Origin of the sequence: Maribacter sp., assembly GCF_039974175.1 — a bacterium.
GTDB lineage: Bacteria > Bacteroidota > Bacteroidia > Flavobacteriales > Flavobacteriaceae > Maribacter_C.
The window spans coordinates 173,015-403,700 of record NZ_JBDWJN010000003.1 but is presented as its reverse complement, the minus strand read 5'-3'; the positions used below and the strand labels follow the sequence as shown (position 1 = coordinate 403,700).

Sequence of the window (230,686 nt, the reverse complement as noted above, 5' to 3'; positions counted from 1 at the left end):
ACTATCTAAAATTTCGGGCCATACGCTTCTATGGTATTCTTCATATTTAGCAATTAAAACCGGGTCATCTTTTAAATCGAGAGCTAGGCATTGTCTATTCATCTTTAGGTGCTTTATGGGTTTTTGTTTAACTTAAAATATCTTTTACTACGTTTCCATGAACATCAGTTAGTCGATAGCGTCTTCCTTGATGCTTAAACACAAATTGTTCATGGTCGATTCCTAAAAGGTGCATTATTGTGGCCTGAAAATCATGTACATGAACATTTCCTTCAACAGGATTAAATCCAAAGTCATCTGATGCACCGTAGGTAAATCCGGGTTTTACTCCTGCACCAGCCATCCACAGTGTAAATACATACGGATGATGGTCACGGCCCCAGTTCTTAAAATCTTTGATGTTGCCTTGAAGGAAAGGGGTACGACCAAACTCACCACCCCAGATAACCAAAGTATCTTCAAGCATTCCCCTTTGTTTTAAATCTTTCACAAGGGCAGCACTTGGCTGATCGGTATCTTGACATTGTACCTTTAGTTGATAGTTGAGGTTGGTATGTTGATCCCATCCTGCATGCATACATTGTATGAATCGCACATCGCGTTCTGCCAACCTTCGTGCCATGAGGCAATTGTAGGCAAAGCTTCCCTTACGATGAACATCAGGGCCGTACATGTCTAAAATATGCTGAGGTTCATCGGAGAAGTCGGTGAGTTCAGGTACGCTTATTTGCATTTTATACGCCATCTCGTATTGTGCAATTCTGGTATTGATTTCAGGGTCGCCATATGCAGCATGGTTGATCTCGTTCAGGACCTGCATGTCATCTAACATTTTCCGACGCATTTCACGACTGACTCCATCGGGATTTTTTAAATACAATACGGGGTCTCCACCACCTCTAAATTTCACACCTTGAAATTTACTCGGCAGAAACCCGCTTCCCCAGTAATAATCATAAAAAATTTGTCCGCAACTGGCTTCTTTGTCTCGCGAGGTCATTGCAACAAAATCGGGTAGATCCTTCGCTGTTGTCCCCAATCCATAAGTCAACCAAGATCCCATGCTGGGCCTGCCCGGCTGTTCCGAGCCCGTTAAAAAGAAAGTAATGGCTGGGGCGTGATTTACCGATTCTGTATACATCGATTTTATAAAGCAAAGATCGTCGACTACCTTGGCCGTTTCAGGCATAAAATCAGATACCCAGGCTCCACTTTGACCGTGTTGAGCAAAATTGCTGATTTCAGCTATTAAAGGTCTAGCGGCTTGCTCACCGGTCATTGTGGAAAACCGTTTTCCTTCCGTAAACGAATCTGGAATCTGAGTGCCATGCCATTTGCGAAGCATCGGTTTATAATCAAAAAGGTCAACGTGAGAGGGTGCTCCATTTTGAAAAAGGTAAATGACCCGCTTTGCTTTCGGGGCAAAATGCGGCAAGCCAAGGTCATTGCCTAATGAAGCTCTTGAATTTTTCGAGCTAGAACCCGACAGCAGATACGGGCTCAGCATTGAGCCTAAAGCGGCAACTCCAATTCCCTGTGCCATTTTTCCAAAGAAACTTCGGCGCGTCATTGAAGCCTGGTATTCTTCAAAAGGATGTAGAATTTTTTTGTTCATCTACTGTCGGGTTATGGTTTCATCCAAATTTAAAAGTAGGGAACTCAGTACAGAATAAGCAGCATGGTCGGCTAAATCTAGATCACGATTGGTTCGGAATTCTCCAATGCTTGTAATTTCCTTGGCTGCTGTTATGTCTTCTGAGTAGGTTTTTCGGAGAGAAGCAAGTCTATTGTGTAAGATGTTTATTTCATCGGAACTGGGACTTCTAGACGAAACCAATTCAAACGCAAATTGTATGCGTTTTTTATCGTCTAGGGAGTGATTCAATATACGTTCTGCCATCACTCTGCTCGATTCTGTAAAGGTGATATCGTTCAAGGTTGTCAGTGCGTGCAATGGTGTGTTTGTTTTAAGCGAACGAACCGTACAAACCTGTCTGGAAGCATTGTCAAATAAGAACGTTGGTCCAACGATACGTCGCCAAAAAGTGTATAAGCTACGACGGTATAGTTTTTCACCTGTGTCTTGCTTGTATTTTATGAAACCAAAGGTAGCTTCATCCCAAATGCCTTCAGGTTGGTAAGGTTTTACTGGGATACCTCCAATGGAGTCTTTCAGTAAGTTGCTAACAAAAAGTGCTTGGTCACGAAGCATCCATGAGGGTAAGCGCATTCTTGTAGCTCTAGCCAAATAGGCATTTTCAGGATCAGTTTCCAAAAGTTCTTTTGATATTTTTGATGACTGCCTGTAGGTGGCACTCATCACAATTTGTTTGAAAAGGCGTTTTAAATTCCAACCGTTTTCTTGAAAATCGGTAGCAAGCCAATCCAATAATTTCGGATGGGTAGGAAGTGCGCCTTGCACCCCAAAATCTTCCGCAGTCTTTACGATGCCGTTTCCAAAGAAAGCCTGCCAGTATCTATTCACAGTTACTCTTGCGGTTAAGGGCTGTTCGTCAGCAAATAACCAATTGGCTAAGGTCAACCGATTATTCTCTGAAGTGTCAGTCAAGGGAGGTAATAATTTTGGTACATCAGGTCGAATGGTATCCGTTAGTATTGGTGTTTGATAACCACCTCTGTCTAAAACAAAGGTCGTTCTAGGTTCGTCTAATTCGTCCATAACCAGCACTTGAATATGTTTCGCTGTTACTTCATTGTACTTGTTTAAAGTTTCATAAAGTTTTTGAATGGTTTTTCCATAGGAATCGGTAGGCAAGAAATATTTAGATAATTGGTTATACTCACCTGACCCGCGAAGTTTTGGAGGTTTTAAAAGAATCCTTGGATCTAGGCCATTGGTACTTTTAGCTATCTTAGATTCCGAAGGGGGTAGCCCTTCGGCTCTTGGAAATTTTTCAAATTCCAGAGTTTCTACCGTTTCATAGAGGGAGGAGATATAGGAGTCTAGCTCTTTTATTTCTCTTTGATCTTCTTGCGGCGCAAGGGTGAGCAATGGTTTTATTTTTCCACCCCAACCACCACCTTCTTCTGAAGTTTGATTGAAATAATCGTATAGTTGATAGTACTCCTTTTGAGAAATATTATCAAACTTGTGATCGTGGCACCGAACACAGTTTAAGGTAAGACCTAGCCACACGGTACCTGTTGTTTCCGTACGGTCAAAAACATTTGTTACACGAGTTTCTTCAGGAATAGTACCACCTTCCGTATTATAAACATGGTTTCTATTGAAGGCCGTAGCCAAGATGTCATCGGTGGTAGCTTCAGGTAGAAGGTCACCAGCAAGTTGTTTGATACTAAATTGGTCATACGGCATATTGGCATTAAAGGCCTTGATTACCCAATCGCGCCAAGGCCATGCATCGCGGGTGAAATCTCCTTGATATCCATTGGTATCTGAATAGCGGGCCACGTCAAGCCACTCCCAAGCCCATCGTTCACCGTAACCCTTAGAAGAAAGTAGCCTATCTACAAGGGCTTCATAAGCTTTTTCCGAGGTATCATTCTTGAAGTCAGTCACTTGTTCTAGGGTTGGAGGTAAGCCAGTAAGGTCAAAAGACAATCGCCTGATTAAGGTCTCTTTTGTTGCTTCTTCTGATGGCTGTAGCCCGATATAATCTAGTTTGTCTAAGACAAAGTAATCAATCTCATTTTGTGCCCATTCTGTATTTGATATGGTTGGAAGATTTGGTTTTATCGGTGCCTCAAAAGCCCAGTGTTTTTTCCATTCGGCACCTTGTTCTACCCATTTGACTAAAGTAGCTTTTTCAAAATTCGTCAAACTCATTTTAGATTCTGGAGTAGGCATTACCATTTCAGAATTTTCATGAAGAATTCGTTTGATAAGCTCACTTTGGTCTGGTTTACCTGCAACCACAGGAAACATCTCTTTGCCCTCAAGTTTTGCGAAAATACTTGACTTAACATCTAATCGTAGGTCCGCTTTTCGAGCCTTTTCATCCGGACCGTGGCAGGCAAAACAGCGATCAGAAAGAATGGGGCGTACATGAAAATTAAAGTCAATGGTTTCAGGAAGATTATGATACGCAATTTTCACCTCTTCAGGCATACTTGGGTCACAGCTCAAGAGTATGCTGAAACCGAATAAAAGAAATAGTCTGAATACCATATTTTGCTCCTTCTAAGCCCGATTTAATTTACGAATAAAAGCCAAGTCAAAGAAAAGAATATGTAAATTAGTAGAGATGCGAGATGCTACTAAAGTAAAATAAATGCAAGCACTATGGTGGAAAAAAGTAGGTATATACTATTCTTCTTTTGCTTGGTATTTGTGAGTTGTAATGCCCAAAAAGAAACGTCAAAAGAATTGAAAGTAAAAGAAATTGTAACAGATAAAAATGTAACCCTTGATCAAGTTTCAAAACTGCTTGAAGCCCAGGTCGAACTCCATTCGATAGGTATTATCAATTGGGAATCTTTTTCATATCAACCAGAGGTAAGTTTCAGAATTGCACATGCCAACAATCAAATATGGTTAAAGTATTACGTTACGGAAGAAACCATATTAGCCAAAGTTGATACGATAAATGGGAGCGTTTCTGGAGATAGTTGTGTCGAGTTCTTTTTTGATCCTCAAGCTGATGGCAACTACTATAATTTTGAATTTAGCTGTATTGGCATGCCTCATTTGGCTTATGGGTCGGGAAGGGGAGCACGCCAATTTTTGGAAAAGGAAATAATCAAGGAACAAATTACCGTAGCATCAACATTAGGCGATGAACCATTTGCGGAAAGAATTGGAGGACATACTTGGGAAATGACCATAGTCATTCCCTCTTCAGTATTATTTAAAGATAAAGGCATTCGGTTAAAAGGGCTAAAAACCAAAGCTAATTTTTACAAATGTGGCGACAAAACTTCGCAACCTCATTACCTCAGTTGGAATGCCGTTGGCACCGAAACCCCCGACTTTCATCGTCCTGAATATTTTGGCACACTCATCTTCGAATAGCACAGATATTGCTTAGGGTATAGCTTCTTGAATGTCAGCTGTTTTAAAAAAATGTGTTCGTGCACATTTTAATATTATATCTTGGTTTTCTAGTAAAAGTAGTTTACCTTAATCCAATAATCTATCCCCCAAAAGTATACGAATACTGTCATTGGTTTTGATGCCCCTTCAGCAATGTCAATATTTGGCAAAAGACACCGTCTAAACTAAGATTAAGATAGTATGATAGCCAGAACCTATCAAAGTAGATTTTTGATGTTCTTTACCATCTTTTTGCTTGTTGGATGTTCATCAGAACTTCCCAATGGGGGTCTTTTGCTTCCCGACAATTTTAATGCGGTCATTATGATAGATAGCGTAAAAGAGCGGGTACGTCATATGGCTGTATCGGATGAAGGAGTTCTTTACGGGAAGTTGAGAAACTCGCATGACAAAGCAGGAATCATAGCCCTTAAAGACAATAATGGTGATGGCAGGGCTGATAAAATTAAGAAGTTTGGAGCTTATCGATCCAAGCAAAAATGGAGCTATGCCACTGCCATGCGCATTTACAATGGTTATATGTATTTCAGCTCAGAGCTTGTGGTCTACAGATATAAGCTTAAGCCTGGAAGTATGCTGCCGGAAGGTGAGATGGAAGTTGTCGTAACAGACGATCATGAACATGGTAAGCACGAACATATTGGTAAGCCCATTGCTTTCGATAATAAGGGAAACCTCTACGTACCTTTTGGCGCTCCATCAAACGCTTGTCAAGATCCGAAACGAACTCCAGGTGCTCTGGGTTTAGATCCTTGTCCACAATTAGAAGAGCATGGTGGGGTATGGCGTTTTGATGCTAACAAACTAGGACAGACTCAGAAAGATGGATACAAATATGCTACTGGAATTCGATCAGTAGTGGCTATGGATTGGAATCCGGTAGATGAAAATTTGTATATCGTAATGCATGGTCGCGATGATTTATTGCGGTTGTTTCCAGATAGATTTACACCCTGGGAAAGCGCTCTTTTACCTTCGGAGGAATTTATTCGGGTAACAGAAGGATCAAACTTCGGTTGGCCCTATTGTTATTATGATCAAATGAAGGGTAGAAAAGTATTAGCACCCGAATATGGCGGAGATGGGGTGATTGTTGGTCGATGTGCCGATTTTGACGACCCGATCATAGGTTTTCCAGGGCACTGGGCTCCCAACGATTTGGTGTTTTATGAAGGAGACCAGTTTCCTGAACGCTATAAACATGGAGCTTTTATCGCTTTCCATGGATCTACCAATCGCGCCCCATATCCACAGTCGGGCTATATCGTTGCATTTGTTCCATTTAAAAACGGAAAGGTCAATGGTGATTGGGAGATTTTTGCAGACGGTTTTGCCGGAGTTGATCCTATAGAAAGCGTGAATGATGCCAACTTAAGACCAATGGGAATCGCTTTTGACAAAGATGGCGCGATGTACCTGTCAGAATCTGTAAAAGGTAGAATTTGGAAAATTACTTACAAGGGAGATAGGACTAATTTTGGGGAAGCCCAACTCGCCCAAATGGAACTACGGAAGTTAGCAACCCATGTGCGCACTCCCGACAAGATCAAAGACGATCTTGCTCAAAATGCCAATTCTCCTGGTGAAATAGTTTACAATACCTATTGTGCCAACTGCCATCAAAAAGATGGTGAAGGTGCTATTGGAAGATTCCCCCCATTGACTAGTACTGACTGGGTAAGTGGTGATAAGAATCGGTTGATCAAGATTATTCTTGCAGGCATGGAGGGTGAAATGCAAATCAATGAAGAAATGTATAACGGGGTGATGCCACAGCATAGTTTTTTAAGCGATACTGAAATCGCTAATGTATTGACCTTTATACGTGGCAATTTTGGTAATAATGCTAGCGCCATCGAGCGTGATGAGGTAGCGGATCAAAGAAGCCAATTAGAAAAGAATACTACCGAAATGCCTATAATAAGTGAATAATAACGGTTTCAATGTGATAATACTATGGAATACAAAAATAGATATGCCAATTACTTAGTTCTGATTGCGCTACTTTTTTCCTGTGTTTTGAATGCGCAGGAGTTTGATATGCTAATCACCGGCGGAAGACTTATTGACGCAAAGAATGCCATTGACAAAGTAATGGATGTTGCGGTAAAAGACGGAAAAATTGTTCAAGTAGCAACAAGCATACCTGCCTCCAAGGCATCTATAATAATCAATGCAAAAGGGCTTTACGTTTCACCCGGACTTATAGATATTCATAGCCATAATTTTTTTGGTACCGAACCCGACGCCTACTTGAGTAATAGTTTCACCGCACTTCCTCCTGATGGATTTAGCTTTCGAACTGGGGTAACAACACTTGTAGACGCCGGGGGAGCTGGTTGGAGAAATTTCAGAATTTTCAAGAAAAATGTTATTGATCGATCCAAAACCAGAGTACTTTCTTTTTTGAATATTGTGGGTTCTGGTATGAAGGGTGGAGCGATAGAGCAGAATATTGATGATATGAACCCCAAACTCACGGCAATGGTAGCAAGGCAGTTTCCTGAACACATTGTTGGAGTGAAATTGGCGCATTATAGCGGCTTTGATTGGACACCAACCGACAGAGCGGTTGAGGCCGGTAAATTAGCAGACCTACCTATCATGGTCGACTTTGGAGGTAGTCAGCCTGAACTGTCTCTTCAAACATTATTTATGGAAAAACTTCGTCCTGGAGATATATTCACACATGCCTATGCACACGTTAACGGCCGAAAGCCAATTGTAAATGAGAACGGAAAAGTGGAAGATTTTGCATGGGCAGGCCAAAAAAGAGGAATTGTTTTCGATGTGGGCCATGGGGGTGGAAGTTTTCTTTTCGAACAGGTCGTTCCTGCTATGAAACAAGGTTTCAAACCAAACTCAATAAGTACAGACCTACATACAGGTAGTATGAACGGAGGTATGAAGGATATTGTTAATGTGATGTCAAAATTTTTGAATATGGATATGACCGTGAACGAGCTTATAGCTAAAACTACCTGGGATCCTGCAAAAATTATCAAGCGAGAAGACTTAGGTCATTTGTCTGTTGGTGCTGTTGCCGACATCACCATTTTGAGTTTACGGGAAGGTAATTTTGGGTTTATCGATACCAAAGGCCAAAAGATGAATGGAAATAAAAAGTTGGAGTGTGAACTAACCATTCGTGAAGGCAAGGTAGTATATGACCTAAACGGGATGGCAGCTGCGCCTTGGGATAAGTAAAAATTAAAATATAAACAGGAGAAAATATGAGATTAACAAAACTGATAGTTTTGATGCTGCTAACAAGCAATTTTGCAGTGGCACAAACCACATCGAAAGACCAAATCATTTTCTTGACCCCACAGTGGGAAGGAGAACGTTTCGAAGACGGACGACCAAAAGTTGCCGATGATATTTTAGTTCGAATGAAACAGGTTGCTATTGAGGAAGCATGGGGCGTCTTACGAAACGAAGGGTATCACAATCAGTTCGAAGGGGGCTGGGAACCTTTACATGATGACGTTCCCGTCGTTGGCAGAGCCTTGACCGTTCAATATATGCCAAACCGACCTGATGTTTCCGATCAAATCAAAAAGAAGGGTAAAGCCGATGGGCAAATAGGCAATACCAATTCATGGCCTATCGATATGCTTCAGTTGGGCGACGTTTATGTAGCCGATGGTTTTGGCAAAATTGTAGACGGTACTTTGATAGGTGATAATTTGGGAAATGCCATTTTTGCCAAATCAAAATCTGGAGTGGTCTTTAACGCTTCCAGCAGAGATCAGGAGGGTCTCTCAAAAATTGAAGGTTTTAATGCTTTTGTTCGAGAATGGCACCCCTCATTTTTGACTGAAGTGATGCTATTGAGTATTAATTCACCCATTCGGATCGGTGCCGCAATAGTGCTTCCTGGAGATATCATTTTGGGAAAAAAAGAAGGAGTGATGTTCATTCCTGCTCATTTGGCCGAAAAAGTAGTGGTGACTTCCGAAGTGGTACGTCTTCGAGATCTATTTGGTATTACCCGATTGAAGGAAGGGAAATATACTCCCGGTCAAATTGATAATAAATGGTCTGATGAAATTGAAAAAGATTTTTCGAAATGGTTAAATGATCATATCGATGAGCTTCCGGTTCCGAAAGCACAGATTCAGGAACTTCTAAAAAAACGAATGTGGTAAAAACAATAAACTAGAAATATGGAAAATAAAACAACAAGAAGGGCGTCCTTCAAAAAAATAGGAATGGTTCTGGCGGCATTATTCGGTATTGGTTCGGCGAATGCCATGACAAAAAATCAGTCAAAAACACATAAGAAAGTTGCAAGCGATATTGTAACGGATCAAGACATCCCTTTATTTTCAGGAGCGGTACGACATGGCAATACACTTTACATTGCTGGAAAAGGGGCACATGTAGCACCTTATGAAATCAAGGCACACACTGAAATCGTTTTACAAGAACTTCAAAAAGGATTGGAGGCAAATGGTTCTTCAATGGAACAGGTACTAAAAGTAAATGTTTATCTGGCAGATCTTGCCGATTACAAAGGAATGAATGAAGTCTTTCGTGGACGTTTTGGAAAAAATCCTCCTGTTAGAACTACGGTTGCAACCTATGGAGGCGTACCGGGTAAATCACTGGTTGAAATGGACTGCATTGCTGCTGTTGATTAAGCGTATGGTAAATAGAATCCTGTCTTTGCTCAAACCTCGAGACATTGGGGCAGCACAAGTACGGGAATGACACTAAAACAAAATAGTATGAGCACTAGTAGAAGAAAAGCATTAAAAATAGTATCGGCGCTTCCCCTAGTTGGGGGCATGTTAGGGCCAAGCCTTTTGAAGGCAAAAGTCGTTGAAGAAACGGTTCTGAAGCCAGCAACTCGTGATTTTTTCAAAGAACTGGGTCTGCGAACATTCATCAATGCAGCGGGAACTTATACCTCAATGACAGGTTCATTGATGCACAAAGAAGTCACCGATGCAATAAGCTACGGTGCTACGGAATATGTGAATTTAGATGAGCTTCACGACAAAGTAGGGGAGCGTATTGCAGCTTTGTTAGACTGTGAGTATGCCACGGTAACATCAGGTGCGTTTGGAGCGATGACTCTTGGTCTAGCAGGTATTATGTGTGGTATGGATGAAAAAAAAGTGGCCCAGCTTCCCGATACAACTGGGCTAAAGAATGAGGTTATTGTTCAAAAGAAACATGCTATCGGATATACCCATGCATTAATAAATACAGGAGCCAAAATTGTGGAGGTTGAAACCGCCCAGGAGTTGGAAAGGGCCATTAATAAGAAAACAGCCATGCTCTGGTTTTTAAATGCCAATACGGAGCAAGGAGAAGTTAAATGGGAGGAATTCATCGCTTTAGGCAAAAAACACAATGTTCCTACATTTATAGATTGTGCCGCTGATGTACCACCTGTTGAAAATCTTTTTAAGTTTACCAAAATGGGGTTTGACTTGGTCTGCTTTTCAGGAGGGAAAGGCATACGAGGCCCACAAAGTGCTGGCTTATTATTGGGAAAAAGGGAGTATATTGAGGCGGCAAGATTGCATACCCCGCCAAGGGGCACTACCATTGGTCGCGGTATGAAAGTAAATAAAGAGGAGGTCTTAGGTATGATGGTGGCCTTGGAACTCTATCTTGCTCGAGATCATAAAAAAGAATGGGAACTATGGGAAAGGCAAATCAAACTTATTAGTGATAGCGCACTTTCTGTAAAGGGGGTCAAAACAGAAATTCATGTACCTCTCCATGCGAACCACGTTCCTAGTTTGTATATTAGGTGGGACGAAAATGAAGTGGGTATAACTACCGACGAAATGCGGAAAAGATTGCGTGATGGACATCCATCAATTGAAACCGTCGGAAATAAAGAACAAGTAGGAATTACTACATGGATGATGGAACCCGGTCAAGAAAGAATTGTTGCTCAACGGGTGAAGGAAGTTCTTGAAAACACCTAAATTGTCAATAACAAACTCAACTACTATTATGAAGAATATCTATTTATGTATTGCCCTTTCGCTAGCCTTTTCTTGCAATCAGGCCAAAGAAGTGAAGGAGGTCAAGGCTGAAACGGAAACTGAGAAAATTCAAGAGGCTATTGACCCAAATTACAATCCTGAAGCCAATCTAAAGAAAATGGGCATCGAATTAAGCACCCCCTCGGCCCCTGTTGCGAACTACGTGAACGCTGTAAGAACGGGAAACTTGATATTTTTAGCAGGCAAGGGTCCGCGTAAAGCCGATGGCGAAAATATTACCGGAAAACTAGGCGCTGATCTTAGCATTGAGCAAGGTTATGAAGCTGCACGTATTACAGGAATTAATCAATTATCTGTTTTGAAAGCTGAGTTAGGCAATTTGAACAAGGTGAAGCGCATTGTCAAGGTGAAGGGAATGGTGAACTGCACTCCTGATTTTAAAGATCAGCCCAAAGTAGTTAATGGATATTCAGATCTCATGGTTGCTGTATTTGGAGATAAAGGTAAGCATGCTCGTGCAGCTGTGGGAATGGGCTCTTTACCCAGTAATATTGCTATCGAGGTTGAAATGATTGTAGAGGTTCAAGACTAATTCTATGGCTAATGGAGGGCAATTGGTAAGACACTTTGTAAAACCGATTTTACTTTTTTCAGCGTTTTTGCTTTTGATCAACTGCAAATCTAAAGAAACCAAACCCGAGTTTCTATTTCGCACGGCAATCATTGTCAAGGAAGACCATACTTGGTACAAGGCTTTCGACTATTTCAAAAAGATTTTAGAAGAACGTTCGAACGGGCGTATAGAGGTGCAATTGTATCCATCGGAACAATTGGCAAAGGAAATTGAGGCTATTCGTTTAATTCAAGCCGAGGTCATTGACATCACTACTACCGGTTCTACCTTGACCAATTGGTTTGAAGTGGCCACCTTCTGTGAGCTTCCGTATTTGATGAAAGACTCCGCCGATATGAATCTATATATTAATGGTCGTGTTGGCAAATTGATGGAGACCGAGATGATAGAGAAGGCCGGGGTACGAGCGCTATGTCATTTTGAACGTGGCCCAAGGCATTTGACTTCAAACAGGCCGATTAGACATCCAGATGATTTAAAAGGATTGATCTTGCGTGTTCCTAACGTGCCTTCCTTTGTGACCACTTGGAGTGCACTTGGGGCAAAACCTACGCCTATGGCATTTTCCGAGGTTTTTACCTCGCTACAACAAGGTACTATTCAAGGGCAGGAAAATCCCTTTGCCATGATTAACAATGGCGGGTTTGCAGAGGTACAACAATATGTAAATCTCACAGGGCATGTGATTAGTTGGGTGTACGCTGTTATTGGTGAAAAGCAGTTTCAGAAATTACCCCCAGATCTTCAAGAACTTGTAGTTCAGGCAGGTAAAGAAATGCAGAAGTACGAGCACGACCTCTTTTTGGAAAACGAAAAAAACATTCAGCAAGTCTTAAAGGATAAAGGTATGGAATTGATAGAAGTAGATACCGAAGCCTTTGCTAAGAAATGTGAGCAGGCCATATATGATAGCCTATCGCCGGAGATGCAAGCAATATATCACGAATTGAAACGCGAACAAGAAGCATATGCGAAAAGCAATAGGAAAAATTCTTAAAATAGGTACCCTTGTCAGTACTTGGGGTTTAATCGCCATGGTTCTGCTTCAGATTATCTGTCGCTTTTCTTGGTTCGAAACCCCTTCATGGACGGAGGAAGCATCACGTATACTTTTTATTTATGCTATTTCCTTTGCTTCTGGTCTCGCCTTAAAATCATCGAACTATTATGTGGCTCTTGATGCTTTCTACAATATGTTCAATCCGAAATTCAAGGCGGTATTAGACAAATCTATCCCGGTAGTCATATTCATATTATTCGCCGTTTTCGCTTTCTACGCTATTCGGTTTGTGAGCTTGGGTATGATTGAAAAATCTCCAAGCATGGGTTTCAATATGGGCATTTCATTTTGTAGTATGTTCATTATTGGGGCAACGCTTTGTTACTATGCTTGGCATAAAATTGTAAAGGCTTATAAAAAGAAAAGCGCATGATTTGGATTCTAGTCATTGTATTCGTTGTTGCCCTAGTACTTCGCTACCCCATAGCCTTTGCTTTAGGGTTGGCCTGTTTGGTCTATTTGATCGGTGCTGAAATTCCTCTTATTCTGATGCCAATGAAAATGTATTCGGGCATTGATGTTTTTGTACTTTTAAGTATTCCCGGGTTTATCATTGCAGGAAACCTAATGAACCAAGGCGGGTTGACCGAAAAGATCATCTCTTTTTGTAATCATCTGATGGGTCATATCAGGGGAGGCCTTTCCTTAGTGAATATAGGGGCATCGATGTTGTTTGCCGGAATTTCTGGAACGGCAATTTCCGATACGGCCAGTATGGGTTCGGTTATGATTCCGGCGATGAAAAAAGAAGGTTATGATGCTGATTTTTCGTGTGCCGTTACCGCAGCTTCATCTACCGTAGGACCTATTATTCCGCCTAGTGTACCCATGATTATTGCGGCAACCTTAAGCGGGCTTTCTGTTGGAAAGTTATTTTTGGCAGGCGCTATTCCCGGACTTTTATTGGGTGTCGGACTTATGTTGGTTGCTTATTTTATCGCTAGAAAGAAGAACTACCCAAAGCATCCCAAAAGTAGTTTTGGTCAGGTAGCAAGAGGGTTTGTTGATACCTTTTGGTCATTGCTAATGACCTTCATTATTTTATTCGGCATTATTGGCGGTATTTTTACTCCAACGGAAGCATCAATCGTTGCGGTACTTTACGCTCTGGTTGTTGGTAGGCTTGTGTATAAGAAGTTGAATTTTAAGAATGTGCAGGTGGTTATTCTCGATTCAATGAAAACTTCTGCATCGTTAATGATCTTGGTGGGCTTTGCCAACCTGTTCGGATACATACTGATTACCGAACATATTCCCCAAACCATTTCAAACGAAATCTTGGGCTTCAGTTCCAACAAATATGTCGTGCTCTTGCTCATCAATCTATTGCTAATTGCTGTAGGTACTTTTATGGAAACCATTGCCGCGTTATTGATCTTGTTTCCGATTCTTCTCAAGGTGGCTATAGCCGTTGATGTTGACCCCATTCATTTCGCGGTAATCGCCGTATTGAATTTGATCATTGGGTTGACTACGCCACCTGTTGGGGTCTGCCTATTTGTTGCATCAAGTATCGGTAAGGTATCGATTGGAAAGGTAAGCAAAGCCGGATTCCCCTTTTTGCTGGTCAGCTTGGGCGTCTTGATTTTGGTTACTTTAATTCCCGAGATTTCTTTATGGTTGCCCAATCTGTTTACAGATTAAGGTTGATTTTAAGTAAATCAGTTTAAAATCGTCAGCTCGTCTCCTTTCATAAGTGTTTTGTAGGTTTTAATTCCTTGCTGACCGAACTCATGCAAGCCATTGTCTAAGCATTGCTCAACCCCAAATAATACCAGGGTAGTTCGTTACCGCCTAAGAAATAGGATTCAAGATTTTTTGAGGATTTTTTGGAAAGATAAAAACCCAAAGCAAGAACCCCAACAACATAAACTAATACGATTCCGATATCCCAGTTAGAGAGGGTCATTTGATTTTCGGTTGATTTTATAACAACCTAAGATAAGGAATGTCTAGAAGTATTTTGTAGCCCCGGCAAGAATCGAACTTGCATCTAAAGTTTAGGAAACTTCTATTCTATCCATTGAACTACGGGGCCAATTTAAATGGAAGGCAAAAATAAAACTTTTTACTCTCTGCCGTAAACGACTAGAAGATTTTTCCTTTCAGACTGAATTCCCTCGATAACGGAATCATTGACTTTGGTTTGCCACAAATAGATTTTCTTAAGCCTTGTGAGATGGGGAATTAGTTTTAACAAGCCGTCTGAAACATCTGTATCATATAAATTGAGTGATTCTAAATGTTTCAATGTTTTAAGATGTACGATACCTTTATCTGAAATGGCAGTTCCGCTGAGATTTAGTTTTATGAGGTGCTCGAACTGTCCTATTTTTTGAAGGGATTCATCTTCTAACTCAGAATTGCTTAGGTCGAGCCAAATCAATTGTTCTTTTAAGTTTTGCAGCAATGCTAATTCCTTATCCGTAATTAGGCGTTCACTTAGTTTGAAATTGGCTTCGATAAAATAATTACTTTTCATTAATCGATTTATGATAATACCTTGATCGCGCAGTGAATCGATACTCGATTGATTAGCAGGAGGTACCTTTTTGCTCAAAACAGCATGCTTGTCAAGCCCTAAATAGTTGCTAGCCGTCTCCGTTATTATTTTTTGTGAATCTAGTTCGAGTACAAATCCATTTGCTGGTGCACCGGAGGCAATCCACCATTCAATAAGAGCAATTTCTTGAGTTGTTAAAGGGCGTTTTCCTTCAGACGGCATAAAATCATCATGGTTCTCTGGCAAGGTAATCCTTCTAAAAAGTTCGCTCGTTTCTATATCTCCAGGCACTATTACTTCGCCATTTTCACCACCTCTCATCATATTTGCATAGGTAGTCAGTTCTAAATCACCCTTCTTTTTCTCCTTATTGTGACAACTCACACATTTTCGATCCATTATAGGAGCAACTAAATCGAGGTATACATCCGCCGAATCTAACACAGTTATTTTGGGTATTGTTTCTTTCTTTGGCGAAAGCCCAGCTAAACTTCGAACAGAATTAGGGGCATATTCTAATAGATATGTTGACCCGTGAGTAAGATTACCGCCTAAATGACCTGTATAAATCATGGTCCCTATGGCCAAGGCAATAAGAAACCATTGCGTCGGTTTGGTGTTTTCACTTTGCTTTTTTGATATGAAATAACAAATCAATGCGAGTACTAAGACGACGACCCCACTCCATTTATGCCAAAACAAAGTGTTGTCGTTATAATCTCCAGATAGTGATAGTAAATAACCAAGCACAACGGCCAATGCTGTACTAATCGCCCCTAAACCCCAAAGGTATTTAAGAAAAGGTTTTATTGCATAGAATTTGGGCCATCGGGTAGTAAAATGAGCTATCGAAGCCAGTAGTAAAAATCCAATGGGAAGATGCACGATCAAAGGATGAAACCTACCTACAAAAATCATGAAGTCTGAAGGGTCATCGAGCAAATTCGGGTTGATTAAAAGGGTTAACTCCATTTAGGTTAAAATATCCTTTACAATATGTCCGTGAACGTCAGTCAAGCGTATATCGCGGCCTCCAAACCGGAACGTCAAGAGCTCATGATTAATACCCAATAGATGCATAATAGTAGCATGCAAGTCATGAATCGACACTTCATTTTCGATAACACGATATCCGTAATCATCGGTACGGCCGAAAATAGTTCCGCCCTTGATTCCTGCTCCAGCCAGCCACATACTGCAAGCCGAGGGATTATGATCTCGACCGTCAGTACCTTGTGCAAAAGGAGTTCTACCAAATTCACCTGTCCATACCACTAGAGTTTCTTCGAGCATGCCCCGAGATTTTAAATCTTTCAACAAACCCGCAATGGGTTGATCGACTGCATGGGCATTTTTTTCATGACCATCCTTTAAATTGTTATGTTGATCCCAACGATCTGCGTCAACTTTTGGGCAGGTCAATTCTATAAAACGAACCCCTCGTTCAACTAAACGTCTTGCCAACAGGCATTGTGCAGCATAACCTCTAGTATGGGGGTCATTAGAATCAAAGCCGTAGAGCTTTTTTGTCGCTTTGGTCTCCTCAGAGAATTCGGTCAGCTCAGGAATGGAGGATTGCATCTTGTACGCCAGTTCGTAATTTGTAATCGCAGATTCAACCGCATCAACCTCACCCATTTTACCCATCAGGCTATGGTCCATTTGTTTGATGAACTGTAGTTTCTCCTCTTGAAGGTTAGGCATATGCTCTTTAGGTGTAATATTGGCCACGGGTTCTGCACCTGCTTTTAAAATTGAGGCCTGATACGAAGCGGGTAGAAATCCGTTTTTGAAATTATCAAGCCCCCCTGGCGGAATGAGTCCCCCATCCAAAACCACATAACCTGGAATATTTTTGTTATCACTTCCTAAGCCGTAAGTCATCCATGATCCCATACTGGGCCTGCCTTGAATTCCGCTCCCGGTATGTAGAAAATAATTGGCATTGGTATGCTCCGGAAATTTTGAAGTTAAAGAACGTATTAGAGCAATGTCATCAACGCAGGTAGCGATATGTGGGAACAACTCACTCACTGGCATTCCGCATTCACCGTACTGTTTAAAATCCCACGGACTTTTCAAGATTTTCCCAACATTATCGAACTGAGTAGCGTCTACTTTGAATTTTTTTCGGGGATCTTCTCCATTTTCTTTGGCCAGCCTTGGTTTTGGATCAAAGGAATCAACTTGTGATACTCCACCATCCATATATAGGAAAATGACGTTTTTGGCTTTAGGCAGATAATGTGGGCCTAAATATAAGTCTGGCTCTGACAGCAACTTTTTTGATCGCGAACACGCTATTGGCAATACCCCGAATAAGCTTGTAAAGGCCAAAGCTCCAAAGCCTCCTTTGCATATACCCAACATTTCACGGCGTGAAAGGGGTCGTTGTGTAAAGTTGTGATACTTGCTCATCTTTTGGTTATACGAGGTAAATAAATTCCTTTAAGTTAAAAATACTATGGCAATATTGCTTCCAGAATTCGAGTTCTTGATCGTTTTTATTTGCTTTTTTTGGCTCCAGTTTATTGAGCTTGACCATAAATTCTTTTGCCTTATTCAGTTCTTCGGCGGTTGGTTCACGGGCAAAGGAACGTAGATATATCCATGATACTTTTTCTTCGAACGATAGTCCTATTTGGGTTATTAGCTTTTCCGCCATTAGTTGCGCTTGTCTTGCTACAAAAGGATCGTTCATAATAACCAATGACTGTGACGGTACGTTAGTTACATCACGTTTTCCAAAGGTGCTAAAAGGAATGGGACGATCAAAAGTTGTCATCATGGGTTCAAGAAAATTACGTCGAACTTCTAGATAAATACTTCTGCGCGCATTGCCATCAAGCGGGCCTGAGTTTTTTGGCCGACCCCGACCTTGCATAAAATCAGTCAGGTAGGTAGCTACTGGAGGGCCATATAAACTGTCGTTTAAACTTTCCGAGGCGACCAGAATTCCATCGCGAATTGCTTCGGCTTCTAAACGCCGCACCGGAAATGAGGCCAAATAAATATTTGTTGGGTCTTCTTCCATAAGTTCACTACCTCTAAGCGTACTTCTTTTAAAGGCATCGGTCAATACTATTTTGCGAATCATTTTTTTGATAGACCAACCTTCATTTTGAAATGTAACCGCCAGATGATCTAACAGTTGGGGGTGTGATGGAAGCTTCCCCTGTAATCCAAAATTGTCTACGGTCTCTACAATTCCTCTGCCAAACAGATGGTTCCAAATGCGGTTCACCATTACGCGCGATGTCAGCGGGTTGTCTTCGCTCAACATGCTGTTTGCCAATTCCATTCGGCCACTACCCATTGAGCTAAAGGGTCTTCCACCCTTAGGTAAGGTCGATAGGAAACTTCTGGGAACGCGTTCTTGGGAAGGCTCTTCATGATTGCCACGGATAAAAACAGGACTATTTATAGCAAATCCATCTGTGACGCCATAAAAAAAAGATGTACTGGTCAGACTTTTGCTAAGTTGCCGTTTTTTTTCAGTTATAGCTTGCAATTCAGGGAATTCAGCGGGTAATTTTCCGTTCTTTAGTTGGGCATTGAGTTGCTGTATTTTTTTGGAAGATTCACCTGAATCTGGCACTTCAGAAGGAAATTCTGAATCATAAGCAATTGCGTACTGTACTTCAATATAGGCCTTTGCTGGAAGTTGGTATTGATGTGTTTGATAGCCCCCAGGGAGTATTTCTACATACGCTTTGTGCCCTTTCCACGGGCTAACATCGATAATATAGTTTTGCCATTTTTCATTGTCGACTCTCATTTCCAATTCACCGTAAATTGGATTTTGAATGAGTTGAAAGTTATCAATTACGAGGCGGATGGTACTTTTTACCCCACGTGCTCGGATTGCGATGTAGTTCTTATCTAGAATGAAGTTTTGAGACTGCAGCGATCCAAAAATTCCTAGGCCCAAAAGTTTACTTGAGGCGCTGCCTTCCTCTAATTGCAGTAGCTTGCCCGTTGACGCATTGACTATGGGGTTTCCTAGAGTGGTTCGATTTCCAAAGGCCATTCCGTTGCTTTTCCATCCATCCAAATCTGTATTCCGAAAATCACCTATAACCGTAGGTGCATTGGGGTTTGATCTTTTCCGTTCTGGCGATCTCGGCTTTTGGGCTATGGTTTCTTTATTCCATGTTTGCGAAATCATTTCTCTCATATACCGTTGCACCTCTTCAATTTCTTTGGCGCTTTGTTCTTTATCACGCGACAGTTGGGCAACAAGGGGTGTAAAACGGGTACTTTCCATCACCCCGTATAACCCATAATAATCTGCGGTAAGAATAGGGTCGAACTTATGGTCGTGACATCTGGCACAGGAAACAGTCAAGCCCTGAAAAGTTTTGGAGGTTACATCGATCATGTTGTCGATTCGATCGGCCTCGTCTTTTTTGATATCTACGGGGCTGTGAGTGCCTTCTGTCATAGCAAAAAATGCAGTTCCCAATTGAGATTCCATTGTACCTGATTCTCGATTGTACCGCACAGAATCTAATAGATCACCGGCAAGATGCTCCTTAACTAATTGGGTATAAGGTACATCATCATTAAAGGCCCTAATCAGATAATCGCGATAGCGCCAGGCCCCTAAAATTGAATAATCAAACTCATGGCCCTTGGTTTCGGCATAACGAACCAGATCCATCCAATGGCGGGCCCATCGCTCTCCGAAGGCAGGGGAGTTTAAATAACGATCAACCATTTTCTCATAAGCGTCTAAAGAAGTGTCTGCAACAAAATTTCTTATGGCTTTAGGCGAGGGCGGTAGTCCGGTTAGTAGATAGGAAACCCTTCGAATTAGCGTATTTTTATCGGCTTTTGGTGTTTTGACCAACTGTTTTTGATCTAGCCGTTCATCGATAAGCGAATCTATTGTGTAGAAGCTTGGTTGTGTTATGGTAGTTTTGGGTTTGATAAAAGCCCAATGTTCTTTCCATTCAGCGCCTTGATCTATCCATTTTTCGAGCAGTGCTTTTTCGCGTTCGCTAAGTTTATAATTGGATTCTGGCGGAGGCATGACTTGATCTTCTTCCTCACTGTTAATACGATAAATTAATTGACTGCTAGAAGGTTTGCCAGGTACGATCGCATGGCCACCTTCTTTCAATAGAGCAGTAGCCCCCTCATAGGTATCCAATCTTAAATCAGCCTTGCGACCACTTGGGTCTGGGCCGTGGCATAAATAGCAATTTTGTACTAGAATAGGGCGGATATGAAAATTGAAGTCAACCGTGTTAGGCAAAGGCTCGGCAAATTCGCTGCTGTTATTGCATGAAGAAAAGAGTAAAAGGAAACACCCTAAAACAGTAAAAATATTTTTTAGTTGACCGTACATAATATTCGCCAATTATGGATGTCTCTCAAATATAAGGATTTATATCTTCCTTTTCTCCTTATTATGAAGCGCAAAATGCCCGATTTATGGCTGATATGGTTTTTTGGAAAGCTGAATTCTGATACCTACATTTAGCCTATGGATAGTATCAAAATAGGAATCATTGGCATGGGTAGAATCGGTAAGATTCATTTGCAAAACTTATGTACGAAAATCGAAGGGGTGGAAGTAACCACCGTAGCTAATCCGTCAAAAGTAGGGCAAGATTATGCGACTAGATTTGGGGTTCAAAATGTGTCGAATAATGCAGAGATAATATTTGACAATCCAGAGATTGATGCGATATTGATCTGCTCGCCAAGCGATACGCATGCGGATTATGCTATTCGTGCGGCCTTGGCAGGTAAGGCCATATTTTGTGAAAAACCCATCGATATGTCGTTAGAACGGGCAAAGGAAGTAGTGTTAAAAGTCAAAGCATGCGATGTGCCCATGATGGTTGCCTTTAACAGGAGATTTGACCCAGATTTTAATAAGGTTAAAATCGCGGTCTCAGAAGGAAAGATTGGAACCGTTCAAAGCCTGCATATCATCAGCCGAGATCCTGAACCACCTAGCATTGCTTATATTAAACAATCTGGCGGTCTTTTTAAAGATATGACTATTCACGATCTTGACATGGCCCGATTTATTATGGGATGCGAAGTTACCGAGGTTTATGCCACAGGAAGTTGTATGATCGACCCGGCAATTGCAGAAGCTGGAGACATCGATACAGCAACCTTGGTCTTGCATTTTGAAAATGGGGCTACAGCGGTAATAGAAAACAGCAGAAAGGCAGCCTATGGATATGATCAAAGGCTAGAGGTATTTGGCTCAAAGGGAATGTTGCAAATCAATAACCCATTGATGACTAACGTAACAAGTGCTAATGAATACGGCTCTCATTCTGATGTAAACCTGAATTTCTTTATAGATAGGTACGCCACTTCTTATTTGCTTGAGATGCAAGATTTTGTAGAGGCCTTAGGCCATAGAAAATCAATGCCGGTGCATGGGGAAGACGGTATTAAGGCTATTGTTTTAGCTGAGGCGGCCTATGCTTCTTTTCGAGAGAAGCGACCTATAAAAATCGGATAAGGGGCTATTTTCTTTTCCCCCAAATCTCATACATAGGTTCTCCTTTGCTATTCTTTCCGGTATGGTGCCAGTCATCGCCTCGGGTTTCATAGTTGAATTTTAAAGTTGCCCCAACACGAGAATCGTCTCTGGAGAAAAATTTAATATTTTCAGTGTAAACCCCATCTTGAGCGGAATAACTACCACCGCCTGTTCCTGAAAATTTAAAGGTTTCTGTATGATATGCAATCCATTGAAAGTGACCATCTATTAAGAATTTCAGCGTCTTTCTGGCATTGGCTTCTCCACGTCTTTTTTGACCCTCATCTGGGCCTCTGGTGGCAAAAAGCCATTGCCCGTCTAAATCTTGGGAGTTCGCCTGTTGAAGTTCGAAGACCCTTTCAGATGCACTACCTAAAACCAAATTATTGCCATCAAGTCGCATAGGAATATCCAAAGTCTTCAAAGAATCTTTTTGATAGTCTGAATTGAACTCCAACTTTATTTGAAGCATACTATCATGGGTGGTATAAAACCCTCCAACGGTTTTGATGAATTTTGCAGGTGATTTTTCATATGTTGAATGAATTAGATAGGCCTCGCCAACCTTTAATTCGTGGCGTAAATTGCCTTGATCAGAGACATAGACACCTTGTTTAATTTGCCCATAAAGCCCCCCCATCATTAAAAACGGGAGTACTATAAAAAACGATTTCAAAAATTGCACAGGTTTCATATCTTTATTTTTTGCACTAAAAAATGAGCATTAAGATAGCCAAAAAATCAGAGTTTATCAATGTAGATTTTTGCAATACATATTAAAAAATGATTTACATTTATTTTAAGATTTAGCATCATTTCGTTCAACCCAAATGCGCAGTTATGAACAATCTTAGAAGAGTTATAGTAGATTTTAAAAAACTGACTCCTGAAGTATTAAAGCTCATCGTTGAACGCTATCCAGACGGATATGGGGATAGGGATATCATATCATTTAGAAATGCACATGGTGAGCGCATCGAAGCCGTAGAGGTTCTGACTGAAGACACTAAATATTTAGTCAAAATTAGCGCTAAGTTAGAATACACCATGGAGCATTATGATGAAAGTGACTATGACAATTTCGACGATGATGACCCTACAGCTATAGCCGTGCCAAAGCCGGAGGATTTGGCGGAAGATAATACTGAAATCTGATCGCTATTTGAGATTCTTTAGCATCTCAATAGTTGTCTTTTCCAAATCGAATGCTGCTTTCCATCCCCAGTCTTTTTGGGCATGTGAGTCATCAATGCTCCCAGGCCATGAATTGGCGATAGCCTGACGAGCGTCAGGTTCATAATTTACCTTGAACTGTGGAATATGAGATGCAATGCTTGAGGCAACTTCAGCAGGAGTAAAACTCATGGCTGCCAGATTGTATGCTGACCTTATCTTGATTTTATCGAAATCGCTTTCCATCAATTCCATAGTAGCTCGAATAGCGTCATCCATAAACATCATGGGTAGCATAGTATCTGCATTTAAGAAGCAGGTATATGCTCCATCTGAAAGAGCCTTGTGATATATTTCAACAGCATAATCTGTAGTACCTCCTCCCGGCATAGTTTTCCAACTAATTAGCCCAGGGTATCTCACACTTCGTACATCGACGCCGAATTTATTGTGATAGTATTCACACCATCGTTCCCCAGATTGTTTGCTAATACCATATACCGTACTAGGTTCCATAATTGTATTTTGAGGCGTATGATCTGTGGGTGTATTGGGGCCAAAAACCGCAATGCTCGAAGGCCAAAACACTTTCGAAATCTTCTTTTCCTTCGCCAAGTTCAAAACATTGAAAAGGGAATTCATATTGAGGTTCCAAGCCCGCATAGGAAACTTTTCCGCTGTTGCACTCAACATAGCGGCCATAAGATACACTTCATCAATTTCATAATAGGCGACCACTTCTTCAAGTGCGTCATAATCTGTGGCATCTAAAAGTTCAAAAGGGCCAGAATCCATTAAGTTTTCGTTACCCTCGCGAATATCACTGGCAATGACGATATCACTGCCGTGTTTTTCTCGCAGGGTAAAGGTAAGCTCAGTACCAATTTGTCCACAAGCACCAATTATCAGAATATTTCTTTGCATTAAAATCGCGTTAATTGAATTCGCGCCTAAAGATACCGTTTAAAATTTTCCTTACCACTGAGTTTTTGCGTTTTTCAGCTTTTCTTTTTCCCGAAATTTACTTCAAGATTTTGGGCCTTAGGTACGACTATGCTTAAAAATTTTAACGCAGAAAAAAAAAGTTAATTCCTTAAAATTCCCAAAATCTCAAACCTAAAGAGTATGAAATTTGTACATTCGCTTAATGGTTAAAACATTCGTTTGGGTTGTGTTATTAGTTGTTCTTGTTTCTTGCAAAGGGAATAAAGAGCAGGCCGTTGTCGCGGATAATTCCGCTTTCGAAATTAGTACGGAAAGTTGGCCTAAGAAATCCGTTCCAAATTCAAAAACGAATGAAATCATAAAGGATTGGGAAGAATTCAATGCCTTACAAATTGGTTTTGATGCCATATACAATATCGGTAATACGGAAGATTTGAGCTTGGTTTTAGAAGATTTGATCGAAAAGCAAAAAGCGCTTGAAGAATCAGTATACCCTGAAACCTTTAATACCCCTCAAATTAAAAGCAGACAAAAGGTCTTTCATACCTTCATTCTAAAAACAAAAGGCGATTTGATATATCGCATTGATACACAGAAATCGGTTTTAGAAATGATTGCAGCACATAATTCAATGCTAAATCAAATGAATGCAATTACCAGCAATACCCTAGACCTAAAGACGCTTTTGGAAGAAGAATAGTTTTTTTTAGCCTTCGACTTTGACAGTTCTGCCATTAGCATCGACTAACTCTTATGTATGACGAAGTCATTTCTGTTTATTCCTGATATTTCTGGTTTTACCAAGTTTATACAAACCACCGAGGTAGAACACAGCCAACACGTAATAGCCGAGTTGTTGGAAGTTTTGATTGCAGCTAACACCCAAGATTTACAACTTGCCGAGATTGAAGGAGACGCCCTTTTCTTTTACAAGGAAGGAGAAATTCCATCTCAAGAGAAGTTGTTGGCTCAGATTGAAACCATGTTTACCGCCTTCTACAGCCATTTGAAACTTTTAGAATCGAACCGCATATGCCCTTGCAATGCCTGTGCCACAGCCCCCAATTTGCAACTGAAGATCGTGGCACATTGTGGTGATTTGCAATTTATAGCGGTTCAGGGCAATCGCAAGCCTTTTGGTCAGCATGTTATTGAAGCGCATAGATTATTAAAGAATTCAATTGCTAGTGAAAACTATGCCTTGATTAGTAAAGAACTGGCGAGTGCAATTGAATTACCCATTTATTATTGGAGCAAATTGTATCGATTTAAAGAAGGTAAAGACACATACGATGATAAAGAAGTACCGTATATTTTCTCGCTGATCGACCAAAGCAAATTAACACTCAACAACTTCTCGCTAGGAAAAAAGATACATTTTGATAAACCACCTCAATTGGTTCTTGAAAAAGGGTTTTCAATAGCGGCAGGAACCTTAATAGAATATATAACCAATTACAGCTATCGCCATCACTGGGCAAAAGGCGTAGATAAATTCGAATATAATGAGAATGAGGTAACCCGAGTAGGTTCTGAGCACTTATGCGTTATTAATGGGAAACATTTGAACTTTGTTGCAGTTACAAAAGACGTAGCTGCAGAGCAACTTGTGTATGGTGAAATGACTTCAAGTCCACCCCCAGTTGATACCCTATATCAGTTTTACATTGTAACTCCAACTTCGAAAGCCTCTTGCAACTTAAGAGTCGAAACCTATTGGGAGGCAAAGTCACCTATTAAAAAACTTGTTTTGGCGCTTTTAGTTAAAAGAATATTTAAGAAAAATACAGAGAGCGCGATACAGAATTTGGAACAATTTGCGACTTTAAAATCTGCTACTTGATCTTAGGTTTTATCGTCTAGATACGATTTCAGATCGCTAAAGGCATCATCCCAAAATTGCTCATAAAATTTAAGCCAATTATTAACTTCTTGTAATGGTTGTGCATCTGCATAGCAAAAACGCTCCCGCCCTTTGCTGCTAATTTGAACCAAACCAGCCTCTTCAAGAGTCTTAATGTGCTTGGTAACTCCTTGTCGACTTATATCAAACTGACCCGAAATTTGGGTAATTGGCATTGCCGTCGACGCCACTACCAGGGCATGAAAAATTTCACGTCTGGTAGGGTCGGCAATAGCTTTTAAGATTCTTGTGATTTTATCCTGCATGCACTTCTTTAGTTAGGTATTCAGTTAGCAAGTTAATACAGTTATCCCAACCGGCACTAAAGTGGCCAAACATGGTAACCGCCGTATCATTGGTATAATTAGATATACCTGAGTGTTCCAAGATCAGTTTGGTTTTTCCATCTACCGCCTCCAGTGTCCATTTAACGGTTGTTTCAACATCGGTGTTTTCGACCATCCAAGTATAAATTAAAGTATATGGGTCGGCTTCTTTTACAATTCCGGTAATCTGGGTGCATCCTTTTTCTTCACCTGCTGTAAAGGTGTATTTATAACCAGGCTGAGGTTTAAAGTCTGCATTGATAAACCAGGTTGAGATTTCTTCTCCTACAGAGATGGCATTCCAAACTTTATCGATATCGTGATTGAAAATCTGTTCTTTGATAATAGCATCTTTCATGATTGAATGTTTTTAAGATTAATACGCAACTATATGGTTGCAAATATAACTATTATAATTTAATACGCAACTTTTTGGTTGCTTTTTATTTTTTATCATTTTATGTACAACTTTAAACAAAAAAAGCAGGCTCATAAAGCCTGCTTTTTTACCAAGTTGTTATGAATTAATCTTTTGTTTCAGCAGCTGGCTGTTCCTTTCGAGAGGTGAGCGCTTGTTTGCTTAAGCTAGCCAAATTGAAATTCGGGTCAATCTTTAGAGCTTCATCTATTAGTGCTATTGCCCCGTCAATGTTATTTTTATCCTTATTGAACTGCATAAGTCCTTTTAAGTGATAAAAAGCGGCTTTTAACGAAGCCTCGTAGGGTTGTTGTCTTTCATAAAAAGCATGCTTCATCTCATCTTTTGAGTTGGCAAGGCCATATTCGATATTCGCTTCCGCGCCTGCGACATCACCCGTCTGAATTTTCAGATCTGCCAATTCATAAGCCAAATACGGATTTTGATTTCTAGCAAATAAAACCTCAAAATGCTCAAGAGATCTTTTGGGTTGGTTCAACGCTTTTAAAGAAATTGCCTTGACCTGTACGGAAAGATCAGAATCGTTTTCATTTTTTTCAATACCAATGGTATTTAGTGCCTGCATATGCTGATTGTTATTTGCATAGATATAGGCTAGTGTATCTCGCCGTTCCTGCGTCGGTGCTAGCACATTCAAATGTGTCATGGCATTGATGACTCCATTTACATCGCCCTGCAAACGCATTTCTTTGTAAAACGCTTCATAATGTTTTTGCAATTCTGTTTTCGTCTGTGCTGTGCCAACAAAACCCATGGTCATGACTAGCACAAAAACAACTCTCTTCATCGTATTCTGGTTTTATTGATTTTTGGTGCGCTAAACTATAAAATTTATTCGTAGTAAGCTGTTAATAAAAACTTTAAAAGCCAGATTGATTTGTTTAGGGAACAAAAAAAATGCCCTAAGCGGGCATCTTTTATATGTAGGTTTGGAATTTTTGTTACTTAGGCCGTTAGTAGCGGCTTGTTCTTATTAGTATAAGAACTTAATAAACTTGCATAAAAAGCAAGACTTTTGTTGTCATAATCTATACACGACTTTAAAAAATCGCGAAGATTTCTGAACCACAAATTTACGTGCAATGTTGGCATATAAAGATTGACCTTTTTTGGGTCATAATCCATATCATCCATCACTATATCCATCTCTACCCTTTTTCGGTGGTAGTCGATTGAAACATCTGCTGCGTTGTAGTGCTTTTTTAAAATAGCTACATGCAGCGTTTCATAATCAGGGGTAACTTCTTGCGCGGGACAACTTTGGGCAATCAAATCTTCCATTTCCAATAGAATTCGCCCTTTTAAATTTGAATTTTCCATGGCAAAATGTTTAAATTATACATCAAAGTTACGCGTTAGGCGACGAAAAGGATGTCGTATTAACAGGAAAATGGAGACTTTGTTGTGAAACCTTAAAATTTTGATGTGTACAGCAACTACAATGTTGTGGTGAAATCGAATTTTTTAACATTTAAAAGGACTTTTGAGTGCACTTTTTTGCCCTTATTTGAATTATCTACTTTATAATCAGGCATTTGCAAACCCCTCTTTTTTGCTTCCAAACTATAATATTTTTGTTTGTTTGGATGCTCAGGATATACGCCATTCATGACTTCACCCCACCAAGAGTTACGTATAACCGAGCTAATAATTCGTATGCAATCATTCAAGTGAATCAAATTTATGGGCGCTTTTCCGTTAGATAAATTTTGCCTACCTGAAAGCATGGTAACAGGATGCCGGTTTGGCCCAATTAATCCGCCAAAACGAATAATGGTAGTCTGTAAATCTCTATCGTTTACAAAGATGTTTTCAGAGGCTAAAAGTTGCTTTCCAGACTCGGTAATTGGTTGGGGTGCGGTATCTTCCGTAACTTCTCCTTCAACATTACCATAGACAGAGGTACTACTTACAAATATGACTTTGCGAACAGCTGTTTTCTTAACTTCCACATGCAACAATTGCATTTTTTGGACGTAATTTTCTTTGGTTTTGCCTCTTAGCCTAGGAGGAATGTTGATCACGAGAACATCTAAATGCCGAAGAAACTCTGAAATGGCCCCTTCAATTTTATCTTCAGACAACCCAATCTGAAAGGGTACTATATCTTGCTGTCGTAAATGTGCTAATTTCTCTCTTGATGTAGTACTACCATACACTTTATAGCCATTATGAACCAACGAATATGCCAATGGCAACCCGAGCCAACCGCAGCCCATAACACCTATTGTACTACTCAAAACGTACGGTTTTAGTAACTAAAATTGCATCATTAAGTACAAAAGGCATCGGAATATTATCTTCAGGGCGAGCCGGTATGGAAAACTGGGGATTGTGTAACAAATCGTTTGAAGCTTCATACAATGTGAGCTCTAAGACAGCATCTTTAGGAATGCTGAGCTGTAAATCGGTGTACTCATTATTGCTAATATAATGGGTTACCAACTTAGCTCGCCTTCGGTTTTTAAGGTAGTAATCTGATAATTTTACAGAATTTACTGTGGCTGATTCAAGCACTGTATTCGAAAAAATTTCGAGACGATTTACCTTACGTTGCGGCATAATGCAAATGTCTATTAGTCTACTATTTTCTATTAGGGTGTCGCGGGTTTTTTCTATCTGCATCTGAGCTATTTCTTTAGCAGGAGCTGGGGCAACATAGGTAAAGCCAGAGCTGTATTTGCTGCTAATGGTTTTCTTAGACAGTTGCTCAGGAGCTTTTTTATCTGCTCCAAGGTATTGGGCAGTCCAATCGGAAAGTGAATTTTCATAAGTTGCCCATTGCGTTTTGTTCGAATCCGCGTCTAGTACGTATAACAGGCTGGTCGGTTTTGCCTTGTCTTTGTCGAAATCGGACTTAAAATGAGCAGAAATCATACATACGAAGAACAAAAGCAGACCGAAATACGCCAATCTCTTTTTCTTGTGATAAAAGCCAAAAACGGGTAATGCCAATAGAAAAGTAAGGGTAGTAAATAAGGTTGCAAGTATCATCATTTTAAGTCCGAGACCAACGGGAAACATTTTTACAAAAGGGGCATAAATAAACAAAGCCGGTATTGCTAAAAATGTAAGTAAATACGGGTTTGGCATTTTCTGATTGATCAGTACCATAAACCCCGCTAGCAAGGCAAAAACTGGGATAATAAAAAAACTGGCGCCCGATAAGTAGTACGTTGCTAGTGCACAAATAAGCAACCAAAGAAAGATGGGGGCAACCAATAGATTTTGACTTTCCACCTTTTTGAAGCGATCGTATACCCAAAAACAAACCGCTAAAGAGAAAAGAACAAAGGCTAGAATATAGGTGTGACCGTTATATGTAAAGCCGTGCAATATGTCTTGGTAAGCGGGATACATCCATTTTAAAACAGACCAACTAAAATAGCCAACAACACCATTGATAGCCAATGCCAACAACATAGGTAGAAATCCTTTGCCAATTTCTGTCAGACCCAAAGTTTTTTTGCGCAACCCGTGAATCAAAAGGGATATAAAAAAAAGCAGGGCCAAACCGTACATTGGCCATATCCATTCAGAAGGGTAAGATACCAATTTGAAGAAAGGAACACTGAAATAAATGGAATCATTTAAGCTTTTCAAATTCGTCAGATCAGCTTGAGCGAAATGATGCAGTAGGGGCATCAAGTAGCTTCCTTGGTGCGCCATCGTTTTTTTGTCTAAGCGCTCGTAGGTGTCTTTTGCCGTGTGATAGTCAAAGTGGTCGTCTATGAAGGCAAAATTGAATCCTTCAATGTCACCATCTTCGCGAAACACCGTCAGATCGGTATCGTTAGGCAACATCTTGTAAATGCTATAGGCCAAAGAATTGGCGACTGGGTACTCTGTATTTGCCTTGGTAAATTCCTTGATAAGGTTGCTATTTCCGCGATTCGTCTCGATAAGCATGTAGCTTGGCCCACCACTACCACGTGCTTCGAAATTGAGAACCAACCCCACATCTTTTCTCCAAGGATGCTCCTTCACAAAAAGGTCAGCACCATTAAGACCTAATTCTTCTGCATCGGATATTAATATGATAATATCATTTTTCGGACTTGGGTTACTGGCTAAAAAGGCGCGTATACCTTCTAAAATGGTAGCGACACCACTTCCTGCGTCACTTGCTCCTAACGAGGAATGTGGGCTGCTATCATAATGCGATAAGAGCAGTAAGGCCTTGCCGGCTTCAGTACCCTTAATCCGCGCTAAAATGTTGATGGCTTTGCTAAGGTTTCCCCAGTCGCCAGCAGTATATCCTTCTTGAATGGATGTCTCCAATCCAATTTTTTCAAGTTCTGCAATGATATACTCCCGTACCTCTTGATGCCCTTTAAAGCCTACTCCGTGAGGTTTTTGCGCAATTTGTTTAACATGTTCAAGAGCTCTGTCGGCGGAAAAAGTAGTTTTTTCTGCGGAAATATCACTTTTATACGAAGGCATTAGCGAGCGAAAACTCCAATAGATTGCCAAGACAATTAATAAAAGCGTGAGTACCGAAGATGATTTTTTCATTGGGTTGGGTTTTGTCATAAAAGTAAGAAATTCTACAGGCTTATTCGGTTTTGGTGTGAATCACAGTTATAGAAGCATCTAAGGGAAAGAAGTGCCCGGTTGTGACTAGTTTTGCGAAATTCGCAAGTAATACGTCGAAAAATTGAAAAATACGTTGATTTTTTTTTGTATCTTTCATAATTAACCTCGCTTGTCTGCCCCGACAGCCTAAAATCTTAACGATATGGGAATTAAGAGTTTTCAAGGCCCAAGAGCCAAAACAGTTTCTAAGAAGGAGTCTAATGCACCCATATTGGTAACTGATTATATGACCAGAAAGTTGGTCACTTTTACCCCTGAACAATCTATACTGGAAGTTATGGAGCAGTTTACCAAATACAATATTTCGGGTGGCCCTGTCATGGATGAGAATGGGTTCTTAGTTGGTATCATCTCAGAAGCCGATTGTATGAAGACCATTTCAGAAAGTCGTTATTTCAATCAGCCAATTTTGGATAAAAGTGTAGAAAAATTCATGACCAAAGACGTAGAGACCATTCCACACGATATGAGCATTTTTGATGTTGCCGGAGTTTTTCACAAAAATAATCGTAGAAGGCTTCCTGTCATGGAAAACGGACTTTTAGTGGGTCAAATCAGTCGAAAGGATATTGTGGTAGCTGCACTTAAATTGAGTGGTGCGAATTGGAAGTGATCTGATTCCGAATAAAAACAAATTCAATTCCCCTTAGCAAGAATTGCAAGCTCATGTTTGATTTCCGTTAAGGGGAATTTTAGTATTTTTCGCTTCCTGCCAATACGAATGGTATTGTTTTCTATAGAAAAACGTTCTTTTGGAGTAAGATCTAGAATTTCGATACCTTTCTCTAACAAAAAGTCAAAGTTTATTTTTAGGCGACCCCCAATACCAGATTCTATATCTATAATGTAAATATGGTATTCGTTATCAGGCGCCAAACCTTGTTTGATAATAACGTAGCTGTCATGTAAAACGACATCTTCTATTGACGCCCACCTCAGTTTTTGCGGAGATGCGTTTATATCTTTGTCGGTAACAAACAGCCACTTATATGAATTTGCTTTTTTGGCAATCACTCCATGAGCGGTCTTTAGAATTTCATAAGCATCATTTTTTGCTACTGGGATAAAATCTTTTGTTTTTGAACCCTCAGCTGCGAAATGAGTGTCGCCATAATACACCAAATAATCCTTTTGATCTCTAGATCTAGGTGCGGCAGAGTTACGTTCCGCCGGTATCATTTTTGAAAGTATTTGTACTCCCATTTCGATATAATAGGTAGATGGAAGCTCTGGTTCTTCTTGACGCCATACTATTTTAGGATTGAAAGTCAGATCAAAATACCGATGTTCAGAAGGTTCTTGTGAATGTAGCGAACTATTGATAATCCAAATTAGTGATTGGTCAGGGGTGGGTCTGAATTTCGGTAAGATTTCTTTTTTCAACCTATAAAAAAAATACTCGTTCTCTTTTTTTCGTAGTTCAGCAGCTACTCCAACTCTTTTCTTTATAGCGCAAAAACAACCGAAATTCGAAAGTGAGAATTTGCTTTTGGTTTTCCCATCGGTAAGCTCACATTCACCACCGCCGAAATTACTTCCGATTTCATAGGAGCATTTTAACAAGTCTTTGATTCCGTCACTATTAAAATCCTCGGTAGTTATTGATGTATGTTGTGCAGAAAGAGAGAGTGCAAGAAGGAGGAGTAATAGAAAGTGTAGGTTTTTCATAAGAGCGCTATTCGCGTTTTACGATCATATAGTAATCATTATCCAAAGGTAAATAACCTAGGTCGTACACAAAATAATATGTAGTGCCTTTTTTGGTGGTGTACAGGTTGGTAATAAAATCAAAATCAAAGTTCTTATCGAGCAAACGTGTTTTTGTGGTTCTTGTTTTTCCATCTTTAAGCGCAAAACTATCCAATACCCGGTAGTTTTTTCGCAACCGATTGTTGATGTTACGAATGAGATTTTTGCTAGCTGGGTTTACCTTATTATGAAAGGCATTTCGACAACCGTCAGAACAAAACTTCTTGTCACTGCGGCCCATTAATTCGCTGCCGCACTCTTCACATAGCTTTTTCAAGACTTCACTTTTTTGTAGTTAAACTTCACTTCCTTTGAATTCTCCTTGTCTTCGATTACTACATAAATATTAATTTCATTATCGTCTATTTTTTCGAAGGTAAATCCATCAAAATAGAGGCGGTTATCCTCTACTTTTATCAATCGAGAAGACACTTTACCATCTTTTTCTTCCCAACCTTTTAGATCGCCCTCAAAGTGTTTTAGCTCGAACACCAAAGTTTTCTCTAGTTGGCGAATATGTCCGAATTCGTAAAAATTGATTTTTCCATCCGCTACATGTTTGAAAGAAAACATCATCGAACCACCAAATGGGGGGCTCCATATTTCTTCTGTGATACCTCCGAACGCCTCGCCCTTCCAATGGCCCTGCATCCAAGAGACTTCGTTTAAAGTGGCGTTGGGTGAGCTGTCTCCTTCTTGAAAAGACAAGGTGTTTTGTCCCTTACAGGATAAACATACAAATAGCAAAAAAAGTAAAAATAGTTTCATTTCAATGAGATTTACGAAGTTAACAATATACGAATTATCCGTTTGTAAACGGTTTAGTCAGCATCGGCTTTTCCCCGAACTTCGGGAAAGCAGCTTTGATTTTTGACGGTCTTCCATCTTGGTAATTCAGACCGTTCATTCGACACTTTCTACTATGATGACGTTGTCAAGGCTGTTACTAGGACACTATTCTATCTTAATTTCGTATTTGCGTAGCAAACCTAAAAGGCTTTCTTTAGAAAATTTGGCGTTCTTCAACCTATTCTTTTCTGGGTCGATATTGAAGTTTTGTGCTTTTGTGAAATTGGCTTTTTGCAAGTTAGTTTGGTAAAAAATGGCCCTTTCTAAATCGCTGGAGTCGAAATTGGCTAGGGTCAAATCAGCTTCTGTAAAATCAACTTCCTGTAGTTTACAGTCAATGAAAGCTATATTTTTTAAGGTCAATCCGTAAAATGAGGAATGCTGTAAGCTGCAATTATGAAAGCTAAAATCTAATAGAAAGTCGTTGCATTTTTCGAAATTCAGCCCCATCATTTTACAATGCGAAAAACGAACTTCCTTAAGAATGGTATGTGCAAGGTTCGCATTGCTGAGATTGCAATCGACAAATTGGCACTCCATAAAGTTTTGGTTGTCTACATACCCATTTTCAAAATTGCATCCTTCAAAGACACAGTTTTCGTAAGCTGCTTTGGGAAGCCGTTTTTCGGTGTAGATCTGGTTTTTGAAAGTTTGGTCGGCCAAAAAGGAATTGGTCATATTTCTGCTTAATTGAGTTTGTACATGACAAAGAGCTGTGAGTCAATCCAAATATTAAGCTCCTTTGCCCTCGGGTCTGCAATTGCAATTTTAAATTCTATTTTGTCGTCTAGTTGTTTGAAATTTATTTTCCCATATTCTTTCCTTCCCAAATCGTATTCCACATGATTTATTTTTTCCACAGTTTTAAAAACGAACTTTATTATTTTCTTTTTCTTACTTAAAATTCCATTCTTTGGAGATACTATTTTTAAGTCATCAATACGATTTTGGCATATTACAGGAGCATCTAGAAATGCCTTTTTGGACATCCTAGTTTTTAGCAAACTGTTTTTGTAATCATCAGGGTAATGATTGAGGATGAAAAGCTCTGGCGGTGTCAGAAAATAGAAATAGTCTACATCTCTTCGAAAGTAATTGGAATAACTTCCTGCTCCCCAGGTGACATCTACTAAATGGGGCTTATCTTCGAGCCAAACCATGTTCCACGCATGATCTGAATAGTATCGCTTTCCGATATCGCTGACCGTAGTTTTTGAACTGCCATTGACAATTTTAGTATTGATATTCATAAGGCTACAGAGGGTATGGAACAGAACCGCATAGCCTTCGCATACGGCCTTTCCTTGAGAAATTACCCTATTTGAAAGTTTCTTTTGATATATAGCCTCCTTTTTATTCCGGTCTTCCTCGTCATAGTACGAATAGTTAAATTTGTCAGATTCTTTTGGGTCATACTCAATCGCATTGGCAATCCAACTATATATCGCCCTGACCTTTTCGATGTTGGTATCAAAATCAGAATTTACCTTATTGGCCAAGCGTTTGGTATTGCCAAAACTTTTAGGATACGTATCTACAATAGAGTCAACTCTCTTAAAATCTTGGCTCCATACTTTTAGTGGTATTCCCCAAATAAGCATGAGAAAGAAAAAACCGAAAGCAGAAAGTTTGACTTTTTTCATAGACTACTAGTCCTTCAAAATAATTGCTTGAAGTCCTAGTTCCTTGTACATCAAATTGTATGCCGTCATTTCTTCCTCAACTATGGCTTTTCTTTCTTGTGCATATACGTTCCAATCTTTTTGTAAATCATTCCAACGTTCAAATGCACCTTTGGTAACTTTGGGTTCGGCGGCGTCAATATATCCCTTTAGATGTATGAGTTGTGCATTGAGTTTGTTGTTGTAGTTGATGACGTCTTGAAAGGTCTTTTGCTTAGACTGTATAAGGTTCTCCTCCCAAGAAACGATGCGCGCGATCAGAGAATCTCCTTTTTTCAAAAGTGGCTTGGCCACTTCGTTGTCTTTCAAGAGTTTGGCAAGGCGCTCCAATTGTGATTTTGCTGAACGCATATCATTCACAGATTCATGAATCGTTTTTAAGGTACTTTCAATGTTTTCCAATACTATTTGTTGCTCTTTATAATCATCAAGGTCGGCATCAACTTTCGGATTGGCCAAAACCTTCACCTCGATTTCTGAAGTCATTTCCGCCAAGCTGAGCCTTAGGGTATAGTTTCCAGGACCAACAACTGATCCGGCATCTCCGCCAAAGACAAAAACCTTGTCAATAGCCGGAAGGTTTTCTCTTCTGAAATTCCATGTGAAACGGTTATATCCTTGTTTGGAAGGAAGAACCTGTGGTTTTGAGGGTCCACCGGGCCAGCTCTTAAAATTTTTGGGCTTCTTATTGCGGAAGGTCCTTAAAAGTTTATCGCCTTCGAACACTTCTAGTTTTAGGTCTAAACTATCTGAATTTTTGGCCAAGTAATAGTCGAAAGTTACCCCGCTTTTAGGATTCGATCCCAGCCCTGGTCTTGGTTTATCACTGCTTCCTCCAAGGATTAAATAGGTGTCTTTAGGCTGGAAGATGTTTACGGTTTCTTTTGGAGTCTTTATATTTTGAATTGCGGCCACATCATCCAATATCCAGAAAGAGCGACCAGCTGTTGCGGCTACCAAGTCATTGTCTTGAAAAACCAAGTCATTGATTGGAACCACAGGAAGATTTAACTGAAACGCCTGCCAATTCAGGCCATCATCTAGCGAAATAAATAAGCCGGTTTCTGTTCCGGCATAGAGTAGGCCTTTTTGTTTTGGGTCTTCACGAACGACTCGGGTAAATGTATGTTCTCCTGTAATTCCATTTACGATTCTTGTCCAAGTTTGCCCATAATTGGAAGTTTTAAAAATGTGAGACCGTAGGTCCATCGATTTATAACGCATGACTACTACGTAGGCTGTGGCCGGGTCGTGGGGTGAAACTTCGATACTATTGATAATGCCATCGGGTACGTTCGGGGGAGTGACATTTGCCCAATGCTGACCTCCATCTCTGGTTACATGCAAAAGTCCGTCGTCATTACCTGTCCAGAGCACTCCTTCTTCATGTTGAGACTCTACCATATAGGTAATGGTGTTATAATTTTCACCTCCCGCGGCTTCATTGGTATATGGTGCACCACCGGGGCCGTGTTTTTCTTTTTCATTTTTGGTCAGATCCGGACTCACGGCCTCCCAGCTTTGGCCTTCATCGGTAGATTTGAAAACCACATTGCCAGCATGGTAGATCGTACTTCGGTCGTGTGGTGAGGTAATTACAGGGGCATTCCAATTGTAACGGTATTTGGCATCTTTTGGGGCGATACTCAAGCCTAGCTCAGGATATTCCTTGATGGGTTTTGATTCGCGTGATTTGGCGTCCCATTTGTCAAGATTACCCTGATATGTACCTCCGTAAATTATTTTCGGATCATCTGGGTCGAATGCCAAGAAGGCACTTTCGCCCCCGGCTACAGCATACCAATCTTTCCAATCGATACCACCGTCATTCGTACGGCTGGCAATAGCAACGGTAGAATTGTCTTGTTGCCCACCATAAACATTATACGGCACCAAATTATCGGTAATCACTCGGTAGAATTGTGCAGTGTTTTGATTTTGTTGTGTACTCCAGCTTTTACCGCCATTATTGGAAATATTCGAACCCCCGTCATTGGAGTTAATCATCCGCCGATTGTTGTACGGGTCAATCCACAAATGGTGATTGTCACCATGAGGAGTTGGTAATGGTTTAAAGCTTTTGCCTCCATCAATTGATTTGGTCACAGGCGCATTCAGAACATAGACCACATCCTCATTCTGTGTATCGGCAAAAATTTCCATGTAATACCACGAACGAGCAATGTTGATACGGTCTTTATTGACCTGTGTCCATTTTTTACCGGCATCGGTTGATTTGTAGACGCCGCCTTTGTTGTCTTTGGCCTCGATGACCGCAAAAACGATTTCGTTATTGGCCCGAGAAACTGAAATGCCTGCCTTTCCAAAGTCTTTGGGAAGGCCTTCCTTCATTTTTTTCCAAGTGCTTCCGCTATCTGTTGATTTGTATAGGCCAGAATCTTTACCACCAGACTCCATAAGCCATGGGTAACGGCGATGTTGCCACATGGCAGCATACAAAATGGAAGGGTTTTTCATATCCATAGATAAATCGGAGGCTCCCGTGGTATTATTTACAAAGAGGGTCTTTTCCCAAGTTGCCCCTCCATCCATAGATCGATATATTCCTCGCTCAGATGTTGCTCCATACTGAGCTCCTTGCACCGCTACATAAATGATATTTGGATTGGTCGGATGTATTACGACATCGGAAATATGCCGGCTTTTATCCAAACCGATATGTTTCCATGTTTTGCCTGCGTCAGTAGATTTATAAACCCCATCTCCCATTGATGTCATCACTCCACGAGCGGCATGCTCTCCCATTCCGGCAACGACAATATTGGGATTACTTTCAGAAACTGCGATTGAGCCCACAGTTCCTGTTTTTAGAAAACCATCCGAAATATTTTTCCAATGCAGCCCATCATCTGTGGTTTTCCATATTCCACCCCCTACGGTGCCCATATAGTAGGTCATAGGTTGGCCTACCACTCCTGAGGAGGCAACACTTCTACCACCTCGAAATGGGCCTATATTCCGCCATTTGAGCCCGTGAAACATGGAATCCTGAACCGTGATTACGGCTGTAGCGGATTTCTTTTTTTTTCTTTGAGATTGCAGGGTAATAGGAAGAATGAGCAATGCAATTACTACTAGTTTTATTGTTTTCATACGATTCAAAATTGGTTGGTTTTTTAGTTGTTCGTTGTATAGCGATCCGAGCCCGACATGCTGCTGCATCTTATTCGATTGAAATGGGCAGTTTGCCTTTCACCTTAACAGTCTAGCTGTATTCAATTTTTTGTTTTGCTCCTGGCAAAGGGTTGTTTAATGCTGCCCTCCATGGCGTTGAGGAGATCTTTGTTTTGGCCATGTTCGCGGTTCTCCGGTTCGGGGGTTTGTGCCGATTAAAGTAGCTTTTTCCCTTGAGGTTCTCTCGGGGTCCTCACTTGCCATATACGTTAAAATCGCGGTCAGAATGGCATTGTTTCGTACATCGTCAAAAACAATTTTGTCATAGGTGTCTAAATTGGTATGCCAGGTATAGTTCCAATAACTCCAACTTAAAGAACTTAATGAAAAGCCCGGAGCACCTGCCGCTACGAAAGATGCATAGTCTGAACCACCACCTCCGGGAGTGCCGGGAAAGGTCGTTTCAATATGTTTTGTAATATTTTCTGGAACAGCCTCGAGCCATCTGCCCATATAATCATACGCATGTAAATAGCCCTGGCCAGAGATACGAACTACGCGGCCGGTACCATTGTCTTGGTTGAAGAGCGCTTGCAATCCCTCCACAATTTTGGGGTTATCTTCTACGAATGCCCTAGAACCATTTAGCCCTTGTTCTTCACTTCCCCAATGTCCGATAAGAATCGTTCGTTTCGGGTTCGGATATACTTTTTTAAGAATTCGAGCGGCTTCCATCATGGTAATTGTTCCCGTGCCGTTATCTGTAGCTCCTGTGGCTCCGTCCCAAGAATCGAAATGCGCGGAAAGAATCACATATTCATTCGGAAGTTCTTTTCCGGGAATGGTTGCGATGGTGTTAAAGGTAGGTACTGTGCCAAGCTCTTTTGATTGAGAGACGACTTTTATTTGAGGATTCGCACCGTTTTTAACCATACGATATAACATTCCGTAATCTTCCAATGACAAATCGATGGCAGGAACTTTTTTGGTGCCGGCACTAAAGATTTTATTTGCTCCAAAAGCCTTTGACCACCTTGATTGCAAAATGCCTACAGCTCCAGCGTCCTCAAGCGCCTTATTAATATTGCGGCTTGTGTAACCCGTGTTCTGCATGTTTTCGCGCCATGCTTTTTGCTGTGCATCCCGCTCTGATTTCATCTTTTCTAAAGACTCTTCAGTTGCGAATTCTTCCCAGTTGTAGTCAGGACGCCCGGTTGGCTGGTGCATGGAAACCATAACGAACTTGTCTTTGACATTGGGAAGCCATCGCGTAAAGGCCAGTGAGTCACTGACTTCGGGAAGCGTTATCAGATTTGCTGTAATACCTTTTTTACTCGTTGACGGACTCCATGCCAACTGCATACCACTCAATGATACAACCCGTGGTGCAACCAAATCGACATGGGTTATACCACGCTCCCATCCGCGCCATTTGCCCCATTCTTGATTTTCAGCAGAAATGCCCCATGTAGCATATTTGGCAACCGCCCAGTCATGGGCTTTTTTCATTTGAGGGGTACCGACCAAACGGGGTCCGACGACATCCAGAAGTTCGTGCGCCAAATTTTCCAATTGTGAATGTTCATTGGCCTCTGTTTGAATGGCCTGAACGATTTCTTGAGTTTGTGTAAATGCGTGGGTCGCAAATAGCAGGCAGGCGCATGCGAGTAGTGTTTTTTTCATTTTGCTGTTCTTCAATTATTGAAGTAACTAATATACTGATTAAAAGGGCTAAGTCAGATGCTGTTTTCTTTGGATTTGAATCCTTATTTAAGCTTTTTATCTAAAGCCAAAATCGTGTGCAATAAAACATTGGCCCCATTGGCCATATCCATTGCCGAAGTGAATTCTTTTGGAGAGTGGCTGATACCATCTTTACTGGGTACAAATATCATTCCGGTGGGGGCAATTAAGGCCATGTCTTGGGCATCATGCCCTGCACCGCTTGGCATTTTTTTGGTGGATAGTCCCAAAGTTTTGGCAGCATTGCTAATTTCCTTTTGAATGGTGGTAGTCATAATAGCGGGCTCAGCAGTGGTATCTAAAGAACGGAATACAATCTGCACGTCGGAGGTTTTTGCAATTTGCTCAGCTTTGGTTTTGATTGCTTGATATACTTTTTCAATCACCTCTGACGACAAATCACGAATCTCTAAACTAGTAACCACTTTACCCGGAATTACATTAGGTGCCCCAGGCTCCGCTTTGATTTTACCAACGGTGCCCACCTGTGCGCCTTCAAAACCAGTGGTGATTTCATTGACAGCAATGATAAACTTGGCTGCAGCTAGAAGCGCATCTTGTCGAGCATTCATCGGCGTGGTACCCGCGTGATTGGCAAAGCCCTTAAATTCTACCTCCCACCATTTTAGACCCACAATACCCTCTACAATTCCAATTTGTATATTTTCCTTTTCAAGGATTCCGCCTTGCTCGATATGCAATTCTATAAAGGCTGCAATTTCGCCTTTTTTACGAGCCACTTCTGCAATGCGGGTGGTGTCACCTCCTAGTCGCATGATTCCTTCCCCCATAGAATAGCCGGTGGAGTTTACGACTCCTAGGGCACTTTTACCTAGATGACCTGCGATTGCACGACTCCCCATTACACCACCTTCCTCGTTGGAGAAAATGATGATTTCTAAAGGATGCTTGGTTTTGATATTGTTTTCATTCAGAACCTCCACAACTTCGAGCGATGCCATTGAACCGACACAACCGTCATAATTACCGCCATGGGGTACGCGGTCGATATGCGAACCGAAAGAAATGGGTTTTAAGGAGTCATCTTTTCCTTGGCGTCTACCAATAATGTTTCCGGCAAAATCAATGTACACCTCCAAACCTAGATTGGTCAAGGTATTCATAACCCATTTTTGGGCTGCAATATCGGCATCGCTAAATGCGACTCGTTCGGTTTCCCCATTTTCTTGAAGTCCGAATTTGGCCAAGTCGAAAATACGCTTTTCAAGTCGGTTCTGGTTGACTGTGGTTTGTTGCCCTAACAATGTGGCGTAGCTGAGGAAAAGGAAAACGGTGAGCAAACGAAATGGCATAGTCATTGATTTTATGCCTTTAAAGTATGAAAATATTCCGTTAAGCTACAGCTTTAATTTATTCTTTGATGGCAACAAAAATATCAACTTCGGCATCTGACGGGTTTTTGGCCTTTTTGCCATAGATTTCAAAGTCTGCTGTATACAATCTGTCCAAGTCCGTATTCCATATTTCTACCCAAGTATTGTAGATTGCTCCTTTGGTCACATCACCTTTGGAAACAAATTTGGCGTAGGTGCCTCCATCAAAGGATTGGCTTAACATGCCTTCGGGAATTACATCTAAAGAACTGACCTTACACCCTAGAATTGTGTCATAGGCCTGTGTATGGTCACTTTCATAATTGGTGTAAATGGAAAGTATTTCATCACTTAATTTATTGGGTATTTTTTGTAAAATATCTTCGGTCATAAACCTTCCCCAAAGAGAACCAATGTCCGAGGCTGCTTGATTGTTTTCGTTTGTTGTTCGCACTGAGATTCCGATGACTTGAAAGGGCTTGATTTTTTGTGTGTGCATTGTCCATGATTTTGTTATTTGATACAAATATAATTTAGACTTATGTCGGATTGTGTCAGGGGTTGTTTTTGATTTAATTTATATGATGAAAAGCAGGAAGTGCTGTGTTTTGTGAAACATATACTGCTTGAAACCTTGAGACTAATTCTGGTTTTGCGTATTGTTTTTTATATTTTCCACCAGTGATTACGTAGTGTTTTTTATCTCCGCAACTCGCGTTTTTGCATATGAATTCATAATAAATATGACTGTCTGAAACCCATGTCAATTGATTATTAGGGTTAAGAAAAGCGTAGTGCGGGTTTTTTAAGGTTATTTTTCCCAAAGAATTGAAGTGATATACGAAGCCTAAAATTAGGATTCGATTCTTTTCTTTTACAATGTAATTCCACCCAAACCCATCACCTGTGAAACATGATTGGAAACCCAAAATTGAAAATCCATCCGCAGCATAAACTTTAAAGTTTCGTACGGGAAGCCAAAGATGATTCACTTTCAATTTTTCCCAATTCCCATGCCATTCACCAGAGAACGTGTTCAAGGCATTGAGGGCAGCCTTGGCTGTAGTAAAAGTACTTTCTGGATTTTTCAATGGATGTCTCAATTTGATGCCTGTCAACAATTCCTTTTTAATTATCTGGTTTACAGATACTTGGTTAACGAATTTAGAAGACTGAAGAAAATTATGGGCTTTGATCAATCCTTCCCAGAATAACCCTCTAAAGTTTTCTTGGCTTATTCCGTATCCTTTCATCGTATCTGAGAAGCCACTCAAACTTTGATAGTCTGAAGACAATAAAGCGTGCAAAACCCTTGGTTTTTTAAGGTGTGGGTACTCCAGACCAATTTGATACGGTGCATATTTCCGGCTCTTTTCCAATTCGGGTAGTGATAAGAAACAGACAACAACAACGATAAAACTGAATAAGTGTATCTTCATAGTAACCATTAGTTGTATTTCTCAACCATAATTCTCAGGTTTTCCAGCTCTTTTGGTAACGCTCTTTTGGTCCTCAAATATGACATCCAGTTTAGAATACGTTTACTTGAATCAACCTGAGCGGTATAAGTTGCAGTACAACTTTGGTTATCAAAGGGTTCAAATGTCCAAGAGCTTTTTGAATGATACAGCTGCAATTTGTTCATAACTTCGGCATATGTAGCTGTTTTTTTGTCGAAGACTTGAATTACCTGTTCAGATCTAAAGGGCAATTTTCCTATGATTTTAAACTCCTTGATTTTAGAACCTCCTACTTTTCGAGAGTATAAATTCCAGGGATGATGATGGTTTTTACTGCGTTTTTCTTCTTGCCATTGATACGCTGTCCATTCCTTATAGTCTCTATGCTTTGCTCGTTCGATGTGATAGACCGAACAACTGCTGATTGAAACGACACCCAGAACGAAAAAGATGTTCCTTAAGAAAAAGCCAGTTTTTGATTTGTACTTTCCTTGTATTTTCATAATGATTATTGATTTAAAGCTTTGTCAGTTCATTATGGCGCAAAGCTAATCGCGCTATATATCTCATTCATTGACCTCGGTTAAGAACGTGTACTTATGGTTGCTCAACTTTTTTGGTGGAAAGAGGTAATTTCCAAGCGGTTATTGTGATCACCAACAACGCAGCACACTTCATAATCATAAAGAAAATATCATCTAAATCTGCAGAGGGTGCAGTGCTAAGAAGTCCGAAGAAAACAATTAGAGCTGCAACCAAGTTGGCCCATTTGTTGGTTTTGTCATTTAGTATTTTAGAAAGTACAACCATAAGTATGGGGATTTCGAGGACGAAACCGAAAACGAGCAAAAGTTCCTCAGCTATTTCTGAGGACAGAATTTTTTCGATATAACTTTTTTTGGCGAGCTCGTGTAGATCTCTAAAAATCATGTTTAAGAGAACGAATATCCATAAGGTTGATAGTAATGATTGCTTTGTAATTTTTAATTTTTCCATTTCTATATATTTTGAAATGCAAAACTGCAATCGTTGCTATTCATTTTCATTGACCTCGGTTAAGAAATCAAGCGAATGAGGATGAAATTGCCAAAATGGCTGGTGAGAAATAGGCTTAGTTCTTATTTGCTATCCCAGATTCTTTTTCGAATTCTGCTCAACGATTCGGGTTGAATTCCCAAATAACTGGCAATCATATATTGGGGTACTCTATTGATGAGGTCAGGCCTGTTTTCTTGGAGTTTCTGATAACGGATTTCTGGTGGAAGGTTTTTAAAACTATCTAGTGATACTTGCCTCTTGGCTGTTATACTATCGCCTATTTTGACAAAAATTGGAACAAATCTTGGGAATGTTTGTAAGAATTTCTGAGTTCTTTCTTCTGTACCCGTTGAAACTATGGAGGGCTCAACACAAGATATGTAATACTTTGAGGGCTCCTTGGTGGAATAGCTAACGGGTGTAATGGGGTCATTTTCGGTATAGAATTCCATAATTTTCTCCTCCCCATCTTCCAAATAATATCTTTTAACACAGCCTTTTAAAATCAGAAAACATTCTTTAGCTATCTGACCTTCTCGCAATAATATGTCACCCTTGTTGTATTCTCGTATAATATCCTCTTTACGTATTATCTCGACTTCTTCTTCACTAAGCGTGATGTATTGAGAGAAATAATTTACTAAGAGATTTTCGGTACTCATTCTAATTCTTGTGGATTAATTTATTAGTTCGTTAACGCCTCTTAAAATTAGTGAAGTTTTATCTTTTGAGAAAAGATACCGCTATGGTATTGAGAAATGGAAATTGGTTAACAAGTGTTTTGCATTTATAAATATGTTCTGACTTACTTCTTGTCTACCCTTTTACCAGCCCACATTGTATATAGATGCCTATTACGAAAGTCAGACGCGCCATTTTTTTGTAAATGATTAATTGCATAGTTACCTTATAATCAATATAAAAAACGAAAGTAAACATTTACATACGTATACAAACATATACAAACGTTTAACATACGAATAGAATTTTAGCAGCATTCTAAGTTTGCAGTGTCGATACATAGGAACTCGACAAAGTAAATTGTTAAACCTGTCTGTGTACTATGGCAGACACTAAATTTTTTTATTATGAACACACTTAGAAATTCAGTACAGTTAATTGGAAACTTAGGTCAAGACCCAGAAATTATTAAGCTCGAAAGTGGTAGCAAACTTGCTAAATTCTCCATTGCAACAACCGACAGTTACCGCAATGCAAATGGTGAAAAAGTAGAAGATACCCAATGGCATAACATAGTTGCTTGGGGCAAAACCGCGGATATCGTTGAGAACTTTTTGGTGAAAGGAAAACAAGTTGCCGTAGAAGGCAAATTAATTCATCGTTCTTACGAAAATAAGGAAGGAGAAAAACGTTACATCTCAGAAATAAAATGCAATGAACTTTTGATGTTAGGCAAGTAAATTTTATTGAAGTTCAAAATTTGGAGGTCACAATTTGTGACCTCCAATAGCTTTAATAATAGAAAAGTAAACTAACTTTACTCATGCCCGCTATGGACTTCAAAGAACGACTTTTACCACTTCTCAAAACCCATTTTGGCTATGATGATTTCCGACCGAATCAATTGGAAGTCATTACCGACCTGTTAGATAAAAAAGACGTTCTGGCTATCATGCCAACTGGTGGAGGCAAGTCTTTGTGTTTTCAATTATCGGCTTTGGCTATGGAAGGAACAGCAATTGTAGTTTCACCTTTAATTGCCTTAATGAAAGACCAAGTTGATGTTTTACAAGCCAACGGAATTGCCGCGGCCTATTATAACAGTTCTCAACCTCAAGAGGTTCAACACGACATCTTTCATCAGCTACAGAATGGCGAGCTAAAATTGATTTATGTAGCACCCGAAAGTATTGCGCAGTTCGATACGATTTTAAATGACATTAAAATCAGTCTGTTCGCTATAGATGAAGCCCATTGTATTTCTTCTTGGGGTCATGATTTTCGTCCGGCATATACCCAATTGGGAAGTTTGAAAAATCGATTTCCTAATATCCCAGTGATAGCTTTGACCGCTACTGCTGATAAGGCAACCCAAGATGATATTGTAGATCAACTGTCAATTCTAGATGCCGCAAGGCATTTGGCCTCCTTCAATCGCCCGAATCTCTATTTAGATGTCAGGCCAGGGCAAAACCGTATCAAACAAATATTAAATTTCTTAACATCACGTGCTGACGAAAGCGGTATTATCTATTGTTTGAGTCGAAAGAATACAAATAAACTGGCTGAGAAACTTCGAAATTCTGGTTATGACGCGAAGGCTTATCATGCTGGAATGAGTACCCATGAGCGCACTCAGGTTCAAGAAGATTTCATCAATGACCGCACTACTATTATTTGCGCAACAATCGCCTTTGGGATGGGTATTGACAAAAGTAATGTGCGTTGGGTAATTCATTACAATCTCCCTAAGAATCTAGAAGGCTATTATCAAGAAATTGGACGTGGCGGACGTGATAGTTTACCAGCGCATACTCTTCTTTTTTATAGTTATGCAGACGTCGTTCAATTGCGAAAGTTCATTGCCGAAAGTGAAAATGCGCGAGTGCAATATGCCAAACTGGAGCGAATGCAACAATATGCCGAAGCCTTAAGTTGTAGACGAATAGCCCTGCTTAATTATTTCGGGGAACATATGACCCAATCTTGCGGCAATTGCGATATCTGCAAAGCACCTCCGACTTATTTTGATGCAACTGTTTTGGTGCAAAAAATTTGTTCTGCAGTTGTACGAATGAAGGAGCAAGAACCCATGGGAATGCTTATTGATGTGTTGCGTGGTGCCCAAAATGCCCAGGTCTTTGAAAAAGGACATCAACACATAAAAACCTTCGGTGCGGTAAAAGATGTTTCCTGGCATGATTTACAGCAATATGTTATTCAATTGCTTAACCAGGGTATTTTAGAGATTCATTTCAGGGAAAATAACCGTATTGCCCTCACCCCCTTGGCTAAAGAGATTTTATACCATAAAAAACCAGTACAGTTGGCGATTCTCAATCAAATAGAAAAGCAAAGCGAACGAAAAACTCGAACAACAGGCGATAAAAAAGGACTCTTCGAAAAATTACGCCTACTTCGCTATCAAATTGCGAAGGAACAGGGCATACCTGCCTATGTGGTCTTCGGAGATGCCAGTCTAAAAGATATGGAGGCTAAACAACCAACAACAACTTCAGAATTTGCTGAAATATCGGGAGTAGGGGAGGCCAAACTTGAAAAGTACGCAGATATCTTTCTAAAGGAAATTGCAGCTCATGTAGCGTCAGCAAAACCGAAAATTCCAACCCACGAACAAACTTGGGCCTTATTTAAAAAAGGGCTTTCACCAGCCGATGTGGCAGTGAAGCGCGACTTGACCGAAAACACCATTTACAGTCACTTGATGAAAATGCATGCCCAAGGCGAGGAAATTGACCTTCATGAGCTGGTTACCAACGATGAACTTTCAAAAATTGAGCAGGCCAAAATAAATCTGCCTGAAGCTCAGGGACTAAAAGCTTATTTCGAATACTTCGAAGAGAAAGTTCCGTATTGGAAGATTAAGATTGGGTTGTATTTGTTGGACGACTAATGAGCCGTTTGACTTCGCTCTGACTGACATTATCTCCTGTCAATAACAACTACAGGTTTTCGTCCTAACTTAGACATGCGCAGGCTGTTGATTTCCTTAGCACTGCACAGTTCTATTTTCGGAGAAACTCTAAGTTTCGACCTAAAATGGTCCTTAATTTGCTGCATCAGTTCATGTGAAGCTGAAGAAGAGGCAATTTTAATCAAGATCTCGTCCGTTCCGATTGTATTGTGATAGATTTCGATGACGTAGTTTTCTACTTCTGCAAAGTCGTTTAAAAGATTGTTCAGCGCAGGTGGGTAAAGGGTAGTACCCTTGTATTTGACCATTTGCTTTTTACGCCCTACAACCGGACCTAAGCGCGTGGTATTTCTTCCGCAGGCACAGGCTGCGTTATGAGCCACCACAATGTCTCCCGTTTTAAAACGTAGCAAAGGCATCGCTTCAACCCCCAGGGTTGTAATGACCAATTCTCCGGCTTCGCCTTCCGAAACGGGTTGATGCTCTTCATCTAGAATTTCAACAATAATCAATTCTGGATGTTGGTGTCCACCTTGTTGTTCCGAACATTCTGTGAATGCCGTACTCATCTCTGTAGAAGCGTAGGTGGAATATAATTCGATATCCCATTTTGACCTTATCTTTTGCGCCAAAACGTTTAGTGAAAAATCTTGATCTCTAAGTGATTCGCCAATGCAGATGGCACCTTTTATTCCAGACCTACTTACATCAATAGCATGTGCCTCTGCATACTGAATCAATTTCAATAAGAAAGAAGGCACAACGATGAGGTAGGTAGGTTTGAATTTGAGAATACTATCCCATTGCAATTCTGGAATTCCGGCACCCACTCGAATGATTCCCGCACCCAACTTTCGAACACCCAAAAAGTAGGCGAGCCCTGCCATAAAACGACGGTCCATAGTAGTAGTGAGTTGAAGAATATCGGCCTCTTGAATTCCCGCGCAAGCGAAGGAAATCGCCTCGTTGTAAGCCAGACGGTCCAAATCTTTATCGGTTAGCCCAATGGTAACCGGATCGCCCAAGGTTCCTGAAGTGGTCACAAAATCAATGATTTTCGATTTCGGAACACAGAAGAAATCATCATTGTGCTGTTGCAGGTCTTCTTTGGTAGTAAGAGGTAGTTTGGCCAAGTCTTCTAGGGAAGTAATTTCCGAAGGATCGATTTTATACTTACGAAAAACACGTCGATAATACGAAGAATTATCACATACGTAATTGATAAGCTCCTTAAGTTTAACTTCTTGAAAAGCTTTAATTTCTTGGGGTGTGGCTTTCTCTATCTCTGGAATCATTTACCTAATCTTCTGCTCAATTTCTTAATATGCTTTTCGACTACTTCTCGGTCTGACAACGTAGTTATTTCTTTGGTTTCTGCTTCCCTAAACGCTCGCAAAGCCAACAAATCATAGCCCTTTTCTAGATTATATTGCCCAACGAGATAATGTGACTCCCAAAAATCAGGATTCAAGGCGGTTAGTTGTGAAAGTAGCTTTTGACCTACATACGTCTCTTTTGAAATCGCTTTTTGCACTTCATCACGAAGCATACGATAGCGCTCGTAGTTTTGATATGCCTCCGTTTGTAAAAAAGAGTCTTTGGCGATGTTCAGTTCGCTATTGGCAACCGACTCTGGTTTGCCATTCCGAGCTTTAAAAACCTCCTTTAGATCATAGGCTACAAATTCGCCCATTTGATACGGACTGCTGGAAACCCAAACCAGCAAATCTTCGGGTTGAAACACGATACCGTGATGTGCTAACATTTGGTTTAAGGCTTTTTCGTTGCCATACCCAATTTTGTTCTCGGCCAAACCTTCTCGATTTCGCAATATGTCGACCACTTTTTCGGGAGTGACCTTTTCGGTTTCTGCCAACAACTCCTCCATGCGTTCGTAGCGATATTGCGAGTGACTTTCCAAAATATGATTTTGATTCTTTTTGTCATCGGCATAAGCGGCACTTTGAAAGTGGTTGGAGCAGATGAGTTGATTACTAGCATTGGGTACCTCATATACTCCAAAATTCTTTGGTGATACTTCGATGACTGCCGCTTTTTTGTCCTTTGCGCTTCCCACAAAAATCGACTCTGAAACAAATACCTCTCGCTTTTTGGCAATGGTAATTGCTTCTGCAATTGTAGAAGCATATTGCAAGATTTCACGGGTCACTAAAGAAACGGGAGTTTTGGCGACTAATGGAAATTGCGATTTCCCGGCGTTAATCGTAACAGTCAATCCTTGATCGTTCATACCGGAGACCACGCCGATCATACCTCCCCATGTTACAGACATAAATTTATGACCATCTTCTGGGTCGATAAAGGCAATAATTTTATTCTTTGCGAAATCATCACCAGCGTAAAAATCAAAATTTCGACCGATTAACAGTTTACCGTCCTTACTGTTCTTGCCCCAAGATGCGAACGAGGAGCATCCTACTAAAGCCAAATCTTGCAATGCATGCCCGATATCATGTGCTCCGTGAAAATACAACACCCGCGGATATTCCTCCGCGATATAATCGTAATCGGGAGAAGCGTATTGAGCGATGCCGTAAATTTCCGTTTTGTATTGCTCGTCAATATGCAAATACACTTTGCGATTGAACCAGGCTAAGAATTTCCGAAGAATATTTTGATAAGCTTTGGAAGGCACCAATTCATCAATTTTTTTTAAAAAAACAGCTTCTTGTTGATTGAAGAGTTCTTGGCTCAAGGCACCTTGATACAACCCAAGTTGCATAGGATTACCCTTTACTTGCATTTCCCATAGCCCATGCTTGTTTTTAGTCAAAAAATTAGTTCCAATTGAATAGGTTGAATCGGAGACTTTGTTGCGTTCTGGTAGCGAAACATCATATTTCGTGATATCTGGCCTGTCTTCTAAACCCTTTGATATACCGCAAGAGCTCAGCATTAGGAGTAACCCTAAGAAGCTGATACTGGTACGTACAATTCTTTTTGATATCATATGCCGTATTGTCTACTTGAGGGCTGTCGAAGGAAAACTCACCATAGTATTCCTAGTGCCTCGACCGCGCTGAGCGTGACATTAAATCTTATAAGTTCTTCTCTGTTCGCCTGATGGCCAATTCATCTTTATAGTCTAACCATTTTTGTCCCCAGTACCTGCGGGTAAAATTATCGAAATTACGCATGATTACAACATTCGAAAGCATATTTAAAAATCGTTTGGGACTTCTTGGCAAAGCGCGCAAGGTCATTGAAAAGCCACCGTCTAAGTATTTGATATAGTGCCAATAGCCACTGGGCATATAAAGGGCATCGCCATGTTTCATATTTACTTGCATTCCTTCGGCATATTGAAGGGCGGGATATTTCTCGAAATCAGGGTTATCCATATCTATAGCCTCTAGATTATGAATGGAATACGGAACACGATACAAATATTTCGTCTGCTCGGGAGAAAACAAAGTCACACTTTTGTGACCGTCAAAATGAAAATGCATACTGTCTGGTAAATCAATATCATAATGCATAAATACTTTTGATGCGCCACCCCCAAAGAATAAGGCCGGGAGCTTTTTAAAAAACTTGAGTCCAATATCGGGGTACTCGAAATCATTTCGTAATTCTGGCATTTTTTTTAGTAATTCGTAAAAGAAAATGCGTAGATCTGTGGGTTGTGTCTTTAGTATTTCGATATAGTCGTATAGTTTCATTTCCTTTTTCGGAGCATATACACTCTCTTTGTCCTTTGCAGGTTCGTTATTATATAAGGGAACAATCTGATCTCCAGAACGCTCTTGAATATAATTCAAGTTCCATTTTTCGTAAGCGGGCCAAGACCTGGTTAGGTTCTCAATAAGCACCGGCTTTTGAGGTTTATAATGCTGTTCTATAAAATCTGCCTTTGAAATGTTTTTAACTCGGGCTACGGGAGTGGTTTTAAATCGACTCATGACACTAAATTAAAATTCAAGCGCAAGTATCAAGCGCAAACACAAAATGATATTAGTCTTATTGTTTATAGAGATTTTGCTATTTTTTCATTTGCTGTGATCTTATTCACAAGATATGCTCCTCCTAGTATTTCGGAGCAGGTTACAACGCCACTGATGGTTACGCCTAAAATTCCGTGCATATTCAAACTTTGGCCGGTGAAGAACAAATTTGGAATCTTTGTCCGCGGTGAAATGAACGATAGTAAAGGATTGTTTACGTCTTTCACGTAACCGTACATCGAACCTTGATTGCACCCAATATAATCACGATACGACAAGGGCGTCGATGTATATACGGATTGAATGCATTCACGGATATTTGGAAACTTCTTTTCTAGTTCTTTTAGGAAAACTTCGGTCTTTGCTTTTTTAAATTGCTCGTAGGTTTGACCTCTATCGTTTTTGTTTGCAACGGTATTGAAAGTATCTTCCCATTGAGCGACTTCTTCATAACGCATGTAGGTAATAGCCGTAAGTTGGTCTCCCCATTCATTTTGGTTTTTTCGCACCCCCATAGAAACCATGTAGGTTTCTGGCCAACTTTCTTCTGTGTATTCATGACCTTGCCAAACCCGTGTAGCATCTTTAAAATGATAGTAGTTTTTATTGATATAGGGAAAGCTTTTTGGTTTGAGAACAAGGTGAATGCTAAAGGCCGAAATCGTACTTTCCAAGTCTTGAATACGACTGTTATACGATTTTCTAAAGTGCTCCTCACCTACCATTTTTAGTGTGGTCTTAGGCTCTATATTTGAGATGAAGATATCACCCTTTATCGTTTCTCCTTTTTTGGTAGTAACCGAAGTTATTTTTTTTTCTTCGCATGTAAAATCAATCACTTCCTGATGTTTATAGGCCTCGCCGCCGTTTTCCTTCAGCCTGCGGATAAGTAATTTGGTGATTTGACTTCCTCCATCTGCACAGCGATAGGCACTTTCAATGTAGGAGTTGCACGATAGTGCGTGCACATAAACTGGCGTCTTGTCAGGTTCTCCCGCATACAACAGATTTGAACCGGCTAAAACCGATTGTAACTTTTTGTTTTTGGTAATTGATTCAAGATATGTTTTTGCGGTTTGTTGAAAAATCTCCGCGTTATTTTGATAGGGCTTCCCCACTTCTAGATTGTACAACGGGAACTCCCCACAGATCTCTCTCAGCTTTTTGCAGTAGGAACGAATTGCATCTTCTTCTTCAGGAAATTGAGCCGTCAAACTCTTGGCGAAATTCTCGTATCCCTGAGCATGAGGGTATTCTGTTTCATCATTGTCGAATGTGATAATATCGAAGCCATCTTCGTTAAGCTTTTTAAAATGAAGCCCATCGAGAATGTCGAGATAGTCAAAATAGCGATACAGGTTTTGACCTTTCGAAAGTCCGCCCAAATAATGCACGCCTGTATCAAAAATAGTACGCTCTCGTACGAAGGTCTGTAAGTTGCCGCCGTATTGGTTATTTTTTTCCAATACGCATACACTTTTTCCCTCACGAGCCATAATGTTGGCCGCCACTAGACCGGCCATTCCGCTGCCGATGATGACTATGTCGTAATGGTCTTTCATTTCAGGTGTCATGTCGCTTTAAGATGCTATAATCAACGTTTTGTGTGTCTATGACAAAGCCCTTTGGTATTGCGATTTCCCAAGCTTTGGTTATATTCGATTTGAGCAGTATTAAGATACTAATTTCATCTTTTAGGTAGTTTTCAAACTGATCTGAGTCAAAAAAATTAAGGTTTGCAATAAGTACGTTGGCCCGCTGTTCGAATGCTTTCATTACAGAATCTACAACAGTGATTTTGCTGTATTGGTGCGTCAGGTAATTATTTTTTAGGATAGCCCTTGCGTTCTCATCTTCTAAATAGCTGTAAATTTTTCGGTCAATAGAATCCAGTGCTAAGAGTAAATCGAGCTGACCTTGGTCTTTGGAAAGATGAATGATCTTATCTTTTTCTCCAACCAATTCTAAAATCGTCTTATAAGTGTTTGCCTTGTCTTTTAAATTGGTCTTTACCGTTTTGTATATGTCATCTCCCTTATGCCGGTAATTCTCTAAAAGCAATTTATGCCAGTAAGTCTCGCCTTCTAGTTCCATTCGGAATTTTCGAAACTCTGTTCTGAAATACCTGCCAATTTGTTTCGGACGCTCGCTATAGGAAGCCCCAAATGATGGGTCTCCGGCTTTGATTCTGGGCAACAATTCAAGGGTAAAATCACCATCGCGAATGATAAAACTGTTTTTGGGTGAAACTTCAGAACCTCCGTGAATCATAACAGGAAGTATATCCAATTCCAATTTTTCAGCCAAATAAAAAGCCCCCTTGTGAAAACGATTTATTTTATTACTAGTAGAACGGGCACCTTCTGGAAAAGCAATGATAGAGAACCCTTGATCTACTTTGTGTTTTAAGAATGTTTCTCCGTTTTCGATACCTCCCGAAACTGGATAAGCCCCGTGTAATTTGGCCGCACTTCCTATAGTTTTCGAATTATAGACGTGGTCTTTTACCAAATAGATGAGTTTTGGATGCAGCATGCCCATAGCCAAAATATCTAAGAAAGAAGTATGGTTTGCAATAAGCATTGCTGGCTTTTCAAAGGTCTCCTTATGTGGATTTCGTATTTTTTTTGTAACGAAAGGATTGGTATAGAGTACCGATTTCATGAATTTCGAAGTCACTTTGTGGAGTGTCAGCTGTTTTTTTAAATAGGCTTTCGGGTTCCATTTCAGAACGATCCAACTATAGAGCGAAAGCAATAAACCTCCTAAATCAAAATAGCCAAATGACAAGAGCGATAAGACAAGTACTCTTAGAGAAATAGGTCTTTTAGTAGTGCCTCCAACAAACAGACGAAACAATAATGGTTGCATGGTAAAGGCAACCAAAACGGCAGAAAGAATGCCTATGAGAGAAACAACGGAAATGGTATATAGCACTGGATGCTTAGCAAACACCAACGCCCCAATGCCCAGAATTGTTGTAATTACAGATAGAATAATTGATGTACGATGTGTTGAAAGTGCCTTTACGCCAGTTCGGTATTCAGCGAGCAGTCCATTGGTAATGAAAATGCAATAGTCAATACCTACACCGAAAATAAAACTACAGATAATAATATTAAAAATATTGAACTCTATATTGAGAAGACCCATTATGCCAATGGTCAACAGCCAGGTCAGGAAGATGGGAATGACTGTGATCAAAGTCAATGACAGACTTCTATAAAAAAGCAACAGAATTAAGATAACCACTAAAAGCGAATAGCTAATAAGCTTATTAAAGTCCTTTTTTAGGTTGCCCAGAAACGATTCATTGACCTGCTTGCGATTGATTAAAAGGGTCTGTGGTGTATTGGCAAAAACCGCTTTCACTTTTTCGAAGTTTTCATCTTTCACTTTTATTAAGGAAGTTATTGTAGTGGAAGTAGCATCGGCAACTATAAAATCATCCAAGGCGAATGAAGAAACTACATCAAATTCTGAAATTTTAAGCGGTTTGAAATCAGCTTCCAGAAGCGCATAGAATTCGTCAAAGGTATTTTCTTTAAAACCGAATGCGGTTCCGCTTTCGATTAGATTTTGTTTCGTTCTTTGAATCATATCAGTGCTCCAAAAGGAATTCCATTTGTTGATTTTTGCACGTTGTTCATTGTCTGAACGCACTAAGGCACCAATAGAGTTATAGCTCACGATTTCACCCTTGGCCTTTAACTTCTGCAGTTGTAAGAAAAGTGAATCGTTACGTTGTAAAACGGCTTCACGATTTTCACCATAGGTAGATAAATAAATTGATTTCGATCCGATATCCGTCAATTTTTCCAAGCGTTCTCTGGCAGCGATTAAGATTTCTGACTCATAGTTCAGTTGGGCAATATCTTGATTGAAGACAACGGTTCGGTAGGTAAAAAGACTGCCAACAAGTAGTACTGCCAAACCACCGATAGCCCATTTGTTTTTATGTAGGTCATAACTTGCAATGCGGTCTAAGATGGTGTTTTTTGAGCTCCTTTTTGCTGTGGTCTTATACACTTGCGGAATAAAAACAAGCGCGAATATGGAAGCTCCGAAAACACTTGTTGCCGCAAATATGCCTAAATCTTGTAAGGCTTGAGACTCGAGAAACAATAGGCATAAAAAAGCCGATGCCGTCGTCAAACTGCTCATTACTATAGAAGGTGCAATATCTTGGTAAAGACTTTTTAAAGAATTTCCGTTTCGAATATGCGTTAGAATGTGGAGAGAATAATCCAAGGTGATTCCCAATAAAACAGAACCAATACCCAGCGAGATTGCTGAAATCTTGGTTCGGAAGATATACAGAAAGGCAATCGCCAGTAAACCACCAAAAATAGTTGGTGAAAATAAGATCAGGGGGGTGGTCCACTTTCGGTAAAAGAAGATCAAAATAACGAGTAGTAATGTCAAGGCGATACTTACTGTAAGCTGAATATCACGCTTAATCTGCGCAGCATTCGCTGCTGCGACTAGGGCCGTACCAAAATACTCACTCTTGATTTTTCCTTCATATGAAGCATTTAATACATCTTGTAGTTCATATAGTTTTTCGGCTAAAGCGGTATTTTTGTCGGTTTCCCTTGAACCATGGGTTGGGGTAAGAAAGAGTAGAATATGCTGCTCCTTTTTATCCAAAAGAAATCCGTTTTTGAGTTTGAAGTCATCGCCAATACCTAGTTGTTGCAATTTTTTAAGTGCTATAAAAGAAATGCCTAAGGGGTCCTTTCGGATTGTATTTTTGGTGATGATGCTTGATGGTGAAATTAAATTGCGATAATTCTGAGCGGTAATTTTAGCGATACTATCTTCGGATAGTTTTCGCTGAATTTGAGCATAATCAAGAGGGTCTAAAAAAAGGGGCAAATTTTCGTAAACTAGATTTAGGGTATTGGGAAGGTCTTCATCGTTTAATTTTCCCTGTACGTTTTTGATGTAGGTTTTTTTGGTCTGCTCAAGACTGTCTAAGAATGCACTGGCGTAACTGGTTAAGTCGGTAACTGTGCCTTGACCTTGTCGTCGGATAGTAACGATGATTTTGTCGGTAAAGGCGATGGACTTTAGAACTTTCTGAATTTTTCTCGAATCTTCTGTTGCCGGAATAAGTTTGGTGATGTCGTCGTCAAATTGAATTTTAGAGGCTATACTACCGAGGGCCGCTACGACAAGTGAAAGTATAATGGCGCTTGCCCATCTTTTTTTTTGAATAAATAGGAATGTCTTATACAAGAAATCACCCATTGTTGAGAGCTATTTTTTTTCTATCGAAAACTGTGAGGATAAGGTACCCCAGAAATCCAAAGATAGTGGAAGCTACAATTGACAAGCTTATACTACCGATAATATAGGTTTTAAGATGGGTAATAAAGCCTAAATTATCTACCATTTCATCAACGGTATAAATCAATTCTTCGCCGGTAATAAAAGCTCCCGTTTTTAGGCTTAGATAGAGCACAAATGGGATAAAGGGTGCCAGACTCACATTCGAAAATGCAAATGCTATGACCTTGTTTAACTTTAATAAAACAGCTAGGAAAAGCACTATAATCGTATGAAAACCCCATAAAGGACTTAAACCAATACCTACGCCCAAGGCTATAGAAAGTGCTTTTTTTCTTGGGGAATCACTGCTCTGTAAGAGATCTTCTCGTACAAATCGTCGAAAGCCTTTTTTGCGAAATCTACGGTATAAATCTCTTGGCTTTATCCAAAACAGTGCTACCAGTACAAACCAGGTGTTTAATACGCTAATTCTAGCAAAATCTGGTATTTTTCTAAAGTGTGAAACGCGTTCGGCATCGTCATACGAAATATGTATGGGAAGATTTTTTACCAAGGTTCCACTCCATGCAGCTTTTACAATAACCTCAATTTCAAATTCGAATTTTGGTGTGTACAGCTTTAATTTTTCAATTTCCCGCAAGGGATATAATCGGTAACCACTCTGCGTATCTTTTAGTCGGATACCTGTTTCAAACCAAAACCAAAAATTAGAGAATTTATTACCAAAGCTACTGGAGCCCGGTACGTCATCTTGATTCATATTTCTCGACCCAATATAAATTACGTTTTTGTTTGTTTCGGTTTCTAGAGCATCGAGAAAAATAGGAATGTCCTTTGGAAAGTGTTGTCCGTCAGAATCAATGGTAATGGCAAAATCATAGCCAAGATCGACTGCCTTTTGAAACCCTAGTTTCAAGGCATTACCCTTTCCTTTGTTTTGTGGAAGGTGTATTTGTTCTAGTTCAGCATAGCTTTCTAAAATCAAGGCAGTAGCATCGGTAGCGCCGTCGTTTATAATAATTATATTTTTAGTGTATGCCAGAACGCCATCAATTACTTTGGCTAAGGTCTTGTGATTATTGTAGGTAGGAATTAGTACACAGCATTTCAACTGCTCCATTTGACTCTGGATTCTTGAGGTCTGGGTCGGCACTGGCAATTTGGTTCAAATCCTTAACGATTTAGGACTTTATTCAACTTCAAAGATACGGATTGTAAAACCTAAAACAACTGCTTTTCAGCTTCGCTAAAGACCTTAGAAAGCAGCACATAACCTTTCACAAATTTACGAACGCTCTTGTTTGTAGTGGTTTTATAGTGTTTTAATAGAAATTGTTTGTCTTCTTGAATACTATCTTTATAGCCCACTATTTTGGGGGAGTTTTCTTGAACACCTAAGCGCAAGCAGCGAATTTCTAGATTTTGGGGTTCTGAAGCAATGGCATGTTCCAACAGTTGGGCTCCTTCTTTAAAAAAGGTTTTTTTGTCTTTTATACGCTTGGCAAATTTGGCCTTGAGTGTTGTAACGGCTCCTTTATAGGCAACAAGTACCTTGTTGTCTGTTTTGCTTATAGACGACAGTCCTTGGAAAAGTGTATTGGCTACTACGGCGTCTGAATTTGCTTTCGGATATTCCATCCGCAATTCTTCCAATTCCTGCGAAAGGCAAAAGGGAGAAATGAAAAGAAAAAGGACGCATAACAATCGCATTTACGATACTATTTTGAACGTGATACTTGACTTTAAAGCAATAGTTTGGTCGTAAGAAGTAACATTCTTTACTTTTATAGTGCCACTTTCTCTCGAAATCTTCAAATTCAAATCAATCAGTTCGTTCTCCTCAGGATTGATTTTTGCCATAAACTTTACGTTGGACGCAATGTTTAAAAACAGTGTTTCCCCAGTCGCTTTTTCTGTAATTTCTTTAATCATTTGAATCATACAAACGCCTGGCATCACTGGATTTCCCGGAAAATGACCTTTAAAAACATCGTGTTCTTTGTGAAGCTGAACCTTGGCATTTACTTCCTGGTCATTGCGTTCCATTGATTGTAAAGTATATAAGCCTTCTATCAACATTTACTTAATTTTAAATTTATACCCTAGACCAACCTGAATTACCGAATTTAATTGACTGCCGTCTTCCTCGAATAAATCTCTGTTTCCAAAGAAATCGGTACTAATTGCCCCTTGCTTGTATCTCGCTTCTAAAATAAGGCCAAAACCAAATTCATAGCCGATGCCACCGGTGAACGTAAGATCGACCGGACTGATTTCGAATGCATCATTATTAGATCCGAACAAAATATTTAAGTCGCTACTTACATTAAAATCAAGACCTAGGCCTATGATAAAATGAAAGCCTTTATTTGGGCTAACATAGAATTTATTTACCGCGGTGACGGCAATATAGTTGATGTTTACATCACCGAATTCTGTCGAATTAGAGGTTCCTCCTTGGCGCGAATATAAAATTTCTGGTTGCAGCGCGTAATAGTCGGCCAACGGAATGTTTACGAAGGCACCAATATAAAGATCTTTCTTATCTTCTAGGGTTGTATTGCTCAGGTTTGAATTATTGACGCCAAGTTTAATTCCAGGCCTGGCTTGAGCATTGAGTAAAGAAATACTGCCGAAGAACAAAATTCCAATTAAAAGAATACAGTTTTTCATTTATAGGGCTTTTAGCGCAATGTTAAGCTTAAAGTTTTGATGTGAGATTCGGATTTGTTGTGCAATGTTATCATTTATTTCTGAAAACAAAAAGACAACTTTCTCTTTGCCATTGCCGACGCGAACCACCTTCTTTAGTTTTTCTTCGGTTAAAAAATAATAATATGTTTTATGGTGTAAACTAGCTTGCTGAATAAAGTCGTCGTCTTTTTGAAACGATTTTTCTATGAAAGGATTTTGTGCTACCAAAACCTGAAAGTCATTTTTTAAAACATTAATTAGTATCTTTTTATCCATATCCTTGAGGATATGATTGACTTTGAAATCCTCGCCTTGAAACGAAAAATCAAAAATTTTGTTTCCCAACTCAGTGGTAAAAGCGATTCGGTGATGCTCGTCTCCTAATTTTTTTATGATAAAGATTCCGCCGAAGGAATTCCCGAAAGCTTCAATATTGGCTTTGTAAACATAGTCTTTGGAGGTATCTGAGAAGTAAAGATTTTCAATATTTCGCACTTCACGAACTGTGAATCCGTTTTTCTTTGGATAGGAAGCACAAGAAATAAGAAGCAGCATTAGAATGCTACTGCATAAATACCGCATCAGAAAGAGGTTTGTTCGTAGCACGATTGCTAAAGATAATCTGTGTGTAATCGGCAGAGGGCTCTATCATTTTCACTTCTTGTACCTCGCCCTTATCATTGAATGTAATGTGAAAGGATTGAATGAACTCCGCAAACTGTTTATCTTTCGGATTAAAATGAACCTCGCTATTTTCATCATTCTTAAAGTAAAAAACTTCAAATTCCGATGCATCAAATAAGTCTCCTTTGATGCTTGCGGTTATGAGTTGATTTAACTGTTTGAATATTTTGTTCGAACCCATATCCATATTGCTCTTATTACCATTGTCGTTGATGAACAAGGTTTCATTCTTGAATAACACGGAGTAGGAAAAAGGTTTTACATATTCCCATTTTACCATCGATGGAGACTTGAAAGCCAGTTTCCCTTCAGATTTTATATCGTTTGATAGAAAATCGAGATGTTTATACTGAACAAAATCAGCAGTTATGGTTCTGGTTTCATCGGAAAGTGCCTTTACCGTTGCCTTTAAAGCATTGGCTTCGGAAGTGTTCATTTTGCTTTGGGCATGTACAGCCAAAACCATAAAGAACAAGATATAAACTAATTTACGCATAAGGCTTAATCTGTAAAAGTTGGTCTACCGTGACTGATTCAAGATTTTTCTCCTTCAAAAATAACAATAACTGTTCCAAAACATTTACCGTCTTTTGGCTGGTGTCGTGCAGTAGGATAATATCACCTTTGGAAAGCTTCCTAAGAATACGCTTTAAAATCATCTTTTCGGAACGCGCAGTAGTATCTAAAGAGCGTACATTCCATCCTATGCTGGTTACTTTTAGATGTTTTACGGCCCTTTCAATCATAGGGTTGGTTACGGCAAAAGCCGGACGGTAGAGCAGCATTTCTTTTCCAGTTAAATCTTTTATCAATTGAATGGTGCTACCCATCTCAGAAATCACTTTTTCAGTGCTGAAAAATCCGAATGATTTGGAATGCGAATAGGTATGGTTGCCAAGGAGGTGACCCTCAGCAAGAATGCGTTTCAAAATTTCAGGACGTCTTTCAACCTGTTGCCCTATACAGAAAAATGTAGCCTTGGCATTGTGTTTTTTAAGAAGGTCTAGCACTTTGGGTGTAAATTCTTGATGTGGCCCGTCATCAAAGGTTATGGCCACATGAGGTTGTCGGGTCTTTTTGTTAGCGTGAAGCGATGTTAAATGATAATTCCATCGAATAAAAAAAGAGCCGAATAGAGTCATCAAAAACCAAATGAAGCCAACAAGAACAAATGACCACCAGGAGATGTTAGTAAAGAAACTCGAAATGGCTAAAGCTACCAATACAATTACAGCAGTAGCATTTATGACGTTTCGCCTTAGCATTTGCGAAGCAGCACGAGGCTATGGTTTTCTCCTCGATACTGGTTGTAAATCAAAATGGTCTGCAGCTTTGATGCTTTCAGTTGATTCAATTTTATTACATCTGGAATTGTTTGGGTTTTAAGCACTTTGGCGCTCAGCCAAAAGGCAAAACCCGATGCGGTATCAAATTCGGCCGATAAATGTTTATAATATGCCTGAGGTGTGTCTATAAAAATTCCTGAGCATAAATCATCGTAATATCCGTCAAAGTCAACATCGCCATTATTACCAAGAATAATCAAATCGACAGCTGTTATCGAAGTTTGATTTTCGTTTAGAAAGGATACTATTTTCTTCGTCAGATCTTCTCTCGCTATCGTGTTGTAGCACTCAACCCCAACTAGTTCTCCGTAAGTAGACGCTTGTTTTTCATTGGAAAGTACAAAGAAATGAGAACCTTCTCCCATCACAGAACCTTTGGTATTTGATTTCAGCAAGTTTGAAGAATCTGCTGGTTCAGATTTAATATGACTTATCAGACGGTGTGAATCAACGTGATGTTTGACCATTTCATCAACACCACCTACTAAAATGTTTTTCGCCTCATCATTCTCCAACTGCATTTTGGCATCAATTAGTGTAGATTCAAACGATACTGCCGAATGTACATAGGTAAAATTATAACCTTTGCAACCGATTCCTAAGGCTATCTGCCCTGCAACCGTATTGTGCGAGGATTGAATAAATCGGGTAGGGGTTAAAAACTGTTCGTTGTTGTCGATAATATCACCTACAAATTTTTCTGAGTCACCAATACAGCCTAATCCTGTTCCGACTATGATGGCATCTACATTTGCTATACCTGCTTCTTGCAATGCCGTTTGCGAGCTGACGGTACTCATCTTAATACTTTTTGCCATTCGACGTGCTTGCGCCGGAGGAATATAGGCCTTGTAATCAGGGTCAATTACACTGGCCACTGTGTCGTTATACGGAGTTATTTGATCCAAAAATTCTGAATTGTCAAAAGTCTTTTGAACCGAAACAGAACCTATACTATTGATGTAAACGGCTTTGCTCATGCCTCTTTTGAAATTATTAGGGTTGAACAATTACCACCAAAACCAAATGAATTAGACAGTACATGTTTTATCTCTTTTTCTATGACTTTTGTTTGCGGACGTAAATCGAACTCTTTCATGTGTTTTTTGAGGTTCAGATTTGGATAGATGCGATTGTTTTGCAATGCTAAAACTGAATATACAGCTTCAACGCCTCCGGCAGCAGCAAGAGTATGACCTGTGTATGCTTTTGTCGAACTAAAGTCAGGTACTTTCCCTTCACCAAATATGCGCAACATCGCCCTACCTTCAGAAAGGTCATTGTTGGGTGTGGCTGTACCATGAGCGTTCACATAGTCGATATCTTCAGGTTTCAGGCCGGCTACTTTTAACGCTTTTTCCATAGCCAAAACGGCACCATCTCCATTCTCAGAAGATGCGGTTTGATGAAATGCGTCGTTCGAATTGCCGTAACCTTTTACGTAGGCGAGCACTTCCCTATTTTCGCTTGCGACAATGTTTTCTGATTCTAATACTAAAAACGCAGCGGCTTCTCCTAAATTCAACCCTTTTCTGTTTTCGTCGAAAGGCGTATTGTAGGTGTCGGAAAGAATCATTAAGGTTTTAAATCCGTTGATAGTAAATTTTGAAAGGGCATCGGTGCCACCAACAACCACTCTGTCTAATCGACCCGATTTTATCATTCGCGCCCCTAACATAATTGCGTTAGCCGCTGAAGAACATGCCGTACTTATGGTAGTTACAAAGCTTTCTTGCAATCCAATAGCCTCGGCTATCTTTTTGGTAGAATCACCGGCGTGAAGACCATTGATATGTTGCCAATGGTTTTTGCTATTAAAAAATTCGTAGAAATATTGTTCCGACTTATCCATGCCCCCAACAGTGGTGCTCGAAATCAATCCGGTTTTATAGTCGTTGATATTCGTAATTCCGGCTTTGGCGATAGCTTCGTTTGCGGCGATGATTCCTAAAAGCGGGGAACGGGAATAGCTGTTTTCTTCAAGTTGGAGTTGTGCTTCGAATTCGGAGTTGGTCGTTTTGATTTCACCAACCATAATTTCATTGGCGTGAATGGTATCAATATGCGATATTTTAGAAATACCTGCTTTACTGGAAACAAGAGAATGAAAATTTTCCGGTACATTGTTTCCAATGGCAGAAATAATTCCCATACCCGTAATTGCAACGCCTTTGCTCATTCGTTTGTCGACTGAATTGAATTAAAAAACCCGGTTAAGCGAGTTCTAGTTCAAAAATACGAATATCGAATAGGATTTGGAGGGAAAATTTACAAGAGACATACTGCGGTTTGTAGAATGTTTTGCAAATTTCTGGAAAGCTAATCTATCTACTGCGATGCGCATCGATATAGGCCGACATCGTATCAATAGATTCAAAAATCTTTCTACCTTCTTTAGGATCTGCCAGTTTGATACCGTAGTCTTTATCTAACATTACAATAAGCTCTAAAGCATCTATGGAATCAAGTCCAAGTCCTTCGCCAAAAAGTGGATCTGTATCGGCTATTTCTTCGATAGCAATATCTTCTAAGTTCAATTGCTCAATAATTTTTTCCTTTAGTTCTAATTTCAATTCGCTCATTGGGTCTAGTATAATCGGTTTATTTCGGCTATAGAATGTACAAAAGTACCCTTCTTAGCAACAACGTACAAAAAAGCATCATATTTTTCATTGTCAAAATTTACCCAGCCACAGAGTACTTTTTCCGACTTATTTTCAGCTAACAAACTATTGGCGTAGGTATGTAAAGATTCTGCATTAAACTTATCAAAAACAAAAAAACTATTTTCTGAGTGCAATTGGTGTTTGATGCTGATTTCTCCCAAACAAATATTAGGCAAGGTATAGACAAATACTGCGGGACTTGGATAATTTTTAATTGATTCCTGATGCTTCCTATCGGTATCGAGACTTGCGGCTTTATTAGAAAGTACCAAGCCGATATTTTTTTCGGTCTCATCTTTAAGGAGAACTTCCGCGGTCAAAAAGGCAAGTTTACTTAGATTATCCATCTTAAAAAACTTGGAATAGTCAATTTCAAGATGTTTATAAGCTGCCTTAATAAACTCTGAAAAAGGGGCATCATCACTTTTGTACACGAAGTCTCCATTTAAGGAAATATGATTATTCCTAATATGGCAATACCCTTGTATGTAGTGCTCGTAGTTCAATAGGTATTACTTCTTTTTACAAAGGAACATCGTATGAAATTCTCCTACTTTGTGATCCGCTTCGACGGTCAAGCCCGAAGTTTCAACCAAAGCCTTGAATTCTTCAGAATTGTACATTTTACTATTTCCGTTGGCCAGAGCCGCAAAGTATAAGGAAGTGGCCTCAAGCGTCAATTTTGCACTACCGAATTTCTGACGATCGGTAAAGGTTTCGATAATTATCAACTCGGTTTCGTCATCCATAGCACTGACGGCAACGCCCAATATTTTTTGAATCTCTTCTTTAGAAAAACAATCTAGAAATTGACTCATCCAAATGGTGTCGGCACCAGCCGGTATTTGCGGATTATCAGACAACCAATCAATTTCAGTGCCCGAAATGCGATCTTCAAAACCTTTGTTTTTGGCATTTTCAAGTGCTTTGGAAAGCTGACCAGGCAAATCGAAAATACGAACGACAACATCATCATCATAGCTACAACATAGATTGGCAAACTTCCCTGTGTTACCACCAATATCGAACAGAAGTTTCGGCTTCTTCTTAAAAACGGTTTCCAATGCTTCCTCGAATATTTCATCGGAATAGTAGTGGTCAAAGGCAAACCATGACTTTTGTTCTTTAGGCGTCAATTGCGATAGCCCTTCATAAATAGTGGGCCAATTACCTAATTCCTTTAATCCAGCAGGTTTTCCGGTAGCAATAGATTCTTGCAGATGTGCCAAGCCTTTATAACAAATGTCTTGAGTGAAATTGAGGTTAGCTGAGGTCATTTGATTGTAATTCAAGAAATAACCGATTTTGGTCAACTCATATTTTTGTGCTTCATCCTTGCTAACAATATCAGCACTTTCGGCGATTTCTAATAGTACCCCTAATCCATATTCGCTTACTGAAGTACCTTTCGAAATTTCTTGAATAGTAACCCCGCCCTTGGCATTGTTATCAAAGATAAAATCAAAGATTCCTAAATTTCTTAGTGATACTGTGGTTTGGAAAACAAACGGGGCAAAGGCAATTTTTTGAGCTTGTTGTAATGCATCAAATGCCTTCATTGGTTTTTTTGACATCGTACTTCTCTTGATGAACTCGTTTACGTTTTTTTTGCTGGGCGAATTTAAGAAGTTATTCGCTAACTTTTTTAAAAATGGCTGCGGTATTACAACCTCCAAAGCCAGAAGCGGTTTTTAAAAAGGTTTTGATTTCTTTTGAGGTAGTTTTTTCGATAATATTCAAGGGCTTCGAAACACCTAGTTCTTGAAAACCAAGGGAAGCGTATAGTGTGTTCTCCTTTAGGGAATGCATACCGATAATGGCCTCTAGTAGTCCGGAAGCTCCAAGGGTATGGCCGAAGTATCCTTTTAAACTATTTAGCGGGGTATCTTGCAATCTTGAGCGGTTAAAAGCAATCGCCTCCATCTCGTCATTAAACAAGGTTGCCGTACCGTGAGCCGAAATATAATCGATGTCTTCAGCCCTAAGGGCCGCTTGTTTTAATGCTGAGTTTACACTTCGATGCAAACCTTCTCCTGTTCTTGATGGGCCAGAAATATGGTTCGCATCGTTGCAAGAAGCTTCCCCTGCAAATAGTACTGATTCATCGACTAAATTGCTAGCGTCTTTGGTGACCAAAACACTTGCAGCAACTTCGCCGATATTAATACCGGAACGGGTTTTACAATAAGGGCGACAGGGCATATCGCTAAGGGCTTGAAAGGCATTAAACCCAGATAAAATAAATTCAGTTACCAAATCACCGCCAACAACAAAAACATGGTCAAACGCGCCCTGATTGATAAAACGTTTGGCCACCGCTACGGCTAAAATACCAGAAACACAGGCATTTGACAATACGATGGCATCGGATTGAAAACCGAAAAAGGATTTTATTTTTTCTCCTAAAGCCCCCAGATATGCCCGCTTTTGAGGAAAATCGCTTTCACCTTCTAGGAGGTCGATATTTCCCTTTGTGGTGGAAATGATGAGCCCAACGCGGTCGGTTAATGTCAAATCAGACTTTTGAATGGTATTGGCGAGTGAAACCAAAAGCATTTTTTCAAGTCGTGTATGCCTTTCTTTTGGATGAAGCTCTTGGTATTTTGCTTGAAGCTTCTGCTGTGGAACTAGAGAAGAATAAAAGGGATTTGGCAGAATGTTCTTGTCATGAACTAGTTGTAAGGCAGCAATCTCCTCCCTGATATTTTTGATCGCGGAAGCACTATCAAACCCATAGGAAGAGGTAATATTGTTATGTGAGAGGTAAACCTTACTCATCTAAAAGACCTACTTTTTGCTTCCATTCTCGAAAAAAATCGGGAATCTCAAGAGACATTTCCCCAAAGAGTTCTACAAAAACTTGAACTGTTTCCCCAGTACAAACCACTTCTCCGTCAGGATTCAAAATCTCGTATCTGAAAACCATTTTAGCTGCAGGAGAGTCAACATATGTAGTTTTAATAGTAGCCACATCACCGTATTTTAGCGGTAATTTATGCTCGCAACTTGACCTTACTATGGGCGTGCTAAAGTTGTGTTTCTTTTGGTCTAAATATGAAATACCATGATGCCGGCCAAAAGCTTCGCGGCCATCTTCAAAATACTGAATATAGTTGCCATGCCATACAATGCCCAATGGGTCGGTCTCTGTGAATCGTACCCGAACGTCGCTGGTAAAACTGATTTTCTTTTTCATAGCTAGACTGCATTTTTTCTTTCGTTGTAAACAATAGCGATGAACGCGGTTGCCACAAAGAACAAAAATAGCAAGGATATTTCAGGAAGGAGATCGCCAAGGCCTACATTTCTTAAAAAAACATCATAAAATGCCTCGAGCCCCCAATTCATAGGAGATAATTTTGAAAGGGTCTGCATAAAAACGGGCATAGCAAACACTGGTACCCAAACGCCTCCTAGGGCGGCTAAAATCACCACAAAAGTTGCTCCAAAGGGAGCTGATTGTTCTTGCGATTTAGCAATGGTTCCCAATAAAAGTCCCAGACCGATAGCGGCCAATCCTGCAAAAAAAGCAACGATGAATAATAAGGGAATCTTTCCGGAAACATCCAATTTAGGTAACCCGATATTTGGAAATAAGTATACCCCTAGTACCAACATCAAGCCAAATTGAAGCATTGATACACACAGATATACGAGTGTCTTTCCTCCTAAAACAGTTGCATATGATATCGGATTTGTACGCAAACGAACGAAAGTACCTTGGTTTTTTTCCTGCACCATGTTTATCGATAAAGGCAGAATAATAAAGAAAATGGCGAAAAGCGTCCATGCCGGAATATTGTGCTGCGTAGAATTTGGTAGTACCGCTTTTTCATTATTATCAGGACCGATTTCCTTGAACGTTACAAATGGCTCTGTATCAAAAATAACTTCGTTCGGGTCATCAGTTACTTGCTCTTGAAATGCCTTATAGATACGTTGAGTTTCAACTTTGGCTATCATTTTATCGATACCATTTTTGATTGAACTTTTAAAAGTATACTGGGTAGCGGGATCAAAATACAGTCGTACTTCCTTCTGCGAATTAGATGTTTTTGCTAGGCTGATGCTATCTTCATTTAAGCCAAACTTGGCAAGCATACCCCTAACATTTTCATCTACTTTACGGTCAAGGTCTCTGGAAAGATTTTCAGGGATGACAATCGCTAATTGGTAGTCCCCTTTAAAGACTAATTCTTTGGCTTCGTTTTCGGAGGTTTTCTGAATGAGTTCTAAAGTATTGACTTTCGCTAAATTTTGATAAATATTTTCTGCGGTCTCTCCACGATCATTATCTACCCAAAGCACGGGAATTTTAGTTTCGTTAAGTGTTTTGAAAGTGCCGTCTTGAATAATGGTTATGGTAATAACCAGTAGTATGGGCATCAAAAATAGAATGGCCAAACCCCCTAGATCTCGAGTTAGGAGCAAAAACTCCTTGTATGTTGAGGCCAAGAGTTTATGCATAATCGCGAAGGGCTTTTCCGGTTATGGCAAGAAACACATCTTCGAGATTTCTAGCATCTGGCTGTTCAGAAACTAAAATTGCAGGCTTTCCTTTGCAGATTATTTTTCCATTATCGATAATGGCTACTCGTGAACAAAAATCCTCCGCTTCGTTTAAATGGTGGGAGGTGTAAATCATGGTGGTGCCTGCGTTGTTTAGTTTTTTAAGGTGATTAATGATCACGTTTTTTGATTGTACATCGACGCCAACCGTGGGTTCATCTAGAAAAAGCACTTTGGGTTCGTGTAGAATGCTGGCGATAAGATTAATGCGCCGTTTCATTCCACCAGAGAAGGTGCTGATTTTTTTGTTCGCAAAGTTTTGTAAACCCAAGATTTCTAAATGATCGAGTATCTTTTGCTTTAGGTATTTTCCCTTTAAGTTATAGGTGCTTCCAAAATAAGCGAGGTTTTCAAAAGCGGTTAACGAAGGATATAATGCATATTCTTGGGGAACAATCCCTATGAATTGTTTGAGTTCTTTTTTGTTTTCTCGATAGGTGAGTCCGTTTATGGTAAAAGAACCGGAAGTAGGTTTTATCAACGAACTGAGCATCGAAATCAAGGTGGTTTTACCAGCCCCATTAGGGCCAAGCAATCCGAAAATTTCTTGCTCGTCAATGTTCAAATCCAACCCGGATACCGAAAATTTTTCTGTGCCCTTGTATTTTTTGGAAAGTTGTTTGATTTGAATCATTTGTCCTCTACATCCTTTAGTAAGGACTTTTTTAAACCGCTTTTTTCAACTTTTTGAAGAACGCTTCTTCCAAATTTGCAATGGCTTCGAGCTGATCGGCAATGGCGTTATATCCATCATTCTGCGAGCTTCTGTTCTTATATATCCGAGAGGCATCTACGGCAAAGTCGCGCCATAGATCACCGATTTCTGTCATTTCCTTGGAGAGTTGCGATAGCTGATTGTTTTGCAACACTTTACTGGCTTCTTGCAAAAAGGCCGCATAAATATACCTAAAACCACCCCCACCTGTGCCTATCTCTTCTTGCATACGAACAATTTGACCCAGGTAATGGTTGGTTCTTTTTGTTCCGATTTTTTCTGGCCATTTTCGAATGTTCTTCACTACCCATCGGATGGCCTTTACCCCTACAATGGGAACAGGCGCTAACATGTCGCGCGATGTTTGTTTTATACCTTTGACAATCGCCTTTTCTAAATCTAGTTTTTCGGGAAAAGCGACAGGATAGTACATATGACCTTTTGGAGCAAAAGCCCCTTTGGCAAAGCGAACCTTTTCTAACTCTTTTTCAGAAAGGGAGGTGACATGCTCGATTACCGGATCACTAATCAAGTAACGGTCGTTCTCCTTACCGTAAACCACCATATTATGAGCGTTGAAATGAAAACGATATTCATCAGGAAAATAGACCAAATTATAAACGCCTACCTGAAGCCCCACCGGGTTGTTTTTCACCAAATTTTCATCAAGTCGGGCTTTGGCCGCTTTGGGGTCTTTGAATTTTTCACGTTTTATTTTTACCCCGACACGTTTGGCAAATCGTTTGAAAATGAGTCCTGGAATAACGCGATAGGTGAAAACAGGGGCATGGTCAACTTTGAGAAAAGGGAGATAGCTAAAGAGTAATCCTGAGCCTATTCCAAATACCATCGGTTCGCTTATCTCGAATCCGTTATGGCGCATGAGGTTTGATACCACTCCATTTTCACAATGTGCAGATTGGTTGTGTGTAAAGTCTATTTGCATGAATTAGGCCTTGATGTTTTTTAATTCTTCGATACTGATCTCAAAAACATCAGCATACTTTTGGAGTTTTTTTGAATTTAATTTTCGAAATACTGAGGGTTTGAAGTGTCTTTTTACCTGCCATTTCCAAAAACCTACATAGCTGGCTAAAATAGGGATATCCATCTTATGCAATTCCATATAATATTCTAAGGGACTGGTTTCGTTGTTGAGCACCCTTTTCTTAGCCTCTTCAACACGTTCCTTGATCTGTTCCAAGGCATTGTTCAACGCAATGGTTTTCGGATCCCAACCAGTACTCAGTTCAGTGGTATATTCCCCATTTTCATCTAAGGCATAACACACCTCTCGAATATTGGCCGTTTCAAGTTTACTTTGATGCTGTGGTACGTCCTCTTTTTTCAAATAGTTCTGATTTTGATTTTCGGCAATACACCTGCAGGATGTATTTAAACTTCGTGTATTAAGAAGTTCATTGTACAATTTACGACTAAATCATCATTTCTAAAAGAGGAGGCCGCAATGGTACAGATACTCATGTCATTTGTATCAAATCTTGAAACAAGGGTGGCTTTTGTAATTAGTGTATCTCCCACCTTTGGCAATAGGAATATTTCTGCTTTTTTAACCGCGCTAATATACCCTACAACTTTGTTTCCCTTGCCTTCGTGGTCGTCATCTTCGAAAAAATCTTGTCCGGTAATTGCCGAACAGGCTTGAGCGGAATTTTCGATAAGGCCAGCTTCAGAAAAGAAACCGTTTTTATCTGTAAAAATAGATGTATCAGTTACTGTGAAATGGGTTTCTACCAATTTACCATCGAGATAAGGTACTTTGCATTCCATCAACATCGGTGACCGATGAGGAAGAAAATTCTCAATTTTTACATTATAGCGTGGTTTCCTCATCTTGTTTTGCTAGAGCGGTTTTCATTTCACTTTGAGCGATGAGTTGCCCCTCACATTCAACTTTGGCTTCTATCAAGGTAACACCCATGATATCATGAATGATTTCAACAGTAGTAGTAAGTTCTTTTGAAACACGCGGCAATTCAAAAACTTCGGCTTTTTTGATGGCTCCAATGTAACCTGTTGGAGCTGGTTTTTTAGCTAAAAAGTACTTGTAACCGGTATGCAGCGCAATGGTTTGTGCCATGTTTTCAATGAGTCCGGGTTCGGAAAAACTACCATTCTTGGCCAAGATATTTTCCGCTGAGATGGTAAAACCCGAAATGATCTTTTTATCGGTATAGAATCGCAAGGTGTCAACCATTACAAATGGTTTCTTCTGCGGAATTAGGCTTAGTAAAAAATCGAAATCCGTTATTTCGGTCTCAAGAAAATTCATTTAACAAACCGTTAAATAAGCATAGGTGTAGGCGAATCGGGCACTTTCAGGAACGTGCAATAAAATCTTATCTCCTTTTTTAAGCTTACCTGAGCCTTTCAATTCTTCAAGCATAAGGTAAATCGAGGCTGCACCAACATTACCGACGTTTTCCAAGTTCAAAAACCATTTGTTCCAAGGCATTTCAACACCTTGCAATTTCAATTCTTCGAACAGTCTTTCCTTGAAGTAATAGGAAGAAATATGTGGAAGATAGTAATCAACATCTGCAGGATCAATGGCATGTTTTTCAAAAGCCTGTTTTAAACTATCAACGCCTTTGACCAATATATTATCTCCTAGAAGTCGTGTATCTTGCTTCATGGCAAAAAGTGCTTTCTCTCCCCATACCTCCGCGGGATATTCACTCCAAGCTTTTAAGTTACCATCCTCTAACTTCTCTGCCCCGGCATACATGCAGGTTTCCATTTCAAAGGCATACGAATAGCCTTCCATCCATTCGATCTTAAGTGCATTTTCTCCTTTTGGCTCGCTTTCAAGTAGCATAGCTCCAGCACCGTCAGAAAGCATCCAACGTAAAAATTCCTTATTAAAACCAAGGATAGGATTTTCTTCCAACTTCTTTAAATGTGCCACCTCGTTTTCAAATACCTCCGATCGCATCCAAGAGGATGTTCTTTCAGAACCGGCACATACCGCGTTGTTAACTTGGCCGGTTTTAACTGACATATAACCGTATTTCATGGCATTCATACCTGAGCAACATGCACCTGACGGGGAGTTGATTTCTAGATTTCCATTCTTTAAAAACCCATGTACCATGGCGGTATGGGAGGGTAAAATCTGATCAGGGCTTGAAGTTCCACAGGATAACAATTCAATATGCTCTTTTGAAAAATCGCTATCACACAATTTCTCAACAGCTGCTGCTGTAAGTTGGGCGTTATTATGCGTTACATTGCCATCTGCGTCAATGGCATAATACCGTTGTTTGATACGGTTATTACGTAGAACAATTCGTCTTGCCTTAGACGCTTTACCATCTATAATACCCAACTTTGCTTCCATTTGGTCATTGTCAATGGGCTTATTGGGTAAAAATTTGGCTATTTTGGTAATGTAAACGTCTTTCATCAACTCTACTTTAAATAAACAGAGGAATAATATTTCCGCTCTCTATTTCTTTTTTGGTATGTGGGCAAATAAGTCAGCAAAAATACAATAAAAACTATAGGTGCTATGATCCAGATTGCAAATTTCAGGTAAAATTTAAACAATCCAATCCATTTTAAACGTTTTGGATTACTTGGCCCACCTTTTTTAATAAGAAAATTAGCCCATTTTGAAAATAGCACATTACCCCTAGCGTCGGTCATCACCAAATAAGGATTTACTTTCACGGCGTCTAATTCCAATAAACGATCTTGTAGCGGCATAAAATTATTTGTAAGTAAGGCTTCTCGAATTGGGGTTCCAAATTTGGAGGCATTGCTAATCTCTTCATCTGAAACTCCTGGTTTGGGGAAAATGCCCCACATACGGTCTTTTTTTCCAGAGAACATCCAATGCTCAATGGTAAGTACACTAATATGATTGATATGTCGGTCTACCAATGCTATGTGGCCTACATGTTTGGCTTGGTTTTCTGCCAACAGGCGTTTCACTTTTTCTTGAGCCTGAATCCACATGTTTCTACATGCAACAATAGTTACCACTGGGGTATCTTTGAGCAACTTCTTCCCAATTTCCGATTTTAGGAAAGCGTTGGTTGGGGGAGAGGGTGTTAAGAACCAAACTTGATATCCAAGTAGAATCAGGTCGTATTTTTTGTTCTGAATTTCTTCTATGGGGGGGTGTATTTTTGAAGGAATCTGCAGGAAGGATTCAGGAAAGGCATCGTAGAATCGATCTTTTGTCCAAGGAAAGGGAAAAGGTTCTTCTAGTGTTATGCTGTGATAGGAAATATTGACATTCTCTGCTTGTATGCTTGAGGTTATGTTTTCGAGAATATCGAATAACTGTCCTGATTGCGTATAGTAAACTACTAAGATTTCCTTCATGAGTTCTTTTTATCTTTCCAAAAATCGTAGTAATTGAACCATTGTAGCGGATATTTTTTTAAAATCCATTCCATACTCTGGGTATATTCCTTTAAAAGCCCTTGGGCATCTCTAGCTTTGAACTGTGCTGTTCTAGCATACAGGTCATAATGTCGTTTTTCTCCCTTCATAAAATAAACAAACAAAACAGGCATATTCAAGCGTGAAGCTAACAAATAAGGTCCCATTGGAAAACTAGCTTCTTTGCCTAAAAAGGTTTCGTTTAAAACCTTGCCTCCAGGCATATACCTGTCTCCTGTGAACACTACTAATCCGCCTTCATCTATCGCCTTGTGAATTTCAAAAATGTGCGACATATCTTCTTTGACCACGATAAACTTCAAGTGAGATTTCACCGAAATTTGCTCCATATATTCTTGAATATTCTCATGCTCGGCCATAGTGGTGACCATACTAATCTTTGAAATAGAATAGCGGTCTTCTAAAAAGTAATGTGAAATCTCGAAGTTACCTACATGACCGCTAATTAATATGCCACCCTGATTTTTCTTGAGTAACTTATCAATATGCTCTATGCCATCATGGGTATACGTAAACCTGTTTCGAAGTCCTGTAGAAATAGCAACTTTATCGGTCAAGGTTTGGCCAAAAGTGTAATAACTTTTATATACACTTAATAAGCTTTTCGTTTTTGAATAACCGTGTCTTTTTCTAAAATAAGTATACGTATCGGTATTACTTCTTGGAGAGAAAAGTACAAAATAGAAAATCACAAGGTGAAGTATGGCGTAGGCAGAACCAATACCGAAATTTCGAAGGAAAAATATATAAATCTTGTACCCTAAAAGCGTACCTCTTGATTTACCTTCCCATTCCGTTGCCATCTCTTGGGTTTTGTTGGAAACCAGTTACCCTAGTTTTTTTTCGATAAGATCGTAAAAATTTTGAAGTGTAACGACGTTTACAAAATCTTCACCCACTAGTTTTACACCAAAATTACTTTCGACAGCGACCACCAAATCAACAAAATCCAAGCTATCAAGACCAAGGGTGTCTTTTAGATTTGCATCGTGGGCGATGTCATCTTCCTCCACTTCGAATTCGTCAATGAGGAAAGCATCAATTTTTTCTATAATAACTTCTTTGTTCATCGCTAAAGAACACTTTTAATAATTAGGGCAGAATTGGTGCCGCCAAACCCGAAGGAATTCGACAAAAATACGTCAATTTTTTTATTTAAGGTTTTCTTAACAAGGTTTAATTTTTGGGAATCCTCGTCAGGATTTTCAAGATTTATGTTAGGAGCAACAAAGGAATTTTGCATCATTAACATAGAGTAAATGACTTCACTGGCACCGGCCATCCAACACTCGTGACCCGTCATTGATTTGGTAGAACTTACTGGCGGATTTGATTCGCCAAAAACTTCAAAAATTGCTTTTGCCTCGTTGGCATCTCCAACAGGAGTTGATGTCGCATGCGCATTTACATAGTCTATGACCTTGGCTTCGATTTCTGCTTGTTCCAAAGCTCTTCGCATGGCTCGTGTGGGGCCTTCAACGTTGGGAGTAGAAATGTGATCGCCGTTCGACGAGAAACCGTATCCAATGATTTCACCTAAAATGGGAGCACCTCTTTGTACTGCAGAATCATAACTTTCTAAAACAAGTGTTGCTCCACCACCACTAGGTACCAAACCGTTTCGTGCAGCATCAAAAGGGCGCGATACTTTTGTAGGCTCGTCACCACCGGTTGCAAATACGCCCAGACCATCGAAACTACTCATAGCTATGGTATTGATTTCTTGTGCCCCACCGGCTATAATACAATCTTGTAGGCCTGCTTTTATCAGTTGATAGGCCATGCCAATGGAATGTGAACCACTGGCACAGGCTGCGCTTATAGTAAAATTCACTCCTTTCAACTTAAAAATTGTTGAAAGGTTCATAGTAACCGTTGAGTTCATTGCCTTGAAAATAGCACCTGACCCCACCAAGGTAGTGTCGTTTTTTTCTCGGATTTTATCAACTGATTCAACCGTAGATTTTGCCGTACTATCATTTCCATAAATGATACCTATTTCATGGTTCTCAAGATAGTCTTGATCGATTTTGGCATGTTCAAGTGCTTCTTTGGTAGCAACATATGCATAGGTTGCTTCTTCACCAAGGCTTATGCGTTGTCTTCGAGATAAGTACGGTTTTAGGTCTGGCATCGCTACCCTACCGGTAAATGCAGAACGATATCCGAAATCAAGACGGTTTTGGTCAAAAACGATACCCGATTTGCCCTCGTATAAAGATGTTTTTGCTTCACCTAGGTTTTTACCTATGCAAGAATATATACCCATTCCTGTTATAACGACTCTTCTCATTGCCCCTTCTTATCGTTTTTCTTTACGAATAAATACCCCCGTTGATGTTTATGGTTTCGCCTGTAATATAAGATGACTTTTTTGAAATTAAAAAGGAAACCACATGTGCAACTTCCTCAGCTTCTCCGAATCGATTTGCAGGAATCATCGCTTTAAGTTCCTTCTCATCGAGCTCGCTGGTCATATCTGTTTTTATAAAACCTGGTGCAACGGCATTTACAGTAACGTTTCTTTTTGCAACTTCTTGTGCTAACGCTTTTGTTGCCGCAATAACTGCGCCTTTAGCAGCGGAATAGTTCGTTTGGCCTGGTGTTCCTTTCAATCCAGAAACGGAAACCATATTTACGATTCGCCCGTATTTGTTCACCAATAACTTTTGTATGAGATGATTGGTGACATGGAAGAAGCCATTGAGGCTTGTATTAATAACGGACGACCAGTCTTCCTTTGGCATCCACATGAAAAGGCCATCTTTGGTGATGCCCGCATTATTCACTAGAGCCTCAATAATAGCTTTTGGGTTGGTCTCTTCCCATTGCGTCAAGGCAGACTTTACGGCCTCGGCGTCTACAACATTGAACTGAATAATTTCTGCCGATGCCCCTGCTTCCTCAACCCGTTTCAAAGTTTCAAGAGCCGCCTCTTTATTGCTGTTATAATTTATTAAAATGTGATAATCCGAGTCCTTTGCCAACTGAATGCATACCGCTCTTCCTATACCTCTGGAACCACCGGTTATTAAAGCACACTTCTTTTTTTCTTCCTTCTCTGCCATTAACTATTTTACGCTAAGTTCTATTTCACTGATTCAAACGGTTCCGCATTTTCAAACCATTTATCAGCTAATAATTTTCCTGTTTTATCTAGAAAACCCCAACCTTTCTTTGATTTAACACGTGCCAGTCCGTTCATAAAGCCTTTTGAATCTTTTCCAGCTATAAAGGCCAAGCCAGCGGTGATATCATATTCCATAGGAATAACCAATTTACCAGTCTTATCTATAAAACCCCATCTTTTGTCTTTTACAGGAGCCATTCCTTCGGCAAAAATCTCCGCATCTCTATAGGAGGGTTCAATAACCATTTCACCACTTTCGTTTATATAGCCCCAAGTTTTTCCGTTTGCTACCGGCGCAAGGCCATCGACAAAGGCTCTTGCTTTTTCATAGGTAGGTTGTATTACCCATTCTCCTTTGCTATTTACAAAACCAATTTTTTTGCCTTTTCTGGCGTAGGCGAGTTTGGAATCTCCTTTAAAGCCCCAAACCTTATCTGCACCTTCAATAACATTAAAAGTACCGTTGGATACAATACCAAATGATTCCCCTTTTCGAGCATCAACACCAGCAGCCGTCCATTCATTGCCGATGGCAGTATATTCTGCAGGAATAACTAATTTTCCTGTTTTATCGATCATACCCCAAAGGTCATTCTTCTTCACCTTGGCATGGCCGTTTCTGAATTTTTTGATCGCATCAAAAGTGGGTTCCAAAATTACTTTGCCATCGGTACCTATCAACCCAATTTGGTCGTTTGAGCGATAGAAGGCTACCCCGTCATTGAAGTCGAAGTATTTGTCCGCGGCAGGAGCATCTATTTTGCTTCCCGATTTACTGATGTAATGCCAGTTATCATCTTTCAAAACCATGGCAACGCCAGAATTGAAGTATTTTACTTTGTCATATTCGGGTTGTATAACCCATTCTCCAGAGGCATTGATAAATCCCCACTTTTTATCCTTTTCAGCAGCTGCTAATCCGTTTGAAAAGCTTTTGGCATTGTCGAATTGAACGGGAATAGTAAACTCCCCTAATTTGTTGATATACCCTGCTTTCTTGCCTTCTTTTACCAAGGCTAGTTCTTGTCCGAAAGACAGAAAAGACATCAGAACCAAGCCAACTATTAATGTGAATTTCGTTTTCATACTGTTATTTATTTTCGTGGTTAATAATATAGTTCTTTACTTCATTTACAAAGGGGTACATTACCAAATCCTCTTTGAACGGGGGAACTATATTGCGAACGGCATCATACATCATTTTGGTTTTCGAGGAAACCTGGTCTTGAACCTTTAAATACTCAATGGCTTGTACAATGGTAATCATCTCAATCGCCATAACTTCATAAGCATTCTCAATTACTCTTTTAGTAATCAGGGCTGCATTGGTTCCCATACTCACAATATCTTGGTTGTCATTGTTATTCGGAATGCTATGAACATACATAGGGTTTGATAGCATTTGATTTTCCGCGGTGGTCGACGTCGCCGTAAACTGAACGCCTTGCATGCCAAAATTCAAACCTAGCTCTCCTAAATTTACAAAAGGTGGGAGAATATCATTCAATTTTGAGTTCATTAAATAATTCAATTGTCGCTCAGCGAGCATGCTCATTTTAGTGACAACCATTTTCAACTTATCCATTTCTAAAGAGACATAATCACCATGAAAATTTCCTCCGTGATATACGTGCTTTTTCTTAAGGTCTATGATAGGATTGTCATTGGCAGAGTTTACCTCTTCGATCATTACTCTTTCCACGTCATTCAAAGTATCTAAAACGGGGCCTAAAATTTGAGGAACACATCTTAAAGAGTAATATTCCTGCACCTTTTCTTCAAAGACTTTGACATCTTTGTTATTGGTATATAGATGATGTTCTCGTTTTCTTGTAAGCGTGCTATCTCGAAGATGACTTCGCATCGAACGCGCGATTTCTCGTTGTCCCTGATGTTTTTTAGTGAGGTTTAGCTCAAACGATAAATGGTCGTCATAGGCCTCTACAATTTCATTGATGGCCGATGAGCAAGCAATCATCCATTCCAACAATCGCCGAGTGTAAATGGTGTTTACAACCCCTATACCCGTCATAACTGAGGTGCCATTAATCAAAGCAAGACCTTCTCGTATTTCTACCGAAATAGGAGTGATTCCTTCTTTTTTGAAAACCGTTTTTGTACTGGTTCTTTTACCTTTATAAAAAACTTCTCCCTCGCCAATTAGTACAAGAGCTAAGTGTGCCAATTGTACCAAATCACCACTGGCACCAACACCTCCATGCTCGTAAATTAGAGGTATGATATCCTTGTTTATTAAAGTGGTCATCACTTCAATGACCGATTTGTGAACGCCCGAATGCCCCAAACTAAGCGTGTTCAGTCGCGCTAGCATCGCTGCTTTTACATATTTTGGAGAAATGGGGTTTCCCGTTCCTGAAGCGTGGCTTCGTATCAGGTTATATTGAAGTTGAATTCGTTCAGAATCTCTTATCTTGTATTGTGCCATTGGGCCAAAACCCGTATTCACCCCATAGATAACTTTGTTCTTTGAAAATTCCTTTAGAAAATCGAAGCTCTGTTGTAGTGTGTCAAAGACAGTTTGGTCTATTGAAAGAGGCTCGTTTTTGAAAATAACACTATAGAATTCATCAATTCCTAACTTTCCTTTAATCTCTGGCATTTACAGTTGGTTATATAGGGGAATTTGTACTAATACTGGATAAAAATAGTTAATTTGGTCTGCAAATTTAGAATAATTAATGAAGAAGTCCACTTGGCTGATTTCTTATTGGCAGTAAAAGGTTGAATTTCCAGTTCATTCGAGAAAAATAGGACTACTACAGTTAATTAAATTCAAGCTATGCAAAACGAAAATGTTGATGTTTTAATTATTGGTGCTGGCCCTTCCGGTAGTGTAGCCGCTGGTTACTTGCACAAACAGGGTCTGAAGGTTAAAGTGGTGGAAAAGAATAAATTTCCTCGTTTTGTAATCGGTGAAAGTTTACTGCCACGGTGTATGCATCATTTTGAAGAAGTTGGTTTACTAGATAGCTTGAAGGCAAAAGAATTTGAAATCAAGGCAGGTGCTCGATTTATGCGTGATGGCCAGATTTGTAACTTTGATTTTAGTAAAAAACACACTTCAGGTTGGAATTGGACCTGGCAAGTTCCACGTGCTGATTTTGATAAAACTATGACTGATGCTTTAGAAGCTCGAGGTGTTGACATAGCTTTTGAACAAGAAGTCGTTGACGTAAATTTTGAGGGAAGCATCTCTACTACAACCATAAAAGCCTTGGATGGAAAACAGTCTACGGTTACAGCAAAGTATATTATTGATTCTAGTGGGTTTGGAAGAGTGCTTCCTCGTTTGTTAGATCTCGATAAACCATCGGAAATTCCAAAGCATTCTTCAATTTTTACCCATGTCAAAGAAACCAAACGCCCAGAGGGGCACGAAGGCACCATCATTACCTTCGATATAGTGAGCCTAGAAACCTGGCTGTGGGTGATTCCATTTTCAAACGGATACACCAGTATTGGCTATGTAGGTCCTACAGCATATTTAGAATCTTTCGAAGGCAATACGACTCAGAAATTACAGGAAATGATGAAACTCTCCAACTATTACTTTGATCGTTTTGACGGACTCGACTACGCGTTTGAACCTAAAGTGATAAAGAACATTGCGAAATCGGTAAAACAAATGTACGGGGCAGGTTATGCCCTTACCGGAAATAGTGCAGAGTTTTTAGACCCAGTGTTTTCTTCGGGAGTTACCTTTGCCACAGAGTCTGCAATTACCGCTGCGAAATTAGTTGCTCGAGAATTGAATGGCGAATCGGTAGATTGGGAAGTTGAGTATTCCGACTATATTAAAAGTGGGGTAGATGTTTTTTCAACCTATGTAAAAGAATGGTATACCGGAAATCTACAAACCATTTTCTTCCATGAAAAGGGAAACCCAGAAATCAAAAGACAAATTTGTGCGGTATTGGCGGGTTATGTGTGGGACGAGACTAACCCTTTTGTGAAGAACCACCATCGCCTGGTAAAAACTGTGGCACATATCGCGAGTATGGAGCAGGAATCTGCTGGCTAGTGATTCGTAAAAGCGTTTCTTAGGTTTTCCTAGAAAGATGTTTCGAAAGACCGCGACCTAGCTCTGCAAATGCTGACATAATGCGGTCGTAGTCATTTTTATTTGCACCTCTGCTATGCACATCTACTATTTCCGTAGCGTATAATATCTGATTGGGTGAATCGGATTTATAAATGTAAATAGTGACTTCTAATCTCGCATCTTTTTTAAAGAAAAAATTACTGTTTCCTGGGTCAATAAGCGAGGTTTTAACTACCATAGTGTATGCCGCATCTGATACGTTTCTGGCAACCGTAACTTGCTTTTCCTTAAGGTTGAAAAAATTAAATTCTTGAATAAATTTAGGTTCAAATAGCTTTTCTCTATTGGCAAACCATAGCTTTTTAAACGTATCACCTGTACCCAATTTCTTTTTGTCCTTTTTTCTAGCATGCATTTCGAGAAACGCTTCTTCAGATTTGTATTTGGGAATTTTAAGATTTTCGGCGTACTCGAAAACAATGTTATAGCGTTTCACACCAGAAATAGATTCGAGGCTACCTTGGTCAGTTTTGAAAATCTGCCCATAACCGAATGCTGTAGATACTATAAATAGTAGCAGCATATAAAATGGTTTTGTAGTAGTTGGCATGGCTATAAACATAAAATGCAGGTATTAAATATATTACCTGCATTCTACAATACCAAAGGTATTACTAAAAAGCTTTTTTCAGAATTAGCTTTGCCAGAGTTTTCGCTGTTTTGGCATAACCTTCACCTACTCTGCTTTCATTACTGTAATTGTTACCCCATTGGTCACCTGGAGCATTTTTGCTGCTAACTTCCAATAAGATATTGTCCTTATTAGCGGTTTCAACAAATTTTAGGTTGGTGGTTACCTTGGCGTGTTGTTTCATAATGCCCGCATCCCATCCCGGATAAAGCCAAACCGTTTCTACAATGAGTGTATATTTGGCGTCAGTCAAGTCTTCGGCAAAATACATGCCTTCTTTTTCTCCCAAGTACTTGTTTATCAACTCAAGGAATTTAGGATTCCAGATAAGTTCGCGACTTGAATTCCATGCTTTTTCCCATGTTTTTCCTTTGCCTCTTGCTTTCTCCTCAAGATCTGCAGAACGCTTGGAGATGTATTCCTCATTGGTAAAATTTTCTTTCATCAATTTCATGCTGTCATAATCAAATACCACATTAACTTCTTTTTGACCAGCAATAAAATCGAAGCTGCCCTGCTCAACTTTAATTTTCTGAGCATATACTGTGGTGCAAACTATGGCTAGGACTAGTGTAAGATACCGTTTCATTTTTCTAATTGTTATGGTTATACTTGGTGTTTAATGTTTTTGTGCAATTGGGGTTAACAGCCTTTTACAGAAATTAATCATCTATAGCGGCAAAAACCATTTGGCGAAATTTCCATCCAGTTTGGTCTCCGGTATTTCCCTGGGTTTGTTTCATGAGAACTCCAATGATTTGTTCCTTTGGATCTGCAAAATATTGTGTGTTAAAATAGCCTCCCCAGTCAAAAGTGCCTTCGCTTCCTTCTCCACCCAAGTCCTGTCCATGCTTATTGACCACGGCAAAAGCAAGTCCGTGATGTTTCGGTCCTCCAGCCCAAATGTTACCAATTTGATTCCCCATAATACTTTGAACGGTAGTTCTACTTAAAATTCGAACTCCATTCAATTCTCCCATATTCAGGTACATTTGAAGAAAAGTACCATAGTCTTTTGCTGTACTCGATAAGCCTGCTCCTCCTGAGAAAAAACGTTTGGCGCCCTTTATCGGATAGTCGGTATCGTAGAACGTAACCGGAAATCTTGTCCATTGTTCTGCTTTTTTTTCTTGAACTATTACCAGTCGTTTATGTCTGTCATCAGGAAGGTAAAACCAAGTATCGTTCATTTGTAGTGGGTCAAAAATGCGCTTTCTTAAAAAAGTGTCGAAGGGCATTCCTGAAACCACTTCTATGAAATACCCTAAAACATCAAGTCCCTCGCTATAGGTAAATTTCTCTCCGGGATTATGGTGCAAAGGCAGTTTGGCCAATTTCTTAACACTTTGTTCGATACTGATGTCTTCTGTGGTGAATAGATCTGTGATTCCAGCTTTAGCATATATTTTTTTGAATCGTTCATCACCATCGATTACTCCATAGCCCAGCCCAGAAGTATGGGTTATCAAATGACGAATTGTAATTTGATTTTCTGCTGGTTTCGAAGTATATGTTGAATCTGTCTCATTAAAACTGTCCAAAATTTGAGCTTCTTTGAAAGCAGGAATATATTTTGAAACAGGGTCGTCTAATTGAAATTTGCCTTCTTCCCAAAGTATCATAACAGCAGTTGATGTGATGGCTTTGGTTTGCGAAGCGATTCTGAAAATGGCATCTTTCTGCATTTCAGAACCGGTAGCATTATCGGCCATGCCATAGGCGTTGTGAAAAATTATTTTTCCGTTTCGAACGATTAAGGCAACTGCGCCAGGAATTTGGCCTAAATCAATTGCACTTTTTAGCATATGGTCAATTCGGTCAAGTCGCTCAGCAGACATTCCTTCTTCTACAGCTTGACCAGGCAATAGGGGGTTGGAATTATTGATTGATTTTGTTTGTGCTGATACAATGGAAATTAGGAGCAGTAGTACTAGGGTGAGCGATTGGTTCATAGGTCGTTGCCTTGTTTATGGTTTCTTTAAAAGTAAGAAAACTTTGTATCTAAATGGGTAATATTCGCGTTGTGAATATTGTTTTTTGGTTTATTTCGTACTTTCACAACATGTATAGAATTGGCAAAGCCGGTTTGATTGCAATAATATTTTCAAGATGTCTTTAATAGATAAAATAAAAAGTTTGGGAAGTATAAATACACTTTCTAAACACGAACAATTGGTGCACGGCATAATTGAGGCAATTGACATGGGTATACTGGTGGTAGGTGATCAGCTACCATCCATTAATCAAATGGTTAGTGAGTTGGGTTTTGCTCGAAAAACCATAGTCAAGGCCTACGAAGAATTGAAGCATCGAGGTCTAGTTGAATCTAAAAAGCTCAAAGGCTATTTCATCATCAGTCAAGAGACCAAGGTGACTTTAAAGGTAGCTTTGTTGATGTTTTCCTTTCAACGTTTTCAGGAGGAATTCTATAATACATTTCGCAAGGAACTCGGTAAACGTTTTCAAATCGATGTTTTCTTTCACCACAATAACCTTAGTATTTTTGAGACTATCTTTAATAATATTAAAGGGAAGTATGGTATGTATGTTGTTGCACCAATACCAGATGCGGCTGTACGTCCTTTATTGACGAGTATAGAACCTCAAAAATTATTGATAGTCGACCGTTTTTTAGAAATGCCAGATGACTATTCATATATTTCGCAGGAGTTTGAAGAAGCTACGTATTACAAACTGATCGAACTGCTACCGAGAATTCGAAAATACAAGAAATTTATTTTATTCTTTTCAGATGATAAGGATTATCCTCCAGGGATTTTGACTGCCTTTCAGCGTTTTGTTTCTGAGCATGAAATTGCTTCAAAGGTTGAGAAGGTGTATAAGGAAGGCGCAGTAAAAAAGGGAAATTTGTATTTTCTTATTAGTGATACGTATTTGTGGGAATTGCTGAGAGATTGCCGAAATAATGAATATGTAGTAGGCCAGGAGGTAGGTATCCTCTCGCATAATGATCATGTGGTAAAGGAAATAGTTTTTGGAGGAATCACAACCATCTCTTCTGACTTTAAGGAAATGGCTACAAGGGCTGCAGCACACCTCAAGAATCAAGGTACTACTCAAGAAATTGTCCCTCTCCATTTAATGAAACGCAATTCCTTATAAATTTTCAAGATGGGTACCTGCTCAGACTTTAGGCTAAATGCCACTGATTCTCCCAGTAACCTACTGCTAAAATACGAGCCGAGTGGGCATTTAAGCAGGCAATGGTAAAATGAACATTCTACAACAAAATTACAATTATCTAAGAATAGTTGATTATTTCTAGGTTAGATAATGAAATATCAATTTTTTTGTTATTTTTGATTAGTAGCATAGAATATCATAGCATTTATTGTATTGTTGAGTTAGTTTGGCAATTTTGAGTATGGAAAGGCCAAGTTATAAAGTTTATTTCTTGGCTTTTTATTTTTTGCTTGCTGGGGCATTCAAAGTACACGCTAACTTTAGTTTGGATTTTTGTTAAATTAAATGCGAATAAGCAAAAAAATTAAGGGATTTTTTGAATGAATTCCTATTAATTCATTATGTTTACTTAACAACTGGCAAGGATATCATATAATTAATGCGAAAAATGAAAATGGATATCAATAAAATTTGCAGAGAACCTAAACTTCTTGTAAAACACTAAAAATTCTTAACAACCCTAAATATCGAGATTATATGCTTCAACCTGGTTTATAATCATTATTAAAAATCAACTAATAAATAAACTAAATTTTTATGAACAACCGAGAACAACCTAGTAGAAGCCGAGTCTTGCGCAATTGTGCCTTCTTGGCTATTTTCATGTTTTTATTTACCGCCGTACAGGCCCAGGAAAAGACAGTCTCTGGGGTGGTTTCCGATGCTACCGGACCATTGCCGGGTGTTAGTATCGTCATTGACGGAACAACCCGCGGAGTGCAAACTGATTTTGATGGCAATTACACCATCGAAGTTCCCGATGAAAATGCGGTTTTGGTATTTTCTTTTATCGGATATTTAACACAAGAATTAAGCGTTGGTGCCAACACGTCTTTAGATGTTACCATGGAAGAAGATGTGGCAAAATTAGATGAGGTAGTTGTGGTAGGCTACGGTACGCAAAAGAAAGCAACTTTAACAGGTTCGGTATCTTCTGTGGGGGGCGATGAGTTGGAGCAAGCAAATTCCACCAATTTAGGTGCCGCCTTAGGGGGTAGGGTTCCCGGCCTTTACGTCGATACAGGCCAAGCCATACCTGGTGCCGATACACCGGCTATACGTGTTCGGGGTACAAATACCTTTAACAATTCTGGAGCATTGGTTGTAATTGATGGAATTCCAGATCGTGAAGGTGGTATTGCTAGAATCAACCCAGCCGATATTGAAAGTATCTCCGTATTAAAGGATGCCTCTGCGGCCATTTATGGTGCACGGGCAGCGAACGGCGTTATTCTAGTCACAACAAAAAGGGGTAAGGTCGGTGCCCCTACCGTGAAGATAAGTTCAACGGTCGGTACACAAAGCTTTACCAGAACCCCTGAAATGTTGAGGGGAGCCGAGTACATGGACTTGGTCAATGTACTTAATGTTTATAAACTACCTGTAAGTGAATGGGAATCCGCGCATGCCGGAAGAGGCGCTCCGTATACACGACAAGATAATGGTGAAGTCGTGAATCCAACATTTACAAACGATCGTATTGCAAATACCGAAGCTGGAAATGACCCATGGTTATACCCCGATACGGATTGGTTTGATGCGATTACCACCAAGGGTGCGATTGTATCTCGTCAGAATGCCCAGATTTCTGGTGGAACAGAGGATGTGCGATATCTGGCTTCTTTGGGCTACTTGACTCAAGAGGTTAACTTTAAGAATGCACCAAGACCCTATCGCCAATTTGACTTAAGATTAAACATCGATGCCAAGATTAGTGAATCGTTGAGCCTTGATGTTGGGCTTTATTCCAGACAGGAAAATCGGTATTCTAACACCAGAGGAGAGGCTAATATATTTGCGGATGCCATTCGGCAATATCCTTGGTTTCCTGCTTTCTGGCCATCGGGTGAGTTGGGTCCTGATATTGAAAACGGAAACAACCCTGCTGTTCGTGTTACTGAGAGTCCGGGCTACGATGATAGAAGCAACAACTTTGTACAAAGCAATATAGGTCTGACTTATAATGTTCCTTTTATAGAAGGACTCCAATTAAAAGGCTTAGTCTCTTACGATAAAGTGAATAGAGAAAGACGCTTATGGCAAAGACCATGGACCTTATTTACTTGGGATGGAGTAAATCGTGATTCTTCAGGATTGACGGAGGCACAAAGAGGACCGGGTGATCCAAGTCTGGAACAAGAGCATACCACCAAGACAGATTTTACGGCCACATTTACAGGGCAATATCAAAAAGAATTTGGTGATCATAGCTTTAGTTTGCTTGGGGGGGTGACCCGTGAGGAATCAGAACAACAGTTTTTCGAAGCCTTTAGACGCTTCTTTCTCTCAAGCGATCTAGCGCAGTTAGATTTGGGTGGTAATGAAGGTCAACGAAGTGCTGGTAATGGTTTTGAGATTGCACGTTTAAATTATTTTGGGCGTTTGAACTATGATTATAAGGATAAATATTTATTGGAATTCTTGTTTCGATATGATGGCTCATATCTTTTTCCAGAAGAAAATCGCTTTGGTTTCTTTCCAGGAGTATCAGCTGGTTGGGTAGCTTCTGAGGAATCTTTTTTCAAAAAGGCTTTGCCTTTCCTTGATTATTTTAAGCTGAGAGCTTCGTATGGTGAGTTAGGTAATGATCAAATCAATCCCTTTCAATATTTGAATGCCTACGAATTATCACAAACGGCATTAGACGGTATTGTAACAACAGCTTTTGAACTTAATGTCGCTAATCCAAATGTTACCTGGGAAACCGCAATTTCTCAGAACATCGGTTTTGATTTGCGAACGTTGAATAACAAGTTGTCTTTAAGTTTCGATTATTTTATAAATTCTCGGGAGGATATTTTAACTATTCCACTATTGACCTTACCTGATTATAGTGGTATCAACGCCCCACCAGTAAACATTGGAGAATTTGAAAATAAGGGTTACGAAGTAACAGTAGGACTTAACGGCGGCAGTGGAGATTTTACCTATAACCTGACTTTTAATTTCAGTAATACGAATAATAAAATTGTATTCTTCGATGAGCCAACTTTGGATGATCGTCCTTGGCAACGTCAGACGGGTGGGGAAATTGGTAGACCCTTGCTATACAAGTATGACGGTGTGTTCCGCAATCAAGCTGAAATCGATGCTGAAAGCCTTGACTATAGTGCAGTTACACCCGCTTTAAAGCCTGGAGACGCCCGAGTGGTTGATATCAGCGGTGATGGCGCGATAGGGCCTGAAGATAAAATTCGAACAGGTGGTAGTGCCTTCGCAGATACCCAATTTGGGTGGAATACCTCTATAAATTACAAAGATTTTGATTTTAGCATGTATTGGATGGGTGCAGGAGGAGGATACAGCAACTATGAGTGGTCGTTTATGTCGGGTACCTTGGCTAATGTACAACGTGATGTCAGAGATAGGGCTTGGTCTTTAGATAATCCAAATGCTTATGGCCCCAGATTGGCCGATAGAGGCGATCAGTGGTATTCAGGTCAGACCGATGCCTATTTGATTACACGCGATTTTTTCAGGTTGAAAAATATGGAAATAGGTTATACTTTTGACGAAGGTATGATTGAAAAGATTGGGGCTCAGAGTTTGCGTCTTTCGCTTTCAGGCACTAACTTGGCTACTTTTACCGACTATCCATTTGACCCAGAGGTTCTTCAAATCAATAACGATGATTTGCAGAACAACGACCCAGATGATACGGACGGAACAGTTGGTATCAGTGGTGGAAGAACCGCTAATGGTGGTATCTATCCCTTACTCACGACCATCAATTTGGGCTTTCAAATAACATTTTAAAAATAAAAATTGCTATTAACTTTTTAAACCTTTCAAATTATGAAGAAGAATATTTTAAAATTTGCATCCTGGGTGGTCTTTGCGCTGCTGATTGTAGGGTGCAATGACGACTTTTTAGAAACCCAGCCTTTGAGTCAGGCTTCTGAAACTAGTGTGTGGACGGATCAAAAATTGGCCGAGGCAGCAGTTTTAGATTTGTATCAAGGCACATGGGCAGGATCCCTTACGGAAGAGGAAACTACAGAGGCTTATACTGACCAGGCCGTGTTTACGCACCCAGGTAGGGGTGTTGATGGCTATACTGAAGGTAAGATGACGCCAGATCCTTCTACATTTTTAGATAGAGACTGGATGAGCTGGCCTGATTTATATCCCTTTGTGAGAGGAGCCAATGTCGCAATATCCAGATTGCAAGATAATGAGGCAGGTTTCGATAATGTTACCCTTGATCGCCTTCTTGGAGAGGCCTATTATATGAGGGGCTATTTTTATTCGCAATTGATGCGACAATACGGAGGAGTTCCCTTATTGCTTGAACCTCTTGATTTGGATAGTGAAGCCAATAACCCTAGAGCTACTTTCGCGGAAACGGTAAATCAAATTGTAGCGGATTTAGATCAGGCAATCGTTCTTTTGGAAGATGCCCCAGCAAGCAAGGCGAGAGCACATAAATTGACTGCCATGGCGCTCAAATCAAGGGTATTAACCCATGCTGCGAGTGATTTGCACGATCCCACAAAAAATTCAACTATTTCTACCATTGCAAGCTATAGCAATCCTGAATTGATTGGGTGGACTGGAGGTTCTCAAATAGAAAGATGGCAAGCGGCCAAAGCGGCTTCAAAGGCCTTGTTAGATGCTACCGATGGGTATAAGTTAGATTATTCAGCACCCGCATCTTTTGAGGAAGCCGTTCAAAATTATGAAGACATTTGGTTGCAAGGTGCTCAAAACCAAGATTTTATTTGGGGACGGATAGTGGATGAATTCGGTTTTAGCTCTAGAACCTACGACGGCGGTGATGGATGGGGTCAAGGTCCAGGTATGTTTGCCTTAAACCAAGGACCAAATGGCTATCATGAATGGGCTGGAACCACTCCTACCGAAGCTCTGGTCGAGAAATATGCGATGGCTGACGGTACGCCCTTTGACTGGAATAATCCTGCGCATGCGGCGGACCCTTATTCTGGTCGAGAGCCGCGATTATATTCTACAATTCTTTTCGATGGTGCTCCTTGGAAACCGAGAACGGATGATGTGGTTAAATTTGATCAATTTGATGAAATTCAAAGTGGTTTTTATACTTTTTCAGACGGTACTACAGTTAATGGGGTTGATACAAGGCAGGGTCCGATTGAAGATTGGAATGGTTCTCGAACGGGTTACTACTACAAGAAATTCTCTGACCCGAACCTCCCTGCTCAATGGCCAAATAACTTACAAAAGATAGATGCTCCCTTTATTCGTTATACTGAAATACTATTAAACTATGTGGAGGCTAGTATCGGTAGCAATGATGAGGGTGAGGCAATTGCATGGTTGAACAAATTGAGGTTTAGAAATGGCCTTCCGGAAGTAACTGCATCTGGAGACGAACTCTATAAGTTATATCAGCTTGAACGTGGTAAAGAAATGACCAATGAAGACATACACTTTTTTGACATGAAACGCTGGTTGATAGGTTCGGAATCACTTGATAAGCAAGTACAACAGGTGGTGGTTCAAGGTACTCAAAAAGCAGGCTCTACTATGACCCCTGAAAACTACAGGAGAGATACGGCCGAATTTGACTATACCTACACGCCTACCAATATTGTTTTCGAAAACCGCAGATGGGATGATAAAGTCTATTTTATGCCGATTGAACAATCGGAAATTAACAAAGACCAGTCTTTGATACAGAATCCCGGGTACTAATTTTTTGAATTAGTTTTTAACAAATATTTTCAATAACCCTTGACAGATATGTCAAGGGTTATTCTTATTTTACTGTTATTAGATTATTTCACTCGCTATGAAAAGATTTATTTATTTGATTGTTTTAACGGTTCTATTCCTATCCTGTAAAGAAAAAAAAGAACCTTCTCAACAACTATTCTCAAAATTAAGTGCTTCTGAAACCGGTGTCGATTTTAAAAATAAATTAAACGAAACCCATAAGTATAATTACTTCAGTTATCCATACATGTATTTGGGAGGAGGTGTTTCCGTTGGTGATATCAACAATGATGGCCTAGAAGATATCTTTTTCACCGGCAACATGGTTCCTAACAAATTGTACTTGAACAAAGGCGATTTACGTTTTGAAGATATTTCAAAAAGTTCAGGTATAGAAGGAGATGAAAGATGGTATGCAGGCACCACCTTGGTCGATATCAATCAAGATGGCTATCTGGATATTTATTGTTCTGTCAGCGGTAAAAACCCACCGCATAACAATGTGCTCTACATCAATAATCAAGATAATACATTTACTGAAAAAGCCGCTGAATATGGCATCGACCATGACGGACAAAGTATGCAATCCACTTTCTTAGATTATGACAAAGACGGTGATCTTGACCTGTATATCATCAACTACCCACCTACTAGCTTCATTGCTCCAGTAGAGTATTATGCCTATATGCAGAAAAATCATGAAATAAAAGATTCTGATAGGCTCTTTCGAAACGATAAGGGACATTTTACCGATGTAACTGTCGAAGCAGGTTTGAGTTCTTTTGGTTTAAGTTTGGGTGTTGTTGCCTCAGACGTCAATAATGATGGCTACCCAGATATTTTTGTTTCAAACGATTTTAACGCTCCTGATTTTTTATTCATCAACAATCAAGATGGTACTTTTACCAATCAAATTAATACCAGTCTGCAGCAGACATCCTTCTTTGGTATGGGTGCTGATATAGCCGATTTTAACAACGATGGTTATATGGATATCTTTCAGTTGGATATGTCGGCTGAGGATAATTTTCGTTCCAAAGCAAATATGTCTGCGATGGACCCTACCGCTTTCTATAATTCTGTGGACTATGGGTTGCATCATCAATATATGCAGAATTCGTTGCAAATGAACAACGGAAATGAATCTGGAGAAGTTCCACTATTTAGCAATATATCCCGTTTGGCTGGGGTCTCCTCAACGGACTGGAGTTGGGGAGGTCTCTTGGCAGATTTTGATAATGACGGATGGAAAGATCTCTTTGTTACCAATGGTATTCGAAGAGATGTGAACAATAAGGATTTTTATGCCAAATACCGTCAATTTTTTGATGATTTGGAAAACTCTCCCGATTATGAGAAAAAAGAGGAGGAAGCTGGGCTCCTAACAATACTCCAAGAACTACCCTCGGAAAAACTGAGTAACTATATGTTTCAAAATAATAAAGACCTTACTTTTTCAAAAAAAACAGAGGAGTGGGGTTTTGATGAAAAAACATTTTCGAACGGGGTGGCCTATTCTGACCTGGATAACGACGGAGATCTGGATTTGATCATTAATAATTTAGAAGATGTTGCCAGTGTATATGAAAATAAGAGTATTGCTAAAAATCAAGTTACTATTGACTTAAAGGGAGGTGATAAAGTTTTACCACATGGGAGTAGGGTGACTATTTACACAGCCCAAGGTATACAGACGCAGGAATTCAATACGGTACGGGGTTATTTGTCATCGGTCTCTCCACTTCTACATTTTGGCCTTGATGATGTGGAAGAGGTAGACAGTTTATTGGTGAAATGGCCAAATAATGAGATTACCAAACTTGTAAGACTAAAAGCGAACCAAAGACTCACGGTGAATTACAAAGAAGCGACTGGCGAAAAGCTTACAGGTCAGAATATTTTGGCCAAAACCAAACTTTTTAAAAATCAAGACACAACCAATCTTTTTAAACATAAAGAGAATCCTTTTAATGATTTTGCTAAGGAAGTGCTCTTGCCCCATAAAAATTCGACATTGGGGCCTTTGTTAGCGACCGGCGATCTTAATAATGATGGTCTAGGTGATCATATAGTAGGAGGGGCTGTAGGGCAATCTCCAGAGGTGTATTTACAAAACGAGACAGGTGATTTCAAAATTTTAAGTATACCAGATTTATCCGAAGACAAGTACTACGAAGATCTTGGTATTGTAATCTTTGATGCAGATAATGATGGCGATGAAGATGTTTATATCGCCAGTGGCGGCAATGAATTTGAAGTCAATTCATTGGGATATCAAGATCGTTTCTATGAAAATTTGGGCAACAGCCAATTTAGGAGAAACAAGGGGGCTATTCCCGATATACGAATTAGTGGTTTGGACGTTACTACATCTGACTATGACCAAGATGGGGATTTGGACTTGTTTGTTGGTGGAAGATTGATACCAAAGAAATATCCCTACCCAGCAGATTCATATATTTTAGAGAACGTTAGCACATCTTCTGAAATCAAATTTGTAGATGCAACAGACAATGTGCTACCCAAACTAAAATCCTTAGGCCTAGTAACGGCTTCAAGTTGGGTAGATTTCGACAATGATGGATGGGAAGATCTAGTCGTCGTTGGCGAATGGATGTCTATCAAGTTTTTTAAGAATGAAAAAGGAACCTTTAAAGACGTATCTGAAGAACTTTTACAGGGCAAGTCGTCTGGTTGGTGGTTTGATATCCAAAAGGGAGATTTTGATAATGACGGGGACCAAGATCTAGTGGTAGGAAATTTGGGTAAAAATTATAAATATCAAGCTAGCGAAACCGAGCCTTTTAAAATCTATCTCAATGATTTTGACGGTAACACAAGTCCTGATATTGTATTGAGTTACAAGAAAGGTGAAACCGAATTTCCAGTACGAGGCAGACAATGCTCATCTCAACAAATGCCTGCCATTAAAGCGAAATTTAAGGATTATAATTCTTTCGCCAGTTCTTCTCTAAAACAGATTTACACTACAAAGATGTTGGAGGAGTCATTGAGCTATGAAATCACCTCATTCGCAAGCGTTTATCTTGAGAACAAAGATGGCAAGTTTGAAATGAAACCCTTACCGCAGCTGGCACAGATTTCAAGTATTAACAAGTTTTTGATCGATGATTTCAATTCAGATGGTAATCTAGATGTCGTATTGGCAGGCAATCTGTATAATTCTGAAGTGGAAACCCCTAGAAATGATTCAAGCTTTGGACTGTATTTGCAGGGCGATGGAACGGGTGCTTTTATCCCAAAAACTATGATGGAATCAGGATTGAAAATCGTGGGCGATGTACGTGATATGGAGGTTCTTTCTATACAAGGCAAGAAGCATCTCTTGGCGGTGAAAAACGATGCAAAGGCACAGTTGATTAGGGTAAATTGACATTCTCTGAGAAGCTGCCATCTAATACGGTTTGGAATCAACAAGGTATTTTGAAAAAATGAAAAAAAAAAGTTCCTTTTAAATAGTATACTACTTTTAGTAGTACTTCTATTAGCTGTCTTGGTTTATCATTGCAAGAATCCAAAAATAGAATCAGAGTATGTAAGTCCTGATATTTTGGCCACCCATTCAAATGGCGACCAATTTGTCGGATCTGAAACTTGTTTGGAATGCCATGCTGACATTTATGCTGCTCATATTAAAACCGCTCATTTCAATACTTCCGCCCCTGGAAATGCTGAGAGCATAAAAGGTAATTTTGAAGCTGGTTCAAATATCTTGGATCTCGAAAGTGTTACTTTCAAATTACGTTCAAAAGGTGATTCTTTTTATCAGCATACGGAGATTAAGAATAGGCTGGTAAAGAAACCAGCTGCTAGATTTGATATAGTCATTGGTTCTGGTATTAGGGGACAATCGTACCTGACTTGGGATGAGAATCAATTATTTCAACTACAAACATCGTATTACACACCAACAAATAGTTGGGTCAATAGCCCTGGATTTCCCTCCTATAGCATTGAAAGACCAGTTCGTGAAGCTTGTATAAAATGCCACGTCACTTTTGCTAAAACCAAGGACTATACAGGGCAGGGCAATACCTATGACAAAAGTCAAATGATATTCGGTATAGACTGTGAAAGATGTCATCGGCCAGCGGCAAAGCATGTTGCTTATCATAAGAATAATCCCTATGCTGAAAAGGCAAAATTTATGATGAAGTATGATACCCTGTCAAGACAACAAAGTCTTGATGCATGTGCACAATGTCATTCGGGCTTGCGTGGTCTCACACTAAAGGGTAATTCCTTTTCTTTCCTTGCTGGGTACAACTTGAATGAATACGCACGAAATTTCGATACAGGTAATCAGAATACCAAATTGGATGTACATGGCAACCAATACGGACTACTAATAGAAAGCCAATGTTTTAAGCAAGCTAAATCGATGGACTGCGCTACGTGTCATAACCCCCATATAAAGCAAAGGGGAAATACAGCCTACTTCAATCAAAAATGCATAGGGTGTCATTCTGAATCTGTCGTATGTACCGCAGCATCAAGCAGTGTGCAACTTGTAGGAAACAATTGTGTTGCCTGCCATATGCCTACAACCCCATCTACATCCATGACCGTGCAATTGGGTAATGATAGTCTCGAAACCGCTTTTAACATACGAACGCATTTGATAGGGATTTATTCCGATGCAAATTGAACAGATCGTAGCATTTAAAAGAACTTAACGATATTTCCGTCTAAATACAGATAAATTTGAAATAATAGCATAGAATATCATACCTTGCACCTGCCTATTATAGCCCGTCATTGAACCTCAAAGTTTGGTGGGGTTTCACAGGGTTATTTGAGGCGATGTGCTCAAGACCAGAATTTGAAAAGTATTTTACCAATGATGGGTTCCTTAAACAAAACCAAATTAGATATCAGTATTCATGGAGCTGAATCAAATGTGGACGTTTCTTTAAAGGAAATGGCTTCCAAAGATGGTATTTTCATTTGCGATTTCGAGCTTAATTCCAACACACCTTTATACCCGAACCCGATTACTCTCAAATGGAAGATTCCCAGCATAAACGTAAAAGGCGTATGGAAACCCACAACTGATTTTTCAAAACGTATTCAAGCGGATTGGGAGCTCGATCATATGGAATCTAGAATTTCTATCGATGCACCTGTGATTGCTCTTTTTGGTCATGATGATTCGAATGTGTTAACCTTCTCATGTTCTAACCCGATCAATACACTGGAGATGAATGCCCGATTGTGTGAGGAGGACAATCACTTCTACTGTCATATCACTTTTTTTTCCGAACAAGAACAAGAACTACGGCAATTCAAAGCGCAATTGCGTATAGATTTTAGAACGCTACATTTTTCCCATTGCCTTAAGGAGGTATCAAAATGGTGGGAAACTTTTGATGAATTACAACCTACCCCGGTACCTGAAATCACAAAGAAACCCATTTACTCTACTTGGTATCAGTTTCATCAGAATTTGGAAGAGGCGGCACTAATTGCTGAGTGTAGGCTTGCCAAAACTATGGGTTATGAAGCAATCATCATAGATGACGGTTGGCAGACCAATGATTCAAATCGGGGATATGACTATACTGGTGATTGGCAACCCGATCGCTTTCCTGATATGGAAGGCTTAATCGATAAGGTTCATAAAACCGGAATGAAAGCGGCGATTTGGTATTCAGTACCTTTTTGTGGCAAAAAATCAACTGCTTATCAAAAGTTCAAAGGTAAATTTTTGACCGAAGAACATCGATGGGCACCGGTTTTTGACCCTCGTTATCCCGAAGTTCGTAAACATCTCATTGACCTATACACCAATGCACTAAAAGATTGGAATTTAGATGGGTTCAAACTTGACTTCATTGACGATTTCCATTTGTATGAATCCACTCCTTTGGGTAAAGAGAATGGCCGTGATTTTGCCTCAATCAACGAAGCAGTTGATCGACTTTTAACGGATGTCATCTCACAATTAAGGGCCATAAAACCGGAAGTTTTTATTGAATTCCGTCAAAAATATACCGGGCCAGCGATGCGAAAATACGGCAATATGTTTCGCGCATTTGATTGCCCAGGCGATGCGGTAATGAATCGTATTCGAATTGCGGATATTAGAATGCTATCTGGAGATACTGCCGTACATGCCGATATGATTACTTGGCACAATGACGAAACTGTAGAAGTTGCTGCTCTTCAATTGATAAACACCCTTTTTGGAGTGCCACAGTTGTCAATTAGGCTTCAAGATGCTCCTAGTTCACATATCGAAATGGTCAAGTTCTATACGAGCTATTGGAATGCGCATTCAGATACTTTATTGAACGGTAGTTTTGTTCCTTCCAAACCTTTGGCCAACTACCCAACGCAACGGGTTTCAAAAGATAGATCTACGATAATTGGCGTGTATCAAGATATGGTTGTATCGTTGGAAAATGCCGACCATTTTATTCATATCCACAATGCACAAATTGCGCATGGTATTGTCATTCGAAACAACAAAGACCTCGGAATTTATCAATGTAAAATTTTTGATTGCATGGGTAATCTGATTTCTGATGCAAATTTGGACCTCAAAAAAGGACTTATGGAAATACCTATCCCGCCATGTGGTATTTTAACCGCTGAAAAAATAGGGCATGTTCTCCTATAGTTTCGACCATGTGGCCATTCAAGTTGTAAATATGGGAAAGGCCTTAGATTGGTATAGGAACATTTTGGGCGGAACCGATGAAGAAGAAAAATATGCTTCCCTAAAACATGGAGCATCTCGATTGGAATTCATAGGAGATTGTGTCACCCCACATATAAAACTCATCGTTAAAAGGCCTTTTTTTAGCTAGATGATTGCCAGGAAGTGGAAAATGTGTAAATCGCCTTGTCAAAGGAAGTAACAAAAGCATTCCGATTCTTCGGCCTCCTTTGGAAATAAAATCAAGGAGACTCTGACCCAGGCAACAATATTCTTGAGTTTATTCAATGGTTCAATAAAAAGTAATCGCTATATTTCATTATGACCGAACGAGATAGAATGGTGAAAGGCTTACCATATAACCCTTACGACAAAGCGTTGATTCGGGCAAGAGGTAGAGCACGGCAAATACTCCGAAGAATAGCCGAAATTCCTGAAGATAAAGAACGCCAACGCAAACACTTCTTTAAAGAACTTTTCGCCGAAACCGGACAAAGGTTTCTTATTGAAAATCCCTTTATCTGTGATTATGGTAGTAATATTTATTGGGGCGAAAACGCCTATGCCAATTTTGGATGCATTATATTAGACGCTGCCCCTGTTTATATCGGCAAAAATGTTATGTTGGCACCAGCTGTCAAAATTTTTACCGCAACACACCCTGTTGAGCATGAAGCCCGCAATTCGGGTATTGAATTTGCGAAAGAGATACGAATTGGAGATAATGTTTGGGTTGGTGGCGGTGCAATTATTAACCCAGGGGTAACCATTGGAAATAATAGCGTTATTGGCTCAGGAAGTGTCGTTACCAAAGACATTCCCGAAAACGTGGTTGCCGCTGGTAACCCCTGTCGCATTATTCGCGAGATTAAAACGCATTAAGTAGCAACTAAATCAACATTTTTTATGGGAACATTATCGATTTTATCATTTATTGGCTTTACCCTTTTGGTAGCTATTATTGCCTGGTGGTCTACCCGATCAACAAACGAGCGGTCTGCAGATGGTTTTTATCTTGGAGGACGTAGTTTAGGCGCTATTACCATTGCAGGATCCTTGCTTTTGACCAATCTTTCTGCTGAGCAAATAGTTGGCCTAAATGGACAAGCGTTTACCGAGGGTATTTTAGTAATGGCATGGGAAACTCTGGCAGCTATCGCCATGATATTGACCGCCATAGTACTGCTGCCCAAATATATGAAAGGCGGTATTACCACCATTCCACAGTTTATTGAAAGCAGGTTTGATACGCAAACCAAGGCCATTTTATCGGTGTTGTTTCTATTCGCTTATAGTCTGGTGCTGTTGCCAACCATTTTGTACTCAGGTTCGTTGGCATTTAGTTCTATGTTCGATTTGCCGAATTTATTGGGTTTAAGTCAAAATGCTACCATTTGGGTTTGTGTATGGAGTATTGGTATTATAGGTTCTATTTATGCCATCTTTGGGGGGTTAAAAGCCGTAGCTGTCTCTGATTTGATCAACGCTATTGGGTTGCTTATAGGAGGAATATTGATTCCTTATTTTGGATTAAAGCTAATTGGAGATGGCAGCATTGGAGATGGGCTAAGTACGTTGTGGAATGATCATCCAGAGAAGTTCAAGCTGCAAGGTGAGGTAGACTCATCTATTCCTTTTGGAACGATTTTCACAGGTATGATCCTTGCGCAAATGTACTACTGGGGTACCAATCAATCTATTTTACAAAGGGTATTCGGTGCAAAAAGTTTAAAGGAAGGCCAAAAAGGGGTTATTCTTGCGGCATTGGTGAAGTTTTTAATTCCAGTAATTGTTGTTTTGCCCGGGGTTATAGCATGGCATGTTTTCGACGGTAGTTTGGATAAGCCTGATTTAGCATACCCTGAGTTGGTGCGTATAGTATTGCCTCCTGCATTGCTTGGGTTTTTTGCAGCGGTATTATTTGGTGCAGTATTAAGCTCTTTTAATAGCTTGCTGAACAGCAGTGCCACCTTATTTGGGTTTGACCTTTATAAATACTGGTTTAAACAAGATGCCACGGAGACGCAGACGGTAAAAGCAGGAAAACGTTTTGGGCTTGGTTTGGCGGCGGTGTCAATGAGTATCGCTCCATTTATTGCGTTAGCTCCAGACGGTCTTTTCGCTTACATACAAGAATCATTGGGAAGTTTGAGTGTGCCCATTTTTGCCGTGGTAGTTGTGGGTATTTATACCAGAAAAGTGCCTGCTTTAGGAGCTAAAATTGTGCTTACTGCTGGGGTATTGATGTATTTGCTAAGTCAGTTTGTACTAAGCCCGATCTTTGTAGATGGTGCGCTGGCTCAGGCTGCGGCTGAAGGTGTAACAGATGCAAAAGCCTTAAGCGTGATAAAAGCAGAAGCTTATCCGCATTTCTTGCACATTATGGGTATTCTGTTTTTAGTTAATGTCGGCATAATGCTGTTGGTAGGTAAACTAAAACCAAAAGAAACCCCTTATGTAGAAATGGTAACCGATGAGATTGATACCACCCCTTGGAAGTATGCCTTACTTGCAGGAGGAATTATTACGGTACTGGTACTGAGTACCTATCTGATTTTCTAAAAATACCGAGAATAAAGAATAGCTTCAAAACCGAAGTACAAGGCCCATTCGACCTGGCCCGAAGTTGAGGTTCCAGCTTAGTTGTTTACTATCGGAATTGTATTTTTCATCATACTTTTTATCTAGGTATCGATCTATCGATTCTACGGTAAAAATGCTGATAGCTACGCTTAGTACAACATCTGATAACCAATGTTTACCTTCCCATAATCTTGAAATTGCAGGTATAGCTCCCAATGTGTATATGCCAGTTTTAACCCAGGCGTTTTTGAACTGCTTTGCAATAGCATGTGCATTCGTCATAGCCATAATAGCGTGCCCAGATGGAAATGAATGAAAATTCTTGTCTCCGGCCCAAAGCGGATTAAAGGTATCTTTCGAAAGTTCGCTTAAGGGTCTGGCCCGACCCACAGCAGATTTTACAATTTGCTGTAAAAGGCCCGCCGTTGAGGCCGATGAAATAAGAAGCACTCCTGTTCTACGTAGTTTTTTGTTTTTGGTAATTAACCCAGCGGTGTAAACCAAGCCTGTAATCATATAATTGTTGGATGGTTTTCCATATTCAAAACCGTAGTCTCGAATGATCTTTGGAACATCCTCTCGTATTTTTCGGGCAGATTTTGAAGTTGAATCGTCAAACAAGTAGGCTGTACCGGTTCCTATAACCGTGATTCCAAAATCACCCCATTGATCACCTTTCCAATGTAAAGGTCTTGAATAGGCATGGCCCATTCCTAAGAAAACATTACCCATGTCATAGGTGAACATGTTCCAACGTGTTTCTAAGGTATCAACGGCTGCGTTTTGCGCGCATAATTGCACGCAGTAAACAAAAAGGATAATGGTAAAAAGCTGTTTCATAGCAGATGGAATAAGTATGAAGTTAGGGGTAAACAGAAATTAATTAGAGCCATTTGCCAAAACAGGAAATTCAATTGTCTTGTAGAAATCGTTCAATATGGCTTCTTTTTCGAAATTCTCCCAAATTAGCATTTGTCTATTGTTTTTTGGTCGTTCAACCCATGTATTATTAATAAAAATTGGTGCCGGAATACTTTTTGTTTCCGCCCATGAGCTATTTTTTAAGATTGCCAGCGCCACCATGTCAAATAGAGGACGCGATGAATTTTCATTTTGGGCAATATGTGCCTCATCAAAAATATGGGTAAAAAGATTTACCGAATAATCACCAAAAGTCTCGAAGGTGCCTCCATGTCGTCCCGTTATGGGTGCGGCGGCTTTAGGCCCTAGACCCGGCATTTTTTTATTGATTTCATCTTGGGTAACGGCCACGGCGTCTGTTCCAGAAGGTTCACCATAGCGTACGGTGACCATCTCAAACGGAACCTTACTGTTTAATACATAGTTCATTGCAATGGTATCGTTGTCTTGATTGTATTCGCCAGGAGCGGGGTAATTACTTCCTAACCAGACTATTTTTGTACGGTTAGCAAAAGAAGGATCTTTCTTTAAGGCTAAGGCGATATTCGTTAGTTTTCCAACCGCAACAATAATGACGGTATCTTTTTTCGTTTGCTCAAGAATAAAATCAACCCCTTCTTGTCCATCATAAGAATTGGCATCAAAGTTTTGGGCAATGGTTGCAAAATTTCCTTCCGCACCTTTTAATAAGGGAATAGAATCTTTCAAGTTACACAATTGCATCACCCTTTCCGCCTCATCATAATGCCCTTGTATGCCTTTTCCATTTATGGTGGCATTGACCGTAATACCCCTTACATCAAAGGTGTTGCCGTTTAGCAATAGATAAGCAAGAGCATGTTGGTCATCGAGCTCGTTATTGGCATCGGTATCAAAAATCAATTTTATTTTAGGAGACGATTGTACTCTGGTTTTTGTCTCTTCAGATACATTTTTTGTTGTATTGTCCTTGCAGGAAGAAATAAGAAGCACTAATGTACATAGAGCAAGTATCGTAAGGCCTTTCATAGGAAGGTGATTTTCAGGAAAATTACAAAATAAATGCTTGCGAAAGCCCCTAGAAATAAATCTGTTGAGCGAGGCGGAAGGTATTCGCATGTGCCTCCACGATGGTTTTGATTTCTGGGGAGTAGCCACCACCCATACTACATTGCACGGGAATTTGATGTTTATGACAGGTTTCTAAAACAAACTTATCACGTTGTCTACAACCTTCGAGAGTCATGCTCAAGGTTCCAAGTTTGTCTGTTGCGATGACATCTACGCCACAGAGGTAGAAGATAAAATCGGGCTGTTCATCATAAATTAATTTCGGTAAGGTTGTTTTTAAGATGGATAAATATTCAGTGTCACCAGTGCCTTTTTCTAAGGAAACATCCAAATCGGAAACTTCTTTTTTAAAGGGGTAATTGCTTGATCCATGCATAGAAAAGGTAAAAACCGAAGCATCATGCTGAAAGATTTCTGCTGTACCATTTCCTTGATGTACATCCAGGTCCACAATCAGTATTTTTTCAGCGAATCCTTTGGTTTGCAGGTAACGCGCGCCTATGGCTTGGTCGTTCAACATACAAAAAGCTTCTCCACGATTGGTGTAAGCATGGTGGGTACCCCCAGCAATATTCATCGCTATACCATGCTGCAAGGCATATGTACAAGCTTTTAGAGTGCCATCTGCTATAATACACTCACGTTCGACCAAGTCTTCGGTAAGTGGGAAACCGATTTTCCTAGCCTCCTTTGGCGGAATTTTAATGTTCAGAAGGTCATAAAAATATTCAGGATCATGAACCGCGACGATGTATTTGTCATTCGGAATTTCGGGCTCGAAAAAGTTTTCAGTTGTACAGGTACCTTCATGCACGAGTTGCCTGGGTAGCAAATCGTATTTCAACATGGGAAAACGATGCCCATCGGGTAAGTGATGTTTGTAAATGGAGTGATAGGCTATTTTGAGCATATGGACCTCCTATTTCTTATGCAACTTGAGTTGAATTCGTTTTCGCGGGATATCCACAGACAAAACTTCTACAATAATCTGCTGATGCAGATGTACATGTTCGTTAACATCTTTCACAAATGTATCGGATAAATTGGAGACGTGAATCAGTCCGCTTTCCTTGATTCCGATGTCTACAAAACAACCAAAATTTGTAATATTATTTACGATTCCAGGAAGCAATTGTTGATCTCGTAAATCGGTAATGCTGCGTACATTTTGGTCGAAGGTGAAAACTTTTGCCTTTTCGCGGCGGTCTAGTCCTGGTTTTTCGAGCTCCTCGACAATATCTTCTAGTGTCGGTAGACCTACTGTTGCAGTGCAATATTTTTGCAAATCGATTTGATTTAGTTCGCTTTTGTTTCCGATCAAGTTAGGAATAGCGATCGCTCTGTTCTTGGCCATCTGTTTTACAATGCCATAGCTCTCGGGGTGCACTGCAGAATCATCTAAGGGATTCTTTCCGTCTTTTATACGAAGAAATGCGGCTCCTTGTTCAAAGGCTTTTCCGCCCAAACGCGGCACCTTTTTTATAGTAGCCCTATCTGTGAAAGCCCCATTATCATTTCTATACGCCACAATATTTTCGGCCAATTTTGGGCCGATACCCGATACATAACTTAGGAGAGAAACACTAGCGGTATTGATGTTAACCCCAACGGAATTTACGCAACTTTCAACAACAGTATCTAGGGAAGTTTGTAGTTTATTTTGATCGACGTCATGTTGGTATTGCCCAACACCAATTGATTTGGCATCTATTTTCACCAATTCTGCCAAAGGGTCGGCAAGCCGACGCCCAATAGAGACCGCCCCACGAACGGTAACATCGTAATCAGGAAATTCTTCGCGTGCAATTTTCGAAGCAGAATAGATTGAAGCGCCCGCTTCACTCACCACATAGACCGCTACAGTATTTTTAAAATGGATACGCTTTACCAACTGCTCAGTTTCTCTTGAGGCCGTACCATTTCCTATGGCAATAGCTTCAATCTTGTACGCATCACATAGGGAGCTTATTTTTTTGATTGCCTCCGAACTCTTGTTTTGAGGTGCATGCGGATAAATGGTTTCATTATGCTCCAAGGCGCCCTGGGCGCTTAAACAAACAATTTTGCAACCCGTACGAAAACCCGGATCGATGGCGAGAATTCGTTTTTCCCCCAAAGGCGCCCCCAATAGTAATTGCTTTAGGTTTTTGGAAAATACCTTGATGGCTTCGGCGTCTGCTTTTTCTTTGGCCAATTTTAATACCTCATTAGATAATGAGGGATATAATAGCCTTTTGTAGGCATCTTCTAGCGCCATACGAATATGCGGTGTGCAAGAATTGTTCGATTTGATAATGCGTTCAGCTATTTTAGATATCATGTAGGCATCATCGATTTCAATCTTGACCCGTATAAAGCCTTCATTTTCCGCGCGTAGTATGGCTAACAATCGGTGAGATGGGCTGCGTTTTAATGCTTCACTCCAATCAAAATAGTCTCTGAATTTTTGCGCTTTTTCATCCTCTTTTTTAGTCGAAATCACTTTTGTTGTAAGCATTGCCGACCGTTCCAATTGATTTCTTACTTGGTTGCGTATGGATATGCGTTCGTTCAGCCATTCCCCAATAATATGACGTGCACCAGCTAGTGCTTCTTCCTCGGTTAGCACTTGGTCGTTCAAATATTGAGCGGCTATATGGTTAATACCCCCTTCGTTTTGGGCCATAATGATTTTGGCTAAGGGTTCCAACCCCTTCTTTCGTGCGGTCTCTGCTTTGGTCTTTCTTTTTTTCTTAAAAGGGAGGTACAGATCTTCAAGCGTTGTTAAATTCTCAGAACTTTCAATTTTTCGCTGGAGCTCGGAGGTCAAAGCATCTTGCTCTTCAATAGCCTTTGTAATAGCTATTTTTCTTTTTTCCAAGGTTTCGTACTCGGTTTTGAACTGTACAATCGCACCTATTTGTACTTCATCAAGATTGCCCGTTTTCTCTTTGCGGTAACGTGATATAAAAGGTACAGTGCAGTCTTGGTTGAGGAGTTCGACCGTATTTTTTATACCCTTTTCGGGGAGTTGGGTATGTTTGGTTATATAGGATATGAGATTCATAGGATAATGGAGATTTTCCTGTCAAGTGCATTAGAGGCCCGTTCCTATTCTTACGTTTGCGACAGCCTTTGAAATTACATTTTTAAAGCACGATCTTTAACTTATCCCCTCACCATTACCAACCCCATCTTCATCAGGGTTGACGAAGACCAATTTGCCTTCGGCATTTTCAGTCATGAGAATCATGCCTTCACTTTCTACACCCCTTAAGGCACGAGCTGCGAGGTTGATTAAAACGGTAACTTTCTTACCCACAATTTCTTCTGGAGCAAAGCTTTCAGCAATACCAGAAACAATGGTTCGAATATCTAGACCTGTATCTACTTTAAGAACCAATAGTTTTTTTGTCTTGGCCATTTTTTCGGCCTCAACTATGGTTCCAACACGCATATCCAATTTGGTAAAATCATCGAAGGTAATGGTGTCTTTTTGTGGCATAAGTTCCTTATTTGCGTTCTCGTTCAATTTCTTGGTGGCTTCAAGTTTGTCTAACTGTGCCTGTATTTCAGTGTCTTCAATTTTTCGGAAGAGGAGTTCAGCTTTGTTGATTTGGTGGGCCGGAGGGAGGAGCGTTTCTTTTACAGAAACGTCTGCCCAACTGTTGTCGATACGCGTCGCTAACAGCGAATCACTCAAATTGAGATTGAGGATTCCTTTTAACTTTTCAGAAGTAAAGGGCAGAAAAGGTTCGCTTAATACTGCAAGCCCAGTAGCGATTTGAAGGGCTACGAACAGGATTGTTTTTACCCGTTCTTCATCTTCTTTGATAACCTTCCAGGGCTCCTCATCTGCCAGGTATTTGTTTCCAAGGCGTGCCAAATTCATGAGCTCTTGGCCTGCCTCACGAAAACGGTAGCGTTCTAAGGAACTTGCTATAACTTCTGGAAATTTTCGGAGCTGCGCCAAGGCTTCCGTGTCAGCTTTTAATAAATCTCCTGCTGCTGGTACCTGCCCGCCATAGTATTTATTGGTCAAGACCACCACACGATTGACAAAGTTTCCGAAAATGGCTACCAACTCATTGTTGTTTCTGGCTTGAAAATCTTTCCAGGTGAAATCGTTGTCTTTGGTTTCAGGTGCGTTCGCTGTTAAGGTATACCGCAACACATCTTGCATGTTTGGAAATTCCTGTAAATACTCATGCAGCCAGACAGCCCAGTTTTTTGAGGTGGAGAGCTTGTTTCCCTCTAAATTCAAAAATTCGTTCGCAGGCACATTTTCAGGCAAAATGTAACCACCATGTGCTTTTAAGATCGCAGGAAAGATGATACAATGAAAAACGATATTGTCTTTCCCAATAAAGTGAACCAATTTAGTGTCATCAGATTTCCAATAGGGTTCCCAATCTTTTCCTTCACGTTCGGCCCATTCTTTGGTGGAAGAAATATACCCTATAGGAGCATCGAACCAAACGTATAGCACTTTGCCTTCACCACCCTTTACGGGTACAGGAATACCCCAATCGAGATCGCGGGTAACGGCCCTTGGTTTTAGTCCATCGTCGATCCAGCTTTTACATTGACCGTATACATTGGGTTTCCAGTCAGATTTGTGCCCGACTAAAATCCATTCCTTTAGAAAATCTTCATATCTATCCAAGGGTAAGAACCAATGTTTAGTTTCTTTCAGACTTGGTACAGCACCAGAAATGGTTGATTTCGGGTTAATCAGATCTGTAGCGTTTAGGGTAGTTCCGCAGTTTTCACATTGATCTCCGTATGCCTCTTCATGTCCACAATTAGGGCAGGTACCCACTACATACCGATCGGCCAAAAATTGTTGGGCCTCTTCATCATATAACTGAGCGGTAGTTTCTTCTATAAAATCTCCTTGTTCATGTAGCTTCTTGAAAAAGTCTCCAGCGGTTTTATGATGAATTTCACGGGAGGTACGCGAATAATTGTCAAAGGTTATTCCGAAATCTTGAAACGATTGGCGAATGATTGCATCGTAGGTGTCAATGACTTCTTTGGGTGTTATGCCCTCTTTTTTAGCCTTCATTGAGATGGCAACCCCATGCTCATCGCTTCCGCAAACAAAGGCTACATCATTGCCTGTCATACGCAAGTAACGCGCATAGATATCGGCAGGAACATATACGCCAGCCAAATGCCCAATATGAATGGGTCCGTTAGTGTAAGGTAAAGCCGCGGTTATCGTATACCGTGCTGGAGATTTTTGGTTTTGCGCCATGGAAGGAATAGAATGAGCCGCAAAAATAAAGATTTTTAATTCGAATCGGAGATAGTTTTGAAATAGGTCGGTAGATAAATCTCCGAGAAATTATAAAATGTTCGTTTGAGTGCAAAAAAAAGCCTCCGATGTATTGTGGGTACAATCGAAGGCTTCGCATAAAGTGGGGGTAGATTTAGGGGACGAAATTCGTACTCATCACTACGTATATTCTAGGCCACCATTACCGATTTGGCCATTTTTTGATTCTGAACATCGATGCGATAGATATATTTACCGGCAGCTAAGTGTTGTGGTACCCGCTCACGGATATTGATTTCTACTTGACCTTCTAACATCATCTCGTTGTAGACGGTACCCACGAGTTGCCCCAAAATATTGAACAGTTGAATATCAACGTGGGCGCTAAAAGGCATTTCTAAATAGATATGCGGATTCTCATCTGTTGGATAAAAAGGTTTGTGCACAATAGCATCCAACAAACTCGGATCAAAAGGTGTGGGGTCGGTAGGTTCTCCCCCGGGTGGGGTGACATCGCCATCACTATACACTATATCTGGAAATTCGATGCCGCTGCAGTTGAATCCCAAATTTACTGGTGCATAGGGGTGATCTAATAAATGTTGTTCCACTATAGGAATATCAACGCACAGCCATTCAGCGAGAACAGTTGCATATAAATCTCTAAAGTCCATAGTGTATTCCAAGTTTCCACGGCCATCAGGGTTGTCAAGTGTTGGATGTTCACCAACGAAAGCACTGCCGTTCAATCCTGATCCAAAGAAGAGGGTTGGAGCTGCTTTACCATGATCGGTTCCGTTTGAACCATTTTCAAAAATTCGCCTTCCGAATTCCGAAAAGGTCATACTCAACACTTTATCGTCTTGTTGTGTAAAGCCTAAATCATCATAAAAGTTATCAACGGCTACCGATAGGTTGGTCATTAAACGCTCATGAGCCAACGGCTGATTGCCATGGGTGTCAAAACCTCCCATTGAAATCATATACACTTTGGTACCTAGGTTTCCTTTAATAAGTCGTGCTAAAAGTGCTAACTGTCTTGCAAAATTGTTGTCTTGGTACTCCACTTGATTCTGACCGCGTAACCAGGCTTCGTGAATCGTTCCTGCATACTCATTGGTAACATTAGAAACACCTCTTAGATATCGTAGTTGATCGCCATACATACAATCATCAAATAGCGCCTCATCAACGGAGTATTGCAATCCTGTCTCGGCGATTTCTTCTAGTTGATCTATATTATTGGTGACAAATGCATAGTTGGTCTCTTCTCCTTCAAAAACTAGGCTTCCGAACTGACCAATCTGTATTGCAGCAGGTCCTTCTGGTCTACTTCCTGGAAAATCTGATAAATAATCGGGGAAGCAATGTTCGAAATGTCTTCCCATCCATCCTGTATTCAATCCGCTAAAACCTGTAGTGGTCAAATCTGTGTTGGCAAAGATATCTGAACCTGTGAAGTGAGATAAACTTTGACCTTCATAACCGACTCCATGAACAGCCTTGAATTGACCATCGCCCCACATGGGTTGTAAAGCGCTCATATAAGAAGGCACTCCAAACTCATCAGTAAGTTTTAAAACCTTACTTTCGGGAATATAGATATTTGGTCTGGCAGTAGCATAAGAATCGTATTGTTCGATAGGAATAACGGTACTCAAACCATCATTTCCGCCTGACAGGCGAATCAATATTAAGATATTGTCTGTTTCTGCATCTGCGATTGCAGAGGTTAATGGTGAAGGGGCAGAAGCGGTAAGCATGTTGCTACCCAACATCATTGAACCTGAACCGGCAATTCCTAAAGCTTGTAAAAACGAGCGCCGGCTCCATTGCTTGTGTTCGGTATCGTGGCCTTCATGTTCGAGACCTTTATATGGGGTTAAATCTTTATCGTGAGTATCGCACATAGTAGTAGGTTTATTTTAGTTGATATTCAGGTTGTCTAGAAAGGTAAGTTAATAACAAGAACACTTGAAATGGTGCTTGAGGCCATGTTGCCAAGGTCCAGGTTTCATCATTCCCTCCTTCATAGTACGTGGGGTCAATATCACTTCGGAATGCTGCGAAAGCTAGTTGATATTGCGACTCATTCAGCAATCCCTTAGGAAGTATGAAATCAATTATAGGTCTTGCTATGACATCAGGATTGTTACTGGTTAATCCGTCATTTCCGGTAATGTCTAGCCCGAATGTTCTGAATTGTTCGTTATCACCCTGATAGAAACTATCAAGCACATCTTCCATAGTTAGCCATCGGCCGATCATAAAATTGGTATTAATCCAACTTCTATCTCTTTGCCAACCCGCTACGTCAACTGGGTCGAACAACCTTTGACTAAGAAGACCACTATAGTTAATCATAGTAGCTACGGTGGTATCTGAATAGGCAAAATCGGTTTCCTTCATTATATTAAAGTAAACGTCATATGGACTCTTAATGATCACACCTAGGGCGTCATCGTCATAAAAATGCTCACTTTTAAATAATTGAGACAAGACAGGAGCGAGTTCAAAATTGGCGCCTACAAAGGTGGCTGCCATACCTGATATTATTGTTTGCGCATTTCCGGCATCGTCTCTAGAATCAGGATGCACAAAAAATTCGTACAATTTTCTACAGATAAATTCCGCAATTTCATTCGGTCGTTCTGTAAAAAGGATGTTGATGACGTCGTCATATCCCCAATTGCCAGTTTGACCAAAAATGGTTTTTGGTCCAGCATCATGTCGTTCAGGGTTGAACATTACAGTCTCACAGCCTAGTTCACCGCGCTCAACATAGCCAGTAAGTGCTTTTGCTGTTTCGATGATGTCTTCTTCGGTATAACCGTTTCCATCACCCAAACTAAAGAGCTCATATAATTCTCGGGCATAATTTTCATTCGGATTGTTGCCATTATTGTACACTCCATCTAAGTAATACAACATGGCGTTAGTCAGTCCAATTTCACTTACGAAGGTTCTAAAATTTCCAAGGGCATTTCGCTGGAGGCAATTCGTATATTCATATAGATACGCATTACAATCGTAGATATCCAGTTCGGTTACAAAATGGTTGCTCCAAAAGAAACTCAAGCGATCACGAAGATTGTTGTTCAACAGGGAGTTGGCATATGCAAGTTCCCATTCGTCTTGTTGTGCTCTTCGAAGTTGTCTTGCGGCATCTTCGTCGGCAGGATAATTGCTGTTGTTCCAATTGGCCCATACTGGGGCTGGGAGTGGGGCTAAATTAATAGCTTGATTAATTAGTGTGTCAACCAAAGCACCTGCGGTTTGACCCGTTCCGGCATTTATGGTTTGAACTGATGCACTAAATCCTAATCTTCTGTACAAATGTTGAACTTGTTGCTGATTTAAGGCACCAGCATACTCAGACAACGGAGAAGTATTACAATTAATGAAATATTCCATAGTCAATTTGGGCGTTAGTATGTTTGTTCATAGCGCTTGGGGCTGCTACTTGCTTGGGGAACTAAAATAACGTAGCTTGAAACAGGATAGTATTGCAATCCTTATGTTTTCGTTGAACTACAAGATAAACTACGTGCTTTTTACTGGATTAGGACGTTTAATGGCACTTTTTTTCGATGAAATGCACGTTTTTGAATTAATTTTTTGAGAATCATGGGAAAACACAACGAGTTCGGAAAGGAAGGAGAGGAGATTGCAGTGGAATATTTGATGAAGCAAGGATATCAAATTAAATACAAGAATTATAGGTATTTGAAAGCTGAGATTGATATTATAGCTCAGCAAGAAAATACCCTGGCGATTATTGAGGTGAGGGCCCGTAGTAATGACAGAATCATACCTATTGCCGATACCATCACCAAGAAAAAAATCCAACTTTTGGTACTGGCTGCAGATCACTATATAGTTGAAAATGATCTCGATGTCGAGGTTCGATTCGATGTGATTACCATCCTTAAAAATAAGTCTGTTTTTAAGATTGAACACTTAAAAAGTGCATTTTATCATTTCTGACAATTTGTTTTATTTATAACAGTTTGTTATTTTTGTTTTCAAATTCAACCATATGAAAACAATTTCATCAGTCGTAGAACAGTATATCAAAAAAAAGCCTTTCCTGCAGAGTGCTTTGGCTCAGGGAATCATCAACCTGACTTCGCTTTCAAGAATTGTCAAACCTGAAATCGAGGAAGAACTCGGAAAAGACATTCGCAATGGAGCGATTGTGATGGCCCTCAAACGTTTATCGGACGATTTGGAGTTTCGTGCCACCCATAAAATTATCAAAGTTTTAAAAAATATTGGCGAGATTACGGTTCGCTCCTCGCTAACGGATTATACGTTTTTGGCATCGGATACCATCTTGGTACAACAGGCCAAACTGTTGGAAGCCATAAATGAGAATCAGGATGTCTTCTACACTTCATCAAGGGGTGTGAATGAAATTAATATTGTCATCAGCAATGTGATGGACAATACCGTTGAAGAATTGTTCAAAGCTGAAAAGTGCACTCAAAAGGCCGAGGAACTATCTTCGATAACCGTAAAATTGCCTGCAGAAAATGTTTCTGTACCAGGAATTTACTATTTTATTTTTCAGCGTCTGGCTTGGGAAGGTATTGTGCTCTATGAGGTAATTTCAACAACAAATGAATTTACCATATTGGTTGATGATGATCAGGTAGATATCGCTTTCAAAACGATAAAAGATCTGAAAACCTTGTAGTGTTTTATCGGTTTCTTAAAAACGAAATAACATCTTTGTCGCTTTCGGGCTTGGCAATAATCTGTTTGTTCTCATTTAGAATGAAGTAGGTAGGCGTTGCATGTATGTCATATAATTCGGCATAGTCGCTATCCCATTTGCCCAAGGCAATGGCATGTTCGAAATTGCCCAATTTGTTAGATTCGATGTTCCACGATTGCATATCATCTTCTAGCCCTACGGCTATTACTTTTACATCTTTGTTGTCGCTTAGTTCTTTATGTAAAGCTGGTAGCTCTTTTAAACAGTGTCCGCAGGTACTACTCCAAAAAACCAGTAAATAGGTGCTAGCACCTTGCAAAGTGCTTAGTTTTTTTATAGTATCGCCGTCTTTCCAACTTATTTCGGGAGCGATGGCTCCTATCCGAAGACGATTGTAAATCTCAATTTTATGAATAATGTCTTGATTGGCTGAAACGGCCTTAGCGGTCTTCAAATATTTGGTGTAAACAAAATCTGCAGTATCGTTAAAATCGCTCGCTGAACTTTGTGTCCAAAGTGTATATAGTATATGAAACGCATAGGTGTCTGCAACTCCCTCTAAGTTTTCGAAAACCGTTGTAATATTGGTTTGTATTTCTTTTTCGGTCTGCGTTTTCTCAAGTTGTTCTAGTGGTAGTGCTGTAAAAACATAGTTCGTTAATTTATCGGTGAGAAAGCCCGAAGCTTGTAAGACGGGGTTTGCCAAATTAAGGTGTTCAAAATACAGTCGCTTTCGATTTTTTACATAATCTTGAACAGACTCATAGTCGGATGGAATGTAAGGTTTATTGGCCTTAATAAATTGATTTGCAATAAGGCCCTCTGATTTTTTTTCATAAGATGCTTGGGTAGCTCGATACTTCTTAAGTATTTCTTGAAACGCGTTTACATCTGTTGTACCCTTGGAATAATACGAAATAAGCTCACCTTCGATTGCAGCTATTTCATCGAAATATGTACCAAATAGTATATTTTCTTCAGACCCTATGAAGGCAACGCCTTGTGTATTATCAAAGCTTAATTTTATATCCTCTGACCCGTTGTAAATTACATCGAAGTAGAACTCTTCTTGGGGTATGGCATAAACCAATCGGTATGTTCCTTGAGGAGATTTTTCTGGAAGTTTTAAATGGAACTCTCCGTTCTTGATGGCGGTATCTGCCGTGTAGACCTGTGTGCCAGGCTTTAATCGATAAGCAATAAGCCAACTATAGTCTTTTGCTGGGGAAAATGTACCCGAAATTGTGTTTTGAGCGGAGGCAGAGAAGCAAATTAGAAAGGCCAGCGCTATGGTTATATTTCTCATATGTCGGTAAAATCAAAAATCAAACCAAAGATACATTAAGAATTGATTCCACGGTTGTGGCGGTATGCGAAGCACATACCTCTCTTACCTTCACCAAGTCTTGCAGTGATAAAATTACCTACCTAATCTTGCTCTTGGAATATACCTATTGAAGCGAAGATACCTACTATCAGTGCCTTCTCTTTTTCATGAACAAATCCGTCAGCTATCGCCATTTCTTCTAGGATAAGGGCCAACGCTTTCTTTTTCTCCAGCGTCATTTTCTTCATAATCAATAAGCCCTGATCTGGAGGTAAGTTTCTGGCAGGTACGATAAAATTGCTATCGAAATCAATACGATTCATAAGATCACTTAAGGCATTAATTTCGCCGTTATGTACGGTGCCATCTGCATGAATTACGGAATCTAAAGCTTGTACAATCGCAAGTTTTTCGGCTAAGGAAAAGCCGGGTGTAGATGGGGTCATAATTATTTCTATGTGGGGTTAGAAAAAGCGAAAGTTACACAATTCTATCTAAAAAACAATTTGTTGAGCTAGTGATTGGATACAGAAACCAATGGTTTTAACTGTAGAGGGGCTAACATTTTTAGGGCTTTTTCAATAGACGAAATACCTTCAAACACCAGTAATAATCGAAGTCCGTTTCTAGTTTGCTTTTCTTTCATTTTACAAATATCAGCGTGTGCTTGCACAAACTGAAGGACCTTGGTAAAATCTTGACTTTGGTAAAAATCAGATTGCTGGTCAGCTATAAAATAGCCAATAAGTTTCCCTTTTTTAAGTACTACCTTTTCTAGGCCAATACGTGTAGCAATCCACTTAATTCGAACAGAATTTAGAAGGTCATCGGCTTCAGCCGGTAGTTCTCCAAAACGGTCAACCAGCCCTGTAGCAAACTTTGCCAATTCCTCCTCCTCTTTTACTTGATTAAGTTCTGTGTACAGGGTTAAGCGTTCGGTAACATTGTTGATATAGTCGTCTGGAAACAGTAATTCAAAGTCAGTATCCAATTGGGTGTCTTTTAAATATACCTTCTCTTGATGTCCTTCAACTTCTTCGTAAAGCTCTTTAAACTCATTTTCCTTTAATTCTGCAATGGCTTCGGTCAGTATCTTCTGATAGGCATCAAACCCAATTTCATTGATAAATCCACTTTGTTCCCCTCCCAATAGGTCTCCGGCACCACGAATTTCGAGATCTTTCATAGCAATATTAAAGCCGCTTCCAAGTTCGGTAAATTGTTCTAATGCTTGAATTCGTTTTCTAGCGTCGACAGTCATAACTTCATAAGGAGGGGTAATAAAAAAGCAAAAGGCCTTCTTATTGCTTCTACCCACACGGCCTCGCATTTGATGCAAATCACTTAGCCCAAAATTATTGGCATTGTTAATAAAAATGGTATTTGCATTGGTTACATCGAGCCCACTTTCAACAATGGTGGTGGATACCAGCACGTCAAATTCCCCATTCATAAAAGCAAGCATGAGCGTCTCAAGTTTTTTACCCTCCATTTGGCCATGCCCGATTCCAATTTTCGCATCAGGAACCAAACGCTGAATCATTCCGGCTACCTCCTTGATGTTTTCAATACGATTGTGAATAAAGAATACTTGTCCCCCACGCTGAATCTCGTAAGTTACCGCATCGCGAATAATTTCTTCTCCAAAACGAATTACCTGACTTTCAATAGGATAGCGATTTGGAGGAGGCGTATTGATAACTGACAAATCTCGGGCCGCCATAAGACTGAATTGTAATGTTCTGGGAATGGGTGTGGCTGTCAAAGTCAACACATCTACATTTTCTTTGATAGACTTTAGCTTGTCTTTTACAGAAACACCAAACTTCTGTTCTTCATCTACAATGAGCAAACCCAAGTCTTTGAACTTTACATTTTTGTTGACGAGTTGATGGGTGCCGATGATAATATCAACTTTGCCAGCTTCCAATTTTTCTAGCGTTTCCCGACGTTCTTTTGTGGTTCGAAAACGATTCAAGTAATCGATGTTTACCGGCATTTCTTTCAACCGCTCTTTGAAGGTTCTGTTATGTTGAAAGGCCAAAATGGTAGTTGGAACGAGAACAGCTACCTGCTTTCCATTCGCAACAGCTTTAAAAGCCGCCCTGATAGCAACTTCGGTTTTTCCAAAACCTACGTCACCGCAAATTAGCCGATCCATAGGACGTTCACTTTCCATATCTCGTTTGATATCTTCGGTGGCCTTGCTTTGATCGGGAGTGTCTTCGTAAATAAAGGAAGCTTCTAATTCATGCTGTAAATACCCATCAGGATCGTACTGGAATCCTTTTTGCATTCGGCGCTTCGCATATACCTTTATGAGGTCAAAAGCAATCTTCTTGACTCGCGATTTGGTTTTCTGTTTGATTTTCTTCCAAGCTGCTGAACCAAGCTTGTAGATTTTAGGCACTGCCCCGTCCTTGCCATTGAATTTGGAAATTTTGTGGAGCGAATGAATGCTCACATACAAGATATCGCGCTCTCCGTACATCAACTTAATAGCTTCCTGCTTCTTACCCTCAACATCGATTTTTTGGAGCCCTCCAAACTTGCCGATGCCATGGTCGATATGAGTTACATAATCTCCAATTTCAAGTTTATTCAGTTCTTTGAGCGTTATGGCCTGTTTCTTCGCGTAGCCATTTTTTATACTGAATTTATGGTATCGCTCAAAAATTTGGTGATCGGTATAACAGACGATTCTCAAGTCATCATCGATAAATCCTTGGTGTAATGAAAATACGACCGTTTTATAATGCACCTGTGTTTCAACTTCTTCGAAAATGTCATGAAATCGTTTGGCCTGTTGATCTGTGGCGCAAAAGATAAAGTTGGTATAACCTTTTTGATGATTGCTGTTCAAATTGTCAATCAGCAAATCGAACTTTTTATTAAAGGAAGGTTGGGGTTTTGTGCGGAAGGCAATCTCTTTGATTGGGGCTTGTGTTTCATCTGGCATGACAGTTGCCCCAAAACGAATAACTCCAAATGCTTGCAATTGCGTTTTAAATTGACGAGAGTTCAAGAACAGCTCCTCGGGTTTTGCGTGCTTGATATCTTCCGATAATTTTGAAAATGCCTCTTCTGCTTTCTTGAAGTTCACATCCAAACGGTCAAAAAGCAGGGCTGTATTTTTGGCGAAAACAACGGTTTTAGTGGAGATATATTTCAGAAAACTTTCCCGTTTTTCTTCCAAAAACTTGTTGGCTACATTCGGTATTATCGTAATCTTTTTTACCTTTTCAGTGGAAAGCTGGGTCGCTACATCAAAGGTTCGGATGCTGTCTACTTCGTCTCCGAAAAACTCAATTCGATAGGGTTCGTCGTTAGAGAACGAAAAGACATCTACAATACCCCCGCGGACGGAAAACTCTCCAGGTTCGGTAACAAAATCAACACGTTTGAATTGGTATTCGAAGAGCACTTCGTTGAGAAATTCAAGTGAAAGTAGATCCTCCAATTTTATTTTCAGGGTATTCTTTTCAAGTTCACGTCGGGTGACCACTTTTTCGAATAAAGCATCGGGATAGGTAACAATGAGTGCTGGTTTCTTTCTTGAATTAATACGGTTTAAAACTTCGGCACGTAGTAGTACGTTCGCATTATCGGTTTCCTCTATTTGGTATGGTCTACGGTAACTCCCTGGATAGAATAATACATCCTTTTCTCCTAGCAATTGCTCTAGGTCATTCAGGTGATAAGCCGCCTCTTCTTTATCATTGAATACCACTAGAAAAGGTACGTCGGTTTGCTTGAAAGTTTCTGAAATTACAAAGGAGATAGAAGAGCCTGTAAGTGCTTTTAAAACCTGACGAATAGGTGCGGAAGGTTCACTTTCGGCAATAGCATTTCGCAGTTTCAGCAAAAGCGGAGACTGTGAAAAGAACTCAGAAATCGGGCTTTTAACCAACCGTAAAATTTTTACAAAGATAAGCCTGATCGTGCAATTGCGCTAATAGGGTTCGATGTTTTTACGAACTCGTTTTCGAATTTAAAAACGGATTAAACTTTCTATTCTGAATGGCCTGAACAATAATTACCAGAGCGAGAATACTACTACAGGTCAAAGCCATATTAGCCAAAGGAACTATACCATCACTATGGCGTACATAAATTGCCAATAAGGCCCAAATACCTACTAATGCAAATTCGCGCATATTTCGTTTCCACACCATAAAAATGTTGACCAGGGTTGCCAATGCCATCATAACTATCGTCCATTGCTGTTCTGAGAAAAAGGCGCCATCCCAGTTTAATTTACTTAAATAGGCGGCTATATTGGCAATAGTAGCAACGGCAATCCAACCGCTATAAATTCCGATAGGTAACCAGGCGAATACAATCGTTGAACGAGAAACCGAAGCATGCGCCATATGGGTGTTTTGAATGATTTTTAATAGGCAAATGAGAATTCCAATCATTACCACAACCGAAAGTCCTGTGTATTCGTAGGCGAAGACAAAAACCCAGATGCAATTTAAGAGATTGGTAAAAATGAACCAATAAGCAGTTTTTTCGATAAAATGGGAAGGCTTGTCGCTAAAAAATGCCATTCGTACCTGGTAGCATCCGTAGGCAATAAGTGCTAAGAAAATAAGGCCCCATATGGCAAAAGCATAGCTTGCCGGTGTAAATAGGTTGAAGTATTTATTGCTTACTTCACCAATCGTGGTCTCGTTAATGCGAATGGCTTGCGATATATAGTTTACAGCAATAACAAATAGTACTGATGCCAGGTTGAGAATGGATAATTTTTTTTTCATGGGAAGTGTTTATTTAAAAGTACTACTATTTAACACAAGGGGAAATCGCAAGGTAGATGGTCGTATTGAAAACCGCGATTAGCTTAAGTCAACCTGAAAAACATTTTCCTTGGTAACCGCATAAACTTCGTCTTTTTTGGAAGGTTTTAAGGTATGATTACCAGTAAATTCACCAAAAGCAGGGACTATCATTTGGTGCTTGCTTTTAAAAAAGCAAGGTAGCCGTAGCGTTTGTCGACCAAGGCCCCTTAGTCGAACCGCGGGGTGAATGTGTCCTGAGAAATTAAAAAAACCATCGCGTTCTTCAGGGTGGTGGGTAAGTAGAAATCCGTCGGATTGAATTTCTTGCACCACTTGAATTTTTAAACCTTCGTACTTAAGAGGTGAAATTATATCATGATTGCCAGCAACCAAAATAATTTCAGCAGCTGTTCTGCCAACCCATTGCTCAAATAATTCCCATTCTTTATTTAAAGATGAATGAAATAAATCTCCCAAAAAACAAACCGTTTTAGGCTTGAAAAAATCAATAGCTTCGGTCAGCATTTCAAAGTTCTTTCGAACTGCTTTTTGAGGAACCGCCGCGCCAAACTTTCGAAAGTGACTCACTTTTCCCAAATGCACATCGCTGATCAAAAGCATGGACTTCTCTTTCCAAAAAACCACACATAACCGATGTAAAATGAACGTTTGATTATTGATTTTGATAGACTGTGTACTCATAAGAAAGCCAAAGTTACAAAACCTCCTTTTGTTTTTATGCTTGGTTATCCCTATTTTCAAGAGCATTATTAATACCAACCCAACATGCCAAAAATAGTCGTTGTCGGTAGTTCCAATACTGATATGGTCGTAAAAACAGAACGATTTCCTGAACCTGGGGAAACCATTTTAGGAGGCGAGTTTTATATGTTTCCTGGTGGTAAAGGGGCAAATCAAGCTGTTGCCGCTGCCCGCGCAGGCGGAGAAGTGAGTTTTATATGTGCGGTGGGTGATGATCTTTTCGGCCAAAATGCCCTAAAGGGCTATGCCACAGAAAATATTCATGTCAGCTCGGCTTTGGTGATAGAAAATGAAGCATCAGGCGTTGCATTGATCACCGTGAATGGCGCCGGTGAAAACGAAATCGTAGTGGCCTCCGGTACAAATGCAAAACTTTCTATTGACCATTTGAAACTTGTTCTAGGCGACACCAATGGCGACACCATATTTCTTACCCAGTTGGAAACACCAATAGAAACGGTCGCTTTTTTAGCAAAGCGAGCGAAAGCTGGGAAACAGAAACTGATCATCAATCCGGCACCGGCCCAAACTCTTGAAGATGAGGTGTTACAAGGGCTCTTTTTGATAACGCCGAACGAAACAGAGGCAAAAATTTTAACAGGAATAACTGTGAACGACGCTTCTAGCATGGAAAGTGCAGCAAAGGCGTTACTTGATAAGGGTGTGGAAAATGTAATAATTACCCTAGGTAGTAGGGGTTCCTTTTTTATGAACTCCAGTACAAGTTTTATTGTGCCAGCGCCTAAGGTTAATGCCGTCGATACTACTGCTGCAGGTGATGTTTTCAATGGAGTTCTTTCAGTGTGTATCGCCAATGCCCGAAGCTGGCAAGATGGAATGGCATATGCCAGTAGAGCTGCTGCCTTATCTGTCACTAAAATGGGAGCTCAAGATACTGCCCCCACCATAGCGGAAATTAACCAATTCTAATCTTATGTTTATCATTGAATCGTATACCGTAGCTGTAATTTTTTGCATCATCACCATGATGGCCTGGGGCTCTTGGGCCAACACCCAAAAACTCGCCGCGAAAACATGGCGTTTTGAGCTTTTTTATTGGGATTATGTTTTTGGTATTCTTTTGTTTTCAGGAATGCTTGCCCTTACAGCAGGAAGTATGGGCGAAGGTGGGAGGCCATTTTTAGCCGATTTGTCTCAGGCCGATACCGAAAATATTGGTTCGGCTGTATTAGGGGGTATATTGTTTAACGCAGCCAATATTCTTTTAGTGGCTGCCATAACCCTTGCCGGAATGTCTGTTGCCTTTCCTGTTGGTATTGGTTTGGCATTAGTTATTGGCGTGATTGTCAATTACATCGACGCTCCGGTTGGAGATGCAAGCCTGCTCTTTGGCGGAGTCGGTTTGGTGGTGATAGCCATCCTTTTGAACGCCAATGCCTATAGAAAACTCTCCGCTCAACAAGAAAAAGTACCTACCAAGGGACTCGTTTTAGCCGTAGTTGCTGGTCTTTTAATGGGATTGTTTTATAAGTATGTAGCGAGCTCTATGTTCCCAGATTTCACTAACCCCATTGCTGGAAAGCTGAGTCCGTATACCGCTGTGTTTCTTTTTGCCTTAGGGATAATAGCCAGTAATTTTGTATTTAATACCGTATTGATGCGGAAGCCTTTTGAAGGAGCTCCGGTTAGCTTTAAAGATTATTTTTCGGGAAGTTCAAAAAGTCATTTAATGGGAATTCTAGGTGGTGTTATCTGGTGTATCGGAATGTCATTTAGTATTTTGGCATCTGACAAAGCCGGGCCTGCTATTTCTTATGGCTTAGGCCAAGGAGCAACTGTGGTGGCGGCCATTTGGGGAATTTTTATCTGGAAGGAATTCAAAGGGGCACCTAAAGGCGTTTCAGGAATGCTGAATGCAATGTTACTACTTTATGTCTTGGGATTAGGACTTATAATTGCCTCGAGATAGGTATACTCAAAAATCAGGCTTAGAACGCTCCGAAGCTAGCATGCCTTTTTGTAGCCATTTCGGTGATGAAAGCTTCGAACTTTAAATGCTTTTGGTAGACAAATAACTCACATGACTAGCACAGGCGAATTTATTTTTTTGTTAAAATTGCCGCCATCCGCTTGATTCGGTCCGCCAACTTTTCACTAGAAAGTCGCTCGCGACTCATACGGTCTGTAATCAAAGGAAAGGAAAAAGGTGTTGGAGTTTTACAAGCTTTCCAAACGATTTCTTGGGCGGCAATACGTTCTAGTGAAAATCGCAAACGCCCCTCTTCCAACTGATGTTCGAAAGTTTCTGTAAAGGCTTGCTGAAATAAGAGATTGTCATCTTCGTAGTCGCGAAATACCTCGAACAACAGTTGTGAGCTGCTTTGCAGGTGTTTCATTTTAACTCCCTTATCTGGGTAGCCTGTAAAGACCATTCCGCTGATAACTGCGATATCTCGGAATTTACGTCTTGCCATTTCGGTGGAGTTCAAACTCTTTTGCAAATCATCTAACATAAAATCTGTTGTGAACAAATCATTGTCGATGACCTGTTGCATATCGATTTCTTTGTCGGAGAGCAGTTCGAATCCGTAATCATTAAATGCCAGTGAAAAAGTGATTGGGGAGAGTAAGCTGATGCGATAACCGAATAAACTTCCCATGGCCTCATGTACAAATCTGCCTTCAAAAGGATAAAATAAATGATGATAACCATCTTCGGTTTTAAAAGTCTCTATTAAAAACTCATTGGGTTTAGGTACCACGCTATCTACGCGTTGCTGTTTGAAAATATGGGCAAGAGACTTCATTTCGCGCGACTGTTCTTTCTTATCTAGACTCACGGAATACAATTCTTCTCGAAGCAATTTTGACATTTGGGCAGAGAGGGTCATACGACTACCTCCCCAGGCAGGAACTTTACTGGTCTTTTTGTTTGAATTACGAACGTGTACCTGCATTTCTTTGATACGAATGAATTCAAGATTCCTTCCGGCAAACGTAAAGACGTCACCAGCTTTCAGTTTGGAAATGAAATATTCCTCAATAGTGCCAATATACCCACCTTTCTGATAGCGAACGGTGAGGTTGGCATCACCAACAATGGTGCCGATTTGAAATCGATGTCGCATGGCCACTCCACGATTGTTTACCGTGAATTTTCCATCTTCTTCAACGTCAACTTTTTTGTACTCATCATAAGACTGCAAACTTTGGCTTCCCATCACCAAGAAGTTGAGCAACCATTGCCATTGGTCTTCGGAGACAGCTTGATAGCAAAAGGTTTGTTTGATTTCCTTGTAGATTTCATCAGGGTAAAATCCATCAGAAATGGCCAAGGTGGTTAAAAACTGTAATAATACATCATAGCTGTTTAGGTAAGGCATACGGTCTTCGACAGCCTTTTGCTTTACCGCCTGTTGTAGTGCTGAGGCCTCAACAAGTTCGATGGCATGCGTTGGAAGGAAGTAAATGACACTTTCTTTTCCAGGTCTGTGACCACTCCTGCCGGCCCGTTGTAAAAAACGTGCAATGCCTTTAGGGCCACCAATTTGTACGACCGTTTCTACGGGAGCAAAATCAACACCCAAATCGAGACTAGAGGTGCAGACCACCGCTTTTAAACTTTCGTTGCGAATGGCATTTTCGACCCAAACGCGGGTATCTTTGTTGATGCTTCCATGATGCATTGCGATTTCCCCGGCAAATTCAGGATGTTTCTCAAGAATCTTTTGAAACCAGATTTCACATTGACTTCTGGTGTTGGTAAAGAGCAGGGTTGTTTTACTGGCGTTAATAATCGGAACTACATCTTCAAGCAATCGAATTCCGAGATGACCACGCCACGGAAAAGTTTCCATTTCTTTTGGAATGATACTCTTTACCGTAATCTTCTTTTTCAAATTGGCCCGAATCATCACCGAGTTTTGCAAAGCTTGCGAGTTAGGCCCCAATAGTACTTGGCGTGCTTGTTCCAAGTTGCCTATAGTGGCTGAAATACCCCAAATTCGCAGGTTTTTAGAAATGGAGCGAACTCGTGACAACCCAAGTTCCATTTGAACACCTCTTTTACTACCTAGAAGTTCGTGCCATTCATCTACAACAATTGCCGAGCAGTCTTTAAAGATGTTCTTGTAGCCTTTGGTCGCCAACAGCAACTGTAAGCTCTCTGGCGTAGTAATCAGCAAATCGGGCATTTGCTTTTTTTGCTGTGCACGTTCTTTAGTAGTGGTGTCTCCTGTTCGAATACCTACCGTCATTTGAGTTCCCAAATCTGTCGTAACGCGTTCTGCTGACTGTTTAATTTCTTTAGATAAGGCACGCAAGGGTGTAATCCATATCGCTTTTAATCCTTTTTTATGTACCGTTCTATAATTGGGATTGTTTTTGATATACAGCAACACAATGGGAAACCATAAGGCATATGTTTTTCCGCTTCCGGTGGGAGCATTTAAAAGGCCGTGTTTGCCTTGTAGAAAGGCACGCCAGGTTTGTTTTTGAAATGGAAAAGGTTTCCAGCCTTGTGATTGAAACCAAGATTCTGCAAGGTCATAAAGTTGGTCTCTTGTCATTTCGATGTAAGGGTATATAAGAGTGAAAAAAGTCAATTTTTCAAGCTAAGGTGAAGTTACAAATTTGGGTTAAAACAAAGTTGAACGGTTTGTAAATTATGAGCATGAAAAAAATTATATTTGCTCAAATAAAATTTAGTTTATGTCGATTTTAGATTTATTTGATAGTGGATTTCGTTCACGAAATAAAGACCATTTCGCTGCCATAGTACGCGTAGCGATGAGTGATGATATTATTACTGATGATGAGCGCACTTTTCTACACAGACTTGCGTCTAGATTGCACATATCGGAAGAAGAGTACAAGCAGATTTTAAAAGACTATAAAACGCATCACATCAATCCTCCCACTAGTTATGATGCCCGTTTAGAGCGTTTGTATGATTTGGCAAGAATGGTATATGCTGATAATGTGCTAGGAGAGAACCAAACGGGAATTTTAGAGCGTTTGGCTGTTGGCCTTGGTTTTTCAACTGGAAACGTTCAATATGTAGTTGACAAGGCTTTGAAACTGGTACATGCCGGAGTAGACTTGGACAATTTCATGGAAGAAATCAAAAACATGAATCGTTAAGATTCAAAACGAATAGATAAAAAAGAGGAGCAATCGCTCCTCTCTTTTTATTGATACTTTTCTAAAAACTCTTGAAGCTTTTCAACCATTTTTTTGCTTCCGCAGAAAAATGGTACTCTTTGGTGAAGTTCGGTTGGTTGAATATCTAGAATACGCGTTTTACCACCCATTGCCAAGCCGTTCGCTTGTTCCGCTATAAAGGCCATAGGATTACACTCATATAACAAGCGCAGCTTACCACTTTGGGTAATGCTACTTTTAGGGTACATGTAGATACCGCCTTTGATCATATTTCTGTGAAAATCGGAGACTAATGAACCGATGTATCTCGAGGTATAGGGGCGTTCACCTTCTTCTTGTTGGCAATACTTGATATAATCTTTCACCCCTTGATGGAAATGGATATAATTTCCTTCATTTACGGAGTAAATTTTTCCTGTTTCGGGAAACTGCATATTGGGGTGAGAAAGATAAAAAGTACCTAGAGCAGGATTTAATGTAAATCCGTTTACCCCATCACCGGTTGTATACACTAACATAGTCGACGTGCCATAGACAACATAACCGGCAGCGACTTGTTTATGGCCAGGTTGTAAAAAATCTTCTAGTGTTACTTGCGTTCCAATGGGGGTTACTCTTCGATAAACTGAAAATATTGTTCCGACTGATACATTAACGTCAATATTTGATGAGCCGTCTAAGGGGTCTATTAAAACCACATACTTATTCTGATGCTGTTCGTCATTGCTATTGATGCTAATAAAATCGTCTTCTTCTTCAGAGGCTATGCCACAAACAATTTCCCTATTGGTTAAGGTCTGAATAAATTTCTCATGTGCAAAGACATCTAGTTTCTGTTGTTCTTCTCCTTGAATATTCGTATCGCCTGCAGCTCCTAAGATATCAATGAGTCCCGCCTTATTTACTTCATGATTGACCACTTTGGCAGCTAGTCGAATCGCATTAATAAGTTTTGACAGTTCTCCTGAAGAATATTGAAATGAATCTTGGTTTTCGATGATAAACTCACCGAGAGTAGTGTTTCTTTTGGTCATTAGGCCGAAGTATGTAATTTGACCACAAATATCGGGTATTTTGTGAAACTATACCGATTTCGTAAAAGTTTCATTTTTTAAGTTTATAACTTTGTGTTTTATTTGTAACAACTATGTATAGCATCCGAGAAGCGAAGGCAGAAGATATGCCACAGGTATTAGGTCTTATTCAAGAATTAGCATCTTTTGAAAAGGAAGACAATGCAGTTGAAGTTTCAGTCGAAGACTTGATCAAAGATGGTTTTGGAGAAGAAAAGTTATTTCAATGTTTTGTTGCCGAAACAGCGGCTGTAATAGTTGGAATGGCTTTGGCCTATCCCAGATATTCCACCTGGAAAGGTCCGGTCATACATTTGGAAGATCTCATTGTTACCGAGCGAATACGGGGTAGTGGCTTGGGTAGTGCTCTTTTGACTGAAGTTGTTAAATATGGCAATAGTTTGGGTGTCAAACGCATCAGCTGGGAGGTTCTTGATTGGAATGAGCCAGCCATTTCCTTCTATGAGAAGAAGGGTGCCCGAGTAATGCGCGATTGGGATGTGGTGCAATTAGATGAGCGTGGAATAAAAGCTTTTTTAGAGAATAACTAACGATTTATGGGTGTATCATAGGAGAGCAAATACTTCTGAAAGATATAACTTGCCGCCTTCGCGGAACTGACAATAATTAGAGTGTATTTATGAAAGTATTCAAATTTGGAGGTGCGTCGGTCAAAGATGCTGAGGGAGTAAAAAATTTGGCCAAGGTATTGCGAGAAGTCGGGCACGATAATACATTGGTGGTGGTATCGGCTATGGGAAAGACTACAAACGCCATGGAAGCTGTGGTTAATGCATATTTTGATAAGGTCGAGATAGCCTATTCGATTCGGGAAGTTGTGAAATTCCACAATACTATTTTGTTGCAATTGTTCGCAAACGACAAGCATCCCATTTTTACGAAAGTAAAAACGCTTTTTGATGAAGTACAAGGTTTTTTGGTTTGGAATAAATCGCCAAACTACAATTTTGTATATGATCAAGTTGTCGGTTATGGCGAGCTGGTTTCTACCACAATTATTAGTGCATATTTGAACGAGTCTGGCTTAAAAAATAATTGGCTCGATGTTCGAGAGCTTATCAAGACAGATAATAGCTATCGCGATACCACCGTTGACTGGGTAAAAACACAAAATAACGTTTCCAAGATCGTTGACCGTACTATTCTAAATATCACTCAGGGCTTTTTGGGTAGTGACAACAATAATTTTACAACAACCCTTGGCAGAGAAGGTTCTGACTATACAGCTGCGATTTTGGCTTATTGCCTCAACGCCAGTTCAGTTACCATTTGGAAGGATGTTCCAGGGGTGTTGAATGCTGATCCAAGATATTTTAAGGAAACACAATTGTTGAATAACATCTCTTATCGCGAGGCCATCGAACTTGCTTTTTATGGAGCCTCGGTTATTCATCCGAAAACCTTACAACCACTTCAAGGAAAAGAAATACCACTGCACGTGAAGTCTTTTCTAAATCCAAAAAATGAAGGAACAACCGTTGGTAGAGGGGTAGGTATTGAACCCGAAGTGCCGTGTTTTATTGTAAAAAAGAATCAAGTATTGATGAAGCTATCGTCATTGGATTTTTCTTTTATTGTAGAGGATAGTATTAGTGAGCTTTTCAAGATGTTTCATGAATATAAGATGAAAGTAGATTTAATTCAAAGTTCCGCTATTAGCTTTTCGGTTTGTGTTGATAATAAATTTGGAAGGCTTGAAGAGCTTTTGAACAACCTAAAAAGTAGGTTTAAGGTGAACTACCAAGAAAATGTCTCCTTATATACCATACGCCATTTTAATACCGAAGCCATTGAATCTCTTTTGAATGGTCATGAAGTGCTTTTGGAGCAGCGAGGTAAGGAGACGGTGCAATTTGTAATCAAGTAGTTTTACGATTGCACTACCCAAGAAGCAACCCCTTTGAAGCTTGGCTGTCTTTGTAAATGTTAAAATGCATGCCTCAACTAGGTATTTTGCTATATTTACCGCTGAACTTGATTTGACTTTTTGATAGTAACCATGCTCCGAACGGTCGGTGTGGCTTTTGTATCTTACTTAGTACTTTTTTAGATGACATACTTGTTACAACAGCATCTAAAAAAAGTAAAATTATACTCAGAAGTTAAAATTTATTGGTAAGCTAAGAGGTTAAAACGAGTTCAATTTCTAAATTATGCATGAATGGGTTTAGTAACCGCGAAAGAATTAGCCAAAGCCATCAATCTTGATAAATATGGTTTTTTGGGCACCTTTATGGGTTGGTTTCTGATGAAGGTTACTAGAATAGCTAGTATCAACAGATTTTATGATAGTGTAAAACACCTAGAAGCGTCGGAGTATGCCGAAGCTATTCTCAAACACTATGAAATTGACTTTGAAATTCCTGAAGAAGACTTTAGGCGATTGCCGAAGGAAGGCGCTTACATAACCATATCAAATCATCCCTTAGGCGCCATAGACGGCATACTTCTCTTTAAATTATTGCTGGCCCAAAGGTCGGATTATAAGATTATGGCTAATTTTCTATTGCAGCGAATGGTGCCTATTGAACCCTACATCATTCCAGTAAACCCCTTTGAGGATAGAAAAGATGTTAAAAGTAGCATTGCCGGTTTCAAAAGTGCTTTGCAACATTTAAAGGCGGGTCATCCTTTAGGAATTTTCCCTGCAGGTGAAGTTTCGACCCATAAAGACGGGAAGCTTATCGTTGATAAACCCTGGGAGGAGGCTGCATTAAAACTAATTCGCAAAGCGGAAGTACCTGTGGTTCCTATTTACTTTCACGCCCGCAATAGCAAGCTTTTTTATCGTTTGGCTAAAATCAGTGATATCTTTCGTACGGCGAAGATTCCTTCTGAAGTATATACACAAAGAAATCGGCCGATTAAAGTTCGCATTGGCCAACCCATATCGGTAAAGGTACAGCAAGAACAAGATAGCTTTGAAGACTTTAGCGATTTACTCCGCAAGAAAACCTACATTCTAGCGAACGCTTATGAAAAGGAGCGATTGATAGACCAAATTCCGACCACTTTAAAGCTTCCTAAGCAACCTAGAAAGATAGTTACTGCTGTACGTACAGAGGTTATTCAAGGTGAGATTGAAAAGTTAATCGAGAAAGACAGGAGAATGTTGCAGAGCAAAAATTATGAGGTTTATTTGGCTCCTGCGAACGAAATGCCATTTATTTTACAGGAGATAGGACGACAGCGCGAAATCACTTTTCGAGAAATAGGCGAAGGCACAAACAACGCTATCGATATCGACAAGTTTGATGCCTACTATCATCATATGTTTCTTTGGGATAGTGAGGCAAAGGTGATTGCTGGGGCGTATCGTATGGGATTGGGTGCTGAGATTTTCGCCAAGTACGGTATTGATGGTTTTTACTTGCAAGATTTGTTCCGATTTGAACCTGAACTCTTTAGTATGATGCAACAATCAATAGAGATGGGGCGGGCCTATATCATCAAAGAATATCAGCAGAAACCGATGCCCTTATTCTTACTTTGGAAAGGCATTGTTCATACTACCCTCAGGCATCCGGAGCATAAGTACCTGATAGGTGGGGTGAGTATCAGCAATCAATTTTCGAACTTCTCAAAATCGCTTATGATTGAATTCATGAAATCGCATTATTGGGACCCCTATGTAGCGCAGTACATCCGTCCTAAAAAAGAATTCAAGGTGAAGCTGAAGGATGCGGATAAAGAGTTCGTATTTGACGAAACCCAATCTGATTTAAATAAGTTCGATAGGCTAATTGATGAAGTAGAACCTGGCAGCCTTCGCCTACCTGTTTTAATTAAGAAATACATTAAGCAGAACGCAAAAGTAATTGCCTTTAATGTAGATCCCCTTTTTAATAACTCTGTAGACGGATTGATGTACATCAAAATAGCAGACCTTCCTGAGAGCACTGTAAAACCCGTTATGGAGGAGTTTCAAGCCGAACTGGAGCGCAAGTTCGCAGAAGCCTACCAAAATGGCCATGCCTAGCAAATTTATTGGCTATTTGACATCTTGGTTATGGCAACTTTAGGGTGCGGCCTGAATCATCACATATAGCAATTCGGTGGCAATCTGCAGGCTTCTTTCGCGATATTTGTCTTTTTGAAATGGCGTATTATCAAAAGCTTTTGGATCTTCATATGTAATTGGAAATCTACCGTCCGAACCGCTTACAAATGGGCATCCTTCATCGGCTGATGAACAGGTCATGATGGCCGCGAAATTTGATTTCGGGTTAAATGGGTCATCAAAAGTTTTAGAAAAACCAATGATGGGTGGGGTGTTGTCGGCATATTTGATGCTGTAAACCGGATTTTTACCATTAGATAAGGCATCAATTTGAAACCCCAGGTCTTTTAGAGTTTCGGCTGCCATAGGAAATAAGGCGGTAGCCTCGGTTCCTCCAGAGTAGCAATTGACATTTTTTATGCCTGAATAAAAGGCCAAGGTTTGAGCCCAAACCTGTGAGAGGTGACTCCTTCTCGAGTTATGCGTGCAAATAAAATTAAGGGCTACAGGTTCGTTCTGTGCTATTTTCTCGCGTAGGTACGCTGCCAAAGGGTTTAAAATGGCTTTTCGTTCACTAGAGATCGCGTCTGTATTTAGAGACGAAATAGTCTGTTCTATGGCTTGAAACATAAGTTGTTTTGTCATTAATGTTGTTATAATCCTACTGTATCACTTCTTCGCTCAAAGAGCAGGTTATCCTTCCATACCCCATCTAATTTGCCAACACGCTCACGTTTGCCAATATATCGGAAACCTACCTTTCTATGGAGTTCTATACTTCCCTTGTTTTCAGGGAAAATTCCTGACTGAAGGGTCCAAAGTCCTGCTGCTTCGCTCTCTTTTATTAGGCTTTCCATCAGCAATTTGCCAACGCCTTTGCCTCGGCTGTCACTTCCGACATAAACGCTTACCTCTGCGACTCCTCCATATACGCATCGGCTAGATACCGGTGATAGCGAGGCCCAACCCAAGATCTTTTTGTTTTCGATGGCGACTATTCTACAGCTGGTCATATGAGCCGCATCCCAAGCTTGGTAGCTTGGTGTATTTGTTTCGAAAGTAGCGAAACCGGTGGCAATACCTTCGGTATAAATATTGGAAACGGCTTCCCAATCGGAAGGCATCATTTTTCTAGTTTTAAGGTCAGTAATCATACTAGCAACAGGTAATTTGAGTACGGTAGTTAAGCCAAATGTTCTTAGGTTTTTCCATCATAAGAATACAATGCAACAAGGCCAAAATTATTGCTCCAGGAATCACGTTAACTGCGATGAACTGAAGAAAACCATGTGCTTGAGATGTCGCTATGGTATCAACAAAAAGCAAGGTTCCTGTTGAGATATCCAAGCGTAAAGCCAAAACCAGGAGAATAGCTGAAAAATGGAAAGCATTGGCGAAAAGATGCACCATATATTCCCATTTGGGAAGTCCGCCCATAAAGCTTCTGCTTTCCTTTTCATGATAAGCATCTATAGCAAGCACTACACTATCAAAAACGGTAAGTGCAATTCCTGCTAAGAACAATGAAAAGTTAGTTTCATTGACGATCAATAACCAGACTATTAACGGAAATAAGATGGCCCGTATCGTATGGGTCTTATGCTCAAACATGCTTTCCGCTCTATCAAAGAGGCGGTATTTCCAGATGTGCAGGTAAAACCCATCATAGGTTGCCAATACCATGAATAGCAATAGACTAGCGGCGGCTAAATAATATAGAATATCCATATCGACCTGGTATTTGTGATTTAACAACAACCACTTCCGGGTGCACAACTGTTACTAGCTTCGTCACCAACGGCTACCGGAACCCCACATTCATCTTTTGCCTTACAATCGGTAAGTTCTACAGCTAATTTCATGATGATTTGGTCTGCACTTATGTCAAAGCCATGTACAGAAAGCTGCGCGGTATGAAAATTAGGGTTGCTGTACTCAAACTTTACCTCCACGTTCTTCTCCATGGGTTTTATGGCATCTACTTTGTTTAAAATACCCAAAGCTTTGTAAGAAGACATGTATTCACGTTTGTCTTTTTCTTTCGGACTTTCCCATAGTTGAATAATGGTTTCTTTCCAGAAGTCAGTTTTGGCACCACAATCTACAGCGTCAATAGTGATATTTTTAATTTCGGTAATGTGATAGTTAGCTCCTACGAAGTGTCCGTTACGATACTCAAAAAGTAGACTCTTATTCGGATGCTCTTTTAAAAGGGTTAAAAATTCGTTTGTTGTCATGGTTTCTAATTTTAGCAACAGTTAAATGTAGTTTTATCAAAAAAGGAGTTTAATAGATCTTGTATTTCCTTCCACTTTTCAAGGTTGATACAATAGCAAACACGCTTTCCATCGATTTCACCTGCTATCAAATCAATGCTTTTAAGCTCTTTCAAGTGTTGGGAGATGGTAGGTTGGGCCAAGCCGATTTCTTCTACAATATCATTGCAAATACACGCTTTTTGACCACTTATGTATTGCAATATGGCAATGCGTGCTGGGTTGGCTAATACTTTAAAGATGGTAGCCAATTCGTTTTGCTTGGTATTGAATATTTGTGTCTTGGTAATGCCCATTACATATTTGTATATTGCAATATTACGATAATAAAATGAAACAAAAAAGCCAAACCTCGAAAATTTGGCTTTTAAACTATTTTAGAACCAAGGTTTACTACCCGCTTGATAGGTATTGTAGAACTCTTCGTCAGTTTTAGTGAGGTACATTATACCCTCGACAACACCAACAATCCATGAAATCATGGAAGTAATTCCACAGGTGAAGAAACCCAATAGCCCTAACACTAACATAATGATCCCTTCTTTTTGATATCCTAGTATAAACTTATGTATTCCGAGTGAACCCAGAACGATAGCTAAGATACCTGCAAGCACTTTTTTATTCTCAGTCGATGAAGTATCAAATGCTTCTTTTGCACTTTCCGCAAATTCGTTCGCGGTCTTCTTGGCATCATCTGCAAAATCGCTGGCTGCTTCTTTGGCATCTTCAGCAAACTCCTTGGTGGCTTCTTTCGCGTCATCAAACTTCTCGCTAGCTTTTTCGCCTAATTCGCTCGCCTTATCTTTAGCGGCATCAAAAGCATCTTCTGCCTTATCGCCCAAATCTTTATTTTCTTCTGACATCGTATTGTTTTTTGGTTGTTAATACTACGGTTAAATGTAGCAAATATTTATATATCAGAGAAATGAGCGAAACCAAAAGCATTTTTAGCAAGCGAAGGGTACATTTGATATGTACTCCAACCTTTTCACATTAAATTCCTATTCGAGAAACGCCTTGTCAATAGGTTCCCACAGTTCTAGTTTGTTGCCTTCTGGATCTAAAATCCATCCGAATTTACCGTATTCGTATTCTTCTATTTCACCAACTACGGTAACGCCTTCTTCCTTCAAAGTTGCCAATAGTTCCACCAAGTTGTCTACCCTGAAATTCATCATGAATTGTTTCTGGCTTGGTTCGAAATATGTAGTGTTTGCATTCATTGGGCTCCATTGGGTTGAGCAATCATTTCCATCTTTGTCTTTCCACCAAAAGGTCCATCCATACTGATCAGTTGGAATTCCAAGTCGTTCTTTATACCATTTTTTCACTCCGTCTGGATCTTCACATTTAAAGAAAAATCCGCCTAAACCCGTTACTCTTTTCATAAACTCGTATTTTAGTTATATTCCCGCGAAGTCGGAAATCATTATGGTAGGTACCTTTTATTTCGTCTTCACATTCTTTTCATAAAGTGCTATCCAGTCATCAACGGTCATCTTTGTGCAAAGTTCTCCAATCAGTTCATAGGGAATGGTTTCCATCTTTTTAAATCGAACACAACTTTTTCCCATATCCAGTTTTGTTTTCACATACTTCGGATATTCACTTACAAACCAATCGTGTAGTTTCGAGTCGGCATAGATACCTGAATGATATAGAGCTACGAAATTCTTTTGTGAAGCAAGGTTCATAAAAGGCAAGGGAAGTTTTGGGTCGCAATGGTAACCATCAGGATATGTAGCGTGCGGTACTACCCAACCTAGCATACCATAGCTCATTTGTTCTTGAAAACCCTTCGGAAGGTTTTTTGAAATAACGTCCCTTAATTTAGCGATTACGGTTTGCCTTTCAGTGGGAAGTTGTTTAATGTATTCCTCTGGAGAATTCGCTTTGTATTGCATAAGCCTAGTTTTTACGTTGTAGAATCAGTGCAGAAAGCAATGAAATTATAAAACCTATCACAAAAACCATCATAGACATAATAAAAAAATGGATATACGGGTTTAAGAACATTTCTTTTTCAGATTGTAACTCAGCTTTTCGAATTTCAAATTCTTCAGAAGGTAGTGACTGTGCTTGCTCGAGCATACCCTCGTAGTACTCGGTCATGAAATCAGGATTTACAAACTTCACGTAAATGATATCTAATATACCAAAGGCTAAAGACACCATAAGACTAATTAGAATGCCTATTAACAGCGCCTTGGCAAAAGTTACCTTGCCGTTATTTTCCTTATCACGAAAGTGTTTAATACCAAAATACACAAAGAGAAGCGACACGACCATAGAGGAATAGCCAATGACCTCTCCGGTGGTGTTGTCAACAACATCAACCAATGACCAGGAAAGGAGCGATATTAAACAGATTGTGCCAATTCCATAAAGGCCGAAACGCAGTATTGTCTTTTTCATTATTTTAAATTTAAAGATTAGGTCCAAATATATTTTTGGTTATCAAAAACGGCTTCATACTAAAGTACCAAAATGACATTTCAGCTGTGGAAGTAACTGATAAATTTAAAGGATACGCATCTCCTTGGCTATTTGAACGGCTTGGGTACGCCTTTTGGCATCTAACTTGACAAGAATATTAGAAACGTGGGTTTTAATGGTGCTTTCAGATACAAAGAGTTTGTCACCAATTTCTTTGTTTGATAAGCCTAAGGAGATTTCTTTGAGCACTTCATATTCCCTTTTGCTCAAATCTAAAGCATCGATTTTTTCAAGGTCAATTTCGCTATCTGGTAACACATTTTTGTGAAGACTTCGTTTATTGAGATAGATTCCAATACTAAAAAAAATAATAGCGACTGCCGCCATTATAATTTCAATGTTCGAATCACCGCTGACCAGAGTGTATTTGCTTAGTTGAAAGAGTACTAGCAAGGCCAGAATTAGGAGCCCAAAAGTAAGAACGGTTTTTTTCACCTCATAAAGTTAGCAAAACTTTGCTTTGACCTTATCGACCACGGTTTGTGCCAGTTTTATTTTGCTTTCGACAGTCCAACCAGCTACATGAGGAGATAAAAGAACGTTTTTTGCGTCAATCAGGTATTGAAATGCTTCTGGCATTCGAGCTTCGGAGGACATATTTTCAAAAGACGATTTCTCATATTCGAGTACATCCAAGCCCGCACCCATAATTTTTCCTGATTTTAGCGCCGACACTAAGGCAGTAGTTTGAACACATTTGCCTCTGGCGGTATTAATAAGCCAAAAGGGCTTTTGAAAGGCATTTATAAAATCGGGGTTTATCATTCCTATGGTTAATTCAGTTTGAGGAACATGCAGGCTTAGCACATCAGCTCTTTGCTGAAGTTCTAAAATACCAACTTGTCTCGCATTTTCATCGCTTACCCCACCTTGTATATCATAGCAGATAGCTTCTGCAACATCAAAACCTTTCAGTTTTTTGGCGAAAGACTTACCCGTATTGCCATATCCAATAATTCCAACGACCTTACCTTCCAACTCGAGTCCGCGATTGTTTTCACGGTTCCATATTCCCGAACGCACCTCCTGATCGGCCGTATGTAATTTGTTGAAAAGGGCTAGTAACATCCCCAAGGCATGTTCCCCTACGGCATTTCGATTTCCTTCCGGGGCCGATGCCAAGAAAATACCTTTTGATTTGGCATAAGCGGTGTCTATATTTTCTAAGCCAGCACCCAACCTACCGATGAATTTGAGGTTGGTGGCTTTTTTGAGGAAGGCTTGGTCTAAGGAAAACCGACTGCGAATGATAATACCATCAAACTCCTGTATTTTATTGCGTATCTCTTCCTTAGATGATTTGTAATCCTCGACGTTCTGAAACCCAAGGGCTTCGAACTGTTCGATAAGTAAAGGATGATTTACATCGAGGTGTATTACTTTCATTATTGCAAATTAGATTTTAGGATAGTGGGTCTGTGTCATTTCATGCGCAACCTCACCGGTATGCGCGGTGTTTTGTTTTTCGAAAAGTAAAAGCTGTACTTCTTCTCCATCTTTGGTCGATGGGCAATGTTCTACTCCCTTGGGTACAACAATGATTTCACCTTCCTTAACTATTTCGGTACGGTCACGGAATTTCATGTAAAGTGTTCCTTTAAGAACTTGAAAAAGTTCATCTTCATTTTCGTGAGCATGCCAAACGAATTCTCCTTGAACTTTTGCAAGAATTACCTGCATATCATCAACAACAGCAATTTGATGAGGATGCCACTGTTTGGTGAAAAGGGAATGTTTCTCTTTTAAATTGATGGGTTTCATGTGGCCTTATGTATTACATTTTAGGAATTTATAAGTGCGTTTTTGGGTTAAATCTACTTAAAGATAACCAGTATTTGTCTTTGTAAATTTCAAAACGAATAGGAAGCTGAGATTTATAGTTGTCTTCAATGGCCGACAAAACCTTTGATGGTTTCCGAAAATCTTTGCAGGCAAAATAAATCTCTCGTTCATTATCAGCAGTTTGCCTTCCAATATTTAGATATCCGTCGGCATCTTTTAGTTCATTCATTATTTCTTCTTCGATTTGCTGACATAATTCATAGTCTATTTTGTTTGGCAAACCATTGTTGTTATTTCCTTTGTATGTTATGGTTAAACAGCTGAGCCAAGGGTGTGAAACTTTATCTTCCCATTCAAGTAGGGTAGTATTTATTATAGCGATCAAGGGACGGCCATTTGCTAAGGTGGCTTCCATACTTGAATAATTGTCATTCACAGTATCGTATCTAAAAGCTTCATATTTTTCAATGAACTCTTTTTGCCTCCAAATCAAGAAATCTTTCAATTTATTTATCGGAATAAGCTCTGAATTTATAGAGTCCTTGCCGAGTATTTCAATAGTATCAATGGTGGTAGCAAAATCAAGTTCACCTAGAAAATTATCGAGGAAAATGTAAATGCCATTTGTAAAGAAGTCACGATTTTCCTCATTAAAATCATCATAGTATATCGAAATATCAATATGGTCAGGATGTTCTTTTACATCTTTATGGGTAAAATTTAAGTTAGTACAGTTGAATTTAAACCCATTCATTTCAATACCAAAATCATCAATTTGAACAGCCGGTTTTAGGGCGGTAAACTCCCATCGGTCGATTTCAGGAGCGCTGGCAATTAATTCTTCGATAAAAACCATTGTTTTTATTTGCCCATCAGCAGTTACAATGAGCTCTGCAGTATGCTCATTTAGCATGCCTGTTAAAATCAAAAAACCTTTATTTATCTGCTGAAGTTTTGGCGAGACTTTATCGATAAAATTCTTCTCAATATTTTTATGCTGTTTTACCGTTTCGAAGAAGCTAGACTCACAGGTTTGAAACCAGTTCCAGAAATCCTCATAACTGGTTATTTTTTCTTCCTTTTTATTGAAAACCTTATCAAAAAAGCCCATTATTGTTAGTTGGTTTTAAGAAGTTATTGATTTAAATTGAGCCCTTGTTTTAATCTAGATTCCCAAAATAAGTTTTGCGATCCAGAAATAGATTAAAATGCCAAAAATATCATTGCTTGTGGTGATAAACGGCCCAGTGGCAATTGCCGGGTCAATGCCCCTTTTGTCAAGAAAAAGAGGAGTGAAAGTTCCTATAAAGCCAGCTACTATGATTACGGCAATTAATGATATTGAGATGGCAAGAGCCGTTAGAAAATCTCCTTTCCAAAACCAGGTAAAAAGTAGTAAAATAGCTGCTAATATGAGTCCGTTCAGTAGCGCTAAAAGCATTTCTTTGAGCAGTCGATTTCCAACGCTACCCTTCAGGTCATTATTGGCTAAACCTTGAACAATAATTGCGCTTGACTGTACCCCAACGTTACCTGCCATCGCGGCAATGAGGGGTGTAAAGAAAAATAGAATGGCGTGTTTTGAAATCATTTCTTCGAAACCTCCCATAATAGCAGCTGCTCCTAACCCACCAAAAAGCCCTAATATTAGCCAAGGCAGTCGTGCTCTGGTTAACTCCCAAACACCATCATCTGCTTCTACATCTTGTGAAATACCAGCCGCCAGTTGGTAATCTTTATCAGCTTCCTCTTTGATAACATCAACAATATCATCAATAGTGATCCTTCCGACCAAACGCCCTATCTCATCAACGACTGGAATAGCCTCTAGGTCATATTTAGACATGATTTTAGCCACCTCTTCGGGATCTTCATTTACATTGACTGCATCTACTTTGGGTATGTATACATCTTTGATGGGTGATGTAGTAGAAGTGGTCAATAGGTCCTTTAGCGATAAACGGCCAATCAACTTTTCTTCATCGTCAACCACATAAATAGAATGTACACGAGTAACATTTTCGGCCTGAGCCCGCATTTCTTTTACACAGGTAAGCACGTTCCAATTTTCCTTGACTTTTACTAGTTCTTTGGCCATCAACCCTCCTGCAGAGTTTTCATCATAACGGAGTAAGTCAACGATATCTTTCGCATGTTCCTTATCTTCAATTTCCGAGATAACTTCTTGAACGATTTCATCAGGTAGTTCGGCCACAATATCTGCAGCATCATCCGTATCAAGTTCCTCTAATTCCCCTGCAATTTCTTTTGTTGAAAGATTGCTGAGAATGGCTTCTCGCATATCTTCATCTAACTCGGTAAGTACATCTGAAGTCTTATCACTGTCAAGCAGTTTAATCAGATAGGTGGCTTCACCTTCTTTGAGTTCATTGATAATTTCAGCAACATCGGCATAGTGCACCTCTTCCAAAAGAGATTCTAGGGCAGCATCTTTTTGGTTCTCAATGAGCTGTTCGATATCAGCCAAAAGCTCGTCTGTGAGTTTAAAGGGTGTCATTTGCTATCTTCTGGGTCAAGGCTATAAAATCGGCTACCCCCAATTGTTCGGGGCGGCGGTCAAATATAGCATCTTCTTTGAGAATATCAGAAAGCCCAAAGGTTTTTAAACTGTTACGAATAGTCTTTCTACGTTGGTTAAAGGCAGCTTTCACCACTTTGAAAAAAAGCTTTTCATCACAGCCGAGCTCGAAATTGTCTTTTCGTTTTAGACGCAAAACCCCAGATTGTACTTTAGGTGGAGGGTCAAATACCTCGGGGTGTACCGTAAATAAATACTCCGCATCATAGAAAGCTTGTACTAGAACTGAGAGAATTCCATAGGTTTTATTCCCTTCTTTTTCACAGATACGGGCAGCAACTTCTTTTTGAAACATGCCGGTGAATTCTGGAATACGAGCTTTCCATTCCAGCATTTTGAAAACAATTTGCGTGGAAATATTGTACGGAAAGTTACCGGTAACTGCGAATTGTTCTTGGCCAAACAGTTTTGACAAATCGAATTTTAAAAAGTCTGCTTCGATAACTTTGAAGGAACCTACGTTCTGCAAAACTTCGGGGTTTTCTAAGGTAAAACTATGATTCAGATAAACGATGGATTCTGAATCTAAATCCATGGCCACCAATTCAATGTCATTCAGCAAAAGGTATTTCGTTAGAACCCCAGTTCCGGGGCCAATTTCTATAAGCTTGTCATACCCTTCAAAGGAAAGTGTTTCAGCAATTTGTTTCGCAATACTTTCATCTTTAAGAAAATGCTGCCCGAGATGCTTTTTGGCCTTTACAGGGGCATTATCTCGCTTCTTTTTGTCTTTCCAACTCTGAAAGGATTTCTTCTTTTTTTTGCCCATTTCAAAATACAGTCTAATATTCGCTAACAACTTCTAGTTCTGTTCGGAAAGCGACAAATTTACCTGCAAACAATTTGGTGATGTCTTGTCGTAATCGATCCGCATCTTCTATGTAGTAGCGCTCTAAAGTTGCCTTATCTGTGGTGGTGTATTGTACGGAATAGGTAATCCCACCCATTTCTTCATCCACCAATACTTTACACATCTTTGCATTTAGAAACTTACCGGTGGCCAGCACATCAGGAATGTGGGTTTCTTTCATCCAGGATAGCCATTGGTCATGAACAGCTTGCTCGATATTAATAGTAACGTTGTATATATACATGGGTTTTAAAGTTCAAGAGTTAAGCACAAGTATCGAGTTCAATCTGCCATTTGCGTTTGAACTTGATACTTGAACTTGGGTTTAGTTTATAGAATCTCCCCTAAGTCTTCTAAAGTATTGACGCGCTTGCGGAAAGTAATAACTGTCTTGATAATTGTAAATAATCTTTTCGTACTGCATTTTTGCCTTCTCGGGTTCGTTGAGGATATTTCGATAGAGTTCCCCCAATTGAAAATGAGCATCATCTGCAAGAATTCCAGAACCGTAGAATTCGATAATTTTACGATAGTTTAATGCCGCAGCTGTATAGTCTTTTATGCTTTCTAAGAGCTCACCCTGTTTTAAAAGTGCCTCATCTTCTATTTTTTCACCTTTATGATCAAGAAGAATACCATTTAATTCGGCAATGGCTTCTTGCGTTTTGTTTTGATACGCCAACAGATCGGCACGCGCATATTTTCGCAAAGCCGTCTGGGTAGAATCTTCCAATGAGTTATCAGAAATCAGTAAACTGAGTTGCATGGCATCGTTGGCAATCAATTGTGAGGTAGATCCTCGTAAAACTTTTAATTGTGTTAGGGCCCAATCGAAATCTCCCTTGTAAAAACTGGTTTGGGCAACTTTATATCTTGCATTTTGACCCAACACATCGTTCTTTAGCTTTTTTTGAATTTGTGAGAAGTAGATCAAAGCTTCGTTGAATTTTTTATCAAAAACCAAGATATCGCCCAAGGCTAATTTCACGTAAGCAGTACCGCGTTTATTTAGGGGAAGTTGCAAACTGTTTTTTAGAATTTCGATTGCTGCTTCTGGAAGATTTCTTTTAAATGTCAAGAAGTTAGCATAGGCAATCTGCAGTTGTAGCGTTTCACTCCTATACCCATGAATTTCAATAAGCCCGTCATACTGCTTTTGTATGCTATGCAATACGTTTTCATCAGCGTCTAGCAATTGAATATCAATGATATTTAATTGGGCATTGAGTTTGATTACTTCATCAGTGGTGTTCGCAATGATGTACTCGTAAATGTCTTTGGCTATTTCTGTTTCGGTATCTTCCATCGCCAGATCTCCCAAATTTTCGAGTCTTCGTATCGTAGCACCGTCCATACGTTTGTAAATGGCCTTTTCTTGACGGAAAGCACTACTATATTGCTTTTGCTGAACGAATAACCAACTTAGCAATTGATTCCACAATACATCTGGATCTTTTTGCGCATTTTGTAAAAGCACCGTCTTCAGTTTCAGGTTATTGTCGGCCTCAGGGTCTTCACTTATGAAATCATCAAAATTTCGCAATACATTCGACATCGATGATTTTCCTGCTCGGATAAGGGTCAGATAGGTTGAGAACATTTTGTCAATATTACCTTGCTCACCATATATTCGGGCTATCTGATAGTTGTAATCTAACTTTGGATTGAGCTCCATTGCTCTTGAATACGCCTTAATTGCATAGTCTAAAAGCGCATATTTTTGAAAACGAAATCCGATACCGTAGCCGTAATTCGGATTCTCATCTATTAGGGCAATTGCTTTGTCATAATATTCGCCAGCATTTTCTAAACTATTCTGTAACGTATAATTATACCCCAATTCAATATAGAATGTGGGGTAAGGTCTGCCCTTTTGCAACGCATTTAATAAGAATTTTTCTGCATCATCATAGCGCTCTAATTGCTGGTAACAGGCGACTAAACCTTCACTATAATCAGTTCTTCTTGGGTCTTTTTCTACTAATTTTTCATAAAAAACAACCGCTTTGTCATAATCACCATCCTCAAAATAGCGCTTTGCCAAAAAATCGTCTTGGGCAAATGCTATAAAAGATAGGAGAAAAAGAATGAAAAAGGGTAGTGCCTTCATACCAGAAATATAACAAATATACTTCAGCCCTAACAAAGAATCTGTTAAGGAGGATATAATTTGGAGGAAGTGTTTTTTGACTAATCGATTTTATCGAAACCACAATAAGGCACGAGAACTTGGGGAATTTGAATTTCATCGGCCGTTTGGTAGTTCTCTAAAATACCGGCCAAAACCCTAGGTAGTGCCAAGGCACTTCCGTTTAGCGTATGTGCTAGTTGACTTTTTCCGTTGTCATCTTTGTACCGTAATTTCAAGCGATTCGCTTGGTAGGTCTCAAAATTGGAAACCGAGCTGATTTCCAACCAACGATCTTGGGCCGTAGAAAAAACCTCAAAATCATAGGTTAAGGCAGAAGTGAAACCTAGGTCACCCCCACAAAGTCTTAAAATACGATAGGGTAATTTCAGTTCTCTAAGTATATTTTTTACATGCTCAACCATCGCATCTAAGGCTGCATACGAGTTATTAGGATGTTCAACACGAACAATTTCGACCTTATCGAATTGATGCAACCGGTTTAGGCCACGAACATGGGCACCATAACTTCCTGCTTCTCGTCGAAAACAAGGGGTGTAAGCGGTATAGCAAATCGGAAAATCTTTTTCATTTAGAATCTCATCGCGGAACAAATTCGTAATAGGAACTTCAGCTGTTGGAATCAAATACAAATCATCTCCGCCAACATGATACATTTGACCTTCTTTGTCTGGAAGTTGCCCGGTTCCATAACCAGATGTTTCATTTACCAAATGAGGTACCTGCATTTCGGTATACCCTGCGGCTGCATTTTTATCCAAGAAGTAAGAAATCAAAGCTCGTTGCAATCGAGCACCCTTGCCTTTATATACCGGAAAGCCTGCTCCAGTGATTTTAACGCCTAATTCAAAATCAATAATGTCATATTTTTTGGCCAGCTCCCAATGGGGAAGTGCATCAGATACCAGGTTGGGAATAGCCCCTTCTTTGAAAATTTCTTCGTTGTCATCGTCAGTATTTCCAGCAGGAACACTTTCATGGGGTACGTTCGGAAGCTGATATAATAATTCTTGAAGTGCTTCGGCAACCGTGTTTAATTCTTCTCCCAGCGTTTTTGCATCTTCTTTTAAAGCACCTGTTTTTTCCTTTAAAACGTTTGCCTCTTGAGTTTGGCCACTTTTAAAAAGCATTCCAATTTCTTTAGAAAGCTTGTTTGATTCTGCAAGAGTGTTGTCTAAGGCAGTTTGTGTTTTTCTTCGTTTTTCATCGAATTGAAGAATGTCATCTAAAAGAGAAGCTGCATTAATATTTCGCTTTAGCAAAGCGCTAACGATTTCATCTTTCTTTTCTCGGATGACCTGTAACTGTAACATGGTAATTTCTTTATAAGCTGCAAATTTAGGTTTAATCGGGCAATGTCACAATGGTAGCTCAATGCGATTTCGAAGGCAATATCCATTGATGGTGACCAAAATGGTTCCACGATTCATTGGCTAAGTCTACTTTGGGGTCTATAAAAGCACGGTAGGGTTTGCCATTAACACTTACTTTAGAGTTTAGGGCGTAAACAGATACCACCTCTCCTTTTTCGGCGTATTCCTTTTTCAAGCGCTGAGCAAATTGCCAGATGAAATCAGGATATGCTGCTATACGCCTTCCCTGTTTTCGGCTTAAGTAATCATCTAGATTTATGAAGGTAGATGCTTTGGTATCTGTATTGACAACCTTGAACTTTATCATTCCCGTTCTGCTGCGAAGCATCATACGCCAGCTCATACGATGCCCTTCTTCTGTCCACAGAACATCGTCTTTTATAAAATAATGACGTATCGGTAATACCAATTGAATTATAAAATAGATACCTACTAGAAACAAAGTCGTGTTTCTAGAGGAAGGTATTTCGATTTCACTTTCGGTGTACAATAACTTTTTTTTGAAAAAGATATTTTTAATGGTGTGGGTTTCAAAAAAGAAGACCGTAAAGGCAAGCGACAAATACGGAAAAATTCCAATCTGAAAAACTATTGAGTTGAAAAGATGAAAGAATATAGAAGCGGAAAAAGCAAGTTTCCTACTTCGTTTCCATAATAAGGCCGGTACAATCAGTAGGTCAAACAGAATACCAAAAACACCAACGATCTTATGAACCCACGGCTGTTGTAGCAAGTCTCCGATTACATAATACCCTGCCTTGTTAGACATTAAGATTTTGATGATACCAAAGTCAAGCCAGTCACCATACATTTTGGCTGCCGATGCGTAGGTATAGACTATGAACAATTGTAAAACTACGATCCATTTTACGTATGCAAACATATGTTCTTTTCGTAGTGATGGGTTCTTTTTTGCATCTAATGAATACCCTGCATTTGCCGGAAAGTAACACATCATTCCTGAAATTAATATCAGCAGGTAATAATGATTGTTATAGGATGTTTTTTGCATCAGATAAACGGCACTCCACAATAGGGTAAATGATATAATACTGAATCGATATTTATATCCTAAGGCGATGCTAACACCGAGCGTACCCATTATAAAAAAATAGAAATACATACCGTAATCGGGAAGTGGTTGCAGCCAATCGAATCCGATAAAATTAAAGGTAAATCTAGGTTCAATCAAAGTTTTCTTGACCCAGCCCGTAAGAATAGCTCCGTAACATTCCAATGCAATCAGAATGCCGAAGAAAATGCGAAAAATAAGTAAGGGCGAATTATCAATTTTCGTAAATAACAAACGACTTAGAGCGTTCATAACTTTGCAAGTATTGAAAGGGACATTTCTTTGTCTTTTGAAAGTTGTTCTTTGAGTGCATTGATAGACTCAAATTTATGCTCATCACGAATACGATCAATTATTTCAATCTGTAATTTTTGATCGTAGAGATCTTGGTCAAGATCAAAGAAATTTATCTCTATTGTTTTCTCTGTTCCAGAAACTGTGGGGTTAAATCCAATATTCATCATTCCAAAAGTAAGTTTGCCTTTTACATGGCTTTGCACTACATAAACTCCATTTTTTGGAATTAATTTATAGACTTCTTCAACCTGTAAATTTGCAGTTGGAAAATTCAGCTGCCTGCCTAAGCCTTTTCCTTTTTTAACCGTACCTGTTAGCATGTACCTATAGCCCAAATAGGTATTTGCTGTTTGTATATCTCCCTCTTCAAGGGCTTTTCTAATTTTTGTGCTACTGACCGACACGTCATCGATTTCCTGAGCCGTTATTTCTTCTACTTCGAAATCGAAAGTGCTGCTAAAAGTGATGAGGTCATTTATATTGGCAGTGCGATTTCTACCAAAACGATGGTCGTAACCAATGATTATCTTTTTAATTTGCAGTTCATTCACTAGTAAATCGCGAACAAACTCCGTAGCCGAAAGTCGAGAAAAATCAGCAGTAAACGGATGAATGATCAAAAAATCCAGTCCAAGTTCCTTGAGAATTTTTGTTTTCTCCTCGATGGTATTGATTAATTTGATGTCGGTATCCTTTTGAAGTACCATTCTAGGATGTGGGAAAAAAGTGAGTACTACCGATTTTAGGTTGGAATCTTTTGCATTTTTTATTAGTCGTTCGAGTATTTTTCGATGGCCTATGTGCACACCGTCAAAAGTGCCTATGGTAATGACAGTCGAGTGTTCTTTGTCGTATTCTTTGATGCTTTGGACAGTTACCACGAAAAATAGAAAATAAAAAGGCTTATATTTGAGTTTGGAAAATCCCCACCGATGGTCGCAAAATTACGTCTTGTTTTTTCAATTACCATAGCATTTCTTTCCTTTTACGGTTCGGCGCAAAGTGACTATTGGCAACAAGATGTATCTCAACGAGTTTTAGATCACAGTTTTTCAGAGCGTTTTGATGTTCAGAAAGGCAAGTTATTCGCGTTTGACGAAAGAAGGTTTGCGAATGAGTTAAAAAGTATATCTGTGGCCAAGGGCACTTCAAAAACAGTGCGTTTTCCAGATGAAAATGGAGAAATACACTCTTTTCGCATTCACGAACAACCAGTATTCTCACCTGAGCTTTCTAGAAAATACCCGAATATAAAGTCTTACGTCGGTTATGCCTTGAATGGCACCAAAGACAAGATCCGCTTTAGTGTTTCGCACAAAGGTATACAGAGTATGATTGTTCATGCCGACAACAGAGGTTCTACCTTCATGCAAAAAGATGCTAATAACAAATATGTAGTCTACTCTAGGGCTGCGAACACCAAAAGAAATAGTGATTTATTATGTAGTACTAAAGCTACTCTTGAAAATAAACTAGAGACGCGATTTTTAAAGCCAATCGACGGTCAGGTGTTGCGTAAATTTAGATTGGCCGTATCGGCCTCGGGGGAATATACAGAGTACCATGGGGGTACGGTAGCTGATGCCTTGGCGGCTATAAACGCAACGGTTACAAGAATCAATGAGGTTTTTGAAACTGATTTAGCTATTCGATTGGAACTGGTTGCCAATACGGATCAGGTAATTTTTACAGATCCGGCTACAGATCCTTACAGTGGAAGTTTAAGTTCTAAAGTGCAAGATGAACTCACAACTACAATAGGCGCGGCAAATTACGATATTGGCATCCTGTTTAATAGGGCTCCTAGTGATGGAAATGCAGGTTTTATTGGTGCGGTTTGCATCGATAGTAGAAAAGGCAGTGCGTATGCCTCTACACCAACTCCTGAAGGAGATATTTTTGATCTTGATTTTGTTGCCCACGAAATGGGGCATCAATTCGGGGCCAATCATACCTGGTCTTTCGAGCCAGAGGGAACTGGGGTACAGACAGAGCCTGGTAGCGGAAGTACGATTATGGGGTACGCTGGTATTGCCGGTATTCACAATATTGCGGAAAATGGTGATGACTATTTTCACTACGCAAGCATCGTTCAGATTGCAGAGTATTTGAATACGGTTAGTTGCGGTGAAGCTATGGCTTTAACGAATAACCCTCCTATTGTGACTCCTGCCGGTAGTTTCACCATTCCAATTTCAACGGCTTTCGTATTAACGGGAGAAGCTAACGATATTGATGCCAGTGATGTTTTGACTTTTAATTGGGAGCAAATAGATGATGGTATTGTACCGCAACCAGCATTCGGACCTACAAACCCAATTGGGGCAAATTTTAGATCGCAAAGGCCATCGGAAAATAGAGAACGTTACTTTCCAAAATTGTCTAGTGTTATAGCAGGTAGATTAACACAGACATCACCGACAATTAACTCGGATTGGGAAACCGTATCGAATATTGAGAGGGAGATGAATTTTGCTTTGACGGTTCGAGATAATGCCGTGGGTGGTGGTCAAGTGGTGTCAGATTTGGTCAATGTGTTTGTTGAAAATAGTGCAGGCCCGTTCATCGTAACCTCACAAACTACGAATGTAGTAGCTTCCGCTGGAGATACAGAGGAAATTATTTGGGATGTAGCCAATACTGAAAAGGCACCTATAAATGCACAAACCATCGATATTTATCTTTCTACCGACGGGGGAAGCACCTTTCCTTTCCTATTGGCAGAAGATGTTCCTAACGATGGTAGTCATATTGTGCAATTTCCTGCAAACCCAACCACTGCCGCACGTATTATGGTAAAAGCGCATAACAACGTTTTTTTTGCCGTTAATTCATCTGATTTTACCATTGAGGAATCTGATATTGTATTGAATTTTGACGCGTTGGAATACGAAGTCTGTACACCTAACACCTTGGTTGTGCCTTTCGTTTATGAAACCACTATGGGGTTTAGCGAGGAGGCGACTTTTAGCATAGCAACTCCTCCTACGGGGCTTGATATTGCAATTTTCCCTGAAACCGCAACGACCAACAACACTCCCGTAGATATTACATTTAGCAATACACAAAATCTGCCCGTTGGTAGCTATCCTATTCGAGTATTGGCAACAACAGCATCGTTAACAAAAGAAGTTAGTATTGATCTGGTTGTTTACGATACCAGTTTTTCACCGATAACCTTAGTTTCGCCGGCTGATACAGAAGTAGATACTTCTACTAGTATGTTGTTGGAATGGCAGGCTGATGATTTGGCTACTTCGTATGATGTGGAGATTGCTACTGATGTAGCTTTTGGCTCAATCATAGAAACGGCTTCGGTAATTAGTAACACTTATAGTCCTCTAAACCTAGAAAATCTACGCACCTATTATTGGCGCATAAAGCCCAAAAATAGTTGTGGCGAAGGTACTTTTGGAACTCCATTTAGTTTTACCACCATAGCCTTTAGCTGCCAAACTAGAGATGCAGTTGGCTTACCGATCACGATTTCCGCTTCTGGAACACCCACTGTGCTCTCTAAAGTTCTGGTTTTCGATGATTTACAGGTTGCCGATGTAAATGTTGATTTAGAGCTAGATCATACATTTCTCTCTGATATTGTTGTTACCTTGACTTCCCCAGCGGGTACGACGGTTGTTCTAATCAGCAACTCTTGTGATGACCTGAGAAACGTTAATGCGGTCTTTGATGATGACGCAGCGAGTTTTGTTTGTGGAGGAACACCTGCCATTAGTGGAACTGTAAAACCACTTGGTTTTTTGAGTTCTTTTAATGGAGAATCGGCCTTGGGCGAGTGGATACTAACGGTTTCGGACAATGCGCCTTCAGATGGGGGATCTCTCAAAGGCTTCACCCTAGAAATTTGCGCCGAAGGAGAGTTTAGGCCAGATGCGGATCAAGATGGCGTTTTTGATGATGGTCCTGACCTATGTTTGGGAACGCCAGTGGGAAGCCAGGTTGATACCTCGGGTTGTCCAATACTTGTTGTGCCAGCTTCAAACTATAGAATAGAGGCGAGGAGTGAGTCTTGCCGCAGCAGTAATGATGGAGCTATTATTATCAATGTAGAGTCTGCTTTGAGTTATACTGCAACCCTTTCAGGAAATGGCGTAAACAGCACAGCTGATTTTACTACTCCTTCTTTTAGCTTAGATAATTTAAGTGCGGGCACATATAATCTTTGTATAGTGGCTACCGACGGAACTCTTGTGGCGGCTGAACAATGTTTTGATGTTGTGATTGAGGAACCTGAGGTTCTCAGTGTTTCGTCAAAAGCTTCACTAGATGGAAGTATTGTTGATTTGGAATTAGGAGGTGCCTCACTTTATAGTATAGAATTAAATGGTGTAGTTAGCCAGATTGAGGAGGCTACTATAAGCCTGAATCTCAAACCTGGATTGAATACGTTGAAAGTAAGCACAAATTTGCCTTGTCAAGGAAGTTATGAAGAACAATTCCTTTTTTCAGAAGATGCACTTGTTTATCCAAATCCATTTGATGAGGTGGTAACTATTTTCTTTGGAAGGGCTTTGGGTGAGGTTGATATCCGTGTATTTAGCGCGAATGGAAGACTTGTTCTTGGGCGCAAGTATTCGGTCAATGCAGCTGAGCTAGAGTTAGATTTTTCAGCCTTGTCAACGGGCTTGTATTTTATTCAATTTGAAGCTGAAAATATAAAGGGAACATCAAAAGTCATTAAAAGATGAGATTTCTATACGTACTTATCGTTTCAGTTCTCTTGCTGGGGTGCAAGAAAAAAGAGTCACCAAAACCACCTGAAAGTGCGGTCTTGATTTTTCCTGAACAGAATTCTGAGTGTACTACTGGGGAAGATATCAATACAGAAACCAGTCAAGTAGAATTTAGATGGCAAGCTTCAAACAATACCGAAACCTATGAACTAATCGTGACGAATTTAAGTAATGGGAATAAGCAAGATATTACGGTTGCTAATACCCGTGCAAAATTGCCGATTCAGAAAGGAACACCGTATTCATGGGTTGTAATTTCGAAGAATTCGGCTGTATTGCAAACTGCTTTAAGCCCAACATGGAATTTTTATAACTCCGGATTTGCAACTACATACGCGCCTTTTCCGGCAGAAATTGTTGCACCCAAAATGGGTGCGACTGTCTTTAAGGATATCAATAATGAAGTAGAATTAAGTTGGATTGGAGCTGATGTAGATGATGATATCGACGGGTATGAAATTTACTTTTCTACTGAGAACCCACCTGAAACCTTAGTTTTTTCTCCAGGGGTAAATGCGTCTACGAGAAAAGTAACAGTGGAGGCGAATACCGTTTATTTTTGGAGGGTACTAACAACAGACAAAGAGGGTAATACCTCCGATTCAGGTATTTTCGAATTTAGGGCCCTTTAAGAATCAGGTTCCGTTAAATTGGTTCATAGTAGGCTTAACTCCTGATAAAACAAAAGACGTTATCAATTTGCATGATTTTTCAAAACGTTCTTCTAGTTGGGCAGACTCATCTTCATTCCATTCTCCTAAAACATAGTCAACTTGACGTCCTTTGCTGAATGCTGCACCAACTCCAAAACGGAATCTATTATAAGTTGATGTTTGCAAGACGTTTTGAATATCTTTTAGTCCATTATGACCCCCATCGCTACCTTTGGTTTTCAAACGTAGCACACCAAAATTTAGGTTTATGTCGTCCGTAATAACCAGCATATTCTCGCTAGGTATTTTTTCTTTTTCCATCCAGTATTTCAGGGCCTTACCACTCAAATTCATATAGGTAGAAGGTTTTAAACACAGCACAGTTCTCCCTTTTATTTTAAAAGACCCTAAAGCACCTAGTTTCACTGTCTCAAAGGAAAACTCTTCTTTTTGGGCAAGTGCGTCTAAAATCTTAAAACCAACATTATGTCGAGTTTCGGCATATTCGCTGCCAATGTTTCCCAATCCGACAATCAAGAATTTTTTCATAGGATCTGTTTCTTCTACAATTTCTGGTTTACTGGAAAATAAAGATTTTAAAAAATCGAACATCGGTATAAAAATACAAAAGCATCCGCCAAATGACGGATGCTTTTTATAGTTATAAGCAATCTAATTCTAGCTTTCTCCACCTTCTTTTGCTGGTACATCTCCACCTTCAGAAGCAGCGGCTTCACCTCCTTCGGCAGTAGCTCCTTCTTCACCTTCAACGCCTTCTTCACCTTCTTCATCTTCAACGTCCTCAACAATGGCAGCACGGGCAGTTTTAACCTGCACCACAACGGTTGTATCTGGATGTAAAATGGTAAAATCATCGTTCAAAAGTGATTCGACGGTGATATTGTCACCAATTTTTAATTTTGAAATATCGATATCAAAGAAATCGGGTAATTTGTCGGGTAAGGCCTTGATCGCCAATTTCCTTTTTCTAAACAACAAACGTCCCCCGTTTCTTACTCCTGGAGAGTTTCCGTCTAGACGAACCGGAATGTTCATTGTAACTTCTTTGTCATCGAAGAGCTGATAAAAATCGATATGTAAAATCTTATCCGTCACCGGATGAAACTGAATATCTTGCATTATTGCTCTAACTTTTCCTTCGCCCAAGTCAACCTTTACGGTGTGGGCGGCGCCGGTGTACACTAAATCTCTGAAACTTAATTCAGGTGCTGAAAAGTGCAATGGTTTTTCCCCTCCGTATACTACGCAAGGAACCAATCCAGCATTACGTAGGGCCTTCGTTGCCTTTTTGCCCACGCTTTCTCTTTCTGATCCTTTAATTGTAATTGACTTCATTATATATATTAAAAATTAATAATTCTACATTAAAAACTTTGATGCAATCGATGTATTGTTGTGTACCCTATGCATAACATCGGCAAAGAGTTCATCGCAACTTAAAACTTTTACTTTTTCACTTTGTTTTCTGATTGGAATTGAATCAGTAACAATCAATTCGAGTAATTGCGATTTTTCTATTTTCTCATAGGCATCGCCCGAGAGTAGGCCATGTGTGGTAATCGCACGAACACTTAAGGCACCTCGTTCCATCATCAAATCGGCAGCTTTGGTCAATGTACCAGCGGTATCGACCATATCATCAACTAAGACCACATTCTTGCCAGTTACATCACCAATAAGCTCCATATGTGATATAACATTTGCTTTTGCTCTTTGTTTGTAGCAGATAACAACATCACATTCTAGCGCCTTGGAATATGCATAAGCTCTTTTCGAACCACCCATATCGGGAGAGGCAATAGTTAAATTGTCGAGGTTTAAGTCCCTTAAATAGGGTAAAAACATAGTTGAAGCAAACAGGTGATCAACAGGCTTTTCAAAGAAACCTTGAATTTGATCGGCATGTAGGTCCATTGTAATAATTCGAGTTGCCCCCGCCGTTTCCAACATCTTGGCAATTAGTTTCGCGGCTATGGGTACTCTGGGTTTGTCTTTGCGATCTTGTCTTGCCCATCCGAAATAAGGCATTACAGCTGTGATATGTCTTGCAGATGCCCTTTTGGCGGCGTCGAGCATTAGAAGCATTTCCATTAAATTTTCAGAACTAGGATGCGTTGAACCAATCAAGAAGATTCTTGCTCCTCGAACAGATTCTTCAAACGAAGGCTGAAACTCTCCGTCACTATATCTAGATAGATTAACATTACCTAGCTTAGTGCCATAAGAATTGGCAATTTTCTCCGCTAAATCTTTACTATTTGAACAAGCAAAAAACTTAGGTTCTGGAACTTGGTATGCCATGATGGTTTATATTGTTTTACACCCTGATTTCTAAGGAGGTGCAAATTTAAAAATTAATTTGTGTTGCTAAAGGATAATTGTTGTTATTTTCATTTTTAGAATGAAATATTTTTTTAGCTTTGCAGTCCTATTTTAAAACGCTCGAGTGGCGGAACTGGTAGACGCGCTGGATTCAAAATCCAGTTCCTTTGGAGTGTGGGTTCGATTCCCACCTCGAGTACGTTAAACCTTCCCTTTTTATGGGGAGGTTTTTTTATGGTTTGTAGTCTGGGTACTTAGCCAACTTTGTGGCGTTTGAAGTGCATTTGGCCTTGCCTTGTTTAATTTGTTCATGCCGAAAGATTCCTCCTAACCCATTGCTCCCTTAACCAATCCGCCATCAACCGAAATAGTTTGTCCGGTAATGTATTGGCTATGTGGAGACAACAGCCATATGGCAAGAGAAGCGAAGTCTTGCGGCTTACCAATTCGACCAGTTGCAGTTTGTTTGGCAAAAGTAGAGCGAATTTCGGCTTCCGAAACGCCCTTTAATTCGCTGTTCTTTTTAAAAAGATTTTCCATTCGTTGAGTAGCGTGATATCCGGGACCAAGAATGTTCAGCGTGACTCCAGAGGTTCCAATTTCCTGCGAAAGTGTTTTTACATAGCCAACTATAGCCAATCGCATTGAATTACTTAATACTAAATTTTCTACAGGTTGCTTCACCGAAACACTCTCAATATAAAGTAAACGACCATAATTTTGTTCTAACAACTTTGGCAACAAGGCTTGTGTTAAGGCTATTTTCCATCTTACGACGCTTTTATATGCCTCATCCCAATCTGATAGTTTGGTGTCTAGAACGGGCATCGCTGGCGGACCACCTGAGTTAATAACGGCACCGGTAAGGATTCGATCACCAATTTGAACCTGTATCTTTTCCAAAACTAATTCTTCAGAAAGATTACCAACTACTATTTCAATTTTACCGCTTGTTTTTTGTAATTCCTTTAGTTTTGATTCCGTACGGGCAACGGCAATAACCTGTGCGCCTTCTGAAATCAATGCTGCTGTAATTGCTCTTCCGAGCCCACTTGTTGCGCCGCCAACCAAAAAAAGTTTGTTATCTAGCTGTAGATCCATGCTATTCTTCTTCAATGTTTGCTGAAACTAAATCAAAATACAGTTATTCTGTAATTTTCACAAAATTTCAGCCAAGGACTTTCGTTCATAAATTTCTCCTTGTATGCTATTCGAGAAGTTTCCGTATTGGTGGCAGGGCACAAGACTGAGGTGCCAGATGTAAAAAATAAAAAACAATGGTCGCGAAAATATCATGATTAGGGTCGCTAGTACAATTTCGACTTTTACAAGGCTTTTTAAGCATACCATGTGGGAACATTTTAATTAAAAATCAAAATATTCCTTAGCGTTATTGTAACAAATATCTTGTATTAATTTCCCAATCCATTTCGTATCATTAGGCAGCTCTCCGTTTTCGATATCTTTGCCAAAAAGGTTGCAGAGTATGCGTCTAAAGTATTCGTGTCTGGGGAAAGACAGAAAACTTCTAGAATCGGTAAGCATACCAATAAAGCAACTAAGCAGGCCAATGTTCGAGAGCGAATTCATCTGATCAATCATACCTTCTTTCTGATCCATAAACCACCAACCTGAACCAAACTGAACCTTGCCTTTGATACTGCCATCATTGAAATTTCCTATCATCGAAGCCATCATATCGTTGTCGATAGGGTTATTGTTATAAATTATGGTTTTGGTTAATTTGTCCATACTGTCCATAGTATTTAAAAACTTGGAGAGGCTTTTGGCTTGTTGAAAATCTCCTATAGAGTCCCATCCCGTATCAGGGCCCAGTTTGTGTAACATTCTACTATTGTTATTGCGTAAAGCGCCCAAATGAAACTGTTGTACCCATCCGAATTCGTGATAGCATTCTGAAAGAAATTGGAGTAGGGCGCTATGAAATTTAAGTACCTCCTCCTTTGAAAGATTTAGGCCTTCGCGCTTTTTTTTAAATATGGTCTTGACTTCGGTCTCGGTAAATTCTTCGGCGTACATATGTTCAAAGCCGTGATCACATAAACGGCATCCGTTGTCATGAAAGTAAGCTACTCTATTGCGAAGCGCATCACAAAGACGGTCATAGGAATCTATGTTCGTTTCTGTAACTTGAGCTAATTTGTCGATATAGTCTAGGTAGGAATCGGCACCGATAAAAATGGCTTTATCGGGCCTAAAGGCCATACTTACTTTAGTTTTGAAGCTGCTTTTTTCTAACTTTTGGTGATGCTCTAGAGCGTCGGTAGGGTCATCTGTAGTACACAAAGACGCTACATTCATTTTGGTCAACAAATTTTGAGTGCTAAAGGCTTCGGTATTTAGGTGTTCGGAAGTTAGGTCGTAAATGCGATCAGCACTTTCAGAATTTAGTAATTCACTAATACCGAAATACCGATCCAATTCCATATGAGTCCAATGGTATAACGGATTACGCATAGTATAAGGTACAGTATAAGCCCACTTACCGAACTTCTCTCGATCTGAAGCTGAGCCTGTAATGTACTCTTCGTCGATGCCCAGAGTTCGCATGGCCCTCCATTTGTAATGATCGCCGCTAATCCATATTTTGGTCATGGTATCAAAAATCTGGTTTTCCGCAATTTCGCGCACCGGTAAATGATTGTGATAATCAATAATCGGCATGTCACTGGCATACTCGTGATAGAGCTCTTCGGCAAAGGTATTTTCTAGAAGAAAATTATCCTGAATAAATTTAGATGGTTGGCACATTTAAACCCTTTGTTTGGTAGTAATTAACAATGAACGCAATTTATGTATAAAACGCACAACAAACTGTGTGTTTTACGTGGTAATATAAAAATATTATTTATATTCGTTAACGTTAACGAAATTTTTTTTAGATATTTTTTTATCCTCCTTATATTGTTATAAGAAAACCAATATAACACAAGCACCTTTTTGAAATGAAAAAAACCAACAGACTACTTTTTATTGCTGCCTTACTATCAACTGCCTTGCTTTCTTCTCAAGAAAATTGGGAGGTATTGTTCAATGGGAAAGACCTCAAGAACTTCAAACAACTGAATGGAGATGCCAAATATGAGATAAAAAACAACGAGCTGATTGGCACTTCAAAAATGGGTACTCCCAACAGCTTTATGGCTACCAAAAATGAATACGCTGATTTCATTTTGGAATTTGATGTTTTCGTTGAAAACGGATTGAATTCTGGGGTCCAATTCCGAAGTTTGAGTACACCTGAATATATGAACGGTAGGGTGCATGGATATCAATGTGAAATCGAAACGAGTTCAAGAAAATGGGCGGGAGGAGTGTATGATGAAGCTCGCAATGGCTGGTTGTATCCTTTGTCAAGAAACCCAAAGGGGCGCAAGGCTTTTGTGCCTGGACAGTGGAATCATTATCGTATCGAAGCTATAGGTGATAAGATTCGAACCTGGATTAATGATGTGCAATGCGCTAATCTAGTCGATGATACTACGGCTAAAGGATTTATTGCCTTTCAGGTGCATAGTATTCATGATGAGAGTTTAGAAGGTAAAACGGTTCGATGGAAAAATATCAAGATAAAGACCAGCGACTTACAGAATTCTAGAAAAGCTATAGACGGCGATGTTCCTGAAATAAGCTATCTCAAGAATAGCTTGACAGAAGATGAATCTCGACGTGGTTGGCGCTTGTTGTGGGATGGAAAAACAACAAATGGATGGCGTGGAGCGAAGTTGAATACATTTCCAGAACTAGGATGGGAGATGAACGATGGTATTTTAACCGTATTGGCTTCAGGTGGTGCTGAGTCGAGAAATGGCGGTGATATTGTAACTCTTGATTCTTTCAAAAATTTCGAGTTAAGTGTTGATTTCAAAATTAGTGAAGGTGCCAATAGCGGTATTAAATATTTTGTAGATTCTGAATTGAATAAAGGAGAAGGCTCTGCCATTGGCTTGGAGTTTCAAGTATTGGACGACAAGAAACACCCAGATGCTACCCAGGGTAAAAATGGAAATAGAACGGTGGGGTCTTTGTATGATTTGATTCGGGCCGAAAACAAAGGAAATTCAAGAGGGAAAAACTTTAAAGGTGTTGGAAAGTGGAATAATGCCCGAATTGTAGTAAAAGGGGGGCATGTTGAGCACTGGCTCAATCAAGTAAAGGTAGTTGAGTTTGATCGGTTCAGTCAAGTTTTTGGAGCTTTGGTAGAAAAAAGTAAATATGAAAAATGGGAAAATTTTGGACGAATCCCCCAGGGTCTGATCTTACTGCAAGATCACGGCGATAAGGTTTCATTTAAAAGCATTAAAATACGAGAATTTTAAATTGAAAAACATGAAAAAAAATAGACGAAATTTTATAAAGAAAACGGCCTTGGCCTCTGGTGGAATTGTTTTGGGTGCCAATACTATGAGTGCAAGTAGCTATAGAAAAATATTAGGTTCGAATGATCGCGTTCGCGTCGGTATCGCGGGTTTTTCAAATCGCTTTAAGGGCGCCTTGCTTCCGGCCTTCAATAGTTTGAGCAAAGCTCAGAACTTTGAACTTGTTGGCGTTTCCGATATATGGAACCGACGTAGAGATGAAGGAATGGCAAAAGTGAAGGAGGTAACCGGAAACAAAATTACTTCATGGCGAAATAATGAGGAGATGTATGACAAAAATGATATTGATGCGGTAATCATATCTACCGCTGATTTTCAACATGCACTTCATACCGTACAGGCGGCCAATGCGAAAAAAGATGTGTACTGCGAAAAGCCATTTGCTGAAACCATGGCTGATGCCCGAGTGGGAATGAAAGCGGTTAAAGATGCCGGTATTGTATTTCAAATAGGTTCACAAAGAAGGAGCGGTTCAAACTATCATGCAGCAAACAATTATATCAAATCAGGCAAGTTTGGTGATATTGTTATGGTTGAAATGACCTGGAATGTCAACCAACCTGGAAGATGGCGTTTGCCCAAGCTAACCAGCGAAATTCGTGAATCGGATACCGATTGGAAACGTTATCAAATGAATCGCCCTGAAGCCGCTTGGGATCCTAGAAAATACTTAGAGTATCGATTGTTCTGGCCATACTCTTCAGGTATACCGGGGCAATGGATGTCACATCAAATTGATACGGTACATTGGTTCTCTGGCTTAAATCATCCTAGAAGTGTTGCGGCTAACGGAGGTATCTATTTGTGGAAAGATGGGCGCAAGAATTTCGATACCATGTCTGCTGTCTTTGATTACGGACCGGCTGATGATATGAACTCAGGTTTTCAAGTAACCTATTCCTCAAGATTTACAAATTCCGCTGGGGGAACCAAAGAAATTTATTATTCGAATGCTGGAGAATTGAACCTCGACACCAATAAAGTAAGCGATAATGGCGGATTGACCGAAAGATTCGCATCGGCAATGGACATGAAACCCAATAAATTAGAAGGTTTTAATCTTTCAGATAATGCCCCAAAAGTAGTTACTTCCGCAAATACGGGAGCCGATAATATGACAACATTGCATATGCAAAACTGGATGGAATGTGTTCGTAGTCGCGAAACCACAAATGGTCCGATCGAAGCTGGTTATAATCATTCGATTGCAAATATCATGACCACAGCGGCCTTGAGAACCGGCCTCAAAGCAACCTTCGATGAGGCTACCCAAGATGTTTTGGCTGGCGGACAAGTTTTTCAATACTAAGAACTTTTGCATATGTTAAAAAGAGTAATGCCATGTTGTTTGATTTTAAGTCTGCTTGCTATGTCTTGCAAAGAGAAGAAGGAGGTTGTAGAAGGTACGAATTCTGTCGAAAGTGAAATGGTAACATCCGCTAAAGTCACCTTTGCTAACGATACGCTTGCTAAAAAAGTGGCAGTCAATATTGATGGTCAACATTTTACGAGTTATGTATATGACGGGCAGACTCCGAAACCCATATTGTATCCTATTATGACCAAAAGCGGAAAGACGGTTACAAGAGGTTTTCCATTTGAACCCAGGCCTAACGAACGTATAGATCATCCACATCATGCTGGACTTTGGTTAAACTACGGTGATGTAAATGGCCTTGATTTTTGGAATAATTCGTATGCGATTCCTGAAGCGGAAAAAGCAAAGTATGGTACAATTTACCACCAAGAAATTTTGGAGATGGATGAAAAGAATGCCACTCTTTCTATCAGAGCTGTTTGGCGTTCTCCAGACAATGTTGACCTTTTAGAAGAGACGACGCAATACGTTTTTAACCAAGAGGGCAGTACCAGATCTATTGATAGAGTAACCACCTTAAAAGCCCTTGAAAAAGTTTCTTTCACTGACAATAAAGAGGGCATGTTAGGCATGCGAATGACCCGTGAACTGGAACTTCCGTCTGATAAACCCGCGGAGTATACCGACGCTGAAGGAAACGTTACCGAGGTAAAGGTTCTGAACAACGAGGGTGTTACTGGAAACTATTATAGTAGTAAGGGATTGACCGGGGGAGATGTTTGGGGAACTAGAAATGAATGGGTCAAATTAGAGGGTACTATGAACGATGAAGTCGTATCGGTGACCATAATTGATCATCAAAAGAACGTCGGGTATCCCACCTACTGGCATGCTCGTGGTTATGGGCTTTTTGCTGCTAATCCTTTGGGGCAGTCTGTTTTTTCTGATGGAAAGCAAACCCTTAATTTCAGCTTAGAGCAGGGTGAGTCGACCGTTTTTAAATATCGAGTACTAGTGCATAATGGTTCCTTACTTTCGAAGGAAACTATCGACGAATTTGCCCTAGATTTTAACCCGTAGGCAATCAAAATTCAAATTATGAAACGTCTTTATCTATTTATTTTTACCATAGGCTTTGGCCTGAGTTGTTTCGGGCAAACGAGCGAACCTCAAATGGAAACAATTTTTGAGGGAGACAATTTGGATTATTGGGAAGTACCAGAGAACAATATTTGGTGGACTACCGATGCAGGAACGCTCTGGGCAAAAAGTGATTCTGAAAAAAAGGGTTCAATTCTATGGACAAAGAAAAAATACAAAGATTTCGTGGTGCAGCTAGACTTCAAATTTGGCGAAGGCACGGTTGATTCTGGTATTTTTATGAGAGGAGATGACGAGAAAAACGCACAAATACAGATTGGTGAGTCTGGTTCTTTAAAACGTGATATGACTGCGTCGCCCTATGTTCCAAAACTGGGTTACCCGGTAGAGGCAGAGGGGATAAAGGATTTGTTAAAAATAAACGACTGGAATACCATAAAAGCCATGGCCATTGGCACTACCTACAAAGTATGGCTAAACGGAACTGAAGTTATGAATTATACCCTTGAAGATGCAAACTTAGAGGGTCCGATCGGAATTCAACTTCACCCTAATAGGGAAATGTCTATACAATTTAGAGACATATCGGTCGCTGAGCTATAAAGTAGTTTATTGACCGATAACTTTTTAGATTTAAGTTCAAACATAGTACCTTATGGGGCTTTAAAAATTAGCACCAATACTACGCTATGGGAATTAAACAAATAGCCAAATTAGCAAATGTCTCTATTGGTACCATAGACAGGGTACTTCATAAACGTGGAGGCGTCTCTAAAGATACAGAAGAAAGAGTACTGAAAATAATTAAGGAAACCGGCTATCAAAAAAACATGACGGCAAGCAGGCTAAAGCTAGCTTCTGTAAAAAAAATTGAAATAGCCATTCTAATACCGCTAACTAGAAACAAGTGGAATTATTGGAAATTACCTAAGAAAGGAATTTTAAAAGCGGTAAAGGAGCTTACTGAGCTGGGTGTAAAAGCAAGCTTTTACCAATTTAGCGATTCCGAATCTTTTTCTACCCAAAGCGAAGAGATTTTCTCAAAAAATTATGATGCCATTATTACCGTTACTTTTTTTAAAGACTTAAGCAATGCGTTGTTAGCGCGTGCAAACAAAAAAAAGATACCGGTAGTTTTTCTGGATACTGAAATACCCTTAAAAAAAGACGCTTTCTTTATTCGACAAAATTCTCATGTAGCTGGTAGAGTGGCTGGTAGATTGTTACATGGTCTAATTGGTACAAAAGGGTCTTATTTCGTGGTTAATATAATAAATGAGCGCGGTGTGCATGCGAACACTATTCAGAGAGAGCTTGGCTTTAGAAGCTTTTTTGTTGAGAAGAACGAAAAGGTTAATATCAAAACAATAAATCATGCGATCAAGGACACTAAATTTCGAGCAACAAAAGAAATGAAGGCCTGGTTTAAAGAAGATGGCTTAAAAGGTATCTTTGTTACCAACTCTAAGGCCCATCTTTTACCGACTATTTTAAATGATTATAATATTAAGAATACATTCATTGTTGGTTTTGATTTAAATAAAAGAAATTTAGAGCAATTAGATGATGACAAAATCAGCTTCTTAATAAATCAACAACCTGAATATCAAGGTTACGCTGCCATTAAAGGGCTATTTAACTATTTAACGAGACAAGATGATTCAGGGCTGAGCCTTGATATTCCCGTAGAAATAATAGTTAAGGAACATCTGACTTCGCAGTAACTTCAGGGAAAGACAATTCCATAAAAAACCCTCCCGTCATTATAAAATAACAGGAGGGTCAAAACTAAAACTAACTCAAACTCAAATTTATTTATTGCGGGTAACCTGGGTTTTGTGGGTAACCGCCTAAGCTTCTATCTATTTGGTTTTGCGGAATTGGTCGTACCGTGTGGTAATCTTGTATGTTCGGTGCAGCACCAGGATTGTGTAATCTTGTGCGTTCTACCAATTTTCCAGTTCGCGCCAAATCCCACCATCTATGGCCTTCACCAACCAATTCCCTTGCTCGTTCATCAAGAAGAAAATCAAGAGTTACATCGGCAGGTGTAATTTGCGTTGCGGCCTCTTGACCTGGCACGGCTGCTCGCATGCGAATCACATTGATATCATCTGCTGCACCAGTAGTATTACCTTGTGATAACCTTGCTTCTGCTCTTAACAAGTAAGCATCTGCCAAACGCATTAGAATGAAATCGCGTTGCCCCTGTGTTTTTTGACGATCAGGTCTTGTCGCATCGATCCATTTATTCAATGAGGGAAATAGCCTTTCATTATACTCGTCATTACTGTATACCAAATAGGGCACAGCATCTTGGCGTGATTGTGGCCAATCGATATCTTTTCCGGGTCCTGGAATAAAGATGGCTGTATCGCCAATTGCAAGTGCTGCTCTAGGGGGGTCAGTAGTTGGCGGTTCTTCTTTATTGGCGAACCATACGTGTTTAAAGGAATCATCGTATCTACTGTCAATGTCTCTATCCCATAAAGTCAACATAAAATCAGTTGGGCGATGCCTTTTCCAAGGTCTACCATTAGCGATATCTCGGGTCATTCCTCTACGAACATCATATTCATGTAAGAAATAGAGGTGCCATCTATGGCCAAAGTTATCCACTCCGCTATCTACTTGCGATTTGGAATTGGGTACAACAAAAACCATTTCGCTATTCTCTTGATTCGTGATATCCCATAAATCAGCAAAGTTATCTAAGAGCGCAAAGCCATAATTGTTGATGACATTGCCTAACAGTGTTTCCGCTCTAGAGGCGTCGGTACCATCTGCGAAGCTGGTATAGCTTCTAGTAAGAAGGGCCTTTGCCAATAGAAATTCAGCGGCTGGCTTTGTTGCTCGGCCGTAATCATCGGCTTCATCAGGTAAATTGGCAATAGCAAATTCTAAGTCAGGTACAATGGCCTGGGCGTAAATTTCGGTTTGTGATGTTCTATTTGCTTCTACTTCAATACCTTCAGTTTCTTCTAGACTCAGGTGTGCATCACCAAAGGTGGTCACAATATTGAAATAAAAGAAGGCCCTCAAAAACCGCACTTCAGCAATTCGTAAGGTTTTTTGAGCTTCGTCCATGTCGACTTCAGCAGATCGGTTGATGACACCGTTTGCTTGGTTGATGCCTTTGTACCAATTATCCCAAGAATCACGTATATAGCTTTCAGATCCGTTGAGACCTCCATCGTAAAAATTGAAGACTTTATGACCTCCATCTGCACCATTGGTCCAAATGTCGGTACCAAAAGTCATCATAGCTGCACCCATTTCTTGACCATAAAATGGTTTGAAGGTTGAATATGTAGCTCTTACGCCATCTTCAAACCCACCCTCAGTGGTGTAGTAAGAGGCTGCGGAAACATCCGTCACCAACTCCTCTTCTATAAATTTATCACATGACTCTGTAAAGAAAGCCAGCGCTAAAACTAAGATTATATAAATTTTTCTGTTCATAATATTTAAATTAGAAATTTAAACTAACAATTTTTTTTCTAGAAAGTGGCGTTTAATGATATAGACCACTGTTTTGTACTCGGTACAACAGCACTGCTTAATGATACACTGTTACCTCCTGGATTTGGTGGGTCTTCCGATACTTCAGGATCGAAGGTATCGTATTCACTGGCGAACCATAAATTCTGACCCGATACCGTTAGGCGTAGTCTTTCCATTCCTAATTTTTCTGTAATTGAATCTGGAAGGTTATAGCCCAATGATAAATTTCGAAGTTTTAGAAAACCACCATCAAAATATCTTAGGGTTGACCCATTTCTAGGGCTCTCTTGATTCTCATTAGGTCGTGGGAATGCATTTGTCGGATTATCAATGGTCCAATAATCTACATCAAGGTTATTATACCTTCCAAACAATGAATTGTTTGAAGCATGAAAACCTGAATTCACGGTATGTCCTACTCTATAGACAAAGAAAATACCTAAATCAAATCCTTTGTAGGATAATTTATTGTTGAAACCTCCATAAAAGTCAGGAACACCATTACCTATGATTTTACGGTCATCAGGGGTAATGACCCCATCACCGTTAAGATCTGCCAACTTAATTTCACCTGGAACTTTGTTGTCGGCGGCTAATGCTGCTGCTTCCTCATTAGCTTGCCAAATACCGACTTTTTCATAGTCGAAGAAAACTTGAATCGGCTGACCGATAAACCATCCATTACCGACATCATCAAGCTGATTTCCATCGGCATCAGTTAATGCCAATTCCGTAATTTCTTCCTTATAGGTAGAAATATTCAAATCAATATCCCAGTTGAAGCCATCGCCAAGATTGTCAATAATTCCTCCACTAATACTAAATTCGAATCCAGTGGTTCTGGTGGCGCCGACATTTTGCAAAACACTTTCGTAGCCTGAAGTGGAAGGTAAACTTCTTGCCAATAACAAGTCTACGGTATTGGTTCTGAACCAATCAAACGAACCAACCAAACGATTATTGAAGAAACCATAATCCAGACCGATGTCTAAGGTTTTGGAAACCTCCCAAGTTAAATCTTCGTTGGGAATTTCATTCAATCCAAAACCAAGTGCCGGTTCTTCTCCAAAAGCATATACGGTACTTTCTAATCTACCTGCCGTTTGATAGGGTAAAACCGAAGTGTTACCTACTTCGCCATAAGAAGCTCTTAATTTCATTTCTGAAATGGAAGTATTTGCTAGAAAATCTTCCTGATCTAATCTCCAACCAGCTGACACTCCTGGGAAGTATTTCCATTGATTGCCTGGTGCCAGTCTTGAAGACCCATCCGCTCTAAGTGAAGCCTGAAATAAATATTTACCGTCAAAATCATAATTGATTCTTCCCATAAAGGAGGCCAAAGCCCATTCGGTCAAACTCGAGGATAATACTCCTCCGGCAGTGGCAGAACCTAAATTATAAAAGGATTGGGACTCATAGGGTATGCCAGTAACATTACCATCATTTCTTTCTATTCTTGACTTCTGAATACTCTGAAGCAGGGTAACTTTTAGGTTTTGCCTATCCGTTAGCGCTTTATTATACGTTAAAAGATTCTCAAGCGTATATCCGAAATCGTTTACATTGATAATGCCTGCTCTACCTGGTCCTCCACGATTTTGATTTGTTAAACTACCTGCGAAGGTACCCCTTCTACCAATACGAATATCTGGCCCAAAAGTGGTCGTCCATTTTAGCCCCTCCATAATGTTAATGTCCAAATACATGGGAGCGAAAATTCGCGTTTGCTGCCGTTCATCAATGTAAGCGCCTTCTACTAGTTCACTTAAGGGATTCGTTCGAATACCATCGTTAGTGGGTAAGAATTTCAAATCGCCATTTTCATCAAAGGGTACCCCCAAAGGGTTATTGGCTAAAGACTCTTGCATGGTTGCATTAGAACCCCAATTCTGCTCAGTTTTGGCTACTAAAAAGGAAGCTCCTATCTTAAAGATATCATTGATTTTATGATCTACGGCTAATCGACCTGAAAACCGTTCGAAATCTTGATTACTGACAATACCTTGTTCTTTAAAATATCCTATAGAACTGCTGAAAGTTGTGTTTTCTGAACCACCACTTATACCAATTTGATGGTTGGTCTGCCAGCCATCGCCCAAGACCTCATCTAACCAGTCTGTTGATCTGCCTTGTGCAAGAGATTCAAGTTCTATAGGGTCTAAAAACACTTCCGAATCGGCCGGGATAGCTCCATTCCATCCCACACGTCTTGATTCTCTTTTTAACGCAGCGAACTCTTCCCCGTTCATCATATCTACCAGACTCGTTGCTGAGGTAACGCCATAACGACTGCTATATGTGATTTTGGTCTTGCCAACCCTACCTCTGTTTGTAGAAACCAGAATCACTCCGTTGGCACCCCTTGAACCGTAAACAGCGGTTGCAGCCGCATCTTTTAAGACTTGCATAGAAGCTATATCGTCAGGGTTGATATCTGCCATAGAGTTAGGGCCGTCTATTAAAGGAATCCCATCTACCACATAAAGTGGGTCGTTCGACGCACTTATAGAGCGCCTACCACGTATTCGTACGGTTGGGTTTTGCCCTGGTCGACCGCCTGTAGATTGAACATCAACACCAGCAATCTGACCTTTAATAGCATCAATGGTACTTGCTACCTGTACGATACTCAATTGTTCGGCCGTAACGGTCTCAATAGAACCGGTTACTTCGCCTTTCTTCTGAGTACCATAACCCACCAATACAACCTCATCTAGTGCAGAGGCATCTGGTTGGAGGGAGGCATTGACGGTAGATCTTCCGTTAACTTGTACTTCTTGAGGTGCATAGCCTACATAACTGAATACCAAGGTAGCGTCTGAAGCTGCACTGATGGAGTAATTGCCATCGAAGTCGGCAACTGCACCTGTAGTAGTACCTTTGACGACCACACTGGCCCCCGATAAAGGAATTCCGTCTTGGTCTGTTATAGTACCAGTAACAGTAGATTGATCTACTTCGTTAAAAGAAGTAGTTGTTGATGAATTGGTGCTAGCTGTAGCCGTTGACACTCCAAAAGTGCATAGCAAGAGCGCTAGCAAAAAAACTTTCACCTTAGGCGTTAGTTTCTTTAAGTGTAATTTTTTCATATCATATTAATGTTAGATTGTTAGTTGAGCAGTATTGAAATTGTAGTGAGTATGTGATAAGGAGTAGCACTTCCTTTGAAAATCACGGACTTTTGTTTGTGTGAAGCATAGATGTTTGGTTATATATTTTTACTAGGACTATGAAAGCATCCAATAGTTTTTTGGTTTTGGGGGAGCGTTAACGTACACTATTTTTACGTGAACGTTAACGAATATAAGAATACATTTGATTATAAAAAATAGATTTATCAATTTTTATGTTAAAAAAATAAGGTTTTGCCAGAAAATATTTACCTCAAGAATTGTTTTTAATGCCAAGTGAAAGCGCTTTAAATGGAAAACCTCACCATGATAATGACGAGGTTTTTCAACTATAATTTAGAAGAAGTAAACTGAAAGCTACCAGCACTCTCCTGTACGCATAAAGCGCCTAGCGGCAAAGATACCTGCTATAATTGCCTGAAATCTATTGTGCCCTCCACGTATACTGTTTATATATACTTCGCAAGCACAGTTTGCCGCTTCCGTAGGAAAGTCGCGATGATAAATATCGCATGCGCCCGGTTCATTGCGAGGAAGATCAGGAAGTTCTGGACTTAATTCTGGAAGTTTTGGAAAAATAGGCCGCACCCAGTCATATAAAGCATTTTGATCATAGTGTATACCTAGTGCCTGTTCAGATTTCCATATTGGAAAATCACCTTTGCTAAAATCATTAAGAATAGCTTTGGAAAGTTCGAGATTGTCAAATTCACTTAGGGCGTAGTACAATTGCTTTTCACTTTTTATGGGATACTTTATTTTTGTAAGCATTTCAATGCTGGAGAATATATTTTTCAATTCTTTATCTTCACTTGTCGCCTTCATAGACTCCATCTTGAGGCTACTTTTTGATGATACAGACTGCAGTTGCTGTTCTGTGGCAGGTTCTTCATAAGGAACTTCATAATTTTTCTTTGAACAAGAAGTGAGAAAAAGTAGGATAGCTGCCAATCCTGTTCCGAAAAGTTTCAATTTTGTTTTCATAAATTCATATTTTTAAGATTCATCTATTTCTTTATGTAAAGGCCAACAACAAGGTTAACATCAAAAATCAGATTTTAGGTGTTCCTTTATAACCAAACTTCAAATGAAAAATCACAATCTCTTCGGGTTACTTCTAGCGACCCATTTTTTTCTGTCTTTAGCTTTAATATCCTGTAAAAATGCTTCTCCTGAGAAAAAGGCAACTACAGAAAGTACTATGGTAGATTCACTTTTGGTGTATAGCCCTTATACGGCGAACCCCTCCGATTTGAAAATATCTAGATCTGATTATGCTCATAGATTACAGGGTTTTTGGCTGGCCCAATGCATTGCCAATTGGACGGGTTTGGTAACCGAAATGGATAAAATCGGTATACCCAATAAAGAAGGAAAAGGGGGAGGCTTCTATACTAGAGACGATTGGGGGAAGCCTGATCAGCCCAATCTATGGGGTTCTAATAACTATTCGAAAACCATAGATTTTTTATTTGCGGCCCCAGATAGCATTTGGGGAGCCGATGATGATACCGATATTGAGTATATCTATCAAAACCTACTGTACAACAATAAGACAAGTCTATTATCAGGAGAACAAATTCGTGATGGCTGGCTTAAGCATATCAAGTTAACGGAAGAGAACTTTCTGTGGGTTTCTAATCAAAGAGCACTAGATTTGATGCAAGAGGGAATGGTTCCCCCTGCTACCAGCGCCCCAGAGAATAATGCTGATTACGAAATGATCGATGCACAATTGACCACCGAGATATTTGGTTTTTTTGCACCTTCTCGGCCTGATGTTGCCTTAAAAATGAGTCACTTGCCCATACAAACTGTTGCACGTGAAAATGCGGAATGGATATCGGAGTTCAATGTAATCATGTATGCCTTAGCACCTTTGGCAGACCATAATAAATCTAACAAAGAGAATTTACATTGGATGGCTTCGGAAGCGCGAAAACGTTTGCCCAACGATTCCTATGCCGCCAAAATGTTTGATTTTGTAAAAGAAGAATATGAGGCTGGAGCGACTTGGGAAGCTGCACGAGATGCCTTACACCAGAAGTATCAGATACGACAAGAAGACGGATACCCTTGGGCCACAAAAGACAAAAGTTGTAACGGTTGTTTTGCTGCTGGAATCAATTTTGGCGCAAGTATTGTCAGTTTACTCTATGGCGAAGGTGATCTCAAAGAAACGATAAAAATAGGAGCACTCTGCGGATGGGACTCAGACAACCCCACAGCCACCTGGGGCGGACTACTCGGTTTTATGTTGGGTAAGGATGGGGTTGAAAAGGCTTTTGATAGAAAGTTTGCCGATAAATTCAATATCCATAGAACGCGTATAGGCTTTCCGAACAATGGAATAGACACCTTTCAAGAAATGGCAAAAAAAGGCATTTATGTAATCGACAGAGCGGTGCAAGAGGAAATGGGGGGCGGCGTCGATCTTGAGGAAGATGTTTGGTATATTCCGCAGCCAGTATTGAAAATCGAAGCTGGCCAATAGTTAAATCAACTTCTGTTCGATAGCGATCTTTATTAAAGAAGCCGCATTCGATACCTCCATCTTTTGCATGAGGTTGCGACGGTGCGTTTCTACAGTCAACGGACTTATGAAAAGTTCATCAGCAATAGTATTGGTGGTTTTTCCTTCAGCAATTAAACGAAGAATATGGGTTTCTCTACGTGTCAGTTTGGGAATATCCTTGCCTTCTTGAGAAACCGAATCGGCTAATATTTTCTGTACCTCACTGCCAAAATAAAAATTACCTTCATGCACTTGACTAATAGCCGTCACCAACTCATCGGAGGTGGCATTCTTCAGTAGATATCCTTTAACTCCGTTTTTGATCATCTGGTTGATAATACTAGGTTCACTATAGGTGCTTAGCCCCAAAATCTTTATAGTAGCTCGCTTCTCAAGAATAAATTTGACCATTTCAACACCGTTGATGTCCGGTAGATTTACGTCTAACAGAATAACATCTACTATTTCCTTCTCAAGAAATTCAAGTGTGTCTTTTCCATTTGTAAAATGGGTTGCGACTTGTACAGCTTCATTGTCGCTTAAGAGCGTTTTTAGCCCCTCTATTACCATAGGGTGGTCATCTACAATCAGTACACTTATGGGTTTATGCTGCATCGATATTAATATGTACGTTGACGGTTGTGCCTTCATTTTTTTCACTTTCAAAGTCAATATTCCCTTTGAGATAAGCTACTCTAGTCTGCAAGTTCGACAAGCCCATACCAGAACCCTTTTTCTGTAGACTTTCATTTTGATTAAAACCGACACCATTATCTTCTACAGTTATGTCTACCTGATTACCTTCTCTCATAAACTGCACCAAAACCTCTGTTGCCTTGGCATGCTTTATGGCGTTATTAATAAGTTCCTGTATCACACGATACATGGTTACTTGTTGGTTGATATTGATACCTTTATCAGTACCATAGAACTGTAAGGTTACTTTGGTGTTACTACCAGTCATACTACTACAATAATCTTTCAGAGCTGCTTGAAGCCCAAACTTAACCAGGGTCTCAGGCATCATATTACGGGCAATACTGCGCAGTTCGGTCAAGGAATCATTAAGATCTTTCATAACCTTTTGCAATTGCTTTTTTGGATATTGCTTGGGTTCGTCTTTGTCTAGTTTGGATAGATTCATACTAATTCCTGAAAGTCTTCCTCCTAGACCGTCATGCAGATCAATAGCGAGTCGCTTTCGTTCTTTTTCTTGGCCTTCTATCATCGCGGAAAATATTTTATTCTGCTGTTCTTGTTTTAAGAGGTTCATTTCAGCCTCTTTTATCAGTTCCTTTTTTCGGGCTTTTGAGAGCTTTCTATTATAGAAATAATAGCCACTGAACAGCAGTAATGCCAAAATACTGATGATTACCCCGAGTAAATAGGCCTGTGATTTTTTCTTCTCTAGAGACAGGGCGGCTTCATTTTTTTCATTTCTTAGCGCTAATATTTCTTTTTCTTTAGTGGCTATTTGATATTGTGCTTCTAGGTTTTGCATATCGGAGCCTAAGTTTTCGATTCTCATACTATCGATCGCGACAATGTAATCCTTCAAATAGAAATAAGCTCTTTCAAAATCCTTCAAGTTGGCTTCGTGTTTTGCCAATCTAAAATAGGAACCTACAATATCTTCCTTAGAGTGTTTATTTTCCCAAAAATTTAGATATTTCAAAGTGTATTCTCGGGCTTTGCTATGGTTTCCCATCTTATCATAGATGTCAGCATATCTTTGATACAAAAGCCTTAGGTAGTAACTGGTAGAGTTATTATCAAAGTAATCATGTGATTTGTTGAGCGCTGCTATACCTTTTTCATATTCTTTTACACCCCCGTAATAAAGACCCAATTCTCCGTAGTAGCTTGGTTGGTAAAACGAGTTGGGAATTTGGTCAAGATTTTTCTTGGCCAGTTCCAAAACTTCTTTCATTCTAGACAATGAATCCATGCTAAATAGCGCTGGTGAAAATGCGAGGCTGTGGTACACGATGTCTTCCGGCCCACCTATTTCCTCAAACTGCTTTTGGCCAATCATGAACAATTCGTAAGCCTTATCAAAAATCGATAGGTTATTGTATTTGATGGCAAGGTTGGTATTTCCATTGGCTACAAACATTTTATCACCCATCATTTCTGCTATGGGTATGGTCTTTGTTGCGAGCTCGATTTCTTTTTCCACATTTCCTTCATAACCATAGGCAACCCCAAGATTGTATTGTCCTCGAAGCCATATTTTCATATTTTCTTTGGTGGAGTCTTTTTTGATAAGCTTGTTTGCAAACGCATTGCCTTTGTAGAAATATTTTTTCGCATTTTCCGGATCTACATAATCTAGATAACCACCAGCTACATCGATGTGAGCCTTCGCCATTCCTTTAAGATATCCTATTTCCTTACTGAGTTTTATAGCTGCAAAACCGTTTTGAAAACACTTTACCGAATCTACGCCTCCATAAGTTCTGGCAAGTTCTGACAATACATGCACACGGGTCGTGTCATGTATTTTTAGGGTAAGCAGGTTTTCTAAGCTATCAATACGACCTTCACGTCCGGTTTGCGCATTGACACAACCAGTAAACAGTAAAAGGCAGATGAAGAATACCGATCTCATGGTTGTGGCGTCTTGATTTTGTTCAAGCCAATATACTACAAGTACATGGTACTATAAATACCATACAATTAATATACTGGAAAACCAGTAGAAAAAAATACAATCAACTGGGTATTCCCTTCGAGATACATTTTGGCTACTTTGGTCACATTACAAAATAGAGCTGTTTTTTATTTATAGCGAACAACTGCTACTAGGAGTCTGTAACGTACAATTTATATAAAAGAAAATTACAATTGCATTAACTATAGGCACGCTTACGTTTTGTTCTGGAGGAATATCTATGGAAATAAATTCTTTGGATTCTACCTCCGGAGCACGTTGGTGTTTTCTGTATGGGAAGTATTTAGTTACCATCTTAAGATTGTAGTGTAAAATTTAAATAAAAGTAGGTTTGAGTTTGGTTTGTAGAAAGAGCCCAATCTCTTCAAGAGATAGGGCTTTTTTGTGCAGTATAATTAGAGTACTACTGGAAATCCGGTAGAGAATGTTACAGAAATCCTGTAGCAAAAAATACAGATTTCACGCGATTTACTTCAATGATTGTATGCGCTACTTTGGGGCCATAATATTCAACTAAAAATTAAGATTATGAAAAGTTTAGTAACGGTAGTAGCAGTAATAGTATTCGGTTTGTCAAACGTCTCCACTTCAGCGCAGTACTTTGGAGTAGAAGCTGATTTTGGTATTAGTAATGTCTTTATATCAAACCCTAGGGCTGTTGGTTTTAACCCACTTTTAAGTGCCAAAATTGGTGGCACGGTAGATTTTGACATTGCTGATAATTTTTACCTGCATACAGGACTTGGTTTTTCAAAAAAGGGTGCTGCGACCCTTGACGACGGAAACCTTAATTTCTTTTATATTCAAGTGCCGATAGGTGCAAGATTTAGCTTTGTTGAAATAGGAGCTGAAAGTAGCCTTTATGCGGAAGCAGGTCTTTATACAGGGGTATTGTTGTCTGCAAAATTTAACGGTTTTAAGCAAGATGTTGGCAATACGACCTTGGATGATTGGAAACCACTGGATTTGGGGTTATATACGGGGGTTGGTTTTGCCATAAATGATGCCATAGATGTGGGTTTTGCGACCGAATTTGGTCTTTTGAATATTGATCCTGAACAATCGGTATTTAGTTTTAAGAATGCTGCGTTTATGCTAGGAGCTAATTTTCGCTTTGGAATATAGCTGCCTTTTTTTGCTCTGAAATTTATAGGTATTTATTTCTATTTGAGCTAGTTTAGTTGAAGAACCCTGTATCGAATTATTTGGTATGGGGTTTTTCGATTTTGGTCAAAAAATCATCATTTCAACCCATTTTTTATCAAGTTTGACCAAAATTTAGCTCCGATTCCCTTTTTAGCATGGCATTTGCCATATTCATAATTCAACGATTAAAAAAAAGATTATGAAAACAACAACACTGCTTATTAAGGAGATTTATTTAGAAGGTTTTAAAAACTTAGGAAGTTATATCCTAAAGAATTATTTAAAAATCTTTTCATGGTTCTGTTTTGCACTGATTTTTATAGGGTTATATGCATTGGTATTTAGAATGTTTACTGGCTTTGCCTTTGATTAATAACCCAAAATTTGATGTGATGAATTCAGAATCAAACCACTAGAAAGCCCATACAAACAAGGTATGGGCTTTTTTTTGATGATTATATTGGAATATTTCCATAAAATAGGATATATTCCATATATTAGCTGTCCCTTTTTAGGATAGCAATGACCAAAACCATACTCCATATCGATCTTGATACCTTTTACGTATCTGTAGAGCGGCTTCTAGATAGAGAGCTCCAGAATAAGCCTTTGCTAGTGGGAGGTACGGGAGATCGTGGTGTAGTGGCCGCCTGTAGTTATGAGACCCGTGGTTTTGGAGTCCATTCAGGAATGCCTATGCGAATGGCGAAAGAACTCTGCCCCGAGGCTATTGTAATTCGTGGTAATGCCGGCACGTATAGCAAACATTCCGATATGGTCACCGAAATCATCAAAGAACATGTGCCGCTCTTTGAGAAATCGAGTATCGATGAGTTTTATGCAGACCTTACAGGAATGGATCGCTTTTTTGGTTCTTATAAATATGCTACTGAGTTACGGCATAAAATTATTGAAGAGACAGGGCTGCCTATTTCCTTTGGATTGTCGGTCAATAAGGTGGTATCTAAAGTAGCCACGAATGAAGCTAAACCCAATAATCAATTGAAAGTCGATCAAGGCCTCGAGAAAATTTTCTTAGCCCCACTTTCAATTAAAAAGATTCCCATGGTGGGTGATAAAACCTATCAAACATTACGCAATCTGGGTTTGCGACAAGTGCGCACCGTACAGGAAATGCCCATGGATGTAATGCAGCGTGTGCTGGGTAAAAACGGAGGGGTAATTTGGAAGCGTGCCAACGGAATGGATAATACGCCCGTAATTCCCTTTTGCGATCGAAAGTCCATTTCTGTGGAGCGCACTTTTGATAGAGATACCATAGACGTTGTAAAATTGAAGGGTATACTCATAGCTATGACCGAAAATTTAGCGTATCAATTGCGCAGAGGTGAAAAATTAACGGCCTGTATTGCAGTAAAGATTCGTTATTCTGATTTCAATACCTATTCGAAACAATTGCGCATTCCGTATACGAGTGCCGACCATATTCTAATTCCTAAAATCTTGGAACTATTCAAGACGCTTTATAATCGAAGATTATTGGTGCGCTTAGTAGGTATTCGGTTCAGTCACCTGGTATCGGGTAATTACCAAATCAATCTTTTTGAAGATACCGAGGAAACTTTAAATCTATACAATGCGATGGATACCATTCGAAATCGCTATGGAGATAAAAGCGTGATTCGTGCTTCAGCCATGGGTTCCAGAACCATTGGGCGAATGCACAATCCATTCAATGGGCAACCACCTGTTGTGCTGGCGCATCGAAAACAATGAAGAAGATGTAAGATTGCTGCGCTGTAATAACCTAGACAGAAGAGGAATTTCTGATCGATCCTTTCGTCTTAGCAGGAGGCACGACGAAGCGACCTCTCTAATTATGGTAGAAATTTCTAAGCATCAGTGCGTCAGCCTAAACAACAGATTGGTTCGGCCATAAAGAGCCTTGCAAAGATGTTTTGAATCAACATTAAATACGTTAAGCACTTTGTGTTTGAACTTGATACTTGAACTTGTATTTGAATTGCCATACATATTACAGCCTTCGCTACGGCACTTTTTCAGAACTAGAACTCCTGAAATTGGCGCAACAAAATCATATAGGCCAATTAGCACTTACTGATATCAACAACACCTCGGCCGGGCTCAATTTTGTTCGCAAGGCTCATGAATATGGGGTGAAACCTATTCTTGGTATTGATTTTAGAAATGGTGTTGATCAATGTTTTGTGGGTATTGCCAAAAACAATGAAGGCTATTTAGAACTGAACGATTTCCTTTCAAAGTACCTGCACGAGGAAAAAGAACTACCACCCATTGCTCCGAAATTTGAACATGCTTTTATAGTGTACCCCTTTGAAAAGGTAGTGCAGAACGATCAGTATGTGTTTGCCGAGTATGAATTCATTGGGGTTTCCATTGCCGACTTGCGGCGTTTGCCTTTTTCAAGATTGTTGAAACTCAAAGATAAATTGGTCGTACAACAGCCGGTGACTTTTCGTAACAAACGCGATTTCAATGCACATCGATTATTAAGGGCTATCGATAACAATACACTGCTGAGCAAACTTTCGCCAACCGAACAGGCCAGTGAATCGGAAAAGCTATTTCCTATTGAAAACTTGGTGAATGCTTTTGGAGAATACCGTTTTATTTTGGAAAACACAGCGCATTTGATGAATGCATGTGCTATTTATTTTGACTTTTCCAAAGGAAGAAAACCACAGAACTTAGAAAATTATTTGGGCAGTCGTGAACAAGATGAAAAACTCATTGAGAAATTATGCCAAGAAGGCTTGCCATATCGGTATCCAAAAGTAGGCGAAGCTGTTATAAAGCGTTTGAAAAAGGAGCTGGATCTTATCAAAAAAATGGGTTTTGTATCCTACTTTTTAATCAATTGGGATATTGTTTCTGAGGCCAGAAGAAGGAAGTTTTTCTATGTAGGTCGAGGTAGCGGTGCTAATAGTGTTGTCGCATACCTCTTGCGTATCACCGATGTTGACCCAATGGAGCTCGATCTGTATTTCGAACGATTCATCAACTTATACCGCGCCAATCCTCCAGATTTTGACATTGATTTTTCGCATCGCGATCGACCTGTAATGACCAAATATATTTTTGAACGTTTTAAAAATGTCGCTTTGTTAGGTACTTATGTCACCTTTAAATGGCGGGGCATGGTGCGTGAATTGGGAAAGGTATTCGGACTCCCAAAAGACGAGATCGACAATTTGTGTGACGGTAATTTTCAGGCTTCCCGATTAGATGGAGTTTCTTCCCTAGTGGTAAAGTATACCCAACTTCTTGAGGGCATGCCGAATTATTTGAGCATTCATGCAGGTGGAATTCTCATCAGCGAAAAACCATTACATTGGTTTTCGGCTACACATTTACCTCCCAAAGGATATCCAACTACACAATACGATATGGTTATTGCCGAAGATGTTGGCCTATACAAATTTGATATTTTAGGACAACGTGGCCTTGCAAAAATCAAAGAATCTATAGCCATTTTAGAACAGACTCGCCCCGACGAATTTGCCAAATGGGATATTCACGATATTAAAAGATTCAAAGCAGACCCCAAGATAAACGACCTCATAAAAACAGCGCAATGTATGGGCTGTTTTTATGTCGAATCACCTGCTATGCGTATGTTGCTCAAAAAGTTGGAAGTCGATACGTATTTGGGGTTGGTCGCAGCAAGCTCTATTATTCGACCGGGAGTAGCAAAAAGCGGAATGATGAGGGAATATATTCTACGACATCGCAATCCTGGTAGGACTGAAGAAAAAGCCCACCCGGTCATGCTAGATATCATGCCTGATACTTATGGAGTCATGGTGTATCAAGAAGATGTTATTAAGGTAGCGCACCATTTTGCAGGGCTTGATCTTGGCGAAGCTGATGTGCTGCGCCGAGGTATGAGTGGCAAATTCCGTTCTCGGGAAGAATTTCAAAGGGTAGAACAAAAGTTCATTGACAACTGCCGTCAAAAAGGGTATGAAGATAAACTCATCTTTGAAATATGGAATCAAGTAGCCAGTTTTGCAGGCTATGCTTTTGCTAAAGGGCATTCTGCATCCTATGCTGTGGAAAGCTACCAAACTTTGTTTTTAAGGGCCTATTTTCCATTGGAATATATGGTGGCCGTACTCAATAACGGCGGCGGCTTTTACCGCTCTGAGTTTTACATTCACGAAGCTCGAATGCTAGGTGCCAAAATACACGCCCCCTGCCTTAACAAGAGTTTTGCTGGTAATCATATTTATGGCAAGCAACTGTATTTGGGTTTTATGTATTTGAAGGAATTGGAAGCCCGTGTCATTGAACGTATTTTGAAAGAGCGCATTCAAAACGGAACATTTATTTCTTTGGAAGATTTTCTAGATCGGGTTTTGATATCTGTAGAACAAACCAGTATTCTCATTCGCATCGATGCGTTTCGGTTTACAGGAACGAACAAACACGAACTCTTATGGAAAGCGCACCTATTCTTAAATAAGAATATTAAAATTGACCATCCGAAATTGTTCAAGCCCAAACAGCAAAATTTTGAAATTCCTAAGCTTTATACCACCGATTTAGAGATGGCCTTTACGCAGTTGGAACTGCTAGGCTTTTGTTTATGTAGTCCGTTTGAGTTGTTGGCCAAACGGCCAAAAAATACAAACGGAAGCAAAGATCTAGAGCGTTATCTGAATAAACGTATTGATATCTATGGGTATATAGTTACCGTAAAAAATACCAGTACTCATAACGGCAAACAAATGCATTTTGCCACGCTGGTCGATCAGCAGGGCGAAGTTTTCGACACAGTACTTTTTCCGCCTGTAGCAGCAAAATATCGATTTCGTGGTAGGGGAGTGTATCGTTTTTATGGCAAGGTGGTCAGCGAATTTGGATTTTTGAGTATTGAGGTAATCAAAATGCAGAAGGAAGATTATGTGCCAGATCCAAGGTATGCTGATATGAAAACTACAACTAGAGAATTGGGTTTTATACGAAAGAATAGTTCGTCATCTGAAGAAAAATCTATTCCAAGGAAAAATGAAGTGGAAGATTCTCAACATCGAGACTTACAAGAATAAACTTAAAAATGATTCGCATTTCAAAAGCGGGTTTTTATAAACTAAAAAGAGCTCCGTCTTTCGATCGGAGCTCTTTTACGAGAACACTATATGAAAATGAAAAAATTTACTTCTTAATTACACTCCAAAGATATAGCGATACCGCGGTTTAGGAAAAGAAATGATGTGTAGCAAGGCAAAGTTGTGGTGAGTGCCTACAATTTTGTTTTGAACGAAATCATTTCGTATAGTATTTCGCTCAATAGCGTTGCTCTATTCTTGAAATAAAACCTAATTTTAAAGACAATATAATTTACTATGACGTCTGATTTTCGTAGAAATGTTTCAATAAGGGGTAATGATGATTTTTCAGAAATTAAACTGAAAGACCCGGTTCGTGTTGCCGCAGGGACGTTAGGTGTCAAGGAAGCACTTCGTCATAGTTTTAAGGAAATGGGCGTAGTTCGTTCAATGACGGCTTTGTTAGATATGAATCAGCAAAATGGTTTCAGCTGCCCTAGTTGTGCCTGGCCCGACCCAGAGAAACCCTCTAAGCTTGCCGAGTATTGCGAAAATGGAGCAAAGGCCTTGGCCGATGAGGCTACAACGGCACATATCGGAGCGGATTTTTTCGGCACACATTCCGTAGAGGAACTTTCACAATTGACAGATTATGAACTGAACAAGTTTGGTCGCATCATCGAACCCTTGGTACTCAAACCGGGTAGCATACATTACGAACCCATTTCATGGCAGGAGGCTTATGTTTTGATTTCTGAAGAACTTAAAAAACTCGATTCTCCTGATGAGGCCATCTTTTACACTTCGGGGCGTTCAAGCAACGAAGCAGCCTTTTTATATGGAATGTTTGCCCGTGCTTTCGGAACAAATAATATGCCCGATTGTTCTAACATGTGTCATGAATCAAGCGGTGTTGCGCTTAGCGAGACATTAGGAATCGGAAAGGGCTCAGTCAAATTAGAAGACTTGTATGAGGCCGAAGTGGTCATAGTTGCGGGTCAAAACCCGGGTACCAACCATCCGCGAATGCTATCTGCTTTAGAGAAATGCAAGCAAAACGGCGGGAAAGTAATCAGTATCAACCCCCTGAAAGAATCCGGACTCGTAAATTTTAAGAATCCGCAACATTTAAAAGGATGGATAGGGCCTGGAGAAGATATTGCCGATTTGCATCTTCCTGTGAAAATCAATCAAGATATTCCACTGATCAAATTGATGCTGATAAAACTTGCGGCTTTAGACGCCATTACAAATGAGATCTTTGACCACAATTTTTTGAGGAGCTATGTTCATGGCTACCAAGAATTGATCAATGATTTAAAAACATACGACGAAAAGGTTCTTTTAGCGCAGTCAGGTGTTGCACTTGAAAAAATCAATGAAGCAGTCAATCTTCTAGCGACCAAATCGAAAATAGTAGTTTGTTGGGCCATGGGGCTTACACAGCATAAAAATGGTGTGGAAAATATTCGTGAATACGTGAATCTCTTGTTGTTGAAAGGCGCCATCGGCAAACCCAATTCCGGCACTTGTCCGGTACGTGGGCATAGCAACGTACAAGGCGATCGAAGCGTGGGGATTATGCATTTTGTAAACAAAGAACTGAATGAACGAATAGAAAAGCATTTGGGATTCGTTCCTCCGTTCAAAGAGGGCTATGATACCGTTGGCGCTATGAAAGCGATGCACGACGGCAAAGCAAAAGTGTTCATATGTTTGGGAGGCAATTTTTTAATGGCAGCGTCCGATACCGAATACACTGCAAAAGGAATACAGCATTGCGACCTTAGCGTTCAAATAAGCACCAAACTAAATCGTACGCATTTGGTAACCGGAAAAACCGCATTAATACTACCCACCTATGGGCGCTCAGAAAAAGATATGAAGGCTGGTAAAATACGACATATCACTATTGAGAACAGCATGGGGCAAGTACGGCAATCGCGCGGACTGCTAAAACCGGCTTCCAATACGATCAAAAGCGAGCCCGAACTAATTGCAGAACTGGCGCATACGTTTTTCAATGGAAAACACCCTATGGATTGGAAATCTATGGGAGAGAACTACGAACTCATCCGTGAAAAAATAGACCAAGTCGTTAAGGGGTTTCAAGATACCGAAAAACGTTCGAAAGGTGCGGGATACTATTTGCCCAACAATGTGAGGGATCTAGATTTTAGTAAACTGCCCAATGGTAAAGCCCAGTTGACCATCAATAAGATACCGAAACATAACTTGAATTCAAACGAATATATGCTAATGACTATTCGTTCGCACGATCAATTCAATACAACAATTTACGGAATGGATGACCGGTATCGCGGCGTATACAATGAACGCCGAGTGCTCTTTATGAATCCTGAAGATATGGAAGCGGCACTTCTAGAAAAACTAGCTGTTGTTGATATTATCAGTACCTATGATGGCATTGAACGGAAGGCGCATAAATTTAGGGTGATTCCGTATGCCATACCTAAAGGAGATTTGGCTGCTTATTTTCCAGAAACCAACGTGCTAGTACCCCATAATCATTTTGCCGACAGAAGCAAAACGCCCATCAGTAAATCAATCAAAGTTAGGTTGAAAAAAGTCTAGCCTACTTAAAAGCCGCATGGCCAGTAATATCCATTCCGGTAATCAATAAATGAATGTCATGTGTACCTTCATAGGTAATTACGCTTTCCAAATTCATCATATGGCGCATGATGCTATATTCACCAGTAATACCCATACCGCCTAGAATTTGTCTAGCTTCCCTTGCGATTTTGATAGCCATTTCTACGTTGTTGCGTTTCGCCATTGATATTTGGGCAGTGCTCGCTTTGCCTTCATTTTTTAATTGCCCTAGTCGGAAAGCCAACAATTGTGCCTTTGTAATCTCTGTAATCATTTCAGCTAGTTTCTTTTGCTGGAGTTGGAAAGCTGCTATTGGTTTTCCAAATTGAATGCGTTCTTTGGCATAGCGTAAAGCGGTATCATAACAATCCATGGCGGCTCCAATGGCGCCCCAAGAGATTCCGTATCTGGCAGAATCCAAGCATCCTAATGGAGCACCTAATCCAGACTTGCCTTCCAAAAGATTTTCCTTTGGCACTGCTACGTCATCGAAGATTAATTCGCCTGTTGCTGAGGCACGTAAAGACCATTTGTTGTGGGTTTCAGGAGTCGAAAATCCTTCCATGCCACGTTCAACGATGAGTCCGTGAATACGACCTTCTTCGTTTTTTGCCCAAACAACGGCGACATCGCAGAACGGAGAATTTGATATCCAGAGCTTTGCTCCATTCAAAAGATAATGGTCGCCCATATCTTTGAATTTGGTTTCCATCCCACCCGGATTAGAACCATGGTTTGGTTCTGTTAAACCGAAAGAACCCATCCACTCTCCAGAAGCTAATTTAGGAAGGTATTTTTTGCGTTGTGCTTCATTTCCATAGGTATAAATCGGATACATGACTAATGAAGATTGAACAGATGCAGTAGATCGAACACCACTATCTCCGCGTTCGATCTCTTGCATAATGAGCCCGTAACTGATTTGATCTAATCCAGCTCCACCGTATTCTTCAGGAATATAAGGTCCGAAGGCACCGATTTCTGCCAATCCACCAATAATTTGCTTGGGGAATTCAGCTTTTTGAGCATACTCTTCAATGATAGGAGAGACGTCACGTTTCACCCATTGACGGGCAGCATCACGTACCAATAGATGTTCTTCAGACAATAAATCGTCAATATGATAGTAATCTGGGGCTTCAAATAAGTCGGGTCGCATAGATCGCAATTTTCATCAAAGGTAAATAATAAAAATATAACAATACATTCATTAAATGTTACATTTTTAGATAAAAGGCCTGCGTCAATTCTTGGTAGGCCGCTGTGTATTCATGTCGCTTTATTTCAACGGTCAATGTATCTTCAACCACTTTCCCTTTTGTAAAACTGAATTCCAATAAACTTCTTTTTATTTCCGCAGATGGATTTCCCTTTACCCTTAAGATTCTATTTGGAAAAAGGCCAAGAGACGTAGCCAATGCCATAAAAGTAAGCTCTTCTTTATAGGGAATTATAGTCGCAAAACGACCGTTTGTAGAAAGTAGTTTTGACACTCCTTCTAGCAATTCATCAAAAGGTAGCGATTTGTTTTGCCGTGCATTATCTCGAGCAACATTGCCACTTGAAACCTCTTCTGAATAAAAGGGTGGATTGGAAAAAATCAGGTCATAGGGCTCTTCAATTTCTTCTAAAAACTCATCCAATCCTGCATGATAGCAGAATAAGCGATCGGCCCAGGGTGAGGCTTCAAAATTCTCTACGCATTGCTCGTAGGCATCCTCATCAATTTCTAATGCTTCAATATTTTCAGCCAAACTTCTTTGTGCCAACATCAAAGACAAAAGGCCAGTTCCCGCGCCAATGTCCAACATTGAATTCGGCATATTTTCTACTGATATCCAAGCACCGAGAAGTACACCGTCAGTACCAATTTTCATGGCGCAGCGGTCTTGGTTAATCGTGAATTGTTTGAATTTGAAGGGTTTACTCATTCTAGTTTTCCTGGCTCTCTAGTTTCTGAACCTTCCAATTCTAATAAAGAATCGCCCAATCGTGAGCGCATTGCATTGGCGAGTAGTTTGATTTTTGCTACAACTTCCGGATTTTCTTCCGCAACATTTTTCGTCTCGCTGATATCGTTAACCACGTCATACAATTCAATATCTTCCATGTCTATCATTTTATAATTGCCAGGCAAACCGTCGTTCCCTAATTCCTGTCCGTTCATCGTGCGATAGCGATGTGGAAAGTACAACTTCCATTGGCCATAGCGAACACCGAAAAGTTCATTTACGCGGTAATAAAAGAAATAGGCTTCTTGCGGACTTTCTTCGGATTCTCCGGTCAGTACCTTCCAAACGCTTTTGCCATCAATGGTTTTCAAAGGTAGTTCGGCATTTGTAATTTCAGCGATGGTAGGAAGCATATCAATGGCCATTACTGGCATGTCTATTACTTTTCCAGCTTCCAATTGATCAGGAAATTTCATAATAAAGGGCTCGCGCTGGCCCCCTTCCCATGCCGTGCCTTTACCTTCTCGAAGTGGATATGCACTTCCAGCATGGTTACCGTAAGACAACCACGGACCATTGTCTGAAGTGAAAATGACAATCGTATTGTCTTCCAATCCATTGGCTTTTAAAGCTTTCATTATTTGTCCAACAGACCAATCGATTTCCATAATGACATCACCATATAAACCTCTGTTTGATTTTCCTCTAAACTTGTCTGATACAAATAACGGTACATGCGGTTGTGGATGTGGCACGTATAGAAAGAACGGATTGTTTTTGTTACGATTGATGAAATCAACGCTTCTCTCCGTAATTTGAGTAGTAAGCTGTGATTGTTCAAGTAACGTATCTATGATCGTTTCGTTTTCATACAGAGGCAAATCGGGAAAATTAAAAATTGGCCCTTGCTGCGGATGAAAGGGCCACATGTCATTGGAATAAGGAATACCGAACCATTCGTCAAAACCGTGTCTGGTAGGTAGAAATTTTTGGTGATGCCCCAAATGCCATTTACCATAAATAGCGGTTTTGTAACCTTTGGCTTTGAGCATCTCGGCCATCGTAGTTTCTGAAGCACTTATGCCATGGGTGTTACCCGGACCCAAAGCATTGTGAATACCAATACGGTTGGGGTAACAACCCGTTAAGATTCCTGCACGTGAGGCAGAACAAACGGCTTGGGCAGAATAATAACTGGTGAGTTTTATTCCTTCAGAAGCCATTTGGTCTAAATTTGGTGTTGCAATATCGTCAGCACCAAAAACGCCAACATCTTGATAGCCCTGGTCATCGGTAAATATCAAGACGACATTAGGTGGTGTCATGGCTGGTTTTTCTTCTTTCTTGACTTCAGTCCGACAAGAAAAAAGTATTACAGGGGCGACAAGAAGTATTAGCTTCATATGCAGATCACTCATAAAATGCAGTTTTAGTTTAAAATGATTTCGTCAACAAACACCCAGCTACTGCCTCCAGGGGTTGAGTGCCATGATGGATTTTTAAGCTGACTTTTGACTTCTACTTTGACATATTTTGCTTTTGTAGGGGGGATTTTCATATCGAAAAATGCTAGTGAGACGTCATTGTTAGGCTCTTCTTTTGGTAATTTCATGCTCTTTATTCGTTTGAATTGCTTTCCATTTTCCGAGGTGTAAATCGTTAATCCGACCGGAAAGAAAATCCAATTGGTAGGGGCAGAAAGCGCTCCAACGGAGATTGATGAAATCTCTTGGTTTTCCTTCAAGGTTAAGGTAGTACTAAAATGGCTACCTTCATAGCCAAGCCAAGCACCATCTACAAAATTTTTGGAACCTCGTTTTAAATCTACAAGGGTTTTGCCCTCTTGAGCTTTGTATTTTTCGTTGGGGGGCTTGTTTAAGGCAACTTCTACATAATCAAATGAGGTAGTTTTAAATTTTTGTGTGCTAACCTCGCTTGTTTCCCAACCTTCCTTCATTACAACAGCTTGAATCGTTGTTGACGCAGAAATGTGAAAAGGGGCCTTGTAAATTATTGAAGTACTATCGGGTTGGGTTCCGTCGAGGGTGTAGAATATTTTTGAATCTTCGAAAGTGTTTTCCAAAGCAATTTTTAGACTGTCTTTAAAAAAAGCAGTTTTCGCTACGATTGTTGGTGGAGATAGGGAAGCTGCTAAAAAGGCATCTTTTGGAACATGTTGAATAGCGATGTCGGGAAAATCTATTTGAAATTTTTCAATTTCTTCGTTGGTCACTTTTGTTTGATATAGGTAAAGTGATTTTAAGGAGGCTATATTTTTTACGAATGTAAAAACGGTATTATCGACAACGGTGCCGTAGAGATTGAGCGATTCTAAAAATTCGAATTTTTTGATGACCGCTAGTGCCTTGTTCGTAATGGCTGTATTCTGTAATTGTAATTTGGTAAGATGCTTAAATGGGGCAATGAGGTCTGCAATGGTATCGTTGAATTTTGAATTGCCTAAATTTAATTCCACTATGTTTTCGGCATAATCTTCTAAGGCTTTTAGTTTGGTCTTCATTTGTTTTTGCTCCCCGAACAAAGTAGCAATCAATAAGGGATTTTTATCTGAAATTGGATAAATTGTAATTCCAGTAGCCTTCATTTCTTGTAGCCACGCTGCAGGTACCGCTTCTACTTCTTTGGCTATTAAGGCATGTGGCGAATCGTCTTCTTCAAGACTGGTCAAGATGACTTCAAGTCTTTCTGAGGTTTTTAAATCTTTGGTTTTGCAATCGAAACAATACCCATTTGCAACCCACCATTCCACCAACGCAAGTTCTTCTGAAGTCAACTGAACTTTACCTTTTGGGGGCATGTGTTCTTCATCTTCCATGGGTAAATGCATGCGGTGTAGGAGCAAAGGTTTCTCGAGAACTGTGTCGAACAGACTTCCAGAATCGCCTCCTTTTAAAAGACCAGTTTCAGACGACATTAGTAGTCCGCCTTTAATTTTTCCTTGATTGTGGCAACTGATACATTTGGCCTCCAATATGGGATGAATGATATCCTTTTGCACCTTGGCTTCTGCCACGTCCTTAATGATTACTTCTGCTGAACTCGTATTCCGAAACAGGTAATCTTCTCCATGTGTCATATTGCCGCCGTAATGACCGGTGACTGAAACCAGTATTAAAACTAGTACAAATGTGGGAATATAAAGTTTTTGAATAGGTTTTGATTTCGTACGTTTTAGAAAGAACAATAGGATAGTGGTCACGGTGAAGGCAACGGCCATCCAACGGTGTAAAAAGAGTAAGTCTTCATCAAAACCGCCTTCCTCTCCTAGTAACCAGCCAGTACCTAAAGATACCAAAGCCGTTATACCAGCTATGCCAAGGGCGAAAAGAATCATCTCATCGCCAGACGGTTTTTGCCGCAATCGGTTATAAATTTCCAAAGCAAACGCCAATAAGATAATACCAATAGGTAAATGCACCAATAAAGGATGAAAATGTCCAATTTGAATGGCCAGAAAAGTCATACTCATTATACCAGAATATCTTTAACGAGGTGACCTTCTACATCAGTTAGTCGGAAACGCCTTCCTTGATATTTATAGACTAACTTTTCATGGTCAATGCCCAGTTGATGCAACATGGTTGCTTGAAAATCATGAACATGAACGGGGTTTTGAACAATATTATACCCGAATTCATCTGTTTCTCCATATACGATACCAGGTTTGATTCCTCCTCCGGCCATCCACATGGTGAAGCACCTTGGGTGATGGTCTCTTCCGTAGTTGGTATCTGTTAATAACCCTTGTGAATAGTTGGTTCTTCCAAATTCACCGCCCCATACCACTAGCGTATCTTCCAACATACCACGTTGCTTTAGATCGGCTATAAGTGCTGCCGAGGCTTGGTCAACATCTTTGGCTTGTTTTTCAATGGCATTAGGTAAGTTATCATGTTGGTCCCATCCCATATGGTATAATTGAATAAAGCGCACATTTTGCTCTGCTAACCTTCGGGCTAATAGGCAGTTAGCGGCAAAAGTACCGGGAATTTTGGCGTCAGCCCCATACATTTTGTAAATGTAATCAGGCTCTTTTTCGATATTCATCACTTCAGGAACAGAAGTTTGCATACGATAGGCCATCTCATATTGTGCAATTCTACTTTGTATTTCCGGATCTCCTGATTTCTGATAATGCTGATCATTCAATGCTGCCAATTGGTCTAACATGGCCCGTTTTGTTCTTTTGGAAGTGCCATCGGGGTCATTCAAATAAAGTACGGGGTCTTTGGCAGCCCGAAATTGTACGCCTTGATGTAGTGAATGTAAAAATCCGTTACCCCAAAGGCGAGTATAAAGAGGCTGACCATTTGGTCTTCCAGAACCTCTTGAAAGTAAGACAGTAAAACTCGGTAGATTTTCGTTTTCGCTGCCTAGACCGTAGCTTAACCACGAACCAATACTTGGTCTTCCTGGTTGTTGTGATCCTGTCTGAAAAAAGGTAACTGCAGGGTCATGATTTATGGCCTCAGTATACATTGATTTTACAATACATATATCATCAACCATTTTCGCAGTATGGGGTAGTAGATCGCTAACCCAGGCACCACTTTTTCCATGCTGTTTAAAACCAAATTGCGATCCTACTAGGGGAAAACTGTCTTGACCAGAAGTCATGCCCGTAAGACGTTGGCCATTGCGAATTGATTCTGGCAAGTCTTCTCCGCGTCTCTTGTTCAAGGTTGGTTTGTAGTCAAAGAGTTCTAGTTGTGACGGCCCCCCACTTTGAAATAGATAGATGACTCTTTTGACTTTTGCAGGATGATGCAATGAATTCAAAACCCCTTTAATACCTCCAGCACCCGAATCGGAGGTTAGTATACCGTTCTCATCTTTCCGAAAGCAATTTACGCCAAGAAGCGATGACAAAGCTACTCCACCAATACCCAGTGCAGATTTCCCTAAGAAAGTCCTGCGATTTAAGATTAAAGATCGGTCCTCAATGATTTTCTTCTCGCTCATCTATTATCCTCTTGAAATGGTTTCGTCTAAATTCAAAATCGTATGTGAAGTCAGCGCCAATGCTGCTAATTTTTCCTTGTCAATCGTTGTTGGAACCTCGAAGGCTCCTATGGCTAAGTAGTCTTCCGGATTGACTTCTTTGCCCTTTATCTGATTCAGCATTTCTTCGTAATAGGTACTTAGGCTAGCCAATTCAGAGGCATTGGGTAATCGACTAGTAGCCCGTTGAAAGATATATTTTATTTGCGTTGTAGTTGATTGTTGGTTTGTTGAGAAAGCTTTCAGGGCTAAAACACGTGAGGCTTCAATCAGTTGCGGGTCGTTTAGCAGAACCAAGGCTTGTAATGGGGTATTCGTTTCCTGCCTTTTTACAGTGCAAATATCACGGGAGGAGGCATCAAAAGTCAACATACTAGGAGGGGGTACGGTACGTTTCCAAAAGGTATACAGACTTTTTCGATACAGGTCTTTTCCGGTACTCTGTATGTAAGCGGCCGTACTTCCGCCACCACCTCCAGTAGTCTCTTCCCAGATGCCTTCGGGCTGGTAGGGCTTCACACTGGGCCCACCCAACTCTTTATTTAATAGCCCGCTTAACGCCAAGGCTTGATCGCGTATCATTTCGGCCGAAAGTCGCAATCGAGGTGCTCTAGCCAGGAGTTTATTTTCTGGATCTTTTTGCAGCAATTCAGCAGTAACATCGGTGCTTTGTTGGTAGGTTTCGGAAAGTGCAATATACTTTAGCATTTGATCGATATTCCACCCCTCCTCTCTAAACTTAATGGCCAAAAAATCAAGCAGTTCAGGGTGCGTGGGTAGTGCTCCCTGATTTCCAAAGTCATTTGAGGTGCCAACAATTCCGTTGCCGAACATGCGCTGCCATAAGCGATTAACCGCTACCCTTGCCGTAAGTGGGTTATCCGCATCAAATAACCATTGCGCCAAGCCTAATCGGTTCTTTGGAAAAGATTCGGAATAGGGGAGAATTGATTCGGGGGTGTCTGGAAATACCTCTTTGGTAGGCCTGTCATAAGCACCACGGTCTAAGATGTACGACTTTCTAGGTTCTTCCATTTCTTTCATCACCATTACAGGAACTTCTTTTAGAGTGCTTTTTTGAAGATTGACAAATTCTAAAACACTTTTGGTTTCTTTCTCCGAGATCGTGATATAAGGCACGGGAATGGCATCAAGACTTGGCATTAAACCCTCCTCAGGTATAGTGTTAAAGAAGCTGAAAAACTCAAAGTGCTCTTCTTGACTAATAGGGTCATATTTGTGATCATGGCAGCGTGCACATTCCAAGGTGAGTCCTAGAAATGCAGTGCCTAGGGTGTTGGTTCTGTCTGCGACATATTCTGTTCTGTATTCTTCTGGAATTACACCTGCCTCACCTGTTATTTTATGATTCCGATTAAAACCTGTTGCCAAAATCTGTTCCAAATTGGCGTTGGGTAATAAATCTCCGGCAAGTTGGTAGGTGACGAATTGGTCATAAGGCATATTATTTTTGAAAGCATGAATCACCCAATCGCGCCAAGGCCACATAATTCTTTCAAAATCATCTTGATAGCCGTGGGTGTCTGCGTAACGAGAAATATCCATCCATTCGGCAGCCATATGCTCCGCATGATCGTCTGTAGTTAATAGCGTGTCAATCAAGTTTTCATAGGCCTTTTCTGAAGTATCACTAAGAAAATTTTGGATTTGACTCACTGAAGGAGGAAGGCCTGTCAAATCAAAAGAAATACGTCGAATTAGCTTTTCTTTAGATGCCTTTTCACTGGGAGTGATTCCGTTTTGATTGAGTTTTGCTAAAACGAAATTGTCGATTTCATTGCTACCCCAATTTGCTGTTGACATAGGCACTTGAGGTTGTGTTGGCGGAATAAATGCCCAATGCGCCTTATACTCGGCACCTTGCTCAATCCATTTTTGTAAAATAGCTTTCTCATATTCGGTTAATTCCAAATTCGATTCTGGGGGAGGCATTTTTAGGTTGGGGTCTTCGCTGTAAATCCGCTCTATGAGCGTGCTCTTTTGGGTGTTATTAGGCACTATTGCGAAATGGTCTTGGCTTTTGCCTAGCGCCTTATATGCATCTTCAGGCGTATTTAGTGAAAGACCACCTTCGATCGCATTTTTATCTGGGCCGTGACATTTAAAACAGCGATCTGAAATAATAGGTTTCACATCAAAGGTGAAATCGATGACCTTTGGTAGCGCTTTTGTGCTTTCATTTAATGAAACTAGTTTTCCAGAAGTAGTATTGGTGTTACAGCTGGCAAGTGCAAAAACAAGGAAGAGCGTAGGTAAAACTAGTTTTACATTAGATGGTAATTGTACCCTGTTCCAAAAGCCTAATATCATAGCAAATACTTTATTTAATGTTTGGAAGGTGTTCTTTAAAAATACGTAAAATGATGTTTTTAGAGTTCTTTTTTAGCTGAATACCTTCTTTGAGGATATCAATGTTATCTAGTGCCTTATGAATAGAGAAAAACTAAGGTTAGATGTTAATTTGGCTATGGTGATTTGCTATAAGAGGATTGTTGTTTGAAATTTCGGTTGCACTTTGATAATTCTTTAGCAAAAAATAAAGAAGCGTTTTTTTAATTAAAACTGTTGTATCTTGATTTTACAATTAATGTTGGTCAAAATTTCAACCCATGAAAAAAAATATTTCAGCACTTAGCCGTAGAAAGTTTATTTCCAAAACCACAACCGCAACAGCTGCAATCGCATTAACTGGACCTTCCCTTTTTAGTGCTCCAGCGATTCTCAAGCACTACAAAAAACCAAATTCCTTAATCAATGGGGTGCAAATAGGGGTGATTACCTATTCGTTTAGAAGTATGAAAGACCAGGCTGCCGAGGCTACCTTAAAGTACATTTTAGATTGCGGAATTAATGCTATTGAATTGATCGGAGACCCGGCTGAAACCTTTGCGGGGAGACCTGATAACCCTCTGAATATGAGTAAAATGTGGGGTCTGATGCGTAAAAGAAGGGATGGTGAAATTACAGTAGAAGAGGGAAAAGAACTTGCTGATATGACTGCGCAACAGGAATCGTATAAGAAACAGGTATCGCAATGGCGTACGACCGCGAACATGGATAAATTTTCTCAGTTTCGTAAGATGTACAATGATGCGGGCGTTAACATTTATGCTTTTAAACCTAGAAACACCTTCGGGATAGATAATTCTGATGCAGATATCGAATGGGGCATGAAGGTTGGAAAGCTACTCGGTGCAAGTCATGTAACGGTAGAACATCCGGGCGATGATGCCCATACGATGCGTTTAGGTACGCTTGCCAAAAAAAACGGAATCTTTGTGGGTTACCATGGTCACGAGCAACAAACGCCAACTTTGTGGGACACTGCTTTAGCACAATCGGAGCACAACGCCTTGAACCTAGATTTAGGTCACTATGTGGCCGCAGGCAATTCGAAGCCATTGGAGATTGTCATTACGAAACATAATCGTATGCAAAGCATGCATCTCAAAGATCGTCAAACTCCTGACAACGGTAAAGGAAATTTGTCTTGGGGACAGGGCGATACTCCGATTGCACAAGTTTTGCAATTGATGCGTAGCAATAAATACACTTTTCCCGCTACGGTTGAATTGGAATATAAGGTGCCTGACGGTTCCAACGCTGTGGAAGAAGTTAAGAAATGTTTGGCCTTTTGCGAACAGGCTCTGAAATAGAATCCCTTAAGACAAATATAGTTCTACCAGGCCCTCAGGAGTAGTTACATAAATCGTTTTATTCTCACGGTCTACTTTTGTGATGATGTCATCATTGATTGGAATTAATAACTGTTTGTCTCCTTTCAAAATTTCAAAGAGTGCTTGTGAGGTTGTATCATTCACGCTTTGAATGAATCCAATGTCACCGTGAAAAGCATCGATAATCTTGAAACCAATAACCTCATGAAAATAGAACTTATTACCAGACAACTCAGGCAAAAAAGAAAGCGGAAGATAGAGTTCAGCCCCCATAATCTTATCGGCATCATCTTCTGAATTCACTTCTTCAAAATCGATGCGTAATAATTGCGACTTATGCAATCGACATTTGGTAATAAAAAATGGAACCAGATTGTTGCGTAGGGCAACAAAAACTGATTCCATTGTATCGTATAACTCGGGTTCATCGGTATCTATCTTTACCAGTACCTCACCCTTAAAACTATATTTCGAAACGATCTTACCTAGGTAGAAACAATCTTCCTTTCGCATCGCTTCAATAGTGTATTACTCTTCTTCAGAAGACGCCGCAGGTGCAGCTTCTTCATCTTTAGCTTCCTCAGCAGACTCTTCTGCTGCAGGAGCTTCTTCAGTGGCTGCTTGCGCAACCTCTTCTGTAGCTGCCTCAGCAACTTCTCCTTCTGCCTCGGCAGTTTCACCTTCAGCGACTTCGGGTGTTTCTGGCAATTCAGCTTCCGCAGCTGCTATGGCACGTTTTTCGTTTACTTCTTTTTCAGCTTTTAAAGCGGCAGCTCTAGCTTCTGCCTTGGCTTTGTCTAATCCACCGATTTTCGCAGCAACAGCTTTCTCCTTTTCTTCTATCCAAGCGTTGAATTTTTCCTCAACTTGCTCTTCCGTCAAAGCACCCTTGCGAAGTCCACCCAATAAATGGTGCTTCAATAATACGCCTTTATATGACAAGATGGCTCTTGCTGTATCTGTAGGTTGTGCCCCATTTTGTAACCATTGTACTGAATTGTCAACATTAACTTCAATGGTGGCTGGGTTGGTATTAGGGTTGTAGATTCCTAATTTTTCCAAGAATTTACCATCTCTTTTAGCCCGTGCATCTGCTGCAACGATCCAATAAAATGGTTTTCCTTTTTTACCGTGTCTTTGTAATCTAATTTTAACTGGCATATCACATTAATTTGTAGGGTGCCCGACCCTGATTATTAATTCTCAATTCCTGCGTTCGCAGGAATCTTTTTTCGCTTTTCGCTAAGCGGATGCAAATATAGGATTTCTATTTGGAGTTGCAACAACAATTTCGTTAGAAAATTAGGTTGTGCGGTCTGTTAAAGCCATATTAAACTGTCTTTAAAGTTGCTATGGTTGTTAATTCTTACGTAACTTGTGTAAAGAATACTTAACAAAGTATCGCGGGCTTTTAATTATGGGCCCCAAATCTTAGGGAAATCCAGATGTGTGGGGCATCTGGATTTCTGTGTTGTAACCTCCAAATAAGTGTGCTGTTTTAGACAGATTACTCCCTATCCGCCAATTGGTCTTTTTCCATTACCAAATTCGATTTATGAGCGTCTACCAATTTTTGAATCTGCTCTAGAATTTCAGGCTGTTCATGAGCAATATCAAATTTTTCGGCGGCATCATGACTAAGATTGTAGAGTAGGGGAGTCTCGTGTTCTTGGCGCTTTCCAAATTCTCCATATGCGCCCTGAGTGACAAAGTGGGCCTTAAAATCACCTAATCGTGCCGCATAAATTTCAGTACCTCGGTAATAAAGCACGCTCTTTCTAGGGCTCGGATTATGATTCAATAGGGTTTCACTTAGATCGATACCGTCAAGAATTCGATCGTCTATACTTTTTGCTCCTGACATAGTGCTAAAGGTGGTAAACAAATCCATCGTAGAGCCCATATCAGTAATCAAGCCAGGTTTTATGTTTCCTGGCCCCCAAAAGATGCCAGGTTCTCGCATGCCACCTTCCCAAGTGGTTCCTTTTCCCGCTCTCAGTAATCCGGCGCTTCCGCCATTATTTTTAAAGGGTAGCCACGGGCCATTATCCGAAGTAAATACCACAATGGTGTTCTCAGTTAATCCTTCTTCTTTTATGGCGTCCAATATCTTACCCACCCCATTATCGATTTCCTCAAGCACGTCGCCGTATAAGCCACGTTTACTCTTACCAGCAGCTTCCTTAGAAACAAACAGTGGAATATGTGGTAAGTTATGGGCCAAATACACAAAGAAAGGTTGGTCATTGTTCTTTTTGATAAAGGAAACAGCTTCCTCGGAATAGCGCTTCGTAATGGTATTTTGATTGGCGGGTCTTTCAATGATTTCAGTATTACGGAATAAGGGTACATTAAAGTGTGCAGTTTTGATAGAATCATTGGGTTGTTGCCAATACTCCCAGTAAGGCAATAATCCATCAACCATATCCATGTCGTTTGAATATGGAATTCCAAAATAATAATCAAACCCATGGTTGGTGGGAAGATATTGCTCCTTATGTCCGAGGTGCCATTTTCCAATAGCCGCGGTTGTATAACCAACTGTTTTCAGTTGTTCGGCCAATGTAATTTCAGATGCTGGTAGTCCGTATTTTGAATCAGGAAAAAGCACGCGACGTTTGTTGCTGGCCATACCACTGCGTACTGGTAGTCTTCCGGTCAATAAGGCGGCCCTACTAGGGGTGCAAACACTAGCACCTGCGTAGAAGTTGGTCCATTTTTGACCTTCTTGTGCCATACGGTCTAAGTTTGGAGTGTTGATTGTAGGGTTGCCGTAGCAGCTTAAATCTCCATAGCCAAGATCATCAGCGAAGATGATAATGAAGTTTAGCGGTTTATTTTCATTTTGGGTCTCTCGTTTTTCTTTTTCATTGCTACATTTTATAAAAAGTAAAGCTGATAGTAAAACTGTGGCAAGTCGTATCGTTCTCATCCGTTGGTATTTGCGTTCAGCTAAATATAGCGAATGTTGATAATACTTTTAAAACACAACGATTCGGAGTTGATAACTCCTAACAACTCCCTTTTTTCAAAGAAAGACTTTTATGTATTTTTATCGACACTTTTTTATGTTTGAAAATTCCAAATAACAAGCACCAAATTCCAAAACTAGGATTTGGAATTTGGAATTTCTTTTTTGGAACCTGACAATAGACCATATGTACCTCATTTTTGACACCGAAACTACCGGACTTCCTAAACGTTGGGATGCCCCCATTACCGACACCGACAACTGGCCCCGTTGCATTCAAATTGCCTGGCAGTTGCACGATGACATGGGTAGGGTGGTAGAGCATCAAGATTATTTGATACATCCCGAGGGGTTTAATATTCCCTATGACGCAGAAAAGATTCATGGTATTTCTACTGAATTAGCGGAGCAGAATGGAGTTCCATTGGCTGAGGTTTTAATTAAATTCAACGCTGCTATGACTAAGACCAAATTCATTGTTGGTCAGAATGTTGGGTTTGACTTAAATATCATGGGGGCGGAATTTCATCGCTTGGGTGTCGAAAACCCACTGCAAGAGCTCCCAGTGTTGGACACCTGTACGGAGGAGACGGCTACACTTTGCCAAATTCCCGGAGGTCGTGGGGGAAAATTCAAGCTTCCTACCTTGACGGAATTACATCAATATCTTTTCGAAGCACCTTTTGACGAAGCGCATAACGCCACGGCTGATGTTGAGGCTACCACACGCTGCTTTTTGGAACTTATCCGAAGAAAACATTATTCCCTCGAAAAATTAGATGTTCAGCCTGATTATTTTGAGCGTTTTTCTGAGGCGAATCCGCAGACCATAGCATTAATCGGACTCAAACATATCAACCTTAAAAAAGCGTCTAAGAAAATTGCGGATGCCCTTTGGGAAAAAGATACGGGTGGTGCTTCAGAAGAAGAAATCACAGCGAATATTCAATCGCTAGAAGAGGCTTCCTTTGCGCACCTCCACAACCATTCGCAATTTTCGGTTTTACAGTCTACTATCTCGGTAAAGGATTTGGTAAAGTCCGCAGCGGACTCGAAAATGCCGGCAGTTGCGATTACCGATCATGCGAATATGATGGGGGCTTTTCATTTTGTGAAAGAAATCAAGGCGAATAACAAGGCCGTCAAAGAACGAAATGCAGCGGCCATTGAAAAAGGCGAGTTGCCAACCGAAACGGAAATCAAACCCGTTATTGGTTGTGAATTTTTTGTCTGTGAAGACCATACCAATAAAAATGTTAAAGACTACGGCTATCAGATAGTACTCTTGGCCAAGAACAAAAAGGGGTACCACAATCTGGCAAAAATGTCTTCTATTGCCTATACCGATGGATTTTATTATGTACCTCGTATCGACCGTAAAGTTATCGAGCAATACAAGGAAGATATTATTGTACTTACCGGTAACTTATATGGTGAGGTGCCCGGAAAGATTCTTAACGTAGGGGAAAAGCAGGCGGAGGAGGCCTTAATCTGGTGGAAAGAACAATTTGATGATGACTTGTACGTCGAAATAATGCGGCACGGTCAGGAGGATGAAGAACGGGTGAATAAGGTCTTGATTTCGTTGGCCAAAAAGCACAACGTCAAAATGGTGGCGACCAACAATACGTACTACTGCGCTAAAGAAGATGCTGATGCACATGATATTCTATTGTGTGTTAAGGATGGTGAAAAACAAGCAACCCCAATTGGCAGAGGGCGTGGTTATCGCTACGGCTTACCGAATCAAGAATACTATTTCAAGTCACAAGACGAGATGAAGGGCTTGTTCAAAGACCTTCCAGAATCAATTTTGAATGTTCAGGAGGTTCTTGATAAGGTGGAACCTTATGAACTCGCGCGTGATGTTTTGTTGCCCAAGTTTGATATTCCCGATGAATTCAAAGTGGCCGAGGATGCTGACGGAGGTAACCGCGGGGAAAATGCTTACTTACGCCATATTACGTATGAGGGCGCTAAAAAACGCTACGAAGAAATTACACCCGAAATCAGAGAACGTATTGATTTTGAGTTGAAGACAATTGAAAATTCTGGTTATCCGGGTTATTTTTTGATTACTGAAGATTTTATTCGTGAAGCTCGAAATATGGATGTTTCCGTTGGCCCCGGTAGGGGTTCTGCGGCAGGTTCTGTGGTGGCCTATTGCCTTACGATTACCAATATTGACCCCTTGAAATATGATTTGCTTTTCGAGCGGTTTTTGAATCCAGATAGGGTTTCGATGCCTGATATCGATATTGATTTTGATGATGAAGGCCGCGGTCGGGTAATGGACTATGTCATCAATAAATATGGTTCAAATCAAGTAGCTCAGATAATTACCTATGGGACCATGGCTGCCAAGTCGTCGATTCGAGATACGGCCCGCGTTTTAGATTTACCCCTTGGCGATGCCGATAGAATTGCGAAATTGATTCCGACTATGTCGAAACTCGGCAAAATTTTTGGGAGGTCTGATGCCGAGCTAAAGAAGCAATTCCGTTCAGATGATTTAGAGAAAGTCAACGAGCTCTTGAATATTTCTGAAAGTGATGATTTGGAAGGGCAGACCCTGAAAATGGCACGTACGCTTGAAGGTTCTGTGCGTAACACTGGAATTCATGCCTGTGGAGTGATTATTACACCTGATGATATTACCAATTTCGTACCTGTAGCTACTGCAAAGGACTCTGATTTATTCGTGACGCAGTTCGATAACTCGGTCGTAGAAAGTGCAGGTCTATTGAAGATGGATTTCTTGGGGTTAAAAACCTTGACTCTAATCAAAGACACTGTTAAAATAGTAAAAGCAAAACACGGCATTACGCTAGTACCTGATGATTTTCCTTTGGATGATGAAAAAACCTATGAGCTTTTCCAAAGAGGAGATACAGTAGGGATATTTCAATACGAATCTCCAGGAATGCAAAAACATATGAAGGATTTAAAACCTTCCGTTTTTGATGATTTAATCGCGATGAATGCCTTGTACAGGCCTGGTCCGATGGAATACATTCCAGATTTTATACAGCGTAAAAACGGTATGGCAGAAATCAAATATGACCTCCCTGATATGGAAGAATATTTGAAAGAAACCTACGGTATTACGGTGTATCAAGAGCAGGTGATGCTGCTGTCTCAAAAATTGGCAGGCTTCTCCAAGGGTGAGGCAGATGTACTGCGTAAGGCCATGGGGAAAAAGATATTTGCTGTATTACAGAAGATGAAACCCAAATTTTTGGAAGGAGGTGCGGCCAATGGACACCCTACGGAAACCTTAGAAAAAATATGGAAGGACTGGGAAGCTTTTGCGGCCTACGCATTCAATAAAAGCCACTCAACCTGCTACGCGTACATCGCTTATCAAACAGCCTATTTAAAAGCACATTACCCTGCTGAATATATGGCTGCGGTGTTAAGCAATAATATGAACGACATCAAGCAAGTGACCTTCTTTATGGAAGAATGTAAGCGTATGGGACTAGAAGTATTGGGTCCAGATGTTAATGAATCCTACTATAAGTTCGCGGTAAACAAAGCTGGTGCGGTTCGTTTTGGAATGGGGGCCATCAAGGGTGTAGGTCGTTCTGCCGTTGAGACTATTGTGGCCCATCGTAAAAAGGATGGAAACTTCAAATCGGTTTTTGATTTAGCCAAACGTATCGATTTGCGGGCTGCAAATAAAAAAGCTTTTGAGAATTTAGCCGTCGCAGGAGGTTTTGATTCTTTTGGAACAACGCATCGTGCGCAATACTTCCATACGGAGGGGGATAGTATTACCTTTTTGGAAAAGGTCATCAAGTCTGCTTCAAAATACCAAGAAAACAAGAATTCTTCACAAATGGATATGTTCGGGGGAATTAGTGAGGCGCAGATTCCCGAACCCGAGGTTCCGCCCTGCGAAGAATGGGGTACTATGGAGAAGCTCCGAAGAGAAAAAGAAGTGGTTGGCATTTATATTTCAGGACATCCATTAGATGATTTTAAAACGGAAATCAACGCGTTTTGCAATGCGAGTGTTTCTTGTGCAAATGAATTGGAAAATTACGTGAATCGTGAACTTTCGATTGCTGGAGTAATTACCGATGTGCAACATCGCATTTCAAAAAACGGAAAGGGTTGGGCGGCTTTCACTATGGAAGATTATACAGATTCTTTCGAGTTTCGAATATTTGGTGAAGAGTATTTGAAGTTCCGCCATTTCTTAATGATTAACTCTTTTGCCTATGTAAAGATTTTTATTCGTGACGGCTGGGTGAATCGAGATACCGGTAAAAAAGGAGACCCAAGAATTCAGTTTAATAGCTTTATGTTGTTGCAAGAAGTCATAGAAGCTTATGCCAAGAAGCTAACCATCAAATTGAATATTGACGAATTAAAAGTAGAAAACGTTCACCAATTGAAGGATATGCTTGTTTCTCATAAAGGAAGTCATCCGCTAAATTTCATCATCTACGAGATGGAAGAAGAGATAAAAGTGAACTTGTCAAGCCGGAAACAGAAAGTTCAGATTACTAGCGAATTGCTTCATCAATTGGAGGAGAATGAAGTGCATTATAAGTTGAACTAAATTCGCTAAACACTAATAAATTCCGTTGATGGCGCAATAGTCAAAACGAATAATACGTTAGTAAGGAAACAGAATAATATTTGACTAACTTTGCGTAATTATAAAACAAATCAGACATGGCATTAGAAATAACAGATGCAACTTTTGACGAAGTAGTATTGAAAAGCGATAAACCAGTAGTAGTAGATTTCTGGGCAGCATGGTGTGGACCGTGTAGAATGGTAGGCCCTATCATCGATGAAGTAAGTAATGAGTATGATGGAAAGGCAGTTGTTGGCAAGGTAGATGTTGATGCTAACCAAGAATTTGCAGCTAAATATGGTGTTCGTAACATACCAACAGTGTTGGTATTCAAAAATGGCGAAATCGTTAACAGGCAAGTAGGGGTATCTCCTAAGAAGGTATATACAGACGCTATTGATGCGGTATTGTAATCACCCTATTCTATAGTATTAAAAAATCCCGCATTTGCGGGATTTTTTAGTTTTAGATCGTACGCCAATATTCAGCATCTGGTTTAAGACCTTCCACCCAATTATCGCTATCTTAGTGCTATGAATCTGCAGTCTGAATTAAACAAAGCCGCACTTTTTCAAAACTTGGAGCTATTGGCGAATCAAGTAGTAGAAGGGTTTATTAGTGGCATTCACAAGAGTCCGTTTCATGGCTTCTCAGCGGAGTTTGCAGAACATAAGATTTACAATACGGGTGAGAGTACCAAACATATCGACTGGAAGCTATTTGCTAAAACAGATAAGCTGTACACCAAAAGTTATGAGGAAGAGACGAATCTGAGATGTCATATGATTTTAGATAGTTCGGCTTCGATGTATTATCCAGAAGTTACAAATCTAAGGATTGGTGACCTGAACAAAATAGGATTTGGGGTTTTGGCAATCGCAGCTCTAATGAATATTCTAAAAAGGCAGCGCGATGCCGTTGGCTTGAGTGTTTTTTCAGATAAGTACAATTTTTATTCACCAGAAAAGGGAAGCGAGCGCCATCACCAAATGCTATTGGCCAAGTTAAGTGCGCTCAGTTTAGATGATAAACCAGCCCGAGAAACTGAAACATATACCTACCTGCACTTAATTGCAGAAAAGGTAAAACGAAGGAGTTTGATTTTTCTATTCACCGATATGTTTCAGACCACTACAGATGATGAAAAACTATTTGATGCCCTACGTCATTTAAAGTATAATAAGCACGAAGTTGTTCTGTTTCATTTGTTAGACAGGCAAAAAGAGCAACACTTCGATTTTGAAAATACTCCCAAACGTTTTTTGGATGTTGAAACTGGAGAACACATTGATTTGTACGCCGAGAATATAAAAGATGCTTATTCCGAAAGTGTAAGCGCCTATTTTGACGCCTTAAAATTGAAATGCGCCCAGTATCGAATCAAATATGTTGAGGTTGATGTTCGGGGTGATTTTTCTAAAGTTTTGAACACCTATCTTGTTGAACGTCAAAAATTTCTTTGAATAGCCCTTAATTTTAAATGAAATAGTTTGTGCAATAGAAATATCGATTTATATTTGCACTCGCTTTACAAAAGCATTTGAACAAGATTTGAATCGCGCTGTTGCGGGAGTCTTTCATAAGATAAAATCATTGGTCTGGTAGTTCAGTTGGTTAGAATACCTGCCTGTCACGCAGGGGGTCGCGGGTTCGAGTCCCGTCCAGACCGCAAAAGCCTCAATGAAAGTTGAGGCTTTTTTTTAGCATCAAAGTTTTAAAACGAAAATCTCAGAATTTTATAGCCAAGTTAGTGGGCCGTAACAGTGTCAGTCCATATGAAAGCAGGGGGTTAGCCCGAAGGCATATTTACATAGCGTTTTGGTTATCGCTAGGGTCATATTATATATGTTTTATAAAACTTCATTTGGTTCTAACTTCAATACTATGATAACGCTTTTATCGATTTTGCTATTTCCCTTTCCATGTACTGCAGATTCTTAAAGGCTTTTTTTGTGAAATCAAACAAACTCAAGCAACGGTCTAAATTCTGATTCTCATAAGTTACCTTATAGTAAATATTATTGTTGAGGTAATCTGTTAGTGCTCTTAAACCATGCAGAAAGGGCATAAGAATTACACCATAAGCCAGCGCTTGAATTTCTTCCTTTTTTAAAAAAGGACCGTTCGACGCAAGGCCATCAATAAAAGATTCAAACAGCTGTTTTTCAAAATTTATTTTGGAATGGTCTTGCTCGTCTTCAGAAGCAGTATTCACAATAGTTCGTACAGCATCCCCAAAATCGAAATGGAAATACCCAGTCATTAAGGTATCAAGATCAATAAGACAAAGCGCTTTGCGGGTTGCCTTGGAAAATAGAATATTGTTGAGTTTGGTGTCATTATGGCAAACACGTTGAGGTAATTTTTTGGTATTCATACCCGTCAATGTCTCCAGCATTTCTTGAGAGAAGAAAATTGCGCTTCCGGCAATTTCTTTTTTATCGTCAGATGCCTTGGCTAATGCCGCAAGAAACTGCATTCTACGAAGCTCTAGATCATGAAATTTGGGAATGGTATCCCTATACTGCATTAGCGGTTGATGTTGCAATAGTGTATGAAACCTTCCTATAATTCTACCTGCTTCAAAAGCAATATCTGGGTCGGTGGTTACATTGTGGGTAGTGCTATCTGCTATATAAGTCATAACACGCCAATACCCTGACGTATGCGATAGATATGCCTTTCCTGAGGCCGCTGGCATGAGTTTTATTTGTGTATAATCGGTTGCTTTTAAATGTTTGAAGGCCCTATCAATATTGGTCATCAGGCCCTCAATATTTTCAAAGACATTGTGATTGACTCTTTGCAGTACGAATACCGGTGTTTTTTCGCTAATCACTAAAAATGTATCGTTGATGTAGCCTGCCGTTAAAGGTTGAAATGCGTATTCCCTAGTATCAACCTTGAACCCTCTTAAGATTGCATTGAGATCTTCTTGGGAATATTTCGCTGTAACTATTGCCATAAAGGCGAAATGTATTGACTTTCAACAGTTTTATCTTGTAAGCTTTTCATCGCTCTTTCCTTATCACTTGCATAGGTAACCCCAAACCAATCACCACCTGAAGGCACAAGTTTTACGCTTGCTTCACCTTCCTGTAACATTTGCTGAATGGTAATCGGTAAGTAAAGCTCACTATTGGCGATGCGATCTTCGTCTGTTAGAAAAATACGAAATTCAGATTCGATCTTGTTGAAAATGGAGGGCTTACAAACCCAAAAGTTCATGCTCACTTGTTCGTTTCCGGTGTAGGCGTTGCCAGAATGATGATCGATAACATGATCTCCTTGTTGCTCTAGTTCAAGCCGCTCTTCTACAGAAGTGAGATCATCTCCATCAACCATACAAACCCCACGAGAAACCGAACCATGCTCTGAAAGTGTATCTTTTAGCGTATAGCCAAGTAAAGCATAGGTGTTGTCACTCGAATGCGTTTGCATAAAGTCTGCGGCATTGGCATATGCCGACTGCCCGTAGAAGTCATCTGCATTGATAACGGCAAACGGACCATCAATGACATTTCTCGCCGTCCATACGGCATGAGCAGTGCCCCATGGTTTTTTACGCTCACCATTGAAACATACTCCATCGGGGAGATCTGTTTTTTCCTGAGCTAAAACATCTAACTTGATTTGTTGAGGCAATCGACCGCTTAAATGATCTTTAAGAAAAGCAACATTTTCTGCTTTGGTAATGACCACGATATGATCAAAGTTGTTTTTAATAGCATCATACATGGCGAATTCCATAAGAAACTCACCAGCAGGCCCCAGATCATCAAATTGTTTTAGTTTGCCGTAGCGGCTTCCACTACCCGCGGCCATTAAAAGTAAGGTCATGTATTTTCTGTTTTAAGCGACAAAAATAGGAGTTTGTATTCGATACGAAAATTGAATTTTGTGAAATCTATAGCAGTTTCATACTTGTTGGATTCCAATTTACAGGCTGCTTCTTAAAGTAGCTTTCATTGGCCAAAAGGGCGGCACCAGCTGCCCGTAATCCGAAAGTAGGGTCTTGAATAATTTTTCCTTTTCCTCGAATGCCTTGAAAGAAGTTGTAAAAATGATCGTAATGGCCACCTTTATAGTTTCTTGGAGCTTCCCAGATAGTTTCACCAACATTTAGGGCAGAAGCTCTGCTTTCTAGATTTTTAGATGCATAATCTGCTTTGATTTTTTGCTGTGTGGCTTCCGTATAGGCAATCATTGAGTATCCTCCTGGTACCATTCCCAACTTTGAACGTGTCAATTTTACCGAGTTTTGACCGATTTCCATAGATCCTTCTGTGCCTGTAAGTTTAAAACTACCATCGCTATTTCCACCTGCAATAAAATTAACACGAAAAGCAGCATTGAAAGCCGCATGTGTTTCTGTTTTTGGATAATCATATAGGGTAACCGTCACATCTGGAACATCACGGCCATCGTTCCAATAGCGCAATCCTCCTGTCGACATGGCCCGATTTGGGCCATGGGAACTTATTACATGATTTAGTGTAGAAAAAGCATGCACAAACAAATCACCCGCTACTCCGGTTCCGTAATCTTGATAATTGCGCCACCGAAAAAACCGCTTCAACTCATAAGGCACTTTAGGCGCTTTCCCTAAAAAGGCGTCAAAATCAACCGTTTCAGGATTTGCATCTGGAGGTATCGGATATTGCCAAGCCCCTTCTGAGGAATAGCGATTATTTTGCATATCCAATAGTACAATTTCTCCGATAGCGCCATCTTCGTATAATTGTTTCGCCTTTTCATTTCCTAAAGAAGACATGCCTTGGCTTCCTACTTGGCATAATTTTCCTGTAGATTTTTGGGCGTCGATTATTTCTTTCCCTTCCCCAAATTTTTGCACCATGGGCTTTTCGCAATACACGTGTTTGCCGGCTTTTAACGCATCAATAGTGATCTTTTTATGCCAATGATCTGGAGTGGCGACTATGACGGCATCGACGTCTTTTCGTTCCAAGAGTTTTCGATAATCGCGAGTAGTGAACAAATCCGTACCCCAGAGTTCTTTGGCCCGGTCTAGCCTTCCGGTGTATAAATCGCATACGGCGACCAGTTTTACCCCCTGCACCTTGAGCGCTGTAGAAGTATCATATATTCCTTGTATGCCAGAACCTATTAAGCCTAGGTTGATCTGGTCATTGGCGGAGAAGTTTTGCAACTCATAGTTTTTATGTAGCAGCAACCTTTGTTCATAGCCAGCGGTAAGAGCCATTGGAACGGTGCTTATTGCTGCCGATCCTAATGCAGCTTTCTTAAGGAATGATCTACGGGAAGTTTCTTTTTTCATAGTAACAAAGTATGTGAATTTGACAGTAATTAATTTTTCTTACGATGCTCAAATATTTTAAGGAATAACATGGTGGACATTTTTTGGGCCCTGTTTTTAGCAATCCATGCCGTTTCACCTTCGAAGAGTTCGTCTATGGTTTTAAACCAAAGGTTCAGCCAAAGGCCGAAGTGTTCTGAAGTGACCGTATTGTTTATTTTGTTATCTACCTCTTGATGTACAGTAACCGGATTGCCGTGGTACTTGCGCTTTAAGAAAAGTTGGGTGTCCCAAAAATCAGTAAGGAGCTCGAAATGCGCTTCCCAATCGGAAATGATCTGGTTAAAAATAGGACCGAGAATATCATGTTTTCTGACTTTTTCATAAAAAGTCACCACTAGGAGTTTCACGTCTTTCCTTGTGGTAATATCTGCTTTGCCCTTCATGTTATGAAAGTAGTGAATTTTCAATTGTGAGTACAATCAAAATGGCATTAAACTATAGCTGAAAACTAATTGGGTCAAAGCTTTTTTGCTACACTATCGCGTCGTAATTTTGTGTAAAATTCAACATGAATTTACCTAAAACTTCTCAAAAAAGAATTGTTATTATCGGTGGTGGATTTGGCGGAATTTCCCTCGCAAAAAAGCTTAAAGACCTAGATGTTCAAGTTGTACTCATTGACCGTCATAATTACCACACTTTTCAACCTTTGTTATATCAGGTTTCCACTAGTGGACTAGAGCCAGATTCTATTGCTTATCCCATTCGTAAAGTGTTAAAGCGATTGAAGAACTTTCACTTTCGATTAGCATCTGTAGAAAAAATAAATCCCGATACCAAAGAAATACAAACAGACCTAGGTGCATTGACCTATGATTATTTGGTTTTGGCTACTGGTACTAAGACGAATTTCTTCGGTAATAAAAATATAGAAAAACATGCCATGCCGATGAAAACCGTTCCGCAGGCATTGAACATACGGAGTTTGATGCTCCAAAATTTTGAAAAGGCCGATGATTCGGAGAGCGATCCCGAGCGCAAGGCGTTACTCACTTTCTGCATCGTGGGCGCTGGGCCGACAGGGGTAGAGCTGGCCGGTGCTTTTGCCGAGTTGAAGCGCAATGTTTTTCCAAAAGACTATCGGCATTTGAATGTAGATGAAATGGAAATTCATCTTTTTGAGGGTGGGCCTAGAATACTTTCGCCCATGAGTACGCATGCTTCCGAAAAGTCCAATCAATTTTTGCAAAATTTGGGTGTGAAGGTACATGTAAATACAATCGTTGCCGACTATGATGGTGATGTATTGACCGAAGCCGGTGGTAACACCTTAAAAACTAAAAACCTAATTTGGGCCGCGGGCGTAACAGGAGCTGCGATAGAAGGCTTTGAATCGACCCAAGTTGTAGCGCGATTGAATCGATATAAGGTCAATCGTTTTAATCAGGTAGAAGGCTACGACGCTATTTTTGCCATTGGTGATATTGCCTATATGGAAACCGAAAAGTTCAAAAATGGACACCCGCAAGTCGCACAACCTGCTATTCAGCAAGGAGAGCATCTTGCCAAAAATTTCGATTTACTTTTTAGTGGCAAAGCTATGAAGCCTTTTACTTATTTCGATAAAGGCACACTTGCAACCATTGGCAGAAACAGGGCCGTCGCTGATTTGGGTAAACTAAAGTTTAGCGGCTTTTTCGCCTGGTTTATTTGGATGTTTGTTCACTTAATGGCTTTGGTAGGTTTTCGGAATAAGGTAGTGGTATTCTTTAATTGGGCTTACAATTATATCAACTACGACAAGGCCGCTCGCCTGATAGTACGACCTTTTAAACAGAAAACGTAGTTTGATAAAGGATGTTACGACCGTATTAAAAAAGCTTTGCTATATTTGCAGCGTTGTGTTGTGACCCATAACCTATGAATTTAGGTTAGGGCCAATGAAAGGCTTTCCAAGTTGGAGGGCTTTTTTTTATGCTTCAAATTTTCTTATTACTAGAGTTTTTCGCCATTGTTTTATTTTGAGCTTTCCTTTAGATAACCTTCAAATTATCGTAAATTTAATCAAGTAAACTAAGCGAATAATTTCTATGCCGTTATATCACAAATTGGGCAAAATGCCGCAAAAAAGACATACCGTTTTCAAGAAAGAAGATGGTAGCCTGCATTACGAACAGTTATTCGGTACCATTGGTTTTGACGGAATGTCATCGCTAATGTACCATTTGCACCGTCCTACCCAAGTAAAGGAAGTGGGTAAAAGCTTGGATATTGCCCCTCGGGCTGCCGTAGCACATAACATTAAGTCTAGATTGTTAAAGGGGTTTGATATCAGACCCGAGAATGATTATTTAGATAGTAGAAAGACCCTGCTGTTCAATTCCGATGTTCACGTTGGTTTGGCAGCGCCAAAGAATTCAATGACCGACTATTTCTATAAAAATACGGATGCCGATGAACTCTTGTTCATCCACAAAGGTTCAGGCACATTGAAAACTATGCTCGGTGAGATTCCTTTTGAGTATGGAGATTATTTATTGATTCCTAGAGGGATGATTTATCAATTGGAATTCGATTCGGAAGATAACCGATTGTTAATAACGGAAAGCTATCATCCGATTTATACCCCTAAACGCTACCGCAATTGGTTCGGACAACATTTGGAACATTCCCCTTATTGCGAACGTGATTTCAAACTACCGCAGAATTTGCAGACCCATGATGAAAAGGGTGAATTTATGATGAAGGTGAAAAAGCAAGGGCAATTACACCATTTGATCTATGCAACACATCCTTTTGATATCGTTGGTTGGGATGGATATAATTTTCCCTACGGATTTTCTATTCATAATTTTGAACCTATTACGGGCCGAGTTCATCAGCCACCACCGGTTCACCAGACTTTTGAAACCAGTGCTTTTGTCGTTTGTTCCTTCTGTCCTAGATTATATGACTACCATCCGCAAGCTATACCTGCCCCTTACAATCATTCAAATATAGATTCAGATGAGGTTTTATATTATGTTGATGGAGATTTCATGAGCAGAAAGGGAATAGACCAAGGTTATATCTCCTTGCATCCAGCGGGAATTCCGCATGGTCCGCACCCCGGAACCTATGAAGCTAGTATTGGCAAAAAAGGCACGGAAGAATTGGCAGTGATGGTTGATACGTTCAAACCTTTGCAACTAACGCAGCTTGCTCTTGATATTGATGATGGGAAGTATTACCAGTCTTGGTTGGAATAGGTTTGCCTTCGCTTGACACCTTTTGAAATGACAGAAAATTCACTGTATCTGATGTATGATGAAATGAATCAAACTTGCGGCTAACTTGGCTGTTTGGTTATCTACATCATATTGCGGATTCATTTCTGCTATGTCAAAACTAATCAGCTTTTTAGAATCAATAATCATTTGCAGCGTATCCAAGACCGTGTCTGGAGAAAACCCCATTGGTGACGAAGCGCTTACTCCGGGGGCATAGGCTGATGAAAATCCGTCTAGGTCGATGGTAACATAAATATGGTCTACTTCTCGAATGAAATCCAAAACTACGCGTACGACCTGTTCGGCATAATTTGATGTAAATTTTGTATGCCCCACATGGCTTACCCCTAAATCTGCAGCTGTTTGAAAAAGTGACCTGTCATTGGCATCTTGCCGAATACCCAGGCAAAGATATTTGAAGACCTCCCCATTTTCACTACAGTCTTTAGCAATCTGGTAAAAAGGTGTTCCTGAATTGTTTCCATTGGTATTTGAACGCAAATCAAAGTGCGCATCGAAATTGATAATGCCAACAGTTTTTTCATTTGCGAAGTAGTTTCTTATGCCATTGTAATGCCCATAAGCGATATCATGCCCACCACCCAATAGAATAGGAAACGTATTTTGTTTTAAAAGTTGTGTTACCTTTTCAGCGAGATGCGCTTGAATATTTTCGAGTTTACCATCGACACACTCTAGGGTTCCTGCGTCATTTAGCGTACTTTCATTTTCAAGATGATTGGGCAATTTTGCAAGGGCAGTTCGAATGGCATCTGGTCCGTCAAAGGCTCCTATCCTGCCTTTATTGCGTTTAACACCTTCATCACAGGCATAGCCTAAAAGGGTAAAACTTTTTGCTGATGCTTTGGGTATCGAATCTCTTTCGAGGTTAATACATTGCACCTTCTCGTGCAAATAGTGTTGCTGGCCCGATTGTCGACCAGTCCATAATTTCGGGTTTGTTTCTAGGTATCGGTTCATTTTCTGATTTGTCTGACAGGAATTACCTTGGTCATATCATTATATTGGCTGAATTAGACGATTACCTTTTGAAGAAATAAGACTTTAGATTCAAGAAGGATGACCTATTTAGCTCTGTTCTTGAATGTGTTTACATCGCGGTCTTGATTTCACTTTGTGAAGATTTTAGCCAGGAGCAAATTACCTAAATAAACCTTCGAGTATTTCCTCTTCTACTAAATTAGGCAAAGTAACCTTTAATTCTGGCGTTCGTTCCATTTCTCGTTTTATAGTAAAAAGCGCCTCTTCATTTCTGGCCCAACTTCGTCTTGAAACCCCATTGTTTACATCATAAAAGAGCATGTTTTTCAGTCGTCTAGAGGCGTCTTCTGACCCGTCAAGTACCATTCCAAAACCGCCGTTTATTACTTCGCCCCAGCCTACACCACCACCATTGTGAATAGAAACCCAAGTTGCTCCACGAAAACTGTCGCCAATCACATTGTGCAGAGCCATATCTGAAGTAAACTTGCTGCCGTCGTAAATGTTGCTGGTTTCCCTGAAGGGAGAATCGGTGCCGCTTACATCATGATGGTCTCGTCCAAGAACAACAGCAGCTGAGATTTCTCCTGATTTTATAGCTTGATTAAAAGCTTCTGCGATCTTTGCTCTTCCTTCTGCATCAGCATACAGTATGCGTGCTTGCGAACCAACGACCAAATTGTTCTTTTCTGCTTCGCGAATCCACTTAATGTTGTCGTGCATTTGTTGTTGAATTTCTTTGGGAGCTGTTCTTTTAATGGTGTTCATTACCTCAAGCGCTAACGCATCTGTTTTAAGCAAATCTTTTTGATTTCCAGAAGTGCATACCCATCGAAAAGGTCCGAATCCGTAATCGAAACACATGGGCCCTAATATATCTTGAACATAGGATGTGTATTTGAAATCTATGTTGTTTGAGGCCATTACATCTGCTCCTGCTCGAGATGCTTCGAGCAAAAATGCATTTCCGTAGTCGAAGAAGTAGGTTCCTTTAGCAGCATGCTTGTTTATAGCCGCGGAATGTCGGAGCAGTGATTCTTGCACCTTCTCCTTAAACGCTAACGGGTTTTCACTCATCATCTTGTTCGAGGCCTCAAAAGATAATCCGACAGGATAATAGCCTCCAGCCCATGGGTTGTGCAATGAGGTCTGGTCAGACCCTAAATGAATGAAAATGTTTTCCTGGTCAAGACGTTCCCATACATCAACTACATTTCCGATAAAGGCTAGTGAAACAACTTCTTTATCAGCTATAGCTTTTTTAGCTCTTACGACTAGCGCATCCATATCGGTAATCAGCTCGTCTACCCAAGCTTGCTCATACCTCTTTTTAGCTGCGGCAGCATTTACCTCTGCACAAATAGTGATGCAGCCAGCAATATTTCCCGCCTTGGGTTGTGCACCACTCATGCCACCTAAACCGGCCGTTAGAAATACTTTTCCTGCGGGGTTTTCATGCTCTTGCAAAACCTTGCGAAAGGCATTCATCACTGTAATAGCCGTGCCGTGTACGATACCTTGCGGCCCAATATACATATAGGAACCCGCAGTCATCTGCCCGTATTGAGTAACCCCCAAGGCGTTGTATTTTTCCCAATCATCGGGTTTGGAATAGTTCGGTATCATCAGGCCATTAGTTACCACAACACGAGGCGCTTCTTTTGAAGAAGGAAATAGTCCCATTGGATGACCAGAGTATATATGTAATGTTTGTTCCGATGTCATGGTTGCCAAATATTGCATCGTCAAAAGGTACTGCGCCCAATTTTGAAAAACAGCACCATTGCCACCATAAGTAATTAATTCATCAGGATGTTGGGCTACCGCTGGATCCAAATTATTTTGAATCATCAACATTATCGCTGCGGCTTGGGCCGTTTTAGCTGGATAAACGTCGATGGAACGTGCGTAAATATCGTAATTAGGTTTGAATCGGTACATGTAAATACGCCCGTACCTTTTAAGCTCCTCTGCAAATTCTTTAGACAGCTCAGCGTGCCAATCTTTGGGGAAATAGCGCAAGGCGTTTCGAATGGCTAATTTCTTTTCGTCTAACGAAAGGATATCTTTTCTTTTGGGAGCGTGGCTAGTAGCCAAGGAATATTCCTTTTTTAAAGGAAGTTGTGTTGGGATGCCCTGTAGTATTTGTTGTTTGAAATTCATTGGTATTTTATCCGTGTTGTACTTTTCGGATAGCCCCTCTTTTATGCTAACAAGGAGACCATCCTGTTTTCAATTTTGCTACCTCGTACTTCTAGCTGTGTTTATCAAAAACCAAATCTCCATTTTTCCAGACCATGCAAGGCTTGAAATTGCCTTGGTTATATAAGATTTCCTGATAATAATCTGTGTGGAAGCCTATAAAATCGGCATGGTACCCTTTCGCCAATCGCCCTCTATTATTCAATTTAAGAGCGGCGGCGGCACGAAAAGTAATTCCTGCCAAAACCTCTGCGTTAGAAAGTTTTTCAAAAGCGCCTAGAATAGAAGCTTGGGTCAACAAATCGCCCATTGGGGCAGAACCAGGGTTATGGTCACTGGCGATTGCAAGTGACCCGCCTGCATCTAGTAACTGCCGTGCAGGGGTGAAACCACAGCCTAATCCAAGAGAAGCGCCCGGCAGCGCCGTGGCAATGGTATCGCTTTTGGCCAAGAGGTTTATTTCAGTTTCCGTGCTGGCTTCCAAATGGTCAGCGCTTAGCGCTCCAAAATCAACGGCAACTTGGCTTCCTGAAGTAGAAAACTGATCTGCGTGCACCGTAATGTCAAAACCCATGGCCTTTGCTTTTTCAAAATAAGGCGCAATTTGTGCAGCAGAAAAGGCACTCTCTTCAACAAAGGCATCTATACGATTGGCCAACCTCTGTTCTTTTAAAATTGGAAATAACTTGGTGCTTATTTCGGCCAAATAGGCTTCTTGGTTTCCGTCGTAGTCTTTTGGAAGCATATGGGCAGCCAGACAGGTAGGAATCAAATCAGCCGCAACAAGGGAATTTGTTTCTTTGATAGCATGTAGCATTTTAAGCTCTTCGTCTACTGATAGGCCATAACCACTTTTAACTTCTAGAGTCGTAACCCCGTTTTTTAGATGGCGATTGGCAAGTTTGGTGGTACTTTTTATCAAGGCTTCTTTGCTGGCTTTTCGCGTTTGTGTAACGGTATCCCAAATACCTCCACCGGCTTTTGCAATTTCCAAATAGGTTTTGCCTGCATTTCGCATGGCGTAGTCCTTGGCGCGAGAGCCTCCATAACAAATATGAGTATGGGCGTCTATGAGGCCAGGAATGCAAGTGTGATTTCCTTTGAGCTCTTGTATTTCTACGTCTTCGGAATTCTTTGCAAGGTCTTCAAAACTTGAAATAGCCAGTATGTCTCCATCTTTAATTAGGATTCCTGCATTTTCGAGAATAGTCAACTGACTATCAGCGATGGCTCCTTTCAGTGCAAGCCCGGTCATTGGAATAAGTTGTCTGAAAGGACCTATGAGTTTTTTTCTGTACATGTTTTGTTCTAATTCAGAAAATAGCGTTTAGACAAATTAAGATCTCGTCTCTATTTTCTTTTTAATATACTTCAAATTCATCAGAGTAATCGGTCGACAAAGAAATTTTCTCTCTTTCACTTATTTCACTGATCAACTGCATTAGGGTCTGATCTTTTATCAGTTGAATACCCTTTTCAATATCATCTGCAAAAACGCGATCCCTATCGGCAAAGGCTACCTTGCTGCGAACTTCTTTATGAATTTCTTCCAAGAAAATTCCAGATTTCATGGGTTTGCGAAACTCAAAAGCTTGGGCAGCGGTTAGTAATTCGATAGCTAAAATCTTTTCAACGTTCTCGATTACTTGCAGTGCCTTTCTACCGCTTATAGAACCCATGCTAACATGATCTTCTTGACCCAGAGATGTTGGAATACTATCCGCACTAGAAGGAAAACACAGGCCTTTGTTCTCACTTGCCAGTGCGGCCGTGGTATATTGTAAAATCATATAACCAGAGTTGATTCCCGTATCTTGCATTAACAATTTGGGAACACCCGGGCTATTTCCTTCCAAAGCCAAATAAATACGACGATCTGAAATATTTCCGATTTCTGAGGCAGCCAAACAAGCGTAATCCAAAGCCATGGCCAAGGGTTGCCCATGAAAATTACCACCGCTTATGGTGAGCTCCTCATCTATAATTATCGGGTTGTCGGTGACAGCGTTTAATTCCACTTCTAACAATTCCTTTAAATGTAACCAAGCGTTACGAGATGCCCCATGTACCTGCGGAATACAACGTAGAGAATAGGGGTCTTGAACACGTTCGCAATCGATATGATCTTCCATAATTTCGGAGCCCTTTAGCAGGCGTTTCACTCTTTTCGCAACATGTATATTTCCTTTAAAAGGCCTTAAGGTATGGAGCTCATTGAAAAAGGGTTTTACCGAACCTTGCAGGCCTTCGATCATCATGGCACCAATAACATCTGCCTGTGCTAAGCACGAATGCAGTTTCGCCACCACTTTAACCGCATGGGCGGCAATAAATTGGGTTCCGTTTATTAGGGCAAGTCCTTCTTTAGGACCCAGCTCTAGTGGCTTTAATTTGAATTTTTGAAAGAACTCAGAAGTGGAATAGGTTTGACCTTGGTGCACGATCTTGCCAAGACCCATTAATGGAAGGAACAAATGAGAGAGTGGCGCTAAATCACCAGAGGCACCTACAGATCCTTGGGAAGGTACTACTGGAATAGCATCATTTTCAATATGCCATATAATACGCTCCAAGGTAGTTTCGGCAATTCCTGAAAACCCTTTGGCTAAAGAATGTACCTTGAGAATAAGCATCAACTTAGCGATTTCAGTATCGATAGGTTTGCCGACGCCAACACTATGACTTTGCAGAATATTGGTTTGCAATATAGTAGTTTCTTCCTTTGATATTTTGGTAGTGCATAAGGGTCCGAAACCCGTGTTGATGCCGTACACCGGGTGCCCCTTTTCAATTATATGCTGCACCCTTTGCCAGCTAGCTCCTATTTTCTTTCGGGCTACTGAGCTTAAATTTGTCTTGGTTTTTCCTGAGGCAATAGCTAGACTAATACTAGCGGTAAGCCGATCTTCTCCGAAATTAAAAGTTGTTGGTACTGAAATCATAAACTGCATTTTGGACTTATAAAAATAGGTACTATCTTTAATAATTACCAATACCATTTTAATTAGTATTTAATAACCATGAGTTATCAATTGGAATTACGTCATTTTAAGTATTTTATGGCCGTTGCTGAAGAATTGCACTATCGTAAGGCTGCAGAACGATTATTTATTTCTCAACCAGGTTTGAGCCGACAGATTAAACAAATGGAAGCGATATTAGACGCGCAACTATTCATCAGAAGTAAAAAGAAAGTTTCCCTTACACCCGCTGGAGAATACTTAAGAGGGGAGTTGGAATTTGTTTTGAACCATCTGGAGCTAACTAAAAAACAATTGAAACTTATCAACGAAGGAAATTCTGGTGAGCTTCGTATAGGTTTTCTGGGTTCAGCAATGCAGCATGTTATTCCCCAATTGCTGGTGAAACTTCGAGATGCTTATCCCGATATTAAAACGAGTCTTGATGAGCTTTCCAATCATGCGCAGCTGAATGCAGTTTTGAAAGACAAACTCGATTTGGGTTTTGTTCGTTTGGCAAGGGTGCCAAAGGAGTTGCGCATTCGGCCTGTTTTTGAAGATACTTTTTCGATTGTTTTACCCAAAGATCATATTTTAGATGCCAAATCTTTTAAGGGAATGAAGCAATTAACCGAAGAGCGTTTTGTGCTTTTTTCTCAAGATTATAGTCCCTTGTATTTTGATAAGGTGATGAGCATTTGTGAAGATGCTGGCTTTACACCAAAAGTCTCACATCGATCGGTGCATGCTCAGACTATTTTTACGCTGGTTGAAAATAAGTTGGGTATTGCTATTATTCCAACCTCCCTACAATACGGTTTCAACCTGAACGTAAAATTCATAGAACTTAAACGAATAAAACAACGCGCCCAACTGTCTGTTATTTGGAAAAAAGACAATCGAAATCCCGTGCTCAAACACGGTGTGAATTTGCTGTTAAACGAGTCTTGATTACGTTCGCAAAAACTTAAATTTGCATAATTAAAAGAAGCGCTATGATTTTCGATTTAATAAAGAAGAGACGGTCGGTTTTTCCATCTTCATACAGTGATAAACCTATTGCGAAAGCCGATATAGATCAAATTTTGGATGCTGCCAATTGGGCTCCAAACCACAAGAAGACCGAGCCTTGGCGCTTTAAGGTTTTGCAAGGCCCTTCACAAGAAAAGCTAGGAAAGTTTTTGTCTGCAAAATACCAAGAGGTTGACCCTAAACCTAAGCAGATCAAAATTAGAAAATTGTTGGAAAATCCCGCTAAGGCCGGGGCACTTATCGCTATTTGTATGCAACGTGATCTAACAGAAAGCGTACCCGAATGGGAAGAAGTAGCTGCTACAGCAATGGCTGTGCAAAACATGTGGTTGTGTTGCACCGAACTGGGAATAGGAAGTTACTGGAGCTCTCCTGGGCTCATTAAGTACATGGACGAATTTTTCGATTTTGAGGAAGGAGAAAAATGTTTGGGCTTCTTTTATATGGGGTATTATGATGCCGAGCTTCCCGAGGTTACAAGAAGACCTATCGCAGACAAGGTGGTTTGGATAGACTAGTTTTGGAGTGTATTCAATTTCTTTTGAACCGCTGTTACAAATCTGTTCTTTTCATCAATATGAACTAAAAGGATATCGCATTCTTCAATAAAACCATACATCTTTTCGATGGTTTGGGGAGTGGTAAAATGAATGGCGATGTTGTGGTTTGAACTTTCTTTGTTGAAGCCAAGATTGCCAATCTTTAGATTTTTTGAATGCAATTCTTTTGAAAAGACTTCGATTTTATCAATCTCGGTAAGCGGAATAACAATATCAGCAAGAAGCCCGTTTCTTAAAATTAGCTTTTGATGGGTTAAAAATGAAGGCCTTTTCAAAAGTGCCTTCATATGCGCTACAATACTAAAGGCTGAATAAATACTTAGTAGGGTTAAAGTCCATGCTGCAATAGCGCTCCATTTCATTAGGAGCACATGAAACGCATAGGTTTCAATGCAAATCACCATAAGAAAAGCGCCGGCCAATGCTATGCTTGCATTCTCTTTGTATTTCGTGAATTCATTTTTTTTGAGCTTTTTTGGTTTCCAAGAGAAAAAGGCATAATACAACATGCTTATCTCTGAGGCAAAGACCGAAGCATATCTTGACTTGCCAAACAATGCGGTTGCACTGCGCTTGCTAATGGTAAGAAAGTCGGCCGTTTGATTTGAATGCGCTTTATAAACCTGTACCCCTTTGTAAATTTTAAAGGATAGGAAGGCTAGAACAATTATTTCGATAAAAGGTAGAAAGTAAGTTTTAATATAGCCCAAATGTTCTTGGCCACTTTCGGGGAGTAAAAAAGTAGCAATAACTGTTCCTCCTATAAAAAAGGGTAGGGTTTTTAACTTTGCGACCTTGCTTTTGAACGACAGCATAAAGAACAATACAGGCGCCGTTAAGACTAAGTCATAGGTGATTGCCGTTGCGAGTTCTGGCTGTTGTTTTAGTAAGGGACTCATACCTAAAATTATTGATATGAGTACAATGAGCAATGGTAGCCCATAATTGAACGCTACCAATCGATCTATTTTAAATAGCCTCATCTGTTTTGATTTATCTAGTCAAAGAAAGGAAACAAAGCTGTTTTATATTCCCAAACTATCTTTATAAACAATCCTAAAAAAATCATACTTACCACAAACTTCATAAATGCCCCTGTAAGAAAACCAAGGAAAGACCCAAATGCGGCTTTAAGGGCCGTTTTGTTATCTGCCTTATTCGAAAGTTCACCTAAAAATGCACCAACAAATGGTCCGATAATGATTCCGAAGGGAATTGGAGCGATAATACCAACGATAAGTCCGATGGTAGTTCCTATCATTCCTGCTCGGGTGCCACCAAATTTTTTCGTTCCCATGGCTGGTATGACGTAATCCATGGCGAAGACGAAGAGGGCAACGGCTCCGGTTATTCCCAAAAACCACCAGTCATCGGCTACTGCTGTGGTTAAATGAAGGAGTAGGAGTCCGATCCAACTCACTGGCGGGCCGGGAAGTACGGGTAGAAAGCTTCCGATGATGCCAAGCAAGCAACATAAAAATCCAATTATAAGTAAGGCAATATCCATGTAATTTACTGTTTGCTATTGGACGAAGATAATGATGATTTGTTACAGTTTGAATGGGTACGTAAGAAGCTTTATACAATTATTCAACTAAAAAATTAGTTTAAACTAAAAATTTAGTTATATTTGTTTCGTATTTCAACTAAAAAATTAGTTCAAATGAGACAATTGACAAAAGCAGAGGAAGAAGTAATGCAGATCTTATGGCAGTTACAAAAATGCAATGTTGCCGCAATAATAAAAGAATTGCCCGAACCAAAACCGGCTTATAACACAGTTTCGACGATAGTTCGAATTTTAGAAAGCAAGGGTTTTGTAGATCACGAACAAGAAGGGAAAGGCTATTTGTATTTCCCTATTCTGAAAAAATCAGATTATAGCAACCAATCGATCAACAAGTTAGTCGATGGTTATTTTCAGGGCTCTTTTAAGAGTATGGTGTCTTTCTTTATGAAAAAGAATGATATGAGTCTGTCTGATTTGGAATCCATAATGAAGGAAATTAAGAAAACTGACGAGCCGTCAGATACTAATAAAAATGACGGCATCTAAATTTTAATCTTATGCTACAATATATCTTAGAATGCATCGCATTCCAATTGGTGTTTCTTCTCATTTATGATTTATTCTTAAAACGGGAAACATTCTTTCAATGGAACCGAATTTATCTCATTGGCACCTATGCTATATCGTTGGTTTTGCCTTGGATAAAAATAGAGGCAATGAAAACCAACTTGCCCGAAGCTTTTCAGGCTTATCCGGAGTTTCTATGGAATAGAAATGATATGGCCATAAGCCCAAGCGCCGTACCACAAACAACGCTTAGCATTTCATGGGAGTACCTACTTCTATTTGGGGGTATGTTTTTGGCGACTTTGCTCTTCGGATATAAGCTCTATCAGATTTATAGGTTGAAGTTAAAAGGAGAGGTACGTTATTTTAAAGACTTTACCCGAGTTATTGTTTCGAATAGTTCGATGGCGTTCTCCTTCTTTAAATCTATTTTTCTTGGAGATAAAATAGTCGAAAAGGGGTACAAAAGTATTTTGCAGCATGAGCTGGTACATATTCGCCAACGGCATTCCTACGATTTAATGTTCTTTGAAGTAATGCGAATTGTGGGCTGGTTCAATCCTTTGGTCTATGTATATCAAAGTCGAGTTGCCGAACTGCATGAGTTCATTGCCGACGCTCAGGTGGCCAAGACCAACAAAAAGGAACAATACCAGTTATTGTTGTCTGAGGTCTTTCAAACACATAAAATATCATTCATTAATCAATTTTTAAAAACCTCATTAATCAAAAAACGAATCGTTATGTTAACAAAGGAAAAATCAAAAAAAGTGTTTAGGTTGAAGTATGCCTTGTTACTTCCAATGCTTATAGGCATACTTTTTTATACATCATGTGAAGTAATTACCGGAGATTCTGATGGTGTCATTCAAGTGCAAAATATAGAAAATTTAACCCAACAAGAGGAAGTCAAAATCTTTAGGCAACTAAAAAACCGCTCTGAAAGCTCAGAAGATTGGGTACTATTTGTTCGAGACAAAAACTCGACAATGAAGTTTGTTCGGTCGGAGAATGGATCGTATTTGTCAGGACCAAACGGAGAAAAAATATATGCCAAATTGGCCATTGATTCTAAATTAGGGGAAAGCGAGATGGATTTGTTCACTGCATTTCTAGGAAAAGATACCGAAGTTAGTGTTGAGCGTGAAAGCTCAGTTGAACTATATAATAGGTTGGCCAAAGAACGTCAAAGGTTGCTTGAAATCCGAGATGAAAGAGATCCAATCATAGTCAAGCTTGAAACGCAACTCAAAGATTTGGAAGAAGCTATGTTACAAGTCAACCAGACCGTAACTTTTGCAAATGTCGATGAAGTGCCCGTATTTCCTGGCTGTGGGGATGCAGATGACAAACGAAAATGCTTTAATGAAAAGATGCATAGACATATCAGCAAGCATTTTAATTACCCAAAAGAAGCTCAGGAAAAAGGAGTTCAAGGTAACGTGAGCATCATGTTAACTATTGATATGGAAGGACATGTCACTACTATTCGAACAAGAGGTCCAGATAAATTATTAGAAAATGAAGCCGAACGTATAATGAAGCGATTACCGAAAATGGTACCGGGAAAGGAAAAAGGAATAGCGGTAAATGTTCCGTATTCGATTCCAATTACTTTTAAATTACAGGATGAAGTCAAAGATGCTGATATCATAAAACTTGGGTTGAACGGCGATCTAGATCCAGTCTATATGGTTGACGGAAAAGAATCTACCAAGGAAAAAGTGGCTATGCTTAATTCAAATGATATCGAATCGATGTCGGTTTTGAAGGGCGAAGCGGCAAAAAACGTTTATGGTAAAAAAGGAAAAAACGGCGTTGTTCAAATAACCACCAAAAAGAAGGAGTGAAACTAATGATTTCTGTATAAAATTCTAAGGCCGAAGCAATCACTTCGGCTTTGTTTTTGCAAATAATCAATGTCCCCAAAAAATCGTAATTTCCGCCAAAGATTAGGGGCCTATGCGCAATTTATTAATGGTATTGGTTTTATGCGGCTTTACTTCATGTAGTCTTTTCGAATCAAAAGATAAAAAGACTCAAAAGTTAGTAGAAAGAGAGTTGCAGCAAATCGATTGGAGCGATGTAGATGATTACCCCTTATTTAGTGATTGTGATGAACTTGTTTCAAAAGAAATGCAAAAAAAGTGTTTTGAAGAACAGCTTTTGTCGCACCTGTCGGCTGACCTGCAAGAATTTCAACTAACGAGCGAAACCGAGATCAAAGATGTCGTTTTTCTTGATTTTAGGATTGAGAATGACGGAATTATTACCATATTGGATATTGAAAACAAAGAGATTTTTGGTCCCCAAATGCAAAAGTTTGAAGACAAGGTCACCGAAAGTCTAAAAAGTCTGCCCAGAATAGAGCCGGCCCTCAAAAGGGGCATTCCTGTAAGTGCAAATTTTCGAATACCTATTTTTCTAAACTCCAAGTAGTTTTTGAAAATGATAGGCCGCAGATTTCATCCTTAGTGCCAGCCTGAATGACCGAGCAAGTGGGCAGTGGCAGGGTTATAGCATTAAAAAATTTACATACACACCCAAGTTCAAACTCAAAAAGAGTAGTTTCGAACAAAAAACGACAAACTAGGAATCCTTGACAAAAGAAAAGATCATTTTAGGTATTGACCCTGGAACCACCATTATGGGTTTCGGTATTATTAAAGTGGTCAATAAAAAGATGGAGTTCATACAGATGAACGAACTGCTGCTAAGCAAATACAAAGATCCGTATACCAAACTGAAATTGATCTTTGAACGAACCATCGAACTCATTGATACCTACCACCCAGATGAGATTGCCATTGAGGCCCCTTTCTTCGGAAAGAATGTGCAGTCAATGTTGAAATTAGGCAGGGCACAAGGCGTTGCAATGGCCGCAGGGCTTTCTAGAGAAATACCTATTACAGAGTATCTTCCTAAAAAGATAAAAATGGCGATCACCGGCAACGGGAACGCGAGTAAAGAGCAGGTCGCTAAAATGCTGCAAAATATGTTGGCGTTGAAAAGCCTTCCAAAGAATTTGGACGCCACTGATGGCCTTGCCGCAGCTGTTTGTCACTTCTATAATGAAGGTCGCGTTGAGGGTAGTAAAAGTTATTCTGGCTGGGGTGCCTTTGTGAAACAGAATAAATCTCGAGTAAAGTAGTATTTGGAAACAAACGCAAAAAAATATTGTAAAAATTGTGGGCAAGCTGTTTCTAATGCCTACTGTGACCAGTGCGGGCAGAGGACCTCAGTGGGCCAAATTACATTTAAGGAGACTTTTCATGATTTTGCCTACAGCATGTTTTCTGTTGATGCGCCGCTGGTCAATACATTGAAGTTATTGGTCGTTAACCCAGGTAAACTGTTTCGCGAGTTTTTATCTGGAAAAAGAAAGCATTACTATAAACCCGTGGCTTTCTTTATTCTAACTACAGTAATGTACCTATTGATCCGCTCCTTGCTTGACTACAATCCTTTTCAAGATACTTCTATAATCAACGTTGGTGATTCTTCAGAATATGTAGATGGGAGGAAATTGACTTTAGCCCGTAATTTTATGTTGCTGAATATTGATAAACTCCTATTTGTCTTTATTTTTGTTCTGGCGCTATATTTAAAACTATTTTTCTTCAAAAAGTATTCTCTAGCGGAGTATGTCGCCATTGCTTTTTATCTTATCGGGGTATATACAATTTTTGCTACTTTAAATATGTTTTACATTCATTATACAGCCTCCGAAATGCATGCGGGAGCATTATTATTGATGTTTATATATTTTACCTATGCTATTGTATCGACCATAAAGAAGAACCGCATATGGGTGCTTATTAAGTTAATCCCCTTATATTTTTTGGCTATTGTCTCCTATGCTTTAATCGCATTCGGAATTTCTTATATTATAATTTCTATCAAAAGCTGAAGTGGCCGGAATATACATCCATATCCCTTTTTGCAAGCAAGCCTGTCATTATTGCGACTTTCACTTCTCTACTTCGATGGGAAAGAAAGAAGCAATGGTTGCTGCCCTACAAAAAGAACTAAAACTAAGAAAAGAGGAGTTTAAAGATGAGGAGGTAGAGACAATCTATTTTGGTGGGGGTACACCTTCGGTTTTATCATCTGAAGAGATCAAAGGTGTTATTCAATCGGTTTATGAAAATTATCAGATTGGCAATAGCCCCGAAATTACTTTAGAAGCAAATCCTGATGATTTAGTGTCTGTTCAAGTGCAGTCGAAAACTATCTTCAAGGCGTATTTGAAAGCGGGGATAAACCGTTTGAGCATAGGAATCCAATCCTTTTTTGAAGAAGATTTAAAGTTGATGAATCGTGCACACAATGCTCAAGAGGCTGAGGAATGCATCCGTCAAGCGACAAAACATTTTGATAATATTTCCATAGACCTGATTTATGGAATCCCAGAAATGACCAATGAACGTTGGCTTCAGAACATTGATAAAGCACTTTCTTTCGGCATTCCTCACATTTCGAGCTATGCGCTAACGGTAGAGCCTAAAACGGCATTGGCAAGCTTTGTTCAAAAAGGAATTGTTAAACCTGTTAGCGATGAAGTGGCGCAAGAACATTTTAACATCTTGTTAGATAAGATGGAAGCGGCGGGTTTCGAAAGCTATGAGATTTCCAACTTTGCAAAGCCCGGCTATTTCTCTAAGAATAATACGGCGTATTGGCAACAAAAAAAATATATGGGTGTTGGTCCGTCAGCACATTCTTATGATGGTGAGCAGCGTGCTTGGAACATCAATAATAACCCGAAGTACATTAAATGCATAGAAAAGAATGAGTTGCCAATTGAAAGAGAAAAACTTTCTGTCACTGACAAATACAACGAGTACGTGATGACAGGACTGCGAACCGTTTGGGGTGTTTCTTTGAATAGGATTAAAAATGAGTTTGGAGAAAAATACCATGAATACATTTTGCAACAAGCTGACAAGTACCTTGAAGAACAGCTTTTATATTTCAATGACGATGTACTTATGGCAACCAAAAAGGGACGTTTTTTAGCCGATGGTATTGCAGCCGACCTTTTTATGTTAAATTTGGGATAGTGTTTTACTAATGTCATTCTGAGTGCAGTCAGGGGACTAGTAACACCTTAGTCTTAGACTGCGCTCCGACTGACATATCAGGTACTATGAAAGCTAAAATCAAAAACGACTTCATCGATTTGTCCAAGCCTTTGGATATTTCTATTCCCGTGCGCGGCGATGCCTCAAACGTGAATGCTTGGTATGTTGACCATCCAAAAATAGAACCGCATGTTGAGGGTGATTTTGTAGGTAAGGTTTCCGAAGGTGCTGCCACCAATTTTAATGATATTAGTTTCAATCCACATGCGCATGGTACACATACCGAATGTGTTGGCCATATTACGGAAGATTTTCATTCTATAAATCAAAATTTAAAGCGATACTTCTTTAAAGCTGAAGTGATTACCTTGGCTCCCGAAAAGTATCAAGACGATTTTGTGATTTCTCGAAAGCAATTGCAATATGCTTTAGGGAATAAAAAAAGAGAAGCGCTTGTCATTCGCACCCTTCCTAACATAAAGGATAAGCTAACAAAGCAGTACTCAAACACGAATCCGCCATATTTGTTAGAGCAGGCGGCTGAATATCTGGTTGAAAAAGGCATAGAACATTTGCTGATCGACCTTCCATCAGTAGACAAGGAAAAAGATGGAGGAGCCCTTTTGGCGCACAATGCCTTTTGGTGTGCTAATGGGGATGTACGAAAACAGGCAACAATCACTGAATTTATTTACGTGCCTAACAGTATTAAAGACGGTAAATATTTCCTGAATTTACAACTGGCTCCTTTTGAAAATGATGCGAGTCCAAGCCGTCCCGTACTTTATAAAATTGAAGACTAATGCGGAACAGTCTGAAAATAGAAGAGTTATTTATGTTTGTATTGGGAGTGTATCTGTTCAGTTTGCTGTCTTATCAATGGTGGTGGTTTCTGGTTTTAATTTTAACCCCTGATATCGGCATGATCGGCTATCTTTTTGGAAATAAAGTGGGCGCTTTTATGTACAACTTGTTTCATCACAAGGGTGTTGCGATTGCGATTTACCTTTTTGGAGCCTATCTTTCAAGTCCGGTAACGCAATTGACTGGTGTTATTTTGTTTGCCCATTCAGCAATGGATCGCGTTATGGGTTACGGACTGAAATATGACAAAGGATTTAAATTCACACATTTAGGAGAAATAGGAAATAGCGAAGATGGATAATATTTTTGACACGGTATTGGGGCTTATTCTCGGAGCGATAGCTACCTATTGGATATATACTTTTTTCAAAAAAAAGCAAAGTAAGGAGGTTACTTTGCATCAGTCAACAGTGCTTTTGGAAAAGATTAGAAGCGTAAGCAAATTAGTTTCCGTAGAGGGTGAATTTGCGGAAATTTATAAATATGAAAATACCAAAGAGCGTTTTCTTAGCTTGGTTACAAGTAAGAAGAAAGCCCTTATCGTAATCAACGCCAAAGCGCATATCGGATATGATTTAAAAAAGGTTCATATAACATCTGACGTAGATAATAAGCGTATTATTCTTACCAACTTTCCACAGCCAGAAATTCTTTCCATTGAACCTGAACTGGAATTTTACGATATCAAAAATGGCATGTTCAATTCGTTTTCTCCAGATGATTTAACAACTTTAAACAACGAGGCCAAAAATCACATACGCGAAAAAATTCCAGAAAGCGGATTGATGGAAACGGCGCGCAAGGAGGCCTTAGAAGCTGTACTGTTAATTGAGTCGATCGTAGCGACTATTGGCTGGAAATTAGACTACACGGCCTTAGAGATTGCAGCTAAAGAGCAGAAGAACCTTTTGGAAAAATAAATTGATAAAACATGAAGAAAACAATTTGCACATTCTTATTTTTAACCTTTACAATGACCAGTTTTGGTCAAACCGTTACTGATTCCCGCATGCAAGGGAATAACAATAAATCAAATATGATGAGAGAATTTGATCCTGCATTTGCGCATACCGTTTATTTTTGGTTGGCAAATCCAGATAGCCAGGAAGATCGAGCTGCCTTTGAAACATCGCTTCAAAAGTTCTTAGATAATTCTGCATACGCCAAAACCAAATTTATTGGTACACCCCCAAGGGCAAGTCGAGATGTAGTTGATGGCTCGTTTACCTATTCGTTGATTGTGACCTTTGAGTCGGCTGAAGCACAGCAGAATTACCAAGACGAGGCTCCGCATAAACTCTTTATTGAAGAATCGAGTGGGTTGTGGACCAAAGTAATTGTGTACGATTCAAAAACCATTTGATTCATGTTTTCTTTTCGGTCGGCGGTCAAAAGCGACTTTAAGGCTATTGCCATGCTTCATGCAAAAAGTTGGCAACAAAATTATAGAGGTACTTTTAGCGATCACTTTTTAGACAATGAGGTTTTGGAAGAAAGGCTGGAAGTTTGGAAAAATCGTCTTGAAAACCCAAGACGCAATCAATTCATCAATCTTGTGGAAATTGACAAGGCATTCGTAGCATTTATTTGTGGCTATGTTGATGATCACCCAAAATATGGAACTCTAATAGATAATCTTCATGTAGATTCAAAATTTATTGGGCAAGGTATCGGTGAAAAGTTAATGAGTGATACTGCTATATTTTTGAAAGAAAAGAACAAGGTATCGATGTATCTTTGGGTACTTGCCAGCAATGCAAGTGCCATCAGATTTTACGAACGCATAGGCGGAATAGCTGTGGAGACGGTTAATGATTTTGATATTGGCGACAGAGAGATAACGAAGACCAGGTACCATTGGCCAAATTTGAAAGTGATTCAGAGCCTGCACCATAACTAATTAGCAAATGAACATCGAAGAATTCAGACAGTTTTGCATTTCTAAAAAGGGAGTTACCGAGGAATTTCCTTTTGATGAACAAACATTGGTATTTAAAGTCATGGGCAAAATGTTTGCATTATCTGGCCTAGAAAGAGTGCCATCGCAGGTAAATCTAAAGTGCGACCCAGAAAGGGCCATTGCACTTCGAGAAGAACATGATGGTACCATCATTGCTGGTTATCATATGAGTAAAGTGCATTGGAATACCCTTATGATAGAACAGCTTCCCCCAAAATTGATATTGGAATTGGTAGATCACTCTTACGATTTGGTAGTTTCAAAATTTACTAAAAAGTTAAAGGTCGAATTCGACAGTTTAGGCTAGAGGAATGAAGAGCCAGCTAGAAATTATTATTCACAATCTCAAAGAATCCTTTGACGGAAAACCTTGGTACGGCATTCCGGTAATGGAAAAGTTGAATGCAGTTCCATGGCAAATAGTTAATGATAAAGTTTATGGAGACAAATCCATTGCGGTTCTAGTGCAACACATAATCAACTGGCGAATTTTTGTTTGGAAAAAGTTAGAGGGCGATTCGGTTTACAATATCATTATCGACGGCGAAAATGACTGGGATAACATCTACATCAACAATGAAGAAGAATGGAACACCTTGAAAAATACACTTCAAAAAACTCAAGATAAATTACTACAAATCTTAGATAAGAAGACTGACCAGTTATTAGAGGAGCAAGTGCCGGGAAAAGCATATGCTTTTGGACCGATTCTCACGAGCATTGCCCAACACGACATCTACCATTTAGGCCAAATTGCGATGCTAAATTCATCGAAGCAGAGCTAGGCAAGAATACATATCTTTGCGCGACAGAAATTGTATGACTCCTATGCAGGATTTAGCATCTTTTTATCAAAATCAAATTAAAAAGCATACCGACGCCCTAGGCCAGGTCAGAAAATTATTGGCCGCTTCAAGTACAATTCGCTTGTTGGTTTTTATCATCACCGCCTTTGCCATTTATGTATTGTTTGACAACACGAAAATGGTACTTGCCGTAACCGTAATTGGTATCGTCCTCTTTCTATTTCTGGTTTCCCGTCATACCGATTTGCAATACAGAAGAGATACCTTGTTGGCGTTAATACGAATCAATGAGACGGAAGTTAAGGTATTGAATAGAGATTTTCATCAGCTTTCAACAGGAAATGAGTTCAAAGACCCCGCCCACTATTTCAGTCAAGATATTGATCTGTTCGGAAGAGGTTCTTTTTACCAATATAGCAATCGAACGACCTTAGTGCAGGGAAGCGAAACCTTAGCGCAATTGTTTGTCGAGAATTCGATTGAAAACATTTCTCAAAAACAGGAAGCTATTCAAGAGCTTTCAAAGGTGCCAGAGTGGCGACAAGAATTCTCTGCCATCGCATCCTTGACGAAGACGCAAACGACCAATACGGTAATACAAAAATGGTTAGAAAACTACCAGTCTTTTGTGCCTTCAATGATGAAATATCTGCCTCTGGTTTTTTCTATTGTTTCGGTGGTTTCTTTTGTGTTGTACTTTTTTGGATACATTCCTGCATTTGTCTTAATTCTATTGTTAGTCTTGGGTTTTGGTATCTCCGGAATTTTTACCAAAAAAATTACCAAACTCGGTGCCGCTAGTTCGAATGCGCAGTCTACATTTGAGCAGTATAACAAGCTGTTGCTGATTATTGAACAAACTGATTTTAATTCCGCCTTATTAAAAACAAAAAAACAACAGATTATTCGTGAGGGCAAGAAGACTTCCACTATATTAAAAGAGTTTTCAAGACTTTTGGGTAACCTTGATCAAAACAACAATGTATTCTATCTTATCTTCGGAAACGGTTATTTTTTGAGAGGTCTGGCCACCAGTTATCAAATTGAACAATGGATTGCTAAACACGGGGAATCTGCTAAAGAATGGTTTGAGGTAATTGCGTTCTTTGATGCTTATATCAGTTTGGGAACATTCGCATTCAATCATCCGAAGTATACGTTTCCTGTTTTAGCTGATGATACTATCATTTTGAAATCGAAAGACGCCGGGCATCCACTGCTACATCCAGAAAAGAGCGTTTTAAATGATTTTCAGATTGATAAGGAGCAATTTTTTATCATTACCGGGGCCAATATGGCGGGTAAAAGCACTTTTTTACGTACTGTTTCCTTACAGCTTGTAATGGCAAATGTGGGACTCCCAATTTGCGCTAGTGCTGCAACATATAATCCCATTAAATTGATTACGAGCATGCGCACGACCGATTCGCTAACCGATGATGAATCGTACTTCTTTTCCGAATTAAAGCGCTTGAAGTTTATTGTTGATGAAATTCAGAAAGATCGTTTCTTTATTGTTCTTGATGAGATTTTAAAAGGAACAAATAGCACTGATAAGGCGAAAGGATCTCGAAAGTTTGTAGAAAAGTTGGTGGCTTCCAAATCTACTGGAATTATTGCCACTCATGATTTAAGTCTTTGTGAGGTGGCCAATGATCTTACAGCGATCGAAAACCATTATTTTGATGCTGAGATTATCGACAACGAATTGCATTTTGATTATAAATTCAAGGATGGTATTTGCCAGAATATGAATGCTTCTTTTTTGTTGAAGAAGATGCAAATTGTCGAATGATGTAGTGATACCTTATTTCTTTCTATTGAATACCATAAAAAGTAGGGCTAGTGCGATAAGCCCTGCAGTAGATGTTGCGCCAATGATAATAGGATCTATAGTACAGGCTAACCAAGAATAAGGCTCAGGTAAATCTCTTAAAAAAGTACCCCAAACAATAATTACAATACTAAAGAGTACAGTAAGTATTCCTTGAAGTTTGCTAATCTTCACATTATAAATTGCAAGAAGAAACAAACCCAAAATTCCCCCACCGAATATACCTGATATTTGCCACCATACATCTAAGGCACTTTTAGCCTTAATCATCAACAGGGCAAATGTTATACCTAAAATACCCCAGAAAATAGTGGACCACCGAAGAACCGTAAGACTGCGTTTTTTTGACGACCCCGCAAAGAAATATTTCTTATAAAAATCGAGATAAAACACGGTTGCAGAACTATTGAGGGCTGAATCGACCGTGCTCATTGATGCTGCCATTATGGCCGCAATCATCAATCCCTTGATACCTATTGGAAGTTCGGTAGCGATAAAAAAAGGAAATACTTCGTCGCCTTTGGTTATACTTTCGTTTAGCAGGTGAGCATCGCCACTATAGTAAGAAAACAAAGCCGTGCCAATAAAAAGAAAAATGGCCGTTAAAGGCAAATATATGAGCATCGCGATCCAGACTGATTTTTTGGCCTCTCTTTCTGTTGCCACCGAGCTGTATTTCTGGGTGTAGTTTTGATCTGCCATCAGATTGCGAACATTTTCTGTTAGCCCGTAGATAACCATAACCCAGATGGTTCTGCTGCTCAAGGAGAAATCTGGGTCTCCTAGACTAAATTTGTTGTTGTCAAAAGCTTTTTGAATCAAATTATCTGGCTGGGCCAAAACTTCATCCATTAAGACGTATCCAACGAAAAATATACCCCCAATCATGATGATAGATTGCATAACATCGGTCCATATTACGGCTTCCATTCCTCCCATTAAGGTGTAAATAATGGTAATGGCACCAACAATCACAATTAGAGTGCTGATTTCGGTATGAACAAATGAAGATAGCAGTAGCGAAGAAAGGTACAAGATTACGGCTACCCTTCCGACCATAAATAACAGAAAGGAAAATGCTGCATAAATGCGACCCCATCCACCAAGCTTTTCTTCCAAATAACTATAGACTGAGATTATTTTATGCTTCCGGTAGTGGGGGATTACGTATTTGGTGACGAACCAAGTTACGGGTATAGCGGTAAGCGCAAAAATTAAAGGATGCCAGTTGTCATCAAACGCCTTTCCCGGAACCGCAATATAGGATATGCTGCTGGTATATGTACTCATAACTGCAATACCCGCTGCCCAGGAGGGAATGCCTCTTCCTGCTACCATAAATTGTTCTGAGGTGTTGCTCTTTCTATAAAAATAAACACCCATCCCTAGAAGGAATAGGCCGTATATTATTATGATGCCTACATCAATAGAGCTTAAATCATAGTTCATTTAATGGTGTATTCATCCTTATATGAGAATTCTTCCAAATATCGTATTATCTGATTTCGTTCAGTGCTATTAAATTGTCCAATGGGTGGAGCAGCATAATCATTGCAAATTCCCATAACCGATAAGGTGCATTTAGTACCTTTTACATATTTAGATTCCTGCTTTCCAACATTATAAATAGTATTGCTAATCCAGTTCACCCTTTCCAAATGTCTAGCAACTGCGTCGCGGTCATTTGCTATACAAGCATCATACAAAGCTACGAACAACTTAGGGAAAAAATTCGCACCTCCGGCTACCGCTCCGCAACCACCTTTCTGCATCATTTCAGGTAAAAGGGCTTCGTTTCCTGTAATTATTGAAAACGACGGGTCATCTCGAAATTCTTGCAACAAAGAAAGTAGATAGGCACGATTACCCGAGCTATCTTTAATACCAATAGCACCCAGCGCTTTGGCCTTTTTAACCGTTTCTATGGCAAGATGTATTTTAGTGCAGCTTGGCATATTGTAGATTAAAAACGGTAACGGTAAGCGTGGTGCCAGCGCTACAAGATATTCTTGAAACTCTTCTTGTGAGATAGGAAAATAATAGGGCGATGCAAGTACTACATAATCAGCGCCAGCCTCTTTCGCATGCTGGGCAAGGGCTAAGGTCTCTTTGAACGAAGTGTCTGTTATACAAACCAGTGTAGGAACTCTTTTGTTAATAACAGTGCAAGCTTCTGAGACAATTTGTTTTCTAAGCCCATGGTCTAAACTGGGTCCTTCACCCGTAGTACCCAACAAGAAGATACCGTGAACACCACCACGCAATAAATAGGTAATTAGTCTTTTGTGCGCGTGAGTGTCCAAATCACCATTTTCGCGAAGAGGCGTGACCATTGGAGGGATAATTCCATGTAGAGACGGATTCATCTTTGTAGATTCAATTCCTATAAATAAAGGGAAAATGCTTGTGTTGCGCCACTAGAATTTTACATCTTATGCATCATATTTTACCCTTTTCTATGCATTTAATTCGTACATTAAGGTATTGCTGTCAAAATAAATGTGAATGGAGTTTGTTTTTGAGAAAATACATGTGCCCAACAAGCACTCTTTCATTTCAAGAAAATTGCCCTTGAAATCTAATGATAGTATACATTCTCATAAAAATTTCGAACTCAATTATATTTGGTCAGGATCAGGTCGAAGAATAGTGGGTGATAATATTTCAGGTTTTGAGAAAGGTGATCTGGTATTATTGGGCCCCGACCTACCCCATTGCTGGGAGGTGCTGCAGGATGAAGTTCCTCTAAATCCAACTTGCATAGTTACCCATTTTTCTGAGAATATTGTTGGTTCAGACTTTTTCAAAATGCCAGAGTTGGAAAAAGTTGTTGAACTCTTGAAACAATCGAAACAAGGGCTGCGTTTTAAGGTGCAAGATGACAGTCTAATAAGTCAAATCCTCGAAAAAATGACCACATTAGAAGGGCTTGCATACTATATTGAATTGCTTAAAGTATTCCATTTACTGCTTCAAGTCGAAGACCGTGAAAAGTTATCTAACCCTATAGGCTACAATGTTGTATTTTCGAAAAACCTTGAGAAAATCAATAAGGTTTATGAATATGTTTTTCAGAATATACAAGAAGGTGTGCGCTTAGAGGAAGCATCAACACTATTGAATATGGCACCAAGTTCATTTTGTCGTTTTTTCAAAAAGAAGACCGATTTGACATTTATGGAATATGTGAAAAGAGTAAGAGTTGGCATAGCGGCTAAACTTCTTGCCGAAACTGATAAGCAAATTACCCAAATATGTTATGAGAGTGGTTATAACAATTTGGCTAACTTTAACTACTATTTTAAGCATATAATGGGGGTGACCCCATCGAATTATAGAAAAAGTTTTGAATAAGTCGCTGAAGCCTTAAAACCAACCAAAAATGAAATTAAAAGTCCTGTTGTGTTCTATTATTTTAGCGGTTTTTTCATCGAAAGCACAGGAAAAAGAGGTTCCAAAGATTCATACTATAGATCACCCGGCGGTTATTTCGGAAGAATTCATTTACAAACTTGAAGATGCGCCGACATTAGAATGTCATGCATCTACTGTTGAGGCTAGTGGTCATGTTATGGTTGCGGCCTGGTTTGGTGGTACCAAGGAGAAGAACAAAGACGTGGGTATTTGGGTTTCTCGAAAAACAAACACATCCTGGTCCGTACCCGTGGAGGTGGCAAATGGAATACAAAAAGATGGTTCGCGATACCCGTGCTGGAATCCAGTACTTTTTAAACCCAAGGATCAACCGCTACATTTGTTTTACAAAGTAGGACCAAGTCCACGCGAATGGTGGGGGCTCTATATCACTTCAATTGATGATGGGGAGACCTGGTCAGATCCAGTTAAACTTCCCGAGGGCATTTTAGGTCCTATAAAAAATCAACCGATTCAATTATCCGACGGTACAATTCTTTCGCCCTCAAGCACTGAAAGCAAAACGGATGGGTGGAGAATACATCTGGAATCTAGTAACGATTTAGGCCAAACATGGACGAAAACAGAAGCCTTAAACGACACCAAAGCATTTGGGGCCATACAACCGCTAATTTTGAATTACGGGCATGGTAAACTACAGTTGCTAAGTCGAACAAAGAATAGTGTTGTGTCACAAAATTGGTCTGAAGACTATGGCAAAACTTGGAGTGAGATGAGCGCCACGGCGCTTTCGAATCCGAATTCCGGTATTGACGGGGTCTCCCTCAAGGATGGAAGGCAGTTATTGATCTACAATCCTACCAAAAGAAACTGGGGAGAC

General features: G+C 39.9%; 201 protein-coding genes and 3 tRNA genes (2 of these 204 cut by a window edge). 74 read left to right on the top strand and 130 right to left on the bottom strand.

Annotation, left to right across the window (positions count from 1 at the left end):
• The 3 genes in view from ABJN95_RS02850 to ABJN95_RS02840 are tightly spaced (at most 25 nt apart) and all read right to left on the bottom strand, a layout consistent with a single transcriptional unit that may run on beyond the window.
• On the bottom strand, positions 1-102 hold the beginning of the coding sequence (locus ABJN95_RS02850) for an L-rhamnose mutarotase (RefSeq protein WP_348368481.1). It extends 234 nt beyond the left edge of the window; 102 of the gene's 336 nt are visible here — the first part of the coding sequence; it begins with the start codon at positions 100-102; its stop codon lies beyond the left edge, outside the window.
• A gap of 25 nt (positions 103-127) precedes the next feature.
• Positions 128-1,615, bottom strand: coding sequence for a DUF1501 domain-containing protein (locus tag ABJN95_RS02845; protein ID WP_348368480.1), 1,488 nt, complete (start codon positions 1,613-1,615; stop codon positions 128-130).
• Positions 1,616-4,150: a PSD1 and planctomycete cytochrome C domain-containing protein gene (locus ABJN95_RS02840; RefSeq protein ID WP_348368479.1), complete on the bottom strand. Its 2,535-nt coding sequence runs from the start codon at positions 4,148-4,150 to the stop codon at positions 1,616-1,618.
• Positions 4,151-4,264: 114 nt separating this feature from the next.
• On the opposite strand from ABJN95_RS02840, the gene ABJN95_RS02835 reads away from it, so the two are divergent.
• The 10 genes from ABJN95_RS02835 (at position 4,265) to ABJN95_RS02790 (ending at position 14,345) form a co-directional block, all read left to right on the top strand.
• Positions 4,265-4,993 carry a carbohydrate-binding family 9-like protein gene (locus ABJN95_RS02835; protein WP_348368478.1) on the top strand — a complete coding sequence of 243 codons (729 nt, stop codon included), beginning with the start codon at positions 4,265-4,267 and terminating at the stop codon, positions 4,991-4,993.
• A gap of 222 nt (positions 4,994-5,215) precedes the next feature.
• Positions 5,216-6,967 (top strand): PQQ-dependent sugar dehydrogenase, encoded by a 1,752-nt coding sequence (locus ABJN95_RS02830; RefSeq protein ID WP_348368477.1) that lies wholly within the window; start codon positions 5,216-5,218, stop codon positions 6,965-6,967.
• 24 nt (positions 6,968-6,991) lie between these two features.
• Entirely contained in the window at positions 6,992-8,242 is a 1,251-nt protein-coding gene (locus tag ABJN95_RS02825) for an amidohydrolase/deacetylase family metallohydrolase (protein WP_348368476.1), read from the top strand.
• A gap of 26 nt (positions 8,243-8,268) precedes the next feature.
• The gene (locus ABJN95_RS02820; RefSeq protein ID WP_348368475.1) at positions 8,269-9,186 is read left to right on the top strand and encodes an RraA family protein; all 918 of its coding nucleotides are present in this window, start codon (positions 8,269-8,271) and stop codon (positions 9,184-9,186) included.
• 18 nt (positions 9,187-9,204) lie between these two features.
• Positions 9,205-9,681, top strand: a complete 477-nt coding sequence (locus ABJN95_RS02815) for a RidA family protein (RefSeq protein ID WP_348368474.1) — start codon at positions 9,205-9,207, stop codon at positions 9,679-9,681.
• A gap of 87 nt (positions 9,682-9,768) precedes the next feature.
• On the top strand, positions 9,769-10,986 hold the full coding sequence (locus ABJN95_RS02810) for an aminotransferase class V-fold PLP-dependent enzyme (protein ID WP_348368473.1): 1,218 nt from the start codon (positions 9,769-9,771) through the stop codon (positions 10,984-10,986).
• 28 nt (positions 10,987-11,014) lie between these two features.
• A complete protein-coding gene (locus ABJN95_RS02805) occupies positions 11,015-11,599 on the top strand; it encodes a RidA family protein (RefSeq protein WP_348368472.1) in 585 nt (194 codons plus the stop codon).
• 4 nt (positions 11,600-11,603) lie between these two features.
• Positions 11,604-12,638, top strand: coding sequence for a TRAP transporter substrate-binding protein (locus tag ABJN95_RS02800; protein ID WP_348368471.1), 1,035 nt, complete (start codon positions 11,604-11,606; stop codon positions 12,636-12,638).
• Complete coding sequence (locus ABJN95_RS02795; protein WP_348368470.1) at positions 12,610-13,074, top strand: TRAP transporter small permease subunit; 465 nt, start codon at positions 12,610-12,612, stop codon at positions 13,072-13,074. Before ABJN95_RS02800 ends, ABJN95_RS02795 begins: the two co-directional genes overlap by 29 nt.
• Entirely contained in the window at positions 13,071-14,345 is a 1,275-nt protein-coding gene (locus tag ABJN95_RS02790; protein ID WP_348368469.1) for a TRAP transporter large permease, read from the top strand. Before ABJN95_RS02795 ends, ABJN95_RS02790 begins: the two co-directional genes overlap by 4 nt.
• Positions 14,346-14,448: 103 nt before the next feature.
• On the opposite strand, the gene ABJN95_RS02785 is transcribed toward ABJN95_RS02790, so the two are convergent.
• The 5 genes from ABJN95_RS02785 to ABJN95_RS02765 all read right to left on the bottom strand — a co-directional run bounded on the left by ABJN95_RS02785 (position 14,449) and on the right by ABJN95_RS02765 (position 20,557).
• Positions 14,449-14,610 (bottom strand): hypothetical protein, encoded by a 162-nt coding sequence (locus ABJN95_RS02785; RefSeq protein WP_348368468.1) that lies wholly within the window; start codon positions 14,608-14,610, stop codon positions 14,449-14,451.
• A gap of 57 nt (positions 14,611-14,667) precedes the next feature.
• Positions 14,668-14,739 (bottom strand) — tRNA-Arg (locus ABJN95_RS02780).
• A 30-nt stretch (positions 14,740-14,769) separates the two neighbouring features.
• Positions 14,770-16,176 (bottom strand): c-type cytochrome domain-containing protein, encoded by a 1,407-nt coding sequence (locus tag ABJN95_RS02775; RefSeq protein WP_348368467.1) that lies wholly within the window; start codon positions 16,174-16,176, stop codon positions 14,770-14,772.
• Positions 16,177-17,622: a DUF1501 domain-containing protein gene (locus tag ABJN95_RS02770; RefSeq protein ID WP_348368466.1), complete on the bottom strand. Its 1,446-nt coding sequence runs from the start codon at positions 17,620-17,622 to the stop codon at positions 16,177-16,179.
• Positions 17,623-17,629: 7 nt separating this feature from the next.
• Positions 17,630-20,557 carry a PSD1 and planctomycete cytochrome C domain-containing protein gene (locus ABJN95_RS02765; RefSeq protein WP_348368465.1) on the bottom strand — a complete coding sequence of 976 codons (2,928 nt, stop codon included), beginning with the start codon at positions 20,555-20,557 and terminating at the stop codon, positions 17,630-17,632.
• A gap of 138 nt (positions 20,558-20,695) precedes the next feature.
• On the opposite strand from ABJN95_RS02765, the gene iolG reads away from it, so the two are divergent.
• On the top strand, positions 20,696-21,697 hold the full coding sequence (gene iolG, locus ABJN95_RS02760; RefSeq protein ID WP_348368464.1) for an inositol 2-dehydrogenase: 1,002 nt from the start codon (positions 20,696-20,698) through the stop codon (positions 21,695-21,697).
• A gap of 4 nt (positions 21,698-21,701) precedes the next feature.
• Here iolG and ABJN95_RS02755 read toward each other — a convergent pair whose 3' ends face one another.
• Positions 21,702-22,412 (bottom strand): hypothetical protein, encoded by a 711-nt coding sequence (locus ABJN95_RS02755; protein WP_348368463.1) that lies wholly within the window; start codon positions 22,410-22,412, stop codon positions 21,702-21,704.
• A 146-nt stretch (positions 22,413-22,558) separates the two neighbouring features.
• Here ABJN95_RS02755 and ABJN95_RS02750 point away from each other — a divergent pair, with 146 nt between their 5' ends.
• Positions 22,559-22,873, top strand: coding sequence for a hypothetical protein (locus ABJN95_RS02750; RefSeq protein WP_348368462.1), 315 nt, complete (start codon positions 22,559-22,561; stop codon positions 22,871-22,873).
• A 3-nt stretch (positions 22,874-22,876) separates the two neighbouring features.
• On the opposite strand, the gene ABJN95_RS02745 is transcribed toward ABJN95_RS02750, so the two are convergent.
• Complete coding sequence (locus tag ABJN95_RS02745) at positions 22,877-23,815, bottom strand: NAD-dependent epimerase/dehydratase family protein (RefSeq protein ID WP_348368461.1); 939 nt, start codon at positions 23,813-23,815, stop codon at positions 22,877-22,879.
• Between the two features lie 247 nt (positions 23,816-24,062).
• On the opposite strand from ABJN95_RS02745, the gene ABJN95_RS02740 reads away from it, so the two are divergent.
• Together ABJN95_RS02740 and ABJN95_RS02735 are read left to right on the top strand one after the other, a co-directional pair.
• Positions 24,063-24,536 carry a hypothetical protein gene (locus tag ABJN95_RS02740; RefSeq protein WP_348368460.1) on the top strand — a complete coding sequence of 158 codons (474 nt, stop codon included), beginning with the start codon at positions 24,063-24,065 and terminating at the stop codon, positions 24,534-24,536.
• Positions 24,537-24,593: 57 nt separating this feature from the next.
• Positions 24,594-25,679 carry a DUF2652 domain-containing protein gene (locus tag ABJN95_RS02735; RefSeq protein ID WP_348368459.1) on the top strand — a complete coding sequence of 362 codons (1,086 nt, stop codon included), beginning with the start codon at positions 24,594-24,596 and terminating at the stop codon, positions 25,677-25,679.
• A gap of 2 nt (positions 25,680-25,681) precedes the next feature.
• Here the strand turns inward: ABJN95_RS02735 and ABJN95_RS02730 are convergent, their stop codons facing one another.
• The 6 genes from ABJN95_RS02730 to ABJN95_RS02705 all read right to left on the bottom strand — a co-directional run bounded on the left by ABJN95_RS02730 (position 25,682) and on the right by ABJN95_RS02705 (position 31,019).
• Entirely contained in the window at positions 25,682-26,005 is a 324-nt protein-coding gene (locus tag ABJN95_RS02730) for a metalloregulator ArsR/SmtB family transcription factor (protein ID WP_348368458.1), read from the bottom strand.
• Positions 25,995-26,423, bottom strand: coding sequence for an SRPBCC domain-containing protein (locus ABJN95_RS02725; protein WP_348368457.1), 429 nt, complete (start codon positions 26,421-26,423; stop codon positions 25,995-25,997). Before ABJN95_RS02725 ends, ABJN95_RS02730 begins: the two co-directional genes overlap by 11 nt.
• 166 nt (positions 26,424-26,589) lie before the next feature.
• Positions 26,590-27,291 (bottom strand): hypothetical protein, encoded by a 702-nt coding sequence (locus ABJN95_RS02720; protein WP_348368456.1) that lies wholly within the window; start codon positions 27,289-27,291, stop codon positions 26,590-26,592.
• Positions 27,292-27,449: 158 nt separating this feature from the next.
• On the bottom strand, positions 27,450-27,824 hold the full coding sequence (locus ABJN95_RS02715) for a hypothetical protein (RefSeq protein WP_348368455.1): 375 nt from the start codon (positions 27,822-27,824) through the stop codon (positions 27,450-27,452).
• A gap of 116 nt (positions 27,825-27,940) precedes the next feature.
• On the bottom strand, positions 27,941-28,744 hold the full coding sequence (locus ABJN95_RS02710; protein ID WP_348368454.1) for an SDR family oxidoreductase: 804 nt from the start codon (positions 28,742-28,744) through the stop codon (positions 27,941-27,943).
• A complete protein-coding gene (locus ABJN95_RS02705; protein ID WP_348368453.1) occupies positions 28,737-31,019 on the bottom strand; it encodes a M28 family peptidase in 2,283 nt (760 codons plus the stop codon). The genes ABJN95_RS02710 and ABJN95_RS02705 overlap by 8 nt, the downstream gene beginning before the upstream one ends.
• Before the next feature lie 223 nt (positions 31,020-31,242).
• Here ABJN95_RS02705 and ABJN95_RS02700 point away from each other — a divergent pair, with 223 nt between their 5' ends.
• Positions 31,243-31,713, top strand: coding sequence for a CBS domain-containing protein (locus tag ABJN95_RS02700; RefSeq protein WP_348368452.1), 471 nt, complete (start codon positions 31,243-31,245; stop codon positions 31,711-31,713).
• A 23-nt stretch (positions 31,714-31,736) separates the two neighbouring features.
• On the opposite strand, the gene ABJN95_RS02695 is transcribed toward ABJN95_RS02700, so the two are convergent.
• From ABJN95_RS02695 to ABJN95_RS02635, 13 genes are all read right to left on the bottom strand, one after another.
• Positions 31,737-32,768, bottom strand: a complete 1,032-nt coding sequence (locus ABJN95_RS02695; RefSeq protein WP_348368451.1) for a hypothetical protein — start codon at positions 32,766-32,768, stop codon at positions 31,737-31,739.
• Positions 32,769-32,775: 7 nt separating this feature from the next.
• Positions 32,776-33,126, bottom strand: coding sequence for a hypothetical protein (locus ABJN95_RS02690; protein ID WP_348368450.1), 351 nt, complete (start codon positions 33,124-33,126; stop codon positions 32,776-32,778).
• Positions 33,123-33,617 carry a DUF6265 family protein gene (locus ABJN95_RS02685; protein ID WP_348368449.1) on the bottom strand — a complete coding sequence of 165 codons (495 nt, stop codon included), beginning with the start codon at positions 33,615-33,617 and terminating at the stop codon, positions 33,123-33,125. The genes ABJN95_RS02690 and ABJN95_RS02685 overlap by 4 nt, the downstream gene beginning before the upstream one ends.
• A gap of 186 nt (positions 33,618-33,803) precedes the next feature.
• Positions 33,804-34,376, bottom strand: coding sequence for a pentapeptide repeat-containing protein (locus ABJN95_RS02680; RefSeq protein ID WP_348368448.1), 573 nt, complete (start codon positions 34,374-34,376; stop codon positions 33,804-33,806).
• 8 nt (positions 34,377-34,384) lie between these two features.
• The gene (locus ABJN95_RS02675) at positions 34,385-35,341 is read right to left on the bottom strand and encodes a transglutaminase domain-containing protein (RefSeq protein ID WP_348368447.1); all 957 of its coding nucleotides are present in this window, start codon (positions 35,339-35,341) and stop codon (positions 34,385-34,387) included.
• A gap of 6 nt (positions 35,342-35,347) precedes the next feature.
• On the bottom strand, positions 35,348-38,494 hold the full coding sequence (locus ABJN95_RS02670; RefSeq protein WP_348368446.1) for a glycosyl hydrolase: 3,147 nt from the start codon (positions 38,492-38,494) through the stop codon (positions 35,348-35,350).
• A gap of 156 nt (positions 38,495-38,650) precedes the next feature.
• Complete coding sequence (locus ABJN95_RS02665) at positions 38,651-40,198, bottom strand: M20/M25/M40 family metallo-hydrolase (protein WP_348368445.1); 1,548 nt, start codon at positions 40,196-40,198, stop codon at positions 38,651-38,653.
• An 83-nt stretch (positions 40,199-40,281) separates the two neighbouring features.
• Positions 40,282-41,571, bottom strand: coding sequence for a Zn-dependent hydrolase (locus tag ABJN95_RS02660; protein ID WP_348368444.1), 1,290 nt, complete (start codon positions 41,569-41,571; stop codon positions 40,282-40,284).
• Between the two features lie 58 nt (positions 41,572-41,629).
• The gene (locus ABJN95_RS02655; RefSeq protein ID WP_348368443.1) at positions 41,630-42,091 is read right to left on the bottom strand and encodes a GyrI-like domain-containing protein; all 462 of its coding nucleotides are present in this window, start codon (positions 42,089-42,091) and stop codon (positions 41,630-41,632) included.
• A gap of 73 nt (positions 42,092-42,164) precedes the next feature.
• A complete protein-coding gene (locus ABJN95_RS02650; RefSeq protein WP_348368442.1) occupies positions 42,165-43,031 on the bottom strand; it encodes a hypothetical protein in 867 nt (288 codons plus the stop codon).
• 8 nt (positions 43,032-43,039) lie between these two features.
• Entirely contained in the window at positions 43,040-43,555 is a 516-nt protein-coding gene (locus tag ABJN95_RS02645) for a hypothetical protein (protein WP_348368441.1), read from the bottom strand.
• A 94-nt stretch (positions 43,556-43,649) separates the two neighbouring features.
• Positions 43,650-44,048, bottom strand: a complete 399-nt coding sequence (locus tag ABJN95_RS02640; protein ID WP_348368440.1) for a DUF6326 family protein — start codon at positions 44,046-44,048, stop codon at positions 43,650-43,652.
• A 122-nt stretch (positions 44,049-44,170) separates the two neighbouring features.
• Entirely contained in the window at positions 44,171-44,752 is a 582-nt protein-coding gene (locus tag ABJN95_RS02635; RefSeq protein ID WP_348368439.1) for a Crp/Fnr family transcriptional regulator, read from the bottom strand.
• A 426-nt stretch (positions 44,753-45,178) separates the two neighbouring features.
• Between ABJN95_RS02635 and ssb the strand changes: the two genes are divergently transcribed.
• Both ssb and recQ read left to right on the top strand, forming a co-directional pair.
• Positions 45,179-45,511, top strand: a complete 333-nt coding sequence (gene ssb, locus ABJN95_RS02630) for a single-stranded DNA-binding protein (protein ID WP_348368438.1) — start codon at positions 45,179-45,181, stop codon at positions 45,509-45,511.
• Positions 45,512-45,594: 83 nt separating this feature from the next.
• Positions 45,595-47,685: a DNA helicase RecQ gene (recQ, locus tag ABJN95_RS02625; protein WP_348368437.1), complete on the top strand. Its 2,091-nt coding sequence runs from the start codon at positions 45,595-45,597 to the stop codon at positions 47,683-47,685.
• Between the two features lie 29 nt (positions 47,686-47,714).
• Here the strand turns inward: recQ and ABJN95_RS02620 are convergent, their stop codons facing one another.
• The 33 genes from ABJN95_RS02620 to ABJN95_RS02460 all read right to left on the bottom strand — a co-directional run bounded on the left by ABJN95_RS02620 (position 47,715) and on the right by ABJN95_RS02460 (position 79,824).
• Positions 47,715-49,001: an AMP-binding protein gene (locus tag ABJN95_RS02620; protein WP_348368436.1), complete on the bottom strand. Its 1,287-nt coding sequence runs from the start codon at positions 48,999-49,001 to the stop codon at positions 47,715-47,717.
• Positions 48,998-50,677, bottom strand: coding sequence for a C45 family peptidase (locus ABJN95_RS02615; RefSeq protein ID WP_348368435.1), 1,680 nt, complete (start codon positions 50,675-50,677; stop codon positions 48,998-49,000). Before ABJN95_RS02615 ends, ABJN95_RS02620 begins: the two co-directional genes overlap by 4 nt.
• A gap of 88 nt (positions 50,678-50,765) precedes the next feature.
• The gene (locus ABJN95_RS02610) at positions 50,766-51,629 is read right to left on the bottom strand and encodes a cupin-like domain-containing protein (RefSeq protein ID WP_348368434.1); all 864 of its coding nucleotides are present in this window, start codon (positions 51,627-51,629) and stop codon (positions 50,766-50,768) included.
• A gap of 65 nt (positions 51,630-51,694) precedes the next feature.
• Entirely contained in the window at positions 51,695-53,245 is a 1,551-nt protein-coding gene (locus ABJN95_RS02605; RefSeq protein ID WP_348368433.1) for an NAD(P)/FAD-dependent oxidoreductase, read from the bottom strand.
• Complete coding sequence (locus tag ABJN95_RS02600) at positions 53,235-56,924, bottom strand: MMPL family transporter (RefSeq protein ID WP_348368432.1); 3,690 nt, start codon at positions 56,922-56,924, stop codon at positions 53,235-53,237. The genes ABJN95_RS02605 and ABJN95_RS02600 overlap by 11 nt, the downstream gene beginning before the upstream one ends.
• The gene (locus tag ABJN95_RS02595; RefSeq protein ID WP_348368431.1) at positions 56,917-58,086 is read right to left on the bottom strand and encodes a DUF2062 domain-containing protein; all 1,170 of its coding nucleotides are present in this window, start codon (positions 58,084-58,086) and stop codon (positions 56,917-56,919) included. Before ABJN95_RS02595 ends, ABJN95_RS02600 begins: the two co-directional genes overlap by 8 nt.
• A 101-nt stretch (positions 58,087-58,187) precedes the next feature.
• Positions 58,188-58,676 (bottom strand): hypothetical protein, encoded by a 489-nt coding sequence (locus ABJN95_RS02590; RefSeq protein WP_348368430.1) that lies wholly within the window; start codon positions 58,674-58,676, stop codon positions 58,188-58,190.
• Entirely contained in the window at positions 58,677-59,045 is a 369-nt protein-coding gene (locus tag ABJN95_RS02585) for a 3-hydroxyacyl-ACP dehydratase (protein ID WP_348368429.1), read from the bottom strand.
• Positions 59,046-59,639, bottom strand: a complete 594-nt coding sequence (locus tag ABJN95_RS02580) for a porin family protein (protein WP_348368428.1) — start codon at positions 59,637-59,639, stop codon at positions 59,046-59,048.
• Positions 59,640-60,242, bottom strand: coding sequence for a hypothetical protein (locus ABJN95_RS02575; protein ID WP_348368427.1), 603 nt, complete (start codon positions 60,240-60,242; stop codon positions 59,640-59,642).
• Entirely contained in the window at positions 60,223-60,840 is a 618-nt protein-coding gene (locus ABJN95_RS02570) for an outer membrane lipoprotein carrier protein LolA (RefSeq protein WP_348368426.1), read from the bottom strand. The genes ABJN95_RS02575 and ABJN95_RS02570 overlap by 20 nt, the downstream gene beginning before the upstream one ends.
• Positions 60,833-61,609, bottom strand: a complete 777-nt coding sequence (locus ABJN95_RS02565) for a polysaccharide deacetylase family protein (RefSeq protein ID WP_348368425.1) — start codon at positions 61,607-61,609, stop codon at positions 60,833-60,835. Before ABJN95_RS02565 ends, ABJN95_RS02570 begins: the two co-directional genes overlap by 8 nt.
• Positions 61,603-62,670, bottom strand: coding sequence for a beta-ketoacyl synthase N-terminal-like domain-containing protein (locus tag ABJN95_RS02560; protein ID WP_348368424.1), 1,068 nt, complete (start codon positions 62,668-62,670; stop codon positions 61,603-61,605). Before ABJN95_RS02560 ends, ABJN95_RS02565 begins: the two co-directional genes overlap by 7 nt.
• The gene (locus ABJN95_RS02555; RefSeq protein WP_348368423.1) at positions 62,667-63,869 is read right to left on the bottom strand and encodes a beta-ketoacyl-[acyl-carrier-protein] synthase family protein; all 1,203 of its coding nucleotides are present in this window, start codon (positions 63,867-63,869) and stop codon (positions 62,667-62,669) included. The genes ABJN95_RS02560 and ABJN95_RS02555 overlap by 4 nt, the downstream gene beginning before the upstream one ends.
• 145 nt (positions 63,870-64,014) lie before the next feature.
• Entirely contained in the window at positions 64,015-64,272 is a 258-nt protein-coding gene (locus tag ABJN95_RS02550) for a phosphopantetheine-binding protein (RefSeq protein ID WP_348368422.1), read from the bottom strand.
• Between the two features lie 5 nt (positions 64,273-64,277).
• Positions 64,278-64,862: a 3-oxoacyl-ACP synthase gene (locus ABJN95_RS02545; RefSeq protein WP_348368421.1), complete on the bottom strand. Its 585-nt coding sequence runs from the start codon at positions 64,860-64,862 to the stop codon at positions 64,278-64,280.
• 6 nt (positions 64,863-64,868) lie between these two features.
• Entirely contained in the window at positions 64,869-65,930 is a 1,062-nt protein-coding gene (locus ABJN95_RS02540; RefSeq protein WP_348368420.1) for a methyltransferase, read from the bottom strand.
• Positions 65,931-65,985: 55 nt separating this feature from the next.
• Entirely contained in the window at positions 65,986-67,134 is a 1,149-nt protein-coding gene (locus ABJN95_RS02535) for a beta-ketoacyl synthase N-terminal-like domain-containing protein (RefSeq protein ID WP_348368419.1), read from the bottom strand.
• Positions 67,127-67,552 (bottom strand): acyl-CoA thioesterase, encoded by a 426-nt coding sequence (locus tag ABJN95_RS02530; RefSeq protein WP_348368418.1) that lies wholly within the window; start codon positions 67,550-67,552, stop codon positions 67,127-67,129. The genes ABJN95_RS02535 and ABJN95_RS02530 overlap by 8 nt, the downstream gene beginning before the upstream one ends.
• A 2-nt stretch (positions 67,553-67,554) precedes the next feature.
• Positions 67,555-68,823: an ABC transporter permease gene (locus tag ABJN95_RS02525; protein ID WP_348368417.1), complete on the bottom strand. Its 1,269-nt coding sequence runs from the start codon at positions 68,821-68,823 to the stop codon at positions 67,555-67,557.
• Positions 68,816-69,559 carry an ABC transporter ATP-binding protein gene (locus tag ABJN95_RS02520; RefSeq protein WP_348368416.1) on the bottom strand — a complete coding sequence of 248 codons (744 nt, stop codon included), beginning with the start codon at positions 69,557-69,559 and terminating at the stop codon, positions 68,816-68,818. Before ABJN95_RS02520 ends, ABJN95_RS02525 begins: the two co-directional genes overlap by 8 nt.
• Before the next feature lie 31 nt (positions 69,560-69,590).
• Positions 69,591-70,586 (bottom strand): BtrH N-terminal domain-containing protein, encoded by a 996-nt coding sequence (locus ABJN95_RS02515; RefSeq protein ID WP_348368415.1) that lies wholly within the window; start codon positions 70,584-70,586, stop codon positions 69,591-69,593.
• A 3-nt stretch (positions 70,587-70,589) separates the two neighbouring features.
• Entirely contained in the window at positions 70,590-70,991 is a 402-nt protein-coding gene (locus ABJN95_RS02510) for a hypothetical protein (protein ID WP_348368414.1), read from the bottom strand.
• Positions 70,992-71,035: 44 nt separating this feature from the next.
• Complete coding sequence (locus ABJN95_RS02505; RefSeq protein WP_348368413.1) at positions 71,036-71,494, bottom strand: ABC transporter permease; 459 nt, start codon at positions 71,492-71,494, stop codon at positions 71,036-71,038.
• Positions 71,475-71,933 carry a hypothetical protein gene (locus ABJN95_RS02500; protein WP_348368412.1) on the bottom strand — a complete coding sequence of 153 codons (459 nt, stop codon included), beginning with the start codon at positions 71,931-71,933 and terminating at the stop codon, positions 71,475-71,477. The genes ABJN95_RS02505 and ABJN95_RS02500 overlap by 20 nt, the downstream gene beginning before the upstream one ends.
• Positions 71,934-73,067, bottom strand: coding sequence for a beta-ketoacyl-ACP synthase III (locus tag ABJN95_RS02495; RefSeq protein ID WP_348368411.1), 1,134 nt, complete (start codon positions 73,065-73,067; stop codon positions 71,934-71,936). It lies immediately after the preceding gene.
• A 5-nt stretch (positions 73,068-73,072) separates the two neighbouring features.
• Complete coding sequence (locus ABJN95_RS02490; RefSeq protein ID WP_348368410.1) at positions 73,073-73,993, bottom strand: dialkylrecorsinol condensing enzyme DarA; 921 nt, start codon at positions 73,991-73,993, stop codon at positions 73,073-73,075.
• A complete protein-coding gene (locus ABJN95_RS02485) occupies positions 73,990-74,877 on the bottom strand; it encodes a lipid A biosynthesis acyltransferase (RefSeq protein WP_348368409.1) in 888 nt (295 codons plus the stop codon). The genes ABJN95_RS02490 and ABJN95_RS02485 overlap by 4 nt, the downstream gene beginning before the upstream one ends.
• A 24-nt stretch (positions 74,878-74,901) precedes the next feature.
• The gene (locus ABJN95_RS02480; RefSeq protein WP_348368408.1) at positions 74,902-75,144 is read right to left on the bottom strand and encodes a phosphopantetheine-binding protein; all 243 of its coding nucleotides are present in this window, start codon (positions 75,142-75,144) and stop codon (positions 74,902-74,904) included.
• Positions 75,145-75,146: 2 nt separating this feature from the next.
• Positions 75,147-76,367 carry a beta-ketoacyl-[acyl-carrier-protein] synthase family protein gene (locus ABJN95_RS02475; RefSeq protein WP_348368407.1) on the bottom strand — a complete coding sequence of 407 codons (1,221 nt, stop codon included), beginning with the start codon at positions 76,365-76,367 and terminating at the stop codon, positions 75,147-75,149.
• 22 nt (positions 76,368-76,389) lie between these two features.
• Complete coding sequence (fabG, locus tag ABJN95_RS02470) at positions 76,390-77,142, bottom strand: 3-oxoacyl-ACP reductase FabG (protein ID WP_348368406.1); 753 nt, start codon at positions 77,140-77,142, stop codon at positions 76,390-76,392.
• 20 nt (positions 77,143-77,162) lie between these two features.
• Positions 77,163-78,290 (bottom strand): WG repeat-containing protein, encoded by a 1,128-nt coding sequence (locus tag ABJN95_RS02465; protein ID WP_348368405.1) that lies wholly within the window; start codon positions 78,288-78,290, stop codon positions 77,163-77,165.
• A gap of 4 nt (positions 78,291-78,294) precedes the next feature.
• Positions 78,295-79,824, bottom strand: a complete 1,530-nt coding sequence (locus ABJN95_RS02460; RefSeq protein WP_348368404.1) for an aromatic amino acid ammonia-lyase — start codon at positions 79,822-79,824, stop codon at positions 78,295-78,297.
• Positions 79,825-80,004: 180 nt separating this feature from the next.
• Between ABJN95_RS02460 and ABJN95_RS02455 the strand changes: the two genes are divergently transcribed.
• Positions 80,005-81,246, top strand: coding sequence for an NAD(P)/FAD-dependent oxidoreductase (locus ABJN95_RS02455; protein WP_348368403.1), 1,242 nt, complete (start codon positions 80,005-80,007; stop codon positions 81,244-81,246).
• A gap of 19 nt (positions 81,247-81,265) precedes the next feature.
• On the opposite strand, the gene ABJN95_RS02450 is transcribed toward ABJN95_RS02455, so the two are convergent.
• From ABJN95_RS02450 to ABJN95_RS02440, 3 genes are all read right to left on the bottom strand, one after another.
• Entirely contained in the window at positions 81,266-81,850 is a 585-nt protein-coding gene (locus tag ABJN95_RS02450; protein WP_348368402.1) for a hypothetical protein, read from the bottom strand.
• Positions 81,851-81,941: 91 nt separating this feature from the next.
• Positions 81,942-82,547 carry a hypothetical protein gene (locus ABJN95_RS02445; RefSeq protein ID WP_348368401.1) on the bottom strand — a complete coding sequence of 202 codons (606 nt, stop codon included), beginning with the start codon at positions 82,545-82,547 and terminating at the stop codon, positions 81,942-81,944.
• A gap of 73 nt (positions 82,548-82,620) precedes the next feature.
• Complete coding sequence (locus ABJN95_RS02440) at positions 82,621-83,910, bottom strand: serine hydrolase domain-containing protein (RefSeq protein ID WP_348368400.1); 1,290 nt, start codon at positions 83,908-83,910, stop codon at positions 82,621-82,623.
• A 157-nt stretch (positions 83,911-84,067) separates the two neighbouring features.
• On the opposite strand from ABJN95_RS02440, the gene ABJN95_RS02435 reads away from it, so the two are divergent.
• The 9 genes from ABJN95_RS02435 (at position 84,068) to ABJN95_RS02395 (ending at position 100,100) form a co-directional block, all read left to right on the top strand.
• On the top strand, positions 84,068-85,081 hold the full coding sequence (locus tag ABJN95_RS02435) for a GntR family transcriptional regulator (RefSeq protein ID WP_348368399.1): 1,014 nt from the start codon (positions 84,068-84,070) through the stop codon (positions 85,079-85,081).
• Between the two features lie 618 nt (positions 85,082-85,699).
• Positions 85,700-88,918 (top strand): TonB-dependent receptor, encoded by a 3,219-nt coding sequence (locus ABJN95_RS02430; RefSeq protein ID WP_348368398.1) that lies wholly within the window; start codon positions 85,700-85,702, stop codon positions 88,916-88,918.
• 39 nt (positions 88,919-88,957) lie between these two features.
• A complete protein-coding gene (locus tag ABJN95_RS02425; RefSeq protein ID WP_348368397.1) occupies positions 88,958-90,835 on the top strand; it encodes a RagB/SusD family nutrient uptake outer membrane protein in 1,878 nt (625 codons plus the stop codon).
• Between the two features lie 97 nt (positions 90,836-90,932).
• Positions 90,933-94,250, top strand: a complete 3,318-nt coding sequence (locus ABJN95_RS02420; RefSeq protein WP_348368396.1) for a VCBS repeat-containing protein — start codon at positions 90,933-90,935, stop codon at positions 94,248-94,250.
• A gap of 177 nt (positions 94,251-94,427) precedes the next feature.
• Positions 94,428-95,525: a multiheme c-type cytochrome gene (locus ABJN95_RS02415; protein WP_348368395.1), complete on the top strand. Its 1,098-nt coding sequence runs from the start codon at positions 94,428-94,430 to the stop codon at positions 95,523-95,525.
• Between the two features lie 192 nt (positions 95,526-95,717).
• Positions 95,718-97,499: a glycoside hydrolase family 36 protein gene (locus tag ABJN95_RS02410; protein WP_348368394.1), complete on the top strand. Its 1,782-nt coding sequence runs from the start codon at positions 95,718-95,720 to the stop codon at positions 97,497-97,499.
• Entirely contained in the window at positions 97,486-97,689 is a 204-nt protein-coding gene (locus ABJN95_RS02405; RefSeq protein ID WP_348368393.1) for a VOC family protein, read from the top strand. The genes ABJN95_RS02410 and ABJN95_RS02405 overlap by 14 nt, the downstream gene beginning before the upstream one ends.
• A 170-nt stretch (positions 97,690-97,859) precedes the next feature.
• A complete protein-coding gene (locus ABJN95_RS02400; protein ID WP_348368392.1) occupies positions 97,860-98,420 on the top strand; it encodes a sugar O-acetyltransferase in 561 nt (186 codons plus the stop codon).
• A gap of 24 nt (positions 98,421-98,444) precedes the next feature.
• Positions 98,445-100,100, top strand: coding sequence for a solute:sodium symporter family transporter (locus ABJN95_RS02395; RefSeq protein WP_348368391.1), 1,656 nt, complete (start codon positions 98,445-98,447; stop codon positions 100,098-100,100).
• A 24-nt stretch (positions 100,101-100,124) separates the two neighbouring features.
• Here the strand turns inward: ABJN95_RS02395 and ABJN95_RS02390 are convergent, their stop codons facing one another.
• The 7 genes from ABJN95_RS02390 to ABJN95_RS02360 form a co-directional block, all read right to left on the bottom strand.
• Positions 100,125-100,961: a phosphatase PAP2 family protein gene (locus ABJN95_RS02390; protein WP_348368390.1), complete on the bottom strand. Its 837-nt coding sequence runs from the start codon at positions 100,959-100,961 to the stop codon at positions 100,125-100,127.
• A 39-nt stretch (positions 100,962-101,000) separates the two neighbouring features.
• Positions 101,001-102,050: a nucleoside hydrolase gene (locus ABJN95_RS02385; protein ID WP_348368389.1), complete on the bottom strand. Its 1,050-nt coding sequence runs from the start codon at positions 102,048-102,050 to the stop codon at positions 101,001-101,003.
• 49 nt (positions 102,051-102,099) lie between these two features.
• Positions 102,100-103,002, bottom strand: coding sequence for a histone deacetylase (locus tag ABJN95_RS02380; RefSeq protein ID WP_348368388.1), 903 nt, complete (start codon positions 103,000-103,002; stop codon positions 102,100-102,102).
• 9 nt (positions 103,003-103,011) lie between these two features.
• Complete coding sequence (locus ABJN95_RS02375; RefSeq protein ID WP_348368387.1) at positions 103,012-105,138, bottom strand: Tex family protein; 2,127 nt, start codon at positions 105,136-105,138, stop codon at positions 103,012-103,014.
• Positions 105,139-105,234: 96 nt separating this feature from the next.
• Entirely contained in the window at positions 105,235-107,331 is a 2,097-nt protein-coding gene (gene metG / locus ABJN95_RS02370) for a methionine--tRNA ligase (protein ID WP_348368386.1), read from the bottom strand.
• A gap of 212 nt (positions 107,332-107,543) precedes the next feature.
• Positions 107,544-109,262, bottom strand: coding sequence for a DUF1501 domain-containing protein (locus ABJN95_RS02365; protein ID WP_348368385.1), 1,719 nt, complete (start codon positions 109,260-109,262; stop codon positions 107,544-107,546).
• A gap of 10 nt (positions 109,263-109,272) precedes the next feature.
• Positions 109,273-110,766: a DUF1800 domain-containing protein gene (locus ABJN95_RS02360; protein ID WP_348368384.1), complete on the bottom strand. Its 1,494-nt coding sequence runs from the start codon at positions 110,764-110,766 to the stop codon at positions 109,273-109,275.
• Between the two features lie 213 nt (positions 110,767-110,979).
• On the opposite strand from ABJN95_RS02360, the gene ABJN95_RS02355 reads away from it, so the two are divergent.
• Together ABJN95_RS02355 and ABJN95_RS02350 are read left to right on the top strand one after the other, a co-directional pair.
• Positions 110,980-111,339 carry a YraN family protein gene (locus tag ABJN95_RS02355; protein ID WP_348368383.1) on the top strand — a complete coding sequence of 120 codons (360 nt, stop codon included), beginning with the start codon at positions 110,980-110,982 and terminating at the stop codon, positions 111,337-111,339.
• A 52-nt stretch (positions 111,340-111,391) separates the two neighbouring features.
• The gene (locus ABJN95_RS02350) at positions 111,392-112,051 is read left to right on the top strand and encodes an aspartate kinase (protein WP_348368382.1); all 660 of its coding nucleotides are present in this window, start codon (positions 111,392-111,394) and stop codon (positions 112,049-112,051) included.
• 4 nt (positions 112,052-112,055) lie between these two features.
• On the opposite strand, the gene ABJN95_RS02345 is transcribed toward ABJN95_RS02350, so the two are convergent.
• The 5 genes from ABJN95_RS02345 to pdeM all read right to left on the bottom strand — a co-directional run bounded on the left by ABJN95_RS02345 (position 112,056) and on the right by pdeM (position 118,885).
• A complete protein-coding gene (locus tag ABJN95_RS02345; RefSeq protein WP_348368381.1) occupies positions 112,056-113,378 on the bottom strand; it encodes a TlpA disulfide reductase family protein in 1,323 nt (440 codons plus the stop codon).
• A 122-nt stretch (positions 113,379-113,500) separates the two neighbouring features.
• On the bottom strand, positions 113,501-113,845 hold the full coding sequence (locus ABJN95_RS02340) for a hypothetical protein (protein ID WP_348368380.1): 345 nt from the start codon (positions 113,843-113,845) through the stop codon (positions 113,501-113,503).
• A gap of 68 nt (positions 113,846-113,913) precedes the next feature.
• Positions 113,914-117,309, bottom strand: coding sequence for a transcription-repair coupling factor (gene mfd / locus ABJN95_RS02335; RefSeq protein WP_348368379.1), 3,396 nt, complete (start codon positions 117,307-117,309; stop codon positions 113,914-113,916).
• Positions 117,310-117,370: 61 nt separating this feature from the next.
• Positions 117,371-118,162: a tryptophan-rich sensory protein gene (locus tag ABJN95_RS02330; protein WP_348368378.1), complete on the bottom strand. Its 792-nt coding sequence runs from the start codon at positions 118,160-118,162 to the stop codon at positions 117,371-117,373.
• A gap of 78 nt (positions 118,163-118,240) precedes the next feature.
• The gene (gene pdeM, locus ABJN95_RS02325; RefSeq protein WP_348368377.1) at positions 118,241-118,885 is read right to left on the bottom strand and encodes a ligase-associated DNA damage response endonuclease PdeM; all 645 of its coding nucleotides are present in this window, start codon (positions 118,883-118,885) and stop codon (positions 118,241-118,243) included.
• 84 nt (positions 118,886-118,969) lie between these two features.
• Between pdeM and rbsK the strand changes: the two genes are divergently transcribed.
• Entirely contained in the window at positions 118,970-119,875 is a 906-nt protein-coding gene (gene rbsK / locus ABJN95_RS02320) for a ribokinase (RefSeq protein ID WP_348368376.1), read from the top strand.
• A gap of 4 nt (positions 119,876-119,879) precedes the next feature.
• Positions 119,880-120,875 carry a GRP family sugar transporter gene (locus tag ABJN95_RS02315; protein WP_348368375.1) on the top strand — a complete coding sequence of 332 codons (996 nt, stop codon included), beginning with the start codon at positions 119,880-119,882 and terminating at the stop codon, positions 120,873-120,875.
• Between the two features lie 130 nt (positions 120,876-121,005).
• On the opposite strand, the gene ABJN95_RS02310 is transcribed toward ABJN95_RS02315, so the two are convergent.
• Positions 121,006-123,474 carry a ligase-associated DNA damage response DEXH box helicase gene (locus ABJN95_RS02310; RefSeq protein WP_348368374.1) on the bottom strand — a complete coding sequence of 823 codons (2,469 nt, stop codon included), beginning with the start codon at positions 123,472-123,474 and terminating at the stop codon, positions 121,006-121,008.
• Between the two features lie 142 nt (positions 123,475-123,616).
• Between ABJN95_RS02310 and ABJN95_RS02305 the strand changes: the two genes are divergently transcribed.
• Positions 123,617-124,048, top strand: coding sequence for a TerB family tellurite resistance protein (locus tag ABJN95_RS02305; protein ID WP_348368373.1), 432 nt, complete (start codon positions 123,617-123,619; stop codon positions 124,046-124,048).
• Positions 124,049-124,095: 47 nt separating this feature from the next.
• Here the strand turns inward: ABJN95_RS02305 and fbp are convergent, their stop codons facing one another.
• Entirely contained in the window at positions 124,096-125,103 is a 1,008-nt protein-coding gene (gene fbp / locus ABJN95_RS02300) for a class 1 fructose-bisphosphatase (protein WP_348368372.1), read from the bottom strand.
• Positions 125,104-125,216: 113 nt separating this feature from the next.
• Between fbp and ABJN95_RS02295 the strand changes: the two genes are divergently transcribed.
• The 3 genes from ABJN95_RS02295 (at position 125,217) to ABJN95_RS02285 (ending at position 129,142) form a co-directional block, all read left to right on the top strand.
• Positions 125,217-125,693, top strand: a complete 477-nt coding sequence (locus ABJN95_RS02295) for a GNAT family N-acetyltransferase (protein WP_348368371.1) — start codon at positions 125,217-125,219, stop codon at positions 125,691-125,693.
• 89 nt (positions 125,694-125,782) lie between these two features.
• Positions 125,783-127,030 (top strand): aspartate kinase, encoded by a 1,248-nt coding sequence (locus ABJN95_RS02290; RefSeq protein WP_348368370.1) that lies wholly within the window; start codon positions 125,783-125,785, stop codon positions 127,028-127,030.
• Positions 127,031-127,324: 294 nt separating this feature from the next.
• Positions 127,325-129,142, top strand: coding sequence for a lysophospholipid acyltransferase family protein (locus ABJN95_RS02285; RefSeq protein ID WP_348368369.1), 1,818 nt, complete (start codon positions 127,325-127,327; stop codon positions 129,140-129,142).
• 39 nt (positions 129,143-129,181) lie between these two features.
• On the opposite strand, the gene ABJN95_RS02280 is transcribed toward ABJN95_RS02285, so the two are convergent.
• From ABJN95_RS02280 to ABJN95_RS02185, 20 genes are all read right to left on the bottom strand, one after another.
• Complete coding sequence (locus tag ABJN95_RS02280) at positions 129,182-129,808, bottom strand: protein-tyrosine-phosphatase (RefSeq protein WP_348368368.1); 627 nt, start codon at positions 129,806-129,808, stop codon at positions 129,182-129,184.
• An 8-nt stretch (positions 129,809-129,816) separates the two neighbouring features.
• Entirely contained in the window at positions 129,817-130,317 is a 501-nt protein-coding gene (locus ABJN95_RS02275) for an N-acetyltransferase family protein (protein ID WP_348368367.1), read from the bottom strand.
• Position 130,318: 1 nt separating this feature from the next.
• Entirely contained in the window at positions 130,319-130,891 is a 573-nt protein-coding gene (locus ABJN95_RS02270) for a hypothetical protein (protein WP_348368366.1), read from the bottom strand.
• Positions 130,892-130,911: 20 nt separating this feature from the next.
• Positions 130,912-131,400 (bottom strand): DUF6428 family protein, encoded by a 489-nt coding sequence (locus ABJN95_RS02265; RefSeq protein ID WP_348368365.1) that lies wholly within the window; start codon positions 131,398-131,400, stop codon positions 130,912-130,914.
• 11 nt (positions 131,401-131,411) lie between these two features.
• The gene (locus ABJN95_RS02260; RefSeq protein WP_348368364.1) at positions 131,412-131,735 is read right to left on the bottom strand and encodes a metalloregulator ArsR/SmtB family transcription factor; all 324 of its coding nucleotides are present in this window, start codon (positions 131,733-131,735) and stop codon (positions 131,412-131,414) included.
• A gap of 81 nt (positions 131,736-131,816) precedes the next feature.
• Entirely contained in the window at positions 131,817-132,302 is a 486-nt protein-coding gene (locus ABJN95_RS02255; RefSeq protein WP_348368363.1) for an NINE protein, read from the bottom strand.
• Positions 132,303-132,440: 138 nt separating this feature from the next.
• Entirely contained in the window at positions 132,441-132,827 is a 387-nt protein-coding gene (locus ABJN95_RS02250) for a VOC family protein (RefSeq protein WP_348368362.1), read from the bottom strand.
• A gap of 57 nt (positions 132,828-132,884) precedes the next feature.
• The gene (locus ABJN95_RS02245) at positions 132,885-133,343 is read right to left on the bottom strand and encodes a DUF1801 domain-containing protein (protein ID WP_348368361.1); all 459 of its coding nucleotides are present in this window, start codon (positions 133,341-133,343) and stop codon (positions 132,885-132,887) included.
• Positions 133,344-133,347: 4 nt separating this feature from the next.
• Positions 133,348-133,854, bottom strand: a complete 507-nt coding sequence (locus ABJN95_RS02240; RefSeq protein WP_348368360.1) for a DUF4199 domain-containing protein — start codon at positions 133,852-133,854, stop codon at positions 133,348-133,350.
• A 105-nt stretch (positions 133,855-133,959) separates the two neighbouring features.
• Positions 133,960-134,370 (bottom strand): response regulator transcription factor, encoded by a 411-nt coding sequence (locus tag ABJN95_RS02235; RefSeq protein WP_348368359.1) that lies wholly within the window; start codon positions 134,368-134,370, stop codon positions 133,960-133,962.
• 9 nt (positions 134,371-134,379) lie between these two features.
• Positions 134,380-135,321, bottom strand: coding sequence for a 2-hydroxyacid dehydrogenase (locus ABJN95_RS02230; protein WP_348368358.1), 942 nt, complete (start codon positions 135,319-135,321; stop codon positions 134,380-134,382).
• A 9-nt stretch (positions 135,322-135,330) separates the two neighbouring features.
• Positions 135,331-135,696, bottom strand: coding sequence for a cupin domain-containing protein (locus ABJN95_RS02225; protein WP_348368357.1), 366 nt, complete (start codon positions 135,694-135,696; stop codon positions 135,331-135,333).
• A 28-nt stretch (positions 135,697-135,724) separates the two neighbouring features.
• Positions 135,725-136,828, bottom strand: coding sequence for a DUF695 domain-containing protein (locus tag ABJN95_RS02220; RefSeq protein WP_348368356.1), 1,104 nt, complete (start codon positions 136,826-136,828; stop codon positions 135,725-135,727).
• A gap of 54 nt (positions 136,829-136,882) precedes the next feature.
• Positions 136,883-138,235 (bottom strand): magnesium transporter, encoded by a 1,353-nt coding sequence (gene mgtE / locus ABJN95_RS02215; protein ID WP_348368355.1) that lies wholly within the window; start codon positions 138,233-138,235, stop codon positions 136,883-136,885.
• Positions 138,222-139,085 carry a 16S rRNA (adenine(1518)-N(6)/adenine(1519)-N(6))-dimethyltransferase RsmA gene (rsmA, locus tag ABJN95_RS02210; RefSeq protein ID WP_348368354.1) on the bottom strand — a complete coding sequence of 288 codons (864 nt, stop codon included), beginning with the start codon at positions 139,083-139,085 and terminating at the stop codon, positions 138,222-138,224. Before rsmA ends, mgtE begins: the two co-directional genes overlap by 14 nt.
• Positions 139,086-139,098: 13 nt before the next feature.
• Positions 139,099-139,410, bottom strand: coding sequence for a DUF4286 family protein (locus ABJN95_RS02205; protein ID WP_348368353.1), 312 nt, complete (start codon positions 139,408-139,410; stop codon positions 139,099-139,101).
• 81 nt (positions 139,411-139,491) lie between these two features.
• Complete coding sequence (locus ABJN95_RS02200; RefSeq protein ID WP_348368352.1) at positions 139,492-141,276, bottom strand: tetratricopeptide repeat protein; 1,785 nt, start codon at positions 141,274-141,276, stop codon at positions 139,492-139,494.
• An 80-nt stretch (positions 141,277-141,356) separates the two neighbouring features.
• On the bottom strand, positions 141,357-142,628 hold the full coding sequence (gene serS / locus ABJN95_RS02195; protein ID WP_348368351.1) for a serine--tRNA ligase: 1,272 nt from the start codon (positions 142,626-142,628) through the stop codon (positions 141,357-141,359).
• A gap of 58 nt (positions 142,629-142,686) precedes the next feature.
• Positions 142,687-144,012: an HTTM domain-containing protein gene (locus tag ABJN95_RS02190; RefSeq protein ID WP_348368350.1), complete on the bottom strand. Its 1,326-nt coding sequence runs from the start codon at positions 144,010-144,012 to the stop codon at positions 142,687-142,689.
• Complete coding sequence (locus ABJN95_RS02185; protein WP_348368349.1) at positions 144,009-144,938, bottom strand: bifunctional riboflavin kinase/FAD synthetase; 930 nt, start codon at positions 144,936-144,938, stop codon at positions 144,009-144,011. The genes ABJN95_RS02190 and ABJN95_RS02185 overlap by 4 nt, the downstream gene beginning before the upstream one ends.
• A 51-nt stretch (positions 144,939-144,989) precedes the next feature.
• Here ABJN95_RS02185 and ABJN95_RS02180 point away from each other — a divergent pair, with 51 nt between their 5' ends.
• Entirely contained in the window at positions 144,990-148,763 is a 3,774-nt protein-coding gene (locus ABJN95_RS02180; RefSeq protein WP_348368348.1) for a reprolysin-like metallopeptidase, read from the top strand.
• The gene (locus tag ABJN95_RS02175) at positions 148,760-149,440 is read left to right on the top strand and encodes a hypothetical protein (RefSeq protein ID WP_348368347.1); all 681 of its coding nucleotides are present in this window, start codon (positions 148,760-148,762) and stop codon (positions 149,438-149,440) included. Before ABJN95_RS02180 ends, ABJN95_RS02175 begins: the two co-directional genes overlap by 4 nt.
• A 3-nt stretch (positions 149,441-149,443) precedes the next feature.
• Here ABJN95_RS02175 and pth read toward each other — a convergent pair whose 3' ends face one another.
• From pth to ABJN95_RS02160, 3 genes are all read right to left on the bottom strand, one after another.
• Positions 149,444-150,073, bottom strand: coding sequence for an aminoacyl-tRNA hydrolase (gene pth, locus ABJN95_RS02170; protein ID WP_348368346.1), 630 nt, complete (start codon positions 150,071-150,073; stop codon positions 149,444-149,446).
• 66 nt (positions 150,074-150,139) lie between these two features.
• Complete coding sequence (locus ABJN95_RS02165) at positions 150,140-150,817, bottom strand: 50S ribosomal protein L25/general stress protein Ctc (RefSeq protein ID WP_348368345.1); 678 nt, start codon at positions 150,815-150,817, stop codon at positions 150,140-150,142.
• A 24-nt stretch (positions 150,818-150,841) separates the two neighbouring features.
• Complete coding sequence (locus ABJN95_RS02160; RefSeq protein WP_348368344.1) at positions 150,842-151,783, bottom strand: ribose-phosphate pyrophosphokinase; 942 nt, start codon at positions 151,781-151,783, stop codon at positions 150,842-150,844.
• A gap of 139 nt (positions 151,784-151,922) precedes the next feature.
• On the opposite strand from ABJN95_RS02160, the gene ABJN95_RS02155 reads away from it, so the two are divergent.
• Positions 151,923-152,003: transfer RNA gene (locus ABJN95_RS02155), tRNA-Leu, on the top strand.
• A gap of 128 nt (positions 152,004-152,131) precedes the next feature.
• Here the strand turns inward: ABJN95_RS02155 and ABJN95_RS02150 are convergent.
• The gene (locus ABJN95_RS02150; protein ID WP_348368343.1) at positions 152,132-152,905 is read right to left on the bottom strand and encodes an SDR family oxidoreductase; all 774 of its coding nucleotides are present in this window, start codon (positions 152,903-152,905) and stop codon (positions 152,132-152,134) included.
• 264 nt (positions 152,906-153,169) lie between these two features.
• Complete coding sequence (gene uxaC / locus ABJN95_RS02145; RefSeq protein WP_348368342.1) at positions 153,170-154,576, bottom strand: glucuronate isomerase; 1,407 nt, start codon at positions 154,574-154,576, stop codon at positions 153,170-153,172.
• A gap of 194 nt (positions 154,577-154,770) precedes the next feature.
• Here uxaC and ABJN95_RS02140 point away from each other — a divergent pair, with 194 nt between their 5' ends.
• The 5 genes from ABJN95_RS02140 to ABJN95_RS02120 all read left to right on the top strand — a co-directional run bounded on the left by ABJN95_RS02140 (position 154,771) and on the right by ABJN95_RS02120 (position 160,347).
• Positions 154,771-156,144: a DUF1080 domain-containing protein gene (locus ABJN95_RS02140; RefSeq protein WP_348368341.1), complete on the top strand. Its 1,374-nt coding sequence runs from the start codon at positions 154,771-154,773 to the stop codon at positions 156,142-156,144.
• A 10-nt stretch (positions 156,145-156,154) separates the two neighbouring features.
• Positions 156,155-157,513 carry a Gfo/Idh/MocA family oxidoreductase gene (locus ABJN95_RS02135; protein WP_348368340.1) on the top strand — a complete coding sequence of 453 codons (1,359 nt, stop codon included), beginning with the start codon at positions 156,155-156,157 and terminating at the stop codon, positions 157,511-157,513.
• Positions 157,514-157,525: 12 nt separating this feature from the next.
• Entirely contained in the window at positions 157,526-158,602 is a 1,077-nt protein-coding gene (locus tag ABJN95_RS02130; protein ID WP_348368339.1) for a PmoA family protein, read from the top strand.
• Positions 158,603-158,620: 18 nt separating this feature from the next.
• The gene (locus ABJN95_RS02125; protein WP_348368338.1) at positions 158,621-159,226 is read left to right on the top strand and encodes a DUF1080 domain-containing protein; all 606 of its coding nucleotides are present in this window, start codon (positions 158,621-158,623) and stop codon (positions 159,224-159,226) included.
• A gap of 86 nt (positions 159,227-159,312) precedes the next feature.
• A complete protein-coding gene (locus ABJN95_RS02120) occupies positions 159,313-160,347 on the top strand; it encodes a substrate-binding domain-containing protein (RefSeq protein WP_348368337.1) in 1,035 nt (344 codons plus the stop codon).
• A 91-nt stretch (positions 160,348-160,438) separates the two neighbouring features.
• Here the strand turns inward: ABJN95_RS02120 and ABJN95_RS02115 are convergent, their stop codons facing one another.
• From ABJN95_RS02115 to ABJN95_RS02105, 3 genes are all read right to left on the bottom strand, one after another.
• A complete protein-coding gene (locus tag ABJN95_RS02115; protein WP_348368336.1) occupies positions 160,439-162,085 on the bottom strand; it encodes a RagB/SusD family nutrient uptake outer membrane protein in 1,647 nt (548 codons plus the stop codon).
• A gap of 38 nt (positions 162,086-162,123) precedes the next feature.
• Positions 162,124-165,219, bottom strand: coding sequence for a TonB-dependent receptor (locus ABJN95_RS02110; protein ID WP_348368335.1), 3,096 nt, complete (start codon positions 165,217-165,219; stop codon positions 162,124-162,126).
• Positions 165,220-165,618: 399 nt separating this feature from the next.
• Complete coding sequence (locus ABJN95_RS02105) at positions 165,619-166,245, bottom strand: hypothetical protein (RefSeq protein WP_348368334.1); 627 nt, start codon at positions 166,243-166,245, stop codon at positions 165,619-165,621.
• 103 nt (positions 166,246-166,348) lie between these two features.
• Here ABJN95_RS02105 and ABJN95_RS02100 point away from each other — a divergent pair, with 103 nt between their 5' ends.
• Complete coding sequence (locus ABJN95_RS02100; protein ID WP_348368333.1) at positions 166,349-167,755, top strand: ADP-ribosylglycohydrolase family protein; 1,407 nt, start codon at positions 166,349-166,351, stop codon at positions 167,753-167,755.
• Here ABJN95_RS02100 and ABJN95_RS02095 read toward each other — a convergent pair whose 3' ends face one another.
• Together ABJN95_RS02095 and ABJN95_RS02090 are read right to left on the bottom strand one after the other, a co-directional pair.
• A complete protein-coding gene (locus ABJN95_RS02095) occupies positions 167,756-168,391 on the bottom strand; it encodes a response regulator transcription factor (RefSeq protein ID WP_348368332.1) in 636 nt (211 codons plus the stop codon).
• Positions 168,381-170,387, bottom strand: coding sequence for a sensor histidine kinase (locus ABJN95_RS02090; RefSeq protein ID WP_348368331.1), 2,007 nt, complete (start codon positions 170,385-170,387; stop codon positions 168,381-168,383). Before ABJN95_RS02090 ends, ABJN95_RS02095 begins: the two co-directional genes overlap by 11 nt.
• Positions 170,388-170,978: 591 nt before the next feature.
• Here ABJN95_RS02090 and ABJN95_RS02085 point away from each other — a divergent pair.
• The 5 genes from ABJN95_RS02085 (at position 170,979) to ABJN95_RS02065 (ending at position 179,245) form a co-directional block, all read left to right on the top strand.
• Positions 170,979-171,575: a porin family protein gene (locus ABJN95_RS02085; protein ID WP_348368330.1), complete on the top strand. Its 597-nt coding sequence runs from the start codon at positions 170,979-170,981 to the stop codon at positions 171,573-171,575.
• Between the two features lie 220 nt (positions 171,576-171,795).
• On the top strand, positions 171,796-171,969 hold the full coding sequence (locus tag ABJN95_RS02080) for a DUF6747 family protein (RefSeq protein WP_348368329.1): 174 nt from the start codon (positions 171,796-171,798) through the stop codon (positions 171,967-171,969).
• A 149-nt stretch (positions 171,970-172,118) separates the two neighbouring features.
• Entirely contained in the window at positions 172,119-173,333 is a 1,215-nt protein-coding gene (dinB, locus tag ABJN95_RS02075; RefSeq protein WP_348368328.1) for a DNA polymerase IV, read from the top strand.
• A 236-nt stretch (positions 173,334-173,569) separates the two neighbouring features.
• Positions 173,570-176,650, top strand: coding sequence for a DNA polymerase III subunit alpha (gene dnaE, locus ABJN95_RS02070; RefSeq protein WP_348368886.1), 3,081 nt, complete (start codon positions 173,570-173,572; stop codon positions 176,648-176,650).
• Between the two features lie 297 nt (positions 176,651-176,947).
• Entirely contained in the window at positions 176,948-179,245 is a 2,298-nt protein-coding gene (locus ABJN95_RS02065) for an FdhF/YdeP family oxidoreductase (protein ID WP_348368327.1), read from the top strand.
• Between the two features lies 1 nt (position 179,246).
• Here the strand turns inward: ABJN95_RS02065 and ABJN95_RS02060 are convergent, their stop codons facing one another.
• From ABJN95_RS02060 to ABJN95_RS02035, 6 genes are read right to left on the bottom strand one after another with little or no spacing between them, the layout of a single operon-like run.
• Positions 179,247-180,425, bottom strand: coding sequence for an acyl-CoA dehydrogenase family protein (locus ABJN95_RS02060; RefSeq protein WP_348368326.1), 1,179 nt, complete (start codon positions 180,423-180,425; stop codon positions 179,247-179,249).
• Between the two features lie 58 nt (positions 180,426-180,483).
• A complete protein-coding gene (locus tag ABJN95_RS02055; protein WP_348368325.1) occupies positions 180,484-181,197 on the bottom strand; it encodes a methyltransferase in 714 nt (237 codons plus the stop codon).
• Positions 181,194-182,636: a sulfatase gene (locus tag ABJN95_RS02050; protein ID WP_348368324.1), complete on the bottom strand. Its 1,443-nt coding sequence runs from the start codon at positions 182,634-182,636 to the stop codon at positions 181,194-181,196. Before ABJN95_RS02050 ends, ABJN95_RS02055 begins: the two co-directional genes overlap by 4 nt.
• A gap of 11 nt (positions 182,637-182,647) precedes the next feature.
• Positions 182,648-184,708 carry an FN3 associated domain-containing protein gene (locus tag ABJN95_RS02045; RefSeq protein WP_348368323.1) on the bottom strand — a complete coding sequence of 687 codons (2,061 nt, stop codon included), beginning with the start codon at positions 184,706-184,708 and terminating at the stop codon, positions 182,648-182,650.
• The gene (locus ABJN95_RS02040) at positions 184,708-186,201 is read right to left on the bottom strand and encodes a DUF1501 domain-containing protein (protein WP_348368322.1); all 1,494 of its coding nucleotides are present in this window, start codon (positions 186,199-186,201) and stop codon (positions 184,708-184,710) included. The genes ABJN95_RS02045 and ABJN95_RS02040 overlap by 1 nt, the downstream gene beginning before the upstream one ends.
• A gap of 3 nt (positions 186,202-186,204) precedes the next feature.
• The gene (locus ABJN95_RS02035) at positions 186,205-188,571 is read right to left on the bottom strand and encodes a PSD1 and planctomycete cytochrome C domain-containing protein (RefSeq protein WP_348368321.1); all 2,367 of its coding nucleotides are present in this window, start codon (positions 188,569-188,571) and stop codon (positions 186,205-186,207) included.
• Positions 188,572-188,870: 299 nt separating this feature from the next.
• Between ABJN95_RS02035 and ABJN95_RS02030 the strand changes: the two genes are divergently transcribed.
• Positions 188,871-189,917, top strand: coding sequence for a TIM barrel protein (locus ABJN95_RS02030; RefSeq protein WP_348368320.1), 1,047 nt, complete (start codon positions 188,871-188,873; stop codon positions 189,915-189,917).
• Positions 189,918-189,923: 6 nt separating this feature from the next.
• On the opposite strand, the gene rimM is transcribed toward ABJN95_RS02030, so the two are convergent.
• The 3 genes from rimM to ABJN95_RS02015 form a co-directional block, all read right to left on the bottom strand.
• Complete coding sequence (rimM, locus tag ABJN95_RS02025) at positions 189,924-190,451, bottom strand: ribosome maturation factor RimM (protein ID WP_348368319.1); 528 nt, start codon at positions 190,449-190,451, stop codon at positions 189,924-189,926.
• A 15-nt stretch (positions 190,452-190,466) separates the two neighbouring features.
• Positions 190,467-191,099, bottom strand: coding sequence for a 30S ribosomal protein S16 (locus ABJN95_RS02020; protein WP_348368318.1), 633 nt, complete (start codon positions 191,097-191,099; stop codon positions 190,467-190,469).
• A 346-nt stretch (positions 191,100-191,445) separates the two neighbouring features.
• Positions 191,446-192,870 (bottom strand): sulfatase, encoded by a 1,425-nt coding sequence (locus ABJN95_RS02015; protein WP_348368317.1) that lies wholly within the window; start codon positions 192,868-192,870, stop codon positions 191,446-191,448.
• 226 nt (positions 192,871-193,096) lie between these two features.
• Here ABJN95_RS02015 and dnaE (ABJN95_RS02010) point away from each other — a divergent pair, with 226 nt between their 5' ends.
• The 4 genes from dnaE (ABJN95_RS02010) (at position 193,097) to ABJN95_RS01995 (ending at position 199,169) form a co-directional block, all read left to right on the top strand.
• Positions 193,097-197,479, top strand: a complete 4,383-nt coding sequence (gene dnaE, locus ABJN95_RS02010) for a DNA polymerase III subunit alpha (RefSeq protein ID WP_348368885.1) — start codon at positions 193,097-193,099, stop codon at positions 197,477-197,479.
• Positions 197,480-197,595: 116 nt separating this feature from the next.
• Positions 197,596-197,913: a thioredoxin gene (trxA, locus tag ABJN95_RS02005; protein WP_348368316.1), complete on the top strand. Its 318-nt coding sequence runs from the start codon at positions 197,596-197,598 to the stop codon at positions 197,911-197,913.
• A 120-nt stretch (positions 197,914-198,033) separates the two neighbouring features.
• On the top strand, positions 198,034-198,963 hold the full coding sequence (locus ABJN95_RS02000; RefSeq protein ID WP_348368315.1) for a DUF58 domain-containing protein: 930 nt from the start codon (positions 198,034-198,036) through the stop codon (positions 198,961-198,963).
• A 132-nt stretch (positions 198,964-199,095) separates the two neighbouring features.
• Positions 199,096-199,169, top strand: a tRNA-Asp gene (locus ABJN95_RS01995).
• A 213-nt stretch (positions 199,170-199,382) separates the two neighbouring features.
• On the opposite strand, the gene ABJN95_RS01990 is transcribed toward ABJN95_RS01995, so the two are convergent.
• The 4 genes from ABJN95_RS01990 to ABJN95_RS01975 all read right to left on the bottom strand — a co-directional run bounded on the left by ABJN95_RS01990 (position 199,383) and on the right by ABJN95_RS01975 (position 203,224).
• A complete protein-coding gene (locus ABJN95_RS01990; protein ID WP_348368314.1) occupies positions 199,383-200,465 on the bottom strand; it encodes an aminoglycoside phosphotransferase family protein in 1,083 nt (360 codons plus the stop codon).
• On the bottom strand, positions 200,456-201,340 hold the full coding sequence (locus tag ABJN95_RS01985) for a sugar phosphate nucleotidyltransferase (protein ID WP_348368313.1): 885 nt from the start codon (positions 201,338-201,340) through the stop codon (positions 200,456-200,458). Before ABJN95_RS01985 ends, ABJN95_RS01990 begins: the two co-directional genes overlap by 10 nt.
• 67 nt (positions 201,341-201,407) lie before the next feature.
• Positions 201,408-202,799: a Gfo/Idh/MocA family oxidoreductase gene (locus ABJN95_RS01980; protein WP_348368312.1), complete on the bottom strand. Its 1,392-nt coding sequence runs from the start codon at positions 202,797-202,799 to the stop codon at positions 201,408-201,410.
• A 29-nt stretch (positions 202,800-202,828) separates the two neighbouring features.
• A complete protein-coding gene (locus ABJN95_RS01975; protein ID WP_348368311.1) occupies positions 202,829-203,224 on the bottom strand; it encodes a group III truncated hemoglobin in 396 nt (131 codons plus the stop codon).
• Positions 203,225-203,349: 125 nt separating this feature from the next.
• On the opposite strand from ABJN95_RS01975, the gene ABJN95_RS01970 reads away from it, so the two are divergent.
• Complete coding sequence (locus ABJN95_RS01970) at positions 203,350-204,627, top strand: NAD(P)/FAD-dependent oxidoreductase (RefSeq protein WP_348368310.1); 1,278 nt, start codon at positions 203,350-203,352, stop codon at positions 204,625-204,627.
• Positions 204,628-204,871: 244 nt separating this feature from the next.
• Positions 204,872-206,029, top strand: coding sequence for a homogentisate 1,2-dioxygenase (locus tag ABJN95_RS01965; RefSeq protein ID WP_348368309.1), 1,158 nt, complete (start codon positions 204,872-204,874; stop codon positions 206,027-206,029).
• Positions 206,030-206,068: 39 nt separating this feature from the next.
• On the opposite strand, the gene hutG is transcribed toward ABJN95_RS01965, so the two are convergent.
• The 4 genes from hutG to hutH all read right to left on the bottom strand — a co-directional run bounded on the left by hutG (position 206,069) and on the right by hutH (position 212,196).
• Complete coding sequence (gene hutG / locus ABJN95_RS01960) at positions 206,069-207,031, bottom strand: formimidoylglutamase (protein ID WP_348368308.1); 963 nt, start codon at positions 207,029-207,031, stop codon at positions 206,069-206,071.
• Between the two features lie 180 nt (positions 207,032-207,211).
• Positions 207,212-209,215 carry a urocanate hydratase gene (locus ABJN95_RS01955; protein WP_348368307.1) on the bottom strand — a complete coding sequence of 668 codons (2,004 nt, stop codon included), beginning with the start codon at positions 209,213-209,215 and terminating at the stop codon, positions 207,212-207,214.
• A 91-nt stretch (positions 209,216-209,306) separates the two neighbouring features.
• Positions 209,307-210,554, bottom strand: coding sequence for an imidazolonepropionase (gene hutI / locus ABJN95_RS01950; protein ID WP_348368306.1), 1,248 nt, complete (start codon positions 210,552-210,554; stop codon positions 209,307-209,309).
• 61 nt (positions 210,555-210,615) lie between these two features.
• Positions 210,616-212,196 carry a histidine ammonia-lyase gene (gene hutH / locus ABJN95_RS01945; RefSeq protein WP_348368305.1) on the bottom strand — a complete coding sequence of 527 codons (1,581 nt, stop codon included), beginning with the start codon at positions 212,194-212,196 and terminating at the stop codon, positions 210,616-210,618.
• A 78-nt stretch (positions 212,197-212,274) separates the two neighbouring features.
• Here hutH and ABJN95_RS01940 point away from each other — a divergent pair, with 78 nt between their 5' ends.
• On the top strand, positions 212,275-213,165 hold the full coding sequence (locus ABJN95_RS01940) for a LysR family transcriptional regulator (RefSeq protein WP_348368304.1): 891 nt from the start codon (positions 212,275-212,277) through the stop codon (positions 213,163-213,165).
• Between the two features lie 44 nt (positions 213,166-213,209).
• The gene (locus ABJN95_RS01935; RefSeq protein ID WP_348368303.1) at positions 213,210-213,764 is read left to right on the top strand and encodes a nitroreductase; all 555 of its coding nucleotides are present in this window, start codon (positions 213,210-213,212) and stop codon (positions 213,762-213,764) included.
• Here ABJN95_RS01935 and ABJN95_RS01930 read toward each other — a convergent pair.
• Together ABJN95_RS01930 and ABJN95_RS01925 are read right to left on the bottom strand one after the other, a co-directional pair.
• The gene (locus ABJN95_RS01930) at positions 213,761-214,789 is read right to left on the bottom strand and encodes a hypothetical protein (protein WP_348368302.1); all 1,029 of its coding nucleotides are present in this window, start codon (positions 214,787-214,789) and stop codon (positions 213,761-213,763) included. The genes ABJN95_RS01935 and ABJN95_RS01930 overlap by 4 nt on opposite strands.
• Positions 214,790-214,803: 14 nt before the next feature.
• On the bottom strand, positions 214,804-215,313 hold the full coding sequence (locus tag ABJN95_RS01925; RefSeq protein WP_348368301.1) for a DUF456 domain-containing protein: 510 nt from the start codon (positions 215,311-215,313) through the stop codon (positions 214,804-214,806).
• A 156-nt stretch (positions 215,314-215,469) separates the two neighbouring features.
• Here ABJN95_RS01925 and ABJN95_RS01920 point away from each other — a divergent pair, with 156 nt between their 5' ends.
• From ABJN95_RS01920 to ABJN95_RS01855, 14 genes are all read left to right on the top strand, one after another.
• Positions 215,470-215,862, top strand: a complete 393-nt coding sequence (locus tag ABJN95_RS01920; protein WP_348368300.1) for a BlaI/MecI/CopY family transcriptional regulator — start codon at positions 215,470-215,472, stop codon at positions 215,860-215,862.
• A 170-nt stretch (positions 215,863-216,032) separates the two neighbouring features.
• The gene (locus tag ABJN95_RS01915) at positions 216,033-217,733 is read left to right on the top strand and encodes a TonB family protein (RefSeq protein WP_348368299.1); all 1,701 of its coding nucleotides are present in this window, start codon (positions 216,033-216,035) and stop codon (positions 217,731-217,733) included.
• 112 nt (positions 217,734-217,845) lie between these two features.
• Positions 217,846-218,322, top strand: a complete 477-nt coding sequence (locus tag ABJN95_RS01910; RefSeq protein WP_348368298.1) for a hypothetical protein — start codon at positions 217,846-217,848, stop codon at positions 218,320-218,322.
• Between the two features lie 160 nt (positions 218,323-218,482).
• Positions 218,483-219,034, top strand: coding sequence for a crossover junction endodeoxyribonuclease RuvC (gene ruvC / locus ABJN95_RS01905; RefSeq protein ID WP_348368297.1), 552 nt, complete (start codon positions 218,483-218,485; stop codon positions 219,032-219,034).
• 90 nt (positions 219,035-219,124) lie between these two features.
• On the top strand, positions 219,125-219,793 hold the full coding sequence (locus tag ABJN95_RS01900) for a DUF3667 domain-containing protein (protein WP_348368296.1): 669 nt from the start codon (positions 219,125-219,127) through the stop codon (positions 219,791-219,793).
• Between the two features lies 1 nt (position 219,794).
• Positions 219,795-220,946 (top strand): radical SAM family heme chaperone HemW, encoded by a 1,152-nt coding sequence (hemW, locus tag ABJN95_RS01895; RefSeq protein ID WP_348368295.1) that lies wholly within the window; start codon positions 219,795-219,797, stop codon positions 220,944-220,946.
• Between the two features lie 86 nt (positions 220,947-221,032).
• The gene (locus ABJN95_RS01890) at positions 221,033-221,770 is read left to right on the top strand and encodes a cyclase family protein (RefSeq protein ID WP_348368294.1); all 738 of its coding nucleotides are present in this window, start codon (positions 221,033-221,035) and stop codon (positions 221,768-221,770) included.
• Complete coding sequence (locus ABJN95_RS01885; protein WP_348368293.1) at positions 221,770-222,132, top strand: DUF4260 domain-containing protein; 363 nt, start codon at positions 221,770-221,772, stop codon at positions 222,130-222,132. Before ABJN95_RS01890 ends, ABJN95_RS01885 begins: the two co-directional genes overlap by 1 nt.
• Positions 222,125-222,751, top strand: coding sequence for a DUF4230 domain-containing protein (locus tag ABJN95_RS01880; protein ID WP_348368292.1), 627 nt, complete (start codon positions 222,125-222,127; stop codon positions 222,749-222,751). The genes ABJN95_RS01885 and ABJN95_RS01880 overlap by 8 nt, the downstream gene beginning before the upstream one ends.
• A gap of 11 nt (positions 222,752-222,762) precedes the next feature.
• The gene (locus ABJN95_RS01875) at positions 222,763-223,194 is read left to right on the top strand and encodes a Dabb family protein (RefSeq protein ID WP_348368291.1); all 432 of its coding nucleotides are present in this window, start codon (positions 222,763-222,765) and stop codon (positions 223,192-223,194) included.
• A gap of 3 nt (positions 223,195-223,197) precedes the next feature.
• Positions 223,198-223,731 (top strand): GNAT family N-acetyltransferase, encoded by a 534-nt coding sequence (locus tag ABJN95_RS01870; RefSeq protein ID WP_348368290.1) that lies wholly within the window; start codon positions 223,198-223,200, stop codon positions 223,729-223,731.
• A gap of 7 nt (positions 223,732-223,738) precedes the next feature.
• On the top strand, positions 223,739-224,098 hold the full coding sequence (locus ABJN95_RS01865) for an MmcQ/YjbR family DNA-binding protein (RefSeq protein WP_348368289.1): 360 nt from the start codon (positions 223,739-223,741) through the stop codon (positions 224,096-224,098).
• Between the two features lie 4 nt (positions 224,099-224,102).
• The gene (locus ABJN95_RS01860) at positions 224,103-224,576 is read left to right on the top strand and encodes a DinB family protein (RefSeq protein WP_348368288.1); all 474 of its coding nucleotides are present in this window, start codon (positions 224,103-224,105) and stop codon (positions 224,574-224,576) included.
• Between the two features lie 43 nt (positions 224,577-224,619).
• Positions 224,620-226,392 (top strand): DNA mismatch repair protein MutS, encoded by a 1,773-nt coding sequence (locus ABJN95_RS01855; RefSeq protein WP_348368287.1) that lies wholly within the window; start codon positions 224,620-224,622, stop codon positions 226,390-226,392.
• 12 nt (positions 226,393-226,404) lie between these two features.
• Here ABJN95_RS01855 and ABJN95_RS01850 read toward each other — a convergent pair whose 3' ends face one another.
• Both ABJN95_RS01850 and ABJN95_RS01845 read right to left on the bottom strand, forming a co-directional pair.
• A complete protein-coding gene (locus tag ABJN95_RS01850) occupies positions 226,405-227,880 on the bottom strand; it encodes a sodium/solute symporter (RefSeq protein ID WP_348368286.1) in 1,476 nt (491 codons plus the stop codon).
• On the bottom strand, positions 227,877-228,797 hold the full coding sequence (locus ABJN95_RS01845; RefSeq protein ID WP_348368285.1) for a dihydrodipicolinate synthase family protein: 921 nt from the start codon (positions 228,795-228,797) through the stop codon (positions 227,877-227,879). The genes ABJN95_RS01850 and ABJN95_RS01845 overlap by 4 nt, the downstream gene beginning before the upstream one ends.
• 139 nt (positions 228,798-228,936) lie before the next feature.
• On the opposite strand from ABJN95_RS01845, the gene ABJN95_RS01840 reads away from it, so the two are divergent.
• Complete coding sequence (locus ABJN95_RS01840) at positions 228,937-229,785, top strand: AraC family transcriptional regulator (RefSeq protein WP_348368284.1); 849 nt, start codon at positions 228,937-228,939, stop codon at positions 229,783-229,785.
• Between the two features lie 28 nt (positions 229,786-229,813).
• Positions 229,814-230,686, top strand: the 5' portion of a protein-coding gene (locus ABJN95_RS01835; protein ID WP_348368283.1) for a sialidase family protein. 210 nt of this gene lie beyond the right edge of the window; only the first 873 of its 1,083 coding nucleotides appear in the window; it begins with the start codon at positions 229,814-229,816; its stop codon lies beyond the right edge, outside the window.

Coding starts and splice junctions, on each gene's coding strand:
- ABJN95_RS01840 (WP_348368284.1), top strand. CDS start 228,937: ATGGAGTTTGTTTTTGAGAAAATACATGTGCCCAACAAGCACTCTTTC.
- ABJN95_RS02200 (WP_348368352.1), bottom strand. CDS start 141,276: ATGAAGGCACTACCCTTTTTCATTCTTTTTCTCCTATCTTTTATAGCA.
- ABJN95_RS02825 (WP_348368476.1), top strand. CDS start 6,992: ATGGAATACAAAAATAGATATGCCAATTACTTAGTTCTGATTGCGCTA.
- ABJN95_RS01870 (WP_348368290.1), top strand. CDS start 223,198: ATGTTTTCTTTTCGGTCGGCGGTCAAAAGCGACTTTAAGGCTATTGCC.
- ABJN95_RS01865 (WP_348368289.1), top strand. CDS start 223,739: ATGAACATCGAAGAATTCAGACAGTTTTGCATTTCTAAAAAGGGAGTT.
- ABJN95_RS02820 (WP_348368475.1), top strand. CDS start 8,269: ATGAGATTAACAAAACTGATAGTTTTGATGCTGCTAACAAGCAATTTT.
- iolG (WP_348368464.1), top strand. CDS start 20,696: ATGGATAGTATCAAAATAGGAATCATTGGCATGGGTAGAATCGGTAAG.
- ABJN95_RS01985 (WP_348368313.1), bottom strand. CDS start 201,340: ATGACCTTACTTTTAATGGCCGCGGGTAGTGGAAGCCGCTACGGCAAA.
- ABJN95_RS02785 (WP_348368468.1), bottom strand. CDS start 14,610: ATGACCCTCTCTAACTGGGATATCGGAATCGTATTAGTTTATGTTGTT.
- ABJN95_RS01920 (WP_348368300.1), top strand. CDS start 215,470: ATGAGACAATTGACAAAAGCAGAGGAAGAAGTAATGCAGATCTTATGG.
- ABJN95_RS02030 (WP_348368320.1), top strand. CDS start 188,871: ATGAAAAAAAATATTTCAGCACTTAGCCGTAGAAAGTTTATTTCCAAA.
- ABJN95_RS02795 (WP_348368470.1), top strand. CDS start 12,610: ATGCGAAAAGCAATAGGAAAAATTCTTAAAATAGGTACCCTTGTCAGT.
- ABJN95_RS02435 (WP_348368399.1), top strand. CDS start 84,068: ATGTCTTTAATAGATAAAATAAAAAGTTTGGGAAGTATAAATACACTT.
- ABJN95_RS02590 (WP_348368430.1), bottom strand. CDS start 58,676: ATGCGATTGTTATGCGTCCTTTTTCTTTTCATTTCTCCCTTTTGCCTT.
- ABJN95_RS02720 (WP_348368456.1), bottom strand. CDS start 27,291: ATGAAGAGAGTTGTTTTTGTGCTAGTCATGACCATGGGTTTTGTTGGC.
- ABJN95_RS02465 (WP_348368405.1), bottom strand. CDS start 78,290: ATGAAAACGAAATTCACATTAATAGTTGGCTTGGTTCTGATGTCTTTT.
- ABJN95_RS01860 (WP_348368288.1), top strand. CDS start 224,103: ATGAAGAGCCAGCTAGAAATTATTATTCACAATCTCAAAGAATCCTTT.
- ABJN95_RS02790 (WP_348368469.1), top strand. CDS start 13,071: ATGATTTGGATTCTAGTCATTGTATTCGTTGTTGCCCTAGTACTTCGC.
- ABJN95_RS02255 (WP_348368363.1), bottom strand. CDS start 132,302: ATGTCAGAAGAAAATAAAGATTTGGGCGATAAGGCAGAAGATGCTTTT.
- ABJN95_RS02595 (WP_348368431.1), bottom strand. CDS start 58,086: ATGGAGCAGTTGAAATGCTGTGTACTAATTCCTACCTACAATAATCAC.
- serS (WP_348368351.1), bottom strand. CDS start 142,628: ATGTTACAGTTACAGGTCATCCGAGAAAAGAAAGATGAAATCGTTAGC.
- ABJN95_RS02680 (WP_348368448.1), bottom strand. CDS start 34,376: ATGACCAATTCCTTTTTGGCCGACCAAACTTTCAAAAACCAGATCTAC.
- ABJN95_RS01885 (WP_348368293.1), top strand. CDS start 221,770: ATGCGGAACAGTCTGAAAATAGAAGAGTTATTTATGTTTGTATTGGGA.
- hutG (WP_348368308.1), bottom strand. CDS start 207,031: ATGAACCGATACCTAGAAACAAACCCGAAATTATGGACTGGTCGACAA.
- ABJN95_RS02065 (WP_348368327.1), top strand. CDS start 176,948: ATGACGTCTGATTTTCGTAGAAATGTTTCAATAAGGGGTAATGATGAT.
- recQ (WP_348368437.1), top strand. CDS start 45,595: ATGCCCGCTATGGACTTCAAAGAACGACTTTTACCACTTCTCAAAACC.
- ABJN95_RS02725 (WP_348368457.1), bottom strand. CDS start 26,423: ATGAAAGATGCTATTATCAAAGAACAGATTTTCAATCACGATATCGAT.
- ABJN95_RS02265 (WP_348368365.1), bottom strand. CDS start 131,400: ATGACAACAAACGAATTTTTAACCCTTTTAAAAGAGCATCCGAATAAG.
- ABJN95_RS02345 (WP_348368381.1), bottom strand. CDS start 113,378: ATGAGAAATATAACCATAGCGCTGGCCTTTCTAATTTGCTTCTCTGCC.
- ABJN95_RS01855 (WP_348368287.1), top strand. CDS start 224,620: ATGCAGGATTTAGCATCTTTTTATCAAAATCAAATTAAAAAGCATACC.
- ABJN95_RS02365 (WP_348368385.1), bottom strand. CDS start 109,262: ATGTGCGATACTCACGATAAAGATTTAACCCCATATAAAGGTCTCGAA.
- ABJN95_RS02535 (WP_348368419.1), bottom strand. CDS start 67,134: ATGAGTAAGGTTTACCTCTCACATAACAATATTACCTCTTCCTATGGG.
- ABJN95_RS02355 (WP_348368383.1), top strand. CDS start 110,980: ATGGGAAAACACAACGAGTTCGGAAAGGAAGGAGAGGAGATTGCAGTG.
- ABJN95_RS02640 (WP_348368440.1), bottom strand. CDS start 44,048: ATGGAAAAATTAAAAATTACAAAGCAATCATTACTATCAACCTTATGG.
- ABJN95_RS02165 (WP_348368345.1), bottom strand. CDS start 150,817: ATGAAGTCAATTACAATTAAAGGATCAGAAAGAGAAAGCGTGGGCAAA.
- ABJN95_RS02580 (WP_348368428.1), bottom strand. CDS start 59,639: ATGAAAAACTGTATTCTTTTAATTGGAATTTTGTTCTTCGGCAGTATT.
- ABJN95_RS02180 (WP_348368348.1), top strand. CDS start 144,990: ATGGTCGCAAAATTACGTCTTGTTTTTTCAATTACCATAGCATTTCTT.
- ABJN95_RS02095 (WP_348368332.1), bottom strand. CDS start 168,391: ATGCAGCATAAACCCATAAGTGTACTGATTGTAGATGACCACCCTATG.
- ABJN95_RS02810 (WP_348368473.1), top strand. CDS start 9,769: ATGAGCACTAGTAGAAGAAAAGCATTAAAAATAGTATCGGCGCTTCCC.
- ABJN95_RS02340 (WP_348368380.1), bottom strand. CDS start 113,845: ATGACCCCATCTACACCCGGCTTTTCCTTAGCCGAAAAACTTGCGATT.
- ABJN95_RS02275 (WP_348368367.1), bottom strand. CDS start 130,317: ATGATTACTGACCTTAAAACTAGAAAAATGATGCCTTCCGATTGGGAA.
- ABJN95_RS02495 (WP_348368411.1), bottom strand. CDS start 73,067: ATGAAAGACGTTTACATTACCAAAATAGCCAAATTTTTACCCAATAAG.
- ABJN95_RS02765 (WP_348368465.1), bottom strand. CDS start 20,557: ATGTACGGTCAACTAAAAAATATTTTTACTGTTTTAGGGTGTTTCCTT.
- ABJN95_RS02420 (WP_348368396.1), top strand. CDS start 90,933: ATGAAAAGATTTATTTATTTGATTGTTTTAACGGTTCTATTCCTATCC.
- ABJN95_RS02655 (WP_348368443.1), bottom strand. CDS start 42,091: ATGCACACACAAAAAATCAAGCCCTTTCAAGTCATCGGAATCTCAGTG.
- ABJN95_RS02515 (WP_348368415.1), bottom strand. CDS start 70,586: ATGCAAATAGACTTTACACACAACCAATCTGCACATTGTGAAAATGGA.
- ABJN95_RS02060 (WP_348368326.1), bottom strand. CDS start 180,425: ATGCGACCCGACTTATTTGAAGCCCCAGATTACTATCATATTGACGAT.
- ABJN95_RS02585 (WP_348368429.1), bottom strand. CDS start 59,045: ATGTTGATAGAAGGCTTATATACTTTACAATCAATGGAACGCAATGAC.
- rbsK (WP_348368376.1), top strand. CDS start 118,970: ATGCCAAAAATAGTCGTTGTCGGTAGTTCCAATACTGATATGGTCGTA.
- ABJN95_RS02805 (WP_348368472.1), top strand. CDS start 11,015: ATGAAGAATATCTATTTATGTATTGCCCTTTCGCTAGCCTTTTCTTGC.
- ABJN95_RS02140 (WP_348368341.1), top strand. CDS start 154,771: ATGAAAAAAACCAACAGACTACTTTTTATTGCTGCCTTACTATCAACT.
- ABJN95_RS02310 (WP_348368374.1), bottom strand. CDS start 123,474: ATGACAAGAGACCAACTTTATGACCTTGCAGAATCTTGGTTTCAATCA.
- ABJN95_RS02160 (WP_348368344.1), bottom strand. CDS start 151,783: ATGGCATACCAAGTTCCAGAACCTAAGTTTTTTGCTTGTTCAAATAGT.
- ABJN95_RS02290 (WP_348368370.1), top strand. CDS start 125,783: ATGAAAGTATTCAAATTTGGAGGTGCGTCGGTCAAAGATGCTGAGGGA.
- rsmA (WP_348368354.1), bottom strand. CDS start 139,085: ATGGGCAAAAAAAAGAAGAAATCCTTTCAGAGTTGGAAAGACAAAAAG.
- ABJN95_RS02705 (WP_348368453.1), bottom strand. CDS start 31,019: ATGAAAAAATCATCTTCGGTACTCACGCTTTTATTAATTGTCTTGGCA.
- ABJN95_RS02475 (WP_348368407.1), bottom strand. CDS start 76,367: ATGAGAAGAGTCGTTATAACAGGAATGGGTATATATTCTTGCATAGGT.
- ABJN95_RS02650 (WP_348368442.1), bottom strand. CDS start 43,031: ATGAAGATACACTTATTCAGTTTTATCGTTGTTGTTGTCTGTTTCTTA.
- ABJN95_RS02530 (WP_348368418.1), bottom strand. CDS start 67,552: ATGAAAAAGAAAATCAGTTTTACCAGCGACGTTCGGGTACGATTCACA.
- ABJN95_RS02440 (WP_348368400.1), bottom strand. CDS start 83,910: ATGAACCAATCGCTCACCCTAGTACTACTGCTCCTAATTTCCATTGTA.
- metG (WP_348368386.1), bottom strand. CDS start 107,331: ATGGCGCAAAACCAAAAATCTCCAGCACGGTATACGATAACCGCGGCT.
- ABJN95_RS02605 (WP_348368433.1), bottom strand. CDS start 53,245: ATGACACCTGAAATGAAAGACCATTACGACATAGTCATCATCGGCAGC.
- ABJN95_RS02800 (WP_348368471.1), top strand. CDS start 11,604: ATGGCTAATGGAGGGCAATTGGTAAGACACTTTGTAAAACCGATTTTA.
- ssb (WP_348368438.1), top strand. CDS start 45,179: ATGAACACACTTAGAAATTCAGTACAGTTAATTGGAAACTTAGGTCAA.
- ABJN95_RS02675 (WP_348368447.1), bottom strand. CDS start 35,341: ATGAAAAAAGTCAAACTTTCTGCTTTCGGTTTTTTCTTTCTCATGCTT.
- ABJN95_RS02280 (WP_348368368.1), bottom strand. CDS start 129,808: ATGACAAAACAACTTATGTTTCAAGCCATAGAACAGACTATTTCGTCT.
- ABJN95_RS02715 (WP_348368455.1), bottom strand. CDS start 27,824: ATGGAAAATTCAAATTTAAAAGGGCGAATTCTATTGGAAATGGAAGAT.
- ABJN95_RS02380 (WP_348368388.1), bottom strand. CDS start 103,002: ATGCTCAAAATAGCCTATCACTCCATTTACAAACATCACTTACCCGAT.
- ABJN95_RS02670 (WP_348368446.1), bottom strand. CDS start 38,494: ATGAAAACAATAAAACTAGTAGTAATTGCATTGCTCATTCTTCCTATT.
- ABJN95_RS02565 (WP_348368425.1), bottom strand. CDS start 61,609: ATGCTAAGGCGAAACGTCATAAATGCTACTGCTGTAATTGTATTGGTA.
- ABJN95_RS02425 (WP_348368397.1), top strand. CDS start 88,958: ATGAAGAAGAATATTTTAAAATTTGCATCCTGGGTGGTCTTTGCGCTG.
- dnaE (WP_348368885.1), top strand. CDS start 193,097: ATGTACCTCATTTTTGACACCGAAACTACCGGACTTCCTAAACGTTGG.
- ABJN95_RS01930 (WP_348368302.1), bottom strand. CDS start 214,789: ATGAGGCTATTTAAAATAGATCGATTGGTAGCGTTCAATTATGGGCTA.
- ABJN95_RS02490 (WP_348368410.1), bottom strand. CDS start 73,993: ATGAAGGAAATCTTAGTAGTTTACTATACGCAATCAGGACAGTTATTC.
- ABJN95_RS02035 (WP_348368321.1), bottom strand. CDS start 188,571: ATGATATTAGGCTTTTGGAACAGGGTACAATTACCATCTAATGTAAAA.
- ABJN95_RS02245 (WP_348368361.1), bottom strand. CDS start 133,343: ATGCAATACAAAGCGAATTCTCCAGAGGAATACATTAAACAACTTCCC.
- ABJN95_RS01990 (WP_348368314.1), bottom strand. CDS start 200,465: ATGGCAATAGTTACAGCGAAATATTCCCAAGAAGATCTCAATGCAATC.
- ABJN95_RS02455 (WP_348368403.1), top strand. CDS start 80,005: ATGCAAAACGAAAATGTTGATGTTTTAATTATTGGTGCTGGCCCTTCC.
- ABJN95_RS02775 (WP_348368467.1), bottom strand. CDS start 16,176: ATGGAGTTAACCCTTTTAATCAACCCGAATTTGCTCGATGACCCTTCA.
- ABJN95_RS01915 (WP_348368299.1), top strand. CDS start 216,033: ATGAAAACCAACTTGCCCGAAGCTTTTCAGGCTTATCCGGAGTTTCTA.
- ABJN95_RS01890 (WP_348368294.1), top strand. CDS start 221,033: ATGAAAGCTAAAATCAAAAACGACTTCATCGATTTGTCCAAGCCTTTG.
- ABJN95_RS02405 (WP_348368393.1), top strand. CDS start 97,486: ATGTTCTCCTATAGTTTCGACCATGTGGCCATTCAAGTTGTAAATATG.
- ABJN95_RS02635 (WP_348368439.1), bottom strand. CDS start 44,752: ATGAGTACCGAAAATCTCTTAGTAAATTATTTCTCTCAATACATCACG.
- pth (WP_348368346.1), bottom strand. CDS start 150,073: ATGTTCGATTTTTTAAAATCTTTATTTTCCAGTAAACCAGAAATTGTA.
- ABJN95_RS02480 (WP_348368408.1), bottom strand. CDS start 75,144: ATGAACAAAGAAGTTATTATAGAAAAAATTGATGCTTTCCTCATTGAC.
- ABJN95_RS02125 (WP_348368338.1), top strand. CDS start 158,621: ATGAAACGTCTTTATCTATTTATTTTTACCATAGGCTTTGGCCTGAGT.
- ABJN95_RS02450 (WP_348368402.1), bottom strand. CDS start 81,850: ATGCTGCTACTATTTATAGTATCTACAGCATTCGGTTATGGGCAGATT.
- ABJN95_RS02055 (WP_348368325.1), bottom strand. CDS start 181,197: ATGAGTAAACCCTTCAAATTCAAACAATTCACGATTAACCAAGACCGC.
- dinB (WP_348368328.1), top strand. CDS start 172,119: ATGACCAAAACCATACTCCATATCGATCTTGATACCTTTTACGTATCT.
- ABJN95_RS02050 (WP_348368324.1), bottom strand. CDS start 182,636: ATGAGTGATCTGCATATGAAGCTAATACTTCTTGTCGCCCCTGTAATA.
- ABJN95_RS02665 (WP_348368445.1), bottom strand. CDS start 40,198: ATGAAAAAAACACTACTCGCATGCGCCTGCCTGCTATTTGCGACCCAC.
- ABJN95_RS02575 (WP_348368427.1), bottom strand. CDS start 60,242: ATGCGGTATTTATGCAGTAGCATTCTAATGCTGCTTCTTATTTCTTGT.
- ABJN95_RS02205 (WP_348368353.1), bottom strand. CDS start 139,410: ATGTATATATACAACGTTACTATTAATATCGAGCAAGCTGTTCATGAC.
- ABJN95_RS02135 (WP_348368340.1), top strand. CDS start 156,155: ATGAAAAAAAATAGACGAAATTTTATAAAGAAAACGGCCTTGGCCTCT.
- ABJN95_RS02385 (WP_348368389.1), bottom strand. CDS start 102,050: ATGAAAGGCCTTACGATACTTGCTCTATGTACATTAGTGCTTCTTATT.
- ABJN95_RS02000 (WP_348368315.1), top strand. CDS start 198,034: ATGAATCTGCAGTCTGAATTAAACAAAGCCGCACTTTTTCAAAACTTG.
- ABJN95_RS02645 (WP_348368441.1), bottom strand. CDS start 43,555: ATGAAAATACAAGGAAAGTACAAATCAAAAACTGGCTTTTTCTTAAGG.
- ABJN95_RS02485 (WP_348368409.1), bottom strand. CDS start 74,877: ATGGCAACGGAATGGGAAGGTAAATCAAGAGGTACGCTTTTAGGGTAC.
- ABJN95_RS02505 (WP_348368413.1), bottom strand. CDS start 71,494: ATGAGGAAACCACGCTATAATGTAAAAATTGAGAATTTTCTTCCTCAT.
- ABJN95_RS02845 (WP_348368480.1), bottom strand. CDS start 1,615: ATGAACAAAAAAATTCTACATCCTTTTGAAGAATACCAGGCTTCAATG.
- ABJN95_RS01935 (WP_348368303.1), top strand. CDS start 213,210: ATGATTTTCGATTTAATAAAGAAGAGACGGTCGGTTTTTCCATCTTCA.
- ABJN95_RS02500 (WP_348368412.1), bottom strand. CDS start 71,933: ATGAATTTTCTTGAGACCGAAATAACGGATTTCGATTTTTTACTAAGC.
- ABJN95_RS01970 (WP_348368310.1), top strand. CDS start 203,350: ATGAATTTACCTAAAACTTCTCAAAAAAGAATTGTTATTATCGGTGGT.
- ABJN95_RS02375 (WP_348368387.1), bottom strand. CDS start 105,138: ATGAATCTCATATCCTATATAACCAAACATACCCAACTCCCCGAAAAG.
- hutH (WP_348368305.1), bottom strand. CDS start 212,196: ATGATTTCAGTACCAACAACTTTTAATTTCGGAGAAGATCGGCTTACC.
- ABJN95_RS02685 (WP_348368449.1), bottom strand. CDS start 33,617: ATGAAACTATTTTTACTTTTTTTGCTATTTGTATGTTTATCCTGTAAG.
- pdeM (WP_348368377.1), bottom strand. CDS start 118,885: ATGAGTACACAGTCTATCAAAATCAATAATCAAACGTTCATTTTACAT.
- ABJN95_RS02240 (WP_348368360.1), bottom strand. CDS start 133,854: ATGAAAAAGACAATACTGCGTTTCGGCCTTTATGGAATTGGCACAATC.
- ABJN95_RS01845 (WP_348368285.1), bottom strand. CDS start 228,797: ATGAATCCGTCTCTACATGGAATTATCCCTCCAATGGTCACGCCTCTT.
- fabG (WP_348368406.1), bottom strand. CDS start 77,142: ATGGCAGAGAAGGAAGAAAAAAAGAAGTGTGCTTTAATAACCGGTGGT.
- ABJN95_RS02835 (WP_348368478.1), top strand. CDS start 4,265: ATGGTGGAAAAAAGTAGGTATATACTATTCTTCTTTTGCTTGGTATTT.
- ABJN95_RS02700 (WP_348368452.1), top strand. CDS start 31,243: ATGGGAATTAAGAGTTTTCAAGGCCCAAGAGCCAAAACAGTTTCTAAG.
- ABJN95_RS02260 (WP_348368364.1), bottom strand. CDS start 131,735: ATGGGCATTACCAAGACACAAATATTCAATACCAAGCAAAACGAATTG.
- ABJN95_RS02430 (WP_348368398.1), top strand. CDS start 85,700: ATGAACAACCGAGAACAACCTAGTAGAAGCCGAGTCTTGCGCAATTGT.
- ABJN95_RS01880 (WP_348368292.1), top strand. CDS start 222,125: ATGGATAATATTTTTGACACGGTATTGGGGCTTATTCTCGGAGCGATA.
- ABJN95_RS01875 (WP_348368291.1), top strand. CDS start 222,763: ATGAAGAAAACAATTTGCACATTCTTATTTTTAACCTTTACAATGACC.
- ABJN95_RS01975 (WP_348368311.1), bottom strand. CDS start 203,224: ATGAAGGGCAAAGCAGATATTACCACAAGGAAAGACGTGAAACTCCTA.
- ABJN95_RS02190 (WP_348368350.1), bottom strand. CDS start 144,012: ATGAACGCTCTAAGTCGTTTGTTATTTACGAAAATTGATAATTCGCCC.
- ABJN95_RS02610 (WP_348368434.1), bottom strand. CDS start 51,629: ATGAGTCGATTTAAAACCACTCCCGTAGCCCGAGTTAAAAACATTTCA.
- ABJN95_RS02745 (WP_348368461.1), bottom strand. CDS start 23,815: ATGCAAAGAAATATTCTGATAATTGGTGCTTGTGGACAAATTGGTACT.
- ABJN95_RS02555 (WP_348368423.1), bottom strand. CDS start 63,869: ATGAGCAAAGGCGTTGCAATTACGGGTATGGGAATTATTTCTGCCATT.
- rimM (WP_348368319.1), bottom strand. CDS start 190,451: ATGCGAAAGGAAGATTGTTTCTACCTAGGTAAGATCGTTTCGAAATAT.
- ABJN95_RS01940 (WP_348368304.1), top strand. CDS start 212,275: ATGAGTTATCAATTGGAATTACGTCATTTTAAGTATTTTATGGCCGTT.
- ABJN95_RS02525 (WP_348368417.1), bottom strand. CDS start 68,823: ATGCATAAACTCTTGGCCTCAACATACAAGGAGTTTTTGCTCCTAACT.
- ABJN95_RS01925 (WP_348368301.1), bottom strand. CDS start 215,313: ATGGATATTGCCTTACTTATAATTGGATTTTTATGTTGCTTGCTTGGC.
- ABJN95_RS02085 (WP_348368330.1), top strand. CDS start 170,979: ATGAAAAGTTTAGTAACGGTAGTAGCAGTAATAGTATTCGGTTTGTCA.
- ABJN95_RS02815 (WP_348368474.1), top strand. CDS start 9,205: ATGGAAAATAAAACAACAAGAAGGGCGTCCTTCAAAAAAATAGGAATG.
- ABJN95_RS02410 (WP_348368394.1), top strand. CDS start 95,718: ATGATGGGTTCCTTAAACAAAACCAAATTAGATATCAGTATTCATGGA.
- trxA (WP_348368316.1), top strand. CDS start 197,596: ATGGCATTAGAAATAACAGATGCAACTTTTGACGAAGTAGTATTGAAA.
- ABJN95_RS02305 (WP_348368373.1), top strand. CDS start 123,617: ATGTCGATTTTAGATTTATTTGATAGTGGATTTCGTTCACGAAATAAA.
- ABJN95_RS02620 (WP_348368436.1), bottom strand. CDS start 49,001: ATGATTCCAGAGATAGAGAAAGCCACACCCCAAGAAATTAAAGCTTTT.
- ABJN95_RS02045 (WP_348368323.1), bottom strand. CDS start 184,708: ATGAGTATGACTTTTCTGGCCATTCAAATTGGACATTTTCATCCTTTA.
- ABJN95_RS02615 (WP_348368435.1), bottom strand. CDS start 50,677: ATGATATCAAAAAGAATTGTACGTACCAGTATCAGCTTCTTAGGGTTA.
- ABJN95_RS02830 (WP_348368477.1), top strand. CDS start 5,216: ATGATAGCCAGAACCTATCAAAGTAGATTTTTGATGTTCTTTACCATC.
- ABJN95_RS01850 (WP_348368286.1), bottom strand. CDS start 227,880: ATGAACTATGATTTAAGCTCTATTGATGTAGGCATCATAATAATATAC.
- ABJN95_RS02395 (WP_348368391.1), top strand. CDS start 98,445: ATGGGAACATTATCGATTTTATCATTTATTGGCTTTACCCTTTTGGTA.
- ABJN95_RS02360 (WP_348368384.1), bottom strand. CDS start 110,766: ATGGAATATTTCATTAATTGTAATACTTCTCCGTTGTCTGAGTATGCT.
- ABJN95_RS01965 (WP_348368309.1), top strand. CDS start 204,872: ATGCCGTTATATCACAAATTGGGCAAAATGCCGCAAAAAAGACATACC.
- ABJN95_RS02695 (WP_348368451.1), bottom strand. CDS start 32,768: ATGAAAAACCTACACTTTCTATTACTCCTCCTTCTTGCACTCTCTCTT.
- ABJN95_RS02755 (WP_348368463.1), bottom strand. CDS start 22,412: ATGAAACCTGTGCAATTTTTGAAATCGTTTTTTATAGTACTCCCGTTT.
- ABJN95_RS02660 (WP_348368444.1), bottom strand. CDS start 41,571: ATGCCATTTCGTTTGCTCACCGTTTTCCTTTTCCTCAGCTACGCCACA.
- ABJN95_RS02120 (WP_348368337.1), top strand. CDS start 159,313: ATGGGAATTAAACAAATAGCCAAATTAGCAAATGTCTCTATTGGTACC.
- ABJN95_RS02750 (WP_348368462.1), top strand. CDS start 22,559: ATGAACAATCTTAGAAGAGTTATAGTAGATTTTAAAAAACTGACTCCT.
- fbp (WP_348368372.1), bottom strand. CDS start 125,103: ATGACCAAAAGAAACACTACTCTCGGTGAGTTTATCATCGAAAACCAA.
- ABJN95_RS02400 (WP_348368392.1), top strand. CDS start 97,860: ATGACCGAACGAGATAGAATGGTGAAAGGCTTACCATATAACCCTTAC.
- ABJN95_RS02080 (WP_348368329.1), top strand. CDS start 171,796: ATGAAAACAACAACACTGCTTATTAAGGAGATTTATTTAGAAGGTTTT.
- ABJN95_RS02600 (WP_348368432.1), bottom strand. CDS start 56,924: ATGGGTGATTTCTTGTATAAGACATTCCTATTTATTCAAAAAAAAAGA.
- ABJN95_RS02090 (WP_348368331.1), bottom strand. CDS start 170,387: ATGAGATCGGTATTCTTCATCTGCCTTTTACTGTTTACTGGTTGTGTC.
- ABJN95_RS02350 (WP_348368382.1), top strand. CDS start 111,392: ATGAAAACAATTTCATCAGTCGTAGAACAGTATATCAAAAAAAAGCCT.
- ABJN95_RS02330 (WP_348368378.1), bottom strand. CDS start 118,162: ATGAAAAAAAAATTATCCATTCTCAACCTGGCATCAGTACTATTTGTT.
- uxaC (WP_348368342.1), bottom strand. CDS start 154,576: ATGTGCCAACCATCTAAATTTATTCAGGATAATTTTCTTCTAGAAAAT.
- ABJN95_RS02110 (WP_348368335.1), bottom strand. CDS start 165,219: ATGAAAAAATTACACTTAAAGAAACTAACGCCTAAGGTGAAAGTTTTT.
- ABJN95_RS02100 (WP_348368333.1), top strand. CDS start 166,349: ATGAAAAATCACAATCTCTTCGGGTTACTTCTAGCGACCCATTTTTTT.
- ABJN95_RS02295 (WP_348368371.1), top strand. CDS start 125,217: ATGTATAGCATCCGAGAAGCGAAGGCAGAAGATATGCCACAGGTATTA.
- ABJN95_RS02770 (WP_348368466.1), bottom strand. CDS start 17,622: ATGAGCAAGTATCACAACTTTACACAACGACCCCTTTCACGCCGTGAA.
- ABJN95_RS02520 (WP_348368416.1), bottom strand. CDS start 69,559: ATGATTCAAATCAAACAACTTTCCAAAAAATACAAGGGCACAGAAAAA.
- ABJN95_RS02315 (WP_348368375.1), top strand. CDS start 119,880: ATGTTTATCATTGAATCGTATACCGTAGCTGTAATTTTTTGCATCATC.
- ABJN95_RS02175 (WP_348368347.1), top strand. CDS start 148,760: ATGAGATTTCTATACGTACTTATCGTTTCAGTTCTCTTGCTGGGGTGC.
- ABJN95_RS02270 (WP_348368366.1), bottom strand. CDS start 130,891: ATGGATATTCTATATTATTTAGCCGCCGCTAGTCTATTGCTATTCATG.
- ABJN95_RS02460 (WP_348368404.1), bottom strand. CDS start 79,824: ATGCCAGAGATTAAAGGAAAGTTAGGAATTGATGAATTCTATAGTGTT.
- ABJN95_RS01980 (WP_348368312.1), bottom strand. CDS start 202,799: ATGAAAAAAGAAACTTCCCGTAGATCATTCCTTAAGAAAGCTGCATTA.
- ABJN95_RS02390 (WP_348368390.1), bottom strand. CDS start 100,961: ATGAAACAGCTTTTTACCATTATCCTTTTTGTTTACTGCGTGCAATTA.
- ABJN95_RS02020 (WP_348368318.1), bottom strand. CDS start 191,099: ATGCCAGTTAAAATTAGATTACAAAGACACGGTAAAAAAGGAAAACCA.
- ABJN95_RS02250 (WP_348368362.1), bottom strand. CDS start 132,827: ATGAAAAGAGTAACGGGTTTAGGCGGATTTTTCTTTAAATGTGAAGAT.
- ABJN95_RS01955 (WP_348368307.1), bottom strand. CDS start 209,215: ATGAATTTCAAACAACAAATACTACAGGGCATCCCAACACAACTTCCT.
- ABJN95_RS02285 (WP_348368369.1), top strand. CDS start 127,325: ATGGGTTTAGTAACCGCGAAAGAATTAGCCAAAGCCATCAATCTTGAT.
- ABJN95_RS01910 (WP_348368298.1), top strand. CDS start 217,846: ATGCGCAATTTATTAATGGTATTGGTTTTATGCGGCTTTACTTCATGT.
- ABJN95_RS02840 (WP_348368479.1), bottom strand. CDS start 4,150: ATGGTATTCAGACTATTTCTTTTATTCGGTTTCAGCATACTCTTGAGC.
- ABJN95_RS02040 (WP_348368322.1), bottom strand. CDS start 186,201: ATGAGCGAGAAGAAAATCATTGAGGACCGATCTTTAATCTTAAATCGC.
- ABJN95_RS02570 (WP_348368426.1), bottom strand. CDS start 60,840: ATGCGTAAATTAGTTTATATCTTGTTCTTTATGGTTTTGGCTGTACAT.
- ABJN95_RS02115 (WP_348368336.1), bottom strand. CDS start 162,085: ATGAACAGAAAAATTTATATAATCTTAGTTTTAGCGCTGGCTTTCTTT.
- ABJN95_RS02105 (WP_348368334.1), bottom strand. CDS start 166,245: ATGAAAACAAAATTGAAACTTTTCGGAACAGGATTGGCAGCTATCCTA.
- ABJN95_RS02735 (WP_348368459.1), top strand. CDS start 24,594: ATGACGAAGTCATTTCTGTTTATTCCTGATATTTCTGGTTTTACCAAG.
- ABJN95_RS02550 (WP_348368422.1), bottom strand. CDS start 64,272: ATGAGCGAATTGAAATTAGAACTAAAGGAAAAAATTATTGAGCAATTG.
- ABJN95_RS02130 (WP_348368339.1), top strand. CDS start 157,526: ATGTTAAAAAGAGTAATGCCATGTTGTTTGATTTTAAGTCTGCTTGCT.
- ABJN95_RS02015 (WP_348368317.1), bottom strand. CDS start 192,870: ATGAGAACGATACGACTTGCCACAGTTTTACTATCAGCTTTACTTTTT.
- ABJN95_RS02560 (WP_348368424.1), bottom strand. CDS start 62,670: ATGAGCAAAGCCGTTTACATCAATAGTATAGGTTCTGTTTCGGTTCAA.
- ABJN95_RS02445 (WP_348368401.1), bottom strand. CDS start 82,547: ATGAAACGGTATCTTACACTAGTCCTAGCCATAGTTTGCACCACAGTA.
- hutI (WP_348368306.1), bottom strand. CDS start 210,554: ATGTACAGAAAAAAACTCATAGGTCCTTTCAGACAACTTATTCCAATG.
- ABJN95_RS02230 (WP_348368358.1), bottom strand. CDS start 135,321: ATGAAAGTAATACACCTCGATGTAAATCATCCTTTACTTATCGAACAG.
- ABJN95_RS02540 (WP_348368420.1), bottom strand. CDS start 65,930: ATGTCAAAAAAACCAATGAAGGCATTTGATGCATTACAACAAGCTCAA.
- ABJN95_RS02225 (WP_348368357.1), bottom strand. CDS start 135,696: ATGAAACCCATCAATTTAAAAGAGAAACATTCCCTTTTCACCAAACAG.
- ABJN95_RS02150 (WP_348368343.1), bottom strand. CDS start 152,905: ATGGATCTACAGCTAGATAACAAACTTTTTTTGGTTGGCGGCGCAACA.
- ABJN95_RS02730 (WP_348368458.1), bottom strand. CDS start 26,005: ATGCAGGATAAAATCACAAGAATCTTAAAAGCTATTGCCGACCCTACC.
- ABJN95_RS02220 (WP_348368356.1), bottom strand. CDS start 136,828: ATGGGCTTTTTTGATAAGGTTTTCAATAAAAAGGAAGAAAAAATAACC.
- mgtE (WP_348368355.1), bottom strand. CDS start 138,235: ATGACACCCTTTAAACTCACAGACGAGCTTTTGGCTGATATCGAACAG.